The organism is Histidinibacterium lentulum (assembly GCF_003789055.1).
Classification (GTDB): Bacteria; Pseudomonadota; Alphaproteobacteria; order Rhodobacterales; family Rhodobacteraceae; genus Oceanicola; species Oceanicola lentulus.
This window is the reverse complement of sequence record NZ_ML119087.1, coordinates 53,755-228,733: the sequence shown is the minus strand read 5'-3', so window position 1 is coordinate 228,733 and position 174,979 is coordinate 53,755. Positions and strand designations below refer to the sequence as shown.

The window sequence follows — 174,979 nt, the reverse complement described above, 5'->3', positions numbered from 1 at the left end:
ATGCCCCTGATGTCACCGCCTCGTCTGCACCGGCTCCCGCCGCCGCCCCGTCTGGCGCCCCAGCCGCGCCTCAGCGCCGCCGGTGAAGCGCTATCTACGGATACCAAACCAAACCCGCAAGAGGTTTTTCGGGGGTCCCGCCGGTTTACCAAGCTGCCCCTGCCCAAGAGCATTCCGCGTCCCGTCACATGGATCTCAACCGCCTGACTTCAAAGCGAAATCCCCTGCGCGGCACTGAGGCACGACATCTCTCGGCCGGGTCGACCCACGCGGCACAGGGCGACTTTCCCATGTCAGGACGCAAATCGCCGGCGAGTCGCGCCCCGTGACTCGATTCGAGCCGCGAGTCGCCAGGACCGGGCGGATCGCGTGTCCAGCCTGCACGCGCCCGCACCGTTTCGGCCGTGCCGAGACGAAAGCCGTCGAGCAAGCGGTGCCGCCCATGCGCAACCGGCTCGACGGGCGGCAGGGCGTGAACGAGCGGATCATGCTGCGCGAACTTCTGCGTCGGGTGGACATGATGGTGCTCTACGATAACCGGCTCGACGGCTTCGTGCGGCTGCATTCGCCCTGGGTGCCGGGCAAGTTCGGCCACGCGAACCAGCCGCGGGGGGGATGCACAACATCACGCTCGAGTTCTTCGACAGGCCAAACGCGGCGCTGACGGAGATCCTGATCCCGGCGGGCTATGTGCCCGTCACCCCGCGTCTCTCCAGGCGCAGCCGGCAAGGGCTGTGCCCCGGCCCGGATCCGTCTGCTTTCGCCGACAGGACGCGCAAACCTTGCCGACGCCAGAGATCGGGAGCGCCAAGACCCAAATCATTTCAGCTTGTTAAGTGGTGCCCGGGGGCGGAATCGAACCACCGACACGAGGATTTTCAATCCACTGCTCTACCCCTGAGCTACCCGGGCACGGGGACGGCGGCGCCGTCGGGTGCCGGGGAGATAGCCGAGGGTCCGGCGGGTGTCCAGAGGCAATCCCCCCCGTTCAGTGGGGTCTCGGCGTCGCCTCTCCGGCCGCGCGGAGGGCCTCCTCGGCATCCTCGGGATCCTCGGAGGGCACCCGGTAGGCGCCGCCCAGCCACTTCGCCAGATCCACGTCGGCGCAGCGCTTCGAGCAGAACGGACGCCAGTCGGATACGGTAGGGCGGGCGCAGATCGGGCAGGTCATGGCAGCTCCTTCAGCACGGCCGCAAGGCTCGCGCGTTCGCGTTTCCTCTGCAACTCGTAGTGCCCGAGCGGGGTCCAGCCCACGGCGGAGGTTTCCACCGGGTCGGCGCGGAAGGCTGCCTTGAGCGCCGTCTCCACCTCGCGGCGGTGCGCCTTGGGCATGGGCGCGAAATCCACCACGATCTGCCCCCCGAGGCCCCGCAGCCGCAGGGCCCGGGGCAAGGCCTTCGCCGCGGCGAGGTTCGCCTTGAGACCGGCCGCGGGAGAGGTGTCGCCGCGTGTGTTCACATCGACCGCGACAAGAGCCCGGGTCTCCTCCACGCTCATGTCCGCGGGACCGAGCGCCACCTCCGCCCGCCGCAGGGCCTCCACCTGGTCGAGCACGCCCTCTGTCTCGAACCCCCCGGGCTCCGTCACGACGCGGGCGGGCTCCGGCCAGTCGCGCCAGGCGAGGACGTGGGGCCCGTCGCCCTCGGTCAGCGCCTCGGGGGGGCCCGCCGCATCGCCCAGCACGGCCCGGGCGAGATCGGCCATGGCGGCGATGTCCTCGGCGATGGCATCCTCCTCCGCGCCCTGGGCGGCGGAGCGCAGGATCAGGCCGAGGCCCTCCTCCACCATGCCCTCGGCCAGCGCCCGCAGACGCACGCGCTCCTCCTCGTCCCGGATCGCGCGGGAGACGTTGAGCCCCGGCGCGCCGGGGGTGACGATGGCGTAGCGGCTCTTGAAGAGCAGCCGCTCGGTCACGGGAACGGCCTTGCCCGCCTCGGCATGGCCGGTCACCTGGACGAGCAGCGTCTGGCCCGGCGCGAGGCCCTTCGCCCCGCGAAGGAAGGCGGTTCCGCCCTCGGGCAGGCGCAGGAACATGCCGCCCTGCCCCTTCACCGGCCGGTCGCAGGCGGCGCGGAAGATGGCGCCGACCCGGGGCCGCGACGGATCGTCGACCAGCAGATCGTCGAGCTGCCCGCCCACGAGACGCGCCGCGGCCTCGAGCCCGCCCAGATGATCGAGAACCACCACGCTCATCGCCACACCACATATCCCATCGTCGTCAGAAGCGCCGCGGTCTCGGCCAGCGGCAGGCCCATGACCGCGGGGTGAGATCCCGATATCCACGGGATGAAGGCCCCCGCCGGCCCCTGGATGCCATAGCCGCCCGCCTTGCCCTGCCAGTCGCCGGTGGCGAGATAGCCCGCGATCTCGGGCGGGCTCAGGCGCTTCATCCGCACCTGGGTGAGCACGTCGCGCACCCGGATCTCGTCCCCGCGCCGGGCGGCGATGGCGGTGATGACCCGGTGACGCCGCCCGGAGAGGGCCTCGAGAAACCGCCGCGCCTCCTCGGCGTCCCGCGGCTTGCCCAGGATGCGCCGTCCCATGGTGACGGTCGTGTCGGCGGCGAGCACCACCTCCCCCGGTCGGGCGTCCGAGGCCTCGGCCTTCTCCAGCGCCATGCGCCGCACGTAGTCCCGCGGCAGCTCGCGCGGACGCGGTGTCTCGTCGATCTCGGGGGGGCGCACGGCATCGGGCTCGAGGCCGAGCTGCGACAGCAGGTCGAGCCGCCGCGGCGAGGCGGAGGCCAGCACCAGCCGGAGCGCCGGGTCCGGCGCTCTCGGGCTCACTTGAAGCGGTAGTTGATCCGACCCTTGGTCAGATCGTAGGGCGTCATCTCGACCTGCACCTTGTCGCCGGCCAGAACCCGGATGCGGTTCTTGCGCATCTTGCCCGCCGTATGCGCGATGATCTCATGGCCGTTTTCCAGCTCGACCCTGAACGTCGCGTTCGGCAGGAGTTCCTTCACGACGCCTGGGAATTCGAGCAGTTCTTCCTTGGCCATGTGGTCTCCTTCTCGTGTCACCCCTTTCCGAGGCGCCAGACAGATGCGTCGGACGCCGGGTTTTTTCAAGTGGAATCGCGCAGCGCGACGCAGGAGCCGCATCTTCCGCTACATCATGACACCTCAGAGCCTGCGCATCCAGACCTGGAGCGGCTTGGCGCTTTCCTCCGCCTCGCCGACATCGCGCCAGGAAAAGGTCACCGTGGCGCCGGCAAGCGGCGCGTACCCGCGGCCGCGCCAGAAGGGCTCGAGGCTCCGGGCCTCCGCAGGGCGCCGCGGATGGCCCTCCGGCCGCAGGACCGCGCAGAAGGCCGAATGGCTCCGCCCGAGGGCCCGGGCATGGTCCTCCCGCGCGTCGAAGAAGGCATGGCCCGCGCCCCGGCCGCGGTACCCCGGCAAGAGGACCGATTCCGCGCAATAGAAGATGTGGCCGAGCGGGAGTCCCCGTGCCTCGAAGGCCGCGCCGAAATCCGCCGCATGGTCTTCCATGGGCGATCCCGTCGCGGCCCCCACCAGCCGGACGCCGTCGAAGGCGCCGACGAGGATCGCCCCCGGCGCATCGCGGTAGCGCGAGAGGTAACGGCGTTCGTAGGCATGATCCCCGTCATAGAGATAGGGCCACTCCCGGAACACGCCGATGCGCAGATCCGCCAGATCGTCGAGCGCCGCCTCCACCTCCGCGCCCCTCAGGATCCGGTAGTCGAGACCGCTCACGACTCCTCCGTGGGCGGGCCGAACCGGTCGAGCAGGCGCTGGCGGATCTGGTCGCGCGTCTGCCGGTAGGAGGCGAGCCGCGCCTCCCGGCTCTCGCCGAGGCCCGTGGGGTCGAGGATCGGCCAGTATTCGACGTCCAGATGGTAGAACCGCGTCAGCTCCAGCGCCCGCCTCTGCGAGGCGGGCGACAGCGCGAGCACGAGATCGAAGGACGACAGGTCGTCGCCCCACTGCTCCATCTCGTCGAAGGAGCGCGACCGATGCCGGTCCAGCTCCACCCCGATCTCGTGGCAGACCGCGATCGCGAAGCCGTCGATCTCCAGATCGGTCTTCACCCCCACGGACTGGATGTAGCAGGAGGTGCCGTAAAGCTGCTTCATGATCCCCTCGGCCATGGGCGAGCGGACGGCATTGTGATCGCAGCAGAAGAGGACGGAACCGGGGAGTGCGCTGGCCTCCGTCACCCGTCAGCCCCAGTGCAGGACGCAGATCAGGGTGAAGAGCCGCCGCGCCGTGTCCTCGTCCACCTCCGCTTTGCCTTCGAGCCGCTCCTGCAGGACCCGGGCGCCCTCGTTGTGGATGCCGCGCCGGGCCATATCGATGGTCTCGATCTGGCTCGGCTGGGCGGTCTTCACCGCGTCGTAGTAGCTCTCGCAGATCGCGAAATAGTCCTTCACCACCTGCCGGAACGGACCGAGGCTCAGGTGGAACTCCCCCGCCGGATCGCCGCCCTCGGTCGATAGGGCGAAGACGAGCCGCTTCTCGCGGATCGCCAGGGCCAGCCGGTAGGGCCCCCCGGCGACCCTGCGTCCCTCCCGCTCGGGCAGGGCGAAGCGGTTCTGCTCCAGCAGGTCGAAGATCGCCACCCGGCGCTCCTGCTCGATCTCCGGCGTCGGAGGCGGCAGGTTCGCGTCATCGAGGTCGATATGGCAAAGCCGGGTCATCGGCCAATGGCTACGCCGGTCGCGGGGCCAAGGCAATCGCCCCCGGTGCCGCGAAGGGCGCCACCTCCCCTCCTCATCTGGCCGGAAATACTCCGGGGAGCGCGAGGGGCTGGCCCCTCGCTCCCGTCCTCTGCGCCCGCGCCGTCCCCTGAACAGCGTCGGGCGAAGGCCGCCGGGCGGGCGGGTGCCGCCGCAGGCGCAGTCGCGCGCCCGGCCGCTCCGGCCGTCACGTCTGCCGGTTCAGCGCGTCGAGCCGCGCCGAGACCGACAGGCCGTGGGCGCCCAGCCCCTCGGCCTCCGCCAGCCGGACCGCGGCCGGACCGATGGCCGCCAGCGCTTCGGGCGTCATCCGGGCGGTCGTGGTGCGCTTGAGGAAATCCAGCACCGACAGCCCGCTCGAGAACCGCGCCGAGCGGGCCGTGGGCAGCACATGGTTCGGCCCGCCCACGTAATCGCCGATGGCCTCCACCGTCCACTGGCCGATGAAGATGGCCCCCGCATGCCGGATGCGCCTCGCCAGCGCCTCGGCCCCGTCGGTGAAGATCTCCAGGTGCTCGGGCGCGATCCGGTCCGTCAGCGCCACCGCCTCGTCCATGTCCCGCACCACGATCACCGCGCCGAAATCGCGCCAGGACGCGCCCGCGATGGCGCTTCGGGGCAAGGTTTCCAGATGCCGCTCCACGGCCGCCGCCACGGCGCGGCCGTGGGCCTCGTCGGTGGTGATCAGGATCGACTGGGCGCTCTCGTCATGTTCCGCCTGGCTCAGCAGATCGAGCGCCACCCAGTCGGGATCGCAGCCCCCGTCCGAGATCACCAGGATCTCCGACGGACCCGCGATCATGTCGATCCCCACCCGCCCGAAGACCCGCCGCTTGGCCGCCGCCACATAGGCGTTGCCGGGGCCGGTGATCTTGTCCACCGGCGCGATGGTCTCGGTGCCCCAGGCCAGGGCCGCGATCGCTTGGGCCCCGCCCACGCGATAGACCTCGTCCACCCCCGCGATCCGGGAGGCCAGCAGCACCAGCGGGTTCGCCATGCCGTCCGGCATCGGCACCGTCACCGCCAGCCGCTCCACCCCTGCCACCTTGGCCGGGATCGCGTTCATCAGCACCGAGGACGGATAGGAGGCGAGCCCCCCGGGCACATAGAGCCCCGCCGCCGCCACCGGCGTCCAGCGCCAGCCCAGGGTGGCGCCGGTCTCGTCCGTCCAGCGCGCATCCTCGGGCATCTGTCGGGCATGATAGGCGCGGATGCGCCCGGCGGCGAGATCGAGGGCGGCGCGGTCCTCCGCCCCGACCTTCGCGATCTCGGCGTCGATCTCGTCCTCGGTGACCCGCAGGTCCGAGGCGGCGATCCCGACCCTGTCGAACCGGTTCGTCAGTTCCACCAGCGCGGCGTCGCCCCGGTCCCGCACGTCCGCGATGATCTCGGCGACAGCGGCATCCACATCGGGCGCATCCTCGCGCTTGGCGCCGAGGAGGGTCCGGAAGGACGACTCGAACCCCGGGTCCGAGCTTACCAGGAATGCCGCCATGCTCGCCTCCGCCTTGCCTCGCCACGCGCCGGACCACATAGCCCCGGGAGGGCCGGGCCTCAATGCACCATGGGGCGCCCGCGGCACTCAGTCGTCGGGGTGGCGCGGCGCCTGTCCGGAGGGCGCGCGATAGGGCCGCGTCACGTCGCGCAGCAGGACTTCCAGGGCCTCCACCGCGACCCGCAGTTCCCCGTCGCCCGCGAAGGTGAGCACCAGCTCCCCCGCTCCGTCCTCGCCAGGCTCGAAGGCGATGGCGAGAAGCGACAGCACCGTCTCCGCGTCGCCGCGCGGGATGCCGGTGGAACGGACCGCCGCGACATCCTCGATGGCCAGAACCGACTGCACCCGCTCGTACTCCCGCCGCCGCGCCTCCGCGGCGGGGGCGTCCTCCCAGCGGAAGCGGTTCAGCAGCAGCCCGAGCCGCCGCGCCCGCCGGTCCCAGGTCAGTTCGGAGGCCGGCAGGACCGCGTCCTGGCAGAGGCCCGAGATCACCGCGAGATCGTCCGGATCGAGCGCCCGGAGGCGCAGCGGCGCCGCGTCCGCATCCTCGAAGCGCGCATCCCCGGTCACGCCGCGCGGACCCGTTCGATGTCGGCGCCGACGCCGCTCAGCTTGTCCTCGACCTGCTCGTAGCCGCGGTCGAGGTGATAGACGCGGTTCACCCGCGTCTCCCCTTCCGCCGCGAGACCGGCGAGGATCAGCGACACGCTCGCGCGCAGGTCGGTGGCCATGACCGGCGCGCCCTTGAGCCGGTCCACACCGCGGACCGTTGCCGTCCCGCCCTGGACGTCGACGCGCGCGCCCATGCGCACCAGTTCCGGCGCATGCATGAAACGGTTCTCGAAAATCCGCTCCTCCAGAACGGAGGTTCCCTCCGCGGTGCAGAGCATCGCCATCATCTGCGCCTGAAGGTCGGTCGGGAAGCCGGGGAAGGGCTCCGTCACCACGTCCACGGCATGGGGCCGGCCGTTGCGCCGCGCGACCTTGAGGCCGGAGGCGGTCTCCTCCACCGTGATCCCGGCGGCGTCGAGCTTCTCGGCAAAGGCCTGCACCAGCCGCATCTCGCCGCCGAGGCATTCCACCTCGCCGCCCGCGATCACGGGGGCCAGCATGTAGGTGCCGAGCTCGATCCGGTCGCTGACGACCCTGTGCGTGGCGGCACGGAGCCGGTCGACGCCCTCAATCTCGATGGTCGGGGTACCGTCGCCCTCGATCCGGGCGCCCATGGCGCGCAGGCAGGTGGCCAGATCGATGATCTCGGGCTCCCGGGCGGCGTTCTCGATCACCGTGGTGCCCTTCGCCAGGGTCGCGGCCATCAGCGTGTTCTCCGTCGCCCCCACGGAGGCGAAGCGCAGCGGCACCCGCGCGCCCTTCAGCCCGCCCTTCGCCACCGCGTGCAGGTAGCCGTCGCGCAGCTCGATCTCGGCGCCCATCGCCTCGAGGGCCGAGACATGGATATCCATGGGCCGCGCCCCGATGGCACAGCCGCCGGGCAGCGACACGACCGCCTCGTGGCACCGCGCGAGAAGCGGGCCGAGGACGAGGTTCGAGGCCCGCATCTTGCGCACGATCTCGTAGTCTGCCCGGGTGGAGGTCAGCCCGTGGGAGCTGAGCGCGATGACCTTGCCCTCCTGAAGCTGCGTCACCTCGACCCCGAGCGACCGCAGAAGCTCGGTCATCGTGCGGATGTCCGACAGCCGCGGCGCGTTGGTGAGCGTCAGCGGTTCCTCGCTGAGCAGCGTCGCCGGCATAAGGGCCAGCGCCGCGTTCTTCGCCCCCGCGATCCGGATCCGGCCCGACAGCGGCCGGCCCCCGCGAACGATTATGGAATCCATGCCTGCACTAGCCCCTTTCCTCGGCGCCGTCGCGCCCTCGGGTCTCATTGCCCGGTTCGTCGTCCGCGTCCCCGTCGCCCCCGGCCCGCGCACGGGCCTGGCTCTTGCGCCGGGCAAGATTGGCCTTCAGCGCGGATTTCAGCCGCGCCTGCCGCTGATCGCCCTCCGGGCCCCTGGGTCGCTTCCGCTCCATGACCGGGGCTTAGCGCATGGGCCAAAAACCGTCCAGTCGGGGCTTGCGGCGGATGACGTTCGCCGCTAATCCCCGCGCACCAATTGCTGCCGTAGCTCAGGGGTAGAGCACTCCCTTGGTAAGGGAGAGGTCGAGAGTTCAAATCTCTCCGGCAGCACCAGGTCTCCCCTGCCGCGTCCCTTCACATCCCCCGCTCGGCCTCGGCGTGTCACGCCCAGTCCCAGGGCCGCGTGAAATCACCGAGGACCCGGCTCACCGCGCTGCCGTCCGCGGCACCGGTCTTCTCGATCTTCGCCACGAGCCCGCGCGAGCTGTCCTCCACCACCTCCGCCACCCGCGCCGGCACCCCCGCCTCGGCAAGGGCCGCGCCGTAGACCCGGGCGATGGCGAGCTTCCTGAGGTCGTTCTTCAGGGTCTTGCCCACCGCCGTCTTGGGCAGTTCGGGCAGGATGTCGAGATGCTTGATATGGGCGGCGCGCTCGTTGATGCGGTCGTTGGCGAAGGCGATCAGCTCCTCCGGACCGACCTTCGCACCGGACACCAGCTCGACGTAGGCGCAGGGCAGCTCGCCCGCATGGGCATCGGGCTGGCCGATGGCGGCGGCGAAGGCCACGGCCTCGTGCCCGGCCAGCGCCTCCTCGATCTCGGCGGGGTCGATGTTGTGCCCGCCGCGGATGATCAGGTCCTTCGCCCGGCCCGTGATCCAGAGATACCCGTCCGCGTCGAGCCGCCCGAGGTCCCCCGTCCTCAGGTAGACGTCGTGGTGGAACAGGCCGTTGTTCTTGGCCATGTCGGTATAGGTGTTGCCCTCGTAGACGCCGGGGCTGTCGACGCAGATCTCGCCGATCTCGTCCACCTTGCACTCGTAGGGTCCCTCGGCGGTGTGCCCCAGGATGCGGACATCCGTGTAGGGAAACGGGATGCCGATGGAGCCGATCTTCTTCACTCCCTCGGGCGGATTGATCGAGACGAGGCAGGTCGCCTCGGTCAGGCCGTAGCCCTCGCAGATGGTGACGCCCGCGGCCTTCTCGAACCGCTTGTACAGCTCCACCGGCAGGGGCGACGATCCGCAGAACGCCAGCTTCAGGGTGGAGATGTCGGCGTCGACCTTGCGCTGCATCAGCGCCGACATGGCGGTGGGTACGGCGATCATGAATGTCACGCGGTGGCGCTCCACCAGCTTCCAGAAATTGTCGAACACACCCTCGCCGCGATAGCCCTGCGGGGTGGGCAGCACGATATGGGTGCCCGCCGACAGCGACGCGCCGAGGCAGACGATCGTGGCGAAGACATGAAACAGCGGCAGCGGACAGAGCTGGACGTCTTCGGCGCTGAACAGCAGCCGCTGCGCGATCCAGCCGTTGTAGATCATCCCCGAATAGCGGTGCTGCGCCACCTTCGGCAGGCCCGTGGTGCCCCCGGTGTGGAAATAGGCGGCCACGCGGTCGCCGGCGCTGTCGGCGAAGGTGAGCGTCTTCGGCTGCTTCGCCACCTCGGTGGTGAAGTCGATCACCCGGGCCTTGCGGCCCACGGGCGCCTTGGGGCGCAGGAGCGGCACGATCAGGCGCTTGAGCCCGGTCAGGTAGCGCAGAAGGTCCACCTCGACGATGGTCTCGACGTTGGGTGCCTCGCGGCAGGCCTTCGCGGCCTTCTGGGCGATGTCGGTCTTTGGGAAGGCGCGGAGGGTGACAAGGACCTTGGCATTCGTCTCGCGCAGGATGCCGGCGATCTGGCCGGGCTCCAGCAGCGGGTTGATCGGGTTGACCACGCCGGCGATGGCGCCGCCGAGGTAGGTCAGCACCGTCTCGGTGGAGTTCGGCAGCAGGAAGGCGACGGTATCTGTCTCTCCCACGCCGAGAGACCGGAAGAGGTTCGCGGTCTGGCAGGTGCGGTCGTGGAGGTCTGACCATGTGAAGGTCTCGGCGGATGCCTTCGGGTCGGAGAACATCTGGAAGGTCACCGCCTTGCGGCCGGCGTGGGCCTCGGCGGTGCGGGCAAGGAGGCCGTAAAGGGTCTTCGGCAGGTCCCGGTCCTGCCAGGCGGCCTCGGCCTCGATGGCGTTCCGGTCGTCGTAATCGGCATAGGCCATGACTGTCTTCTCCTCCCGCTCCGGACCCGAACTTGGGGCGGGTGGGACCGGGGCACAAGCCCGCCAGTAGCCCGTCATGGAGGAGCCGCGGAACCGCGGCCGTGGGCCGGGCTCGCGGCCCCAAGCCGGGACCGGGCGCAAGTCACTGACGGAAATTCAAAAATCGTTAACCGGGGGCCGCACCCGCAGGCTGCGGCGCGGATGCGGTGCACCGTCCCCCGTTGCACATCCTCCTCCGCCCCGGCCAAGGTGCCTGTGACAAGACCCCGGGGAGGAGAGCGGAATGGACAGGCAGTGCGTTGGTTTCGTGGGGCTGGGGCTGATGGGCTCCGGCATGGCGCGGAACATCCTTGCGGCGGGGTATCCGCTGACGGTGCTCGCACACCGCAACCGCGCGCCGGTGGAGGCGCTGGTGACGGAGGGCGCCACGGAGGCCGAGAGCCTCGGGGCGCTCGCGGCGGCCAGCGATATCGTCCACATCTGCGCGCCCGGCTCGCCGCAGGTGGAGGAGATCGTCGCGGGCCTCCTGCCCGGCCTCAGGCCCGGCGCGGTGGTGATCGACTGCTCCACCGCCGATCCGACCTCGACCGTCGTGCTGGCGGAGAAGCTGGAAGCGGCGGGCTGCCACATGGCCGACGCGCCGCTGGGCGGCACGCCGGTGCAGGCCGAGGCGGGGGAGCTGTCGACCATGGTGGGCGCCTCGGAAGAGGTCTTCGCCCGCATCCGCCCTGTGCTGGAGACCTGGGCCGCCACGATCGTGCATCTCGGACCGTCCGGCACGGGCCACAAGATGAAGCTTCTGAACAACTTCCTGTCGCTGGGCTATGCCGCGCTCTATGCCGAGGCGCTGGCCCTGTCGCGCAAGGTCGGCATATCCACGCAGGAGTTCGACAGCGTGATCCGGGGCGGCCGGATGGATTGCGGCTTCTACCGGACCTTCATGGGCTATGCGGTGGAGGGCAACCGTGAGGCGCACAAATTCACGCTGACCAATGCCTTCAAGGACCTGCGCTATCTCGAGGCGATGGCCGACGCGGCACAGCTGCCCAACCCGATGGGCAACGCGGTCAAGAACAGCTTTGCCATGGCCCATGCAGACGGCGGCGACGGGCCGGAGGATTACGTCCCGCATCTGGTGGATTTCGTGGCGCGGCGCAGCGGGCTGGGGTGATCAGGGGCGTCCCGAGACCAGGGGGGCGGGCACCCTGTCGCGTGCGCCCCTACTCCGCCGCCATCCCTTCGGTGAACTGGAGCCGCGCGAGGCGCGCGTAGAGCCCGCCCTCGGCCACGAGCTGGTCGTGGGGGCCCTGGGCCACGATGCGGCCCTGGTCGAAGACGAGGATGCGGTCGGCCTTCTTCACCGTGGCGAGGCGGTGGGCGACCACGATCGTCGTCCGTCCTTGGGCGAGTTCGTCCACCGCCTGCTGCACAAGACGCTCGCTTTCCGCGTCGAGGGCCGAGGTCGCCTCGTCGAGCAGCAGAACCGGCGCGTCGCGCAGGATCGCGCGGGCGATGGCGATGCGCTGTTTCTGCCCGCCCGAGAGCATGACGCCGCGCTCGCCGACGTAAGAGTCGTACCCCTCGGGCAGCGCTGCGAGGAAATCATGCGCGGCGGCGGCGCGGGCGGCGGCCTCGACCTCGGCATCCGTAGCCTCGGGCCGGCCGAAGCGGATGTTCTCGCGCGCGGTGTCGGCGAAGATCACCGGATCCTGCGGCACCAGCGCGATGTCGCGGCGGAAATCGCCGCGCGCCATCTCGCGCAGGTCCACTCCGTCGAAGAGGATGCGGCCCGAGGTGGGATCGTAGAAGCGCAGCAGGAGCTGGACGATCGTCGATTTCCCGGCTCCCGAGGGACCGACGAGGGCCACCGTCTCCCCCGGTCTCACCTCGAGGCTGACGCCGTCGAGGGCGGCGACCGACGGCCGCCCGGGATAGTGGAAGCGGACGTCCTCGAAGACGACATGCCCGGTGCGGCGGGCCGTGGCGGGCGCGGCCCCCACCGGGTCCGGCACCGTGTCGTCGGCCTGCAGGAGCTCCACCAGACGCTCGGTCGCCCCCGCGGCGCGCTGGAGCTCTCCCCAGATCTCGGTCAGCGCGCCCACGGCGGCGGCGACCATGACGGTGTAGATCATGAACTGAACGAGCTCGCCCGCCGTGATGATGCCGGCGCGCACGTCCGCCGCGCCCATCCACAGGAACCCCACGACGGCGGAGAAGGCCACGAAGATCACGATGGCGGTCATCACCGCGCGGGTGCCGATGCGGCGGCGGGCGGCGACGAAGCTCTTCTCGGTCGTGTCCGCGAACCGGCCCGCGCTGCGCCGCTCGTTGGTGAAGGCCTGGATCGTCTGCGCCGACAGCAGGAGCTCCGACGCGTCGCCCGAGGAGGTGGCGATCCAGTCCTGGCTTTCCTTCGACAGCCGGCGCACGCGGCGGCCAAGGATGACGATGGGCAGGAGGATCACCGGGATCGGCCAGAGCACCAGCATCGTCATCTTGACGCTGGTCCAGAGCATCAGGGCGATCCCCCCGATCAGCACCAGAGAATTGCGGAGCGCGATGGAGATGGACGAGCCGATCACCGACAGGATCAGCGTGGTGTCGGTGGTGATGCGGCTGATGATCTCGCCGGTCATCACCTTCTCGTAGAAGGCGGGCGACATGCCGATCATCCGGTCGAACAGCGTCTTGCGGATGTCCGCCACGACCCGCTCGCCCAGCCGGGTGACGAGGTAGTAGCGCAGCGCTGAGCCCACCGCGAGCAGCGCCGCCACGCCGATGGCCGCGCCGAAGTAGAGATCGACGAGCGCGGTCTCGGCGGTGTTGAAATTGTCCACCACCCGGCGCGCGGCGAGCGGCAGCACGAGGCTGACGCCCGCGGTCAGCACCAGCGCCGCGAGCGCGGCGGCGAGAAGCGCCTTGTAGGGCGCGAGGAACGGCCAGAGACCGCCCAGCGCGCCGATGCGCCGCGAGCGGGCGCGCTCCTCGGTGGCGGCGCGGGGGGCGTCTGGGGCCTCGGCCATGGGGTCTCCGTCGCGGCTTCGGAAACCCGCATAGGACGGCGGAGCGGCGGGAGCAAGAAAGCGCGCGGGCTCCGGCGCGGCGGGTCAGGCCGAAAGGGCGGTGTCGCGGGTCTCGCCCAGAAGCGACAGCAAGCGTCCCGGGTCGAGGCCGAGCGGGCCGTCCTGCTGCAGCGCGCGCGGGCCTTCGTGGACGGTGCGGTCCCCGGGCAGGTAGAACCGCGCCACATGGGCCGCCCCGAGACGCGAACCGTCCGGAACGACGGTGTAGCGACCGGCGCGGTGGGTCAGGACCGGCTCGAGATCGGCGCCGAGCCGCTCGAGATCGCGGGCGTGGGCCCTGGTGACCGGAGCGCGGGCGGCGTCGAGCGTGGCCACGGGGCGCACCGCGAGGACATGGTCCGCCTCGATGCGCTCCGCCATGGAGAGCGCCCCGTAGGCGCCCATCCCGCTCCCGGCGAAGGTGAGATGGTCGAAGCCCCTGAGCGCCCGGCGCAGGGCGGCGGTCAGGGGGCCGGCGAGGGGAGGCTGATACCAGCGGGCCTTCGCGGGCTGCACGAGAATGGCGTTGAGTCCGTGCTCCCTCGCGAAGGCGCCGCCGTAGGTGTCGGCCACGTCGGTGCCCGCGGCGGAGCGTCCGGCGAAGAAGACGGTGACCCGCCCCGACCGGTTGCCGCGAAGGAGCGCGATGCGGGCGCCTTGGGCGCGAAAGAGAATGCTCTGATCCATGGCCCGGAGGCTTGCCCGCGAGCATGGCGCGATTTGGGCACGATCCGGGTCATTTGGAGAAGACTGTCGCGTTTCCGGCAACGGAAGAGTCGGCATCCGGTCACGCGGCGGTCCCCTGCGCCCGCGCCACCGGGGACGGCGCGGGCAAGGGCAGCGGGCGCGGGCCGCCTCAGACGGCCTCGACCACGCTCTCCTGCTGGCCCAGACCCTCGACCGAGAGGGTGACGGTATCGCCCGCCTCGAGATAGCGCGGCGGCTTCAGGCCCATGCCGACGCCGGGGGGCGTGCCGGTCAGGATCAGGTCGCCCGGTTCCAGCTGCGCGAACTGGCTGAGGTAATGGACGACATGGGCCACGCCGAAGATCATCGTCGCGGTCGTGCCGTCCTGCATGACCTCGCCGTTGACCGACAGGGACAGGGCCAGGTTCTGCGGGTCGGGCACCTCGTCGGCGGTGACGAGCCAGGGGCCGGTCGGGCAGAAGTTCGGATAGGTCTTGCCCTTGATCCAGGTGCCGCCGCGCTCGATCTGCCAGGCGCGTTCGGACACGTCGTTGGCGGTGACATAGCCGAAGACGTGGTCCATCGCCGCCTCGGGCGCGATCTCCAGAGCGGGCGTGCCGATGACGATGCCCAGCTCGACCTCCCAGTCGAGTTTCGTCATGGCCTTCGATTTCAGGATCGGGTCGTTCGGGCCGCAGACGGTCAGGCTCGACTTCGAGAAGATGATGGGCTCCTCCGGAATGGGCATCCCGGCTTCCTCGGCGTGATCGGCGTAGTTGAGACCGATGCACCAGACGTTGTTCGGCCGGGCGACGGGCGATCCGATCCGGGCGCCGGTCGTGGCGACCTCGGGGAGGGTCGAGAGATCGACGCCCGAGACGGCGGCGATCAGGCCGGGCATGGTGGCGGGTCCGATATCGACCACGAGGCTGGAGATGTTGCGCGCGACGCCGCTTGCGTCGAGCACGCAGGGCACTTCGTGGCCCGCCGGGCCGATCCTCAGGAATTTCATGCTGGTCTCTCCACTGTCACTTGCCCGACTGCTTAGCGGATGGGGAGGGGGGTGCAACCGCCGGACGGCGGGGCGGGTCAGTTTCCGGCGAAGGCCCGATCGAGAGCGGCGATGTCGATCCTGGTCATCGTCAGCATGGCCCCCAGCGCCCGCCCCGCGGCCTCGCGGTCCGGCGCGCCCAGATACCGGCCCCGAGGCAGGTGCTGGTTTCCGGAGCATCGCTCATCGTCTCTCCGCCCTCGCGCCGGGTGAAGGATATCATCCTTCCGGCGATGGGCGAAGGACGCCGAGGGTCGGCCGGCGCCGCGCGGTTCGCGCCTATCCGCCTTCCGTTGGCTCGGGCAGCTGGTCGCGTTCCTCCATCGGTCCGGTTCTGATGGCCAGCCCGGACGGCCTCAGGAGAGCCCAGTAGCCTCCGTAGCTGAAGATGCCCTGCCCCTCCGGCGACGTCCCGGGCGCGTCGCGGTGGAAGTAGAACAGCTCGTAGTCGTTGTAGGTGACGACTTCGCCGGCCTCGCCGTCCGGGCGCGTGCCGACAAGGTAGGGGTCCACGCCTTCGCCGGCCCGCACGGTGCCGGTGGCCGTCACCAAGGGCCAGTCGTCGCGGCAATGCTCGTGGCAGGACTCGAGCGGATCGAGCCCGTCGCCGCCGATGGCCTCGCTGTTCAGGAAGGCGTAGACCGGCCGTCCCTCGCCGTCGGCGAGGAAGAGGCCGTGCTCCTCGTGCTCGGCGACGACGAGCGCGAGGTCCGGTTGCTCCTGCGCCGAGGCGATCGGTGCGGCCAAGGCCAGCACTCCGGTGACGAAGGGGATCAGGGGCCGCATCGCATCTCTCCGCTGGCGCGTCACTCTGGCCGGGGAACGGCGCCGTCCGGCGCTTGTTCCGGCCTTGACTGCCGGGACGGCGCGGCGGGCCCAACGTCAGACCGACCGGGACCGGCGCGGGTCTCCGCGCCGGGCAGACACGGCGCCGCCGCGTCACACCCGGGTTGCAAAGGTTAACGCCGCAGGGCCACTTTCCAGATTCGTTTGAAAAATCCGTAGCTTGCGAGACCGTCCACATGTGGACGCCCGCTGACTCATGACAAAGGGCGGCGCGGATCGCTCCGCGCCGCCCCCTGTCCTGTCGCCCCGGATCAGACCTCGAAGCGGTCGGCGTCCATCACCTTGACCCACGCCTTGACGAAATCGGCGACGAACTTCTCGCCGTTGTCGTCCTGGGCGTAGACCTCGGCATAGGCACGCAGCTGGCTGTTCGAGCCGAAGACGAGATCGGCGCGGGTGCCGGTCCACTTCTTCGCGCCCGTCTTGCGGTCGACCCCGTCGAAGAGCTCGGCATCGTCCGAGGCCTTCTTCCACTCCGTCCCCATGTCGAGCAGGTTGACGAAGAAGTCCGTGGTCAGCGACCCCGGCCGGTCCGTGAACACGCCATGCGCCGTGCCGCCGTGGTTCGCACCGAGCACCCGCATCCCGCCCACGAGCACCGTCATCTCGGGCGCCGTCAGGGTCAGGAGTTGCGCGCGGTCCACCAGCAGCTCCTCGGTGGAGACGGTGTAGGCGCCGCGGCGGTAGTTGCGGAAGCCGTCGGCCTCGGGCTCGATCACGTCCCAGATGTCGACGTCGGTCTGCTCCTGCGTGGCGTCGGTGCGACCGGGGGTGAAGGGGACCTCGACCGTGTAGCCCGCATCCGCGGCCGCCTTCTCGATAGCCGCGCAGCCGCCCAGGACGATGATGTCCGCGAGGCTGACCCTCTTGTCGCCGGTCTGGGCGTCGTTGAAGGCGGTCTGCACGCCCTCGAGCGCGGTCAGGGCCTTCTGGAGCTTCGCCGGCTCGTTGACCTCCCAGTCCTTCTGGGGGGCAAGGCGCAGCCGCGCGCCGTTGGCGCCGCCCCGGCGGTCGGAGCCGCGGAAGGTCGCCGCCGAGGACCATGCGGTGTAGACGAGTTCCGAGACCGAGAGGCCGCAGTCGAGCAGCTTCGCCTTGAGTTCGGTCACGTCCGCCGCGTTGATGAGCTCGTGATCGACGGCGGGAACCGGGTCCTGCCAGCTCAGCTCCTCGGCGGGCACCTCGGGGCCGAGGTAGCAGGCCTTGGGCCCCATGTCGCGGTGGCACAGCTTGAACCAGGCGCGGGCGAAGGCGTCGGCGAACTCGTCGGGGTTCTTGTGGAACCGCTCGGAGATCTTGCGGTACTCGGGGTCCATCTTCATCGCCATGTCGGCGGTGGACATCATGATCGGGACCTTCTTGCCCGAGCCGTCCACCTCGGGGGCCATGTCGGCCTCCTCGAGGCCGATGGGACGCCAGATCCACGCGCCTGCGGGGCTCTTGGTCTTTTCCCACTCGTACTTGAAGAGCATCTCGAAATAGCCACCGTCCCACCGGATCGGGTTCGGGGTCCAGGCGCCTTCGAGGCCGGAGGTGATGGTGTCGACGCCCTTGCCGGACTTCCATTCCGACATCCAGCCGAAGCCCTGCGCCTCGATCGGGGCGGCCTCGGGCTCGGGTCCGACATTGTCGACCGGGCCCGCGCCGTGGGTCTTGCCGAAGGTGTGGCCGCCGGCGGTCAGCGCGACGGTCTCCTCGTCGTTCATCGCCATGCGGGCGAAGGTCTCGCGGATGTCCTTCGCCGAGGCGAGCGGGTCGGGGTTGCCGTCGGGGCCCTCGGGATTGACGTAGATGAGACCCATCTGCACCGCGGCAAGCGGATTCTCCAGTTCCCGGTCGCCCTGGTAGCGGGCGAGGGCGTGGTCCGAGCGGGCGAGCCACTCGTCCTCGGACCCCCAGTAGATGTCCTCCTCGGGCTCCCACACGTCCTCGCGGCCGCCGCCGAAGCCGAAGGTCTTGAAGCCCATGGACTCGAGCGCGACGTTGCCGGCGAGGATCATGAGGTCGGCCCACGAGATCGCGTTGCCGTATTTCTGCTTGATCGGCCACAGGAGGCGGCGGGCCTTGTCGAGGTTGCCGTTGTCAGGCCAGGAGTTCAGCGGCGCGAAGCGCTGCGTGCCCGAGCGGGCGCCGCCGCGGCCGTCGGCGGTGCGGTAGGTCCCGGCGGAATGCCAGGCCATGCGGATCATGAGGCCGCCATAATGGCCGTAATCCGCGGGCCACCAGTCCTGGCTGTCGGTCATCAGGGCGGTGAGATCTTTCTTCAGGGCCTCGTAATCCAGCCCCTTGAACGCCTCGGCATAGGAGAAATCGGGCCCCATCGGGTTCGACAGGGCGGTGTTCTGGTGCAGGATCTTGAGGTTGAGCTGGTTCGGCCACCAGTCGCGGTTCGAACGCACGCCGAGGTTGGTGTGCATGACCGGGCATTTGCCGGCCGCGGGGGCGTCGTTTCCGTCCATCATGGGTCTCTCCGATCTGAATGCGGGCACGCTGCCGTGGCCCCCGGACCGGGCGCCGCAAGGCAGTCTGGAATGATTCTAGCAAACCGGCAGGATTAAGCGAACTTGAATTTCCTGATGTTACCGATAAGAATTTCTGATGACCAATCTCACGCTCAAGCAGCTCCGCTATGTCGATGCCGTGCTCCGGCACGGCCATTTCGGGCGCGCCGCGGAAGCCTGCGCGATCTCGCAGCCGGCGCTGTCGATGCAGGTGAAGGCGCTCGAGGACGAGTTGGGGGCGGCCCTGTTCGAGCGCGCGCCCAAGGGCGTGCGGGCCACGGCGCTGGGCGAGCTTTTCGCCGCCCGGGCGCGGGAGGTGCTGCGGTCGGTGGACGAGCTTGCGGACCTCGCGCGGGCCGCGCAGGAGGGCCTCTCGGGGTCGCTCAGGATCGGGGTCATCCCGACGGTGGCGCCCTATGTGCTGCCGCGGGTGGTGGGGGCGCTGGCGCAGAGCCATCCGGGGCTGCAGCTGACCTTGCGCGAGACGATCACACCGCGGCTTATCCGGGATCTTGACGAGGGGCGGATCGACACGGCGCTATTGGCGCTGCCGGTGTCGGAGCCGGGGTTGACGGAGGTGCCGCTCTTCGACGAGGAGTTTCTGCTGGTGCGGCCCGAGGCACAGGCGGATGCGCCGGTCCCCGATCGGGAGGCGCTGCGGGAGATGCGGCTGCTCTTGCTGGAGGAGGGGCACTGCTTTCGCGATCAGGCTCTGTCCTTCTGCAACCTGCGCCCCACCATGCCCCGCGAGTCGCTCGACGGCTCGTCCCTGTCGACGCTGGTTCAAATGGTCGGCGCGGGGCTGGGCGTGACGCTGATACCGGAGATGGCGGTGGCGGTGGAGACGCGCTCGGCGCCCGTCGCCGTCACCCGGTTTCCGGCGCCCGCGCCCTCGCGGACCATTGGGATGGTCTGGCGGCGGTCGAGCCCTCTTGCAGCGCATCTGGGCGAGATCGGCGGTGTCGTGGCAGGGGCGCTGGGCCGAGCGGACTCTGGCCGGTCCCGGGCCTGATTCGGCCGGCCAAGATTGGCCGAAGCGATTTCTTCTCAAGAAAATCCTGTCTGATTCCGCTGGGTAAGCCTACCCTTTGTGCACGAATTACCGATTCGCGACGTCTGTTCGCGGACATCTCAGGGAGACGTGATTATGGCAGTCCTGACAGAAATCGTGCCTGAATTGCAGGCAAACACCGGAGCCGCTGCGACGGGCACCCAGTCCAGCCCAAAGATCATCGGCCTGTCGAACGGTAATACGCTCGTGGCCTGGGTGGAGGGTTCGACCCAAGGCATCGCCAATCCGCCTCCCGGCACCGACATCATCGGGGTGATCTACGATGCCGACGGCGCGGTCTTGCGCGACGCCTTCCGTCTCAACACCGCTCGCTTCGCGGACAACGAACGCGATTTCGACATCGCCGCCACGAACGACGGCGGTTTCGTCATGGCCTATATGGACGATGACACGAACAATATTCGCACTGACGTGATGTGGGAGCGCTACAACAGCAACGGCGATCTGATCAACAACGCGGTGATCCGCACCGAAGTCAGCAACACTGACGACCTGCGCAACCCGTCGGTGACGGTCAACCTCGACACCAACGATACCTTCGTCACCTACACCTTCGACACCGGCGTCGAGAGGATCTTCGGCAAGCTGGTCAGCGCCACGGGCACCGTCGGCCCGGAGCGGTCGGTCGCACAGAACGTGGGCGGCAGCAATAACCGGGACGCTGATGTCGCGACGCTGGCCAATGGCAACATGGTGGTAGCCTACGAGGAGCAGGACGGCGCCATCTATGAGATCGAATACCAGATCATCTCCGCCACCGGCGTCAAGATCGGCAGCTTCCGCGAGGTCGACGGCCCGCCCGGCACCCAGACCGATCCCAATGTCGCAGGGCTTGCCAACGGCGACTTTGTGATCACCTGGCAGCAGAACTTCGATATCTGGTTCCAGGTATTCCAGCCCAATGGTCTCCCCCGCGGCCCCGCGGCTCAGGCCAACACCAGTACGACCAGCGAAATCGGTCCGGACGTGAAGGCCCTGCCCGATGGCGGCTTCGTCATCGCCTGGGACAGCGGCACCGGCACCACCCGCGCCCGCAACTTTGACGCGGACGGCACCCCTCGCGGCCCCGAGACCGCGGTGTCGGGCACCGGCAACATCAGCGATGTCGATGTCGACGTGACCTCCGAAGGCGTGTCCCTCTTCGTCTACCGGCTGAACGGCGAGATCTTCGCCACCGCCTGGGACGGTCGCGCGGACACTCTCGATATGGCCGACGTTCAGGGAGGCTTGCCGAACTTCCTGACCGACGAGGGCAGCTTCACCGGTCATCCCACCGGCAGCACGATCATCGGCACCGACGGCAACGACGAGATATACGGACGCGGCGGCAGCGACTCGATTATCGGCGGATTGGGCTTCGACACGATCTATGGCGGGCGCGGCTTCGACGAGATCAGCGGACTCGGCGGCTTTGACGAGATCTACGGCGAGGGCGGCAACGACACGCTCTTCGGCAACGCCGGCAACGACACGATCTTCGGCGGCGGCGGAAACGACACGATCGACGGCGGTATCGGCGCGGACCTCATCAACGGGGGCATCGGCTTCGACGTGGTCTTCGGCAAGGGAGGCAACGACACGATCGCCGGGCTAGAGGGCTTCGACACGCTGTCGGGCAACAACGGCAACGACTCGATCCAGGGCAATGCCGGCAACGACGTGATCTTCGGCGGTCTGGGCAACGACACGATCGACGGCGGCATCGGCGCGGACACGCTCTACGGCGATGCGGGCGCGGACCTGATCGCCGGCAAGGCCGGGTTCGACGTGATCTACGGCGGCAACGGCACGGACACGCTCTACGGCAACGCAGGCAACGACACGCTCTTCGGCGGGCTCGGCGACGACGTCCTCTTCGGCGGGATCGGGTCCGATACCTTCGTCTTCGTGGTGACGCCGGGCGAGCGCGACACGATCGCCGACTTCGAGGTCGGAAGAGACCGTCTGCTGATCGACGCGCCGCCCGGCACAACGCTCGACGATCTGGAGATCAGGGCCGTGGCCGGTGGCGCAGAGGCGACGGCGCTCGGCCACACGATCTTCTTCGCGGGCCTGACCGTGGCACAGGTACAGGAAATCGACGCGATCCTGATCTGACCGGGTGCTGCCATCCCACAGACGGGTCCCGCCATAGCCGCGCGGGGCCCGGACAGGGATCTCGTCCGACATGTGGGTCAGAGGCTTCGCGGTGGCCTCGCCCGCCGCCTGCGCTCCGGGCGGGACGACGTCATCCGGGCCGCCGGCAACGGAACGACCGGTCGTGCGCGACCTGCTGACCCGATGCCCGACCTTGACGCGCCAGAATGCGTGTCATACCTCGGTCCGTGCCCGGGCGGGCGTTGTGTAATGGTAAGACCCTTGCCTTCCAAGCAAGAGATACGGGTTCGATTCCCGTCGCCCGCTCCATCAGGCCCTCTTCCGGGACCGGCTCAGCCCTTCGGCGGTGTCAGTGCCATGTCGGGCAGGCTGTCGAAGGCCTGCTTCAGCGCGTCGCCCCAGCCCTCGGATATGGTCCTGAAATAGGGATCGCGGGCATGGATGCGGCGGATCGGGTCGAGCCGGAGGCTGCCTTCCTCGTAGAGCACCACGTCGAGGGGCGCGCCGACCGAGAGATTGGCCTTGATCGTCGAGTCGAAGCTGACGAGCAGGAGCTTCATCGCCGCCTCGAAGCTCATGGCGGGATCGAATGCGCGCACGAGGATCGGGCGGCCGTATTTCATCTCTCCGACCTGGAACCAGGGCGTGTCGGCGCTGGCTTCGATGAAGTTGCCCTCGGGATAGATCAGGAACAGCCGCATCGGACCGCCGGCGATCTGACCGCCGAGGATCAGCGTGGCGTTGAACGTGGCATCCCCGCGCTGTCCGGCGTTCGCATATTGCGAGATGACGTCGCGCAGGATGTCGGCCACCATCCGCGCGACCTGGAACATGGACGGCGCGGCGAAGATCGAGGGAGTGCGGTCCTCGGGGGCCTTGGTGCGTTCCTCGATCAGGCTAACGACCGCCTGGGTGGTGGCGAGGTTGCCCGCAGTCATCAGCATGAGGACCCGCTCGCCGGGCTGCTGCCAGCAGTGGAGCTTGCGGAAGGTGGAGATGTTGTCGAGCCCCGCGTTGGTGCGGGTGTCGGACATCATCACCAGGCCGCGGTCGAGCATCAGCCCCACGCAATAGGTCATGGACGGTGTCTCCTGCCGTTACTGGCCCTGGACAGCGACTTCGACGCTGAGCCGCTCGTCCCCGCCCCCCTGGCGCGTGCCAGTTACCGGCGCGGCCTCGGCATAGTCCAGCCCCGTCGCCACGCGGACATAGCGGATATCGGGGGATTGGGCGTTGGCGGGATCGAATCCGACCCAGCCGAGTCCGTCCACATGGGCCTCGGCCCAGGCGTGGCTCGCCTCCTGGTCCGTGCGGTCCTCCATCAGCAGGTAGCCGGAGACATAGCGGGCGGGAAACCCCATCTCGCGGGCGCAGGCGATGAAGACATGGGCCTGGTCCTGGCAGACGCCGCGGCCCTCTGCGGCGGCCTGTTCGGCGGTCCAGCCGGTATGCGTCACACCCGTTTCCCAGCGCACCGCCGCATGGATCGCCTCGTTCAGGCCATGGAGCCGCGCCAGATCGGTGGTCTCGGTCTCCAGACTGCGGAGAAGCGACCGCAGCTTCGGCCCCATCCGCGTTCGGGGCGTGGATGTCTCGTAGAGCCAGAGCGGCGCCGGGCCCTTGTGCGGGCCCACGACGCCATGGGTCTCTTCGACCTCGACCGAGCCCTGGCAGCGGATTTCCAGTTCCGTCGTCTCGCGGTCGATGGAGACGAGGTCGACGTGGTTGTTGTGGTAATCGTCGTAGGCCAGCTCCTGCCGCCCCCCGGTCACCAGCGTCTGCCATTGCAGCACGGTCTGGGCGCGCAGCGATTTGGGGGTGAGGCGGAGTTGCTGGAGACCGTGGGTCACAGGCCTGTCGAAACGGTAGCGGGTCGTGTGGCTGATCTGCAGGCGCATGGGCTACTCGTAGAAGCGGTAATCGATCTCGATCTGCCGCCCCAGCTGGGAAATGGACCCGAGGAAGCCCTGGATGTACTCGTGCAGGCCCTCGTCGAAGATCGTGTCCACATCCTGCGCGACGATGGAGCCGGCGAGCCTGTCGGCCATCTCGAACGAGGGGGTCTGCATCCCGTAGTCCTGCACGAGATAGCGCAGGTTTTCATGCATCTTGCCGCAGCAGAAGATCAGCGAGCGGGGCATCCGGCGGTCGAGGATGAGGAAGCGGACGATGTCGCGGGGGCGGATGCGGTTGCCGTGGACGAGGCGGTAGCCGCCCCGGGCCGAGACCGACAGCAGGATCGATTCCCACTGCATGTTGTCGAGATCGGAGCCCACCGCCGCCGCCGCGGGCAGCAGGACGTAGTATTTCACGTCGAGGATACGGGCGGTATTGTCGGCCCGTTCGAGAAAGGTGCCGATGCGGAGGAAGTCGTAGATGTCGTTCCGGAGCATCGTGCCGTGGGTCGCGCCGCGCACCAGTGCGGTGCGCTGGCGGATCAGGCCGAGGATCTGCGGCAGGTCGCGCTCGCTCACCTTGCGGGAGAGGGCGTCGCGGATCGCCATGTATCCGCCGTTCATCGCCTCCCACAATTCCTCGGTGAGCGCGGTGCGGACCATGCGGGCGTTCTGGCGCGCGCTCTGGATGGACGACAGGACCGACGAGGGGTTGTCGGAAGCGCGCAACATCCAGTCCACCGCGTCGTCGCGGCGCACCTCGCCGTGCTTGTCGGTATAGCCCTGCCATGTTCCGGCCGATTGCAGGATCGAGCCCCATTCGTCGTCCGAGGGCCCCAGCCGGGTGAGGGCGATGCGCTGGCCCACGTCGAGAAGCCGCGCGGTGTTCTCCGCACGTTCGAGGGAACGGGCGAGCCAATAGAGGCCGTTCGCGGTCTTGCCCAGCATCGTCACTCGCCCAGCACCCAGGTGTCTTTCGTGCCGCCGCCCTGGCTCGAGTTCACGACGAGAGAGCCCTTCTTGAGCGCGACGCGGGTGAGGCCGCCCGGCGTGATGTGCACGCGGTCGGGACTGACGAGCACGAAGGGGCGCAGGTCGACATGGCGCGGGGCAAGGCCGCTGCGGGTGAAGATCGGCACGGTCGAGAGCGACAGGGTGGGCTGGGCGATGTAGTTCGCGGGCCGCGACTCGAGCTTGCGGCGGAACTCGGCCAGCTCCTTCTTCGAGGCGGCGGGGCCGATCAGCATGCCGTAGCCGCCGGAGCCGTGAACCTCCTTGACCACCAGCTCGGCGAGATTGTCGAGAACGTAGGCCAGCGCCTCGGGCTCGTTGCAGCGCCAGGTGGGCACGTTCTGGAGGATCGCCTTCTCGCCCGTGTAGAATTCCACGATGTCGGGCATGTAGCTGTAGATCGCCTTGTCGTCGGCGATGCCGGTGCCCGGAGCGTTGGCGATGGTGATGCCGCCCGCGCGGTAGACATCCATGATCCCGGGAATGCCCAGCGCGCTGTCGGGGTTGAAGTTGAGCGGGTCGAGGAAATCGTCGTCCACCCGCCGGTAGAGCACGTCGATGGGCTGATAGCCCTGGGTCGTGCGCATCGCCACACGGCCGTCGACGACGCGCAGGTCGTGCCCCTCCACCAGCTCGACGCCCATCTGGTCGGCGAGGAAGGCGTGCTCGAAATAGGCGGAGTTGTAGATACCGGGCGTCAGCACCGCCAGGGTCGGGTCCTCCCCGGCGCCGAAGGGCGCGCAGGCGGCCAGCGAGGTGCAGAGGTCACGCGGGTAGGTGGAGACGGGCTGCACCCGGTTCCGGCTGAAGAGCTCGGGGAACATCTGCAGCATCGTCTCGCGGTTCTCGAGCATGTAGCTGACGCCCGAGGGGGTGCGGGCGTTGTCCTCGAGGACGTAGAATTCCTCGTCTCCGGTGCGCACGAGGTCGATTCCGACGATATGGGTATAGACACCGCCGGGGGGCGTGACGCCGCACATCTGCGGCAGGAAGGCGTCGTTGCGGCGGATCATCTCCAGAGGGAGGCGCCCCGCGCGGACGATCTCCTGCCGGTGGTAGATGTCATGCAGGAAGGCGTTGAGGGCGCGGACGCGCTGCTCGATGCCGCGGCTGAGTTTCTGCCATTCCCGGGCGGAGATGATGCGGGGGATGATGTCGAAGGGGATCAGCCGCTCCTCGGCATCGGCGCGGCCGTAGACGTTGAAGGTGATGCCGGTGAGGCGGAACAGCTCTTCGGCTTCGCGCTGCTTGGCGCGCAGGCGGGCGGGGTCCTCGTTCTCGAACCAGCCGCTGAATTCCCGGTAGGGCTCTCTCAGGCCGGCTCCCTGCCCCCACATTTCATCGAACGGTGAATTTTCGCTCATGGGTCAAGTCTGTCAGATGAGGCCGTGATGACAATGCGATACCGCCGAACTGCGCGTTTCCGGCGCGTGACTGCACAAACTTTGGGCAGGCCGGCGACGGGGCAGGTTTCAGACCTCCACCGGCGCGATCAGGCCGGCCCCCCGGGCGCGGTTGGAGTTCACCTCGCGCCCGACGCGGTGGAAGACCAGCGCCTCCTCGGGTGCGGCGCGCATGAGCACCGCGGCGCCATGGCCCGCCTCGCCGAGCCAGAGCGGCCAGTCGGCCTCTTCGAGCACCACGGGCATCCGGTGGTGGATGCGGCTCATGCTGTCATTGGCCGCGGTGGTGACGATCGCAACGGTGGTGAGCTGCGAGTCGCCCCGGTCCCAGACCTGCCAGATCGCGGCGAAGGCGAGGGGGCGGCCGTCGCTGCGGGTGATGTACCAGGGGTAGCGTGTGCCCGCCGCGTCCTTGGTCCATTCGTAGAAGCCGCTGGCGGGCACGATGCAGCGCCGTTCCTTCGCCGCCGTCCGGAAGGCGGGTTTCTCGACGATGGTCTCGGCGCGCGCGTTGATCAGGAGAGGGCCGTCGGTCGGGGTCTTGTACCAGGGCGGCAGGAGTCCCCAGCGCATGGGCCGCAGGAGGCGGCCGCCCTCGGCGGAGACGACGGTGTGCACGTTCACGGTGGGACAGACGTTGTAGTCGGGCACCTCTGGCAGGTCGTTGGCGGGCACTGCGCCGAAGACCTGCGCCATCGCCTCATGCGGCAGGGTGATCGCCATGCGTCCGCACATGTCGGCTCTCCGTTCTTTCGGGCCAAGTCTAGCGCGGGAGGGCCGGCGGTTTCCAGCCGGGCCGCGGTCTGGCCCTGCGCGCGGCCCTGTGCCAGTCTCGGCGCGACCAACCATGCCGGAAGCCCCGATGATCCGCCCCTCGCTGCCCTTTGCCCTGGTGTTGTCGCTGGCCTCCTGCGTCGCAGCGCCGACGCTGGTGCCGCTGGGCACCAACGCCTCCACGAGCCCCACACAGACGATCTACCGGCAGAGCTTCGTCGGGCGCTATTCTCCCTCGCCCATCTGCGCGGGGCAGGAGTTGCAGGTCGAGCTGGCGCCGGAGAGCGTCTATGTGGGGGAGACAGGCTGCAACATCGCCCGGGTCGAGCGGACGAGCAACGGCGTGGCGCTGTCGCTGACGGCCTGCCGGGCCGAGGGCGCGGCGCAACCCGACCGGACGCTCAGCGTCACCGAGGCGGGCGATGGCGCGCTGAGGATCGAGGGCGGCGGCGTGGCGAGCACCGTCCAGCCCTGCTTCGACTGAACCTTTGCCGCCCGCCCCGCGTTCGTCCGCAAACGGATGAACCGGGAGGACCCATGCGACTGCTGACTCATCTTGGCGCCGGGGCGCTTGCGACGATCATCGCCGCGCCCCTGACGGCGCAGGACGACAGACCGATCCCCGAAGCCGCCTGGGAGGCCGAGTTCATGGGCCGCTATGCCGTGGACGGGGCCTGCAACGAGGACGAGGCGACCTGGCTTCTGAACGATTTCCAGGTGCGGTTCGGCTCGACCTGGTGCACCTCCATGGGCAAGCGGACGTGGGAGGACGGCGCGATGGTCGTGCCTCTGTCGGACTGCCGGGAAGGAGCTGTGTCGGTACCGAGCCGGATCATGACCTTCCTGCAGGATGGCGACGACCTGATCGTGCAGATGGCGGAGTACCAGCAGAACGACATCGAGGGCACGGAAGCGCAGGTCGGGAACATCGACAGCGAGGAAATCCGGCTGCAGGATTGCGGCGAGCGCTACTGATCCGCGAGGTCGAGTTCCAGATAGACCAGGAAGGGTGCAAGCGCCGGATCGTTGGCGTTGCCCTCGTAGCGGGGAATCTCCCGGAACCCGAGCGAGGCATAGAGCGACAGCATCGGCATGTTGCCGCGCACGGTGTCGGTGAAGAGCCGGGTCAGGCCCATCGCGCGCCCCGCGTCGATCCGCTCCTGCACCAGCCTGCGGCCGAGGCCGCGGCCCTGGGCCTCGGGCATGACGTAAAGGCGCTTGAGTTCCCCCCTGCCCTCTCCGATCCGGCGCAGGAAGCCGCAGCCGACGAGCCGCTGCCGGTCGTCATGGGCAAGAACCGTGACGCCCTCGGGGGGGAGATATGCGGCGAGGCCCTCGTCGAATCCTTCGAGCAGGCTGTCGGCCGAGAGGGACGGACCGCCCACGGCGGCGAGTCGCGGAAGGATGGTTTCGTAGTATTCCCGCAGGAGCGCCTTCAGCGCGGCAGGGTTCCCGATGCGGTCGGGCCGGGTCACGGTCAGTGTCATGGCGCCAGATAGAGCGCCCGCGCCGCCGCCCGCAAGCGCCTTGAACGGCGCGGGGGGCGCACGGTCCGACCGCGCGCCCCCCGCAAGAGGTCAATCCTGCGTCACTCGACGATGGTGATGCGCCCGTCCGTATAGGGCTGGTAGGGCGAGTTCTCGGCAAGATAGGCAGCGGTGACATCGGCGAGGTCCGGGCCGAAGTCATAGGCGTTCGCCGCATCGACAAACATCGAATAGCCGTCGCCGCCGTTGCGCACGAAGTTGTTCGAGACGACCGAATAGGTCGCCTCGGGGTCGATGGGCTCGCCACCCACCATCACGTCGGAGATCCGGTTGCCCACCTCGTTCGAGAGCGTTGCGGTAAACGACATGCCGGCCACCTGCGGGAAACGCCCGCCCCCGTCCGAGACCTCGCTCACGCCGTTCTCCAGCGCCTCGATGATGGTGGCGCCGGTGACCTCGAAGGTCGAGAGCGTGTTCTGGAACGGCAGCACGGTCAGCACTTCGCCCATGGTGATCTCGCCTGCGTCGATGGAGGCCCTGAGGCCGCCGCCGTTGGTGATCGCGATCTGCACGCCCTGATCCGCCACGCGGTCGAGCATGGCGTCGGAGACGAGGTTCCCCATTTCGCATTCCACGGCGCGGCAGAAGCTGCGGTCGCCCTCGATCGGGGCCGCGGCCTCGGCGACCACGGTGGCGCGCATCTCCTCGAGGGGCTGCGCGAGTTCCGCCACCCGGTCGACGTAGGACTGGTCCTCGGCCACCGAGGCATCGAGAAGGATCGGCTGGCCCGAGGTCTCGATCACGTTGCCATCGTCGTCGAAGGTGACGACGAACTCGCCGAGGTACTTGCCGTAGGCATAGGCGGTCACGATCTGCACGCCGTTGACCACGGTCGGATAGGGCCCCTCGGCCCCCTCCATGTCGCCGAGCAGCGTGTTGGAGTGACCGCCCACGATCACGTCGACGCCGGTGACGGCCTCGGCAAGGCGCAGGTCGACGGGGTGGCCCGAATGGCTGAGCACGACGATCTTGTTGACGCCCTCGGAGGTCAGCCGGTCCACCTCGGCCTGCACCGCCTCGGCGGGATCGGTGAAGACGATGTTCGGGCCGGGGCTGGAGAGTTCGTCGTTGTTCACGGGCGTGAGGCCGATCAGGCCGATCGTCTCGCCGCCCACCTCGACGGTGACGGATTTCTGCACGACGTCGGACAGGAGCGGCTCGGACGACAGGTCGGCATTGGCCATGAGCACGGGGAAATCCACCTGCTCGATGAAGGCGCGCACCGTCTCGGGGCCGTGGTTGAACTCGTGGTTGCCGATGGCCATGGCGTCGAAGCCGATCCGGTTCATGAATTCGGCCGACACGTCGCCCCTGTAGAAACTGTAGAACAGCGTGCCCTGGAACTGGTCGCCCGCATCGACCACGAGCGGGTTCACGGCCCGCGCGCGGGCCTCCTCGATGGCGGTGGCGACGCGGGCGATGCCGCCGAAGCACTCGCCGGCCGCGTTGTCCTCGGCCGAGCAGGTCGAATCGAACGCGCTGATCGGCTCGAACCGGTCGTGGAAGTCGTTGATGTGCAGGATCGTCATGGTGAAGTCGGCCGAGGCGGCGCCGGCCGTGAGTGCCAGCGCGCTCGCGGTGGTCAGGATACGGGCGATCATGGATTTCTCCCCTGTTGGTCCCGGTGGGATGCCCCAATGTGCGGGGCGCCTGCCGGGCTGTCAAAGCCCTTGGCGCGGGCAAGGTGGCGACGTGGGGTGACGCCCGTATGACGGCCCGGTTTTCGGGCGGCTTGACCCCGTGCCCCTGCGGCGTCATCTGGCGGACATGCTGATCTACAAGATTTTCCGCACGCCCGAATGGCAGGCCCTGCAGGCCGACGGGACCACCGCGGGGGCCCCCGTCGACCTCGCCGACGGCTATATCCACTTCTCCACGGCCGAACAGGCGCCCGAGACGGCGGCAAGGCATTTCGCCGGGATCGAGGGGCTCTGGCTGATCGCGGTGGAGGCCGACGGTCTCGACGGGCTGAGGTGGGAGCCGTCGCGGGGCGGCGCCCTCTTTCCGCATCTCTACCGCCCGCTGCTGCTGTCGGACGTGCTCTGGGCGTGGCCGCTGCCGCTGGAAGCCTCGGGGCACATCTTTCCCGAGGACATGCGGTGAGCGCCATGGAGCGCGCCGGTCTCGCGGTGCTGCGCCGGCTGGAGGCGGAACGCGCGCACGGGCTGGCCTTGAAGGCACTGAACGCAGGGTTGGTGCCGCGGCGTCGGCCCTTCACCTCTGCGCGGCTGGCATCGCGCCTCTTCGGGATGGACCTGCCCAATCCGGTGGGCATGGCGGCGGGGTTCGACAAGAACGCCGCGGCCCTGGAAGCGATCCATGGGCGCGCGGGCTTCGGCTTCATCGAGGTGGGCGGCATCACGCCGCGCCCGCAGGCGGGCAATCCGCGGCCCCGGCTGTTCCGGCTGACCGAGGACCGGGCCGTCATCAACCGCTTCGGCTTCAACAACGAGGGCATGGAGGCGATCGGCCGGAGACTTGCCGGGCATCCGCGGGGGCGAACGGGGATCAACCTGGGCTCGAACAAGGACAGCACGGACCGCGCGGGCGACTTCGTCGCGGTGCTGCGCCATTGCGGGCCCCACGCGGATTTCGCTACGGTCAACGTCTCCTCGCCCAACACCGAGAAGCTGCGCGATCTGCAGGGGCGGGCGGCGCTTTCGGCCATTCTGGAACGGGTGATGGCCGCCAATGCGGAGCTGGCCCGGCCCCTGCCGATCCTCTTGAAGATCGCGCCGGAACTAGGCCGGGACGAACTTGCCGAGGTCGCCGAGGTCGCCGAGCGGCACGGTCTCGCCGGGATCATCGCCACCAACACGACGCTGTCCCGGGAAGGGCTGAGAAGTCCGAACCGGGGCGAGAGCGGCGGCCTGTCGGGCCAGCCGCTGTTCGAGATGGCGACGCGGTCGCTGGCCCATCTGTCCACGGTGACGGACCTTCCCCTCGTGGGCGTGGGCGGCATTTCCTCGGCCGAGCAGGCCTACGCGAAGATCCGCGCGGGCGCCTCGGCGCTGCAGCTCTACACAGCCCTCGTCTACGGCGGGATCGGCCTCGTTACCGAGATCGCGCGGGGCCTCGACCGGCTGCTGGCGCGGGACGGATTCGCGACGCTGGCGGATGCGATCGGCACCGACCGGGGGCCCTGGCTCTGACACGACGCGCCTGACGCAGGGAAATTCGGCCGGGGCCGCGCCGCCATGGTCCGGCCAAGGTCCGCAGCGTCGGGCACAACAAAAGAGGGTAACTCTCCTCTTTTGTTGAAGACCCTGCCCGTCCTCCGACATAATGCTGGCTAATTCGCCATCTAACCGCAACGCTCGGGAGGCGTGCAATCCTGCGCGCCGTGCGAGTGGTCCGAGACGGGCGGGAGAGCAGCCGGAGCCGATGCTAGCCTTCGACAACGTCAGCAAGTCCTTCTGGACCGGAAAGCAGCGCAAGGTGATCCTCGACCGCGCGAGCTTTCGCGTCGATATCGGCAACTCGCTGGGCATTCTCGCACCGAACGGGACCGGCAAGACCACGCTGATCAACATGATGGCGGGGCTGGAGAAGCCCGACGAGGGCACGATCACCCGCGCCTGCCGCGTCTCCTTTCCGCTCGGGTTCATGGGCGGGGTCGTCTCCAAACATACGGCGATCGAGAATTCCCGCTTCATCGCAAGGCTTTACGGACTGGACCCCGACTACGTCGAGGCGTTCTGCCGCTGGATGGCCGGCCTTGGCGAATACTTCGAGATGCCCGTCGGGACCTACAGCGCGGGGATGCGCGCGCGCTTTTCCTTCGCGCTGATGCTGGCGCTGGATTTCGACATCTACCTGATCGACGAAGGCATGCCGCAGACGACGGATGCCGAGTTCAACCGCAAGGCCGGCGCGATCCTCCGCGAGCGGCTGGAGAATGCCACGATCATCATCGTCAGCCACCAGGCCGAGGTGCTGGAACGGTTCGCCCGGCAGGCAGCGGTTCTGCGCAACGGTCAGCTGCAGATGTTCGATTCGCTGGAAGAGGCCAAAGAGCTCTATGACTACGAAGCCTAAAGCCCGGAAATATCGCATCCGCCGCAGCCTGGCCTCGTCCGAATACGGCGGCGGGGACGTGCCGCGGTCCGAAGCCGCGGTCCCCCTCATGACGCAGTCCGGAAATGCGGTCGCGCGGACCGATGACGACGTGCCGAGCTACGAGGGCCGCGTCGATTCTCCGGGCCAGGTCGCGGCGGAAACCGAGATCGATGCGATCCGGCGCGAGGGCCTGACCGGCCGGCAATTGCGCATGGCCCGACGTGTGGCGCAGAAGCAGGGGCTTGCCGTCACCTCGGATTTCGACGCGGTGCGCCAGTTGCGGGCCATGGGCGTCGACCCGTTCCAGCGCTCGACCGTGCTGGAACTGGTCGTGCCCGACGGGGCGCCGGACGGACCCGGCCCCATGACCGAGGCCGGTGGCGGGCGGTCCGGGGGCGGCGGCGGCGGGATCGCCCATCTGCCGCAGGTAACGCCCCAGGGACGAGGCGGGCGGTCGTTGCCGGTCGCCGCCCGGACGGCGCAGGTGCCGTCGACCGAGGTCGGCTCGCGGCTCGAAGCGGGCATGGCCGAGGTATCGCGCATTCAGCGAGATCTCGTGCGGCGGCGGCGCTGGGCGCTGTTCCTGATGCTGACGCGGCTCGCGATCTTCGTGGGCCTGCCGACGCTGATCGCGGGGTACTATTTCTATGTCGTGGCGACGCCGATGTATGCCACGAAGAGCGAGTTCGTGATCCAGCAGGCCGAGGGCCAGGGCGGCGGCGGATTCGGGAACCTGTTCCAGGGCACCTCGATGGCGACCCAGCAGGATTCCATCGCCGTTCAGTCCTATCTCACCTCGCGCGAGGCGATGCTGCGGCTCGACGAGGAGGAGGGCTTCAAGGCGCATTTCTCGCAGCCCGAGATCGACCCGCTGCAGGCCCTGCCGCCCGACGGATCGAACGAAGAGGCCTATGCGATCTACCAGGACCGGGTGAAGGTCGGTTACGACCCGACCGAGGGCCTGTTGCGGATGGAGGTCGCAGCGGCCGATCCGGAGACCTCGCAGCGATTCTCCGAGGCGCTCGTCAGCTATGCCGAGGAACAGGTGGACCAGCTGACCCAGCGCCTGCGCGAGGACCAGATGGCAGGCGCGCGCGAGAGCTACCGGAACGCCGAGGAGCGCCGGCAGGCCGCCCTCGCAGAACTCCTGCGCCTGCAGGAGGATCTCGAGACCATCGACCCCGCGGGCGAGACGGCCGCGCGAACCGCCCGGATCGCCGCGTTGCAGACGCAGCAGCAGGAACTGGAGGTCGAGCTTCAGACGCGGCTTGCCGTGCGACGACCGAACGAGGCGCAGGTCGATGCGCTGCAGACCCAGATCCGCATCATCGGGGACCAGATCGCGGCGATCCAGAACGAGGCCGTGAACAACTCCTCGGGTGTCAGTCAGGCCCAGAAGAACACGCAGCTCAGGCTGGCCGAGGAAAACTACGTCTTCCAGAACGTGCTGGTACAGCAGGCGCTTCAGGCGATGGAGACGGCGCAGATCGAGGCGAACCGGCAGGTCCGGTACCTGTCGCTGTCGGTGGCGCCCGTCGCCCCTGACGAGCCGACCTATCCGCGGGCCTTCGAGAATACGGTGCTCGCGTTCCTCATCTTCGCCGGCATCTATCTGATGGTCTCGCTCACCGCCTCGATCCTGCGCGAGCAGGTCTCCACCTGAGCTGGCACTGGTGCCCCGCCGGTCGGGGCGCCGCGGCACGGCCGACAGCTTGCCAAGCCAGCCGCGATGGGCGATGCCCGCCGGGAAACCGGACCGGAGCCCTGCCCGATGAAGGACGTCACCCTCGGATCGCTGACCCTGTCGAACGACCGGCCCCTCGCGGTCATCGCCGGACCCTGCCAGCTCGAGACCCTCGACCATGCGCTGACGATCGCGCGGAGCATGGCGCGGGCCTGCGAGGCGGCGGGCCTCGGCTATGTCTTCAAGGCCAGTTACGACAAGGCAAACCGCACCTCCCTCGGCGGCCGCCGTGGGCCGGGACTCGACGAGGGGCTCGCAATCCTCGGCAAGGTCCGGCAGGAGATCGGCTGCCCGGTGCTTACCGATGTGCACGCGCCCGAACACTGCGCCGCCGCGGCCGAGGCGGGCGTCGACATCCTGCAGATCCCCGCGTTCCTCTGCCGCCAGACCGACCTGCTGCTGGCCGCGGGCAGGACGGGGGCCGCGGTCAACATCAAGAAGGGTCAGTTCCTCGCGCCCTGGGACATGGGTCCGGTTGCGGAGAAGGTTGCCTCCACCGGCAACGAGCGCATCCTTCTGACGGAGCGGGGCGTGTCCTTCGGGTACAACACGCTCGTCACCGACATGCGGTCGATCCCGCAGTTGGCGCGCACGGGCTATCCGGTCGTGATGGACGCGACGCACGCGGTGCAGCAGCCCGGCGGGCTGGGCGGCGCCTCGGGCGGGCAGCGGGAATTCGCGCCGGTGCTGGCGCGCGCCGCCGTGTCGCTTGGCATCGCCGCGGTGTTCATCGAGACCCACGAGGACCCGGACAACGCCCCCTCGGACGGGCCCAACATGATCCCGCTCGACGCGATGCCGGCGCTGCTGTCGGATCTTGCGGCCTTCGACCGGCTGGCCAAGGAACGTCCCCTCAGGCCGTGAGGTATTTTGGCGCTTTCCGGAGGGGCGGCCCGGTCCTAGGGTCAGGTGGCCGGTTTTCATCTCCGCGTTGCGCACCATGTCCTTGATCCGCCTCCTGCTTCTCTGCCTTGCGGTCCTTGCCGCGACGCTGACCGTCTCGGCGCAGGAGTTGGGCCCGAACGGGCCCATCGCGGCACGGAGCGATGCCGCCACGGATGCCGACATCGCCGTGCGCATCCGCGAGATCCTGGGCGAACTGGGCGGCTACGAGGATGTCACGGTCACCGTGGCGGACGGTATCGTCACCTTCCGCGGCACCACGACCTCGCTGGCCGAGATCACGGCGCTTGACGCCCTTGCCGCCCGAGTCGAGGGCGTGGTCGCGATCCGGAACGACGTCACGGAGACCTCGGATCTGAGACGGCGGCTCGACCCGGTGCTCGAGAGGTTCCGGAACCGGGGGATGCAGGCCCTCATCTCGCTGCCGCTGGTGCTGATCGCGGCGGGGGCGATGGGGATGACCATATGGATCGGCTATCTTTTCGCGCGCAGGCGCAACCCGTGGGACCGGATCGCCCCGAACGCCTTCATCGCCGATGTCTACCGGATGCTCGTCCGGGTCGCGTTCATCCTGGCGGGCATCGTGCTGGCGCTCGACATCATGAACGCCACGGCCTTGCTGTCGACCATCCTCGGTGCGGCGGGGATCGTGGGCCTGGCAGTGGGCTTCGCCGTGCGGGACACGGTGGAGAACTTCATCGCCTCGGTGCTGCTGTCCATCCGCCAGCCTTTCGCGCCCAATGACGTGGTGGAGATCAACGGCGACCAGGGCAAGGTGATCCGCCTGACCAGCCGTGCCACCATCCTGCTGAGCTTCGACGGCAACCACATCCGCATTCCCAACGCCACGGTCTTCAAGAGCCGGATCGTCAACTTCACAACGAATCCCGAGACCCGGTTCAGCTTCACCATCCCGGTCGCTGCCGAGTCGGACCTCGCCGAGGTCAAGAGGCTGGCGCAGGCGACCGTGGCCGCCCTTCCGTTCACGCTCGAGACCCCGGCTCCCTCGGTCTGGCTGGGCGACATCACCGACAGCGGGGTCGAGGTGGTGGTGACGGGCTGGGTGGACCAGCGCCAGACGTCGCTCCTCCTGGCGCGGGGAGAGGCGCTGCGGCAGGTCAAGCACGCCTGGAGTGCCGCGGGCATCGAGATGCCGAACACGACCTACACGATCGACCTCGCCGGCGGTGCGGTTTCCCCTGTCACGGAGGGGACACGGCGCAGAGACGAAGCCGCGCCGGCACCGCTTCCGCCACCGGACGCGGCCGTGCTGTCCGAGGTGGCGGAGCGCACCTCTGAAGATCTCGACGCGCTGGTCGACGCAGAACGCGAGGATCGGGCCAACGAGGACCTGCTACGAAGGGATGCCCCCAAGGAGTAGGCAACGGGGCTTGCACCCCGACCGACTGGACGCTATCTGAGCGCCCATTGCTGGGGTGTAGCCAAGCGGTAAGGCAGCGGTTTTTGGTACCGTGTACCGTAGGTTCGAATCCTACCACCCCAGCCAGCCCCCCCGAGACTGTTTCCTGTCAGCGGCTCCTGACGCGTTCGAACGGTGTGCCGCGGTAAGCGCTCCCGCAGCCGCGCTGCATCCGGAGAGGCATGGGACCGGCCAGACCCGTATGCGGATCGTCGATTCCGGTTAGGATGATCCCGCGCGTCGCGCGGGAAGGGCCTGTCCGGGAGGGGAGAAGGGAATGCTCAAGGTCATCATTGGCGCCGTTAGCGGCACCGTCTTTCTCGGCTGGCTGACGGTCGTGCTGGCCACGACCACTGTGGCAGCCGGAGTGTGGGTGGCGACGCTGACCTACCAACTCGGCGCCGCCACCGCCCAACTGGCCGCGGCCGCCGTTGCCCAGCGGCAGGCCGTCTCCCAGGCGGTGATGCGGGCCAAGGCCAAGGCCCGTCTGCGGAGGTTCGTCGTGGCGATTCCCGTGGCCGGCGTGGCGGCGGTCGCCGTCTACGAGGAGCAGGATTTCCGCGAGTGGCGGGAGGAGAACCCCGGGGGGACCCGCGCGGACTACGGATGCGTGGTCTACGACGCGAGTGTCGAGGTGTTCGACGAGTTCATGGCGGATCTCGAACCGGTCCTCGAGAACGCACCCCCTTGGGCCCGTCCGTCCAGGGAGACGTTGGTGGGGTGGCTGGGAGAGTGCGACAGCGGGGAACCGACCCCGGAGTGATCCCTGGTGCAACGCGCCGGGGCGGTCCGGGGCTTGGAGCGGACGCGCCTCCGCCCTCGCGCGGGCCTCGCCATCGCCGGGCGGACGCCGCAGGAGCCTGTCCTCCCGCGGGGCCGTCAGGACGGAAAGGACGTCTCGCAGCAGGGTCACGCAAGGTCATCCGGAACAATGTGGCGGCTTTGCTCGTTATAATCTTTCGGCCTCAGAAAGGTGCATGCATGCCCGAAAAGGCCATTGAAATCATATCTATAGTGGGCTTCCATCGCTGGACCAGCGAACCATGGAAGGAAGCCAAAATGTCACCGATCAAGACGACGATGCTCGCTCTCGCCGCAGCCGCGGTGGGGACCATGGCCTCTGCTCAGGAGCCCCAATTCTTCAGGATCGGCACCGGCGGGACCGCCGGGACCTATTACCCGATTGGCGGGCTGATCGCGAATGCGATCTCCAATCCGCCGGGCTCGCGCCCCTGCGAGGAAGGCGGTTCCTGCGGTGTGCCGGGGCTGATCGCCACGGCCCTTTCCGCCAACGGGTCGGTCGCCAATGTCAACGCCATCGCCGGCGGCACGCTCGAGTCGGGCTTCGCCCAGTCCGACGTGGCGACATGGGCCCAGACCGGCACCGGCATCTGGGAAGACCGTGATCCGGTCGAGCAGCTCCGCGCCATCGCGAGCCTCTACCCCGAGACGATCCACCTCGTGGCCTCCGCCGATGCGGGCATCTCGAGCCCGGCCGATCTGGCGGGCAAGACCGTCTCGCTCGACGAGCCGGGCTCCGGTACGCTGGTGGATGCACGCATCATCCTCGGGGCCTACGGGCTCAGCGAGGACGATATCAACGCCGAGTACCTCAAGCCCGATCAGGCCGGGGAGCGGATGCGCGACGGGGCGATGGACGCGTTCTTCTTCGTCGGGGGCTTCCCGGCGGGCGCGATCGCGGAACTGGCGAGCCAGGACGACATCACCATCGTTCCGATCATGGGCGACGAGGCGCAGGGGATTCTCGATGAGTACACCTTCTTCGCCGAGAACGTCGTGCCCGCCGGGACCTACGAGGGCGTGGACGAGGATGTCACGACACTGTCGGTCGGCGCCCAGTGGGTGACGAGCGCGGACCAGCCGGAACAACTGATCTACGACATCACGGCCGCTCTCTGGAACGACAACACCCGCAGCCTGCTCGACGCGGGTCACCAGAAAGGTGCGGAGATCACCGCCGAGACGGCGCTCGACGGGATCGGCATTCCGCTGCACCCGGGCGCGGAGCGCTTCTACCGCGAAGCCGGGCTCCTCGAGGAGTGAGGCGCGAGGCCCGGCGTCATGCGCCGGGCCTTTCCCCTGATCCGCGCTCGGTCGTGACCGGCCGACCCGACGTCCCCAAGAGGAAACTTCGATGAACCAGCGCAGCGAGAGCCTGACCGAAGCGGAAATGAAGGCCCTCGAGGAGGAATTCGACGCAGAAGTCAGGTTCCGTCCGCTGCCGCCGTTTCTGGGATGGATCGTCGCGGCCACGCTGTTCGCGCTGGCCTGCTATCACTATTACACGGCGGGCTATGGCATCCCGCGCGCCACGACGCATCGCGGCGTGCACATGGGCGTCACCCTGGCGCTCGTCTTCTTCTCATTCATGGCCTTCGGGCGCCCGCGACCCACGCGGCCGGGGGTCCTGGCGCCGTTCGGCCTGCCGCTCTTCGACTGGGTTCTCGCGATCGCGGCGCTGGTCTCGGCCCTCTATGTGCCGTGGATCTTCAACGATCTGGCGTTCCGGGTCGGCGATCCGCTGCCCATCGACGTGCTGATGGGCACGATCCTGATCGTGACCCTGCTCGAGGCGACGCGACGCGCGATGGGCTGGCCGCTGCCCGTGATCGCGCTTCTCTTCATCGCCTATGCCTATTTCGGACAGAGCATGCCCGGGGTCCTGGCCCATCCGGGGTCGGACTGGGCAGGCATCGTCAACCATCTCTACCTGACGAGCCAGGGCATCTACGGCACCGCGCTGGGCGTCATCTCCACCTACGTCTTCCATTTCGTCCTTTTCGGCGTGATGGCCACGCGGATCGGGCTCGGACAGCTTTTCATCGACCTCGCCTCGTCGCTCGCGGGGCGGTTCGCGGGCGGACCCGCGAAGGTCTCGGTCCTGTCCTCGGCGATGCTGGGCTCGATCTCGGGTTCGTCCATCGCCAACACGGTCACGACCGGGTCGCTCACGATCCCGGCCATGATCCGCATCGGATACCCCCGACACTTCGCCGCGGCGGTGGAGGCAGCAAGCTCCACCGGCGGGCAGATCACGCCGCCCGTCATGGGGGCGGTCGCCTTCCTGATGATCGAGTACCTGGGCGTTCCGCTGACCACGATCCTGACCGCCGCCCTCGTGCCTGCCTTCATGCATTTCTTCGGCGTTCTGGTGCAGGTGCATCTCGAGGCCCGCCGCCGCGGATTGCGCGGCCTGACGAAGGACGAACTGCCGGTGGCCTGGGCGGTGTTCAAGGCAGGCTGGCTGACGACGCTTCCGCTCTTCGTGCTGATCGCGATCCTGTTGTCCGGCAGGACGCCCTATCTCGCCGCCTTCTGGGGCATTTCCGCCTGCATCGCGGTGCTGGCAATCCAGACCATCGTCAAGCACGGGACGGACCTGCGCGCCGCCGCGACCGATTTCGTGAGCGGGCTCTGGGACGCCTTCGTGCTGGGTGCGAAATACTCGCTCTCTGTCACCGCGGCAGCGGCGCTGGTGGGTGTCGTCATCGGGGTGGTCACGCTCACCGGCGTCGGGTTCAAGATCGCCTACATGGTCACTTCCGTCGCCGCCGGCTGGGCCGAGTCGGTTTCGGCCGGGCTCTCGTTCCTGCCATTCGACATGATGTCGGTGCCGTCGCTGACGCTTCTCTTCACGCTGATCATGACCGCGATCGTCTGCGTCCTCATGGGCTGCGGCATCCCGACAACGGCGAACTACCTCATCATGATCGCGGTGGCGGCGCCGATCCTGGGCCTTCTGGGCGTGGAACCGATCGTCGCGCATTTCTTCGTCTTCTACTTCGGCGTGCTGGCCGACATCACGCCGCCTGTTGCGCTGGCGGCCTATGCGGCGGCGGGGATCGCCGATGCGAACGCCTTCAAGTCCGGCAACACCGCGTTCCGGCTCGGCATGGGCAAGGCGCTGGTGCCCTTCGTCTTCGTCTTCTCCCCGTCGATGCTGCTGGTGGTGGACGGTTTCACCTGGTCGGAGTTCTTCCTGTCGACGCTCGGCGCGATGGCCGGGATCTGGATGCTGTCCTCGGTCTTCGCGGGCTGGCTCTTTGCGCCGCTCAGGGGTTACGAACGGGTGCTGCTGACGATCTCGGCGCTGCTTCTCGTGGTGCCCAGCCTCTGGCCGACGGTGATCGGGATCCTTCTGGTGCTGCCTCCGCTGATCCGCCAGCTGCCGATGATCCGCGAGCCGGTCTCGACCCGCGAGGCGAACTGGGACGAGCGGGACGCACCCGGCGGGTGACGTTACCGCCCCCGTTCCATCGAGACTTGCACCCGGGGCCATCCTGCCCATTGATCCTGTGGTCGTTCCACCGGGACGCCGCGGGAGGGAGGGTGTCATGGGGAGTCTTCTGGAGTACGCATCCTTTGCGCCACACGGTTACTGCCTGCTGTGGAACCCATGGCTGATCGCCACGCATGTCGTGGCGGATCTGCTGATCGCCCTGTCCTACTTCGCCATTCCCATAGCGCTCGTCCTGTTCCTCCGGCGCCGGCCAGAGCTGCGCTACCGCGGGCTTCTGGCGCTCTTCGCGGCTTTCATCCTGCTGTGCGGCCTTACGCATCTGCTGTCGCTCGCCACCCTCTGGATCCCCGTCTATGCCGCCGAGGGGGCGCTGAAGCTGGTCACCGGCCTCGTGTCGGCGACGACAGCGGTGGTTCTCTTCCGCCTCGTGCCCACGCTCGTGCAGATCCCCAGCCCGCATCAGCTCGAGGCCGCGAACTCACGGCTGCGCGAGGAGATCAGCGCCCATGAGGAGACGCTCGCACAGCTGAGGGAGGTGCAGCAAACCCTCGAAAGCAAGGTCGAGGAGCGCACGCAGTCCCTGACGGCCGCGACCGCGCGCCTCTCGGTCCTGTCGCGCGAGGCGGTGCATCGCAGCCGCAACCTGCTGACCGTGGTGGCGTCCATCGCGCGGCAGACCGCGCGGGCCGCGCCCGACACGGAGACGTTTCTCCGGAGCCTGCTGGGCCGGATCGACGCCCTCGGCAACGCGACCGCGGCACTTCTGGAAACCAGTACCTCGTCCGGCCTGACGATCAGGCAGCTCGCGGAGCGGCAGCTCCGGCCCGCGATCCTGACCTTCGGGGAGCGGCTCTCGATGGATGGTCCCGAGACTGAGGTGAACCCGCAGGCGGCACAGCAGCTTTCGCTCGTTCTGCACGAGCTGGCCACGAATTCGCAGAAGCACGGCGTTCTCGCCATGCCGGACGGCGAAGTGCGGACCACATGGGCCGTGGAGACCGGGGCACGGGAGCCGATGTTCGTGCTCGAGTGGGTCGAACAGGGGGCATGGTCGCGGAGCATGTCGGCGCCGGAAGCGGCCATCGGCGGCGGCTTCGGCAGCACGCTCCTCTTGCGGATCGCGCCCGCCACGCTTGGCGGGACAGCCGAGGCGGACCTGACCGAAGGGTTCCGCTATCGCCTTTCGGTTCCGCTGGCGCACCTCCGGCCAAGGGTGGGGGCCGATCATGCGGAGGAGCTCGCCCAGACGATCGTGGACAAGGCATGGGGCGCTTCTCCTGCCTGAAGACGCTCCGCCTTAGGCTTTCCCCAATCACAGCTTAAGCAGAGCATGGTTTGGGGCGACCCCCGTCCCCGCTAGGCTTTCCCTGACAGTCGGGGAGACGGCGGATGGGCAGCGAAACGATCGACACCGTCGTGATCGGTGGCGGGCAGGCCGGGCTCGCGATGAGCGGCCATCTGAGCGACCGGGGGATCGGGCACGTCGTGCTGGAGCGTCACCGGATCGCCGAGCGCTGGCGGTCGGAACGGTGGGATTCCCTCGTCGCAAACGGCCCCGCCTGGCATGACCGTTTTCCGGACCTCGAGTTCGACGGGCTGGACCCTGACGGCTTTGCCTCCAAGGATCAGGTTGTCGCCTATTTCGAGGCCTATGCCCGGAAGATCGCCGCGCCGATCCGTTGCGGCGTCGAGGTGACCGGCGTGAGGCCGCTGGATGGACAGGGCTTCCGGGTCGAGACTTCCGAGGGCGTGATGGAGGCGCGCTGCGTCGTGTCCGCCACCGGACCCTTCCAGAAGCCGCTGATCCCGCGGGTGGTGCCTGAGACCGAGGGTCTTCTGCAGATCCATTCCACGGCCTATCGCAACCCCGGCGCCCTCCCGGAGGGCGGCGTCCTCGTGGTCGGCGCGGGCTCGTCCGGATCGCAGATCGCGGACGAGCTGAGCCGGGCGGGGCGCGAGGTCTACCTCTCGGTGGGCCCCCACGACCGGCCGCCGCGGCGGTATCGCGGCAAGGATTTCGTCTGGTGGCTGGGCGTTCTGGGAAAGTGGGAGGCGCGGGCCGCCCCCTCCTCGGAGCATGTGACGATCGCTGTCAGCGGCGCCCATGGCGGGCGGACCGTGGATTTCCGCGACTTCGCCGCCCGGGGCGTGCGGCTCGTGGGGCGGACGCTGGGCTGTGAGGGCGGTGTCCTCGCATTCTCGGACGATCTTGTCGCCACAATCCGGCGGGGGGATGCGAACTACCTGTCGGTTCTGGACGAGGCGGATGCCTGGGTCGCGCGAACGGGCGAGGACCTGCCAGAAGAGCCCGAGGCCCGTCAGATCAGCCCCGACCCGGCAAGTTTTGACGATCCTCTGCTGACGCTCGATCTTGCGGTGGCGGGGGTGCGGACGATCATCTGGGCCACGGGTTTCGCGCTCGATTTCGGCTGGCTCAAGGCGGACGTCTTCGACGCCGAGGGCCGCCCGCGGCACGAGAGGGGCGTGAGCGTGGTGCCCGGGCTCTATTTCCTCGGCCTGCCCTTCCTGTCCTGCCGGGGCTCGTCGTTCATCTGGGGTGTCTGGCCGGACGCCCAGTATCTCGCGGACCACATCGCGGGCACGGGGCGGACGGCGGTGGCCTAGGTCAGCGGGCGGTAGTGTTCGGGCCTTCGGTCCCGGAAGAGGCCCCAGGCGGCGCGGCGCCGGCGGATCGCGTCAAGATCGACCGTGGCGATGGCGATGCCCGGCGCGGCTCCCATCTCGGCCAGCTTCGCGCCGGTCTCGTCGGCGATGAAGCTGCCGCCGTAGAAGGACATCTCGGCGCCGACATTCTCCGTGCCGATCCGGTTGCTGGCGGCGAGGATGCACATGTTGGCGGCGGCGTGGCCCTGCATGGTGCGCTGCCAGTGGGGTTTGCTGTCGACGGACGGGTCCTGCGGTTCGCTCCCGATGGCGGTGGGATAGAGGAGCACGTCGGCGCCCATCAGGGCCATGCTGCGCGCGGTCTCGGGGAACCACTGGTCCCAGCAGATGCCGACGCCGATGCAGCCGGCGGCGGTGTTCCAGACGCGGAAGCCGGTGTCGCCGGGGGTGAAGTAGAACTTCTCCTGGTAGCCGCGACCGTCGGGGATGTGGGTCTTGCGGTAGAGGCCGAGGATCTCGCCGGTCGCGTCGATCATGGCCATGGAGTTGAAGAACTGCCGCTCGGTGCGCTCGAAGAAGCTGAGGGGAAGGACGACCTGCAGTTCGGCGGCGAGGGCGGCGAAACGGGCGATGAGGGGGTTTGTCTGGAAGGGGCGGGCGAGGGTGAGGTGGTCCGGGTTCTGCTCGGAGCAGAAATAGGGAGTCTCGAAGAGCTCCTGGAGGAGGATCAGGGTCGCGCCCGCAGCGGCGGCCTCGCGGACGAGGGTTTCGGCGCGGGCGAGGTTCGCCTCGATGTCCCAGGAGCAGGGCATCTGGGTGACGGCGAGGGTCAGCGTATCTCGTTTCACGATGTAACGCCTTTCAAGATATTGATATCATTTGGCTATTCAGAAGAGGGCGCTTGCGGCGTCAGGACACGCCCACCTTGCGCAGGTCCGCGGCTTGGGTCGAATGGGGGATGTCGTGTTCACGCCAGCCGGGTTCCGGCAGTTCGGCGATGAGCAGGCCCGCATCGCGGCCCTTGGAGGCCAGCGGATAGCCCTCGGGGCCGCAGATCAGGCTGAGGCCCACGTAGTCGAGCGCGCCCTCGGTCCCGCAGCAGTTGGCATAGACGATGGTCACGGCATTCTCGGCAGCCCGGGAGGGCACCATGATCTGGTTGACGTTCACGAAGGGCATCATGTTCGCCGTGGGCACCAGGATCACCTCGGCCCCCGCCGTGGCGAGCGCGCGGACATGCTCGGGAAATTCCACGTCGTAGCAGATCAGGAGGCCGAAGCGGCGGCCCCTCCAGTCGAAGGTGACAAGGCGGTCGCCGGGGGTGAAGAGCGCGTGCTCCCGGTCTCCGAAAAGCTGCACCTTGCGGTAGCGGGCGATCTCGGCGCCGGTCTCGTCGAAGACGAAAGCCGCGTTCCAGACCGCGGTCTCGCCATACTCCGGCAGGCCGATGGCGAGCGCCACGGCATGGGTGCGGGCGAGGTCCGCCACGGTCTTCATGGTCTCGGCCCAGCCCGGAGGCGGGGTGGCGGTGGTGGCGCCGTAGCCGGGCAGGAACAGCTCCGGCATGACGAGAAGATCGACCCCGGCCCCCGCGGCCTTGCCAAGGGCGGCGTCGAGGGCGGCAAGGCCCGCCGGGATATCCCCGGCGGGCGATGGGGCCTGATAGAGCCCGATCCGCATCAGCTGCGCAGCCGCGTCCAGATCTGGTCGTAGACCTCCTGAGTCGCCTGATCGCAGACCTCGATGAAGACGCCAGGGCCCGCGCCCTCGCGCGGGTTGTTCTCCGGCGAGGTGGCGAGCGCCTCTTCGGTGAATTCGGCCGCGCCGGTGATGCCCGCGGCATACTGGGCGTAGTTCGTCACCTGCGCGATGTTCTCGGGCTGAAGCAGGAAATCCATGAACCGGATCGCGTTCTCGCGGTTCGGCGCCTGTTCCAGAAGCACGACGTTGTCCATCCAGACGACATAGCCCTCGTCGGGGTAGATGTATTCGACATTGGCGCCTTCCTCGCGCGCCTTGGCGGAGAAACCGTTGTAGATCATGCCCGCCGCGGCATCGCCCGACACCAGCACGTCCTTGGCGATGTCGGAGCCGAAGGAGGCCCAGTGTGCCGAGGCGGTCTGCAGGAGCTCGTCCAGCGCGCGAAGCTGGTCGCGGTCCTGGCTGCACTGGGGGATGCCGAGGTAGATCGAGGCCAGCGCCATCACCTCGCCCTGGCTGTCGAGCACGTTGATCCGGCCTTTGAGTTCCTCGGGCGGATCGAAGATCAGCGAGAGGGAGTTGGTGTCGCCGGTATAGATGTCGCGGTTCACCGACACGCTGGTGGAGCCCCACTGGTAGGGGATCGAGTGAACGCGGCCCGCATCGAAGGGCGCGTTGAGCCACTGGTCCTCGATGTTGGCCTTGTTGGTCAGCTCGCCCTCCTCGAACGTGTCGAGAAGGCCCTCGCCCGCCATGATCGCGACCATGTAGTCGCCCGGGACGGCCACGTCATAGGAGCCGAGCGTGCCGGCCTTGAGCGAGGCCAGAAGCGCCTCGTTGCTGTCGTAGGTGTCGATGATGACGTCGATGCCGGTTTCGGCCTCGAACTTGTCCACCAGTTCCTGCGGCATGTATTCGAACCAGTGGTAGACGCGGAGCTCGCCCTCGGCGGCGGCCGCCCCCGCTGCGAGCGCCAGGATGGCGGTCGTCGTGGTCAGTCTCTTCATGGTCAGTCTCCCCTGTCCGGTTGGAGTGCTTCGCCCCGTTTTCCGATGAAGTAGGATAGAGTCACGAGGGCGATCGAGAAAAGCAGCAGCAGCGTCGAGAGCGCCATGATGTTGGGCTGGATGCCCTGCTTGACCGATCCGAAGATGGCGGTCGGCAGGGTCTCGACCCCGGCGCCCTTGACGAAGTTCGTGATGATGAAGTCGTCGAGCGAGATGATGAAGGCGAGCAGGAAGCCCGACATGATGCCCGGCCCCATGATCGGGAAGAGCACGTGGCGGAAGGTGGCCCAGCGGCCCGCATAGAGGTCTTGCGCGGCTTCCTCGTAGCTCGCCTCGATCCCCTGCAGGCGTGCCGAAATGGGCAGGTAGGCGAAGGGGATGCAGAAGACGATGTGCGCGACGAGGATCGAGAGGGTCCCGAGCGGGAAGGCGATGGTGGAGAAGAAGATGAGCGTGGCGACCGCGGTGACGATCTCCGGCACCATGATCGGCAGGGAGATGAGCGCGAAGGTCGCGGATTTCCCCCGGAAGGCGCCGCCCCGGACCATGCCGATGGCGGCGGCGGTGGCGATGGTGGTGGAGACGATGGCCGCCGAGAGGGCGATGGTCAGGGAGTTCCAGGCGGCCTGCTTGAACTTCTCCGACTCGGGGCCGGTGAAGACGTCGACGTACCAGCGGAGGGAGACGCCCTCCCAGTTGGTGATCGAGCGGCTGTCGTTGAAGCTGTAGACCATCACGACGAGGAGCGGGACGTAGAGGATGAAGAGGCAGAGCATCGTCAGCCCGAAGAAGCCCCGATAGCGGCGGACGTCGAAGGTCATCCGGGCCTCCGGAGGGGGTCTGGTGCGGAGGCGCGCGGTCGGCGGGCCGTGGCGCGGCGAACCGACAGAATGGCTACGCACTTTATGCCAGCCAAGTCCGGAAGACCTCGGAGCTGGGTCCGAGCGTCGACGTGTCGCCGGGCCGTGGGGGCGGCCCGTCGACCGCGCGGCGGCCTGCGGCCTTGAGTCCGCGCGGGGGGCTCGCTCGACCATTTCGCGGCCCGTCGATGGCGCGCCTCCGGTCCCGGCCACCCCATCACGCCCCCTCCCGCGACTGGCCGCGCGCGTAGAACAGCAGCACCACCAGCACCATCGACAGCAGGATCATCGAGGCCGCCGCCCCGAAGGGCCAGTTCCCGGCATTGCCCTTGAACTGCTCCTCGATCAGCGAGCCGATCATGTAGGTCTTGGCCCCGCCCAGAAGGTCCGGCGCGAGAAAGGCGCCCAGAGAGGGCACGAACACGAGGATGCAGCCCGCGATGATGCCCGGTTTCACCACCGGGATCACGATGCGTCGCAGGATCGTCCATTTCGGCGCGTAGAGGTCCGAAGCGGCCTCGGAGAAGGCGAAGTTGTAGCGCTCCACCGCCGCGTAGATCGGCAGCACCATGAACGGCAGGTAGGAATAGAAGAGCCCGAGCTGCACCGCGAAGTTGGTGTTGATGAGCCCGAGCGGCTGATCGACCAGGCCGAGGGCCAGGAGAAAGTCGTTCAGGGGACCGTTGTCGCGGATCAGGAAGCGGACGGAGACCGTGCGGATCAGCAGGTTCACCCAGTAGGGAATGGTGATGAGGAAAAGCCAGATCGCCCGCGTGTGCGCCGGGCGCGTCGCGATGAAGAAGGCGGTGGGAAAGCCGATCAGGAGGCACAGGAGCGTGGCGCCGGTTGCCTGCAGGATCGAGCGGATGAAGATGGTGATATAGGCCCATTCGATGGTCGGCGGCTCGTCCCCGAAGAGGCCCCGGTCGAAGAGGAACTGGTCGTAGGCGGCGAGCGTGGGCTCCCAGATGACGCCGCCGCGGAATTCCTTCGTCAGGAAGGAGTAGACCAGCATCAGCAGCACCGGGATCACCATGAAGAAGCCGATGATCGCCCAGGACGGCAGAAGCAGCCAGCCGCGGATCGGCCGGAAGGTGGCCGAGACGGTGCGTCCGCTGCCCGTGCCCGCCGCCATCAGGTCACCAGGAACCGCGCAGCACCCGCGACGATGCTGACGTGGACGGGGTCGCCCTCGTCGAGGCGGAGGGCGGCGTCCTCGGCGTTCTGCATCCGGGCGGTGAGGGAGAGGTTGGGGCCGAGGCGGACCTCGTAATGGGTGTCCGTGCCGAGGTAGGTCGAGGCGCCGAGCACGCCTTTCAGGCTCTCGCCCGGCGGCGGATCGCGGGTGATGGTCAGGCGCTCGGGCCGGATGGAAAGCGTGCCGGACTGGCCTTTGGAGGCGGCGCGGTTCGCCAGCGCGTGGACCGTCTCGCCGTCGGGCAGGCGGCAGGTGACGATCTGGCCCTCCACCGCCTCGACGGTGGCGTCGATCAGGTTCGTCTCGCCGATGAAATCGGCGACGAAGCGGTTCGCCGGATGTTCGTAGATCTCGGAGGGGCGGCCGATCTGCTGCACCTCGCCCGCCGACATGACCGCGATGCGGTCGGACATCGACAGCGCCTCTTCCTGGTCGTGGGTGACGAAGATGAAGGTGATGCCGGTCTCGCGCTGAAGGCGCTTCAGCTCCGACCGCATTTCCTGACGGAGCTTGAGGTCGAGGGCGGAGAGCGGCTCGTCCAGCAGCAACACCTTGGGCCGGGGCGCCATGGCGCGGGCCAGCGCCACGCGCTGCTGCTGTCCGCCGGACATCTGGGCGGGCTTGCGGTGCACGAAGTCGCCGAGCCGGACCATGGCGACCATCTCGGCCACCCGCGCGGCGATGTCGGCCCTGGGCCATTTCAGCATCTGGAGGCCGAAGGCGATGTTTTCCTGCACGGTCATGTGCGGAAAGAGCGCGTAGTTCTGGAAGACCGTGTTCACCGGGCGCCTGTCGGGGGGCAGGCCCTCGATCTCCTGGCCGTAGAGGTGGATCGTCCCTCCGGTCGTCCCCTCGAAGCCCGCGATGAGCCGCAGGAGCGTGGTCTTGCCGCAGCCCGAGGGACCGAGCAGCGTGAAGAACTCGTTGTCGGCGATGTCGAAGCTGACCGCCTTGAGCGCGGTGAAATCGCCGAAGGTCTTGCGCACGTCGCGGAGGGAGATGGCGGCGGTCACGTGAGGGTCTCCAGCACCCTCAGGACATGGGTGGGATCGGTTTCGGGGTTCACAACGCAGATGCGCAGGACGGTCTCGCCCCGCCAGGTGGTCGGAAGGCAGAGAAGCGCGCCGCTGCGGCGGTGACCCTCGGCCCAGGCCTGAAGCGCCGCGCGGTCCATGCCGGGCACGCGGAAGAGGAGCACGGTCAGTTGCGGGCCGAGGACGAGGTCGAGGCCGGGCATGGCCTCGATCCCGTCGGCGATCTCCTGCGCGATGCGGAAGGTCCGGCGGATCGCGGCGGCATAGGCCTCGGTCCCGTAGACCGAGAGCGAGAACCAGAGCGGCAGGCCGCGCGGCCTGCGCGACAGGTGCAGGGCGAGGTCGGAGGGGTTGAGGTGGTGCGTGTCGAGCGCGTCTAGATAGGCGCCGCGCTGGCCATGGGCCGCGGCGCCCCGCGTCACGTCGCGGTAGACCAGCGCGCAGCTGTCATAGGGCGCGAAAAGCCACTTGTGCGGATCGACGATGAAGCTGTCGGCGAGCTCGAGCCCCGCGAAGAGCGGCGCGGTCCCGGGGTCCGCCAGAGCGGCGAGGCCATAGGCGCCGTCGACATGGAGCCAGAGGCCGCGGGCCTCGGCGAGGTCGGCGAGGGCGGCCAGATCGTCCACCGCGCCGCTGTTGGTAGCGCCCGCATTGGCGACGATGGCGAAGGTGCCGGGGCGGAGGGCGTCTTTCGCGGCCTCGACGTCGATCCGGCCGGTGGCATCGGCGGGCACGAGGTCCAGCGCCACGTCCATCACCCGGGCGATGGCGGCGATGGAGCTGTGCGCCTCGGTGCTGGCGAGAAGGCGGAACCGCTCGGGGCGGCCATGGGCCTGCTCGAAGGCCACCCGCGCGGCATGGAGGGCGGAGAGATTGCCCATGGTCCCGCCGGAGACGAAGACGCCCCCTGCCCCGTCGCCCCAGCCCGCGAGGCCGGCGAGCCAGTCCAGGGCCTGATTTTCGGCATGGATCGCGCCCGAGCCGCCGTCCCAGTTGCCCGCGAAGATCTCCGCCGCGCCCAGCACCGCGTCGAAGCCCTGCGCGGCGGGCGTGGGGGCGGCGGCGACGAAGGCGAGGCTGGTCGGGTGGTCGAAGGGCCGGCAGGAGGGCGCGATCACGTCCGAGAAAAGCGCAAAGGCGCGGTCCCAGCCGAGGCCGCCCGCGGTGACCGAGCCGCCCAGCGCCGCGTCGAGCCGGTCGCGCGGCAGGGCGCCGCTGCGGGGATCGGGACCCGTGCGGATGCGCGTCTCCGCCCAGCCGAGCATGGCCGAGAGCGCGGCGGGATCGCTGGCAAAGGCGGGGGCGTGGGTCATCGGGCCTCAGTCCGCCGCCAGCGCGGCGACTTCGCGGCGGAACGGCAGGGCGTCGCCGATGTCGTTGCCGTCGAGCTCGCGCGCGTAGCGGTGCCCGGCATAGGTGGCCCAGGCGATGGGACCGGGCGCCTCGGCATCGCCGATGAGCTTCACCGACCGAATGCCCGCATCGGCCCAGTCGGCCTGCCGCGCCGTCAGGTCCCGGAAGACGGCATCCTCGCCGCTGCGGGAGGCGACCATGACCACGGCATCGCAGGCGATATCGCGGGGGCGGGCGGTGTAGGTGCAGGCGGTGGTCACGGCACCCGGGCCGATGGCGGTCACGCCCCGGTTCAGCTCCACCGTCACGCCCATTTCCAGTAGTCGCCGCTGGATCGTGTGCTGCTCCAGCGTGTTGACCGTCCAGTCGGAGACATAGGCGGAAGTGGTGACGAAGGTGACGGTGCAGCCCGCCGAGACCAGAAGCTCCGCCAGCACGCCGCCCATGTAGTAGTGATCGTCGTCCCAGAGCACCACATGGCCCGAGGGCCGCGCGCCCGCCATGATGTCGTCCGGCGTCAGCACCGTCATGGCGGGGTCGATGGGCAGCGGCACGACATGCTGGCGGGACACGCCGTCGCGCCGCCAGGTCGAGCCCGTCGCGATGCAGATGTTCTCGAACCCGAAGCCGAGGATCATCTCCGCGTCGAGGGCGCTGTCGAAATAGGTCTCGACGTTGGGTTTCTGCGAGAGCTGCCAGGCGCGGTAGTCGGCCACGCGGCCCCAGGCCGAAAGGCCCGGCAGCAGCCGCTCGCGCGCGACGCGGCCGCCCAGGGTCGTGCCCGCCTCGGCGAGGGCCACGTCATAGCCGCGCTCGGCGCAGGCGCGGGCCGCTTCCAGCCCCGCGGGACCGGCGCCGACGACGAGCACGCTGGACGAGGGCCCCTTCGCGTTCATCCGCTCGGGGTGCCAGCCCTTGCGCCATTCCTCCATGAAGGTCGGGTTCTGGGTGCAGCGGCTGATGGACATGGTCATGTCGCCGGTGATGCAGATGTTGCAGCCGATGCATTCGCGGATGTCCTCGATCCGGCCTTCCTCCACCTTCTTCGGCAGGAAGGGATCGGCGATGGAGGGCCGCGCGCAGCCGATCAGGTCGAGCGTGCCGGAGGTCAGTTGCCTGACCATCACGTCGGGCGAGGTGAAGCGGCCAACGCCCACCACGGGCCGCGTGGTCAGGGCCTTGATGCCGGTGACGAGGTCGAACTGCGCCGCCTCCTCCTTGAAGCGGGAGGGGCCGGAGCAATCCTCCCAGGCGCCATGGGCGAGGTCCCAGAGATCGGGCAGGTCGGCATGCATCTCGATGAAGTCGCGGACCTCGGAATTGGCGAAGCCGAGCTCCCCCACCATCTCGTCGAGGGACAGGCGGAGGGTCAGGCCCATGGTGTCGCCCACCTCGTCGCGCAGGTCGGCCACCACCTCGCGCACGAAGCGGGCGCGGTTCTCGAGGCTGCCGCCGTATTCGTCCGTGCGGTGGTTGGTGGCGGTGCTGAGGAAGTGCTGGAAGATGCCGAAGCCGTGGGCGCCGTAGAGGCAGATGAGGTCGAAACCGGCGGTGCGGCAGCGGCGCGCGGCGTTCACGAACCAGCGGCGGAGGTTGCGGATGTCCTCGCGGTCCATGGCGCGGGCGTTGACCGGATCGTTGGTGAAGGTGCGGATCGGCATGGCGGAGGGCGCGAGCGGCACCTCCTTGGTGTAGAGGTTCGGGCCGTTGATGCCGGAATAGGCGAGCTGGATGCCGGCAAGGGCGCCGTGTTCCTTCATCTTGCCGGCCATTTTCGCGATCATGGGGATGTCGGCGTCGTCCCAGAGTCGGAGCTCGATGAAGGGGGTGATCTCGGACGTGTGGTGCATCTCGCACTGTTCGGTGAAGATCACGCCCCAGCCGCCCTCGGACTTCACGCCGCGCATGGCGGCGGCGGCGGAGGGGTCGCGGTAGCCGCCTCCGTTGCAGTGGGGGACCTGGTAGAACCGGTTCTTCGCCGTGACGGGGCCGATGTCGATCGGCCGGAACAGGATGTCGTAGCGGCTGTCGCGGCCCATGCCGGTGCGTCCCCCCATGCGTGGCGGCCCGCCGGCGCGGGCCCTGGTGCGGTATCCTCACCGAGAGCGGAGGCCGGCGGAAAGAACCCATCGCGTAAGTGCTGATTAGGCACGCGCTAAGCATGGATTCTTTGGTCGCTTCTAATGGGGCGATGCGTGCATGTTAAGCACGGCGCGAAGAGGGAGGTCCATGCAGAGCGTCGAGATCCTCGAAAGGCTCATCGCCTTTCCGACGGTGAGCAGCGAACCGAACCGGGAGCTGATCCATTTCTGTGCCGGGCTCCTGCAGGAGGCGGGGGCGGAGGTCGTGCTGATCGAGGCGGAGGGCGGGCGGAAGGCCAATCTCTACGCCACGCTGGGGCCGCGGGACCGGGGCGGCGTGATGCTCTCGGGCCATACGGATGTGGTGCCGGTGGAGGGGCAGGACTGGACCCTGCCGCCCTTCGCGCTGACCGAGAGGGAGGGGCGGCTCTACGGGCGGGGAACGGCGGACATGAAGGGCTTCGTCGCCTGCGCCCTTGCCGCCGCGCTCAAGGCCGGGGAGCTGCGGACGCCGCTGCATCTCGCGCTCAGCCATGACGAGGAGATCGGCTGCGTCGGCGTGCGCTCGCTGATCGACATGCTGGCGGGGGCGCCGGTGAGGCCGCGGTTCTGCATCGTGGGCGAGCCCACGTCGATGCAGGTGGTCACGGGTCACAAGGGCAAGAGCGCCTTGAGAGTGCGCTGCACGGGCCGGGAGGGGCATTCGGCGCTGGCGCCCGAGGCGCTGAACGCGATCCATCTGGCCTGCGACATGATCGGGGAGATCCGCGCGCTGCAGGCGGAGGTGGCGGAGGCGGGACTGAAGGATGACGGGTATGATGTGCCCTATACGACGCTCCATGTGGGGCGGATCGACGGGGGCGTGGCGCTGAACATCGTGCCGAACGCCTGCGTGGTCGATTTCGAGATCCGCAATCTGGCGGGGGACGATCCGGAGGCGCTGCTGGGAAGGCTGCGCGACAGGGCGGAGGGGATCGTGGCGCCCCTGCGGGACCGCTTCCCCGAGGCGGCGATCGGGATCGAGGTGACCAACCGCTATCCGGGGCTGGAGACGCCCGAGGATGCCGAGGTCGTGGCCTTCGTGAAGGCGCTCACGGGGGGCAACGGGACGGGCAAGGTCGCCTTCGGCACCGAGGGCGGGCTGTTTTCGGAGGCTCTGGGCGTGCCTGTGGTGGTTTGCGGGCCGGGGTCCATGGCGCAGGGGCACAAGCCGGACGAATATGTGAGCGTGGAGCAGATGGCGCGGTGCGACGGGATGATGGAGGCGTTGCTGGCGCGGTTGCGGGAGGGGGTTTGAGAGGCGTGCGGCGGGCGGTGGGGGACGGTGAGTTGGAAACACATCCCAGGGGGACGGGGACGGTGGGTTGGAAACCCACCCTACGGGAACGGTGGGTTGGAAACCCCCCCTACGGGGCGGATGCGCCGGGCGTCCCGGGGAGGCCCTCGGTCTGCACCAGGGTCCGCACATGATCGAAGAAGGCACCCACGATGCGGGAGCGGAACGCGCTGCGCTTCGTGGCGATGCCGAGCACCATGGGGCGCACGTCGTCGGACAGCGGCAGGAAGGCGAGCCGCTTGCCGTCCGGCGCCAGATCGCTGCCGGACCGCAGGTTCACGAGGCCGAAGCCGAAGCCGTTCGCCACGAGGCTGCGCGCCACGGACATGTCCGAGGTCCTCTCGGCGATGTCGGGGCGCACCTGGCGGGTCTGGAAGATCGACAGGAAATATTCGCGGCTCAGCGGCAGGTCGAGCAGCACCATGGGCTCATGCACCAGATCCTCGAGCGAGAGGCTGTCGTTCCGGGCCAGCGGATGCTCCGCCGGCAGCATGACCCAGGGCGGCAGGGCCTGAAGCCGCTCGAAGGCGATGTCCTTCGGGATCTCCAGATCGTAGGTGATCGCGGCGTCGATCTCGGCCCGGCCGAGCATCCGCAGAAGCTCCGGCTGGTTGCCTTCCCGGAGCGACACGCCGGCGTCGGGATAGGCGCCTTCGAAGGACCGCCGGATGGACGCGCTCAGGAGCGGCGCCACCGTGGTCAGAAAGCCGATGGAGATGGGGCCGCGCGGCCTGTCGCTGATGTCGGAAGCGAGATCGTTCAGCGCCGCCGCGTCGTCGAGGATGCGTTTGGCCTCGTTGAAGACGCGCCGCCCCCCGGGGGTCAGCGACAGGCCCTGCGCATGGTGGCGCACGAAGAGCTGGATGGCGAATTCCGCCTCGAGCTGGCTGATCGCCGCCGAGATCGACGGGGAGGAGACGTTGAGCCGCTGGGAGGCCAGCGCGATGGTGCCGCATTCGCCCACCGCGACGAGGTATTCGAGTTGACGGAAGGTGAAACGCAGGGGCATCGCCCTGCATCGCCTGCGCGGGCGGCTCGCGCAAGCGTCTCAGTCGTCGCCCGGCACCCCGTAGGAGGGCGCGGCGCGCGGATCGAGCGCGCGCTGGACATAGGCGTCGAGCTGGGGGGCGTAGACGCGCCAGGCCTCGGCCACGGCCTCGATCGGGTCGTCCTCGGTCCAGTCGCAGCGCAGGTCGGCCACGGGCCAGGGCACCTTGTCGCAAAGCTGCAGGCCCGCCGAATGGACGGGCCCGGCCTCGCCGCCCGCGTCGCGGCCCGCGCGCAGGGCGGCGACGAGGCGGTCGCCGAGATGGCCGGGCGCGGCCTCGAAGGCCGCGACGATGGCGGCGGGCACGCCGTCGTTGGCGAGGAGGTTCCCGGCGGAGAGGACGTCGCGGCCTGTCGCATGGGTCCAGATGCCCAGCGAGTTGGGCCCCGAATGGATCGCCGTGCGCCCCTCGCGGTCGATGGCGAGGACCTGGCGGTACTCGATGAAGCGGCCTTCGGCCTGCACCTTCGCCACGGCCTCCACGGCAGTGAGGCCCGCCTGCATGGCGTCGAGCGCCAACGGCCCGAGGGTGGGATCGGTGACGTTCTGGCTCGCGACCGCGCCCACGCCGGCGCGGGTATAGGCGCAGCGGGCGGCGACGGCGGGAGAGGAGGAGGAGACGGCGATGCCGAACATCCCCGTTTCGGCGCAGCGGGCGACGAGGGAGAAGGTCATTCCGGGATCACCGCCGTGGCGTCGATCTCCACCAGCCATTCGGGCCGGGCGAGCGCGCTGACCACAAGGCCGGTGGAGACGGGATGCACGCCGCGGATATACTCGCCCATGGTGCGGTAGACCGCCTCGCGGTGGCGCACGTCGGTGATGTAGACCACCACCTTCACGAGATGCTCCATGGTGCCCCCGGCCTCCTCGATCAGCTGGCGGATGTTCTGCATGACCTTGTGGGTCTGCTCCGCGGGGTCGTGGCTGGCGATGTTGGTGAAATCGTCGAGGTCCTGCGGGCACTGGCCGCGCAGCCAGACGGTGCGCCCGCCATGGGTCACGACGGCCTGGCAGAGGTCGTTGTCGAGCTTCTGCTCGGGATAGGTGTCGCGCGTGTTGAACTTGCGCAGCCGCGTGTGGGTCACGTCCTGTCGTCCTCCCAAGGGTCCGGGTGCAGACTGCCATAGCGGGCGCGGAAAGAAAGGACGGGCTGGCGTCGCGTTGCTTCGGGGAAACCTAAGCACGCTCCCGCGCGTCGAGCCAGGCGCGGATGATGGCGCGGTGGCGGGCGCCGTCGTAGCTGGGGAAATGCCCGCCATGGACGGTGCGGACGGGCAGATCGTGCAGGCGGACCATCGAGCGGTGATAGTCGGCGGCATCCGAATGGTAGGTGTCCTCGATCAGGGGGCCGTCGTAGACGATGTCTCCGGAGAAGAGCGTCTGCGTCGCGGCCTCCCAGAGGGCGATGCCGCCGGGGGAATGACCGGGGGTGTGGATCACCTCGAAGTGGCGGTCGCCGAGGTCGATGACGTCGCCGTCCTCCACCAGCCGCGTCGCGGGGGCAGAGCGGACGGAATAGGTGGCGGAGCTGTAGGGCAAGGGCGGCAGGCGGTCGAAGATCTCGTCGGTCACATAGGGATCGGCGAGGGTGGCGGCATTGGCGGGCGCGGCGAGGATATGGGCCTCGGCGCTGTGGACGCAGCGGTCCGGAAATTCGTGGTGGCAGCCGATGTGGTCGAAATGGGTATGGCTCGCGACCGCCGTCAGGGCGCGTTCGGTCACCAGCGGCACCCATTGGCGCAGGGACACCACGCCCATGCCGCTGTCGACCAGCATGTCGCGGTCGCGGCCGCGCACGTGCCACATGTTGCAGCGGTAGAAGGGCTGGATGAAGGGCTCGTGGATCAGCGTGACGCCGTCGGGCTTCGTCTCGGTGGCATACCAGTCTTCGGGGCGGGCTCTGTCCATGGGTTACTCCGCGGGGAAGGCGGCAAGATCGTCGGTGACGGCGGCGAGGTCCAGCATCTGGCCGGGCTCGGGCAGGTCGGTGGGCGGCAGGTGGGCCACCAGCGTCAGGTCCGGCGCGGCGTCGGGCCGGACATGGGCGCGGCAATGGGTGCCGAAGAAGGCGGCGTCGAGCACGCGGGACGGGCCGATCCGGAGGCTGCCCGCGCCGGGGCGCAGGGCCTCGGGGCGCAGGCAGAGGGTGAGGGGGCCATGGGCGGGGGGCTGGCGGTCGATGACGCCGAAGGGGGTGGCGATGCCGTCGCCCCTGCCCTCTCCGGCGAAGCGGTTGGTCTCGCCCATGAACTCGGCGGCGAAAAGGCTTGCCGGGTGCCGGTAGATGCGGGCGGGGGGGCCCGCGTCCTCGATCCGGCCCGCGTTCATCACGACGATGCGGTCGGCGATGGCCATGGCCTCCTCCTGGTCGTGGGTGACATGGACGAAGGTGGTGCCGACGCGGCGCTGGATGCTCTTCAGCTCGTCCTGCATGGCGCGGCGGAGCTTGAGGTCGAGCGCGCCGAGGGGTTCGTCGAGCAACAGCACGTCAGGCTCCACCGCGAGAGCGCGGGCGAGGGCGACGCGCTGGCGCTGGCCTCCGGAGAGTTCGTGCGGGCGGGCGGCGGCGGCGTGTTTCAGGCCCACCATGTCGAGCTTTTCCTCGGCGCGGGCGTGACGCTCGCGCCTCGGCACGCCCGCCATGCGCAGGCCGAAGCCGACGTTGTCGCGCAGGCTCATGTGGGGAAAGAGCGCGTAGTCCTGGAAGGTCGTGGCGGTGGGGCGCCTGGCGGCGGGCAGCGCGGTGACGTCGCGCCCGCCGATCAGGACGCGGCCCTGGTCGGGGGTCAGAAAGCCGCCCAGGATCGACAGGAGCGTCGTCTTTCCGCAGCCCGAAGGGCCGAGCAGGGTGACGTATTCCCCGGCGGCGATCTCCAGCTCGATGGACTGGAGCGCGCGGAACGAGCCGAAGCTGTGGCCGATGCGGTCGAGCGTGACGGAGGCGGTCATCTGCGGCGTTTCCTGAAGACGGTGAGTTCGAGAAGAAGGACGGCGCTGACCGACACGAGGAAGACAAGGCTGCCGATGGCGTTGAGCCGTGGCGAGAGGCCCGAGCGGAGCATGGACCAGATCTCCACCGGCAAGGTGACGTCGAAGCGGGTCAGAAGGAAGGCGATGATGAATTCGTCCCAGCTGAGCGTCACGGACAGGAAGAAGGCGGCGAGGATCGCGGGCGCCAGCATCGGCACGGTCACGAGCAGCACCACGCGCGCCTCGTCCGCGCCCAGATCGCGCGCGGCGCGTTCGGCGTTCTGCTGCTGCGCGCCCATGGAGGCGTAGATGATGGCGAAGGCGATCGGCAGGTTGATGACGACATGGCCGATCCCGGCGGTCCAGAGCGAGAGGCCGAGGCCGAGGCGCTGCACCACGATCAGAAGGCCGAGGCCCACGATCAGGTAGCTGACCGTCAGCGGCGCGATCAGCAGCGCGCGCCAGAGCGCGGAGGCCGGCAGGACGTGCCGCGCGAGGGCATAGGCGGCGGAGAAGCCCAGCGCCACGGCAATGGCGGAAGACCCGAGCGCCACCATCAGCGAGTTGAGCAGCGCCTCCACAAGGCGGTCGTCGCCGAGGACGTCGCCGTACCAGCGCAGGCTCGGCCCGTTGAAGGGCGGCACGGGGAGGCTGCCGTTCTGGAAGGAGAACAGCACCAGCGTGGCCACCGGCAGGTAGATGAAGCCGAAGAGGGCGAGGGCGTAGGCCCAGGGCACGAGGCGTCTCACAGCCGGTCGAGCCTCAGCCAGCGCGCCATGGCGAGATAGGCCAGCGTCACGATGCCCATGAGCACGATGGCCAGCGCCGCGGCAAGCGGGAAATCGGCGCGCCGGCCGAGCTGGACCATGATCACCTGCGGCACGGTCAGTTCGGTGTTCCCGCCGAGGATCTGCGGCGTGATGTAGTCGCCGATGCACAGGACGAAGGTCAGGAAGGCGCCGGTCATGATGCCCGGGAGGGTCAGCGGCAGGATCACGTGCCGGAAGGTCTGAAAGGCATTGGCGCCGAGGTCCATCGCCGCCTTGCGGTAGTTCGGCGAGAGCTGGACGAGATTGGCGTAGATCGTCAGCGTCAGCAGCATCACGAAGAAATGGACGAAGCCCGTCACTGTGGCGAAGCGGGTGTTCGCCAGCGTCAGCGGCTCGGCGATCAGGCCAAGGCCCATCAGCGTCTGGTTCACCACCCCGTCGCGCGCCAGCACCAGAAGCCAGGCGTAGGAGCGCACGACGTAGGAGGTCCAGAACGGCAGGATCGCGAGGAGGAGCACCAGCCTCTGCCAGCGCGGCGGGACGCGGTAGGCGATGATCCATGCCAGCGGATAGGCCAGAAGGACCGACACCAGGGTGACGGTCAGGGTGATTTCCAGCGACACGGCGATGGCGCGGGCGAGATAGGCCTGCCCCGCGAGTTCGCGGTAGTTGTCGAGGCTGAGGCCCCAGACGAGCGTGCGCCCGTCCAGCGTGGCAAGGCTCATCGCGCCCATCACGACGAAGGGCACGATGAAGAACGCCAGCGTCCAGAGAACGGCCGGGGCGAGAAAGCCCCAGCCCCGGATCGTGGCGGTCTGCGCGCTCACTGCTGAAGGGTGTTCAGCCAGAGGTCCTGCATCTCGATGTCGAGGTCGGTATCGGGTGCGGGGTAGAGCTGCGTGCGGGCGAGGTAGTCCTCCTGGTCGTCCCAGCGCAGCACGGCCTTCTGCTCGTCGGTCAGCACGTCGCCCGCCGCGGCATTGGCGGGCATCCCCCAGAAACAGGAGGAGGTGGCGAGGCGGGCCTGGCCCTCGGGGCTGACGATATACTTGACGAATTCGAGGGCGAGATCGGGATTCTCGCTGCCTTCGAGCACGCCGATGGACTGGGTCCAGCGCACGGCGCCCTGCGAGGGGATCGTCCAGGTCAGTTCCGGGCGTTCCTCGGCCAGCACCGCGGTCAGCCACTCGCCGCCGCCGACGACGATATCGACCTCGCCCGTGGCGAGCGCGGTCTGGGCGGCCACGACGCCGGCGACGGAGGCGGCACGGCTGCGCATCTCGGCGAGCGTCTCGCCGATGGGGCCCAGCGCCTCGGCGTCGATGGCGGCCGTGTCGATGCCCTGCGCCATGGCGGCGAGGCCCATCACCGGCAGGTAGTAGTCGTAGATCGAGATGCGGCCGTCATAGGCCTCTGACCAGACGCGGGTCAGGTCCTCCATGTCGGCGGGGTCCACCGCGTTCGCGTTGTAGGAGATGGTGTTGTAGCCGAATTTCTCGGTCACCGCGTAGGTGACGCCGTCGCGGCTGTTGTTCTCGGCCATCACGACCTCGGGGAAGAAGTCGGCGGTGGGCAGCTCCTCCTCGGGCAGGGCGGCGAGGATGCCCGCGTCGATGGCGCGGAAGACGTCGATGCCGTCGATCACCAGAACGTCCCAGTCGCCGGGGCGGGACTGCTCCAGGAGGGCGAGCGCGGCGCCCGTGCCCTCGTACTCGCGCAGGTTCACGGTGACGCCGTGCGCCTCCTCGAAGGGCTCGATCAGCGCGGGGTCGGTGTGGTCGCACCAGACCAGCGCGTTGAGTTCCTCTTGCGCGGCGGCGGCCCCGCCGAGGCCGGCGAGGGCCGTGGTCGCGGCGAGGCGGGTGAAGGTCCTGTAGGTCATTCGCGTCTCCCTGATCCATGTGCGGGCCGCATCGGGGGCGGCTTCTGAAGAAAAAAGTTGAGTGCGTTCATTTTTGCAGTCAACATAAATTTTGGATTTGGCTCAATTTACGCCGGGAGAACGGATGACGGGCTTGCGCGACAGGCAGAAGGCGGACCGCGAGCGACGCATTCTTGATGCCGCGGTCAGGATGTTCCGCGCGCGGGGCTACCGCGCGGTCCGGCTCGACGAGTTGGCGGACCGGGCGGATGTGTCGGTCGGCACCGTCTACAACTACTACCAGACCAAGGGCGACATCCTGATCGCCACCGTGGCGCTGGAGGTGGAGGAGGTCATCGGGATCGGCAGCGCCATCGTCGCCGATCCGCCGCGCGGCGTGGAGACCGCGCTTCTCGCGCTGATCTTCGAGTATTACGACCACTCGCTGAACTATCTCAGCAAGGAGATGTGGCGCACCGCCATGGCCCTGTCGATCGAGGCGCCCGACACCCGCAACGGGCAGCATTACTCCGCCCTCGACCGCAAGCTCTGCGGGCAGGTGATCGAGCTGGTGGCACGGCTGAAGGAGCGGGGAGAGGTGCGGGACGACATCGACCCCGAGCCCTTCGGCGAGTTGATCTTCAACAACCTGAACATGATGTTCATCGAGTTCGTGAAGGACGACTCGATGACGCTGGAGGCCCTGCGCTGCGCGGTGGCGGCGCAGATGCGGCCGCTGGCTGCGATGATCGCCACGGAGGACGCATGAGCGAGTTGAACCAGCCCCTTGGCGGCAACGAGATGCCGCGCTTCGGCGGGCCTGCCACGATGATGCGCCTGCCCGCGCAGGAGACCGCCGAGGGGCTCGATGCCTGTTTCGTGGGCATTCCCATGGACATCGGGACGTCGAATCGTCCGGGCACGCGGCTGGGCCCGCGGCAGATCCGCGACGAGAGCCGGATGATCCGGCCCTACAACATGGCCACGGGCGCCGCGCCCTTCGACGCCTTGCAGGTGGCCGATATCGGGGACGTGCCGATCAACACCTTCGATCTGAAGAAGTCGGTGGAGATCATTGCGGAGCATTATCGCGGCATCCTCGCCCATGGCGCCGTGCCGCTGACGCTGGGCGGGGACCATACGCTGACCTGGCCGATCCTGCGCGCCATGAAGGAACGGCACGGGCCTGTGGCGCTGGTGCATGTGGATGCCCATGCCGACATCAACGAGCACATGTTTGGCGAGACCGTCGCCCACGGCTGTCCCTTCCGGCGGGCGTGGGAAGAGGGGTGTCTGCAGAACGACCGGGTGTTCCAGATCGGGCTGCGCGGTACGGGCTATGCGGCGGACGATTTCGACTGGGGCCGCCGGCAGGGCTGGACCGTCGTGCAGGCGGAGGAGTGCTGGCACCGGTCCCTGACGCCACTGATGGAGCGGGTGCGGGCGACGGTGGGGGATTCGCCGGTCTACCTGAGCTTCGACATCGACAGCCTCGATCCGGCCTTCGCGCCGGGAACGGGGACGGTGGAGCTTGGCGGGCTGTCGACCTGGCAGGCGCTGGAGATCGTGCGCGGCATGGCGGGGCTCAACATCGTGGGCGCGGACCTGGTGGAGGTCTCGCCGCCCTACGATCCCACGGGCAACACCGCGCTGATCGCGGCCAACCTGCTTTACGAGATGCTGTGCCTCCTGCCCGCGCGGCCACGCTGAGGCGGGTCACACCGTCTCGTTCAAGGACCGGGCGATGTGTTCGACGAACCGGGAGGAGGCCACGGGCAGGATGCGTCCGTGGCGCTGACCGAGGAAGAGGAACCCGCCGTCGATGTCGCGGGCGTCGATCTCGCGGCTGACCAGCCCCTGCCCCGTCCCATCGCGCGGCGCGCCGATGCGGATCTGGAAGCAGATGGCGTCGGTCCGCGCGACATGGGCCTTGAGATACTCGAAGGAATTGCTTTGCAGGCGGGGGCCTTCGGCGAAGGACTTGCCCTGAAGCGCCCGTTCCAGCAGCGCGCGCCCACCGAAATTCTGCGTCGGCAGGACCAGCGGGAACTGGAGGCACTGACGCAGGCGCAGGCTCTTCTCCCGCGCCAGCGGATGCCCGTCGGCCATGATCGCCACCAGCCTCTGCGGCAGGGCAAGCCGCACCTCGTAGTCGGGCATGCTGCGTTCGTCGAAGACCAGCGCCACGTCGACGCTGAAATTCTCGATCGCCACGGCGGCGGCGGAATGCTCCATCACTTCGACATCGAAGGTCACCTTGGGAAACTCGCTCTGGTAGCGGGCGATCTCGGCCGGCAGGAAATAGGGCGTCAGCGCCTGGCTGCAGGCGATGGCCACATGACCGCGGCGCACGCCCGACAGGTCCGCCAGCCGTGAGCGCAGGCGGTCGGTCTCGGCCAGAACCTCGCGGATATGCACGATGGCCAGCTCTCCGGCGGCATTGAGCCGGACGCCGCCCGAGGTGCGTTCGAAGATCTGTTCGCCCAGATCGTCCTCGTAGGCCTGAAGGCGGCGCTGCACGGCGGACGGCGTCTGGGAGACCCGTTCCGCCGCCGCGCGGATCGAGCCGCTGCGGGCGATGGCGTCGATCAGGCGGAAGGTCGTCAGGTGCTTCATGGCGGGTCTCCGGCGGGCGTGTGGCGTTTCGGGCAACGCTATACCGAAAAACCAGCACAAGACAGGGTCGCCGCGACGCAGCACCATGCCCCGGACACTGGGGATTCGCCGATGCCGCCCGATACCGTCCATCCAAGAGGCCAGACCCGCGACCGCTGGCAGAGCGACGGCGCCCGCGTGAGCCTCGTGCGGGCAGAGCGGCCCGTGCGCGCGGTGGAGATCGGCGCCGCGCCCGCGCCGCTGCGGCTCGATCTGGCCCGCACGGCGGTGATCGTCGTCGACATGCAGAACGATTTCCTGCACCCGGACGGCTGGTTCGCCGCCGACCGGGGCGCGGACGTGGCCCCGCTGGCGGCGCTGGTCCCCGGCATCAACGCGCTCTGCGCCGCGGCCCGGGCGGCGGAGGTGCCGGTCATCCATCTGAACTGGGGCGTGCGCGCCGATCTGGCCAACCTGCCCGCGAACGTGATCGACAAGGGCTCGAACTGCGGCAGGACGCGCGGCTACGGCGAAGCGGGCGCCCGCGGCCCGGTTCTGGTGGCCGGCGGCTGGGGCGCCGCCAGCCTCGAGACCATCGCGGCGGAGCCCGGCGACATCCATGTCTCGAAGCACCGGCTGTCGGGGTTCCGGGACTACGAGCTCGACCAGATCCTGCGCCGGCTGGGGGTCACGACGCTGCTGTTCACCGGCGTCAACCTCGACCGCTGCGTCTTTGCCACCATGACGGACGGCTGTTTCCAGGGGTTCGACGGCGTGATCGTCGAGGATCTGTGCGGCACCCCCTCCCCCGCCTTCGTGAGCGACGCGATCCTCTACCTGACGCGGCTGCTCTACGGCTTCACCACCACCTCCGCCGAGCTGATCCCGGCGTTTTCCTCCCCCTCATCGAAGGAGACCTGACAATGCCCATGACCCGACGCGACTTCCTGCGGACCTCCGGCGCATCGGCCGCCGCCCTCGGCCTTGCCGCCCCTGCCCTCGCACAGGACCTGCGGCCGCTGAGGATGGTGCTGAACTGGACCTACCAGGGTCCGCAGTCCTGGTTCTTCCTCGCCGAGGACAACGGCTATTTCGCCGATGCCGGCATCGAAATGGTCATCGACCAGGGCAGCGGGTCGGGTGCCGCTGTCGGATCTGTCGCGGGCGGCGCCTATGACGTGGGCTTCGGCGACGTGAACGCGCTGATCCGGCTCGCCTCCACCGAACCGGAGGACGCGCCGCTCTGCGTCTACCAGATGTACAACGCCCCGCCCTTCACCGTGGCGGTGCTGTCGTCCTCGGACATCATGACCGCCGCCGATCTCGAGGGGCGCCTGCTGGGCGGGGCCGCGAACGACGGCGCGCTGAAGCTCTTCCCGGCCTTCGCCAATCTCGCCGGCATCGACACGAGCGGGATCGAGATCCTGAACTTCCAGTCGAACCTGCGCGAGCAGATGCTCAAGAGCGAGCAGGTCGAGGGGGTCTTCGGCTACGTCAACACGATCCGGTTCTCGGCCAAGCTGTCGGGGATGAACCCGGACGAGGAGATCCGCTTCATCAAGTTCGGCGACTACGGGATGGACCTCTATTCCAACGGGCTGATCATCCCCAAGGCCCTGGCCGAGGAGAGCCCGGACCTCGTCTCGGGCATGGTCGCGGCCATCAACCGGGGGGTGGCGGATACGCTGGCCGATCCCGAGGCCGCCATCGAGGCGGTCGCCCGCCGCGAGCCGCTGATCAACAGGGAGGTGGAGCTCGAGCGGCTCATGGCCACGCTGACCGACGAGATGAACCACCCGGAACTGGCGGTCACCGGGCTTGGCAACGTGGACCCCGAGCGCTTCGCCACCTCGATCGACATCGTGGTCGAGGCGGACGGGCTGCCCCGGACCCCGGCGCCAGAGGAGATCTTCTCGGACGCCTTCCTGCCGCCCGAGTCCGAGCGAATCTACAAGCTGATCTGAGGCGCAAGGATGGACCTGAACCTCAGGAACAAGGTCGCGGTGATCACCGGCCCCGCCAAGGGCATGGGCGCCGCGATCAGTCTCGGGTTCGCGGCCGAGGGGGCGCATCTCGCGCTTCTGGGGCGCGACACGCTGGCCATCGGTCCGGTGGCGGAAGAGGCGCGCTGTCGGGGCGTGCGCGTGGAGGTCCTGAAATGCGACGTTACGGATGGCGCGGAGGTGGAGGCGACCGTCGCCGCCATCGCCGCGTCCTTCGGTCGGATCGACGTGCTGGTGAACGTCGCAGGGGGGACCGGTCCCATCGGCAAGACCGGCGTGGAGACGACGCAGGAGGAATTCGACGAGATCGTGCACCTGAACCTGCGCGGCCCGTTCAACATGATCCGCGCCGTGGCGCCCGTGATGGCGAAGGGCGGCGGGGGGCGGATCGTCAACGTGGGCGGCACCTTCGGGATGCGCGGGCGGGCCATGCGGCTGAGCTATTCCAGCTCGAAATGGGGCCTGCGCGGGCTGACCAAGAGCTTTGCGCTGGAGCTTGGTCGGGACAACATCGCCGTCAACATCGTGGCCCCGGGCATGGTGGACGGGCCGCGGTTCCGCGAGAAGGTCGTTCCGCAGGTCGCGGCGCAGCACGGCATCTCGCTCGAGGAGGCCGCGGCGCTTCATGCGTCCGATTACGCGCTGGGGCGGATCAGCACCGACGAGGATATCGCGGATGCGACGCTCTTTCTCGCCTCCGACCGTGCGCGGCAGATCACCGGCGTCGATCTGCCCGTCGACGGCGGCTGGGCCGCGCTGTGATGCGGCCCGTTTCCCGTAACGATTGCCCCGGATCGGAGGCCCGATGAAAGAGAACGGCACGGAGAAGTTCATGGTCTTCGAGGGGGTCGGCGTCACCTACGGCGGCGGCGCGGACGGAACCGAGGCGTTGAAGCCCACCGACCTGACGCTGTCGAAGGGCGATTTCCTCGCCCTCGTCGGCCCGTCGGGCTGCGGAAAGTCCACGATCCTGAAGCTGGTGAGCGAGGTGCTGGCGCCCACCACCGGCAACATCTTCTTCGCCGGGCGGGAGCTGGGCGCGACGCCGTTCCGGGTCGGGATGGCGTTCCAGAGCGCATCGCTGCTGCCGTGGATGACCGTGCGCGACAACGTCATGCTGCCGCTGAAGATCGTGAAGCCGTTCAAGACCGAGTTCCGCGCCAAGCGCAAAGGCGAATACCGGGACCGCGTGGACGCACTTCTGGAAAAGGTCGGCCTCATCGACTTTGCCGACAGCAACCCCTGGGAGCTGTCCGGCGGGATGATGCAGCGCACCAACCTCTGCCGCGCGCTCATCCACGAGCCGGACCTGCTGCTGCTCGACGAGCCCTTCGGCGCGCTTGACCAGTTCACCCGAGAGGAGCTGTGGCAGACGCTGCAGGATCTCTGGATCGAGCGGCGGCCCACGGTCATCCTCGTGACCCACGACCTGCGCGAGGCGGCGTATCTCGCCAGCCGCATCTGCGTGATGAGCCCGCGGCCGGGGCGGATCGTGGACGACAGCGCGGTGGAGTTTCCGCGCCCGCGCCATATCGACCTCGTCTTCGAGCCGGACTTCGTCACGCTGGTGCAGCGTCTGCGCGGCAAGATCGTCCACACCCCCAACACGAGAAAGCTGGACGCCGCATGACCCAGTCGCCCTTGCGCAAGATCGCGCCCGCCCTGCTGATCATCAGTTTCTTCGTGCTCTGGGAAATGGCCTGCCTCGTCTTCGGCATCTCGCACCTCGTGCTGCCGCGGCCGACGCAGATCGTCTCCACCTTCTTCGAATACGCGCCCGCGATCTGGCCCCATGCGCAGCAGACGCTCTACACGACGATGGTCGGCTTTTCGGCCGGGGTGGTCATCGGGCTGACGCTGGGCGTGCTGATCGGTTCGTCCAAGCTCGCCTACGAGACCGCCTATCCGCTGCTGGTCGGCATCTCCTCGATCCCCAAGGTGGCGGTGGTGCCGATCTTCGTCCTGTGGTTCGGCGCGGGCACGGTGCCCGCGATCCTGACGGCGGCGATCATCTGCATCTTTCCCATCGTGGTGAACGTGGCCACCGGCATCGCCACGGTGGAGCCCGAGCTGGAAGACGTGATGCGGTCGCTCAAGGCGACGAAGCTGGAAATCCTGTGGAATATCGGCCTGCCGCGGTCGATGCCCTACTTCTTCGCCTCGCTGAAGGTGGCCGTCACGCTGTCCTTCGTCGGCTCGGTCATCGCCGAGACCGTGGCCTCGAACCGGGGCGTGGGCAACATGATGCTGATTGCATCGTCCTCGTTCAACGTGCCGCTGGTCTTTGCCGGGCTGATGGTGCTCGCGACCATGGGGATCGGCTTCTACACCGTCTTTTCGCTGATCGAACGGCGGGTGGCGGGCTGGGCGATGCGCAAGGCGGTCTGACGTCCAACCGGTCCGGTCCGCGGTCGGGCCAGCCCGGACCTCCCTCCCCGACGGCCGCGACAGGGACAGGAGACCTCCCATGAAAACCATTCTTTCCGCTATCGCCGCGCTCGCCGCCGTGGCCCTGCCGGCCTCGGCCCAGGACGTGCCGATCCGCTTCACCCTCGACTGGAAACTGCAGGGCGTGCACGCGCCGTTCTACCTCGCGGACCAGCGCGGCTATTTCGCCGAGGAAGGCCTCGACGTCACCATCGACCAGGGCGAAGGCTCGGCGGCGACGATCACGCGGATCATGTCCGGCGCCTATGACGCGGGCTTCGGCGACATGAACGCGATCATCCAGAACGCCGCGACCATGCCCGAGGACGCGCCGGTGATGGTCTACCAGATCTACAACCAGCCGCCGTTCTCGGTGGTGACCAAGGCGGACGGCCCCGTCGAGACCCTGGCCGATCTCGAGGGCCGCACCATCGGCTCGCCCGCCGGATCGGCGGTGACCGTGCTCTTCGGCGCGCTCGCCAAGGCGGCGGACATCGACACGGACACGATCGAGATGGTCAGCGTCGCGCCGAACCTGCAGGAGCAGGTGCTGGTGCAGGGGCAGGTGGACGCGAGCCTCGTCTTCAACGTCACGAGCTATCTGAACCTGATCGGCCTCGGGCTGAACCCCGACGAGGATTTCCCTGGTTTCCCTACGGCGCCTCGGGTCTCGACATCTATTCCAACGGCGTGATGGTCTCGCAGGCGCTGCACGAGGAGAACCCGGAGGCCGTCGCGGGCCTCGTGCGGGCGATCAACCGCGCGACCATGGAGATCATCGCCGATCCGGCCATCGGCGCCGCCGCGGTCAAGGAGGTCGAGCCGCTGATCGACGAGGAGCTGGAGACGCTGCGCCTGACCTTCGCCATGGACAACCTGATCTTCTCGGACGAGACACGGGCGCTGGGGGTCGGCGCGGTCGACATGGAGCGGCTGGCGCGGTCGATCTCGGTGATCGCCGATCTCTATGACCTGCCCTCCGAGCCCGCGCCGGAAGCGGTGTTCGACGGCTCCTTCCTGCCCGATGCGGGCGCGCGGAGCTTCTGACCACAGGAGGACCCGCGTCGAGGGCGGCGCGGGTCCGACAAGACCGACAACGCACGAGACTCTCCCATGACCGACCTCACGATCCCCGTCGCAAGCGCCCTTCTGGGGCCTGACTACAGCGCAAGCGGGCCGGTGGAGATTGTCCTGGAGGGCGGCAGGATCGCGGCGATCCGTCCGGCGGAGGGCGAGGTGCCGCGGCGGCTGGCCATGCCCGCGCTGTGCGATGCGCACAACCACGCGCGGTCGCTGTCCACGACCTCCTTCGGCGGCGGGTTGAAGCCGCTGGAGACCTGGCTGCCGAGCCTCGCTCTCATTCCCTCCGCCGATCCCTATACCGCCGCCGCGGCGTCCTTTGCCCGGTCGCTGGCGGGCGGCTGCACGGCGGTGATGGTGCACCTGACGCGTCCCACGGGCGGCAGGCCCCTGCCCGAGGAGGCGCGCGAGATCGCCCGCGCGGCCCATGACGTGGGCATCTCCATCGGCTTTGCCGTGGCGATGCGGGACCGCAATCCGCTGGTCTATGGCGATCACGCGGCGGTGCTCGGGCGGATGCCGGCCGAGCCGCGCGCGGTGGCGGAGGCGACGTGGCTGGGACCGATGATGCCGGTGGAGGGCCAGCTTGCCCTCGTCGACGCGGTGGCCGAGGCGGTGGCGGACCTGCCGGGCCATGTGGATGTGCAATACGGCCCGAACGGCGTGCAATGGTGCTCGCCCGCGCTGCTGAAGGGCATTGCAGAGGCCTCCGCCAGCACCGGCCGGCGCGTGCACATGCATTTGCTGGAAACAAAGCCCCAGCGCGACTGGGCGGACGAGGCCCATCCCGAGGGCATCGTGACGATGCTGGAGGGCATCGGCCTTCTGTCCGAGAGGCTGACGCTCGCGCATTGCGTCTGGGCGCGGCCCGAGGAGCTGGCGCGGATCGCCGCCTCGGGCGCGCGGGTCGCTGTGAACGGGTCCTCGAACCTGCATCTCGCCTCGGGGATCGCGCCGGTTCCGGACATGCTGTCAGCGGGGATTTCCGTCGCCATGGGCCTCGACGGCTGCGCGCTCGACGAGGATGACGACGCGCTGCGGGAAATGCGGCTGCTGCACCTTCTGCACCAGGCGCGGGGCTTTGCGGAGGGCGACATGAGCCCGGCGGTGGCCCTGCGGGCCGCCTGCGCTGCGGGTCGGGCCGGGCTGGGGCTCGGGCCGGGCGGCGTGCTGGAGGAAGGAATGCCCGCGGATCTGCTGCTGCTCGATCTCGACCGTCTGGACCGGGACGCGCTGATGGCGGTGAACCCGCGCGACTACCTGATGACCCGCGCCGTCTCGGGGCATATCGTGGAGGTCTATGCCGCCGGGCGACGCGTGGTCGGCGAGGGCCGGGTGCTGGGCGTGGATGCCCCCGCGCTGCACGCGGCGCTGCGGGAGGAGATGCGGGAGGGCCTCAGGGGCAAGGAGCCGCTGATCGCGGCCTGGCCCGCGATCGAGGCGGCCATCGCCGACCATTACCGGGGCTGCTGCTGATGGCGCGCCGGGCGGAGGTGACGGTGCTGCCGATGGCGGCGCCGGAGGACGTGTCCGCGCTTGCCGCGGCCATCGCCGAGGGACGGATCGTGCCGGAGCGCATCGTCGCGGTGCTGGCAAAGACCGAGGGCAACGGCTGCGTCAACGATTTCTCGCGGGGGCTGTCGGTGATGGCGCTGCGGGGGCTTCTGGCCGCGCATCTGCCGCCGGAGCGGCTCGAGGCGCTGCCCATGGTCATGTCGGGCGGCACGGAGGGCGGGCTGTCGCCGCACTGGATCATTTTCCAGTGCCTCGAGGACGCGGCGCCGGGGGACGGCCCCGCTCTCGCGCTGGCGAGCGTGGTCACGCGCCCCCTCCGGCCGCAGGAGATCGGGCGACCGGCGCAGGCCGCGCTGGTGCGCGAGGCGGTGACCGAGGCCATCGCCCGGGCCGGCATCGCGGGGCCCGCGGATGTGCATTACGTTCAGGTCAAATGCCCGCTCCTGACCGCCGCCCGGGTGGCGGAGGCGGGGGGCGATGTCGCCACCGACAACATGCTGAAATCCATGGGGCTGTCCCGCGGCGCCTCGGCGCTGGGCGTGGCGCTGGCGCTGGGCGAGATCGCGGACCTGCCCGAGGGGGCGATCGGGCGGGACTACGGGCTCTGGTCCGGGCGGGCGTCCTGTTCGGCGGGGATCGAGCTGATGACCTGCGAAGTGGTTGTCATGGGCCAGTCGGCGGACTGGGGCGGGCCGCTCCGCATCGCCCATGGCGTGATGCAGGACGCCATCGACGCGCCGGCGGTGGCGGCGCTGCTGGAGCGCGCCGCGCCGGGCGCGGGGCTTCAGGGCGCGGCGGGCAAGGTGCGGGCGGTACTGGCCAAGGCGGAGGCATCGAGCCACGGGGCGATCCGCGGCCTGCGGCATACCATGCTCGACGACAGCGACATCTCCTCCACCCGCCACGCGCGGGGGTTCGTCGGGGGGATGCTGGCCGGGCTGACCGGGCGCACGGACCTTTTCGTCTCCGGCGGGGCGGAGCACCAGGGGCCGGACGGCGGCGGGCCGGTCGCGCTTATCCACGAGGCCTGAGCGCGGGGAGGTCCGCAGGCCCCCTGCCCTCGTGGCGCGGCAGCTTGTCCGGGGCGACGGTGCCCGGCAGGCGTTCGGCCCAGTGGATATGCGCCTCGGGGCGGAACTGGCCGGGGTCCGCGAGGGTCAGCGTCCATTCCAAGAGCCCAGAACCTCAGAGAATCAGAATCTAGCTTGACCCCACGTCTGAGGTTCCGGCACGATCTTTATTGCGTTGGGAGAATTTAAAAGATGCACAATTTCAGTCGTCTTGGTCGAGCCGCCGCGGCAATGTTTGGCGCCCTCGTCCTTTCTGGATGCCTCGACGCTGCGGGGGCTTTTGCAGACGGGATGGCGAGCGGGATGACCGGACAGCCGATGGTCCAGCCGCCCCAGAGCCAGGTGACGCGCTGCAGCCCGGACTACATGGGCGGGATGCGCTGCACGACCTATTGAGGCGCTAGCTTTCGCCCGATCTTCGGTTAGTCGCTCTACGCACAACTAACTTCTGCAAGAACTGCGAGGCGGCAAGATATGTCTCTGTCCCAGGACTTCATACTTCGCCAATGCGCAATAAGTAACTGCCAATAAAGCAGAAATAGCGGAAATAGCTTGCTCGCTCACCATGGGACGGGCCGCCCAGTCCGTTCAGGCGGCCCGACAACTGGCCATTAACAGATTTATACAATTTGTAGCGCCTGCTTCGTCGACGGTAAGTTGAGACAGTTGATTTTTTTGTCGAGCGCCGTCGTGACTGAACAACCTCTATTGCGCCTTATCGCAGATGCTGAACTGAACGTGTTTGTGGCAAGCGGGTCCGGGCTTGGTGCCGTGCTTCTTTCCGTGGTCTTGATCTATGGTATCGGAAGCCTTCCTTACACTGGCCGCGGAATTGCCGAAATCATCAGGGCATGGAGGCCGCCGACGAAGTAGCAAACCGCATCAGCCGTGCCGCGACTCCAACTGTGGCCCGGTTGAATCAAGGTGATCGGGCATCAGGTGAAGTCCGTCTCGAGCACCTGCTCCACCTGCGCGGCGAATTTCGCCGCCGCCACGGGCAGGGTCCGCCCCCGGAGCTGGCACAGATAGAGCAGGCCGTCGGGCACGTCCCGCCGGTCCACGGGGCGGGAGACGATGCCCTCGTCGGGCACGCGCGGCAGACCCACGGGGATCTGGAACGAGACCATCTTCTCGTGGCGGGGATACCGGCGCAGGAATTCGAAGCTGTCGGCCTCGATGGCGGTGCGCAAGGTCACCGAGGAGCGTTGCAGCGCAAGGTCGATCAGGTGGCGCACGCCGAACTGCGGCGCGGGCAGTGCCACGGGAAAGCCCGCCAGATCGCGGAGGCGGATCGTCTCCTGCCCGCTCAGCGGATGGTCGGCGGCCATCACGGCATGAACGGGCATCCGGACGGTGTAGAGGACCTGCACCTCGCGCACCCGCACCGGCTCGAACACCAGCGCGATGTCGGCGAGCATCTCCACCAGCGCCTTCTCGGCCGCGGCGCGGTCGCGCAGGTTGACGGCGAAGGTCACCGCAGGGTGGCGCGCCCGGTAGCGGGAGATCTGCTCGGGCAGGAAATAGGGCAGAAGCGCCTGGCTGCAGGCGATGGAGACATGGCCGCGCCTCTCTCCGGACAGGTCCGCGATCTGGCCCTGAAGCTTCTCGGCCTCGGACATCTGGCTGCGGATATGGGCGACGAGAAGTTCTCCCGCGGTCGAGAGGCGCACGCCCCGCGGCAGCCGCTCGAAGATCGGCACGCCCAGTTCCTCCTCGAGGGCAAGGACCCGGCGGTTGAGCGCGGTGGAGTTGATGGCCAGCGTCTCCGCAGCCTTCCGGATCGAGCCCGCGCGGGCGATCACGTCGATATAGACGAGGGGCGTCAGCTGCCGCGCCATGGCCGGTCTCACGTGTGGTGCAGGATATGCACTGCTTCGCTGCAAACATAGCAGACGACAACAGCATTCGCCTGCTCTCATTCTGCGCCATGCGAGTCACCCGGCACGGAGCCTCACCGGTTCCGAGGCCCCGTCCATCTCCAAGGAGACCCCTGCCATGACCTCCCTTCCGTTCTCCCGCCGCAGCTTCCTGAAGGGCAGCGCCGCCCTTGCCGGGGCAAGCGCCTTCGCCGGTCCCGCCTTCGCGGACAGCCATTCGCCCCTGACCGTGGGCTTCATCTACGTCGGGCCGAAGGACGATTTCGGCTACAACCAGGCCCATGCCGAGGGTGCGGCCGCCGTGAAGGCGATGGAGGGCGTGATCGTCGTGGAAGAGGAGAACGTCGCCGAGACGGTGGACGTGCAGAACTCCATGGAATCGATGATCAACTTCGACGGTGCATCGCTGATCTTCCCGACCTCCTTCGGCTATTTCGACCCCCATATCCTCGAGCTGGCGCCGCGCTATCCCGACGTGCGCTTCCAGCATGCCGCGGGCCTGTGGCAGGAGGGCGTGCACCCGGCCAACGTGGGCAGCTATTTCGGCTATATCGGCCTTGGCCAGTACCTGAACGGCATCGTCGCCGGGCACATGAGCGCCACGAAGAAGCTGGGCTTCGTCGCCGCGAAACCGATTCCGCAGGTGCTGCAGAACATCAATTCCTACCTTCTGGGCGCGCGGTCGGTGGACCCCTCGATCACCTGCCAGGTCATCTTCACCGGGGAATGGTCGCTGGCGGTGAAGGAGGCCGAGGCCACCAACGCGCTCGCCGATGCGGGCTGCGACGTCATCACCTGCCACGTCGACGGCCCCAAGGTGGTGATGGAGACCGCCGCCGGGCGGGACTGCTTCGTCTGCGGCTACCATGCCGACCAGTCGCCGCTGGCGCCCGAGAAGTACCTGACCGGCGCGGAATGGAACTGGCCGGGGGTGTATACGCGCATGGTGCAGACGGTGCTCGACGGCGGCACCATCGACAACTTCGACCGGGGCGGGCTGGCCGAGGGCTATATCAAGATGTCGCCGCTCGGTCCGGCGGTGACGGATGCCGCGCGCAACCAGTTCGAGGCCGTGAAGGCCGAGATGATGGCGGGCGGCTTCGCGGCCTACCAGGGCCCCCTGATGGACAATGCGGGCAACCAGATCCTTGGCGAGGGCGAGGCCTTCGTCGAGACCGACATCGCCCTCGAAAGCATGGATTACCTCGTCGACGGGGTGATCGGGTCCACCTCGTAAGGGACAGGCGCCATGGCGATGACCACCCCTCCGATCACCGGAGCGCGGGATATCCTCTCGCCCGACGGCTGGCTTGCCGCGCTGGCGCGGCGGTCGGAGGCGGTGGTCATTCCCTTCTGTGCGCTACTCGCGGGGCTGGCGGCGTTCAGCCTCTTCCTGCTGATGCAGGGCAAGTCCCCGGCGGATTTCTACAGCATCGTCTACATGGGCGGGTTCGGCTCGTCCTTTTCCTGGCAGAACACCCTGTCCCGCACGGCGCCGCTCCTTCTGGCCGCGCTGTGCGTCGCCCTTCCCGCGCGGCTGGGCCTCGTGGTGATCGGCGGCGAGGGGGCGATCGTGCTGGGCGGAGTCGCCTGCGGCGCCGTGGCGGGCCTGCTGATCGGCGTGCCGGGCGTGCTGGGCATCCCGCTGATGGCGGCCGCGGGCGCGCTGGCGGGTGCTGTCTGGATCGGCGCCGTTGGCGCGCTGCGGCACTACCGGGGCGTGAACGAGACCATCGCCAGCCTGCTTCTGGCCTATATCGCCATCGCGCTGATGAACCATCTCGTCGAAGGCCCGCTGCGCGATCCGGCGAGCCTCAACAAGCCGTCGACCGCGCCGCTGGCGGAGCAGCTGCGGGTCGGCGATCTGCCGGGCTGGAACGTGCACTGGGGGCTGATCGCGGGCATCGTCGCCTGCATCGCCGCCTGGGTGCTGATCGAGCGCACGACCTGGGGCTTCGCGGCGCGGATCGCGGGCGGAAACGTGCGGGCGGCGCAGGTGCAGGGGCTGCCGGTGGGGCGGCTCATCATCGGCTTCACCGCGCTGGGCGGCGCCTTCGCGGGGCTCGCGGGCGTCTTCGAGGTCGCCGCCGTGCACGGCTCGGCCAATGCCTCGCTGGCGGGGGGCTACGGCTATACCGGCATCCTCATCGCCTTTCTTGCGCGCCACAATCCGCTGGCGATCATTCCCGTCGCGATCCTGCTTGCGGGGTTCGAGGCCTCCTCGGGCCTCATCCAGCGCCGGATGGACCTGCCGGACGCCACGGTGCTGGTGCTGCAGGGCTTCGTCTTCGTGGCGATCCTTTGCTCGGAGACGCTTTACGGGCGGTTCCGCCTCTTTGCCCCCGAACGCTGGAGGACTGCCTGATGGAGAGCGATCTCGGCCTCTGGGCCATTCCCATCGCCATGCTCGGCGGCGCGATCCGGGTCTCGACGCCCTTTCTCTTCGTCTCGCTGGGAGAGGTGCTTACCGAGAGGTCGGGGCGGATCAACCTCGGGCTCGAGGGCACCCTCGTCTTCGGGGCAATGTCGGGCTACGCGGTGGCTTTCCTCACGGGCAATGCCTGGGCGGGCGTCGGGGCCGCGGCGATCTGCGGCGCGCTCTTCGGGCTGCTGCATGGGCTGATCTGCTCGCTGCCGCGCGTCAACGACATCGCCGTCGGGATCGCGCTGATGCTGCTGGGGATGGGCCTCGCCTTCTTCTTCGGCAAGCCCTTCATCCAGCCCGTGGCGCCGGACCTGCCCAGCATTTCCTTCGGCTGGTGGTCGGACCTGCCGCAGGTGCGCGCGGCGCTTCAGGTCAACGTGCTGTTCCTGATCGGGATCGTCGCGGCGGTGGCCCTGTGGTGGATGTTCCGCGCCACGAAGGTGGGGCTGGTGATCCGCGTCGTGGGCGACAGCACCGACGCCGCCCGCGCGATGGGCCTCAGCCCGCCGCTGATCCGCACGCTGGCGACCGCCGCGGGCGGGGCCTTTGCCGGCGTGGGCGGCGCCTATCTGTCGCTCTTCTATCCCGGGAGCTGGAACGAGGGCATCTCCTCGGGCCAGGGCCTGATGGCGGTGGCGCTGGTGATCTTCGCGCGCTGGAACCCGATCTACTGCTTCTGGGCGGCGATCCTCTTCGGCGCCGCGGGCGCGCTTGGCCCGGCGTTGCAGTCGGTGGGCGTCAGCACCGGATACTATCTCTTTTACGCGGCTCCCTACGTCCTGACGCTGGGCGTGCTGATCGCGACCTCCTCGCCGACCCGCGCCATGACCGGCGCGCCGGGCGAGCTTTCCATCACGAAGTAGGAGACACGGCATGAGCGGACTGGGTGGTCTGAACAAATCCCCGAACGGCGTGGTGATCGGGATGGTGCAATTGCAATTGCCGGTGGTGGTGACGCCTGCGGACCTTGCGGCGCAGACCGACCGGATCGTGGAGATGGTCGGCAAGGCGCGGCGCAACATGGCCACGATGGATCTCGTGGTCTTTCCGGAATACGCGCTGCACGGCCTGTCGATGGACATCAATCCCGAGATCATGTGCAGCCTCGACGGGCCGGAGGTGGCGGCCTTCAAGGCCGCCTGCGCCGAACATCGCATCTGGGGCTGTTTCTCGATCATGGAGAAGAACCCCGGGGGGATGCCCTGGAATTCCGGCCTCATCATCGACGACACGGGCGAACTGAAGCTCTATTACCGAAAGATGCACCCCTGGGTTCCCGTGGAGCCGTGGGAGCCGGGCGACATGGGCATCCCGGTGATTGACGGGCCGAAGGGCTGCAAGCTCGCGCTCATCATCTGCCATGACGGCATGTTCCCCGAGATGGCCCGCGAATGCGCCTACAAGGGCGCGGAGATCATGCTGCGCACCGCCGGCTATACCGCGCCGATCCGCGACAGCTGGCGGTTCACCAACCAGAGCAATGCCTTCTGCAACCTGATGGTGACGGCCAATGTCTGCATGTGCGGCAGCGACGGGACCTTCGACAGCATGGGCGAGGGGATGATCGTCAATTTCGACGGGCAGGTGCTGTCCCATGGCACCTCGGGCCGGGCGGACGAGATCGTCACCGCAGAGGTGCGCCCGGACCTCGTGCGCGAGGCGAGAAGGCACTGGGGGGTGGAGAACAACATCTACCAGTTCGGCCATCGCGGCTACGTGGCGGTGAAGGGCGGGGCGCAGGATTGTCCCTATACCTACATGACCGATCTGGCGGCGGGGCGGTATCGCCTGCCCTGGGAGGACGAGGTGGAGGTGACCGACGGCACCTCCTGCGGGTTTCCGGCGCCCGTGCGGGTGTATGGGGAGAAGGCGGCGGAGGCGGCAGAATGAGAGCTTCTGTTGTGCCAGGCGCCCGGTGCGGAATCGAGGCCGCAGGCCGCCGCACCATCGCGTCGCCATTGTCGCTCGGACCAATGGCGCTCCAATGGCGACCGCCCGGACGGCCCGGCGATTGGCTGACGTCAGCGCGTCGATCCGAGCGACTGCGGGACCTCGGGGATAAAGTGCTCAGAACGACGGTCGGGATCGCCGGTCCGCGGCCCGTCGATGATGCGCCTTCTCACTTCATGACGACCGTTGAAGAGGCCCGCACGTGAAAGACCACCCCATGACCACCATCGCCTCCGTCCCCTATGTCTGGCCCTGGAACGGCGACCTCCGGCCCGGGAACACCGCCCTCATCGTCATCGACATGCAGACCGATTTCTGCGGCGTCGGCGGTTACGTGGACAAGATGGGCTATGACCTGTCGCTCACCCGCGCGCCCATCGAGCCGATCAAGCGCGTGCTGACGGCCATGCGCGCCAAGGGCTATCACATCATCCACACCCGCGAGGGGCACCGGCCCGACCTGTCGGACCTGCCCGCCAACAAGCGCTGGCGCAGCCGGCAGATCGGCGCGGGGATCGGCGATCCGGGGCCCTGCGGGAAGATCCTCGTGCGCGGAGAGCCGGGCTGGGACATCATCGAGGAGCTGTATCCCGAGCCCGGGGAAATCATCATCGACAAGCCGGGCAAGGGCAGCTTCTGCGCCACGGATCTGGAGATGATCCTGCGCACGCGCGGGATCGCGAACCTGGTGATCTGCGGGATCACCACGGATGTCTGCGTGTCCACCACCATGCGCGAGGCCAACGACCGGGGCTTCGAATGCGTCGTCCTGTCGGACTGCTGCGGCGCCACGGACCGGGGCAACCACGACGCCGCGCTGAAGATGGTGACCATGCAGGGCGGCGTCTTCGGCGCGGTGGCCGATGCGGACGCGCTGATCGCGGGCCTGCCATGACCGTGATGGGCCATCTCGCGGCGGGGGCGCTGGGGATCGAGACACTCGGCATGACCATGCGCTTCGGCGGGTTCACCGCGCTCGACCGGGTGTCGATCCGCGTGGCGCCGGGCTCGTTCCACGCGCTTCTGGGGGAGAACGGCGCGGGCAAGTCCACGCTGGTAAAGTGCATGATGGGCTTCTACCACGCCACCGAGGGCCAGATGCTGGTCGATGGGCGCGAGGCCCGGGTGCCCGACCCGAGGGCCGCCCATGCCTTGGGCCTCGGCATGGTCTACCAGCATTTCACGCTGGTCCCGTCGCTGACCGCCGCCGAGAACCTGGTGATCAGCCGCAAGGACGCGCCCCGGATCATCGACTGGCGCAGCGAGAACGCGGCGCTGGAGGCGTTCATGGCGCAGATGCCCTTCGCCGTGCCGCTGGACCAGCCGGTGCGGGCTCTGTCGGCGGGCGAGAAGCAGAAGCTGGAAATCCTCAAGCAGCTCTATCTCGGGCGGCGGTTCCTGATCCTCGACGAGCCCACCTCGGTGCTGACGCCAGACGAGGCGGACGAGGTGCTGGGCCATGTCAAGGCGCTCTGCCGCGAGGGGCGGATCACGGTTCTGATGATCACCCACAAGTTCCGCGAGGTGACGGCCTATGCCGACGAGGTGACCGTCCTGCGCCGGGGCAGGCTGGCGGGCACGGGCCGGGTGGCGGAGCTGAGCCATGCCGACATGGCGCGGATGATGATGGGCGACGCGGAGCTCGCGCAGCCCGCCCCCCGCGCCGGAGAGGCGGGACCGGCGGTCCTGTCGGTCGAGGGAGTCCGGGCGCGGGACCGGTCGGGACTCAAGGAGATCGTGATCGACGCGCTGGAGGTGCGCGCGGGCGAGATCGTGGGCATCGCAGGCATCTCCGGCAACGGCCAGATGGAGCTGATGGAGATCCTCACTGGCCAGCGCCCGGCGGAGGCAGGCACGATCCGCGTCAAGCAGACGCCCTATCATGCCCGCCGGGAGGAGGCGCGCGTCAAATGCGTGCGCTACCTGCCGGAGGAGCCGCTGCACAACGCCTGCGCCGCGAAGATGTCGGTGACCGAGAACATCGCCTTCCGCACCTTCGACATGAACGGCAGCGGCACCCGCTTCTGGCTCTCGGGCCGGGAGATGAAGGCCCGGGCAGCGGACCTGGTGGCCGCGTTCCGGGTCAAGACGGCCTCGCTCGACGCGCCCATGGCGTCCCTGTCGGGCGGCAACGTGCAACGGGCGGTGCTGGCGCGGGAGCTGACGGGGGACGTGGACCTGCTGGTCATTTCGAACCCCTGTTTCGGGCTCGACTTCACCGCCGTCGCCGAGATCCGCGCGCGGATCATGGCAGCGCGGAACGGCGGCGCCGCGGTGCTGCTGATGTCCGAGGATCTCGACGAGATCATGGAGCTGTCGGACAGGGTTCTGGTCATGTCCGAGGGCCGCATCGCCTATGCGCGTGCCGTGGCGGAGGCCGATCTGGCGGAGATCGGCCATCACATGGGGGGACATGCCTGATGGCCCGCATCGACGCCGCGCCCTTTGCCTATGAGTTCGATCCGGCCAGCACGGCGCTGCTCGTCATCGACATGCAGCGCGATTTCATCGAGCCGGGGGGCTTTGGCGCCGCGCTCGGCAACGACACCGCGCCGCTGCGGGGCATCATTCCGGCGACCGCCCGGCTGATCGGCGCGGCGCGCCGGGCGGGCCTGCCGGTGATCCATACCCGCGAATGCCACCGGCCCGACCTGTCGGACTGCCCGCCCGCGAAACGGAGCCGCGGCGCGCCGACGCTCAGGATCGGCGATCCGGGTCCCATGGGACGCATCCTGATCGCCGGCGAGCCGGGCGCGGAGATCGTGCCTGAGCTCGCACCCGCGGCGGGCGAGACGGTGATCGACAAGCCGGGCAAGGGCGCCTTCTACGCGACGGACCTCTCCGAGGCGCTTGAGGCGCGCGGCATCCGCAGCCTGATCCTCGCGGGCGTGACGACGGAGGTCTGCGTGCAGACGACGATGCGCGAGGCCAACGACCGCGGCTATGAGTGCCTCCTCGCCGAGGACGCGACCGAAAGCTATTTCCCCGAGTTCAAGGCCGCGACCCTCGCCATGATCCGGGCCCAGGGCGCCATCGTCGGCTGGACCGCGACCGTGGCGCAGATCGAGGAGGCGCTGCATGGATAGCCCCGTGTCCCCCCCGCAGCATTTCGCGGCCTTCGCGCAGGGCGGCTGGCACGATCTCGACTTCGCGCCTTTCCGAGAAGGCGTGGAGATCTGCACCCTGCTGGCGGGCGAACCGGCGGTGGCGCTTCTGCGCTATGCCCCGGGCGCCTCGGTGCCGCGCCATCTGCATCGCGGGCTGGAGACGATCCTCGTTCTGGAGGGTATGCAAAGCGACGAGCGGGGCGACTATCCGGCGGGGTCCCTTGTGCTGAACCCCGAGGGCAGCGTGCATTCGGTCCGGTCGGAGGAGGGCTGTGTCGTGCTGATCCAGTGGGACAGGCCGGTGGAGATACTGGAGGACGAAACGTGACGGACCCGGCGCGCCTGAGCTTCGACATCGCGACCCTGCATGGCGCCTATGCCGCGGGCCTGTCCCCGGAGGAAGTGATCGCCGAGGCCTATGCCCGCATCGAGGCGGCGGGCGATCGCGGCATCTTCCTCCATCTGCGCCCCCTGGCGGAGGTGCTGGCCGAGGCCGGGGCGCTGCCCCCCTTCGACGCGGAGGCGATGCCGCTCTGGGGCCTGCCCTTTGCCGTCAAGGACAACATCGACCTTGCGGGCTGCCCCACCACCGCCGCCTGCCCGGCCTATGCCTATGAGCCGGAGCGGGACGCCTTCGCCGTCGCGGCGCTGAAGGCGGCGGGGGCGATCCCGCTCGGCAAGACCAACCTCGACCAGTTCGCCACCGGGCTCGTGGGCGTGCGCTCGCCTCATCCGCCGCCGAAGAACGCCGTCGATCCGGCCATCGTGCCGGGCGGCTCGTCCTCGGGGTCGGCGGTGGCGGTGGCGCGGGGGCTCGTGTCCTTCTCGCTCGGAACGGATACCGCCGGGTCGGGCCGGGTGCCTGCCGCGCTCAACAACATCGTGGGGCTCAAGCCGACGCTGGGCGCGATCTCCGCCATGGGGGTGGTGCCCGCCTGCCGGACGCTCGACACGATCTCCGTCTTCGCGCTGACGGTGCCCGATGCCTGGGCCGTGTTCCGCGCCGCCGCGCGGTTCGATCCCGATGACGCCCATGCGCGCCCCATCGCGGTGCCCGCCCCGTCCGCCCCGCCCCCGGTGCTGCGCCTCGGCGTGCCCGATGCCGCCACGCGCGAGTTCTTCGACGACGGCGCCCAGGCCGCCAGTTTCGACGCGGCGCTGGCGCGTTTGGCCGCGGGAGGGGCGCAGATCGTGGAGCTCGACTTCACGCCCTTCTACGAGGTGGCGCGGATGCTCTACGAGGGCGCCTGGGTCGCGGAGCGGCTGAGCGTGATCGAGGACCTGCTGGAGAGCGACCCTGGGGCGATCCACCCGGTCACGCGGCAGATCATCGGCGCGGGCGCGCGGCTGTCGGCGGTGGACGCCTTTCGCGGCATCTACCGGCTGGCCGAACTGAAGCGCCGGGCGGAGCCTCTGCTGGCGGGGGTGGACCTTCTCTGCGTTCCGACGATGCCGACGTTCTATTCGGTGGCGGACCTCGAGGCCGATCCGGTGGGGCCGAACGCGCGGCTCGGCACCTACACCAATTTCGTCAACCTCATGGACATGTGCGGCATCGCCGTGCCGGTGGCGCCGCGCAGCGACGGGCGGCCCGGCAGCGTGACGCTGCTCGGGCGCCGGGGAGAGGATGCGCTGGCCGCCGCGCTGGCCGAACGGCTCCACCGGGAGACGGCGCCGGTCCTTGGCGCGACGGGGCATCCCTTGCCCGCCACGCCCGTCGCGGCGCCGGGGCCGGGGCCGGGGGAAATCGCGATCGCCGTGGTGGGGGCGCACATGTCGGGCCTGCCGCTCAATCACCAGCTCACCTCGCGCGGGGGACGGTTCCTGCACACCGCGCGGACCGCGCCGGCCTACAGCCTCCATGCACTGCCCGGCGGCCCGCCGTTCCGGCCGGGGCTACTGCGCACCCGGGGCGGTGCCTCCATCGCGCTGGAGGTCTGGGCGATGCCGGTGGCGCGGTTCGGGGAACTGGTCTCCGTCGTGCCCGCGCCGCTGGCCATCGGGACGGTGGAGCTGGAGGACGGCACATCCGTCAAGGGCTTCCTCGTGGAGGCGAGCGGGATCGAGGGCGCCGAGGACATCACCGCCCACGGCGGCTGGCGCGCCTATCTCGAGGCGGCGGAAGCAGTGGCGGGCTGACGGCGGCTATTCGCGCTGCCCGGTGAAGGCGAGGGACTTCTCCAGCTCCTTGTCCATGCGGACCTGCTCGCGCCTCGTGATGGCATGTTCCCGCTCCGCCCGTGCCTGGGCGAGCCGGCGCATCAGCCCGTCGAGGAGGGGGCTGCGCAAGGCCCTCGCCACGCGCTGCAGGCGCGGGGTGAAGCGGGCGAACAGCTCGTCCTCGCGGCTGACCATGGCCTCCGTCGTGCCCGGATCGCCCTGCCGGCCCGCGCGTCCGTAGAGCTGGCGGTCGATGCGGGCGCTTTCGTGGAACTCCGTAAGGATGACATGGAGTCCCCCCTTCTCGCGCACGCCCGGCCCCAGACGGATATCGGTGCCCCGGCCCGCGATGTTCGTCGCCACGGTGATCGCCCCCTCCTGCCCAGCGGCGGCGACGATCTCCGCCTCCTCGCGGTCCTGCCGCGCGTTGAGGACGCGGTGCGGCAGACCGGCCTCCGTGAGGACCTGCGAGAGGGTCTCGCTGGCCTCCACCGACCGGGTGCCGATCAGCACGGGCCGGCCCCGGTCATGGACGAAGGACACGCGGGCGGCGACGGAGCGCCAGCGGTCGCGGGCGGTGGGATAGAACACCGTCCGCACATGGCGCCGGGCGAGGGGCCGGTGACGCGGGATGCGCGTGGTCACGAGACCGTAGCTTTCCCGCAGTTCGCCCGAGAGCTCGAACCCCGTGCCGGTCATGCCGGAAAGGCGGAGGTAGCGGCGGAAGAAGCGCTGGTAGGTGATCGAGGCGAGCGTGACCTTGCGGCCCGTGACAGCCACGCTCTCCTTGGCCTCGATCATCTGATGCAGGCCGCCCTGCCAGGTCCGGTCGGGCATCACCCGGCCGGTGAATTCGTCCACGATGCGGATTTCGCCCTCGTCGATGATGTAGTCCCGCTCCCGCTCGAAGAGATGCAGGGCCACGAGCGCCTGAACCGCCAGTTCCTCCCGCGCGAGGCGAATGCGCCATTGCCCGGTCAGCCCCTCCGCCTGCCGCGCCAGCCGCGCCTTTCCGGCGTCGGTCAGGGTGATCTGCCGGTTCATGCGGTCGACCTCGTACTCCGCCCCCTCGCCGAGGCCGCGCGCCAGCCGCAGGCCCGTGTCATAGAGCGTGTCGGCGTCGCCGCCCCCGGCGGTGGAGGACAGGATCAGCGGCGTGCGTGCCTCGTCGATGAACACGCTGTCCGCCTCGTCGACGATGGCGAAGCCGAGGCCGCGCAGGGTCAGCCCCGCGCCCGCAACACCCCCCACAAGGCGGCGCAGGCGGCTGCGCGCGGGACCGCGCGCCCGGCCCAGGGCCACGCGGTCGCGCAGGTAGTCGAAGGTGACGTTGGCGTTGCTGACATAGGTCAGGTCCGCGGCATAGGCGCCGCTGCGCGCTGCGGGGTCCATCTCGGTCTCCACCACGGCCACCGAGAGGCCCAGGGCGCGGGCGAAGGGGGCAATCTCCTCAGCGTCGCGGGCGGCGAGGTAATCGTTGACGGTGACGACATGAACCGGCTCGCCGCGCAGGGCGGCGGCGGCGGCCGCGGGCATCGCGGTCAGGGTCTTGCCCTCGCCGGTGGCCATCTCGACCAGCCGCCCCTCGAGCAGGCCCAGCGCGCCCATCAGCTGCACCCGGTAGGGCCGCTTGCCCAGGGTGCGGTGGATCAGCTCGGCCAGCACCGCCATGAGCGGCGCGCGGGCCGCCGCGCCACCGGGGCGCAGGGTCTGGCGGGCGAGGCTGTGGGCCAGCGCCGTCAGTTCCGACATCCGGCAGCCGGCATAGCGCGGCTCCAGCGCGGCGATGCGCCGGGCCTCGCGCGCCAGCCGCCAGCGATGCAGCGGCAGGCGCGCAAGGGTCCAGCCGGTCCAGCGGTCGAGGAGGCGGTCCACGGCGTTGTCGATCGGGTCGGCCCGTTCGGCATAGGGCGACACCGCGCGCCGCACCGGGCCGAAGCCGAAGAGCCCCTCGCCGTCAGGCATTGAACCGCTCGATGAAGAGCTGCCGCACGCGCCGCCAGACCTGGGCGCCCGCCGGCTCCGTACCATGGTCGAAACGGACATGGACGCGCAGGCCGTAGGGCGGGGCCTCCGTCAGCGTTTCAGGCACCGCGAGATCGTAGATGAAGACCGCCTCGGTCGTCTCCGTGCCGGCCTCGTCACCGGGCAGGCTGAGGAACCGCCCGCCCCCGAGACTGCCGAGGACGGGACTCGGCAAGGTCGTCGTCGCCTGCGGCACGGCGCGCAGTACGCGCGTCTCGTGCCGGTCCGAGAGGTGCCCGGCCAGCCGCACCTCCACCCGCTCGAGCCGCTCCCGCACCAGCGCGATATCGGCCTGGGGCACCACGACGCGCAGCACCTCGGGCCGGGGCGGAAGGACGTAGCCGATCAGGTCGCCCTCGGCGAACCAGCGCCCGGCAAGGTCCCCGGGCGGGGCCACGGGCTGGAACGTGCCGGCAAGGGGCGAACGGACGGTCAGGTCCTGCCGCCGCGCCATCTCGCGGGCAAGCTCGGCGCGGGCGTCCTCGAGTTCGAGGCGGATCACCTCGGCCCGGCCCCGGTCGGCGATCTCGGCCACGCCGAGGCGGCGGCGCTGCTCCTCTTCGCGCCAGCGCAGCTCTTCAAGCCGCGCGTCGAGGGTGGGCAGGCTCATCTCCGCCAGCGTCTCTCCCGGGGTCACGGCGGCGCCGCGCGCGGGCGGGACGAGATCGAGAAAACCGGGCGCGCGGGCGCGGACATGGGCGGTCTTGGGCAGCCAGACCACACCTTCGGTATCCGTCCGGAGGGGCAGCGGCAGGAACAGCAGCAGCGCCAGAACCGCGGCGATGCTGCCGAAGGTCCAGGCCTTTGCGCGGCCCCGGACCTTGCGCAGCCCCGGCGCGGTCAGCACATGCCGCAGGTGCTTGAAGCCGGGCTTGATCAGGGCGTTGAAGATGCTCCACGCGGCGATGAGGATGCCGACGAAGTAGTATTTCCCGGCCACGAAGAGCGCGATGCCCAGCATCACCACCATGCGGTAGACGAAGGCGGCGGGCGCATAGACCAGGAACCAGCGCCGCTCGCCGGGCGTGGCCACGGGCTCCTTCAGCTGGCGCGCCCGGAAGAGGCGGTGCTGGATCAGCCAGCCCCAGTACTTGTTGGCGCGCGTGCCGAAATTGGGGCTCTCGATCAGGTCCGACAGGACGTAGTAGCCGTCGAACTTCAGGAGCGGGTTGCCGTTGACCACCAGCGTCGACAGCCCGCCGATCATCACGATGTTGAAGGCGATCGCCCTGATGGCGCCGGGCTCGGCCGAGGCCCAGATCACCATGGCGACGGCTGCGGCGAAGGTCTCGATGAAGATGCCGCCCGCGCTGACCGCGGCGCGGTCCCACCTGTTGCGGAAGGCCGCGGCGGCGGAGGCGTCGACATAGGGCACGGGAAAGAACACGAGGAACATGATCCCCATGTCGCGCACCTCGCCGCCGCGGACCTTGGTCAGGTAGCCGTGGGCGAGTTCGTGGAGCGCCTTCAGCAGCGGATAGCTCACGAGCGAGATCAGGAGGTTCTGGGCGCTCAGGAGCTGGTCGGTGATGTCCCGCGTCAGCGCCTGCCAGTTCTGCGCCGCCGTCAGCCCGCCCCAGGTCACGACGGCGAGCCAGAGCAGGAGGCCGACCCAGCCGAGGAAGGGCCGCACCGCGGGCAGGGTCCTTGTCAGGAAGGCGTCGGGGTCCCAGAGCGGAATGCGGATCGAGACGGGGTTCGTCAGGTTCTGCTTGAAGAGCTCGGTCGATTTCTTCCGGTAGCGGTCGAGAAGGTCCGCCACGTCGGGCGTACCCGCGTAGTGGATGAGGTCGTTCTGGTGCAGCGTCGCCAGGAGCTGGATCACCTCGTCCTGACTCGGGGCATCCGCGTCATGGGTCTCGGCGAGTTCCGACCAGATCGCCCCCACCGTCGTCTGCCCGTCGAACCGTCCGATCACCATGTAGGCCGCCGGCGTGAAGCGGTGGACGCGGGCGGAGGCATGGTCGTGGAGGACATACCAGGGCTGGCCGCGATACCGGTGGCGGTGGACGGTGACATGCACCCGCAGGCGCGGGGTCAGCCCCTCGACGCGGTACCACAGCTGCGAGAGGAACCGTTCGGCCATGTCACGGCTGCCAGGTCCAGAGGGTGGTGCGCAGCCAGTCCCGGAGGCGCCGGGTCCAGGACCAGGCATAGAGGGCGCGGCCGGCCTCGACCTTGGCGCTGCCCGCCATGCCGGGGCGCAGATCGCCGGGCGCGGGCGCGGTCAGCCGGGCCTCTGCGAGAAAGACGTTGCCGGCCTCGCGCGCCTCGGAAACCGGGGTGATGCGCTCGATCTCGAAGGGAAGCGGCTCGGTCGGTCGCCCTGTCAGCACCAGATCGCCGCCCATGCCGGCCGAGATGTAGGGCAGGTCGCGCTCGTCGACGAAGACCTCCAGCCGGTAGCTGTCGAGGGGCGCGATCTCGAACAGCACCTCGCCCTGCTGGACAGGGGAGCCGAGGCGCTGACTCAGGTCGCCCGCGATCACCAGCCCTCCGATGGGCGCGCGGATTTCCGTTCTGTCGAGTTCCGCCTGGGCGAGCGCGAGGCGCGCGCGGGCCTGCCGGATCTGTGCCTCGAGATAGGCGACCTCGTCGCGGGCACCCTCGGCCAGCGCGGTGCGCGACTGGGCGGAGAGGCGGTCGATCTCCGACTGCCAGCGCAGCTGTTCGAGCCGAAGGTCGCGATCGTCGAGCCGCGCGAGAAGCGCGTCCTCCTCCACCCGGTCGCCCGCGCGCACCGCGGCCTCGGCGACGAAGCCCTGCAAGGGGGCGACTGCCGCGCGGCGCACCTCCCCCTGCAGGACGGCATCGGCGGAAACGCGGAACGGCCCGTCGACCGTCGCGGCGGCCAGGATCAACGCGCCGATGGCGAGCGCCAGCAGCTTCCAGCTGAGCCGGCGGGGGCCGAGGAGGATGCCGAGCACATGGCCGGTCTTGTCGACCAGCCGCCCGCCGATCCAGCGGCGGTTTCGGCGCTTCAGCTCGAGGATCGGCCCCATCAGCGCGGCGACGCTTTCCGCGATCCTCACCTCGCGCGGGGTGAAGGACGTATCGGCGCGACGCTCGGCGCAGATCACGCCCACGACCCGGGCGTCGTCCTGCATCGGCACCGACAGGACGTGGCTGGTCTTCGTGGTCCGCAGGTGGTCGGCATGGGCGATGTGCACCGCGCGCGGCAGGCCCTCCACCGGGGGCGCCGCCACGGTCACGCCCTGGTCGAAGGCCTCGTCCATCATCGTCTCCAGGCTCTCGGCCAGAGTAGAGCGGCGCTTGAACCAGGCGGCATAGGACATGGCCAGAAGCCGCACGCGCGGCGAGCGGCGCCCGCGGACCATGCCGACCGAGACCTGATCGGCATGAAGGATGCCCTTCAGCTCGTTCACCAGCGCCATGGCGGCAGCCTCCGGCCGGGGGTGCTCGTGCACCAGCGCCAGCAGATCGAGCGCGATGCCCGCGCGCTCCACCTTCTCCGCCTCGAGGTCGTGGGCGCCCTGCCAGTGGCGCGAGGTCAGCCAGCCGATGGCCCAATGCACCTCCCGCACGGCCGCCTGCAAGGCGGCGGGGTCGTCGCTGCGCAGTTCCAGCACCACGAGACCCGCCATGGGACCGCCGCCGGTCCGGGCGGGCACGGCGGCGTAGCCCCGGCCATCGTCGCCGGTCCCGGTGGCGGCGCGGCCCGTTGCGGCGCTCCGTTCCGCGACGGGGCGCAGGGGGGCGAGGTCGCGCGCCGGGTCCGGACCCGCCGCCACCGGCTTCAGCGCGCCGCTCGTCCGGTCGAGGTCCAGAACCACGCCGAAGGACGCATCGGGCACCCGCCCGAGCAGCACCGTCAGCCAGCCCTGAAGGAACGCCCGGTCGTCGCGCGCGCCCAGGAACGCCGCCCAGGCCGCGGCGGGCACGCCCGGCCGGGTGGCCGGGTCGGCGGCGGCGGCCTGGAACGGGCGCTCGAGCGTCTTGCCACCGCCCTAGCCCTCGAGCTTGCCGTAGCGGCTTTCGTGCTCGTCGATCAGCCGGTTGATCATGTCGCGCAGGCGCTTGGCGGCGAAGGGCGACATCACGATACGGTGGTGCAGTTCCACCTCCAGCTTGTCGCCGCCCATGTCCCAGTTCTGGTTCACGCCGAAGTTGATCACCACCTCCTCGCGGGTGGAGGAGCCGTTGCAGACGTTGCAGTAGCTGCTCTTGAGCTGGGAGGTGTCGAACCTCACCCGGCCCGGCGGCACGGTGCCCTGGGGCGTGCGCGCCGCGCCGGGCGATTTGTCCGCGGCGCCGTTTTCGGGGGTGTCGCTCTTGGCCATGTGTCCGTCCCGTTCCTGGTCATTCGGCCGCGGGCAGCGCGATCGTCAGCGCCTCGCTCCCGCGGATGTCCCCGAGGTTCGCGAGCCTCTCCTCGCCTGTCGAGAGATATTCGTCCGCCTCGGGGGCGAGCGCGATGTCGATGCCGTCCACCTCGAGCCCCAGAAGCCGCAGGGTCCCGGTCCGCCGCGGGCCGGACTGGCCGAGCAGGCCGATCGCGGCAAGCGCCACCAGCCCCTCGAGCGCCGGGGGCACGGGCCCGATCTCCATCCGCATCTCGCCCCTGCCGAGATCGGTGATCCGCGCCTCCGTGCCGGGGATCAGCGCCTCCGCCTGACCGGGAAGCAGTCCGGCGAGATGCAGCACGACGCGCTGCGCCCCGGCGAGCCCCTCCGCTCGCAGGACCAGCCGGCCCTCCGGCAGCGACCAGGGGTCGATATGGGCGGGCAGGAGCGCCTCGGCAAAGAGCCCGTCCACCCAAAGGTCGACAGTGCCCCGGGCCAGGGTGCCGTTCTCCTCTAGGCAGAGCTCTCCCAGCGTCGCGGGGTCCGCACCGGGGGTCAGGGCCTCCTCCGCCGCCTCTCCCGGCGCCTCGCCGTTGACGCGGAGGGTCCGCAGGACGAGGCCGGCGAAGGCGCCGGGATCGGCCTCGCCGAGGCTCCGTCCGAGCACGCGCACGAGTTCCAGATCGCCTTCGGGCAGGGGCGCCTCCGAGCGGATGGTGATCCGCAGCACCCGCGCCCCGTCGCGGAAGCTCAGCCGCGACTCGAGCGTCGCGCCGTCGGGCAGATCGTCGCCCCGTTCGACCGAGGTGAGGCTGACGCCCTCCGGCGGCAGCGACACCTCGAAGACCAGCTCAGTCACCCCGCCCGAGGACTGGAACGCGACCGGGATGCGGTAGCGGCAGAGGGCGGCGCCGTCGTCGTCGGACGGGAAGGGCGTGATCACCACCGGCGCGCTGTCCCCGCCTCCGAAGAGAACCGCGCCGCCCTGCCGCGTCAGCCCGAGCGGGCCGAAGGAGATGTCCTGAACGCCGCTTCCGCCGCCGCCCGAGAAGCCGCCGCCACCGCCACGGGTACGCGAGACCACCGGCTCTCCATCACCCGGGTCCGAACCCGCGCCGGGCGGCGGCGGCGGGTCGGGCTCTGCCGGCGATGGCCGGTCGGGCTCGGGCCGGTCCGGGGTCAGGGAGAGCAGGAACGTGCTTTCGTCGCTCAGCCCGTCGGGGTCGGTGACCATGAAGGTGATGAGGTGATTGCCGCTGCGGCCCGCGGTCTCCCCCAGAAGCCGCGGTGCGCCATCGGGTCCGGTCCCCAGCCGGACCCAGTCCGGCCCGTCGACCAGGGAATAGGTCAGCTCGTCCGCAGGCGTATCGGCATCCGTGGCCAGGACGGGAACGGCCAGCCGCGCGCCGCTGGTCAGCTGCATCGGCGCCATGTCCTGCAGCACCGGCGCCGCGAGGACGGTGACGGAGAACCTCTCGATATCCTGCCGTCCTCCCTCGTCCGTGACGCTGACAACCACGGGGAAGGTGCCCACCTCGCCGCTGCTGTCGCCGGTGATCGCCCCCGTCCGGCGGTCGATCCGGATCCAGTCCGGCGCGCTTTCGAGACCATAGCTGAGGCGGGAGGGAGGGCTGTCGTCGTCCGTAGCCCGGGCCTGCGTACCGAGCGCTGCGCCCGAGACGATCCGCTGATCGGGGATCGGCGCCAGCACCGGCGCGGCCTCGACGCGGATCTGCACGGTCAGGGTGGCGCTGTTGCCATCGGGGTCGGTCGCGCTCAGCACCACGGCGAAGCGGCCCGCATTGCCGCGGCTGTCGCCAGCAAGCCGCCCGGTGGCCGCGTCGTAGGAGACCCAGGACGGTCCCGAGACGAGGGTCACGGCCAGGTCGCGGACGGGCGTGTCGGCATCCGAGACCGGGATCGGCAGGGACAGCCCCGCGCCCTCCTGCAGGACCTGCGGCGGAACCGGGCCCAGAACCGGCGCCGCGAGAACCGTGACCGCAAAGGCGCCGCTGTCGACGTTCCCCTCGGGATCGGTCACCGAGACGGAGACCGTGGCGCTGCCGCTGCGCCCCGTGCTGTCCCCCGTGATCCGGCCGTCGGGCGCCACGGTGATCCAGCCCGGCCCGGCCTCCTTGCGGAAGGTCAGCTGGCCGGGCGGCGTATCGAGATCGGTCGCGCGCGCCGCGACGTCGAGGGGTGTGCCCGACATGAGCCTGACATCGGGCGGCAGCGTGAGCACAGGCGCATCCTCGATGTCGAAAAGGACCGTCAGCGTGCCGGAATTGCCCTCCGGATCCTCGATGCGCAGCCGTGCCTCTGCGGAGCCCACTCGCCCGGTGCTGTCCCCGGTCAGCCGCCCGGTCACCGGGTCATAGGAAAGCCAGCCCGGCCCCTCGGTCAGGGTGACCACGAGATCCGCATCGGGCGTGTCGGCGTCGGAGAAGGTGATCGGCAGATCCACCGGTTCACCTTCCAGAAGCCTCTGCGACGGCACCAGGTCGAACTCTGGCACGGCGCGCACGGTGACGGCAAAGCTCGCCTCGTCGCTGTTGCCCTCCGGGTCCGTCACGCGCACCGAGATGTCGGTCGCGGGTCCCGCCCGTCCCGTCGTGTCCCCGGTGACGAGGCCCCCGGGCGTGACGGTGACCCAGTTCGGCCCCCCCGTCTTGGTGAAGGTGAGGCCTGAGAGCGGCGTGTCCGCGTCCGCGGCCAGGAGCTGAACCGACAGGGGCGTTCCTTCGACCAGCACCTCGTCGGACGGGACGACGAGCACGGGTGCTGCCTCGACCGTCACCTCGAAGGTCAGGCTGTCGCTGTTGCCCTCCGGGTCCACGGCGCTCAGGGTCACTTCGGCGGTGCCGAGCCGGCCCGTCGTGTCGCCGGTCACCTCGCCGGTCGCGGGATTGTAGACGATCCACGCGGGCGCGCTGTCGAGTGTCACGACGAGCTGCGCGGCCGCAGTATCCGCGTCCGTGACCGTGATCGGCACGCTGAGCGGCTCTCCGGCCAGAAGCCGCAGCGGCGCCACGGGCGCGAAGGCCGGTTCTGCCAGCACCCGGACCTCGATGGTCGCGCTGTCGGTCTGCCCGCCCGGATCGGCGACCTCCACCTCGAGGCTGTAGCTGCCCGCACGGCCCTGGGTCGCGCCCGACACGGCGCCCGCTGACGACACGGTGATCCAGTCCGGGCCGGAGAGCTTTCTGAACACCAGCGTGGCGGGGTCGTCGTCGGCATCCGTCGCGGTCAGCGCGAGATCGACCGGCACGCCCTCGAGCACCACCACGGGCCCGGCGGGGCTCAGCTCCGGCGCCGCGGCGACGGTGATCCGGATCGTCGTGCTGCCCGTGTTGCCGTCGGCATCGGTGGCCGTGACCGTCACGTCCTGGGGGCCGGACAGACCCGCCGTCTGGCCGATCAGGCTGCCGCTCAGGGGATCATAGCCGATCCAGTCCTGTCCGGAGGTGACGGCAACGGAAATGTCACCGGGCGGCGTATCAGCATCCGTAACCACGATCGGGATCGTGATCTCGTCGCCCTCGTCCACGAGGAACGGACCGGCTGGGGCGACGACGGGCGCGGCCAGAACGGTGAGCGTGATCGTGACCGCGTCGGACAACCCGTCGGGGTCCGTCACCGACACGGTCAGGTCCACCCGCCCGGTCTGCCCGGTGCTGTCACCGGTCACGCGGCCCGTCACCGGGTCGACGGTGATCCAGTCGGGCCCTGCGTCCCTGGCGAAGACGAGATCCGCGGCAGGCGTGTCGGCATCGGTTGCCGTGGCCTGCGCCAGAAGCGGCTGACCTCCGAGAAGCGTCAGATCCGACAGGCCGGCGATGACGGGTGCGGCGGCGATCCTCAGGCTGAAGCTGCCGCTGTCGAGGCCCTGTTGCTGGCCGGCGACGGCGGTGAACCGGATGTCGTAGGTCCCCGCGCGCCCCGTCGTGTCGCCGCTGATCGTGCCGGTGACGGGGTCGATGCCGATCCACGGCGGCGTGCCCGCCGCGAGGGCGAAGGTCACGCCCGTCGCCGGCGCGCCGTCGAGGGTGGCGGTCAGGGTGACGCCGATCTCCTCGCCCTCGGCCACCACCCTGTCGGACACGTCGCCGATCACCAGCGCGCCCTCGACATCGACGCGGAAGCTCGTCTGGTCGGCCGCGCCCTGCGGGTCCTCGACGCGCACGGTGAACCGCTGCTCCCCGGGGAAGCCCGCCGACGCCCAGATGATGCGGCCGGTGATCGCGTCGATGGTCGCGCCGGGCGGCGCCTCGGTCAGGACATACCGAAGCGTCGTGTCATCGTCGTCGACGTCGCTGGCGGTCGCGGTGACGGAGAGGGCCTCGCCTTCGGCCAGCGTGGCGTCGGGGATCGGATCGAGAACCGGCGCGTCGTTCACCGGCGCGATGCGGAGTGTCACAACCGCCTCGTTCGACTGGTCGAGACCGTCCGTCGCCACATAGGTGAAGGTCACGTCGCCCGTCGCATCGGGCTCGGGCGTGTATTCCCAGCGTCCGTCCGGGAGGCGCACCAGCGTGCCCGTCAGCGGCTGGGTCAGGCTCGCCACGAAGAGGTTGTCGCCATCGGCATCGGTATCGTTGCCGAGGAAATCGACGATAGCGGGGGTGTCCTCCGTCACCGCCACCAGATCGTCGACGGCCACCGGCGCCGCGTTGGTCTGCGCGCCGAGCAGCCGCACCGTGTCCAGGGTGACGCGGCTGCCGAGTTCGCCCATCCCGATGAGATCGAAGCCGAGGTAGACCGCATCGGGACGGCTCGCGAGACCGGTCAGGTCCACGGTCACGATCAGCGTTCCGTCCGCCTGTTCGGCGATGGTCACCCCGTCGGAGGTGAAGCGGCTGCCGTCGCCCTGAATGTTGAGGAAGGCATCCGTCCCCGAAAGACCGCCCGGCGCGCCGAGCAGCGACACGCCGGTGCGGGCATCGAGAAGGGCGGCCTCGAAGGCGTCGGGCGGGCTGTCCTCGGGTGCGTCGAGGGCGATGCCCGACAGGGTGAACTGAAGGGCCACCGCCTCGGGCGGCAGGGCGAAGGTCTGGCTGACGCCCGACATCTCGGCGCTGCCCTCGGAGATCCGCGCCTCCGCGCCCGCGGTGGAAACGTCGCCCATGGCGTCCCACCGTCCGTCCGGATCGGTCAGCGGAATGTCGAAGCCGCCGTTGCCGAAGGCCTCCGGGTCGCCGGTCAGCAGCGGGATCGCCGGGCCGTTGCTGAACGGCGCGGGGCCGGTGGAGAAGCTCTTCGTCGCTGGCGCGGAGAGGCCGGTTCCCCCCGGCATGACGCCGTTTCCGTCGGGCGACTCCGGCCAGAGCTGGACGTCGGGCCCGGAGGGCAGCCGCCGCACGCCGGTCTCGAGAATCTCCGTCATCAGGTAGTCGCCCGAGGGCGAGGACACGAAGTCCTCCAGCCCCAGTGCATTGCCCATCTCGTGCAGAAGCACCGTCAGCAGGTCGTAGCGCCCCGCCGCCGGGCCGCTTTCGGCGCGGAAGATGTGCGCGGCGCCCGTGGCCTCGTATTCCGCCTGATCGCGCGGCGTGGCATCGACGAACCAGCCCATTCCGGCGCCGTCGTCGTCGACGGTGATCGTGCCGTTCTCCCAGGTGGCGAGAACCCCCTCCTCGAGGTCGTCCACAAGGATCTCCACGCCCGCGAGCCGCGTTCCCGCGAGCGGCAGCAGGTCGCTCTCGGCCCAGATCGCCGTCGCCGCCTCGCCCAGTGCGCGCGCCTGTTCGACGGTGATCGCCTCCGCCCCGGGACCGGTTTCCGCCGCGGTCTGGTTGCTGGCGCCGACGAGGCGGATGTCGTCGATGATCGCAAGCGCCGACAGACCGCCGAAGATGTCATCCAGCGTGTCGACGGTGAACAGCGCCATGTTCAGCAGATAGTCGCTCAGTTCCTGGGGCGGCTGGGCATCGGGCGGCTCGATATCCACCTGGGTGAGGGTCATGCTGCCGACGTTGCCCTTGAGGTCGTCGGGGATCTTCAGCCTCAGCTTCTCGGTGACGAGGATCTTCGGCCGGCCGTCCTCGAAACCGGCGCTGCCACTGAAGGTGAGCTGCGCGCTGGAGGTCTCGTAGATCCGACCGTCGAGCCCGCGGAACGAGGCCTGCATCTCGTAGCCGAGACCGAGGGCGAGGGGCACGAAGACGTCGACCTCGACGAAATCCTTGTCGGGCGGGAAGTACATCCTGTTGTGCGTGAGCGAGTCGAGCTTCGCCACGTCGTCGAGCGCGTCCTTCACGATGTCCTCGATGGACTGGTCGTAGCCCTCCATGCGGTAGTCGGGGAGGAAGATGCTCACCAGGTTCTTGATGAAGTTCCCGCCGCCCATGATCATCGCGTAATCGGTGGCGAAGAGATCGCCCGCGGGCGTCCCGGTCCGCGTGCCGTCGATCAGGGCGACCGCGCTTTTCACGAAGGCGTCGATGAACCAGTCCGCGAGGCCGCGGATCGCCGCGTCGCGCGGTGCACCCACAGGCAGCTTGGCGATGGCGGCGGGATCGCTGGGCGGCGGCCCGACAGGCAGCTTGTAGGTGGTCTTCAGATCAGTGAAGAGCTTGGTGAACTGGCTCCAGAGCAGGGCCCGCGTATCCAGGTTCGCGATATCCTTGGTAAGCCATGTCATCTGGATGTCGAAGGCATCTGCATTGATCGCGACCTCGCCCGTCCCCTTGTGGACGGCATAGGTCCGGCTCGTTCCGTCCGGCAGGAAATCCACCCGTTTCTCGAGACCCGGGTTCCCCTCGAAGAAGTTGTCGGTCGTCGTCGCCTTCGCGGCCTCCGCGTCGGTCTTGGCCTGCGCGATGGCGTCGGGGTCCGTCTCCTTTGCGATCTGGGCATCGAGCGCACGGATCAGCGTCGGCCGCAGCAGGAGACGCAGGACATCCGTCACCTCCTTGCCGATGGCCGTGTTCATGACGAAGAGGCCGGTGATGTCGACCGGCCCGGCCAGGAGAGGGATCACCTCGTCGAAGAGTCTGAGGGCGTAGGAGGTTCCTTCGTCCACCTGTACGTCATACGATCGGGGCGTCGTGGGCTTGCCGTCCTCGTCGACAATGTAGTTGACGGTTCCGCCGTGCATCGACCAGCCCGGCAGATCGTAGTGCAGCGGGAAACGTCCCATGTCCGCCGGAAGCTTCGGCACGTCGAAATCGGCGCCGAGCGATCGCAGGCGCGCCTTGAAGTCGTTCTTGACGTTCCCGACCTGGTAGTCGGACCGCCTTACGTCATCGCCGTCGCCGGTCTGGACGTTCGCAAGGTTGTCGACGAGCGCCTGCAGGAGCCATTTGAGGTAGTTCACGAAGGACATCTTCGTGCCCTGCTCGAAATCGCCGTTGAAGACGGTCGGATAGGCAGGTCCCGCGCCCGGACGCGGCTGCGGATCCCTGGAGCCGTCGACCGGCGGATTCGACTCCGCGGTGTTGTTGAAATTGACAGGGGTCCTGGGTCCTTGCGCCTGCGGACGATAAGGCATGCCGCCGCCGGTGGCGGAGAAATAGAAGCCCGAGCCCACCGCCTCGGTGATCGTGTACCCGTTGAGCCGGCCGCCGCCCCAGATCGTCCGCTCCCTCTGGGCGAAATCGAAATACTGGTTGTAGAAGCCCGGGTTGATCCCCTCGGTGCGGGCGAAGTCGGAGCTGACGCCGTACCAGGGCTGTTCGGTGTAATCCTCGTTGAAATACCGCGAGATATAGCCCCAGCCATTCACTCCGGTGAGGGAGCCCACCGTAACGCCCGCATCGCCCTTGTTGCGCCAGACCACCTCGTTGTTGAGGTCGAGCGCATCGAGATCGGCCGTCCCGAGATACCAGGTCGTCGTCCGTGAATGGGGACCGGCGAACATGTCCGAGTTGACGAAGCCCGGAACCCCCGCCGCGGTGAAGTTCAGCTCGAGGTCGGGCCGCCCGACCGTGGAGGGCCAGACCTCGCCGCTGTCCTTGCGCGTGATCAGGGAACGCCCGTTGGGGGTCGTGACGAAGGAATACTGCCGCGCCCAGCGTTCCCACGGCTGGTCCGTCGTCTCGTCCGCGCTGGTCTGGTAGTAGTTGTCGGCGAAATCGACATTCTCCCAGACGAAGACGTTGGGGTCCTTGAAATCGCCGTGCTGGATCGGCTCGAGCTGCAGGCCGACCAGACGGCCGAGCTTGGTCGCTGTCGCCAGAGCGCCTTCGGCCGCCTCGAGGCCCTTCGCGACGGAGGCAAGCCATGGAAAGGCGAAGGTGCCGAGCTGCGCCGCCGTCTTAGCGGCGGAGAGATAGTTCTTCAGCACGTCGACCAAGGGGACATCCAGTGTCGACTGCCCGAAATCGTGCGGATCGAGCGTCGTCATGTGGATGTCCGACTCGATGTCGGGGAAGTTGAGTCCGAGCCTCTGGATGATCTCGGAATTGACGACCGTGCCGCGGCTGTGGCCGATGAAATGCAGCGGGCTCTTGAAGACCTCGCCGCCCGCGAGCTTGTCGAGATGCACGAGCGAGGCGAAGATCGCGTCCGCCGCCGCCTCGGAGAAGCCCGAGTCGGAGATGTCGCTTTCGCGGTACCAGTCGCTGACCAGCGTGAGCGGGGTGCCTTGCGGGATGCTCGCGACATCCACCGAGCTGTCCCGCACGACGCGCTGGCCGATGGGCCTTTCGGTCTTGTACTCGTGCCAGAGGCCGGTCTGGCGGTTGTAGACGAGGATCAGCCCGCCGCCGCGGGCCATGTCGATGACCTCGGCGTAGCCCAGCCAGGCGCCGAGCCGCTCCTCGTCCATCGCCGTGTTGGCGTAGTCGGGCCGGGGGTCGAGCTGGAAGCCGTGGGTCAGCAGCGACACGGTGGAGAAGCGCGACGTCGTCGGCGCGGGCTTCGTGGTGAAGGCGGTGGAGCCCTTCGCCTTGATCCGGCCGGCCTCTCCCGTCACTCCCCAGTAGAAATTCTGCCCGCCGGTCAGCAGCCGCGCCAGCGCCGGGTCGAGCTTCAGACGCAGGATGCTTCTGGCGCTGTATTCCTCGTCCTCGGCCAGCGAGACGGCGCCGATCCGTGTGATCTTGCCGTCGAGCGCGACCCGGTATTCGTAGCCCGCCTCCAGCGGCGCGGTTCCGGACCGCCGGCTGTCGAGGATGCGCTGCGGGTTCGTATCGGGCGGTTCCTGTCCGATGCCCAGAAAGGACGTGATCGAATCCGCCGCGGAGGCCACGAGATCGGCGCGGGGCCGCTTCGGATCCGTGGGGAACAGCCCCTGTCCGGGCCGCTGGCTCGACAGGTAGAAATGTCCGGCCCAGGACGGCAGTTGCAGCGCGTCGAGATCCATGATCGCCTCGAGCACCACCTCGTCGGGCATGTCGCCATGGACCTGCAGTTCGCCCACGGGCGAGCGCAGGATCAGCCCCGTCGTCTGCTGCACCGAAAGCCCGGAGGCGAACCGACCCACGTCGATGGGATCGTTGTAGAGGTTGACGGAGGTGTCTTCGGTCCGGTCCTTGTTCCGGTCGATCGGGAATTCGCCGTTCTTGGGATTGTTGTAGGACGCGATCGCCCAGTTGCCGATGTTGATGCTGACCACGCTGCCGGACTGGCGGTAATTGGCGTACAGGACCTGGCCGTCCGGTGAGACCACCATCTCCCGGACCGCCTGCATCGGAATCGGGCTCGTGGTGCTCTCGAACTCGGGTCTGGCGGTATGGACTCCGAGGATGTTCTTTTCCTGCCAGGTTTCCGCATCGTATCCGAACGGGTTGCGGACAAGACCGATCTTGGTGCCCGTCGAATGGCGGATGTCGATCTGGTAGGCGAGTTCGCTGTTGTAATAGAAATAGGGCGAGACATTGTAATCGGCCACGAAGGCATAGCCGCCGTCCGGGGTCACCGCGACGGAGGAGGCGTTGCGGATATCGAGGTCGAAATACTGGCTCGACAGCTTGTCCCAGTAGGACAGGTCGAGAACGCCGAACGGGGTCGCCATGAAATCGGCGATATAGGTCGCCCCCACCGGCCCCGCGTTCCGTTCGAGCGGTCTCGCGCCCGTCGGACCGGTCTCGGGAATACGCTTCGTCGTGGCACGGTAGTTCGCGGGATCGGTGGAGGTCACGTCGATCCGGTAGAGCCCCTGCCGCAGGTCGCCGCGCGAGACGAAGACCAGTTTCGTCGGATCGTCGCTCGCCGCGATGTCGAAGGGCTCTATGCCGCCGTCGAGCCGCGCGATCTGCTGGAGATAATTGTTCGGCCCGCCCGGCAGACCCGTTTCCGTGCGGTCGTCGTCATCCACGTTGAAGACGTGGATCTTGCCCTCCTCGCCCCGGTTCCGGAGCCAGCCGCCCTCTCCGTACATGCCGGCATAGGGCACGGTGGCGTAAAGCAGCTTGCCCTCCCCGTCGAGCGCAAGGCCGGTGATCAGGCCACCCATCGACTCGACGTAGCCCTTGCCCATCGACAGAGTGATCGACGGCAGGTACCGCAGGTAGGTGGCGGAGCCCGGGCGCAGGTCGAGGATGTTGATCTCGCCCTTGCCCGACATGTAGAGGAAGCGCCCGTCCGGATCGAGAACCACCTCCATCTCGCGCGGGGTGTTCAGGTTCGGAAGCGGCACGATGTCGACCACGCCCGGCGTTTCCGGGTTCGCATCGAACTGCCGGAGAAGCAGCATGTCGACGATGGCGACCCCTTCGGTCGTCACCACATAGGCAGCCGACAGATCGGGCGCCATGACGGTGTCGAGGATGCGTCCCCTCAGCGGATTCTGACCGTTCACCAGCTTGATGAGCTCGGTGACGTCCTGGTCTCCGGTGAACCCGGCGGGCTGGAGGTTGAAGAGCTGAAGCTCCGCCTGGCCGGTGTCGTCCTCGCCGCCGACGATGCCGTAGCCCTTGGTGTTGCGTAGTTGGAACCCGAGGGACCGCTCGCCGGGCGCATCGGTGTTCCAGCCTCCGATGTCCCCCGGGAGCACCGTGGGTCCGGGACGCTCGAGGTAGATCGTCGCGCGGCTGATCAGGATGTCGTCGGGCAGCGGAACGTGGAGTTCGTCGACGTCGTCCTCGAACGAGGTGCCCGAGTAGCTGAAATTCGCCCCGGACACGAACCGCCGGTAATTGCCGTCCTCGAAGACCACACGCAGGTCGGAATAGTTCGAGCCGAAACCCGCGGGACCAAGGAAATTGCGGCCCGAGATGATGACATGGGGGCCGCCCTGGACCCCGGGCGAGCCGGTGAAATCGTCGTACTCCGTGCGGGTGATGACCGGCGCTCCCGGGTCGTCCGGCTGATCGGCGGTGTCGAAGATGTTGTCCCGGATCAGGATCCGGTCGGCGACCGGATTGACGGGGATCGTCTCGGTCACCCGCGTATAGCGACCGGCGTATTCCTTGTAGGCGGCGATCTCCTGCTCGGTGTCGTCGGGCAGGATGGTATAGAGCGTGTAGCCCACGACGCCCGCCGCGATCACGCCGCCGAGGATGGGGTTGTAGGCCGCCGCCACCGCCGCGACCCCCATCCCGACCCCGACGACTAGCGCGTTCCTTGCGAACTGGTCCGCGTTGAAGGCGACGGGGCGCATCTTCTTGGAGGCCTTGGCCACCAAGACGCTGCCCCGGTCCTCGGAGATGCCCGGGAAGGGCGGCGATGCCGTGCGGACCATGCCGTCCGCCCCGACGACGCCGCTGTCCACGACCGTCCACATCCGCCCGTATTCGCCCTGGGTGATGTCGGAATGGTCCATCTCGACGAAGAAGTAGACCTCGTCGCCGGGTTGGAGGCCGGTGCCGTCCACGGGCGCCGCCAGTTGCATGGGGCCGTCGAGCGTGCCGCCCGTGATCTCGTAGGAGAGTGCCGCCGCGAAGGTGAAATCGGGGGGCACGTCGAGCGGGATATCCGCCTCCGAGAGCTTGCTGACCGACACTTGGGACCCGTCGCTGAGCTGCCCCGCGCCGAAGGCCGCGACGATGCCGTCGCTGGTCCGGATCGCGCCGCCTGCCGAGCCGATTTCCGCGCTGTCGGCCTCTATGGGGGTCTGCACCGTGACCTCGATCGTGTCGGTGACATAGCCGTAGATCGCCGTCACCGTGGTCCGGCCCTCGGACACCGCCTCGATCAGGCCGTCGTCCGTGACAGTGATGATGCTCTCGTCGCCGACGATGTAGGTCGGCCCGTTCTCGAGGTCCGAGATCCGCTCTTCCCGGTCCCGGCCGAGCGTCACCACGATCTGCCGGGTGCCGCCCTCGGGCAGGATCGTGACCGCGTCGGGATAGGCGTCGATCCCCTCCAGATAGGCCGCGATCTTGAAGCCGGTGAAATCGTAGCCCACCCCCACTGCGGCCCCGGCGGCGATCCCCCCGCGCGACACCTTGAGGACGGAGGTTCCCACCTCCTTGGCCGTCAGGATGCCGTTGCGGGAGAGCGTCGCGACGTCGCCGTCCGACAGTTCCACATCGAGGTAGTCGAGCGGCAGGATCACGTCGGCCTGGTCGGCGAATTGGCCCACGACGATGACCTGACGCGCCCCGCCGGGCAGGTCGAAGACGTAGCTGGGCTCCAGGAAGCCGAGCGCCGTCAGCGGCGCGTCAGACACCTCCACCGTCAGCTCGAACGGCCCGGTCGAGGAAAAGCCGTCGTCCGCCGCGAGCGTGATCCGCGCCTCGCCGCTGAAGCCGTCGACCGGCGTCAGCTCCAGCCGGTCGCCGGCGGCCGTGAAACGGGCCGTCAGGTTCTCCGCCGACAGGATGCGGAAGAAGACCGGGTCGCCCTCGGGGTCCGTCACCACCGTTTCGAGGTCGAGGTAGACCGGCAGCTCCACATGGGTGAAGACCTCGGGAAGGGTCTCGGCCACCACCGGCGCCGCGTTCGGGGTGACGCCGAAATTGACGTTGAGAACGCCGCGGTCGTCGGTGTCCACCGCGCCGTCGCCGTCGATATCCCCGGATACGGGACCGAAGGCCAGGCTGTCCACTCCGTCCACGTCGCCGTCGGCGTCGAGATCGCCGCCCAGCGACACTTCCAGCGTTCCGCCCGTGGCGCTGGTGACGTCGAGCCGCTTCAGCCCCGCCTCCGCCACCGAGAAGAGCGCCACGGTCCGCCCGCCCGTCCGCTCCACCGACAGGAGCGCCCCGCCGCCGAGCGCGATTTCCGCGCCCGGATCGTTGATCTCGGCACGCAGGATGATCCGCCGGCCCGCGGCCCCGGCGAGCTCGCTTTCGCGAAGGACGAGGGTGTAGGTCGCGGCCGTCGCGGGCGAGGCGGGCACCGTGACGGGTGTTCCCGTGAAGCTCCGCAGCCCGCCGAGGTCCTGCAATACCGGCCGGGTGGTGACCGTCCCGCCATGGTCGATGGCCGTACCCGCGCCGCCGATCTCCGCCGCGAGTGTCAGCAGACGGCCGTCATAGCCGTAGCGCGCGCCGCTGCCATCCTCGAGCGCGCGCACCGAGGTCAGACGGCCCTCTGCGTCGTAGGTGTAGACCACGGCGCGCCCGTCCGGCGTCGTGACCCGGGCGATGCGTCCGCCCGGATCGCGCAGGAAGGACAGCGTTTCTCCGGTCTGCGCGGTGATCCCGCTCGACCCGACGAAGAGCCGCTGGCCGTCTTCGCGGATCTCGCGGATCTCGCCCCGGCTTCCCAGCACATAGGACCGGCCGTCGGGCGCGGTCAGAACGAAGGGCTGGCTGCCGCCGAGCGAAGGATCGCGCGGATTGTAGGCGCGCCCCTCGTCGGCGGTGTAGAACTTGCCCCCCGACCGTCGCAGGAAGGTCTCGGACGAGGTCAGCGACCATCCCTCAGCGCCCGGGTCCGCGCGCCAGTGCGGAACGTGGAAGGCGAGCGGTCCCACCTCCTCGAGCACGGGCGCGAAAGTGAAGCCGAGCCGCGTGCCGTCGGGCGCTGTGAGGTAGAGCCGCGCGCCCTGCCGGAGCGGCGCATAGACGCCCTGCGCCTCGCGGCCGGTCAGCGCCGCCTCCAGCACGAGGTCCGTGGTCAGCCCCGCCGACCAGAGGCCGAATGCCGCCTCCTGCTGCGCGAGGCTGTCGTAGCTGCGCACGAGATCGAACGTGAGCCCGCCGAGGTCGGCGGAGAGATCGGTCCGCGTCTCCACATGGCGTCCGGTCTTCACCGGCTCCAGGACCTCGATGTCCACCATCTCGCGCACCTGCCGCCCGCCGATGTCGGTGGCTGTCAGGCGCAGGCGATAGAGCCCGTTCAGCAGGCGCCCCGCGTCGAGCGTCGCCAGGACGCCGCTTGCCGGTCCCTCGCCGGAGGCGAGCCGCAGGATCACCCGCTGCCCGGTCTGGTCCAGAAGGTCGAGCTCCCAGGTGTCGAGATTGGCGTCCTCGATCACCCCCTCGATCGCCGCCTGCCCTCCCAGCCGGCCGAGGCCCAGCGTCGGGTCGAGCAGGATCACCGGCGCCGCCCGGTCCGCTGGATCGCGCACCTTGAGCGGCAGCTCCGCCTCCCCGGTGGCGCCGTCGGCATCGGTCGCCACGGCGCGCAGGGCGATCCTGCCCGGCGCATCGGGCGTCAGCCGCGCGCGGCCCCGGTCGTCGAGCGCGATCTCCTCCCCGTCCGCGAAGAGGCGGATCGCGGTGATGTCGGCAAGACTGTCGGCCACCACCTGCACCAGCACCTCCTGCCCGGGCAGGGCCGGGAAGCTGGGCGTCAGCTCGATCCGGACGTCGGGCGCCTGCGGCTCCAGCGTCGCGCGCATGACGATGGTCTGCCGCGCGGTCGCGTCGCCGTCCGAGGCGACGAAGCGGACGTAGTAGTCGCCCTCCTGTCCGGGCCCCGGCCGCCAGGTCACGACGCCCGTCGCCGCATCGAGCACCGCGCCATCGGGCAGGCCCTCGGCGGAGAAGGTGAGCGGCGTGCCGTCCGGATCGCTCGCCTCGAGGGTGAAGCTGCGCTCCTCCCCGATCAGGAACGCCCGGTCGGAGGCCTCGAGGACCGGCGGGCGGTTCACGTCGGCGATATCGACGATCACCTCGATCTCGTCGCTGAGGCCGCCCGGATCCTGCACTGCGAACCGCAGCGCATAGCGGCCGGTCTGGTCGTAGCCGGGCGTCCAGACGAACTCGCCCCGCGTCTCGGAGAAGGCCGCGCCCTCGGGCAGCACGGTCAGCGCCTGCAGCACCAGCGGATCGCCGTCCGGGTCGCCATAGGCGAGGGTGAATCGCAGCTCGGCCCGGTCGCGGCCGAGCTGGGTGATCATGGGCACGAAGACCGGCGCGCGGTTCGCGTCGGCGATCTCGATTTCCACCGTCTCGGTGCTGACCGCGGCGCCGTCCGTCGCGCCGATGACGATGCTGTAGGTCCCGGACTGGACGGCGGTCGGCGTCCAGCGCAGCGTCCCGTCGCGCGGATCGAACCGCGCACCCTGCGGCAGATCGCGGGCGAAATAGGTCAGCGCGTCGCCGTCCGCATCGGTCGCGGAGAAGGTGCGGACCAGCTCCTCGTTCTCCGTGCCGCGAACCACGCCCACCGGGTCCAGAACCGGCGCGGCGTTCACGGCACGGATCGAGACCTCGAATTCCAGCGTGGTCGAGGCGGGGGTCGTGGCGCCGCCGCCGCCCGTATCGGTGACGGTGATCGCAGCCGTATATCCACCGATATCCGCGGCGACAGGCGTCCAGGTCAGGTCCGCCCTTCCGTAAATCAGCGGATCGGCGGTCAGCACCGCGCCCTCCGGCAGACCCGCCAGGGCAAAGTCCAGTTCGTCCTGGTCGAGATCGCCGACCATCACGGGCACCGACAGCGCCTGCCCGACCACGCCCACCACCGGGCCGAGGTAGCCGAAGACCGGCGGCTCGTTCTCACTCTCGACCGTGACCACGAAGGTCCGGGAGGCGCCGCGGACATTGCCGTCCGCGCCGCCGTCGTCGAAGGCCACGAGACGCAGCACATGGTTGCCGCGGTCGCCCGCCCCCGGCGCGATGCGCAGCATGCCCGTCCCGTCGCCGTTGTCGGTGAGCGTGGCGAAGCCCGGCGCCGGCAAGCCGGGCTGTTCGGACATCAGCTGAAGCGTGACGGGATCGCCCTCGGGATCGACGGTGGCGACGGGGATTTCCAGCACCTCGCCACGCGCGAGGCTGACGTTGCCCAGCTCCGGCAGCGTCGGGCCGAGGTTCAGCGGCAGCACCTCCACCACCATCTCGGTCTCGGTGACGAGGGGCGTCCCGGTCTCGGCCCCGTCATCCGTGGCGCGGAAGCGGATCGTGTAGGTGCCCGCCTGGTCCGCTCCCGGCGTCCATTCCAGCGCCCAGGTCTCCGCGTCCCATGTCGCACCCTCGGGCAGGTCGCCCAGCACCTCGATCTCCACCGTCCGCTCGAGCTCCGGGTTCACGTCGATCGTGCCGTCGAGCCGCCGGACGCCCGGTTCGTAATGGGGGTTGTCTGGATCGCGGGCATAGGGCCGGACCACGAGGAACTGGCCCTCGTAGACCCGGAACCCGTCGAGATTGTCGAAGACCGGCGCGCCGTTGCCGGGCAGGACCTCCAGCACCATGGGCTGGAAGGCCGTGCCGTCGCGGTCGGACACCGAGAACAGGATCTCGTAGCGTCCCGACTGGGTGTAGTCCGGCGTCCAGTCGAATTCGCCCGTCAGCGCGTCGAGGCGCGCGCCGAAGGGCAACGATCCGTCGAGCGTGCCGAAGGTGATCGGGGTGCCCGGTTCGAAATCCGCACCGAGATTGAACCGGATGCGGTCCCCCTCCGCCGCCGTCAGGTTGCGGCTCGGGATGGTGAGGGAGATCGGCCGGTTCGCCTCGGCCACCCGGATGGTCACGCGGGCGGAGGACTGTGCCGCGCCGTCGGTGGCGCGGATCACGAGGTCATAGGTCCCCGCCTGCTCGTAGCCCGGCGCCCAGCCGAAGCGGCGCAGACCGGGATCGAACACCGCCCCCGGGGGCAGGCCGTCCACCCAGAGCGACACATCGTCGAGATCGGGATCGGCGACGAGCACGTCGAACTCGACCGCGCCGCCCTCGCGGGTCTCGATCACCTGGGGCAGGCCCAGGAACTCCGGCGCACGGTTGCCGCCCTCCACCTCCAGGACGAACCGCTGCAGCGCGACCGCGCCGCGGCTGTCGAAGGCCTGCACCGTGACCGGCACCTCCTCGGGTGTCTCCGCCCCCGGTGTCCAGCTCAGCGCGCCGGTGGCTGCGTCCACCACCATGCCCCGGGGCCCGCTGAGGAGCGTGTAGACCACCTGCTGGCCCTCGGGATCCTCGGCCTTCAGAGTGGTCAGGAGCGGCGTGCCCACACGCGCCGCGGCGGGCGGGAGCGAGGTGAAGACTGGCGCGGCATTGGGCTCGGTCGCCGCGACGACGCTGAGGGCGAACTGAACGCGCTGACGGTCCGGCGTCGCGATCCCCACGGTCACGCCCAGCGTCGTCTCGCCCGGTTCGAGCCGCCCGCCGGGCGGCAGCGCGCCGGTAAGGTCGATCAGCCAGAGCCCGTCGTCCGTCTGCCCGTCCGAGGCGACGGGCACCCCGTCATAGCCCCGCTGCGGATCGAGCGTCAGCAGCGCCGGCAGGACCACCGCCGATTCCGAACGGTTGGTGATCTCCACCTCGTAGCTGACAATGCCTGTCGTGCGGTCGTAGCGCGTGCGGGCGAAGTCGATTCCGAGGATCGCCGAAAGGTCCTCCAGCCCCTCGAACCGGGTGGTGAAATCCGCGCCCATCCTCAGGCCGAAGAGCGAGGTGACATCGCCCGACACGGTCAGGCTGTAGTCGTCCGTCACGAGCCGCGGCAGGGTCAGCAGCACGGTTCGCGTCGTCGGGTCGTAGAGCACGGACTGCACCGTGACCTCGCCGGTCAAGGCGCCGGTCAGCGTGTAATTCTCGGGGTTGAGGACCGAGGCGGCGCTCCCGGGGTCGCCTGCGAACATGTCCTGGTCGAACTGCACCGTCAGCACCGGCAGGGGCAGCGGTACGCGCGACTCCGGCGGCGGGTTCGTGGCGACGACGGCGGGCGCATAGGCGGGGGCGATCACGTCGACCTGGCCCGACTGGCTGACGAGGATGCGCCCGTCCGATAGCCCCAGCACCTCGTCGCCGCGCGTGCCGCCGCGGGCGATGTCGATACGCCGCAGCGTGGCCTGGTCGACCATGGTCAGCACCGAGCCCGCCGCCACCTCGCCGGTCCCGGAGATCGCGCCGCTGGTGTGGCTGACGAATAGAAGATCGGCGGTATCCGTTCCGGGCCGCCCGAAATCGAGGCTGTCGATCGGCGCCGTGAACTCCAGCATCAGCTCGCCGCGCTGGCGGTCGGTGAACCGGATGACCTGGGACCGGTCGGGCCAGGTGACGGCCCAGAGATCGCCGTAGGCGTCGAAAGCCAGCGAACTCACGCGCAGGTTCTCGTCGCGGCTCCACTGGCGGAACTCCCCGGTTTCAGGATCGAATTCCAGCACGCCCGACCGCGCGCCGACATAGATCAGCCCCGTGCCCTCGTCGATGGCCAGACCCATGGCGATGCCGGTGCCGAAGCTCTCGCGGATCTCCCCCGACAGCGGATCGAGCTGCACCAGCGCGCCGCCGCCCGTGGTGGCCCAGATCCGGCCCAGCGCATCCTCCTCCAGGTTGAAGACCGGCACGTCCAGCGTGGTCAGAAGCGTGTCCGCCCCCGCGGATCCGCCATTGGCGTCGAAGACCCAGATCGAACCCCGGTTGGCCCCGCCCGAGACCCAGATCTCCCCGTCCGCCCGCTCCATCAGCGCCATCGGCGCGATGCCCGCGCCGGAGGCGGGCACGTCCGTCACGAAGGACTGTCCGATGAAGGGGCTGAGGACGGAGGTGAACTCCGGCAGCTTCGTCAGCGGATCGGCAGAGGGCACGCCCGCCTCGGCGGCGGCGAAGATGACACTCGGGCTCGGGGTTTCCACCACGGGCGGCGGCGCGCCGAAATTGGGCGGCGTCGTCCCCTGGACGGTGGCCGGCCCGCCGAGGTTGACCGCCTCGCCGTCGCCCGAGACCGCGCTGCCGTCGCTCGGCACCTCGCGGTTGCCCGCGATGTCGGTGGCGAGCGCAAGGAACTCGTAGCTGCGCCCCGCCTCACCCTCGAAGACCAGGGTTCCGGCCGCCTGTTCGAGGCGCCGTTCCCAGACGCGGAAGTCGCCGCCGTCCACCGCCACCCAGATCGTCACATGGCGCACGCCCGACCCGCCGCGGTCGTCTGCAGCGCCCCAGGAGACCTCGTAATTGTCCGTGCCCGCGACGCGGGTCACGACGAGTTCGGTCTCCGGCGCCGCGCCGTCGATCTCCTGGATGATCTCCTGGGTCTGCTCGGGCGCAGCCGTGTCGAAGAGCACCCGCGCCTGCGCCGCGATCCGGGTGCCGGTCGCGACGTCCTCGCCGGGCCGCACGGTGTAGCTCACGAAACCCGCCCCGCGTCCGAGGCTCGTGTTCGGCGGCAGGAGACCCCGCGTGGTGCTCTGGATCAGTTCGCCAGTCAGCGGGTCGACCGCCTCGATGACCCAGCGCGCGCTCGCCGGGTCCTGGAACAGGTCCACGCCCGCGCTCACCCGCAGGACGAAGCCGTTCGTGGCGGTGAAGTCGATCTCGTCCTGATAGAACCAGCGGCCGTCCGGCACGTCGATGGTGATGTCGCCGATCCGGATGTCGCCCAGTTCGAAGGTCCGGGGATCGAGGTCCCGGTCGAGTTGCGTGACGATCTCGATCCGGTTCGCCCAGGTATCGCTCTCGCCGTCGTTCTCGAACCTGATCGTGTAGGGCAGCGCCTCTGTCGCGGGGAGCCAGCCGCCGGTGTCGAATGTCTGCGGCCCGACGATGGAGGCAAGCCTCTGCACCGTGGCGGGAGAGGAGAAATACTCCGAGAAATCGAGCGTCTCGAACCCGGTCCCGTCCACGCCGCCGACGGAACTCTGGAAATCGACGGGCAGCGCGGCACCCCGCGCCTCGAAGGGCACCCAGGGGTGATAGAGTCGCACCGCCTGGAAATGGGTCCGGTTGGTCAGACCGAGATCGTAGTCCTCGAAGGCGGGGAGCGCGGGGATCGGGATTTCGCCGGACCTGGTTCTGCTCGAGCGCGGGTCCATGAAGTCGATCTTCGCCATCTTCGACGGATCGTGTCCGTAGAGCGCCCGCACCTCCTCGAAGAACCCCAGGATATCGCCGTCCGACCGGATGTCGGCGCCCGCGGGACCGAACAGGATGCCCGAGGCCAGAACCGCCATCAGCGACACGATTTCCTGGCGTTCCCGGATCGGCGGAACGTCCGCCTCGTCGCGCAGGAGGCCCGCCTGCTCCAGCCCCGCGAGATAGAGGTCCACCCAGCGCTGCGCGCTGCCGGTGAGCGCGATCAGCGCGGGCGGCGGGTCGTCGGAGGCGAGGATCGCGTCGCGCAGTTGCAGCGCCTCCTCGGTCTGGAAGGCCACGAATTCCGCGCGCGTCATCGAGGTGGCCGAGGCCACGATATGGCTGCGGAACGGGATGAAGGGGATCTCGTCCTCACCCGGTTTCGCAGCGTTCCGGTTGTACAGATCCTCGAAAGGCAGCGTCGACAACGCGGCGGCCAGCGCCGGCTGGGTCTCCGCCGTCTGCTCCACCACCGCCTCGAACCAGTCGCCGATCGCGCCCTCGCCGCCCTCGGCGAGGATCTGGTCGAGATCGGGATAGACATTCGCCATCCTGGTGCGGAAGGCGTCGAAGGCCTGGGCGTTCATCTCCGCAAGGCCCGGATAGACCTCGAGATTGAAGGTGAAGCCGGCAAAGCCGTCCGCGGGCACGTCATAGGCGAAGCCCCGGGTCGTCAGCTGGCCATCGGTGTTGGTGATCCCGTCGAGCCCGGCCCAGAGGGTATCCGCGTTCGGCGTGCCCGCCGCGCCGTCCGGCGTGCCGCGGATATTGGTGTAGAAATTGAGGAACGGCAGGCCGTAGACATATTCGTTGAGGAACAGCTCCGGAACGCCCAGCTCGAAATAGGTATAGGGCGCGTCGAGGTTCTGCTGGTTCTCGAGCGCGACGGAGAAGGTCTCCATCTCCCCCGGCAGGATCACGCGGTTGCCGCCCACGCCGATGGTCACGTCGCCCTCGACCGCCCGTTCCACGAGGTAGCGGTAGGGCAGCACCGCCCGCTCGCCGCTCGGGTTGGTGACCTGAAGGTCGTAAAGGCCGAGCGGCGCGCCGCTCAGATCGAACGTGGCAATGATCTCGGTCGAATCGACAACCCGCCAATCCACCGGCGCGAATTCCGCGATGCCGGGCCGCACGAGTTTCACTGTGGCGTTGTCGGCGAACTGCGCTCCGGTGATCCGGGTGGTGACATAGCGCGAGTTTCCGCCCCGGTCGGATCTGACGTCGATCACCGCCAGCGGCAGAAGCTCCGCCAGGATCGTGACGTCGGTGCCCTCCGCCGGGCCCGAGAAGTTCCGCACCGAGACGTAATAGACCCCCGGTTCTGTCGACGGCACGAAGGCCACCATATCGCTCGAAAGCGGCCCCTCGTAGGTTGCGTCGAAGGCAGAGGGCGTGGGCAGGGCGTCATGCCGGACGAAGATCTCGTTGGAGGCCGTCTTCTCCGACGACACCGCGGTGATCCGCAGCGTCTCGTCCGGCGGCACCACGATCCGGAACAGCCTCTGGCCGCCCTGCCCCAACGGCACGGTCGTGGGCGTGTTGAGCTGAAGCTCCGGCACGAACACGTCGAGCGCATCGGCGGAGGCCGTGGTGTTGTTGGCCTCGCCCGTGTCCTCGTGGAGCTGGTTGAAGATGTCGGTGCGCACGATCACGCGGTAGCCGCCCGGCGTCGCGGCGGGCATCGTGGTGACCAGCTCCAGCGTGTAGCTCTCGCCGGGCGCCAGATCGCCGCCGGCGTATTGTACCCGCCCGATCGGCCGGTTGCCGATGTCCCAGGTGGCGTCGGACGACAGGAACACGCTGTCGGACCAGCGCCCGCTCGCCACGACTTCGCTGGTGTTCTCCACGGTCCAGCGGATCGTGATCTCCTCGCCGGCATCGGCCCGCGCCGGCAGGTCGATGGAGGTCACCTGGATGTCCGAGGGCGGCGGCAGGTCGATCAGCAGCGGGATGTCGGTGCCGCGCGCGTTGTTGGTCTCGTTGTCGCCCTCGAAAACGTCGCCCTTGAGGTCGTAGCGCGCCGGATCGGTGACGACGAAGACGTAGTAGGCCTCCGTCGGCATGTCGTTGGGCACCGAGAAGAGCCGGGTGACGTCGTAGCTCTCGCCCGCGCCAAGGCCTCCGTCGCGGCGGATCTCGCCGAGGAACCTGTCGGAGCGGGTGTCGAGATAGGCGTCGCGGCTGAGGTAGACGAGATCGCTCCAGCGGCTCTGCTGCACGGGCACCGCACCGCCGTCGTTGACCACGGTGTAGGACACTTCGAACTGCTGGCCCCGCACCACCCGCTCGGGCGCGGTGAGCGCGCTCACGCGCAGGTCGGGCGGCAGGTAGGGACCGACGCTGATCGGCGCCGCGGCCTCGTTGTTGCCCTCGCCCTGGAACTCCCGCACCGCGCCGCCGGCCAGCCCGCCGAGCCCGCGCAACCGGTCGGAGATGCTCGACGGCTCCAGTCCGCTTTCGCGCAGCGAACTGTCGGCCGCGGCGATGACGTGGAACGCGCCCTCGATCTCGAAGGGCAGCGTGACCGTGACCGTGGCGACATAGCTCTCGCCGGGCGCAAGCCGCCCCTCGCGCCGGAACTCCGCCTCGATCTCCCGGTCGCCCTCGAGCCGGCGCAGCTGGTAGTCGCCCTCGTCCAGAGAGGGATCGAGCGACAGGTAGACCCGGTCCGTCCAGGCCTCCTCCCGCGTCGCCCGCGTGCCCACGTTCGTCACCTCGAACGTTATGTCGAAGGTCTCGCCCGCCGTGGCGTCCGGCGTCACCTCGAGCAGGCTGACCTGCAGATCGGGTTCGGAGTAGGTGATGTCGAACTGGGCGGTGCGCTGCGAGCCCGTCGGCGCCTCGAACGCGGTTCCGGACCTGTAGGGGGAGCTCCCGGCGTCGGCGAGACCGGTGCGGATGGGCCAGGTCCGGTTGTCGCCGACCGGGTTTCGGGTGTTGGTGAAGACGTGGACATAGTATGTGCCCTCGAGGCCCGGGGGCAGCGTTCCGGTTACCGTGCGGGTGTAGCTGTCCCCGGGTTCGAACGGTTCGGTATTGGCGATGGTCATCAGCCGCAGCTGCGTGGCGCGAGCGCGGATGAACTCGGGATCGGGCGAGATCCAGACCGTATCGTGCCAGTAGTCCGTCCCGGACCACACCGCCGCCTCGCCACGGTTCTCGACCGTGTAGGTGAACGACACGTCCTCGCCCGAGAAGCTTTCCGCCGGGGTGGTCACCTCGGTCACCTGAAGGTCCGGGACGAGCGAGCGGACCTGAGCCGCGGCCACGTCCGTGTTGTCGAGCGTATCCGCATCGCCGGACATCTGGACCGTGCCTATGACGTAGTTCGTGTCGATCCCCGGCGCGAGCACCAGGCTCCGTGTGAGGGTCACCGAGGCCCCGGGCGCAAGGGTGGGGCCGGTTGTCGCGTTGATCGTCCAGATCTCCCCGCCGCCCGCGAGGGACGGAAACTCGGTCAGCCGGAAATTCGTGCTGTAGCCGCTCGCCGGCCCGGTACCTGAATTGGCGATGGTATAGACGATCTCGAACGTGTCCGCGGACCCGTCGCCGATCACGACGGAAGGCGTCACGGAGTCGATGGTCAGCGAGAGGTCCGGCGAGACGACAGGGGCGGGAAGACCGATGATGTCGATGCCTGCGTCCGCGGCGCCCGTACCGCCGCCCGCCCTGTAGTTGTTGGAATTGAACTCCGACGGATCGTCCGGGTTCTCGTTCACCGCGAGCGGGTCTTCCAGCAGCGTTGCGAAGGGATCGACCCAGGGCGTGAGGTAGTATTTGCCCGATGTCAGGCCCTCGGGCAGCCGCACCGTCACCGTCCGGTCGTAGCCCGCGTCCACGTCCAGAACGCCGCCGGCATAGGCCACCGTCTGCAGCAGGATGTCGCCCTGACCCGCGTTGGGGCGGTTCCTGTCCCGCGTGAGCCAGATCTGTTCGGCCCAGACGCCGCGGTCGGTCTCTCCCGCACCGCGGTTGGTGACCGTGTAGCTGACTGTCACCTCGTTCCCGCCGAAGGCCTGCCCTGGGCTGCGCACATTGTCGACGACGAGATCGGCAAAGGGGATCGGCTCGACATAGAGCTCGTGGATGCGGGTGTTGTTCTGGTCGTTGGGATGCTCGTCCACCGCGTTGCCGCTGTCCGTCCGCACCAGCAGGAACATGTCTCCCCGGAACCGCTTGGGCACCTGGAAGGGCACCTCGACGCTGGCGTACTGCTCGCCCGGGCCCAGCGCGGCGATATTGGAGAAGGACCCGAGGAAGATGTCGTCCGAGGTGATCTTGTCGTCCAGCGACAGGTAGACGGAATCGGTCCAGGTCGGCGTGTCGGTCGCCACGGGGCCCTGGTTGATGACCGTCCATTGCAGCGCCCCGGTGCCGCCGGCGGTCACCATGTCCGGAGCCGTGATTCCGAAGACCTGGAGATCGGGGCGGGGCAGCAGGCTGACCGACAGCTGCGTCGCGGTGGCGTCCTCGTTGTCGTCCTCGGCCAGGTGCTCGTAGACGTCGTCCGCGAAATCCGTGATCACCACCAGCCTGAACACGTCGGAGATCTTCTCGGGCAGGACGATCTGCTCCTGACGCGTGTAGCTCTGCCCGGCCTGGAGCGGCCCGGTGTAGGTATAGCTGCCGACGGTGATGTCGCGGCGCACGCCGTCCGTGGCGCGCAGCACCAGCCGGTCGGTCCAGCGTCCCTCCGCCGGCCCCGCCCCGGTGTTGGCGACGGTCCAGGTCACGTCGATGGCCGTGCCCTCGGCCGCCTCGGTCGGCGCGGTGACCTGGCTCACCACAAGGTTCGGCGAGGGGGTCAGCGTGACGGCGACCGCGTCCGACACCGCCGAGTTGCCCTCGTCGCCGTAGATGAACTCGAACGGCCCGCCGGTCTCCACGGTGAAATAGGCCGGACCCTCCCAGCCGTCGGGGACCCGCACGCTCGCCTCGCGCACATAGTTTCCGCCCGGCGCGAGGAAGCCCAGCCGGTCGATGCCCGCGAGCAGCACCCGTCCCGCGCCCGAGGGATCCGCGGAGATGAAGACCCGGTCCGTCCAGCGTGCGGTGCTGGTCTGGCCGTTGCCTTGGTTCTCCACCTCCCAGGACAGCGCCATCTGCCGGCCCGACTGCGCGCCCGCTGGCACCGTCACCTCGGTGATGACGAGATCGGCATAGGGGATCGGCATGACGTCGAAGACGCCGTCCGCCAGCTTGCGGTTGTTCGTCTCGAACCCGTTCTCGAACACCTGCGCCCCCGCATCGCTGCGGACATAGAGCGTGAAGCGTCCGGTGAAGGCGGGCGGCAGAAGGATGGTCTCCTCGACCGAATAGCTTGCTCCCGGATTGAGCCCGCCGGTGCGGATCACCCGGGCGATCTCCCGGTCCTCGGCATCGCCGAGGATGCCGTTGCCGTCGAGATAGACAGCGTCCGCCCAGCTCTCGGTAATGCCCCGCCCCGGCCCGTCGTTGACCACGGTCCAGCCCACGGTCACCTCGGCCGGATCGTCCACCGTCAGCGTCGGCGCGGTCACCGACGTCACCACGAGGTCGGCATAGGGCGCCAGCGCCACGGTCAGCGCGGCTGCGGCCACGTTGTTCGTCTCGCCGCCGGGTTCCAGCACGTCGAAGGCGCCGTCGGTCTGGACGAGGAGGTACCATTCACCCTCGGCCTCGATCGGCAGGTCCACATCGAGGCTGCGCGCGCTGCGCCCGCCCGCCGCGAAGGGCAGGCCGGGGTCGTGGACGAGCCGCCCGAGCTCCCGGTCCGACGGGTCCAGCACCGGGTCGCGGCTCAGCCAGACGATATCGGTCCAGCCGGTCGCCGCCGCGCCCTCGCCGGTGTTCGCCACCTCCCAGCCCACGGTGATCCGGTCGCCCGATTGCGGCGCGGCGTCGGAAAGGGTCAGGTTCTCCGGTTCGAGATCGGGATGCTTCAGCGCCGCGGGCACGGTCTCCGCCGTATTGTCCTCGCGTCCGCCTTCGTAGACGTCGCCGCCGCTGTCCGTGGTCACCTCGAAGGCATAGTCGCCCACGCCCAGCTCGGGGATCGTGACCGTCACCGTCCGGCTGTAGCTGTCCCCCGCGGCCAGATCGACGGTCCGGTCCAGCGTGGCCAGAACCCGCGTCGTGGGGCCGATCAGCCGGATGCGGTCCTGCCAGGTGGCAAAGGCCGTGGCCTCCCCGTCGTTGCGGACGACATAGGTTACCTCGACCTGCTGGCCGGGCACGAGATCGTCGGGCGCGTCGATGGACACCACCGTGAGATCCGAGGAGGGAGCCTCTGTGAGGGTGATGACCGCCGCGGAGGCGCGCAGGTTGTTGGCCAGTTCGCCCTTCTCGAAGACCGCCCCGTCGGCATCCGCCACGACGAAGACGCGCCAGCTGCCCGCGGCTCCGGGCGGCAAGGCGAAGCCGCGCGACCGGCTGTAGCTTTCGCCCACGGCAAGTCCGCCGGCCCGGACCACGCTGCCGATCTCGATGGCATCGGGCCCCGGCGCGCCGTCCGGCGACAGGAACACCCGGTCCACCCAGCCCCCTGCGGGCGGCACAAGGGGATCGGGGCCAATATTGGCCACCCGCCACGACACCTCGATCTCGTCGCCGCCGAAATAGGACCCGGCGGGCGCCACCACCGCCTGCATCTCGAGGTCCGAATAGGGAGAGGAGAAGGTCGCGCGCCGGACGGCCGTGTTGTCGGCCCGCGTGTCGGGCTCCCGCACCTCGGCATCCGCGTCGGTCGTGACGATGAAGAATGCATCCCCCTCGACCCCGAGAGGGATGGTCACGTCGATCCCCACGGCATACTCGGCCTGCCCCGGCAGCGCCTCGCTGCGCAGCAGCTCGCCCAGAAGCGTGTCGCCCTCGTCGAGCACGGCATCGGTGCTCAGCCAGACCCGGTCGACCCAGGACCCGTCGTCGGCCGCCGCGGGCACGTCGGAGGCGTTCCGCACGGTCCATTCGATCCGCCCCGTCTCGCCGCCCCTCGGCGCCGCGGGCACGCCCGTGATCGTCGCCACGAGGTCGGCATAGGGCCGCGTCACCGCGGTGACCTCGGTGACGGCTCCGTTGTTCTGCTCCGCCTGCACGATGCTCAGCCCCGCCCGCGCCTCGTTCACGAGGCCACGGTTCGCAAGGTCCCGGTCCAATGAGACGGTCACCCGGATCAGGCCCGTTCCCGCGGCGCCGTCGGGCAGGTCCAGCACCAATTCCCTGTCTGCCGTTCCGCCGGCCTCGATAGGCGCGTCCTGGACCGCGTAGACGAGGTCGTGCAGCACCTGGCCCGTCGTCTGGTTGCGGACCGTGACCCGCTCGTTCCAGAACCCGGGCGTGGCCGAGGTTCCCGCGTTCCGGCTCGTCCAGCGCACCGTCAGCGGCCCGCCCGCGACGGGCTCCGCCTCCGCCACCGACAGGGCGTCCACCACGAGATCCGGGCCTGCGTCCACGGTTCTCAGGATGGCGTTGTTGTCTTCCGCGTCGCTCGCGTCGTTGCTCTCGGCGATGTCGCCGAGATGATCCACCGTCACCCGGAATTCGAACTGGCCGCGCCCGTCCTCGCCCTCGGGCCAGCCGAAGCTCAGGCTCCGCCCACGGCTCTCCCCCCCGCCGAGCGGGCTGTCGCCCGGGTTCGTCAGCGTCCGGGACAGCACCACGCGGCGCTCGTTGACGTTGTAGACCTCGAGCCTTTCGCCCCAGGACCCTCCCGTCCCGAGGGTGCCTGCATTCGTCGTGGTCCAGCCGACGGTGACGATCTGCCCCGGCGCGAACCCCGGCGCGGGATCGACCGTGATGTCAGAGGCGACGAGGTCGGTCGAGGGTGCGAGGCCGGAGGTCACGGCAAGATCGGCGGCGTTGTTCGCTTCCGCCGTGCCGGTCGGGTTGATCTCGTCCACCGTATTCGCGACGTCGGCACGCACCGATACCGCGAGATCGCCAACGGAGGCATTCCCGGCAGGAAGGACCAGCGTCAGCCGCCTCGTCACGCTCTCGCCCGCGCCAAGCGGCCCGAGGGTGGCGGGATCGTAGGGCAGCACGGCATCGGCGAGGATCGCGCCGGTGTCGGCCCGGCGGATCGTCACGCGGGTGTCGAAGGCCACCGTCACCGGCTCGTCGCCGGCGTTCGCCAGCGTCCAGACCAGCGGCACCGACCCGCCGGAAAAGACCTCCGTCACCCCGTCGAGCGCGAGGCCCGAGACCACGAGGTCCGGGCCTGGCTCGTCCTCGAGGCCAAGCCGCACCGGGGCTGTGATCGGCGTGGAATAGACGTTGAACGTATAGGCCCGGTCGCCGGCGGAGTTGATCGAGCCTGCTATGATCAGCAGGTAGGTGCCCTCCGCAAGGAGCTCGATCGTATCGACATCCGTGTTCAGCCCCTCGTTGAAGACTTCCGCGCCGAACGGATCGATCAGCCGCCAGCGCGCCTCGCTCGTCCCGACGAGCCGGTCGAAGAACAGCCGGTCCCCGACCTTTCCCGCGATGCTGTAGACCTGCGTTTCGGTCGCGGGGGCAAGCTGTCCCTCGACCTGCGTGCCGAGCGTGATCGGCGTGGCGTCGGCCATGTCGAGAACGGCGAGGGAATAGGCGCCGGTCTGGCCGCTCGTCGTGGAGACCTCCAGCACATGCTCTCCGGGGGGCAGCGCGAAGAGCGGCGCCGTCGAGGCATTCGGTCCGTCGCTGGCGCTGAAGGTGCGCGTCGCGACCTGCCCGGTCGGCCCGCGCAGGGTCCAGCGCCAGTTCCCCTTGTTCCCTTCCGCCGACTGCACGTCGACATAGACCGTCCGCGGCGCGCTGCCGCCGAAGCTGTAGCGCGTCACCTGTCCCGGAAACCCCAGCGAGCCCGACACCGTCTCGCCCGGGATCAGCGTCTGCTCCTCCGCCTCGAGCGGCACCAGCCGGAATGTCTGGGACCCCGCGCCGGTCTGCCAGACGTCGTTCTCGAGCGTGATGTAGTGCACGCCGTCCGACACCAGCCGGAGCTCCGCCACGTCGCTCTGGATGTAGCTGGAACTGACCACCTTGCCGAAGCGGTTGAAGACCTTCAGCTGGCCCTGCAGGTCGGTCGACAGCACGTCGAGATAGAGCCTGTCGCCCGCCTGCCCGTCGAAGCGGAAGATCTGGGTCGCGTTGCGCGACGTGAAATCGGCCCGCACCTCCTCCAGCAGCGCGATGGGCACGGCCTCCGCGAGGTCCCGGAGGGCAAAGCCGATGGGGCCCGTGGTGATGTCGCGAGACGAGACCTCGATCCGGTAGCTTCCCGCCGCGAGCGCCATGACGCTGTCGTCCCTGCGCCGGGCGTCGGAATTGCCGACGATATCGGAGCGGACGATGCCGTTCGGCCCGTAGAGGACCCATGTCGCATCGGAATTGTCCTCCAGACTGTCGAAATGGATCAGCGCATCCGCCGCGAGGTCGAAGGTCAGCACAAGCCTGTCCAGCGGCGCCGCGATCTCGTCCGAAACGGTCTCGCCCACCGTGATGGCCCGGGTCCTCGTCTGACCGGTCAGGAGACCGATCCGGTAGGAGGCGGGCTCGGCCATGTCGTGTCGGCCTTCGACGAGGAGCGTGTAGCGGCCCGGCTGCGCAAAGGTGACCGCCGTGTCGCTGGCCGTGGATCTCGGGGCCATGACCTGGGTCCCGTCGGGAGCGACGATCCGGATGTAGGCCGCGGGCCCGTCCAGGATGTCCGCCCGGAGCCAGCCGTCGCCCCCCGGCCAGTCGAAGGTGTAAATCTTCGTCGCCGCCCCCTCGGGCAGGGTCCCGTCGACCTCCACGCCGAGCGGCAGCGGCGTCGCGTCCGACCCGTCCGCCAGCCGCATCCGGTAGCTTCCGGTGCTGCCGTCGCTGGTCCTGATCGAGAGCTCGTAGAGCCCCGGTGTCAGCACGACGCCGGGATCGGATCCGCGGAACAGCGAATCGGTCCGGTCGAAGGGCAGTCCGACCGACAGGCCCGGCCCGGTGATCTGCCAGACCAGCGCCGGGTTGTTCGTCAGCACGTCCGGGAAGATGCGCACGGGCTCCGTGATCTCGAGCCGGTAGCGGTCCACGGCGGTCGCCTCGGCCAGCGTCCCGCCAATCAGGCTCGACAAGGTCGCCACGGGCACTGCCGCCGCGGGGGTCGCCACGATCGACACATTGTCGATCAGCACGCCCATGACCGCGGTCGCGGCGCTTTCCGCCTCGATGGCGAGCCGCGCCGAGTCGATGTCGTGACCTCCGAGGAAGGCCCCGTCGACCAGCGTCGTCCCTGTCCCGTCGATGTCGACCGCGACCGTGAGCCGGGACCCGCCGGGAACGCGGGTCAGTTCGAGCCGCAGCGTGACGTCCGCGCCGAAAAGGTCCGACGCATCGAGGCCCGCATCGCTGAGCAGGACCGATCCCGTAAGCGCGCCCGCCCCGTAGAGCAGCCGCGGCTCCGCACCGGCCGCCGCGCCGAGGTCGAGCGTCACCTGAACCGCGCCCGCAGGCACCGCGGCGAGCCCGCCCAGCTCCACCGGGCCGCTGGCGCCGTGCTGGGCGGCGGGAAGCACGACGAAGGACAGCGCCCGGCCGGCGTGCCCCGCGGCCGGCGGCGCCAGGGTGACGCTGGCGCTGGCCACGAAGCTCTCGTAGGGGCCGTCTTCGGTGACCGAAAAGACCACCCCCCGCCGGAGTTGCGCCTCGAGCGGGTCGAGCAGCTTCAGCGCATGTTCACCCGGGGCCACCTCGGTCACCACGGGCGGCGTTCCGGTCGATTGCAGCACATGGCCGATCCCGTCCTCGAGCGGCTCGAACCTCTCGAGCGAGGCGCCCGCGGCGTCAGGCCCGGTCCGGGTGACCAGCTCGAACCGGAGCTGGTTCGTCACCTCGGGTCCGTCGAGCGGCCCCTCGATCAGCAGGAAGGCCGTTCCGTCCGCCGGAAGGACATGGGGACCGCTGTCCGCAAAGAGCCGGGGCGACACGATCTCCGCGCCATGGGCATCGACGAGCCGCCAGTAGGTGAACCCGGTGCCGCCCTGGGTCACGTCGAGGGAGAACCGGTCGAACTGCGCCCCGTCGAGCGCATAGACGAGCGTCCCCCGGCCGTTCTCCGGCAGGCTCGCCAGCCGCTCGTCGTCAAAGGCGAGGGGCTGCGCCTCGGCGGCGAGGTCCATCAGCCGGAACCGGACGTCGCCCGACGCATCGCCCACGCCGTCGAGGGTCAGCGTGTAGGTCCCCGGACCGGCCAGGAGGCCGACCTTCGCGCTGCGCCGGTCGTAGCCGTCCGTCTCATTGAAGGCCCGGCGGTCGACCAGCGCTCCCGTCGGGCCTGTGAGGGTCCAAGTGACGTCGCCCCTGTTGACGAGGCTGTCCATGGCCAGAAGCCGCTCCTCCGTCAGCTCGAAGGTGTAGGACTGCCTGGCACCCGGCTCGGGCAGGGCCGCGTGCACGATCTCTCCGAGCGTCAGCGGCTCCGGACCGAAGGTGCGCACCTCGGTCAGGGCGAGCGTGGCCGTCGACAGCCCCGCCCAGTCGTTGCGCCCTTCGACGAGGTAGAGATACTCGCCGTCGAACGGCAGCACGAGATCGTCCAGATCGCGGATGCTCTGCCGCGAGACCACGAGGCGGCCGTCGGGCCCCACCAGACGGTGTTCGATGCTGCCGACGCTGGACCGGAGGTCGAGAAACACCCTCTGCCCCTCGGTCCCGGTGAACCGGAAGGCGGCGGAGGCGTTGCCGGGTTCGAGATGCGCGGTGAACGGCGTGCCCGCCACGATCTCGGGCGCCGCCGCGATATCGTGGACATTCAGCGCATAGGCGCCCGTCACCCCGCTGTCGCCCTCGACCCGAAGCGTGTAGACGCCCGCGGGAAGATCGAACACCGGCGAGGTGTTGAAGGGCGAGAAGACGGAGTCCGTCGCCCGCAGATCCATGAGGAACACCTCGCCCTGCGGCCCCGTGAGGCGCAAGCTGATGTCGCTCCTGTCGCTGAGCGCGTCGAGAAACAGCTTCGTCGGCGCATCGAGCGTGAAGGTATAGCTGTCCTGCCGTCCCGGCCGTTCGATCAGGCCGGTGATGCCCGTGGCGTTCATCGATTCGCGCGTGGCGCCGAGGGACAGCGCGCCGCCGCCGGTCAGGGCGGCCTCCGTGGCGCTTTCCCCGTCCATCGGCAGATAGAGGACCAGCCCCGCCTCGTCTCCGGCCAGGGCGGCGCGATAGGATCCGGCGATCTCCTCCGCGCTCCGGACGGTGGACCAGAGCCGCACCTCGTCCACGGCGCCCTCGAAGAGACCATAACTCCCGTTCGCTTCCGTCTGGTGCCCGATGTAGAGATCCGCCGCCACCGACGGGCGCGGGGCGCTTGCCATCGTCTCCGTCAGGACGTGTTCGCCGTTGACGTAGATCGACTGCCGCGCGCCGGCGGCGTTGCCGGCGTCGAAGACCGCGGCGATGTGCACCCAGTCGCCGGGACTGACCAGATTGGCCGCCGTCTGGGCGAAGTAGGCCCCGCCCCCGGACGCGCCCGCCCAGATCGACCCGTTGCTGTGGACCCAGAGGCTGTACTGCCGCGCGCCCTCCGCGCCCTTGAAGACGACCGGTGTCCAGGTGGCGCCGAATCGGTCGAGCCTGATCCAGGCCTCCAGCGTCATGTCGCCGGTCAGGTCGATCCCGCTGCCATGGGGGACGGTGATCCGGTCGGCGCCGCGCAACCGGATCGCCTCGCTGCCAGGAAAGGCACCCTCGGTCACGGGCGCCGGCCCGCCCGGATTGGCCCCGCCGATCACATAGGGCACCGGGTCCGCATCCACGGTGTAGACGGCGAAGGCGAAGTCCCGCGTGTCCAGTCGCGATACGCCCCGGTCGGCCTCGAGGATCAGCGTCACCGTCCCGTCGACGCCGAGCGAGACGGGCCCGAGATCGCCCGCCCCCACCGGTCCGTGCAGCAGCGTGCCCAGCGGCCCCTGGATGCGGATGGAGCCGTCGGCGGCAGCGAGAAATTCCTGGATGTCCACATAGATCGTGTCGTCCGCCGCCACCTCGAAGGTGAAGGCCGCCGCACCGCTGCCAGGACCGAAGGAGCCTTCCACGAGGCTGCCGTCCGCCGGGATCGCCCGCGCCGCGCCCAGATCGAGAAGCTGGAGCCCGTAGGCGCCGTATCCCGGCGCGCCGCTGAAGGTCAGCTCGTAGGCGCCCGGCGGCGCGGTGAAGGCGAAGTCGCCTGAATTGGCCACGTCGCCCGTTTCGTCGAGGTTGCGCGAAATCGACACCCCGGTGCCGCGCAGCGTCGCGCGGATGTCCACGCTCTCGCCGTCGCCGCGATCGGCGAGCGAGTGCCAGTAGAGGCGCTTCTCCTCGCTCAGCGTGAACCGGTGGACATGCACCTCGCCGGGAAGGTCGAGCCGTCCGTGAAAGATGCCCGGAACCCCTTCGGCGGAATCCGCGACCCGGACGATGCTGCCCAGCGTCCCGTCGTTGCGCAGCGTCCCCGTGGCGGGCGGATCGGTGAACGGCAGGGCGAGGAGCGCTTCGGCTGCCGGAGCGGCGCCGCTCTCCTTCAGCGCCGCCACCTCCGCGGCCGTGAGCGCGCCATCGAAGAGCGCGATCTCCGCCAACCCGCCCTCGAAAGCCCCCCCGTTGGCGTCGCTCGCGATGTAGAGGGCGCTGTCGAGGTCCGCGGTATGGCCTGCCAGCGACGATTCTCCCGCCAGCACGCCGTCGACATAGATCCGCATGGTCTCGGCGCCCGGGGTCTTGTCGTAGACCGCTGCGAAATGGGTCCAGTCGCCGAAGGTCACGCCGCTGCCGTTCACGAACCACTGGCTGGTGCCGTTCGCGTTCCTCGCATGGGTCATGTGCAGATAGCCCGCCCGGTTGACCCAGAGCGAGAACTGCCGGTCGTACTGGGCTCCGGGCCGCGCCTTCCAGACCACCGGCGCCCATTCCTCGCGCATGGCGTCCGGGCGGATCCAGCCCGCGATCGTGAACGACCCCGGTCGCGTCAGCCCGTCGTCTTCGACCGTGATCCGCTCGAATCCCGACGCCGCCAGCGCATCCCCGCCGCGCGGCCCCGCGGTGCGCGTCAGGCCGAGGTTCGCGTCGTCCGTCTCGTAGGTGCGGTCGAAGACGACCTCCGTCGCGCGGCGCAGGGCGAAGGAAATGTCGGTCCGGGGCCGTGAATCGAAGATCCGGCCCTCGATCAGCAGGATGTATTGCCCGGTCCGCTTGAGCGTATGGACGCCGCTGTCCTGGAACGCGGCGCGGGCGACCTCCTCCCGCCCGCCGGGATCGATCAGGCGCCAGTGGAGGCCGAAGCTCTGGCCCACCTGCCGCAGCACGTCCAGCAGGAAGCCCTCGCCCGCGACGCCGTCGAACCGGTAGGCCTGCGACGCGTTCGAGGGCAGCAGAACGTCCGAGACGACCGTGTCGTAGCTCAGCACCGGCGCAGAGAGCAGGTCGCTGACGACGATGTCGTAGTCTCCGGTTGCGGCGCCGTTGCCGCTCACGGTGATCGTGTAGCTTCCGGGCCCCGCCTTCAGCGCCGCGCCGCTGGCCAGCTCGAACCCGTCCGCGGACTGGAGCGAGAGGCTGCGGTCGATGCCCCCCGGCCCCTCGATGCGCACCCGCCTGTCGCCGGCGTTGGTGCGGCTGTCGACATGAAGCCACGCCGCCGCGGTCAGCTCCATCGTGAAGACATGGACCTGTCCGGGCCGGTCGATGGTGCCCGTCAGCCGCTCGCCCGGCACCACCGCCCTCGGCGCGGGGTTGCCGGGCCCCCTCAGGGTGAAGGTGATGACGTTGTCGCCGGTGGTCGGATCGAAGGGCGCGCCCTCCACCAGCAGCGTATAGATCCCGTCGTGGGCCAGCTCCCGCGGCGCCACGGCGCCCACGAGTTCGCTGAACACCTGCCGGCCGAAGGGGTCGATCAGCCGGAAGATCGCGCTGGCGCTGCCCGTCCGCGCCACATCGGCGATGCCGATCACATCGCCCGCCGCTGCCTCGAAGCGCAGGACCTCCGTTGCGACCTGCGGCGACAGCGTCACCGTCTCAGGTGTCTCCGCCGCCACCTCCCGCCCCTCGGCGAGATCGAGGAAGCGGAAGGCATAGTCGAAGACGTTGAAATTGTCGCCGTAGGCTCGGACGGTGTAGGTGCCCGGCGCCAGGGTCACGACGGGGTTCGGCGCGAACCGCCCGTCGCTTCCGTCGAAGCTGAACTGCCGCGAGAACCGGTTCGGACCCGTCACCTCGATGCGGCCGTCCGCGGTCCGGAGGGAATCGAAGGCCACCTGCGTCTCGGCCGCCACCTCGAGCGTGTAGCTGACCAGCCCGCCGGGTGTCTCGATCCGCCCGTCCACCCGGTCGCCCAGGGCAAAGGTCCCGGTGTCGCGCTGCACCCGGGTCAGGCGGAAGGTCTCCTCCCGGGTCACGCCGCCGAGACCGCTGGTGCCCGCAAGGATCAGCACATGGGGGCCGTCATGGGCCAGCGTCTCGATCTGGCGGCCGTTGGTGGCGCCGTTCGCCCGCAGCTCGCGCCCGAACGGGTCGATCAGCCGGTAGACCGGGGGACCGGAGACCGGCGCGCCGAGCCGCTCAACGACGATCATGTCGCCCGCGGAGGCGTCGAAGGAATAGACCTTCGCGGCCGACCCGGGCGTCATGGTCGTGGTCACCTCGTCGCCGGGCGCGATGAGCTCGCCCTGACCGAGGTCGAGCAGCCGGACCATGTATTCCTCGGTCGTCGGTCCGCTGCTCAGGAACCGCAGCCGGTACTCCCCCGGCGTTACGGGGATCGGCGCCGAATCGTCCCTCAGAAGGATGTCCCCGGTCAGTGCCCCGCCCGGACCGTCGAGTCGCCACCGGACGCTGCTGCCGCCACCGCGGAGGTAGTCGAGGTAGAGCTGCGTCTCCTCGGTGACCGTGAACAGGTAGTCGAAGCTCTCGTTCGCGGTGTTGCCGAAGATCCCGCTCACCGTCTCGCCCAGGGCCTTCGGCGTGCCCGCATAGGGCGCGCGCGGGTCGCTGCCGGTCCTGTCGATCGTCAGCGCATAGGAGACCGGATCGGTGGCGCTCGCGTTGGTGCGCCCTTCGACCAGCACGAGATGACGTCCGGCCGCCTCGGCGCGCATCGCCCTCGGCTGTCCGGAACTGGTGCTGAACACCTGCCGGCCCAGCGGGTCGATCACCCGGACGTTGACGTTGGCCCCGGACCAGCCGACGGAGAACAGGTCCCCCTCCGCCGCGTCGAAGGCATGGACATTCGTCGCTGTGCCCGGCGCGAGCACGCCGTCGATCTCCATGCCGGGGGCCACGACCCCGGCCTCCGCCGCGACGTCGATCAGCCGGGCGGCGTAGGAGCCGAGAAAGCCGACGGCGGGGTCGATCAGCAGCGTGTAGTCGCCCGGGATCAGGTCGAGCAGCGGCTGCGGGCCAAAGGAGGTGCTGTCGGTCTGGTCGAGGCGGCGCGCGGCCACCTCCGTCCCGCGCGGACCGATCAGGGACCAGTTCAGTGCAGACGTCGGCGTCAGCGCGTCGAGATAGAGCGTCCGCGGCTCGGCCAGGCTGAACTCGAAGGCATCGACCTGGCCGATCGCCGTGATCTCGCCGTCGATCCGTGCGCCCGGCGTCAGGCTCAATGTCCGCACCGCCTCCGGCGCCAGCGTGAAGGAAAAGGGCCGGGGCAGGCTGTCCGTGGCGTTGCCCTCGATCAGGAGCGTGTGCGGTCCCGCGTCCGTGATCGCAATGGACCGGACGTCGCGCAGCGTCTCCGGCCCGTAGACCGTCTCTCCCGCCGGGCCGATCAGGCGCGCGACGATGTTGCCGCTGCCGGTCGTGTCGAACACCAGCCTGTCGCCCGGAACGCCGTCGAAGCGGTAGAGCTTCGTCTCGGTGCCCGGCCCCGGCGAGAACAGGGCCGCGCGGCCGTTCCCGGACCGATCGTCCAGGGCGCCGGTCTCCGCGCTCCCGTCGAAGCCCCAGACGCCTTCGAGCCCCGCGAGCGGTCCGTCGAGCCGGACCCCGAAGGCGGCGGCGATCTCCGTCGCGCTGCGCGCGACGCTCCAGATCCGCACCTCGTCGATCCGCCCGCCGAACCGGTAATCGCCATTGGCCGAGCCCAGTTGGAGCGGCGTGTCGGTCCGGTCGTATCCGCCGTCGTAGGCCCGCTGCGCCACCTCCACCCCGTCGAGATAGAGGCGCAGCGTCTCGCCGTCATGGCTCGCCGCGACATGGGTCCAGCCGGGCTCCGCCGGGTCGAACGGGGCGGAAACCGTGGCCGCGCCGTTCCAGGCATCGAGGAAGAAATGGATCGACCCGTCCGCGTAATAGAGTCCGTAGCCGTCCAGCCAGCTGTCACTCGACGTCGTCGCCAGGATGGTGTCGTACTGATCGAGGCTCTCGGGGTCGATCCAGGCCTCTACGGTCAGCCTGTCGGGCTGAAGGGCCGGATCATGGGCCACGGACAGGGTCGGCAGACCGTCTTCCTGCCGGAACGCCCCGTCGTCCGCACCCGCCGGCAGAGGCGAATCAGAGGGCACCAGCTGGCGCCCGCCCGTGTACCCGCCGTCCTGCAGCGTGTCCGTCACCCGCTCGCCCAGGGCAAGGGGCGTGGCCCCGTTCAGCGGCAGGAACCGGAAGGAATAGCCCCCGGGATCGCTTCCGGTGACGCGGAGGGTGTAGTCGCCCGCGATCAGGTCATGGATCGGGCTGGTGCCCAGCCGGTCCGCGGACGACATGGCCGTGGCGGGCAGTTCCACCCCCCGCGGCCCGCGCAGCTCGATGGTCTTGCCTCCAGACGCGCCGAGAATGTCGAGCGCCAGGATCTCGTCCGCGGCAAGCGAGAAGGTGTAGTCGTGCCGCTCGCCGGGCCGCTCCATGCGCTCCGTCACCGTGGCGCCGAGCGTCAGCGCCTGCGTCCGGTCCTGCGGCGCATGGATCTCGAATGCGTACGGCAAAGGCGTGCTGTTCCGGGCCTCGCCCTCGAGCACCAGCGTGTAGCTTCCGTCCTTCGGCATGGCGAGCCGGGCGACATCGCTTCCGCCGCTGAACGCCTGCGGCCCGAATACGATGGCGCCTTCGTCGTCATAGAGCGTCCAGGCCATGAACCCGGCGGAGCTGATCGCCTCGAAATAGAGTTCCTGCCCTTCCAGGGCGTCGAACCGGAAGAGGTCCGTCTCCCGGCCCGCCGCGTCGATTGTCCCGTCGATCCTCGTCTGGACCGCGACCGGCTCGGCGGTGTCGAGGTTGAGCATCCGGAAGGCATACTCGCCCACCGCGTCGCCCTTGCCGTCGATCCGCAACGTGTAGGTCCCGGCCTCCAGCGTCAGCAGGTCACCGCCCGCGGCGCCGTCCGCCCGGTTCAGGTCCGTAGGGCCGACGATCTCGCCGCCCGGTCCATCGAGCGACCAGGTGATCCGGTCGGTGTTGGTCAGCGAGTCGAACAGAACCAGCCGTTCCTCGGCCAGCTCGAAGGTGAAGAGGTCGGTCTCGCCCGGAAACTCCAGCAGCCCGGCCACCGGCAGCACATCGGCCGCAAGCAGGATGCGCGGCTCGAACGTATCGACGTGGAGCCCCCGGGACAGGGCCGTCGTGCCGAGCATCCTTTGCGGCGCGATGGCCCCACTCGGGGAGAGACCGCGCCCGGTCCCCTTTGGCCGGCGCAGTCCTCCCGTCAGGTGCCGCGGTCCCCGCGGAAGGCCGAAATGCCCACCCATGTCCCCCCCCCGGGGTCTTCTGGTTCTTGCGGCGTTCCGGCTTTCGACCGAAGTGTCGCAGGCGTCGTCATCGGCAGGGCACGGGGCGGTCCGGCGAGGCCGAGGCGTCCTTAAGCCACTGTCAATGTTCATCAAGAGCCGGCGGACCCCGCATGACAAGCACCGATCCGGGGCTTTTTCGAATCGAAAGCACAGCTTTCGGGAGACCGGCGCGCCTGACTGCCTTCCGTTGCGGAAAATGACGGAACGTCAAATGGTTCGGCGTCCTGCGAGGCGGGCTTCGCGCGCGGCCTTTGCAATCCGAAAAACCGCGTTATCGGGCCCAGGGCAGCGGATCGCTCGTCCGTTCGGACGCAGCGGCACGGTAGCTCTCGATCAGCCGAATCATGGCCTCCCGCGCCAACGCTCCGTGTTCCTCGGCATGTCCCAGAGAGGCGACCATCTTCCAATGGCCGTACATCAGGCAGACGAAGAGATAGGACAGCTCCTGCGCGTCGCGGTCCGGGATCTCCGGAAACGAGACCTGGATCTCGTGGGAGACGACCTGCCCGAGCAGCCCGTATTGCGACGCCAGACGTTCTCGAACGGGCTTGTGCCCGGCGGCGTAGGCGAAGAGGGCATCGTAGGCCTGATCGTCCTTGGGCTTCGGCCGGTCGTCCCGGAGTCCGAAATAGAAGTCGAGGAAGAAATCCAGCCTCTCGCCGATCCCGGCCTCCGCGGCGCCGCTGACGAGCTGGCTGCGATAGAGCCCCGCCAGATGATCGCAGAGCGCGATCAGCAGGGATTCGAGATCCTGGAAGTAATAACGCACGAGCTGACGCGACATGCCGGCCTCCGCGCCGAGCCGCTCGAATGTCAGCGCGGCGGGGCCGTCCCGCATGAGAAGACCGAATGCCGAACGCACGATCGCTTCGCGCTTGTCGTCCTCTGCTGCCACGCGCCCGTCCTCTCGGTATCCGCCCGGAGTGGAAGTCAAGCTTCTTCAGGAATAGCGGGGCTGGTCGCCGGACGGCAAGGCCCAAGCTGCGCCCCGCCAGATTACAACCGCCGGACAGGCTGCTAGGGTACGCCGGGGACCGCCCCCTGACTCGCCGCTGGAGGATGCAGATGACCGCTAGGACCTTCGCCCCGCTGGCCGTTGCCTGCCTCCCCGGCGCCCTTGCGCTCGCAGGCGTCGCGCAGGCGCAGGTGCCGGACCCCGTGACCTGCCTGATCACCCCGGCCGAAACCGCCGATCTCGCTTTCGCCGTGGAGGGACTCGTGAGCGCGGTACATGTGTCGCGCGGCGATGTCGTGGCGGCGGGTGACGTGCTGGCGGAACTCGACGCCTCCGTCGAAACGGTCCGCCTCGAACTGGCGCAGGCCCGCGCCGCCGACCGGCATCGCATCGCCGCGGCAGAGGCGCGCCGGGACCACCTCGAGGCCCGGGCCGACCGCGCGACGCGCCTCGCCGCCAACCGCACGATGCCGGAGGCCGAGGCTGCCGAGGCGCGGATGGAAGCGACCGTCGCCGCCGAGGAGGTCGCGGCGGCGGAGGCCGAGCGGGCGCTCGCCGTCATCGAGGCCCGCGAGGCGGAGGCGCGGTTGCGGCAGAAGCAACTCGTCGCGCCGATGGCGGGCATCGTGACCGACCGGGCGCTCAGCGTGGGGGAGCGCCAGCAGGCGCAGGGCCCGGTGCTGACGCTCGCCCGCATCGACGCCCTGCGCGTGGAGGCCTTTCCCCCGATCTCCTATGTCGGCTCGGTCACCGTCGGCGACACGCTGACCGTCCTGCCGGAAGCTCCGGTGGACGGCGCCTATCCTGCCGTTGTCACCGTGGTCGATCAGGTCTTCGACGCGGCGACGGGCACCTTCGGGATCGTTCTCGAGATCGACAACTCCGACCTCTCGCTCCCCGCGGGCCTGCGCTGCGAGCTGGTCTTCGACCCGCCGTCCTGACCGGTGCGCCCTCCGGCCGGGACGCCGTTCGGCCGCGGGATGTCCACCGCCCCGCCCCCCGCCGGCAGCGCGCGCTCCGCCAGGTCCCGTTTGCAGTTTTAGGCGTCCCGCCCGCCGACCGCCTCAAGCCCTAGCGCCCCCCGAGGATCGCGTCGGGCCAGTCCGGCCAGGCGTCCTCGTCGGCGATCAGCTCCACCGCCACGTCTCCCGTGCGCAGGTCCATCCGCACGTCAGACGCATGGCCCAGATCGCCGCCGGAGTGGCCGGCGATGCCGTCCTCGATCTCGATCCCCATGCCGTAGCCCGATCCGAGAGGATCGGTCAGCATCAGCGCCACCATCTCCGCCGACAGAAGCCGCCCTTCGGAGAAGAGCGCCCGGTAGAAGCGCGCCACGTCCCGCGCCGGGGCGATGACACCGCCATCCCCGAACCCGGCGCCGGAGTAATAGTGCCGCAACACGGCCCGCTCGGGATGTCCGCGTGCGAAATCCTCCGGCAGCGCCCGCGTGCCGAAAACGAAGCTGCCCTGCATGTCGGCTGGCCGGAAGACCTCCGCCTCGAGGACCGCGCCATAGGACTCGCCGGTGACCCGCTCGAGGATCATCCCGAGCAACAGGTAGTTCGTGTTGGAATAGTCGAACCGCCGCCCCGGAGCGAACAAGCGATCCTCGTCCATGGCATAGGTCGCGGCCACGTCGGCGCGCTGGACCGACGCCTGATCTTCCAGCGCGTCTTCGATGTAATCGTCCGTGTAGAAGTCGGGCAGCCCGCTCGTCATCGTCAGCAGGTGGCCCAGAGTGATGCCGCCGAGCCCGCCGAAGCCCCGCACGATCGCATCGGGGAGCAGGTCGGCCGCGGGCGTCTCGACGCTGAACGCCCCCCGCTCCACCAGCCGGAGCACGGCGACGGCTGTGAAGGTCTTGCCCACGGAGGCCACGGCCATGGGCGTGTCGGGCGTGGTGCGGTCATCCGACGCCTCCACCAACTCGGCACTCCCGAGGATCGCGTAGCGGATAGCCCGGGGGTCCGCCTCCGCCCGATGCGACGCGACCGCCATGAGCATGGCAAGGGCAAGGACAGCGGCAAGGCGCGGAACGACGGCGGGCATGGACTCTCTCCGGAAGCGGGCGGCGTCATTGGCGGCGACGGACCGCGCCCTGTCAACGCGTGGTCAAGCGACCGGAAGCTCCAGCGTCGCCACGAGACCGGGGCCGGCGTCGGCGAGCGTGAGCCGCCCGCCTGCAGCTTCCGCGATGCCCGCGGCGATCGCGAGGCCGAGCCCGTGGCGCGCACGGCTCTCGTCGGCGCGGGCGAACCGGTCGGTCAGCGCTGTTCTGCGACTCTCGGGGATGCCCGGCCCGTCATCGACGACCGAGATCCGCGCCACCCTCTCCGCGACTTCGGCCACGAGCCCGACACGGTCGGTTCCGTAGCGGGCGGCGTTCTCGGCCAGCGCGCCCAGCGCCTCCGAGAGGTCGGCCTCGTCCAGCCGCACCGCGAGGTCCACGGGCACCTCGATCCGCCAGTCGAGTCCGGCACCTTCCGGCGTGCGCCGCAGGACCGAGACGATGCCTTCGGCCACGGATGCCACCGGAGTGCGCAGGTCCCGGGCCTGCGCAGCCGCGGCGCGGGCGCGCGCCAGTTCCCAGTCCACGATCCGGCGCATTGCGGCCGCGACCTCCTCGATCCCCTCCGCGGCGGCATCGTCGCCCGCGTCGCGCAACCGGTCCGCCTCGCCCATCAGCGCCTGGAGCGGCGTCTTCAGCCCGTGGGCGAGATCGGCGGCACGGGCTCGTGCGCGCCGCACCTCCTGCTCGCGTTCGTCGAGCAGGGCGTCGATCTCCGATGCCAGCGGCCGCACCTCCGACGGCCAGGCCCCGCCCATCCGCGCCACGGCCCCCGCCCGCAACGCCGCCACCTGCGAGCCCAGCGCCGAAAGCGGCCGCAGACCGACGGCCACCTGCGCCCCGGCCGCGAGGATGAGAAAGGCCGCCAGAACCGCCAGATACGGCATCATTCCCGCCGCGAAGGCATCCCGCGCCGCGGCGAGCTCGGCCGTGTCCATGGCCACGGCTTCCCTCAGGGACCCGCCGCCGAGTCGCTGCGGCACGGTCACGGCGCGTTCCATGACCAGGAGTTCGGTATCCTGCGGACCCGCGAGTCGGGACTTGCGGACCCCGCCATCCACCTGCGGGTCTTCGGACAGGGAGAGCGTCCAGTCCCAGAGCGACCGCGACCGGATCAGCCCGTCTGCGCTCTCGATCTGCCAGTAGAGGCCGCTGTAGGGCTGCCCGAACCGTGGATCGGCGGGGGGAGCCGAAATCACCAGCATCCCGTCGCTGCCCCTGTCCAGCCCGGCGAGCAGCTGGTCGAGATGGACCGTCAGTTCCGCTCCGGCCCGGCGCTCGACATGGGTGGCGAAGAGCGCCACCAGCGCGGTGCCGGCCAGGGCCAGCGCCAGAACCACCGCGACCGCTCCCGCCACCACGAGGCGCAGGCGCAGGGACAGCCCGCGCGGGGATCTCATCCGGCGCCGTCGAGCTGGTAGCCAAAGCCGCGCCGGGTCGCGATCACGCCCTGTCCCAGCTTGCGTCTGAGCCGCGCCACCAGCGCCTCGAGCGCGTTCGCCTCCCGCGCGTCGTCGCCGCCGTAAAGATGCTCGATCAGTTCGGTCGGCGGCACGGCGCGGTCCCGGTGCAGGACCAGGTAGGCCAGGAGCCGGTATTCGAGGGCTGTCACCGGGGTGGGAACCCCACGCACGGAGACGGTCATCCGGTTGGTGTCCAGCGTCAGAAGTCCCGCCTCCTGCAGCGCACCGCCGCGTCCCGCCGCGCGCCGCACGAGCGCCCGCGCCCGCGCCACGAGCTCCTCCATGCGAAAGGGCTTGGGCAGGTAATCGTCGGCCCCCGCCTCGATCCCGGCGACACGCTCCTGCCACGCACCCCGGGCGGTCAGGATCAGCACCGGCATGTCGCGCCCGTTGCCGCGCCAGCGCCGGAGCACGGTCAGACCGTCGAGATTGGGGAGCCCGATGTCGAGCACGACCAGCGCGTAATCCTCCGTATCGCCGAGGAACCACGCCTCCTCCCCGTCGCCGCAATGCTCGGCATGAAACCCCGCCGCGGTCAGGGCGGCGCAGAGGTCGGCGGCGATGCGCGGGTCGTCCTCGACGGCGAGCACCCTCATGTCAGTCGTCCCACTCGTCGTCGGCCTCGATCTCGAGGATCCGCCCGGTGGCGCCGTCGATCTCGATTTCCACGAGCCGCCCGCCCCGGGTCAGCAGTTCGACTTCGTAAATCCAGCGTCCGTCGTCGCGCTCCAGCTCCACCTCGATGATCCGACCCGGGACATGCGCCACCGCCACCGCGAGGATCTGGGCGAGCGGCAGGATCTCGCCGCGCTCGAGGGCTCCGCGGGCCCGGTCATGATCGCCGTCCGCGGCCGAGGCGACGGGCGCGAGCGCGAGGCCGAGCGCGGCGAGGAGGCCGGAAGCGAGGGGGGTGAGGCGGCGACACATGGTCCGCAGTGTCTATTCCCGATGGGCTGACAGCAAGCTGACAGGAGGCGTCAGTCCGACGTCAGGGCGACTCTGCGAAACAGCGGCCATCGGCGGCCATGGGGGCCGTCGTCCAGCCAGAGGATACCGACCATGATCCGGACCATTCTTGTCAGCACCGTCGCCGCAGCCGCGACCCTTGCCCTGTCCCTCGGCGCCGTCGCGGAGGCCGGCGCCGGAACCACCGCGGAGGCTCCCGTCGTCTCGAAAGGTGCCCTGTCCACCGGGGAGATCGCGACCCGGTTCGAGGCCCAGGGCTATGTCGTCCGCGAGATCGACAGGGAGCGCAGCCATTACGAGGTCTATCTGATCACCCCCGCGGGCCAGTGGATCGAGGCCTATGTCGACCCGGTGACCGGCGAGACCCGGCACTGGGAGTATGATGACGACCGCTACGACGACGATTAACTCCATCGTCACGGCGGCGACCGGTTCTGATCCGCGTCGCATCCGGAGGACCGGAGACGCTGTGGGGGCGGCTCCGGCGCTCTCGGGAGCCCCGCACCCCTGCGCTCCGCCCCGGCGGAGCGTACTGCTGTCGGGAACCAACTCGTCACGCAGACGTTAGATTGCGAACAACTCGCATTCTCGTTGACTTTTGCGATTGCCTCGCATTTATAGGACGAGCGCCGCCCGGGCCAGAAGACCCGGCGGCCCGTCATCAGGGAGACACCAGAAAGATGCCCGCACTGCCTTTCCGAAGACCGCTTCTCGCCGCCATGCTGAGCGTCCTGGCCCTTCTGCCCGCACAACGCGCCCTGGCCGAGGCCCCCGTGACCGTGGTCGCCACCACCGGCATGATCGCCGACGCCGCCCGCGAGGTCGGCGGAGACCTCGTCGAGGTCGAGGCGCTCATGGGCGCCGGCGTCGACCCCCATTCCTATCGCCAGACCCGCACCGACATCGTCGCCCTGTCGAACGCCGACCTCGTCCTCTGGCACGGTCTCTATCTCGAGGCGCAGCTCGAGGGTTTCCTCCTCGAACTCGGCGAGACAGTGCCTGTGGTCGCCGTTGCCGAAAGCCTGCCCGAGAACCTCCTGATCGGCAGCGAGGATTACGAGGGCCGGTTCGACCCCCATGTCTGGATGAATCCGAACCTGTGGTCGCGCGTGGTGCTGACCGTCCGCGACGCGCTGGTGGAAAGTCACCCCGAAGGCGAAGCCGTGTTCGACGCCAATGCCGAGGCCTATCTCGAGGAACTGGCCGCGCTGGCCCAGTACACCACCGCCGTTCTCTCCTCGGTCCCGGCAGAGAGCCGCGTGCTCGTGAGCGCCCATGACGCCTTCAACTACTTCGGCTCGGCCTACGGCTTCGAGGTCGTTGGCATCCAGGGCATCTCCACCGAGAGCGAGGCCGGTCTGAACCGCATCGCGGAGCTGGTCGACCTGCTGGTCGAGCGGAACATCGGCGCGGTCTTCGTGGAGACCTCGGTCTCCGACCGCAACATCCGCGCGCTCATCGAGGGCGCCGCGGCCCGGGGGCACGAGGTCGTCATCGGCGGGGAACTCTATTCCGACGCCATGGGCGAGCCCGGCACCTACGAGGGCACCTACATCGGCATGATCGACCACAATGCCACCATCATCGCCTCCGCCCTTGGCGGCGAGGCGCCGGAACGCGGCATGTCGGAGATGCTCAACTGATGGACGCAGCGACCCTCAGCCTTGCGACCGAGGCAGGTCGCCCCCCCCTCGCGGCCCCTGCAGCCCCGCCCGCGCTCGCGGTGCGGGGCCTCACCGTGTCCTACGGTCAGTCGCCAGCGGTGTTCTCCGTGGACGCGACCTTTCCCGCGGCCGCCATGAGCGCCATCGTCGGGCCGAACGGCGCGGGGAAGTCGACCTTCCTGAAGGCAGCGCTGGGAATCATCCCGCGCCTTTCCGGAGAGGCCACGGTCTTCGGTCGCCCCCTCGACGAGGCCCGCGACCGGATCGCCTATGTCCCCCAGCGCGCCAGCGTGGACTGGGACTTTCCCACCAGCGTGCTCGATGTGGTGCTGATGGGCCTCTACCGCCGCGTGGGCCTTCTGGGGCGCATCACCGGATCGCACCGCACCACCGCGCGCGACTGCCTCGTCCGGGTGGGCATGGCCGATTTCGCGGACCGCCAGATCGGGCAGCTGTCGGGCGGGCAGCAGCAGCGCGTCTTCCTCGCGCGGGCGCTGGCCCAGGACGCTGACCTCTACCTCCTCGACGAGCCCTTCGCCGGGGTGGACGCCGCAACCGAACGGGCGATCATCGACGTGCTGAAGGGGCTGCGCGGCGAGGGCCGTGCCGTGGTCGCGGTGCACCACGACCTCTCTACCGTGCGCAGCTATTTCGACCACGTCTTCCTGATCAACGTCCGCCGCATCGCCGAAGGCCCGGTGGCGACGACCTTTACCGCCGAGACGCTGCAACAGACCTACGGTGGACGTCTGGCCACTGGCCATGTCGCAGAACTGGCCGGGGGGATCGCGTGACATCCCTCTTCGACGCGCTTCTGCTGCAGTCGGGCTACAACGCGGCCCTCGTCGCCATCGGCGCGGCCCTCCTGGGCTTCGCCGGAGGCGCCGCGGGCACCTTCCTCTTTCTCAGAAAGCGCGCACTCGTGTCGGACGCCATGGCCCACGCCACCCTGCCGGGGGTCGGCCTCGCCTTCATCCTGATGGTCGCGCTGGGCGGCGACGGGCGCAGCCTGCCGATCCTGCTTGCGGGCTCCGCCGTCACCGCGATCCTCGGTCTTCTCGCCGTGGACTGGATCGTCCGCCACACCCGCCTGCCCGAGGATGCCGCCATCGGCGCCGTCCTCAGCGTCTTCTTCGGGATCGGCGTCGTCCTGCTGACCGTGGTGCAGACCATGAGCGCCGGACGCCAGGCCGGGCTTGAGGATTTCCTCCTCGGCGCGACCGCCGGGATGCTCTTTGCCGACGCGATGACCATCGCGACGGGCGGCGGCCTTGCGGTGCTGGCCGTCTGGCTCCTGCGCAGGCCGATGACGCTCGTGGCCTTCGACGCCGAATACGCCGCCTCCCTCGGCCTCGACACCCGCCGCATCGACCTTGCCATCATGGCGCTCGTCATGGCGGTCACCGTGGTGGGTCTGAAGATCGTGGGTCTCGTGATGATCGTGGCGCTCCTGATCATCCCACCGGTGATCGCGCGATTCTGGACCGACCGCAGCGGGCGGATGATCTGGGGCGCGGGTCTCGCGGGAGGCCTCTCGGGTTATCTGGGTGCCGCGATCTCCGCCTCGGCGCAGGACCTGCCTACCGGACCGATCATCGTGCTCGTGGCCTCCGCCCTCTTCTTCCTGTCGCTCCTTCTCGCCCCCGTGCGCGGGGTCCTGGCCGCCCTGATCCGCCACCTGCGGTTCCAGGCGCGGGTCCACCGCCGGCAGGGTCTCCTCGCCATCGCGCGCGGCGAGCCGATCCACGATCCGCTCACCCTTCGGGTCCTGCGCCGCGAGGGGCTGATCCGTCCCGACGGCGTGGCCACCGACGCGGGCCGCGGCGTCGCTGCCAAGATCGCCCGAGACGAGCGCCGCTGGGATATCGCCCGCGAGGTCCATCAGGACGCCGGCCTGACCGGGCGCTACGACGGGCTGACGCCCATCGAGGAGGTGTTCACCTCGGACGAGATCGCGCTTTTCGACAGGCATCTCGGCGCGCCCCGGCCGGTGAGAGGCTGAGATGGGCGCGGATTTCGTCCAGTTCAGCCTGACGCCGATCCTGATCGGGTCACTCGCCGCCATCGCCTGCGCTTTGCCGGGCAACTTCCTCCTGCTGCGCCGTCAGGCCCTGATCGGCGACGCCATCAGCCACGTCGTCCTGCCGGGCATCGTGGTCGCCTTCCTCGTCACCGGCACCCTCGCCGCCGTGCCGATGCTGCTGGGGGCCGCCGCCGCCGCCATCGTGGCGGTGGTCCTGATCGAGGCGATCAAGCGCCTCGGCCGGATCGAGCCCGGCGCCGCGATGGGCGTGTCCTTCACCTTCCTCTTCGCACTCGGGGTGCTGATCCTCGAACAGACCGACACCTCCTCGGTCCATATCGACGTGGAGCACGCGCTGATGGGCAATCTCGAATCGCTGATCTGGTTCCGGGCCGAGGGCTGGGGCTCGCTGTTCGACCCCGCCGCCCTCGCCGCCCTGCCCGAGGAGCTGATCCGCCTCGCCGTGGTGGCGCTGATCCTCTCGCTGCTCACCTGGCTCTTCTGGCGCCCGCTCAAGATCTCCACCTTCGATGAGGGCTTCGCCCGCGGGCTCGGCCTGCCGGTCGGCCTGATCGGCTTCGGCCTCGTGGTGACCGCCGCCGTGGCGGCCGTGGCGGCCTTCGACGCGGTGGGCTCGATCATCGTGATTGCCATGTTCATCTGCCCGCCCGCCGCGGCCCGGCTGATGACCAACGATCTCGCCACCCAGGTGGGCTGGAGCATTGTCTTCGCCGTTCTGTCGGCCGTGCTGGGCTATGTCCTTGCAGGCTACGGACCGCTGTGGCTCGGCGCCTCCAACGCCGTGAGTGCGGCGGGCATGATCGCTGCCGTCTCGGGCGTCATCCTGGCGCTGGCCTGCCTCTTCGGCCCCTGCCGCGCGCGGGTCGGGGTCGGGGCGGGCTGACCCGTCAGCCCTCCTCCACGAAGGCATCGACACGGCGCCGCCGCCCGAGGCTGAGCGCGTCCACCACATGGCAGAAGGGCGCAAGGTCCACGTCGCTCTCGCCCGCGTCCACAAGCCGGGCAAGATGCGCGTAGAGCCGCGCGTACTCCCCCGGGTCTTCGCCCTCGTCAGAAACCCTCGCACCGTCGATCGACAGGATCGTCGCCCCCTCGGACAGAAGGAGGGTTCCGTCGTCGGTCTCCGCCTCGATGTCCCAGACCTCTCCCCCGTCGTGCCGCCATGTCATGTAGGCCGTGACCTCCGCGCCGTCCGGATGGTGAAAGGCGAGCCGCGCCGTGATCGGGGTCTGACGGTTCTCGGGGATGTCGAGGTCGGAGGAGGTCACATGAATATCCTCCTGCAGGATCTCGGTCACCACGGAGAGTGCGTTGATGCCCGTGTCGAAGACGCCGAGCCCGCCCGGCTCCCAGACCCACTCCTGCCCGGGATGCCACTTGCGCACGTCCTCGCACCAGGTGACCGCCAGCCGCTTCAGCCTCTTTCCGGCCAGCCAGTCCCGGGCATCGGCCACCCGCGCGGCATGGCGCGTGTGCCAGGAGGCAAAGAGCGTCACGCCCCGTTCCCGCGCCTCGCGCTCCAGCGTGCCGCATTCGGCGAAGCTGGCCCCCGGCGGCTTCTCCAGCATGACGTGGCGGCCCGCCTCGAGGGCCGCTTTCGCGGCGGCAAAGCGGGGCCCCGGCGGCATGGTCAGCGAGATCACCTCGATATCGGGACGCGCGGCGAGCAGGGCATCGAGCGTCTTGTGGTTCTCGACCCCGTCGATCCCTCCCGAGCGCGAGACCGTCGCCGCAAGTTCCCAGTCATCCGACGCTGCGATGGACGGAATATGCTGGTCCCGGGCGATCTTGCCGATGCCGGCGAGGGCGATCCTGCGAGCCATCAGCGCGCCTCCTGAAGCATGACCGTCATTCAACTCTCTCCTTTGTCCGAGCGGCACCCGACATCGAACGATCGGGACCATCGGGACCCGGCCGGTCCCGACCATTCGCTCTCTGGACGTCCAACGCAGTGTGGGGTCTTCTGGGTCCGGACGACAAGGAGCGCCCCATGCCCGACAGCCAGGACCGTATTGCCCGCCGTATTGCCCAGGGCCGCGGCGACACGCCCGCCGACCTCGTCCTGCGTGGCGGCACCGTCTGGGACCTCGTCACCGGCGAGCACGTTCCGGGCGACGTTGCCATCTGCGGCGACACGATCGTCGGCATCGGCGCCGACTACGAGGGCAGCCAGGTGATCGACGTCTCGGGGCTCACGCTCGTGCCCGGCTTCATCGACACGCACCTGCATATCGAAAGCTCCATGGTCACGCCGCTCGAGTTCGACCGCTGCGTGACCCCGCGGGGGATCACCACGGCGATCTGCGATCCCCACGAGATCGCCAATGTGCTCGGCACGGACGGCATCCGCTACTTCCAGGAGGCGTCGCGCCTGACGCTCATGGACATCCGCGTGCAACTGCCCTCCTGCGTGCCGTCCTCGCCGATGGAGACCGCGGGGGCCGAGATCGCCGCCGGGGACCTTGCGCCGCTCATGGATCATCCCTCCGGGATCGGACTGGCGGAGTTCATGAACTTTCCCGGCGTGATCCACCGCGACCCGGGCTGCCTCGACAAGCTCGCGCTCTACGAGGGGCGGCATGTCGACGGCCATTGCCCGCTCCTGTCGGGGCGCGACCTCAACGCCTATGTGGCGGCGGGCATCCGCACCGAGCACGAGGCCACGTCCGCCGCCGAGGCGCGCAAGAAACTGCAGCGCGGGATGCGCGTGCTGATCCGCGAGGGATCGGTTTCGAAGGACCTCCACGCCCTCGCGCCGCTGCTGACGGAGCGGACCTCGGCCTACATCTGCCTCTGCACCGACGACCGGAACCCGCTCGACATCCACGAGCACGGGCACCTCGACTACATGATCCGCACCCTGATCGGTCTCGGCGTGCCGCCGCTCGCCGCCTATCGCGCGGCCTCGCTGTCCGGGGCGGAGGCCTTCGGGCTGAAGGACCGCGGTCTGGTCGCACCGGGCCGCCGCGCGGATATCGTGGCGCTCTCGTCGGTGGAGGATTGCCGCGTGGCCCGCGTCTTCTGCGCCGGCCGCGCGGTCGGCGCGGAGGCGTTCGCCGCCCGCGGCTCCATCGCGCCCATCGGCCGCCAATCCGTGAAGGCGCCGAAGGTCAGCGCCGAGAGCTTCCGCACGGCCGCCAACCGCGAGGAGACCGATGTCATCGGCATCCGCGAGGGCCAGATCCTGACCGACCACCTGACCGAAACCATCCCCATCGAGGACGGCGACAAACGCCCCGATCCCGCACGCGACCTCGTGCGGATCGCCGTGGTCGAACGGCACGGCAGGAACGGCAACATCGCCACAGGCTTCGTGAAAGGCTTCGGGCTCAAGGCGGGGGCGGTGGCGGGCACGGTCTGCCACGATCACCACAACATCGCCTGCGTCGGCGTCGATTATGCCGACATGGCACTGGCCGCCAACCGGCTGTCCGAGATCGAGGGCGGCTTCGTCGTGGCCCGGGACGGCCGGATCCTCGCGGAACTGGCCCTGCCCGTGGCAGGGCTGATGTCGCTCAGGCCCTTCGAAGAGGTGCGGGACGGCCTCGTGACCCTGCGGGCAGCTGCGCAATCGCTCGGCGTGACGCTGGAGGAGCCGTTCCTTCAGCTCGCCTTCCTCGCCCTGCCTGTGATCCCCGCTCTGAAGATCACCGACCGCGGGCTGGTCGACGTCACGCGGTTCGAGATCATCGGCTAGGGGCCTCTTGCCCGGCGGGTCCCCCCGGGGGCGTCCCGCCGGAGGGGCGCTGCCCCTCCGGACCTCCCCGGAGTATTTCCGGCCAGATGAGGAGGGGGCCGGGGCTCACCGGCGGCGGTGGCCCTCGTCCTCGTCCTCGTCGTCCTCGTCGTCGTCCCCGCCCTCGGGCAGGTTGAAGAGCGATGCCGCATCGGGAATGGCGCGGCTGCGCGCATCCTCCTCCTCGTCCTCGCCCCGGGGATCGTCGCTGCCGCCAAGGCTGAAGGTCTCGAGACCGGAGATCGCGGTCGGCAGCCGCGAACCGGGCTCCATGGAGAGCGACTGTTCGGTGGAGACGAGCTTGCGGCGCTCGTCATCCGTCATGAGCCCGCCCTCGCGCGCCTTCTTCTCGGCCGCCTTGGCGACCACCGCGTCGAGTTCCGTCTGCTTGCACAGACCCAGCGCGACCGGGTCGATCGGCTCCATCTGGTTGATGTTCCAGTGCGTGCGCTCGCGGATCGACTGGATCGTCGGCTTCGTCGTCCCCACCAGCTTCGAGATCTGCGCATCGGTCAGCTCGGGGTGGAACTTCACCAGCCACAGGATCGCGTTGGGCCGGTCCTGCCGCTTCGACAGGGGCGTGTAGCGCGGGCCGCGGCGCTTTTCCTCGCCCACGGCGGCGGGATTGAACTTCAGCTTGAGGCGGTGCGTCGGGTCCTTCTCCGCCTTGTCGATCTCGTCCTGGGTCAGCTGGTTGTTCGCCACGGGATCGAAGCCCTTGACGCCCGCGGCCACGTCGCCGTCGGCGATGCCCTGCACCTCGAGCTCGTGAAGCCCGACGAAATCGGCGATCTGCGCGAAGCTGATCGTCGTGTTGTCCACCAGCCAGACGGCGGTCGCCTTGGCCATGATCGGTCTGTCGGCCATCCGAAAAGCCTCCATCAAATGCATCCCCCGGCCCCGGGGAGGGGCGCGCCGCGGTCGCGGCGCCGGTTCTCGTTGTCGGGAAACCTGCCCGCTATATAGTCGCGCGGCCTGCAGGAGAAAACCCCGAATGCTCAGCCGTCTCGCGCTCCTCCTCACCTGCCTCGCAGGACCTGCCCGGGCCGACACGGCGGGCGTGTTCGACTATTATGTCCTGTCGCTGTCCTGGTCCGCGAACTGGTGCGCCCTCGAGGGCGACGCGCGGGGCTCTCCGCAATGCGATCCCGCGCGCGATCACGGCTGGATCCTGCACGGCCTCTGGCCGCAATACGAGACCGGATGGCCCGACTTCTGCCGGACTGCCGAACGCCCTCCCTCCCGCCGCGAGACGGAGGCAATGGCCGACATCATGGGCACCTCCGGCCTTGCCTGGCACCAGTGGGACAAGCACGGAACCTGCACGGGCCTCTCCGCGCAGCAGTACTTCATGCTGTCGCGCGAGGCCTATGGCCGCGTGGTCCGGCCGGACGTCTTCCATCGGCTGGAGGATCCGGTGCGCCTGCCCGCCGAGGTGGTCGAGGAGGCCTTCCTGCGCGACAACCCCGGCCTGACCCGCGACACGATCACCATCACCTGCCGCTCGGGCCATATCCAGGAGGCGCGCATCTGCTTCACGCGCGAGCTGGAGCCCCGCCGCTGCGGCGACGACGTGATCCGCGACTGCACGCTCGAGGACGCGCTCTTGCTTCCGATGCGCTGACCCGGATTCTATTCGGCCGGCGTGGCCGGGGCCGGAGGCGCCTCCAGCGCCGTGATCGCCCGCCAGACCAGGGCGCCGAGGGCCCCGCCCGCCAGCGGCGCCACCCAGAACAGCCAGAGTTGCGCCAGCGCCGGTCCGTCCGCGAAAAGGGCCACACCCGTCGAGCGGGCCGGGTTCACCGAGGTGTTGGTCACCGGAATCGAGATGAGGTGGATCAGGGTCAGCGCCAGCCCGATGGCGATGGGTGCGAATCCCGCCGGAGCCCCGGCAGAGGTCGCGCCCAGGATCACCACGAGGAACACCGCCGTCAGCACGATCTCGATCAGCAGCGCCGACATCATGCCGTAGCCTCCCGGCGAGGCCACGCCGTAGCCGTTGGAGGCGAAGCCGCCCGCACCCTCGAACCCCGCCTGACCCGCGACCACCGCCAGCAACACCGCACCGGCGGTCACGGCGCCCGCGACCTGCGCCGCCCAGTAGGCCGGCAGCGACCCCTCGAAGCGCCCGGCGAGCTTCAGCCCCAGCGTCACCGCGGGGTTGAAGTGCCCGCCCGAGACGTGACCCACGGCATAGGCCATGCAGAGCACGGTAAGCCCGAAGGCGAGGCTGACGCCGAGCCAGCCGATCCCCACATCCGGCACTCCCGCGGCCAGAACCGCCGCGCCGCATCCGCCGAACACGAGAACGAAAGTGCCCAGAAACTCCGCGATCAACGCTTTCTGCGCGGTCTGCATCCCCGAAACCTCCCTGCCAAGGCGCGACTCATCCGCGCCTTCCCTGTTGGCGAGAGCTTAAGCTGACCAAGGGTCATCCTGGCAACGGGATTCGCTCAGCCGGAGCCGACCTCGAGGACGATCTTGCCGATATGGGCCGAGCTCTCCATCCGGGCGTGCGCCGCCGCGGCCTCCTCCAGCGGAAAGGCCCGGTCCATGACCGGCGCCACGCGCCCGGCGGCGAGAAGCGGCCAGACCTCGGCGCGCAGGGCCGCCGCGATCCGCGCCTTGGCGAGGTCGGACTGCGGGCGCAGGGTGGAGCCGGTCAGCGTCAGCCGCCGCGTCATCACCTGCACGAGATTGAGCTCCACCTTCGGCCCCTGCAGGAAGGCGATCTGCACCAGCCGCCCGTCATCGGCCAGCGCCTTGATGTTGCGCGGAATATACTCCCCGCCCACCATGTCGAGGATCAGGTCCGCCCCGCCTTCGCCGCGCAACACCTCCACGAAATCCGCCTCGCGGTAGTTGATCGCCCGCTCCGCGCCCAGCCTCTCGCAGGCCGCGCATTTCTCCGCCGAGCCGGCCGTGGCAAAGACCCGCGCGCCCGCGACCCGGGCAAGCTGGATCGCCGTCGTGCCGATGCCCGACGACCCGCCATGGACGAGAAACCTCTCCCCCGCCCGCAAACCACCCCTCTGAAAGACGTTCGACCAGACCGTGAAATACGTCTCCGGCAGGCAGGCCGCCTCCTTCAGGCCCATCGTCCCGGGCACCGGCAGACAATGGGCCGCAGGCGTCAGCGCGTAGTCCGCATAGCCGCCGCCAGGCAGCAGCGCGCAGACCCTGTCCCCCTCGGAAAGCCCCCTGACCCCGGGCCCCACCGCCGCGATCTCGCCCGCCGCCTCCAGCCCCGGCAGATCCGAAGCGCCCCTGGGCGGCGCATAGAGCCCGGCACGCTGCAGCGCGTCGGGCCGGTTCACCCCGGCCCATGCCACGCGGATCAGCACCTCGCCATGGCCTGGCACGGGCACCGCGCGGCGGGCGAGCCGCAGCACCTCCGGCCCGCCGGGGGCGGATATCTCGACGACGCGCATCTCGCTCATTGGGGTCTCCTCGGCCTGTTCCGGCGCAATGAAACACCGAGGCGCGGCGAGGGAAAGCCGTCAGCCCCGCGGCAGGGTCCAGCTGCCGGGCAGGTCGGCGGGGGGAGTCCGGCGCGGCGGCCGGACCATGGCGCCCAGCCTGTCCAGCGGCGCCAGGAACGGCTTGAGCATCCGGTTCCCGTTCACCTGCGCCTTCACCTTCTCCACCTGCATCACGTTGTCGATCCGCCGATCGATGAAGGCGTCGGTCGCCTGATGCTCGAGACTGTCGTCGCCCAGCCAGTAGAGCACGGTCGCGGCATAGACCCCCGAGAGCGTGGCCCGCTTCGTATACCAGTTGATGTCCTCGGACCCGTCGCCCAGAGCAGACCAGATCGCGTCCGCCGTGCCCCAGATCAGCCGGGCTCCCTCCGCGGCGTGGATCGGCAGCGCGAAAAGCGCGGAGCCGCGCCGCACCGCCTCCCGGTCCCCTGCCACGTCGAGCCTGAGCCGGATCGCCCGCGCGATCCGGTCCCGCATCCGCATGTCGGCCACCGGCTCGGCATGGAGCGCCTCGACCATGCGCCGGTCGCCCCGCCGGTGGAACGCGACCGCAAGGTCCAGCGCCCCGCGCGGCGCCAGGGCACGGGCCTCCGCCATATCCATGTCGAGATCCGCCGCCGCCGCACGGAACGCGGTCTCCGACCAGCCGTCAAAGGCGACGTGGGGCAGGATCGCATCGATCAGGGCGTCGGTGCGGGGGGCTTGGGTGGTCATGGGAACCTCCGGAGGTGGCGCAGGGTTGGACCTCTGGACAAGCCAGGGGGCCTTTGCTATGTGGCCACCTCCTGCAAGATCTTGCAACCCAACCCAGAAAGGTGGTGACACCCGCATGCAGGTCAGTGTTCGCGACAACAATGTCGACCAGGCGCTTCGGGCTTTGAAGAAAAAGCTTCAGCGCGAGGGCGTGTTCCGTGAAATGAAGCTCAAGCAGCATTTCGAGAAGCCCTCCGAGAAGAAGGCCCGCGAAAAGGCCGAGGCCATCCGCCGCCAGCGCAAGCTCGCCCGGAAGAAGGCCCAGCGCGAAGGTCTTCTCTAGAAGACCCTGGCAGAACACTTTGGTGTTTGGCGACCCCCGCGGCCCTGCCCGGGGGTTTGTCGTTTCCGGGGCCCGCAAAGGCGCCTGGATCTCGGGCCCGCATCCTGCCGGCCCCGTTTCCCTAGTCCGCCATGTCGAGGAACCGACCGAAGGCCTCGCCATACCGGACAGGGTCCTCGGCATGGGTCTGCAGGTGCTCGGCCGCGCCGATCACCGACACCGTGGGCCCCTCCCGCGCAGCCAGCAGCCGCTCCGTCGACCCGAGCGGGACGATGCTGTCCCCCGCTCCGTGCGCGATGAAGAGCGGTCCGTCGAAACCGGCGAAGACCTCCGTGACCCGCGCCCTGTGCAGAGGCCGCGGCCCGGCCACGGCCATCACCACCAGACCCGCCCGCGCCGCCACCGCCGGCAGGGGCACACCGATCCTCCCTGAGAGATGGGCAAGGACAGCCCGCGAATCCACCGCCGGGCTGTCGAGCGCCACCGCCTCCACAGCGGCCGCCCGCGGGCTCTGACGCAGGAACTGGCCGAGGATCGCGCCGCCCATGCTTTCCGCGACGACGAGCAGATCGGGATGGCCCCTCTCGCCCATCCAGCCCACCGCGGCCTCCAGGTCGGGCCATTCCGACAGACCGAACCCGTAGGTGCCCGCCGGGTCGGCGGGCGCGCCGGGATCGTTGCGATAGGACATGAGGAGCACGTCATAGCCGGCTGCGTGCAGCAGGCTCAGGTGCCTGTACCCGTCCTCCCGCGCCCCGGCGATGCCATGAACATAGATCGCCCCGAGCCGGGATCCCTCGCCTGACGCAGGCACGAACCAGCCCTCCGCGGCACCGAGCTCCGTCTCGATCCGCACCGCGTCGAATTCGAGACCCAGCGCCGTTCCGGGATCGCCCCGGTATCCGAGCGCGAGGGGATCGTCCGGCGGCGGCTCTTCCGCCAGCGCCGCGGCCAGGGGTCCCACGGTCAGCAGGCCCGCGGCCATCCGCTGAACGATGATCCCCGACCCGACGAGGTAGAGCAGGACGACGGCGAGACCGAGGGCCGCGAGGATTCGGGCTCCCCGTGCCATCCCGCGATCAGCTCTTCGGCACGGGCCGCGCGTCCACCAGTTTGACCGCCTGATAGGTGAACGGATCGTCGACGATCTCCAACGTCCCGGTCAGCGTCATCTCCGTCCCCTCCGGCAGGTCCGGCATCGGGTCCGAGGCGAAGACCTCGAGGAGGATGCCGATGCCCGACGATCCGCAGAACGGGCAGTTCTCCGGATCGGGAACCAGCAGGAAGTTGGTGACGTAGGCCTGCGCTTCGATCGGAACGTAATAGCCGCTCACGGTGAAGGGCGCCTTCGCCGCCTCCACAAGCGGGGGCGGGAGGGTCTTCTCCACCCGCCAGTCGTTGCCTTCGATGACTTCCCGGTATTCGACGCCCGCGATCAGCGTCCACGGGTCATCGCCTGCCCGCGCCTCAGTGAGAGTGACCAGCGTGAGAATGCTGCCGAGCATCGGCAGCTTCCACCTCGACCGCGATCTCCACATGCCCGATCTCCGCGAATTCGACCTCGATCTCAACCGTGTCCCCCTCCTGAAGCGGCGCGGCGAGATCCTCGACCAGAACATAGACCGTATCGGGCGTGAGGTCGAACGTCGTCCCGGCCGCGATTTCCATTTCCTCGAGCGGTACGGTCCCGCCATCGACGGAAATCGGCGCACCCACGAGCCGCGCGGCGCCGGCCCAGTCCGCCTCGGCGCCCGTCAGCACCACGGTGTCATCGCGCGTGTTCTCGATCTCCATGAAGACCTGCGCCTCGGGCCCGTCGCTCGCGCGGGCCCAGCCATGGATGATCCGCAGCCCCTCCGCTTCCGTCAGGTGGTCGTCCGTGTCGTGGTCGTGATCATGGTCGTGGCTGTCGTCCGCAAAGGCGGCCAGCGGCAGGAGCGTGAGGGCAAGGATCGGCAGAAGGCGCATGAGAAATCTCCGGATGTGAACGAACCGGGCCGGCCCGGCTCCGACAGCCGTGTAACATTATAACATTGCCACTCCATGACAAGCGCTCTCATTCCACGATCGATGTCAGGATGGTCACCGGCACCAGCGCGGCGAGCCCCATCATCCCCGCCCCCAGAACGACGAAAAGCCCGTCCCGCGACAGAAAGCTGACCGCGAAGAACAGCGTCGCCATCCCGAGGATCGACGATGAGAACGGCACCAGTTCCAGAAACGGCATCGCGAGGCCGGACAGCATCGCGAGGGTCCTGGGCAGCAGCACCCCCGGACCACGGGTCAGCACGGTCAGCCTGTCCCGGCTGTTGCGGTCGAGCCACCGTGCGAGCCGCCGGATCCGGCTCATCGCCGCGGCGAGATGCGCGCCGCGGATCCGCCGCTCCATCAGCATCCCTGGCAACCACAGATGCGTCCGCGCCATCAGCATCTGCAACGCCACCAGAGCGATGGTCAGCCCGCAGATCGACGAGAACACCGGGATGCCCGACAGGGGCGAGACCACGAGGATCGCCGGCACCATCAGCGCGGGTACGAAGGAGGCGGTGCCGAAGGCCTCGATCAGCTCCCGCAGCGTGAGCACGTCCTTGACGGCGATTGAGGCCAGCCGGTCCACCACGTCCTGGACCGGATGCGGCGCCTCGTTCTCGTCGGACATGTTGCTCTGGCTCCCCGGTCCCTGCCGGCTAGATGCGCCGCGCTGCCGGGAATATCAACGTTGCGTCACCGGCACCGGCGCGGTCCCGCTGTTGCCACCGGCCGGTCGGCCGCTAGGGTCCGGGGCGCACGCAAGGAGACCCTCCGATGACAGAAACCTACACGCCCCCCGCCGTCTGGACCTGGGACCGCGAGAACGGCGGCAAGTTCGCCAGCACCAACCGCCCCGTCGCCGGGGCCACCCACGACCATGACCTGCCCGTGGGCGCGCATCCCTTCCAGCTCTATTCGCTGGCCACGCCCAACGGGGTCAAGGTGACGGTGCTCTTCGAGGAACTGCTCGCCGAAGGGCACGAGGGCGCCGAGTACGACGCCTGGCTCGTCGACATCGGCAAGGGGGAGCAATTCGGCTCGGGCTTCGTCGCCGCCAATCCCAACTCCAAGATCCCTGCCCTGATCGACAGATCCGGACCCGAGCCTGTCCGGGTCTTCGAATCGGGCGCCATCCTGATCCATCTCGCGGAGAAGTTCGGCGCCTTCCTCGCTCCCTCGGGCCCTGCCCGCGCCGAACAGCTCAGCTGGCTCATGTGGCAGATGGGCTCCGCCCCCTTCCTCGGCGGCGGCTTCGGCCACTTCTATGCCTATGCGCCCGAGAAATACCGCTATCCGATCGACCGCTACGCGATGGAATCGAAGCGTCAGATGGACGTGCTCGACCGGGAGCTGGCCGAGAAACCCTTCATCGCCGGCGCGGACTATTCCATCGCCGACATGGCGATCTGGCCCTGGTACGGGCAACTCGCCCTTGGCCGGCTCTATGACGCGGGCGATTTCCTCGATGTGAGGAGCTACGCCAACGTCCTTGCCTGGGCCGAGAAGATCGACGCCCGTCCGGCGGTGCAGCGCGGACGAATGGTCAACCGCAAATCCGGAGAGCCGCACACCCAGCTGTGGGAACGCCACTCTGCGCAGGATTTCGAGACCCGCACGCAGGACAAGATCGGCGACGCCGCCCAGTGACGGCACCGCCCCGCCGGTCGACCCGGCGGGGCCGGACGCTCAGCCCTTCTTCAGCGCGTCGCGGATCTCGATGAGGATATCGAGCTCCGACGGCCCCGTCTCCACGGTCGGCTCCACGTCGTCGGGCTTCTCCGCGATGGCCTTGATCCGGTTCACCGCCTTCACCAGCATGAAGACAACGAGGGCGATGATCAGGAAATTGATCGCGGCGGTGATGAAATTGCCGTACATGAACTGCGCCTCGCCCACGCCGAAGCTGAGGCCCGAGAAATCTAGCCCCCCGATGAAGAGCCCGATCAGCGGGTTCACCAGATCCTCCACGAGCGAGGTCACGATCGCCGTGAAGGCCGCCCCTATGATGATCCCGACGGCAAGGTCCATCACGTTGCCCTTGGCTATGAAGTCCCTGAATTCCTTGATCATTGCGTCCTCTCATCCTCGCTTTTCCGGCCGCAGGTGCGGTCGCGCACAGTGTCGACGCAGCCTGCCGCAAGGGAAAGACCCTTTCGCCTGTCCCCCTGGGCCATAGCTTTCCCGCATCACCCAGGACGAAGGAAGACCCATGACCGCTCTTGCCGATTTTCCCGTGACCGAACGCTGGCCCGCCGCCCATCCCGACCGGATCCAGCTCTATTCCTATCCCACCCCCAACGGCGTGAAAGTCTCCATCGCGCTCGAGGAACTGGGCCTGCCCTACGAGCCGCACCTCGTCACCCTCTCGGACACGGACGTGAAGAGCCCCGCCTTCCTGTCGCTCAATCCCAACAACAAGATCCCCGCGATCATCGACCCCGACGGCCCCGGCGGCGCCCCCCTCGCACTTTTCGAATCGGGCGCGATCCTGGTCTATCTGGCGGATAAGTCCGGTCGCCTCATGGGCGGCACGCCCGCAGAGAAATACGAGATCCTGCAATGGGTCATGTTCCAGATGGGCGGGGTCGGCCCGATGTTCGGGCAGCTCGGCTTCTTCTGGAAGTTCGCAGGCGCGAAGATGGAGGACCCCACCGCGCGGGACCGTTACATCGGCGAGGCGAAGCGGCTTCTGGCCGTGGTGGAGAAGCGGCTGGAGGACCGCGACTGGATCGCGGGAGACTTCTCCATCGCGGATATCGCGCTGGCGCCCTGGCTCAATGCGCTGGACTTCTACGGCGCGAAGGAGGTCACGGGCTACACCGACCTCGTTCGCGTCCCGGCCTATGTGGATCGCTTCTTCGACCGCCCCGCGGCCCGGCGCGGCCGCCGCATCCCGGATCCCGACCAGGCCGCTGCCTGAAACGGGCACTCACCGGAGACCGGCGGCCATGTCCCGGCCTGCTCGTCCCGCCCGAAAGGCGGGGCGAGCGCATCCTGCGCGCCGAAGGCGCTCCGTCGGATCACCGGCCGCAGGATCAGCCCGGCAGCCGGCCCGTCAGGACGTAACGCAGGATCTGCGCCACCTGTTCGGGCGTCTCGGCCACGGCATTCGCGGCCTCGTCCACCTCCTTCAGGGCATGCCCGTGCTCCTCCGGATGCAGGATCACGAGGGGCTTGCCCAGCGCCGACGCATAGCCCGCGTCGAAGGCGGCGTTCCACTGCTTGTACTTCTCCCCGAACCGCACGACGACCACGTCGGCCTGCTCCAGCAGATGCCGGGTGCGGATCGCGTTCACGCCCGCGCCCTTGCGGTCGTGCCAGAATTTCTTCTCTTCGGGACCGAGGATCGCGACCCCGCAATCGTCGCTCGCCGGATGGTCCGTCACCGGCGCAGAGAATTGAATGTCGAGCCCCTCGCAGCCCGCCATCACCGTCTCGCGCCAGTCGGTGTGGATCTCTCCCGACAGGTAGACCTGCAATGTCATGTCTCTCTCCCTTTCCTGCGGGGACCACCCCCGGGGATCACCCCCGAAGGCTGCCGCCCGTGGCCTTGGTGACCTTTTCCACGATCTTTGCCGAGACCGCCTCGATCTCCTTGTCGGTCAGCGTCGCCCCGCGCGGCTGCAGCCGCACCGTGATCGCCAGCGACTTCTTCCCGTCGCCAAGGCTGCCGCCCGCGAAGAGGTCGAAGACGCGCACCTCCTCGATCAGCGTCTTGTCGGCGCCCTGGGCGGCATTCATCACCGCCGCGGCCTCGACATCCTGATCGAGGACGAAGGCGAAATCCCGCTCGACGGCCTGAAGGTCCACCGCATCGAGCGCCCCGCGGGCCGACCCCGCCTTGCGCGGCTCGGGCACCCGGTCGGGCCAGAGCACCAGCGCCATCGCCGGCCCCTTCACGTCGAGCGCGTCGAGAACCTTCGGATGCAGCTCGCCGAAAACGCCCAGCACCACCTTGGGCCCGAGGCACAGAAGCCCGTGCCGCCCCGGATGCCACCAGCCTTCGCCGCCGCGCCGGATCTGCAACCGCGCCGGTGCGCCGATGGCGGCAAGGATCGCCTCCGCATCCGCCTTCGCGTCGAAAAGGTCCACAGGCCGCGAGGCGCCGTGCAGGTCCTTCGGCCCGGTCCGCCCCACGCGCAGCCCCGCGACCTCGGTCTCCTGTTCCCCCGGCTCGCCGCCCGAAAAGGCCGCACCGATCTCGAAAAGGCCGAGGGCCGCGAAGCCCCGCGCCTGGTTCCGCGCCGCCGCCTGCAGAAGGCCCGGCAGCAGCGAAGGACGCATGTGGCTCATCTCCGAGGAGATCGGATTCTCGAGCCGCGCCGCCTCGGTCCCGCCCAAGAGCTCCGCCGCCCGCCCGTCGATGAACGAGTAGCTCACGCATTCGTTGAGCCCCAGCGCCGCCGCCGTCCGCCGCGCCGCCTGCTGGCGCTTCTGCGACAGGGTCAGGATCGGCCGTGCCACGCCCGCGCCCATCCGCGGCATGGGCTTCGGCTCCAGCTTCGTCAGCGACGCGATCCGCGCCACCTCCTCCACCAGATCGGCCGCACCCAGGATATCGGGCCGCCAGGACGGCGCATAGGCCATGTCCCCCTCCAGCGTGAATCCCAGAGCCTCCAGCGAAGCGCGCTGCGTCTCCGCCGGAATGGACATCCCCACAAGGCTCTCCACCCGCGCGGTATCGAGCCGGTACCCCCGCCGCCAGTCCGGGATCTCCCCCGCCCTGACGACCTCCGAGGCCTCCCCGCCCGCGTGATCCACGATCATCCTGACCGCATGCTCCAGCCCCTCGGGCGTGAAGGCCGGGTCGATCCCGCGCTCGAAGCGGTAGCGGGCATCGGAATTGATCTTCAGCGCGCGGCCCGTGTAGGCCGTCCTGACCGGATCGAAATACGCCGCCTCAACGAAGACATTCACCGTCTCCGCCGTGCAGCCCGTCCGGAGCCCGCCCATGACACCCGCGATGCTCTCGGGCCCCTGGGCATCGGCGATGACCGTCATCCCCGGCTCGAAGGTGTAGGTCTTCTCGTCCAGCCCCACCAGCGTCTCGCCGCCCTTCGCGCGGTAGAGCCGCAGCGCCGATCCGGTGATCGTGTCCGCGTCGAAGACGTGCAGCGGCCGGTTCAGGTCGTAGGTCATGTAGTTCGTCACATCGACGAGGAACGAGATCGGCCGCAGCCCGATCGCCCGCAGCCTGTCCTGCATCCATTGCGGCGACGGCCCGTTCCTGACCCCCCGGATCAGCCGCCCGAAGAAGACTGGCGCCTGCCCCCGCGTATCCTCGTCGATGGTCACGCTCACCGGGCAGGGGAAGCTCGCCGGAACGGGCTCCAGCGGCAGGGGCTTCATCCGTCCGAGCCCCCGCGCGGCCAGATCCCGCGCGATGCCCCGCACGCCCAGCGCGTCGGGCCGGTTCGGCGTGATCGCGATCTCGATCACCGGGTCCACCTTGGCTGGGTCGTTCTTCGCCAGCCAGTCGACGAACCGCTCCCCCACCTCGCCCGAGGGCAACTCGATGATGCCGTCATGCTCCTCCGAGAGCTCCATCTCCCGCTCGGAGCACATCATCCCGTGGCTTTCGATCCCCCGGATCTTGCCCACGCCGATGGTCGTGTCGATGCCGGGCACGTAGACGCCCGGATGGGCGATCACCGCCGTGATCCCCTCGCGCGCATTGGGCGCGCCGCAGATGATCTGCACCTCGCCCCGGTCGGTCAGCACCTGGCAGACCCGCAACTTGTCCGCATCGGGATGCTTCTCCGCCTTCAGAACCTTGCCCAGGGTGAACTCCGCCAGGGCCGCGGCGGGGTTCTCCACGCCCTCCACCTCGAGCCCGAGATCGGTCAGCGTCTCGGCGATCTCCTCGACGGACGCCTCGGTGTCGAGATGCGTCCTGAGCCAGGAAAGGGTGAATTTCATGGGGCCGTGCCTCTGGCTGTCCGGGGTCGCCCGCTCTCTAGCCCAGCTCGCCGGGGGGTGAAAGGCCGGCCCGCGCCACCTTGGCTGTCGGGTGAGTTTCCAACCCGCCTCGCGCCCCGCAAGACGAGACCAGCCCGCGCCGTGGCCGCCCCTGGGCGGGCGCTTCGGTCGGCCCGAGCGGCGTGCTTTGTCCCCGCCACCCCGCCGCACATTCGTTCGGCGCGAGACCTCACCCCTGCGCCCGCCCCCGGGGAGGGGCGGCCGCGGCGCGGGCAGGCCGTGCGCGCAACCTCAGACCAACCCGTAGGGTGGGTTTCCAACCCACCACGCCCCGCCACCTCCTTACTCCCGGTTCCGCCGCTTATGCGCCTTGAGCCAGAACGACACGCCCACCGCCGGCAGGATGATGACCCCCCACCCGAGCGCATTGAGCACCGTCAGCCGCTGCTTGGCCTCGAGCGGCACATCCTCCGCTCGCCACAGCGCAACGTGCCCGAGCACGATGGCGGCCAGGACGAACACGAAGGCGAGATAACGGAACCAGCGCGGCATGGTCCCGACATGGCGCCCGCCCGGCCCCGGTCGAGCGGGCGCGCGCATCCGCCGCAAGGCCGGTCAGCCGCGCGCGAGCAGCGTTTCCACCCCCACCTGCAGCGCCATGACGAAGAACAGCGCCGCCGTGACGGCTGTCTGCACGACGGTGCGATTGAAATAGCGGACCTGCTTGATCGCCTCGATCTGCAGATGAAACTCCTCCGCCACCCCCTCCATCTCGAAGAGGTGCCTCAGGCGCGGCGACGGCTCGTAGATCAGGCAGCGCAACAGGTAGAGGATGGAGACGGAAATCACCGCCACCTGCGAGAACATCAGGATCAGCGCGAGCCAGGTCTCCGACAGCGAGAAGAGGAAGGCCGAGGCCGCTAGCAGGATCGCAAGGACCGCCAGCAGCGCCGCCGCCTTGGCGTCGATCTCCGCCATGATCGTCCGCGCCTCGTCGAGCGTGATCTCGGCACCGCTGAGCCGCGCCTCGACCTCCACGCAGACCGGCCCCAGCGACAGAGCGTCCGCGCCCGGCATCAGCCGCCGGTCCATCAGCGCGACAAGGCGCGGCAGAAGGCCCGGCGCCATGATGCCCTAGGCCGACAGTCCGCGATGCAGGGTCGGCACGTCGAGCGCGGCAAAGCCGTAGTGCCGCAGCCACCGCAGGTCGCTGTCGAAGAACGCGCGCAGGTCGGGGATGCCGTATTTCAGCATCGCAAGCCGGTCGATGCCGAGGCCGAAGGCGAACCCCTGCCACTGGTCCGGGTCGATCCCGCCCGCCGCCAGCACCTTGGGATGCACCATGCCCGAGCCGCCGGCCTCCAGCCAGTCGTCCCCCTCGCCGAGCTTCAGCTGCCCGCCCACCCAGGAACAGCGGAAATCTATCTCCGCCGAAGGCTCGGTGAACGGGAAATGCGAAGCCCGGAAGCGGACCTCCACCTTCTCCACCTCGAAGAAGGCCGCCGCGAATTCCTCGAGGCACCACTTGAGGTTCGCCATGGAGATGTCGCGGTCGATGGCCAGCCCCTCGACCTGGTGGAACATCGGCGTATGCGTCTGATCGTAGTCCGAGCGGTAGACCCGTCCCGGCGCGATGATGCGGCAGGGCGCACCATGGGCCTCCATGTGCCGGATCTGCACCGGGCTCGTGTGGGTGCGCAGCACATGGGGCGGGCGATTGTCGCCCTCGGCGCGCGCCATGTAGAACGTGTCCATCTCCGCCCGCGCGGGATGGTGGCCGGGGATGTTCAGCGCGTCGAAATTGTACCAGTCGCTCTCGACCTGCGGCCCTTCGGCGACGGAAAAGCCCATGTCCGCGAAGATCGCCGTGATTTCCTCGGTCACCTGGCTCACCGGGTGGACGGTGCCCTGCGCGCGCGGCCGCGACGGCAGGGTGACGTCGAGCCATTCAGAGGCCAGCCGCGCCTCCAGCGCCGCGTCGCCCAGCGCGGCCTTCTTGGCGGCGAGCGCCGAGGTGATCTCGTCCTTCAGGGCGTTCAGCCGCGGCCCGGCCTCCTTGCGCTCCTCGGGGGTCATCCGCCCGAGTTCGCGCATGGCGAGGCTGACCTCCCCCTTCTTGCCGATGGCCTGGACCCGCAAGTCCTCGAGCCGGCTCTCGTCGGCCGCGTCGCGGATGAGCCCCAGATATTTCTCGCGCAGATCGTCCATGCGTGTCCCCTTGCCCGGCGCGCGTGAGGTAGCCGCCGCGCGCGCCCTTGGCAACCGGCGGGGACGCGGGGGACGCGTCACGCGGGACCCGAAACCCGCCCTGCCGCCGGGCGTAGGGTGGGTTTCCAACCCACCACCGAGGCATGCGGTCCCTCCGCGCGACGGTCGGTGGGTTGAAAACCCACCCTACCCTGCCAGCTCTGCCCGCACCGCCGCGGCGATCACCGCCTCCTCGTCGGTCTCGATCCTGAGGATGCGGACCGTCCCCGCCCCGATCTCGCGGGCGCAGGCCGCATTGGCCGCCGCCCCAGCCGGGCGTAGGGTGGGTTTCCAACCCACCACCCCCCGACCCCGCTCCGTAGGGTGGGTTTCCAACCCACCCCCCGAGGCCCGCCGCCCCCCGTCAAACTTCCGCGCGCACCGCCGCCGCGATCACCGATTCCTCGTCCGTCTCGACCCTGAGGATCCGCACCGGCCCAGCGCCGATCTCCCGCGCGCGCGCGGCATTGGCCGCCTCGTCCACCGCAAGCCCGAGGAACCCCAACCTCTCCACCGCCCGCGCGCGGATCAATGCGGAGTTCTCCCCGATCCCCCCCGTGAAGACGAGCCCGTCGAGCCCGCCCAGAACCGCCGCCATAGCGCCGATCTCCCGCGACAGGCGGAACACGAAATAGTCGATTGCCTCCCCCGCTCTCGGATCGTCCGAGGCTTCCAGCGTCCGCATGTCCGAGGTGATCCCCGACAGCCCCTTCAGCCCGCTCTCGCGGTAGAGAAGCGCGGTGATCTCCCCGGCACTCATCCCGCGCCGGTCCATCAGGTAGAGCAGGACGCCCGGGTCGATCTGCCCGCAGCGCGTGCCCATGGGCAGCCCGTCAAGCGCGGAGAAACCCATGGTGGACCCGACGCTCCGGCCGCCCTTCAGCGCGCACATCGAGGCGCCGTTGCCCAGGTGACAGACGATCACCCGCCCGGCGTGCAGTTCCGGCGCCTCGGCCGCCAGCACGCCCGCAATGTACTCGTAGCTCAGCCCGTGGAACCCGTAGCGCCGCACACCCGCCTCGTAATACTCCCTCGGCAGGGCGAAGGTGTCGTTGACCCAGGGATGCCCGCGGTGGAATGCCGTGTCGAAGGCCCCCACCTGCACCGCGTCGGGAAACACCGCCCTTGCCGCCCTCAGCCCGGCGAGGTTGTGCGGCTGGTGCAGCGGCGCGAAGGGCGCCAGCGCCTCGAGCTCCGCCACCACCTCCGCCGTCAGCCGCGCCGGCCCCCGCCGGTCCGCCCCGCCATGGACGATCCGGTGACCCACCCCCGACACGCGCCGCCCGGCCAGCGCAGGCGCCAGCGCATCGAGGATCACCTCCAGCGCCCCGGCATGGTCCACCGGCCCGATCTCCCTCGCCTCCTCTCCGTCGCCCCCGTCGAACACCAGACGCGCCGCGCCACCGAGCTGCTCCACCTGCCCCCCGGCGCCGCGCGTCACCCCGTCGGGCCAGAGCGAGAACTTCAGCGAGGAACTCCCGGCGTTCAGCGTCAGGAGCGCGGCCATCAGCGCCCCGCCCCGTAAGCGGCATGGAGCGCGGCAATGGCGCAGGACGCCAGCCGCGCCTTCTCGTCATCGGCGCGGCTCGTCAGGATCACCGGCACCATCGCCCCGATCACCAGCCCGCCCGCCTCGGCATGGGCCATGAAGGTCAGCTGCTTGGCGATCATGTTCGCCGATTCGAGATTGGGCGCCACGAGGATGTCCGCCCGTCCCGCGACAAGGCTCCGGATCCCCTTCGTCGCCGCGGCCTGCAGGTCGATCGCATTGTCCATCGCCAGGGGCCCGTCCACCAGCCCCCCGGTGATCTGCCCCCGGTCGGCCATCTTCGACAGGGCGGCGGCATCCACCGTCGAGGGGATGTTCGGGTTCACCACCTCCACCGCCGACAGGATCCCCGCCTTCGGTTCCTCCACCCCCAGCGCACGGGCGAGGTCTATGGCGTTCTGCACGATGTCCACCTTGGTGGCGAGGTCAGGCGAAATGTTGATCGCGGCATCGGTGACGAAGACCATGTGATCGACGCCCGGCACGTCCATGGCGAAGACATGGGACAGCCGCCTCCCGGTGCGCAGCCCGCCGTCGCGCTTCATCACCGCCGAGAGCAGCAGGTCGGTGTGCAGATGCCCCTTCATCACGGCCTTCGCCCGGCCCTCGTGAACCAGCGCCACGGCCCTCGCCGCCGCCCGGGCTGGGTCGGGCTCGTCGATGATCTCGAGCCCGGCGATGTCGAGCCCGGCCTCCGTCGCCGCCTGCGCGATCAGTGCGGCGCTGCCGACGAGGATCGGCGAGATCAGCGTGTGATCCCGCCCCAGCAGCGCGCCCTCCAGCGCATCCGCCTTTTCGGGGGCCACCACGGCGGTGGGGATCGGGTCCAGATGCTCGGCCCTCTCCAGCATCCGGTCGAAATGCACATGCCTCTGCACCGTGAGGCCGGGCACGGCCCCCGCCTCCACCGACACCGCGCGGTCCGGGGCGATCACCACCGCCTCTCCCTCGACGAGGCGCCTGCCCTCGGGGCCGTCGACGCAGACATCGAACGTCACCTCCCGGTTCTCGCCCTTGGCGGTGACCCTGACCCGCGCCACCAGTTCCTCTCCGGGATGGGCGCGTCCGACAAAGCGCAGGCTCTGCGACCGGTAGAGCGTGCCCGGCCCGGGAAGGCAGTTGCCGAAGACGCCCGAGATCAGCGCCGCGAGCCAGGCCGAGGGGGCCACCGCCTCGGGCGCCCCGTCGCCATCGCCGTCGAGGTCCGGCAGATGCATCGGGTTCATGTTGCCACTGGCATGGGCGAAGACATAGAGATCGTCGGCCACGCAGAGCCGCCGCATGCTGGCCTCCATGCCGATTTCGAGCGCGTCATAGGTCGTGTTCGCGTAGCGCGTCATGGCTGTCCTCGCTCCGGTCTCCTGCCTCGTTCCCCGTGATCCCGTCTCCCGGCGCCGGGTGCAAGCCGCGCGATCATGGACGCGGAATGTAACGCGCGGTCCCGACCGTTAACGCCAAAACGTCCGGCGACCGCCCATCCATTGCCGCATTCTCGGAACAAAAATCGCGCTGACAGATCCCACGATGTTACCTTCGCATGGAGTTTTTCACCATGGCTCCCGTCGCCCGCTCGACCCTCGCGCGCCTCGCCCCGCTTGTCCTCGGCCTGATGGCCGTGGCGGCCTTCGCCTCGGGGATCCTGCTCCAGATGCAGATCAACGCGCGACAGGCGGCTCTCGGGGAAATCTACCTCGCCGGACCGCCGGCGCCGGTCAGCATCGGCCGCTTCGATCCCGGCCGGGACGTCAGCCCCATCGGCGAGGCGCGGCTGACCGCGGCGCTCGACCTCGACGCGGCCCGCGACATCGGCCCCCTGTCGGAGGGCGGTCCGACCGCGCTCGCCGTGCCGCTCCGTGCCGGCGCGGACACGTCCGACAGCGCCGGCCTTGCGATCTTCGTGATGACCGGTCCGAACCGCGTGACGCCCGAGATGCTCCGCTCCGTCCCCGGAGCCGAGGCCTCGTCGCTTCCGCTCCTGACGCTGAACGGCGTGATCCGTCCGGCGGGTCAATGGCAGGGCGCCCTCGCCGCGGAGAACCTCGCCGGCTTCGCCGCGACCGGGCCGGTGATCTTCCCCTTCGTGGAGGGCCGTCGTGCCGCGATCCTGCCGCCCGATTACGGCCGGTCCACGGTATCACGGCAGTTCTCGTGGCTCGCCGGCGGTCTTGTCGTTCTGGCGCTCTTCACCTTCGCGGCCACGGGTCGCGCCGGCCGCCGCGCGGCCGGGGCCCGCTCCGCCAAACGCAAGGCAGCCGGAACCGCCCCGAAGACGCCGGAAAGCCCGGCCGGCAGGACCGCGCGCCCCGCCGCGGCCGTCCGCCCTGCCCGGGTCTCCCCCACGGCAGCCGCAACCGCATCGCAATCCACGGCCGAGCCGATCCTCGTGGTGACCTCGGGCACCGGCGACGATCTTCCCGAGGTCGACTCCCGCCGCTCCCCCACCCGCGCGATCCTGCTCGGCCTCGCACTCACATTCATCGCAATGGCGGCCGTTCTCGCCGTCCCGGGCCTGTTGGATCGCTTCGGTTTCGAGACCCCCGCCCTTCCTGACATGAGCTTCGGCTCCTGGGCCGCGGACCGCTGGCAGACGGCGCTGGCGGGCGACGTCAGGGCGATCCTCGTGCTGGTGCTCGGCGGGATCGCCGTGACCTCCCTCGTGGTCAAGGTCGTGGTGGAGACACGCCGCCGTCCGGCGATCCGCTCCCTCCACTGATCCGGGACACGGCGCGCTTGGCCCTCAGATCGAGACGGTGACACCCGGAAGCGCCAGCGCCTTCATCAGTTCCCGCAATTCCTGCCGGGCCGCGATGTTGGAGATGTTGAGCGACTTCACCCCGATGTCGCGCAGGTCGAGCAGGGTCAGACCGCGCGGGAACAGCTCGCGGAAGATCACCCTCTCATGAAAGCCCGGCGCCGTGCGGAACCCGATCCGCCGGCTGAGCGTCTCGAGGGCCTTTTCCATCTTCGCCTTGTTGACCATGGCCTGCGCGCCCAGCCGATTGCGCACCACGACCCAGTCGATCGGGACGAGGCCCGCCCGCGCCCGCAGCTGGCGGGCGCTCCAGACCATCTCGGAATAGACGCTGGGGCCGAGGATTTTCTCCCCATCGCCATCGATCCGCGCCAGAAGATCGAAATCCACGAAACTGTCGTTCAGCGGGGTGATCAGCGTGTCCGCGAGAGAATGCGCCACCTGCGCGAGGCGGGTGTGGCTGCCGGGACAGTCGATCAGGACGAACTCCACCTCCGGCTCGAGGGCGGCGACGGCCGCCGAGAGCCGGTGATCGCTCGCGTTCTCCCCGGGTTCGAGCCCGGCGGCATCGACGTCCGGCAGATCGACATGGCGCGGGGTGGGCAGGCCCAGCCCCTCCGCCTCGAGGAAGGCGCGGCGGTTGGCCATGTAGCGCGCAAGGCTCTGCTGCCGCAGGTCGAGGTCCAGCGTGCCGACCCGGTGCCCCAGCCGCGCCAGCGCGGTGGCGACATGCATCGACACGGTCGACTTGCCCGCGCCGCCCTTCTCGTTGCCGACGACGATGATATGCGCCATTCCGCCCGCCTGCCCCTGCCCCTGCTCCTGCCCGCGGCACTCTATGGCGCGGCGCGGGCTCCCGGAAGCCCGGCGCGACGCTCTGGCCCCGAAGAATGCCCCGAAGGCCACGCCCTCGTGCGGCAGCCAAGACGGCTTTTCCAGGATTTCCGTTTTATATCAAAATCTTGACAGGGCGTTTCATCGTGAAACGCCGCAAAAAACGCCGCCCCGATCCCCCGGAGCGGCGTCCCGTCGTCCGTCCTCGGGACGGTAATCTCAGAAGCCGAAACCCTCGAACTTCTTCTTGAACTTGGAAACCCGGCCGCCCGTGTCCATCAGCCGCGTGCCGCCGCCGGTCCAGGCGGGGTGAACCGAGGGGTCGATATCGAGCGAGAGCTGGTCGCCCTCCTTGCCCCAGGTGGATTTCATCTGGATGACGTCGCCGTTGGTCAGCTTGACGTCGATCAGGTGATAGTCGGGGTGAATGTCCTTTTTCATCGCCTCCGCTCCTCTCAGGCCTCGGCCCCGGCCGCATCGGCCTTGGGCTTGTAGTTGCCGACCTCGGCGATCCGCGCCGACTTCCCGCGCCGCGCGCGCAGGTAGTAGAGCTTCGCCCGCCGCACCTTGCCGCGGCGCACGACGGTGATCTCGGCGATGTTCGTCGAATGCAGGGGAAACACCCGCTCCACGCCTTCGCCGAAGGAAATCTTGCGGACGGTGAACGATCCCGCGATGCCCGAGCCGTTCTTGCGGCTGATGCAGACGCCCTCGTAGTTCTGGACCCGGCTGCGGGTCCCTTCCGTCACCTTGTAGCCAACGCGGATCGTGTCGCCCGCCTTGAAGTCGGGGATGCTCTTCCCCAGGGAGGCGATCTGTTCCGCCTCGAGTTCAGCGATCAGGTTCATCTGACCAACTCCTCATGCTGCTCACGGTTGTCCCGTGAAGATGTCCGGCGGTCGAGAGCTCCGGTCTTCGTCCGGGTTCCGGCAGCAGCGCCGGCCCGCAGGAGATCGCCCGGCCTTTCCTTGGCCGTCAGTCGCGCCCGGACGGAACCTTGCCGGATCGAAGTCTCCGGTTTCAGCGGCCCCTCATGTCGGACGGCCCGAAACGGCACCGCGGTGCGGCGCCGTCCCGTCTGGCGCGGCTGCTACCTCAAAGCTCTCCGCGGATCAAGCGGCATCGCCGGGTTCGCCGCGGCCTGCGCCCGCGGCGAACCCCCGGAGGGGCGCGGCCCCTCCGGACCTCCCCGGAGTATTTCCGGCCAGACGAGGAGGGGGCTGGGGTCTATTCCCGAAGGGCGCGCGCCCGGTAGGCGGCCCAGAGGTCGGGTCGGCGCGCCCGGGTGACGGCCTCGGCCTCCTCCCGGCGCCAGTCCGCGATCCGCGCATGATGGCCGGACATCAGCACATCGGGAATCGGCCGTCCCTGCCACTCGGCGGGCCGGGTGTACTGGGGATGCTCCAGCAGGCCCGCCGAGAAGCTTTCTTCCTCCGTGGAGGCGGCGTTGCCGAGGACGCCGGGCCGCAGCCGGACGCAGGCGTCGATCACCGCCTGGGCGGCAAGTTCGCCGCCCGTCAGGACGAAATCGCCTAGGCTCAGCTCCTCGATCCCGTAGTGGTCGAGCACGCGCTGATCGACGCCTTCGAACCGACCGCAGAGCAGCGTAACACCCGGCGCCGCGGCGAGACGCCGGGCGATGCCCTGGTCGAACCGCGCGCCTCGCGGCGAAAGATAGACCAGCGGCAGTTCCCCGCGCCGCCTGCGGGCCTCGTCAATCGCCGCGCCCACCACGTCCGGCCGCAGCACCATGCCCGCTCCGCCGCCCGCGGGCGTATCGTCGACATTGCGGTGCCGGCCGATGCCGAAGCGACGCAGGTCGATGGCGTCGATCTGCCAGAGCCCGTCCTTCAGCGCCTTGCCGGTCAGGCTCTCGCCCAGGAGGCCGGGAAAGGCCTCGGGCAGGAGCGTGATCACCTGCGCGGTCCAGGCCCGCGCCAGCAGAGGGCGATCCGTCATCAGCTCGCGAGGGGCGAGGGTGGCGGAGATGGACTTGCGCCCGTGGGATCTCGCGGCGTCGGACATGGCGCCTGATAGCCGAGCGCGGGGCCGAGATAAATGCCCGCGCTCGGTCAGGCGATCGCGATGAGCCCGAAGAGGACGAGGAGGAACAGGACCAGTACGATGACGATCAGCACCTTGGCCCCAGTCAGCGCGACCCCGGCGAGACGTCCGAAGCCGAGCACGGCGGCGATGGCGGCGACGGCGAGCAGGATGAGAATGAGTTCGAGCATCGGCGGGACCTTTCCGTGGGGATATGAACGAACAACGCCCGCGCGGCTTCAGCCGTTCCCCCGCACCCACCCGCCCACGCCTCGTGAGGCGCACAGCGCCTGCTTCCGGGCCTTCAGGTCCTCCGTGGTCAGCCCGGACCGGTTCAGTGCCAGAAGCTCGCGGGCGAGATCGGCATCCGGTCCGCGATTGCCGTGACCGACGGGGAGGAGACCCTCGGAGGAGAGGCCCGCCAGTTCGAGGAGCGCGCCGCCGGGACCCAGCGGATGCTCCCGAGCCCGCTCGAGCGGCAGGCAGGTCACCGGCAGCGGGGCAAGAGCAGAGGCGATCCGCCGGGCCGCGCCGTCGAGGTCCGCGGCGCGGTGGTAGCGGCGGGCGAAGACCGGCCAGTCCTCCCGCAGGCGGGTGCCGATCAGGAGGTGACGCCAGGCGCTGGAGAGCCAGGCCTCGGGCGCGCGCGTCGTCAGCACCACATGACACTCGTGACCCGACAGACTTTCCCGCAGCACCTGGACAAGGACCGGCAGGATCTCGGCCGCGGCGCCGTAATCCGCCACGTCGGGCCATCCGGGAATGTGGCCCGACAGACCTTCGCAGCTGAGGACGAGGTGCCGGTCGCCTGGCGCATCGGCCAGCACCTCGGTCAGGGATCCGGCTGCCGCCACGAGGTCCGCGACCTGTCGTTTCCGCGCGTAGCGCATGGCGGCATCGGCCACCAAACGCAAATGGCGCAACAGGTAGAGCCGCGCCACCGGCGCGAGGCGCTCGCGGTTGTGCCAGAGGAAATGCTGGGCGCTCGACGTGCCGGTCTTGTGGAACCCGGGATGAAGCAGAATGCGCCGCCCCACGGGTCTCAGCCCTCGGTCTCCGGCAGGAGACCGGGCGGCGGGTCCGCGACGATGCGGCCCGCGGCGAGGTCCACCGTAGGCACGACCTGACGGGTGAAGGGCAGAAGCAGTCCGGTGCCGAGACCCGGCCCCTCGATCTCCAGCAGATCGCCCGCCCCGTGGTCATGGACCGCGCGGACCCGGCCAATCAGCGCGCCGCCGGTGTCGTGCACCGGGAGGCCGATGAGATCGGCATGGTAATACTCGTCTTCCGCGACCTCGGGCAGCCGGTCGCGATCGGCGTAAAGCTCCGTGCCGCGCAGCACATCGGCTTGTTCCCGGGTGACGATGCCGTCCACCCGCGCGGTGAAGGCGCCCTTCGCCTGTCCGGTCAGCACGATCTCGGCAAAGCGCCGACCGTCCGCCGAAAAGAGCGGGGCATAGGCGACGATGGACTCCGGCTCGGCGCAGAAGCTCTTCAGCCGCACCTCGCCGCGCACGCCGAAAGCACCCGCCAGCGCGCCGACGACGACGCGCTGCGGGGGCTTGCTGTCCGGTCCGCCGGTCACGGCGAAGGACCCCTGTCCGCCTTACTCGGCTGCGGCGTCTTCACCGGCGCTCTGGGCGGCGGCGGCCTTCTCGGCACGGGCGGCGGCGCGTTCCTGCGCGGCCTTGCCGGGCTGGGCCTTCTTGGGGTTGTTGCGCGTCTTCTTCTCGACGACGCCCGCGGCCTCGAGGAAGCGGCTGACGCGGTCGGTCGGCTGCGCGCCCTGGCCCAGCCAGTACTTGACCCGCTCGACGTCCATGCGGATGCGGTCCTCGCTGTCCTTGGCGAGGAGCGGGTTGTAGGTGCCCAGCTTCTCGATGAAGCGGCCGTCGCGCGGCATCCGGCTGTCTGCCGCGACGATGGAGTAATAGGGGCGCTTTTTCGAGCCGCCGCGGGCGAGGCGAAGTTTCATGGCCATGTCGGTTTCTCCTTGGATATGGCTAGGGACGGATGCGGGGCAGCCGTCATTCCTTGAACTGTTCGTGGTGCTTGATGACTTCCTGGATGATGAAGGCCAGGAATTTCTTGGCGAAATCCGGGTCGAGATCGGCCCGGCGCGCAAGGTCGGTGAGCCGCGCGATCTGGGCCTCTTCGCGGACCGGATCGGCGGGGGGCAGGTCGTGGAGGGCCTTCAGCCGGCCCACGGCCTGGGTATGCTTGAACCGCTCGCCCAGCGTGTAGACGAGGATCGCGTCGAGCCTGTCGATCGACTCGCGGTGCTCGCGCAGCAGGTCGGCGGCCTTGGTGATGGCGTCGGTCACGGGGGTCTCTCCTGCCTGGCGGTCCAGCATGCTCATTCCTCGGACTCCTCCGGAAAGCGGTAGACGACCACCCGGGGATCGAGGGGGTGCGGGTCGCTGTCCGCCACGCCGCCCAGCGCCTCCGCGACGCGTATGGAGCGGGCATGGGCGCGGTCCATGTAGGCGACAAAGCTGCCATCTCCGATCAGCTCGCGCGCATGGCGGATGAGGGCCCGACCGGCCTCGCGGGCGAGACCGCGCCCCTCGGCCTCTTCGACGAGCAGCCAGCCCAATTCCGGTTCGGGGTCGCCCCATTCGTGATCCAGCGTCGCGATACCGAGCGCCCGGCCGGTGTCCCTCTCTTCGAGGACGAAGGCGCCGAAGCCGCGCAGGAGCCACGAGGCCACAAGCTGATTGAAATCGAGCCAGGCCTCCTCGGGGGACATCGGCCCGCCGATGTGGCGGGCGCGGTCGGAGGTCCAGATCGGCTCCAGCCCGGGCCAGTCGTCAAGCCGCGGCGCACGCAGGATCAGGCGCTCGGTCTCCAGGACCGGGATTGCCTCCACGATACCGGCGGCGCGCTCGGCCGCGGGGCCGCGCGGCGGGGTCAGCCAGGGGCGGGTCATGGCCGCGATCCGGGCACAGGATGACGGTAGACACGGCAGCGCGACCCGGCCTTGGGCTGGGGCGCGTCGGGGTCGAGGACGGCGCCCAGCTTCTCCGCGAGCCGCGCGGACCTTTCGTTGCCTTCGCCCACATAGCTGACCACCGTGGCCCACCCGAGCACGTTCCAGGCATGAGAGATGGCGGCGCGGGCGGCCTCGGTGGCGACACCGGTGCCCTCCATCCCGGGATCCCAGACCATCCAGCCGATCTCCGTCTCGGGCCAGTCGGCGGGATGCCACGGCCCGATCAGCGCGACGCAGGTGTCGTCGCCGCCGCGCAGGGTGACGGCCCACATGCCGTAGCCGCGGATCTCCCAGTGACCGAGTTCGGAGGCGAAGACTCGCCAGGCCCGTCCCTCGTCATGGGGCCCGCCCACACCGGCGGACCGGTCCGACGTGAAGAAGGCGCGCGCCGCCTCCCAGTCCTTCGGCGCGGGACGGCGAAGGATCAGCCGCTCGGTCTCGAGACGCTCGGCGGAAGGGGCGGCCACGTCGGAGGTCATGCGGCCTCCGGGTCGGGATGGCGCCAGACCTGCAGGATCGTGCCCGCGGGCGTCCGCCAGGTGCCGTCGCGGAGCGCGCCCAGTCGCATGGCGAGACCGGTCGCGCGGTGGTTGCCGTCGGAGACATACGACACCGCCGTCCGCCAGCCGAGAACCCAGTGTGCGAAACTCCGCGTCGAAACGCTGGCCTCGAAGGCCAGTCCCCGGCCTTCGTGGGACGCGTTCCACAAAAGGAAAACCAGTTCCGGATCGGGCTGGCTGTCGAGGTTCCAAGGACCGAAGACGCCGATCGCCTCGTTGCCCTCGCGGGTAACGGCGACGAAGGGCCCGTATCCCAGGAGGTCATGATGGTTCAGCAGGGCGTCGAAATGATCGGTCGCCTGCTCCGCCATGGCGACGTTGGAGCGCGGGCTTGCGCAAAAGGCCTCGTGCGCCGCCCGGTGTTCGGGGGCAGGCAGCACGAGGCGCAGGCGCGGCGTTTCGGGAGGCAGCCGCCCGCCCGCGCCGTCATCCATGAAGCGCTGTCCGGGGAACCCGGAGGGAAGTCGCATCGCGGCGGTCACTTCTTCTTGCCGAAACCCGAGAGGCCGGGCGGCAGGCCGCCGCCGCCGAGGCCCGGAAAGCCGCCGGGCGGCGCCATCCCGCCCCGGCCCATCTGCGCCTGCGCTGCCGCCGCCACATCCGCATCCGATGGGCCGCCCTTGCCGAACATGCCCTTCATCATCTGCCGGAGCTGACCGCCGCGGCCCATCTTGCCCAGCTTCTTCATCATGTCGGACATCTGCCTGTGCTGTTTCAGCAGCTTGTTGAGCTCCGCAACCTCGAGGCCGGCACCCGCGGAAATGCGCTTCTTGCGGCTGGCCTGAAGGATCTGCGGGTTCGCCCGCTCCTTCTTCGTCATCGAGTTGATCAGGGCGACCTGTCGGGCCAGCACCTTGTCGTCCATTCCCGCGTCGGTCATCTGCTTCTGCATCTTGCCCGCGCCCGGCATCATGGCGAGCATGCCCTCCATGCCGCCCATCTTCTGCATCTGTTCGAGCTGCATCTTCAGGTCGTTCATGTTGAACTGACCCTTCTGGAAGCGCTTCATCATCCGCTCGGCCTGTTCGGCCTCCAGCGTCTGCTGCGCCTTCTCGACGAGGCTGACGATGTCGCCCATGCCAAGGATGCGCCCGGCGATCCGCTCGGCGTGGAACTCCTCGATGGCGTCCATCTTCTCGCCGAGGCCGACGAACCGGATCGGCTTGCCGGTCACCGCGCGCATCGACAGCGCCGCGCCTCCGCGCCCGTCGCCGTCCATCCGCGTGAGCACCACGCCTGAAACGCCGATCTTGTCGTCGAATTCCTCGGCAACATTCACCGCGTCCTGGCCCGTCAGGCCGTCCACGACCAGCAGCGTCTCGCGCGGGTTCGCGACGTCGCGCACGGCCGCGGCCTGCGCGATCAGTTCGGCATCGATATGCAGCCGACCGGCGGTATCGAGCATGTAGACGTCGTAGCCGCCGAAGCTCGCCTGGGTCTTCGCCCGCTTCGCGATGGCGATGGCGTCCTCGCCCTTGACAATGGGCAGGGTGTCGACGCCGATCTGGGCGCCGAGAATGGCCAGTTGCTCCATCGCCGCGGGGCGGTTGGTGTCGAGCGAGGCCATCAGCACCTTCTTGCCCTCGCGCTCCTTCAAGCGCTTGGCGAGCTTGGCCGTCGTCGTGGTCTTTCCCGACCCCTGCAGGCCCACCATCAGGATCGGCGCGGGCGGATTGTCGATCTTGAGGCGGCCCGGGTCCTCGTCCCCGGTCAGGACGCCGACAAGCTCGTCATGGACGATCTTGACGACCTGCTGGCCCGGTGTGACCGACTTGGTCACGGACGCTCCCGTCGCCTTCTTCTCCACCGCCTTGATGAAATCCCGCGCCACCTCGAGAGAGACATCCGCCTCGAGCAGCGCCACGCGCACCTCGCGCAGGGCGGATTTCACGTCCTCGGGGCTCAACGCGCCCTGCTTCGTCAGGCGGTCGAAGACGCCGGAGAGGCGTTCGGAGAGATTTTCGAACATCGGCGGTCCCTCTGGACGGTGGCGGGTCTGGCCCCGATGTGGGGACCGGCGGATCAAACGACAAACGCCCCCGTGGGCGAAACTCGCTGACGGGGGGCGATCCCGGCGGCGCCGGGACCGGAAGCTCATGCGACTTCCGGATCGGTTTCGCTTAGCCGCTCGGCCCGACCGAGTCAACGCGAGCGGCAGACGGGGCGACACCGCCTCGCAGCCAGTCGTTGATCAGGTCGGCGGCCCGGCGCACGGGTGGTCCCGAGGAGAAGGCCCAGGTGAAGAGCCATGGCCCCTGTTCAGCGCCCGGACGGAGAACGTAGGCGAGCCGGCAGCTGCGGCCTTCCGTATCCGGCAGGTCCTGGACGATCGCCCGCTCCAGCCGGTCGAGAGGCAGGACCCTCTCGCCATAGCCCAGAAGGGTGCGGCGGCGGTGGCGCAGTTCGTTTGCGCGCCGGTCGAGGACAAGCTGGTTGCGGCGCGCGAGGGTGAGAAGGAACAGAAAGAGCACCGGGCAGCCGAGCCCCAGGAGCAGCGTGCCCGGCAGGATCACGCCGCCGCCGATCAGCATCAGTCCGGTTCCGGCGACACAGAGGATCGCAGCGACCATGATAATCGACACAGACCACGGCTGGCTGTCGAGCACGAGGGTATCGCGGGTCATCTGCACCTTCATGCCATGGAAACCGGCATCAGCCGAAACCGCTCCGGACCCGACCTGCGGCACCTCGCCGCAGCACGGCCTCAGCCAGCGCGGTCCGTCTCGCCCCGCGCCTCAGCCAGCCATGCGTTCACGGCATCCGCCGCACGCTGCGCGTTGTTTCCGCTGCTGTAGGCCGTGGTGAAGGGATGTGTCCCGGCGTCCGGTCCTTCCGAAAGTACATAGGCCATGCGTCGCGTCTGCTTGCCGTCCGACCGGCTGTACTGCACCTCGGCCCCGGCGAGCGCGGCAAGCTCGAACCGGGTCTCGGTATGCCCGAAGATGGTGCGCCTCCGGTGCAGCAATTCGCCGGTCTGCCGGTTCAGCACCAGCTGGTTCCGCCGGACGAAGAGGGCGAAGAACACCCCGAAGAACAGCGGCATCCCCAGAACGAACAACAGACCCTGCCCCCACAGGCCTTCCATGAGCATCCGGATCCCTCCGGCCATGAAGGCGAGAAGCATTATGGACAGCAGGGCCGCGATGAAGATCGGTCGGTTGTCGATGACGAGGAGGTCGGGGGTGCGCTCGATCTTCATGGTCCGGAAGCTAGAAGGGCCCTGACCCTGCATCAACCGACAAATCGCGCCCGAAAGGCGGATGCGAGCTCTTGCGCTGACGCACAGAAGTGCGATATTCATCGGTATACTGTATTCTGGCGCACAGAAGCGGGACGAGGTGATGAACTGGGACGAAATCCGCACCGCCTATCAGGTGGCGAGGCTCGGCACCGTGTCCGGCGCGGCGGAGGCCCTCGGCGTACATCATGCGACGGTGATCCGTCATGTCGACGCCCTCGAACAGCGGCTGGGCGTCAAGCTTTTTCAGCGCCACGCCCGCGGATACACGGCGACGGAGGCGGGGCACGACCTGTTGCAGGTCGCTCAGGCCACGGATGACCAACTCACCCAGCTCGTCGGACGGATCAAGGGCCTCGGCGAAGGGGTGACCGGCGACTTGACGGTGACCTCCCTCGCGTCCCTCGCCTCGCTGATCACCCCCGTGCTCGCCGATTTCCAGCGCGAGAACGAAGGGCTGACAGTGCATTATCTCACGGGCGACCGACTCTTCCGCCTCGAATACGGAGAGGCCCATGTCGCCCTCCGCGCGGGCGCCGCACCCGAACAGCCGGACAATGTCGTGCAGCCATTCCGGTCGCAGAAGATGCGCATGGTCGCCACCGAAGACTACGTCCGCCGCCACGGCAAGCCGGAGAGCCCAGACGATCTGCCCAGCCACCTTTTCGTGGGGCATTCCGACACCGAAAGCCGTGCACCCTTCATGCGCTGGCTGCGCGCCCATGTCCCGGCGGAACGGATCGTCTTCCGGACCGCCGATAATCGCAGCCAGCTCGACGCCATCATGTCCGGGGCGGGTATCGGCTTCATGCCCGACTGGGAATGCGCCGTACGTCCCGGCCTCGTGGAGGTCATGCCCCCGCTCGCGGAATGGGAGGCGCCGATCTGGATCGTGACCCATGTCGATCTGCACCGGACGCCCAAGGTACAGGCCTTTCTGACCTTCCTGAAGGCGCGAGCCAGGACCTGGGATTTCGGCTGAGCCTTCAGCCCCGGCCGGTCTCCGCCCCCAGTTCCCGCTCCAGGAACCGTTCGAAGGCCTCGAGGTCGACGGGCTCCACCTGTCCGAAGGACTGCATCCAGACCGCCGCGGCGCGCAGGCTTCCGGGCTGGAGCTTGCACCAGGTGACCCGGCCCCGGCGTTCCTGCTCGATCAGCCCCGCGGCCGTGAGGACCCGAAGATGCTTGGAGATCGCGGCGAGCGACATTTCGAACGGGGCGGCGACATCGGTCACCGCCATGTCGTCCTCCAGCAGCATGGCGAGGATCGCCCGCCGCGTGGGGTCGGCCAGCGCCGCGAAAGTCGTATCGAGAGAGCCGCTCATTCCCTGCGCCAGAACGCCCCCCTCACCGAAAGTCAACCGTGCGGTTGAATATGCTCCGGCCGGGAAGGCGGCCTCATTCTCTTCGGCAGGGAGTGGAAAATCCATATTTGTCAGATCCTTGCATCCCGAAGCCCGGTGCTTGACTCGAACCCCGCCCCCGCCTAGCACCGTGCCAAGTCCCGAGGGGATCACAAGGTGCCGGAACCCGACGATGCAGCGCGGCTGCGGGAGCTGGAGAAGCGTCTCGCCGAAAGACGGGCCGCCGCGGAGCCCGAAACCTCCCACTCGGAAAGCGGCCACGGCCAGGCACAGCTCGCCTGGCGCATGGTCATCGAGCTGGTGTCGGGTCTCGGGATCGGCTTCGGCATAGGGTACGGGCTGGACGCGCTCTTCGGAACGGAACCGTTCCTGATGATCGTGTTCATCTTCCTGGGCCTCGCGGCGGGCATCAAGACGATGATGCGGTCCGCCGAGGAGGTCCGGCAAAGACAGGCGGCCGAGGCCGCACAGGACGACGGGGGCGCGGATGGCGACTGAGACCGAATATGCGGAAGGCGGCAGCGGGCTGGTATTCCACCCGCTCGACCAGTTCATCGTCAAGCCGCTCTTCGGAGACGGTCAAGTCTATTGGTACACGGTCACCAACGCGACCCTGTGGATGGCGCTGTCGGTGCTCGGCATCATGGGCCTCCTGGTGCTCGGCACGCGGGGCGCGGGCACCGTGCCCTCCCGCCTTCAGTCCATGGCGGAGATGACCTACGGCTTCATCTACAAGATGGTCGAGGACGTGTCCGGCAAGGACGCGGTGCGGTTCTTTCCCTACATCTTCACGCTGTTCCTCTTCATCCTCTTCGCCAACGTGCTGGGCCTCATTCCCACGGCCTTCACGCCCACGACTCATATCGCGGTGACCGCGGTCATGGCCCTGGGCGTGTTCCTGACCGTGACGATCCTGGGCTTCGTCCTGCACGGCGGCACCTTCCTGAAGCTTTTCTGGGTATCCAGTGCACCGCTCGCCTTGCGCCCCATTCTCGCGGTGATCGAGCTGATCTCCTACATGGTGCGCCCGGTCAGCCACTCCGTTCGTCTCGCCGGCGCCATCACGGCGGGCCACGCGGTGATGAAGGTCTTCGCGGCCTTCGCCGCCTCGGCGCTCATCGCGCCGCTGGCGATCGGTGGCATGGTCGCGATCTACGCGCTCGAGCTTCTGGTGGCCTTCATCCAGGCCTACGTCTTCACGATCCTCACCTGCGTCTATCTCAAGGACGCGCTTCACCCCCATCACTGAACGTCGCCGGGCAGGCGCCCGGCATCGGCAAACTTCCATCGCAAGGAGACACGATCATGGAAGGCGATATCGCAAACATGGGTCAGTTCATCGGCGCCGGCATCGCGGGCCTCGGCACGGGCCTCGCGGCTCTCGGGGTCGGCAACGTCGCCGGGAACTTCCTCGCCGGCGCGCTGCGCAACCCGTCGGCCGCCGCGGGCCAGACCGCGACCCTCTTCATCGGCATCGCGTTCGCCGAAGCGCTCGGGATCTTCTCGTTCCTCGTCGCGCTCCTGCTGATGTTCGCCGTCTGATCGGCCACTCCTGATCCTTCCGGCCGGCGGCGGCGCAGTCCTGCGGCGGCCGCCGGTCTCAACAAGGTTCCGAGGGGGACGACATGGCGGACACAACGACCGAGGCCGGCGCACCCGTTGCCGAAGCCTGCGTCGACGCCGGCGGCAGCGCCATCGGCATGCCGCAGCTCTGCACCGAGTGGTATGCAAACCAGATCTTCTGGCTGCTCGTCACGCTGGCTGCGATCTACTTCATCCTGAGCCGCGTCGCGCTGCCGCGCATCGCTGCCGTGCTTGCCGAACGGCAGGGCACGATCACCAACGACGTCGCCTCCGCCGAGGAAATGATGCTGCGGGTCCGCGAGGCGGAAGCGGCCTACGAGAAGTCCCTGGCCGACGCGCGCGCCGAAGCCAAGACGATCTCCGACGAGACCCGCGCGAAGATCCAGGCGGAGCTCGACAAGGAGCTTTCAGCGGCGGACGCCCGCATCGCGGAGAAGACCGCGGAGAGCGAGAAGGCCATCAGCGAGATCCGCGAGACGGCAGTCGAGAACGTGCGCCTCGTGGCGGCGGACGTGGCGGCTGAGATCGTCGCCCTGATGGGCGACAAGGCAGATGCCAAGGCCATCGAGGCCGCGGTGGCGGAACGGGTGAAGGGATGACCGGCATGAGGACTTTCCTGGCAGCCGTCACGGCGGCGACCCTGGTCGCCGGACCGGCCTTCGCGGCGACCGGCGACTACGGCTTCTTCTCGCTGCGGAACTCCGATTTCGTGGTGCTGATCGCCTTTCTCGTCTTCGTGGGCATCCTGCTCTACTTCGGGGTTCCCAAGCAGCTGACGAAGATGCTGGACAGTCGCGCCGAGGGGATCCGCAAGGAGCTCGACGAGGCGCGGTCCATGCGCGAGGAAGCGCAGACGCTGCTCGCGTCCTACGAGCGCAAGCAGCTCGAGGTCCGGGAGCAGGCGGACCGGATCGTCGAGGGCGCCCGCGCCGAGGCGAACCGGGCGGCGGAGCAGGCGAAGAAGGACATCGCCGCCTCGGTGGAGCGCCGACTGACCGCGGCGGAGGAGCAGATCTGGACCGCGCAGGATGCGGCGGTCAAGGAAGTGCGCGACCGGGCCGTGGCCGTGGCGATCGAGGTCAGCCGCGAGATCATCGCCAGGCAGATGACGGCAGAGCGGGGCGACAAGCTGATCGACCAGTCGATCGCGGAGGCGCAGCAGAAGCTGCACTGACAGGTCTCGGGGCCATTGCGATAGAGGGGGCACGGGTCAATCCGGCCCCCCTTTTTTCGTGAGCCCTTGGAAGCGTCCACATGTGGACACGGCCTCAACCCATTGATTGATTTTCGGAAATCGGAAATAGCGCTCAGCGGCGCGCTTCGTGTTCGAGCCGTTTCGCGGCCACTGTCTCGTTCCGGTCCGCGCGGACCTGGGCGCGGAGCGCGGCTTCGACGAAGTCGAGATGCCGCTCCACCGCCGTCCGCGCCCCGGCCCCGTCCCGAGCCTGAAGCGCGGCGTTGATCTCGCTGTGCTGGCCGAGAAGCTGGTCTCGGGTCGTGCGCTGGCGGAACATGATCGCGCGGTTGTAGAACACGCCCTCGCGCAGGAGGTCGTACATTGAGCGCATCATGTGCAGCATCACCACGTTGTGGCTGGCCTCGATGATGGCGAGGTGGAAATCGGCGTCGAGACCCGCCTCCTCGGCCGGGTTTCGTTTCGCATGGGCGGCCTCCATCCGGCGAAAGACGCTGTCGATCACCGCAAGGTCGGTGTCGGACCCCGTTTCCGCCGCGCGCTGCGCCGCCAGTCCCTCCATGTCTCTGCGGAAGGCAACGTAGTCGAAGACCGCTTCCTCGTGGGTGGAGAAGAGCCGCACCAGAGCAGGCGAGAAGGCCGATCCGAGCACGTCCGCCACGAAGACCCCTGCCCCCGCGCGGCTGGTGAGGAGGCCCTGCTCCTGCAGCTCGGCCACCGCCTCGCGCAGGGAGGGACGTGAGACGCCGAGCCGCTCTGCGAGATCGCGCTCCGAGGGCAGGCGGTCGCCGGGGCGCAGGATGCCGCGAAGGATCAGCTCCTCGACCTGGCGGACGACGCCTTGGGCGAGCTTCTCGGGGACGACTTTCTCGAAAGGCATGGATGCGGTCCGCCTCGGGGATTGGTCAGAACATATGACCAGCGGGGCGGCGGGGCAACGGGCGCGGGAAAAAGCCGGTGCGGCGGAGCAAGGGGCGGCCGGGCTGAAGCCCGGCCTATGAAGGCATGCGAACCGACCGAGCAGGCCGGGCCTCGGCCCGGCCTACCCCGAAGGACATCAGCGCGGCGGGTTGATGATGATCTCCACCCGGCGGTTCTGGCGGCGGCCCTCGGGCGTCAGGTTGTCCGCGATCGGCGCGCTTTCGCCCTGGCCGAGGGTGCGGATGCGCTCCGGCGCCACGCCGCTCGAGATCAGCACGGAGGTCACGGCCTGGGCGCGGCGGCGCGAGAGGTTCTGGTTGTAGTCTGCGGCGCCCACGTTGTCGGTATGGCCGATGACGGTGATCGTGGTGCCCGGATAGGCGTTGAGGTTCTGCGCCAGCGCCCGGAGATCCGACTGCAGCGCACCGGTCAGGGTCGCGCTGTCGGTGTCGAAGAGGATGTCCTGCGGCAGGGTCACCACGAGGTTCGAACCGGTGTTGCGGATCAGCACGCGGTCGCCCAGCGCCGCGCGCAGCTCGGCCTCCTGACGGTCGAG

At 69.3% G+C, this 174,979-nt stretch carries 144 protein-coding genes and 4 tRNA genes (1 of these 148 cut by a window edge); 59 read left to right on the top strand and 89 right to left on the bottom strand.

Annotated elements, in window-relative coordinates; all coding sequences use genetic code 11:
* Positions 1–442 precede the first annotated feature (442 nt).
* The gene (locus tag EAT49_RS14975) at positions 443–664 is read left to right on the top strand and encodes a hypothetical protein (RefSeq protein ID WP_123643095.1); all 222 of its coding nucleotides are present in this window, start codon (positions 443–445) and stop codon (positions 662–664) included.
* 173 nt (positions 665–837) lie between these two features.
* Here the strand turns inward: EAT49_RS14975 and EAT49_RS14970 are convergent.
* From EAT49_RS14970 to EAT49_RS21605, 12 genes are all read right to left on the bottom strand, one after another.
* Positions 838–912 (bottom strand) — tRNA-Phe (locus tag EAT49_RS14970).
* Positions 913–988: 76 nt separating this feature from the next.
* A complete protein-coding gene (locus EAT49_RS14965) occupies positions 989–1,171 on the bottom strand; it encodes a DNA gyrase inhibitor YacG (protein WP_123643094.1) in 183 nt (60 codons plus the stop codon).
* Positions 1,168–2,193 carry a ribonuclease E/G gene (locus EAT49_RS14960; protein ID WP_123643093.1) on the bottom strand — a complete coding sequence of 342 codons (1,026 nt, stop codon included), beginning with the start codon at positions 2,191–2,193 and terminating at the stop codon, positions 1,168–1,170. The genes EAT49_RS14965 and EAT49_RS14960 overlap by 4 nt, the downstream gene beginning before the upstream one ends.
* Positions 2,190–2,786: a Maf family protein gene (locus tag EAT49_RS14955; protein ID WP_123643092.1), complete on the bottom strand. Its 597-nt coding sequence runs from the start codon at positions 2,784–2,786 to the stop codon at positions 2,190–2,192. Before EAT49_RS14955 ends, EAT49_RS14960 begins: the two co-directional genes overlap by 4 nt.
* Positions 2,783–3,001, bottom strand: coding sequence for a translation initiation factor IF-1 (gene infA, locus EAT49_RS14950; protein WP_007205486.1), 219 nt, complete (start codon positions 2,999–3,001; stop codon positions 2,783–2,785). The genes EAT49_RS14955 and infA overlap by 4 nt, the downstream gene beginning before the upstream one ends.
* Before the next feature lie 123 nt (positions 3,002–3,124).
* Positions 3,125–3,715 (bottom strand): GNAT family N-acetyltransferase, encoded by a 591-nt coding sequence (locus EAT49_RS14945; protein ID WP_123643091.1) that lies wholly within the window; start codon positions 3,713–3,715, stop codon positions 3,125–3,127.
* Positions 3,712–4,179, bottom strand: coding sequence for an arsenate-mycothiol transferase ArsC (locus EAT49_RS14940; protein WP_281274735.1), 468 nt, complete (start codon positions 4,177–4,179; stop codon positions 3,712–3,714). Before EAT49_RS14940 ends, EAT49_RS14945 begins: the two co-directional genes overlap by 4 nt.
* Positions 4,180–4,182: 3 nt before the next feature.
* The gene (locus EAT49_RS14935; protein ID WP_123643090.1) at positions 4,183–4,659 is read right to left on the bottom strand and encodes a UPF0262 family protein; all 477 of its coding nucleotides are present in this window, start codon (positions 4,657–4,659) and stop codon (positions 4,183–4,185) included.
* Between the two features lie 226 nt (positions 4,660–4,885).
* Entirely contained in the window at positions 4,886–6,193 is a 1,308-nt protein-coding gene (gene hisD / locus EAT49_RS14930; protein WP_123643089.1) for a histidinol dehydrogenase, read from the bottom strand.
* Between the two features lie 87 nt (positions 6,194–6,280).
* Positions 6,281–6,763 carry a DUF2948 family protein gene (locus EAT49_RS14925; protein WP_123643088.1) on the bottom strand — a complete coding sequence of 161 codons (483 nt, stop codon included), beginning with the start codon at positions 6,761–6,763 and terminating at the stop codon, positions 6,281–6,283.
* Positions 6,760–8,028, bottom strand: coding sequence for a UDP-N-acetylglucosamine 1-carboxyvinyltransferase (gene murA, locus EAT49_RS14920; RefSeq protein ID WP_123643087.1), 1,269 nt, complete (start codon positions 8,026–8,028; stop codon positions 6,760–6,762). Before murA ends, EAT49_RS14925 begins: the two co-directional genes overlap by 4 nt.
* 7 nt (positions 8,029–8,035) lie before the next feature.
* Positions 8,036–8,221, bottom strand: coding sequence for a hypothetical protein (locus EAT49_RS21605; protein ID WP_123643086.1), 186 nt, complete (start codon positions 8,219–8,221; stop codon positions 8,036–8,038).
* An 85-nt stretch (positions 8,222–8,306) separates the two neighbouring features.
* Here EAT49_RS21605 and EAT49_RS14910 point away from each other — a divergent pair.
* Positions 8,307–8,381, top strand: a tRNA-Thr gene (locus EAT49_RS14910).
* Between the two features lie 48 nt (positions 8,382–8,429).
* On the opposite strand, the gene EAT49_RS14905 is transcribed toward EAT49_RS14910, so the two are convergent.
* On the bottom strand, positions 8,430–10,310 hold the full coding sequence (locus EAT49_RS14905; protein ID WP_123643085.1) for an acyl-CoA synthetase: 1,881 nt from the start codon (positions 10,308–10,310) through the stop codon (positions 8,430–8,432).
* A 283-nt stretch (positions 10,311–10,593) separates the two neighbouring features.
* Between EAT49_RS14905 and EAT49_RS14900 the strand changes: the two genes are divergently transcribed.
* Entirely contained in the window at positions 10,594–11,481 is an 888-nt protein-coding gene (locus EAT49_RS14900) for an NAD(P)-dependent oxidoreductase (RefSeq protein ID WP_123643084.1), read from the top strand.
* Positions 11,482–11,530: 49 nt separating this feature from the next.
* Here the strand turns inward: EAT49_RS14900 and EAT49_RS14895 are convergent, their stop codons facing one another.
* The 5 genes from EAT49_RS14895 to katG all read right to left on the bottom strand — a co-directional run bounded on the left by EAT49_RS14895 (position 11,531) and on the right by katG (position 18,415).
* The gene (locus EAT49_RS14895; RefSeq protein ID WP_123643083.1) at positions 11,531–13,333 is read right to left on the bottom strand and encodes an ABC transporter transmembrane domain-containing protein; all 1,803 of its coding nucleotides are present in this window, start codon (positions 13,331–13,333) and stop codon (positions 11,531–11,533) included.
* 84 nt (positions 13,334–13,417) lie between these two features.
* Positions 13,418–14,059, bottom strand: a complete 642-nt coding sequence (locus tag EAT49_RS14890) for a hypothetical protein (protein ID WP_123643082.1) — start codon at positions 14,057–14,059, stop codon at positions 13,418–13,420.
* 169 nt (positions 14,060–14,228) lie between these two features.
* Entirely contained in the window at positions 14,229–15,071 is an 843-nt protein-coding gene (locus tag EAT49_RS14885; protein WP_123643081.1) for a fumarylacetoacetate hydrolase family protein, read from the bottom strand.
* A 318-nt stretch (positions 15,072–15,389) separates the two neighbouring features.
* Positions 15,390–15,896: a hypothetical protein gene (locus tag EAT49_RS14875; protein ID WP_123643080.1), complete on the bottom strand. Its 507-nt coding sequence runs from the start codon at positions 15,894–15,896 to the stop codon at positions 15,390–15,392.
* A gap of 311 nt (positions 15,897–16,207) precedes the next feature.
* Positions 16,208–18,415, bottom strand: a complete 2,208-nt coding sequence (katG, locus tag EAT49_RS14870) for a catalase/peroxidase HPI (RefSeq protein ID WP_123643111.1) — start codon at positions 18,413–18,415, stop codon at positions 16,208–16,210.
* A 139-nt stretch (positions 18,416–18,554) separates the two neighbouring features.
* Here katG and EAT49_RS14865 point away from each other — a divergent pair, with 139 nt between their 5' ends.
* From EAT49_RS14865 to EAT49_RS14855, 3 genes are all read left to right on the top strand, one after another.
* On the top strand, positions 18,555–19,469 hold the full coding sequence (locus tag EAT49_RS14865) for a hydrogen peroxide-inducible genes activator (RefSeq protein ID WP_123643079.1): 915 nt from the start codon (positions 18,555–18,557) through the stop codon (positions 19,467–19,469).
* A 135-nt stretch (positions 19,470–19,604) separates the two neighbouring features.
* Positions 19,605–21,626, top strand: coding sequence for a calcium-binding protein (locus tag EAT49_RS14860; RefSeq protein WP_123643078.1), 2,022 nt, complete (start codon positions 19,605–19,607; stop codon positions 21,624–21,626).
* 235 nt (positions 21,627–21,861) lie between these two features.
* Positions 21,862–21,935 (top strand) — tRNA-Gly (locus EAT49_RS14855).
* Positions 21,936–21,958: 23 nt separating this feature from the next.
* Here EAT49_RS14855 and EAT49_RS14850 read toward each other — a convergent pair.
* From EAT49_RS14850 to EAT49_RS14830, 5 genes are all read right to left on the bottom strand, one after another.
* Complete coding sequence (locus tag EAT49_RS14850; RefSeq protein WP_123643077.1) at positions 21,959–22,705, bottom strand: proteasome-type protease; 747 nt, start codon at positions 22,703–22,705, stop codon at positions 21,959–21,961.
* An 18-nt stretch (positions 22,706–22,723) separates the two neighbouring features.
* A complete protein-coding gene (locus tag EAT49_RS14845; protein WP_123643076.1) occupies positions 22,724–23,524 on the bottom strand; it encodes a transglutaminase family protein in 801 nt (266 codons plus the stop codon).
* A 3-nt stretch (positions 23,525–23,527) separates the two neighbouring features.
* Positions 23,528–24,469, bottom strand: a complete 942-nt coding sequence (locus EAT49_RS14840) for an alpha-E domain-containing protein (protein ID WP_123643075.1) — start codon at positions 24,467–24,469, stop codon at positions 23,528–23,530.
* 2 nt (positions 24,470–24,471) lie between these two features.
* A complete protein-coding gene (locus EAT49_RS14835; RefSeq protein ID WP_123643074.1) occupies positions 24,472–25,896 on the bottom strand; it encodes a circularly permuted type 2 ATP-grasp protein in 1,425 nt (474 codons plus the stop codon).
* Between the two features lie 108 nt (positions 25,897–26,004).
* Positions 26,005–26,670 carry an SOS response-associated peptidase gene (locus EAT49_RS14830; RefSeq protein WP_123643073.1) on the bottom strand — a complete coding sequence of 222 codons (666 nt, stop codon included), beginning with the start codon at positions 26,668–26,670 and terminating at the stop codon, positions 26,005–26,007.
* A 127-nt stretch (positions 26,671–26,797) separates the two neighbouring features.
* On the opposite strand from EAT49_RS14830, the gene EAT49_RS14825 reads away from it, so the two are divergent.
* Both EAT49_RS14825 and EAT49_RS14820 read left to right on the top strand, forming a co-directional pair.
* A complete protein-coding gene (locus EAT49_RS14825) occupies positions 26,798–27,193 on the top strand; it encodes a hypothetical protein (RefSeq protein ID WP_123643072.1) in 396 nt (131 codons plus the stop codon).
* A gap of 53 nt (positions 27,194–27,246) precedes the next feature.
* The gene (locus EAT49_RS14820) at positions 27,247–27,684 is read left to right on the top strand and encodes a hypothetical protein (protein ID WP_123643071.1); all 438 of its coding nucleotides are present in this window, start codon (positions 27,247–27,249) and stop codon (positions 27,682–27,684) included.
* On the opposite strand, the gene EAT49_RS14815 is transcribed toward EAT49_RS14820, so the two are convergent.
* A complete protein-coding gene (locus EAT49_RS14815; RefSeq protein WP_123643070.1) occupies positions 27,678–28,196 on the bottom strand; it encodes a GNAT family N-acetyltransferase in 519 nt (172 codons plus the stop codon). The two genes, EAT49_RS14820 and EAT49_RS14815, sit on opposite strands and share 7 nt — an antisense overlap.
* Before the next feature lie 101 nt (positions 28,197–28,297).
* On the bottom strand, positions 28,298–29,857 hold the full coding sequence (locus tag EAT49_RS14810; RefSeq protein WP_123643069.1) for a bifunctional metallophosphatase/5'-nucleotidase: 1,560 nt from the start codon (positions 29,855–29,857) through the stop codon (positions 28,298–28,300).
* 166 nt (positions 29,858–30,023) lie between these two features.
* Here EAT49_RS14810 and EAT49_RS14805 point away from each other — a divergent pair, with 166 nt between their 5' ends.
* The 12 genes from EAT49_RS14805 to EAT49_RS14750 all read left to right on the top strand — a co-directional run bounded on the left by EAT49_RS14805 (position 30,024) and on the right by EAT49_RS14750 (position 43,268).
* Positions 30,024–30,359 carry a DUF952 domain-containing protein gene (locus tag EAT49_RS14805; protein ID WP_123643110.1) on the top strand — a complete coding sequence of 112 codons (336 nt, stop codon included), beginning with the start codon at positions 30,024–30,026 and terminating at the stop codon, positions 30,357–30,359.
* The gene (locus EAT49_RS14800) at positions 30,356–31,408 is read left to right on the top strand and encodes a quinone-dependent dihydroorotate dehydrogenase (protein WP_123643068.1); all 1,053 of its coding nucleotides are present in this window, start codon (positions 30,356–30,358) and stop codon (positions 31,406–31,408) included. Before EAT49_RS14805 ends, EAT49_RS14800 begins: the two co-directional genes overlap by 4 nt.
* Positions 31,409–31,640: 232 nt before the next feature.
* Positions 31,641–32,294, top strand: coding sequence for an ABC transporter ATP-binding protein (locus EAT49_RS14795; protein ID WP_123643067.1), 654 nt, complete (start codon positions 31,641–31,643; stop codon positions 32,292–32,294).
* Complete coding sequence (locus tag EAT49_RS14790) at positions 32,278–33,978, top strand: KpsE/RkpR family capsule polysaccharide export protein (protein WP_123643066.1); 1,701 nt, start codon at positions 32,278–32,280, stop codon at positions 33,976–33,978. The genes EAT49_RS14795 and EAT49_RS14790 overlap by 17 nt, the downstream gene beginning before the upstream one ends.
* Before the next feature lie 108 nt (positions 33,979–34,086).
* Positions 34,087–34,923, top strand: a complete 837-nt coding sequence (gene kdsA, locus EAT49_RS14785; RefSeq protein ID WP_123643065.1) for a 3-deoxy-8-phosphooctulonate synthase — start codon at positions 34,087–34,089, stop codon at positions 34,921–34,923.
* Positions 34,924–34,999: 76 nt separating this feature from the next.
* Positions 35,000–36,343 (top strand): mechanosensitive ion channel domain-containing protein, encoded by a 1,344-nt coding sequence (locus EAT49_RS14780; protein WP_123643064.1) that lies wholly within the window; start codon positions 35,000–35,002, stop codon positions 36,341–36,343.
* 51 nt (positions 36,344–36,394) lie between these two features.
* Positions 36,395–36,469, top strand: a tRNA-Gln gene (locus tag EAT49_RS14775).
* Positions 36,470–36,659: 190 nt separating this feature from the next.
* Positions 36,660–37,145 carry a hypothetical protein gene (locus tag EAT49_RS14770; RefSeq protein WP_123643063.1) on the top strand — a complete coding sequence of 162 codons (486 nt, stop codon included), beginning with the start codon at positions 36,660–36,662 and terminating at the stop codon, positions 37,143–37,145.
* A 296-nt stretch (positions 37,146–37,441) separates the two neighbouring features.
* A complete protein-coding gene (locus EAT49_RS14765) occupies positions 37,442–38,446 on the top strand; it encodes a TAXI family TRAP transporter solute-binding subunit (protein WP_123643062.1) in 1,005 nt (334 codons plus the stop codon).
* A gap of 91 nt (positions 38,447–38,537) precedes the next feature.
* On the top strand, positions 38,538–40,640 hold the full coding sequence (locus tag EAT49_RS14760; RefSeq protein WP_123643061.1) for a TRAP transporter permease: 2,103 nt from the start codon (positions 38,538–38,540) through the stop codon (positions 40,638–40,640).
* A gap of 97 nt (positions 40,641–40,737) precedes the next feature.
* Positions 40,738–41,928: a sensor histidine kinase gene (locus EAT49_RS14755; protein ID WP_123643060.1), complete on the top strand. Its 1,191-nt coding sequence runs from the start codon at positions 40,738–40,740 to the stop codon at positions 41,926–41,928.
* A 104-nt stretch (positions 41,929–42,032) separates the two neighbouring features.
* Positions 42,033–43,268, top strand: a complete 1,236-nt coding sequence (locus EAT49_RS14750) for a flavin-containing monooxygenase (RefSeq protein ID WP_123643059.1) — start codon at positions 42,033–42,035, stop codon at positions 43,266–43,268.
* Here EAT49_RS14750 and aguB read toward each other — a convergent pair.
* The 8 genes from aguB to EAT49_RS14710 all read right to left on the bottom strand — a co-directional run bounded on the left by aguB (position 43,265) and on the right by EAT49_RS14710 (position 52,460).
* Positions 43,265–44,116, bottom strand: coding sequence for an N-carbamoylputrescine amidase (gene aguB, locus EAT49_RS14745; protein ID WP_246003867.1), 852 nt, complete (start codon positions 44,114–44,116; stop codon positions 43,265–43,267). The genes EAT49_RS14750 and aguB overlap by 4 nt on opposite strands.
* A 61-nt stretch (positions 44,117–44,177) precedes the next feature.
* Positions 44,178–44,948 carry a carbon-nitrogen hydrolase family protein gene (locus EAT49_RS14740; protein WP_123643058.1) on the bottom strand — a complete coding sequence of 257 codons (771 nt, stop codon included), beginning with the start codon at positions 44,946–44,948 and terminating at the stop codon, positions 44,178–44,180.
* Entirely contained in the window at positions 44,948–45,976 is a 1,029-nt protein-coding gene (locus EAT49_RS14735) for an extracellular solute-binding protein (RefSeq protein ID WP_123643057.1), read from the bottom strand. Before EAT49_RS14735 ends, EAT49_RS14740 begins: the two co-directional genes overlap by 1 nt.
* A 2-nt stretch (positions 45,977–45,978) precedes the next feature.
* Positions 45,979–46,797 carry an ABC transporter permease gene (locus tag EAT49_RS14730; protein ID WP_123643056.1) on the bottom strand — a complete coding sequence of 273 codons (819 nt, stop codon included), beginning with the start codon at positions 46,795–46,797 and terminating at the stop codon, positions 45,979–45,981.
* Between the two features lie 256 nt (positions 46,798–47,053).
* Positions 47,054–47,971, bottom strand: coding sequence for an ABC transporter permease (locus EAT49_RS14725; RefSeq protein WP_123643055.1), 918 nt, complete (start codon positions 47,969–47,971; stop codon positions 47,054–47,056).
* The gene (locus EAT49_RS14720; protein ID WP_123643054.1) at positions 47,971–49,047 is read right to left on the bottom strand and encodes an ABC transporter ATP-binding protein; all 1,077 of its coding nucleotides are present in this window, start codon (positions 49,045–49,047) and stop codon (positions 47,971–47,973) included. The genes EAT49_RS14725 and EAT49_RS14720 overlap by 1 nt, the downstream gene beginning before the upstream one ends.
* On the bottom strand, positions 49,044–50,381 hold the full coding sequence (locus EAT49_RS14715; RefSeq protein WP_123643053.1) for a pyridoxal phosphate-dependent decarboxylase family protein: 1,338 nt from the start codon (positions 50,379–50,381) through the stop codon (positions 49,044–49,046). Before EAT49_RS14715 ends, EAT49_RS14720 begins: the two co-directional genes overlap by 4 nt.
* A 6-nt stretch (positions 50,382–50,387) precedes the next feature.
* Positions 50,388–52,460, bottom strand: coding sequence for an oxidoreductase (locus EAT49_RS14710; protein WP_123643108.1), 2,073 nt, complete (start codon positions 52,458–52,460; stop codon positions 50,388–50,390).
* 190 nt (positions 52,461–52,650) lie between these two features.
* Between EAT49_RS14710 and argE the strand changes: the two genes are divergently transcribed.
* Entirely contained in the window at positions 52,651–53,799 is a 1,149-nt protein-coding gene (argE, locus tag EAT49_RS14705) for an acetylornithine deacetylase (protein ID WP_123643052.1), read from the top strand.
* A gap of 109 nt (positions 53,800–53,908) precedes the next feature.
* Here the strand turns inward: argE and EAT49_RS14700 are convergent, their stop codons facing one another.
* The 8 genes from EAT49_RS14700 to EAT49_RS14665 all read right to left on the bottom strand — a co-directional run bounded on the left by EAT49_RS14700 (position 53,909) and on the right by EAT49_RS14665 (position 60,511).
* A complete protein-coding gene (locus tag EAT49_RS14700) occupies positions 53,909–54,847 on the bottom strand; it encodes a LysR family transcriptional regulator (protein WP_123643051.1) in 939 nt (312 codons plus the stop codon).
* 39 nt (positions 54,848–54,886) lie between these two features.
* The gene (locus EAT49_RS14695; protein ID WP_123643050.1) at positions 54,887–55,561 is read right to left on the bottom strand and encodes a DUF1028 domain-containing protein; all 675 of its coding nucleotides are present in this window, start codon (positions 55,559–55,561) and stop codon (positions 54,887–54,889) included.
* Positions 55,558–55,974, bottom strand: coding sequence for a RidA family protein (locus tag EAT49_RS14690; protein ID WP_123643049.1), 417 nt, complete (start codon positions 55,972–55,974; stop codon positions 55,558–55,560). Before EAT49_RS14690 ends, EAT49_RS14695 begins: the two co-directional genes overlap by 4 nt.
* A gap of 91 nt (positions 55,975–56,065) precedes the next feature.
* A complete protein-coding gene (locus EAT49_RS14685; protein WP_123643048.1) occupies positions 56,066–56,797 on the bottom strand; it encodes an MBL fold metallo-hydrolase in 732 nt (243 codons plus the stop codon).
* Positions 56,798–56,800: 3 nt separating this feature from the next.
* On the bottom strand, positions 56,801–57,838 hold the full coding sequence (locus EAT49_RS21820; RefSeq protein WP_123643047.1) for an ABC transporter ATP-binding protein: 1,038 nt from the start codon (positions 57,836–57,838) through the stop codon (positions 56,801–56,803).
* Positions 57,835–58,596, bottom strand: coding sequence for an ABC transporter permease (locus EAT49_RS14675; RefSeq protein WP_246003866.1), 762 nt, complete (start codon positions 58,594–58,596; stop codon positions 57,835–57,837). Before EAT49_RS14675 ends, EAT49_RS21820 begins: the two co-directional genes overlap by 4 nt.
* An 8-nt stretch (positions 58,597–58,604) precedes the next feature.
* Positions 58,605–59,456, bottom strand: a complete 852-nt coding sequence (locus tag EAT49_RS14670) for an ABC transporter permease (protein WP_123643045.1) — start codon at positions 59,454–59,456, stop codon at positions 58,605–58,607.
* Positions 59,453–60,511: an extracellular solute-binding protein gene (locus tag EAT49_RS14665; RefSeq protein WP_123643044.1), complete on the bottom strand. Its 1,059-nt coding sequence runs from the start codon at positions 60,509–60,511 to the stop codon at positions 59,453–59,455. The genes EAT49_RS14670 and EAT49_RS14665 overlap by 4 nt, the downstream gene beginning before the upstream one ends.
* A 124-nt stretch (positions 60,512–60,635) precedes the next feature.
* Here EAT49_RS14665 and EAT49_RS14660 point away from each other — a divergent pair, with 124 nt between their 5' ends.
* Together EAT49_RS14660 and speB are read left to right on the top strand one after the other, a co-directional pair.
* Positions 60,636–61,259 carry a TetR/AcrR family transcriptional regulator gene (locus tag EAT49_RS14660; protein ID WP_123643043.1) on the top strand — a complete coding sequence of 208 codons (624 nt, stop codon included), beginning with the start codon at positions 60,636–60,638 and terminating at the stop codon, positions 61,257–61,259.
* Complete coding sequence (speB, locus tag EAT49_RS14655; RefSeq protein WP_123643042.1) at positions 61,256–62,200, top strand: agmatinase; 945 nt, start codon at positions 61,256–61,258, stop codon at positions 62,198–62,200. Before EAT49_RS14660 ends, speB begins: the two co-directional genes overlap by 4 nt.
* 6 nt (positions 62,201–62,206) lie before the next feature.
* On the opposite strand, the gene EAT49_RS14650 is transcribed toward speB, so the two are convergent.
* Positions 62,207–63,106 (bottom strand): LysR family transcriptional regulator, encoded by a 900-nt coding sequence (locus tag EAT49_RS14650; protein WP_185020771.1) that lies wholly within the window; start codon positions 63,104–63,106, stop codon positions 62,207–62,209.
* Between the two features lie 111 nt (positions 63,107–63,217).
* Here EAT49_RS14650 and EAT49_RS14645 point away from each other — a divergent pair, with 111 nt between their 5' ends.
* The 9 genes from EAT49_RS14645 to atzD all read left to right on the top strand — a co-directional run bounded on the left by EAT49_RS14645 (position 63,218) and on the right by atzD (position 71,141).
* Positions 63,218–64,006, top strand: coding sequence for a cysteine hydrolase family protein (locus tag EAT49_RS14645; RefSeq protein ID WP_221181468.1), 789 nt, complete (start codon positions 63,218–63,220; stop codon positions 64,004–64,006).
* A 2-nt stretch (positions 64,007–64,008) separates the two neighbouring features.
* A complete protein-coding gene (locus EAT49_RS14640) occupies positions 64,009–65,049 on the top strand; it encodes an ABC transporter substrate-binding protein (RefSeq protein ID WP_123643040.1) in 1,041 nt (346 codons plus the stop codon).
* Between the two features lie 9 nt (positions 65,050–65,058).
* Positions 65,059–65,850 (top strand): SDR family NAD(P)-dependent oxidoreductase, encoded by a 792-nt coding sequence (locus EAT49_RS14635; RefSeq protein ID WP_123643039.1) that lies wholly within the window; start codon positions 65,059–65,061, stop codon positions 65,848–65,850.
* 43 nt (positions 65,851–65,893) lie between these two features.
* Positions 65,894–66,718: an ABC transporter ATP-binding protein gene (locus EAT49_RS14630; protein ID WP_123643038.1), complete on the top strand. Its 825-nt coding sequence runs from the start codon at positions 65,894–65,896 to the stop codon at positions 66,716–66,718.
* Complete coding sequence (locus EAT49_RS14625; protein ID WP_123643037.1) at positions 66,715–67,476, top strand: ABC transporter permease; 762 nt, start codon at positions 66,715–66,717, stop codon at positions 67,474–67,476. The genes EAT49_RS14630 and EAT49_RS14625 overlap by 4 nt, the downstream gene beginning before the upstream one ends.
* Positions 67,477–67,555: 79 nt before the next feature.
* Positions 67,556–68,209 (top strand): ABC transporter substrate-binding protein, encoded by a 654-nt coding sequence (locus EAT49_RS21590; protein ID WP_246003865.1) that lies wholly within the window; start codon positions 67,556–67,558, stop codon positions 68,207–68,209.
* Positions 68,209–68,562 carry a substrate-binding domain-containing protein gene (locus EAT49_RS21585; protein WP_246003864.1) on the top strand — a complete coding sequence of 118 codons (354 nt, stop codon included), beginning with the start codon at positions 68,209–68,211 and terminating at the stop codon, positions 68,560–68,562. The genes EAT49_RS21590 and EAT49_RS21585 overlap by 1 nt, the downstream gene beginning before the upstream one ends.
* A 66-nt stretch (positions 68,563–68,628) precedes the next feature.
* Entirely contained in the window at positions 68,629–70,071 is a 1,443-nt protein-coding gene (locus tag EAT49_RS14615) for an amidohydrolase family protein (protein WP_221181467.1), read from the top strand.
* The gene (atzD, locus tag EAT49_RS14610; RefSeq protein WP_123643036.1) at positions 70,071–71,141 is read left to right on the top strand and encodes a cyanuric acid amidohydrolase; all 1,071 of its coding nucleotides are present in this window, start codon (positions 70,071–70,073) and stop codon (positions 71,139–71,141) included. The genes EAT49_RS14615 and atzD overlap by 1 nt, the downstream gene beginning before the upstream one ends.
* A gap of 974 nt (positions 71,142–72,115) precedes the next feature.
* Here atzD and EAT49_RS14605 read toward each other — a convergent pair.
* Positions 72,116–73,018 carry a LysR family transcriptional regulator gene (locus EAT49_RS14605; protein WP_123643105.1) on the bottom strand — a complete coding sequence of 301 codons (903 nt, stop codon included), beginning with the start codon at positions 73,016–73,018 and terminating at the stop codon, positions 72,116–72,118.
* 157 nt (positions 73,019–73,175) lie between these two features.
* On the opposite strand from EAT49_RS14605, the gene EAT49_RS14600 reads away from it, so the two are divergent.
* The 9 genes from EAT49_RS14600 (at position 73,176) to atzF (ending at position 82,678) form a co-directional block, all read left to right on the top strand.
* Complete coding sequence (locus EAT49_RS14600) at positions 73,176–74,294, top strand: BMP family ABC transporter substrate-binding protein (RefSeq protein ID WP_123643035.1); 1,119 nt, start codon at positions 73,176–73,178, stop codon at positions 74,292–74,294.
* A gap of 18 nt (positions 74,295–74,312) precedes the next feature.
* Positions 74,313–75,422: an ABC transporter permease gene (locus EAT49_RS14595; protein ID WP_123643104.1), complete on the top strand. Its 1,110-nt coding sequence runs from the start codon at positions 74,313–74,315 to the stop codon at positions 75,420–75,422.
* Positions 75,422–76,345: an ABC transporter permease gene (locus EAT49_RS14590; protein ID WP_185020770.1), complete on the top strand. Its 924-nt coding sequence runs from the start codon at positions 75,422–75,424 to the stop codon at positions 76,343–76,345. Before EAT49_RS14595 ends, EAT49_RS14590 begins: the two co-directional genes overlap by 1 nt.
* 10 nt (positions 76,346–76,355) lie before the next feature.
* Positions 76,356–77,372, top strand: coding sequence for a formamidase (locus tag EAT49_RS14585; protein WP_123643034.1), 1,017 nt, complete (start codon positions 76,356–76,358; stop codon positions 77,370–77,372).
* Between the two features lie 262 nt (positions 77,373–77,634).
* Positions 77,635–78,327: a biuret amidohydrolase gene (biuH, locus tag EAT49_RS14580; protein ID WP_246003862.1), complete on the top strand. Its 693-nt coding sequence runs from the start codon at positions 77,635–77,637 to the stop codon at positions 78,325–78,327.
* The gene (locus tag EAT49_RS14575; protein WP_246003861.1) at positions 78,324–79,853 is read left to right on the top strand and encodes an ABC transporter ATP-binding protein; all 1,530 of its coding nucleotides are present in this window, start codon (positions 78,324–78,326) and stop codon (positions 79,851–79,853) included. Before biuH ends, EAT49_RS14575 begins: the two co-directional genes overlap by 4 nt.
* Positions 79,853–80,518, top strand: a complete 666-nt coding sequence (locus EAT49_RS14570; RefSeq protein WP_123643032.1) for a cysteine hydrolase family protein — start codon at positions 79,853–79,855, stop codon at positions 80,516–80,518. The genes EAT49_RS14575 and EAT49_RS14570 overlap by 1 nt, the downstream gene beginning before the upstream one ends.
* Positions 80,511–80,867, top strand: coding sequence for a cupin domain-containing protein (locus EAT49_RS14565; protein WP_123643031.1), 357 nt, complete (start codon positions 80,511–80,513; stop codon positions 80,865–80,867). Before EAT49_RS14570 ends, EAT49_RS14565 begins: the two co-directional genes overlap by 8 nt.
* Positions 80,864–82,678: an allophanate hydrolase gene (gene atzF, locus EAT49_RS14560; protein WP_123643030.1), complete on the top strand. Its 1,815-nt coding sequence runs from the start codon at positions 80,864–80,866 to the stop codon at positions 82,676–82,678. The genes EAT49_RS14565 and atzF overlap by 4 nt, the downstream gene beginning before the upstream one ends.
* Positions 82,679–82,684: 6 nt before the next feature.
* Here atzF and EAT49_RS14555 read toward each other — a convergent pair whose 3' ends face one another.
* From EAT49_RS14555 to EAT49_RS14530, 6 genes are all read right to left on the bottom strand, one after another.
* Positions 82,685–84,664 carry a preprotein translocase subunit SecA gene (locus EAT49_RS14555; RefSeq protein WP_123643029.1) on the bottom strand — a complete coding sequence of 660 codons (1,980 nt, stop codon included), beginning with the start codon at positions 84,662–84,664 and terminating at the stop codon, positions 82,685–82,687.
* A complete protein-coding gene (locus tag EAT49_RS14550; RefSeq protein WP_123643028.1) occupies positions 84,657–86,810 on the bottom strand; it encodes a PqqD family peptide modification chaperone in 2,154 nt (717 codons plus the stop codon). Before EAT49_RS14550 ends, EAT49_RS14555 begins: the two co-directional genes overlap by 8 nt.
* Position 86,811: 1 nt before the next feature.
* Positions 86,812–88,626 carry a GAF domain-containing protein gene (locus tag EAT49_RS14545; protein WP_123643027.1) on the bottom strand — a complete coding sequence of 605 codons (1,815 nt, stop codon included), beginning with the start codon at positions 88,624–88,626 and terminating at the stop codon, positions 86,812–86,814.
* A 66-nt stretch (positions 88,627–88,692) separates the two neighbouring features.
* A complete protein-coding gene (locus tag EAT49_RS14540) occupies positions 88,693–89,025 on the bottom strand; it encodes a DUF3467 domain-containing protein (protein WP_123643026.1) in 333 nt (110 codons plus the stop codon).
* Positions 89,026–89,044: 19 nt separating this feature from the next.
* On the bottom strand, positions 89,045–127,624 hold the full coding sequence (locus tag EAT49_RS14535) for a putative Ig domain-containing protein (RefSeq protein WP_185020769.1): 38,580 nt from the start codon (positions 127,622–127,624) through the stop codon (positions 89,045–89,047).
* Between the two features lie 427 nt (positions 127,625–128,051).
* A complete protein-coding gene (locus EAT49_RS14530; RefSeq protein ID WP_148078741.1) occupies positions 128,052–128,675 on the bottom strand; it encodes a TetR/AcrR family transcriptional regulator in 624 nt (207 codons plus the stop codon).
* 170 nt (positions 128,676–128,845) lie between these two features.
* On the opposite strand from EAT49_RS14530, the gene EAT49_RS14525 reads away from it, so the two are divergent.
* Positions 128,846–129,676 (top strand): efflux RND transporter periplasmic adaptor subunit, encoded by an 831-nt coding sequence (locus EAT49_RS14525; protein WP_185020768.1) that lies wholly within the window; start codon positions 128,846–128,848, stop codon positions 129,674–129,676.
* 130 nt (positions 129,677–129,806) lie between these two features.
* On the opposite strand, the gene EAT49_RS14520 is transcribed toward EAT49_RS14525, so the two are convergent.
* From EAT49_RS14520 to EAT49_RS14505, 4 genes are all read right to left on the bottom strand, one after another.
* Entirely contained in the window at positions 129,807–130,784 is a 978-nt protein-coding gene (locus EAT49_RS14520) for a serine hydrolase domain-containing protein (RefSeq protein ID WP_123643022.1), read from the bottom strand.
* Between the two features lie 63 nt (positions 130,785–130,847).
* Complete coding sequence (locus tag EAT49_RS14515; RefSeq protein WP_123643021.1) at positions 130,848–132,203, bottom strand: sensor histidine kinase; 1,356 nt, start codon at positions 132,201–132,203, stop codon at positions 130,848–130,850.
* A complete protein-coding gene (locus EAT49_RS14510) occupies positions 132,200–132,862 on the bottom strand; it encodes a response regulator transcription factor (protein ID WP_123643020.1) in 663 nt (220 codons plus the stop codon). Before EAT49_RS14510 ends, EAT49_RS14515 begins: the two co-directional genes overlap by 4 nt.
* A 1-nt stretch (position 132,863) precedes the next feature.
* Positions 132,864–133,193, bottom strand: coding sequence for a PepSY domain-containing protein (locus EAT49_RS14505; RefSeq protein ID WP_123643019.1), 330 nt, complete (start codon positions 133,191–133,193; stop codon positions 132,864–132,866).
* A gap of 132 nt (positions 133,194–133,325) precedes the next feature.
* Here EAT49_RS14505 and EAT49_RS14500 point away from each other — a divergent pair, with 132 nt between their 5' ends.
* The 5 genes from EAT49_RS14500 to EAT49_RS14480 all read left to right on the top strand — a co-directional run bounded on the left by EAT49_RS14500 (position 133,326) and on the right by EAT49_RS14480 (position 137,823).
* Positions 133,326–133,640: a PepSY domain-containing protein gene (locus EAT49_RS14500; protein WP_123643018.1), complete on the top strand. Its 315-nt coding sequence runs from the start codon at positions 133,326–133,328 to the stop codon at positions 133,638–133,640.
* Positions 133,641–133,912: 272 nt separating this feature from the next.
* Positions 133,913–134,875, top strand: coding sequence for a metal ABC transporter solute-binding protein, Zn/Mn family (locus tag EAT49_RS14495; protein WP_123643017.1), 963 nt, complete (start codon positions 133,913–133,915; stop codon positions 134,873–134,875).
* Positions 134,875–135,690: a metal ABC transporter ATP-binding protein gene (locus EAT49_RS14490; protein ID WP_123643016.1), complete on the top strand. Its 816-nt coding sequence runs from the start codon at positions 134,875–134,877 to the stop codon at positions 135,688–135,690. Before EAT49_RS14495 ends, EAT49_RS14490 begins: the two co-directional genes overlap by 1 nt.
* Positions 135,687–136,898 (top strand): metal ABC transporter permease, encoded by a 1,212-nt coding sequence (locus EAT49_RS14485; RefSeq protein WP_123643015.1) that lies wholly within the window; start codon positions 135,687–135,689, stop codon positions 136,896–136,898. The genes EAT49_RS14490 and EAT49_RS14485 overlap by 4 nt, the downstream gene beginning before the upstream one ends.
* Before the next feature lies 1 nt (position 136,899).
* Complete coding sequence (locus tag EAT49_RS14480; protein ID WP_123643014.1) at positions 136,900–137,823, top strand: metal ABC transporter permease; 924 nt, start codon at positions 136,900–136,902, stop codon at positions 137,821–137,823.
* 4 nt (positions 137,824–137,827) lie between these two features.
* Here the strand turns inward: EAT49_RS14480 and EAT49_RS14475 are convergent, their stop codons facing one another.
* Positions 137,828–138,763, bottom strand: coding sequence for a Gfo/Idh/MocA family protein (locus EAT49_RS14475; RefSeq protein ID WP_123643013.1), 936 nt, complete (start codon positions 138,761–138,763; stop codon positions 137,828–137,830).
* A gap of 167 nt (positions 138,764–138,930) precedes the next feature.
* Between EAT49_RS14475 and ade the strand changes: the two genes are divergently transcribed.
* Complete coding sequence (gene ade / locus EAT49_RS14470; protein ID WP_123643012.1) at positions 138,931–140,637, top strand: adenine deaminase; 1,707 nt, start codon at positions 138,931–138,933, stop codon at positions 140,635–140,637.
* A 105-nt stretch (positions 140,638–140,742) separates the two neighbouring features.
* On the opposite strand, the gene EAT49_RS14465 is transcribed toward ade, so the two are convergent.
* Positions 140,743–141,543: a DUF1013 domain-containing protein gene (locus tag EAT49_RS14465; protein ID WP_123643011.1), complete on the bottom strand. Its 801-nt coding sequence runs from the start codon at positions 141,541–141,543 to the stop codon at positions 140,743–140,745.
* 127 nt (positions 141,544–141,670) lie between these two features.
* Between EAT49_RS14465 and EAT49_RS14460 the strand changes: the two genes are divergently transcribed.
* Positions 141,671–142,300 carry a ribonuclease T2 family protein gene (locus EAT49_RS14460; RefSeq protein WP_123643010.1) on the top strand — a complete coding sequence of 210 codons (630 nt, stop codon included), beginning with the start codon at positions 141,671–141,673 and terminating at the stop codon, positions 142,298–142,300.
* A gap of 8 nt (positions 142,301–142,308) precedes the next feature.
* On the opposite strand, the gene aqpZ is transcribed toward EAT49_RS14460, so the two are convergent.
* The 3 genes from aqpZ to EAT49_RS14445 all read right to left on the bottom strand — a co-directional run bounded on the left by aqpZ (position 142,309) and on the right by EAT49_RS14445 (position 144,872).
* The gene (aqpZ, locus tag EAT49_RS14455) at positions 142,309–143,034 is read right to left on the bottom strand and encodes an aquaporin Z (RefSeq protein WP_123643009.1); all 726 of its coding nucleotides are present in this window, start codon (positions 143,032–143,034) and stop codon (positions 142,309–142,311) included.
* Between the two features lie 95 nt (positions 143,035–143,129).
* Positions 143,130–144,116, bottom strand: a complete 987-nt coding sequence (locus EAT49_RS14450) for an NAD(P)H-quinone oxidoreductase (protein WP_123643008.1) — start codon at positions 144,114–144,116, stop codon at positions 143,130–143,132.
* Between the two features lie 60 nt (positions 144,117–144,176).
* Entirely contained in the window at positions 144,177–144,872 is a 696-nt protein-coding gene (locus tag EAT49_RS14445; RefSeq protein ID WP_123643007.1) for a COQ9 family protein, read from the bottom strand.
* A 115-nt stretch (positions 144,873–144,987) separates the two neighbouring features.
* Between EAT49_RS14445 and rpsU the strand changes: the two genes are divergently transcribed.
* Positions 144,988–145,194 (top strand): 30S ribosomal protein S21, encoded by a 207-nt coding sequence (rpsU, locus tag EAT49_RS14440; protein ID WP_007255353.1) that lies wholly within the window; start codon positions 144,988–144,990, stop codon positions 145,192–145,194.
* A gap of 121 nt (positions 145,195–145,315) precedes the next feature.
* Here the strand turns inward: rpsU and EAT49_RS14435 are convergent, their stop codons facing one another.
* The 4 genes from EAT49_RS14435 to EAT49_RS14420 form a co-directional block, all read right to left on the bottom strand.
* Positions 145,316–146,266: an alpha/beta hydrolase gene (locus EAT49_RS14435; protein ID WP_123643006.1), complete on the bottom strand. Its 951-nt coding sequence runs from the start codon at positions 146,264–146,266 to the stop codon at positions 145,316–145,318.
* A gap of 7 nt (positions 146,267–146,273) precedes the next feature.
* Complete coding sequence (locus tag EAT49_RS14430; protein WP_123643005.1) at positions 146,274–146,699, bottom strand: hypothetical protein; 426 nt, start codon at positions 146,697–146,699, stop codon at positions 146,274–146,276.
* The gene (locus EAT49_RS14425) at positions 146,662–147,162 is read right to left on the bottom strand and encodes a copper chaperone PCu(A)C (protein WP_123643004.1); all 501 of its coding nucleotides are present in this window, start codon (positions 147,160–147,162) and stop codon (positions 146,662–146,664) included. The genes EAT49_RS14430 and EAT49_RS14425 overlap by 38 nt, the downstream gene beginning before the upstream one ends.
* 88 nt (positions 147,163–147,250) lie before the next feature.
* Positions 147,251–147,853, bottom strand: coding sequence for an exopolysaccharide biosynthesis protein (locus EAT49_RS14420; RefSeq protein ID WP_123643003.1), 603 nt, complete (start codon positions 147,851–147,853; stop codon positions 147,251–147,253).
* Between the two features lie 146 nt (positions 147,854–147,999).
* Between EAT49_RS14420 and yghU the strand changes: the two genes are divergently transcribed.
* Positions 148,000–148,872 carry a glutathione-dependent disulfide-bond oxidoreductase gene (gene yghU, locus EAT49_RS14415; RefSeq protein WP_123643002.1) on the top strand — a complete coding sequence of 291 codons (873 nt, stop codon included), beginning with the start codon at positions 148,000–148,002 and terminating at the stop codon, positions 148,870–148,872.
* Between the two features lie 39 nt (positions 148,873–148,911).
* Here the strand turns inward: yghU and mscL are convergent, their stop codons facing one another.
* Positions 148,912–149,295, bottom strand: coding sequence for a large conductance mechanosensitive channel protein MscL (mscL, locus tag EAT49_RS14410; protein ID WP_123643001.1), 384 nt, complete (start codon positions 149,293–149,295; stop codon positions 148,912–148,914).
* Between the two features lie 139 nt (positions 149,296–149,434).
* Here mscL and EAT49_RS14405 point away from each other — a divergent pair, with 139 nt between their 5' ends.
* Positions 149,435–150,145 (top strand): glutathione S-transferase family protein, encoded by a 711-nt coding sequence (locus tag EAT49_RS14405; RefSeq protein ID WP_123643000.1) that lies wholly within the window; start codon positions 149,435–149,437, stop codon positions 150,143–150,145.
* A gap of 115 nt (positions 150,146–150,260) precedes the next feature.
* Here EAT49_RS14405 and EAT49_RS14400 read toward each other — a convergent pair whose 3' ends face one another.
* The 8 genes from EAT49_RS14400 to EAT49_RS14370 form a co-directional block, all read right to left on the bottom strand.
* Positions 150,261–150,710 (bottom strand): YtoQ family protein, encoded by a 450-nt coding sequence (locus EAT49_RS14400; protein WP_123642999.1) that lies wholly within the window; start codon positions 150,708–150,710, stop codon positions 150,261–150,263.
* A 37-nt stretch (positions 150,711–150,747) separates the two neighbouring features.
* The gene (pheT, locus tag EAT49_RS14395; protein WP_123642998.1) at positions 150,748–153,144 is read right to left on the bottom strand and encodes a phenylalanine--tRNA ligase subunit beta; all 2,397 of its coding nucleotides are present in this window, start codon (positions 153,142–153,144) and stop codon (positions 150,748–150,750) included.
* A 342-nt stretch (positions 153,145–153,486) separates the two neighbouring features.
* Positions 153,487–153,696, bottom strand: coding sequence for a phenylalanyl-tRNA synthetase subunit beta (locus tag EAT49_RS14390; protein ID WP_123642997.1), 210 nt, complete (start codon positions 153,694–153,696; stop codon positions 153,487–153,489).
* A 63-nt stretch (positions 153,697–153,759) separates the two neighbouring features.
* Complete coding sequence (locus EAT49_RS14385) at positions 153,760–154,272, bottom strand: hypothetical protein (RefSeq protein ID WP_123642996.1); 513 nt, start codon at positions 154,270–154,272, stop codon at positions 153,760–153,762.
* Between the two features lie 6 nt (positions 154,273–154,278).
* On the bottom strand, positions 154,279–155,352 hold the full coding sequence (gene pheS, locus EAT49_RS14380) for a phenylalanine--tRNA ligase subunit alpha (RefSeq protein ID WP_123642995.1): 1,074 nt from the start codon (positions 155,350–155,352) through the stop codon (positions 154,279–154,281).
* A gap of 186 nt (positions 155,353–155,538) precedes the next feature.
* Positions 155,539–155,691: a hypothetical protein gene (locus EAT49_RS21255; RefSeq protein ID WP_185020767.1), complete on the bottom strand. Its 153-nt coding sequence runs from the start codon at positions 155,689–155,691 to the stop codon at positions 155,539–155,541.
* A 64-nt stretch (positions 155,692–155,755) separates the two neighbouring features.
* Positions 155,756–156,898, bottom strand: coding sequence for an acetate/propionate family kinase (locus EAT49_RS14375; protein WP_123642994.1), 1,143 nt, complete (start codon positions 156,896–156,898; stop codon positions 155,756–155,758).
* Positions 156,898–158,280 carry a bifunctional enoyl-CoA hydratase/phosphate acetyltransferase gene (locus EAT49_RS14370; RefSeq protein WP_123642993.1) on the bottom strand — a complete coding sequence of 461 codons (1,383 nt, stop codon included), beginning with the start codon at positions 158,278–158,280 and terminating at the stop codon, positions 156,898–156,900. The genes EAT49_RS14375 and EAT49_RS14370 overlap by 1 nt, the downstream gene beginning before the upstream one ends.
* A 197-nt stretch (positions 158,281–158,477) precedes the next feature.
* Here EAT49_RS14370 and EAT49_RS14365 point away from each other — a divergent pair, with 197 nt between their 5' ends.
* The gene (locus EAT49_RS14365; protein WP_123642992.1) at positions 158,478–159,653 is read left to right on the top strand and encodes a hypothetical protein; all 1,176 of its coding nucleotides are present in this window, start codon (positions 158,478–158,480) and stop codon (positions 159,651–159,653) included.
* Between the two features lie 24 nt (positions 159,654–159,677).
* On the opposite strand, the gene EAT49_RS14360 is transcribed toward EAT49_RS14365, so the two are convergent.
* The 15 genes from EAT49_RS14360 to EAT49_RS14290 form a co-directional block, all read right to left on the bottom strand.
* Positions 159,678–160,487: a division plane positioning ATPase MipZ gene (locus EAT49_RS14360; protein ID WP_123642991.1), complete on the bottom strand. Its 810-nt coding sequence runs from the start codon at positions 160,485–160,487 to the stop codon at positions 159,678–159,680.
* A gap of 258 nt (positions 160,488–160,745) precedes the next feature.
* Positions 160,746–160,967, bottom strand: a complete 222-nt coding sequence (rpmE, locus tag EAT49_RS14355) for a 50S ribosomal protein L31 (protein ID WP_123642990.1) — start codon at positions 160,965–160,967, stop codon at positions 160,746–160,748.
* Between the two features lie 14 nt (positions 160,968–160,981).
* A complete protein-coding gene (rplS, locus tag EAT49_RS14350; protein ID WP_123642989.1) occupies positions 160,982–161,374 on the bottom strand; it encodes a 50S ribosomal protein L19 in 393 nt (130 codons plus the stop codon).
* A gap of 379 nt (positions 161,375–161,753) precedes the next feature.
* Positions 161,754–162,551: a tRNA (guanosine(37)-N1)-methyltransferase TrmD gene (gene trmD / locus EAT49_RS14345; protein ID WP_123642988.1), complete on the bottom strand. Its 798-nt coding sequence runs from the start codon at positions 162,549–162,551 to the stop codon at positions 161,754–161,756.
* 47 nt (positions 162,552–162,598) lie between these two features.
* Positions 162,599–162,760, bottom strand: coding sequence for a DUF1328 family protein (locus EAT49_RS14340; protein WP_123642987.1), 162 nt, complete (start codon positions 162,758–162,760; stop codon positions 162,599–162,601).
* A gap of 48 nt (positions 162,761–162,808) precedes the next feature.
* Positions 162,809–163,606, bottom strand: a complete 798-nt coding sequence (locus tag EAT49_RS14335; RefSeq protein WP_123642986.1) for a hypothetical protein — start codon at positions 163,604–163,606, stop codon at positions 162,809–162,811.
* 5 nt (positions 163,607–163,611) lie between these two features.
* Positions 163,612–164,154, bottom strand: coding sequence for a ribosome maturation factor RimM (rimM, locus tag EAT49_RS14330; protein ID WP_123642985.1), 543 nt, complete (start codon positions 164,152–164,154; stop codon positions 163,612–163,614).
* 21 nt (positions 164,155–164,175) lie between these two features.
* Complete coding sequence (rpsP, locus tag EAT49_RS14325) at positions 164,176–164,550, bottom strand: 30S ribosomal protein S16 (protein ID WP_123642984.1); 375 nt, start codon at positions 164,548–164,550, stop codon at positions 164,176–164,178.
* Positions 164,551–164,596: 46 nt separating this feature from the next.
* Positions 164,597–164,929: a chorismate mutase gene (locus tag EAT49_RS14320; protein ID WP_425459531.1), complete on the bottom strand. Its 333-nt coding sequence runs from the start codon at positions 164,927–164,929 to the stop codon at positions 164,597–164,599.
* Positions 164,926–165,498 carry a GNAT family N-acetyltransferase gene (locus tag EAT49_RS14315; protein WP_123642983.1) on the bottom strand — a complete coding sequence of 191 codons (573 nt, stop codon included), beginning with the start codon at positions 165,496–165,498 and terminating at the stop codon, positions 164,926–164,928. Before EAT49_RS14315 ends, EAT49_RS14320 begins: the two co-directional genes overlap by 4 nt.
* Entirely contained in the window at positions 165,495–166,040 is a 546-nt protein-coding gene (locus EAT49_RS14310; RefSeq protein ID WP_123642982.1) for a GNAT family N-acetyltransferase, read from the bottom strand. Before EAT49_RS14310 ends, EAT49_RS14315 begins: the two co-directional genes overlap by 4 nt.
* On the bottom strand, positions 166,037–166,555 hold the full coding sequence (locus EAT49_RS14305) for a GNAT family N-acetyltransferase (protein ID WP_185020766.1): 519 nt from the start codon (positions 166,553–166,555) through the stop codon (positions 166,037–166,039). Before EAT49_RS14305 ends, EAT49_RS14310 begins: the two co-directional genes overlap by 4 nt.
* A gap of 44 nt (positions 166,556–166,599) precedes the next feature.
* Positions 166,600–168,090: a signal recognition particle protein gene (gene ffh / locus EAT49_RS14300; protein ID WP_123642980.1), complete on the bottom strand. Its 1,491-nt coding sequence runs from the start codon at positions 168,088–168,090 to the stop codon at positions 166,600–166,602.
* 151 nt (positions 168,091–168,241) lie between these two features.
* Complete coding sequence (locus EAT49_RS14295; protein WP_123642979.1) at positions 168,242–168,745, bottom strand: hypothetical protein; 504 nt, start codon at positions 168,743–168,745, stop codon at positions 168,242–168,244.
* Between the two features lie 80 nt (positions 168,746–168,825).
* Positions 168,826–169,320 carry a hypothetical protein gene (locus EAT49_RS14290; RefSeq protein WP_123642978.1) on the bottom strand — a complete coding sequence of 165 codons (495 nt, stop codon included), beginning with the start codon at positions 169,318–169,320 and terminating at the stop codon, positions 168,826–168,828.
* Between the two features lie 139 nt (positions 169,321–169,459).
* Between EAT49_RS14290 and EAT49_RS14285 the strand changes: the two genes are divergently transcribed.
* Complete coding sequence (locus tag EAT49_RS14285; RefSeq protein WP_123642977.1) at positions 169,460–170,341, top strand: LysR family transcriptional regulator; 882 nt, start codon at positions 169,460–169,462, stop codon at positions 170,339–170,341.
* Positions 170,342–170,345: 4 nt separating this feature from the next.
* Here the strand turns inward: EAT49_RS14285 and EAT49_RS14280 are convergent, their stop codons facing one another.
* Positions 170,346–170,684 carry an ArsR/SmtB family transcription factor gene (locus EAT49_RS14280; protein WP_123642976.1) on the bottom strand — a complete coding sequence of 113 codons (339 nt, stop codon included), beginning with the start codon at positions 170,682–170,684 and terminating at the stop codon, positions 170,346–170,348.
* 195 nt (positions 170,685–170,879) lie between these two features.
* On the opposite strand from EAT49_RS14280, the gene EAT49_RS14275 reads away from it, so the two are divergent.
* The 5 genes from EAT49_RS14275 (at position 170,880) to EAT49_RS14255 (ending at position 173,481) form a co-directional block, all read left to right on the top strand.
* The gene (locus EAT49_RS14275) at positions 170,880–171,221 is read left to right on the top strand and encodes an AtpZ/AtpI family protein (RefSeq protein ID WP_123642975.1); all 342 of its coding nucleotides are present in this window, start codon (positions 170,880–170,882) and stop codon (positions 171,219–171,221) included.
* Positions 171,211–171,972 (top strand): F0F1 ATP synthase subunit A, encoded by a 762-nt coding sequence (locus EAT49_RS14270; protein ID WP_123642974.1) that lies wholly within the window; start codon positions 171,211–171,213, stop codon positions 171,970–171,972. Before EAT49_RS14275 ends, EAT49_RS14270 begins: the two co-directional genes overlap by 11 nt.
* A 56-nt stretch (positions 171,973–172,028) precedes the next feature.
* The gene (locus EAT49_RS14265) at positions 172,029–172,265 is read left to right on the top strand and encodes a F0F1 ATP synthase subunit C (RefSeq protein ID WP_123642973.1); all 237 of its coding nucleotides are present in this window, start codon (positions 172,029–172,031) and stop codon (positions 172,263–172,265) included.
* A gap of 83 nt (positions 172,266–172,348) precedes the next feature.
* A complete protein-coding gene (locus EAT49_RS14260) occupies positions 172,349–172,906 on the top strand; it encodes a F0F1 ATP synthase subunit B' (RefSeq protein ID WP_123642972.1) in 558 nt (185 codons plus the stop codon).
* Between the two features lie 5 nt (positions 172,907–172,911).
* The gene (locus EAT49_RS14255; protein ID WP_123642971.1) at positions 172,912–173,481 is read left to right on the top strand and encodes a F0F1 ATP synthase subunit B; all 570 of its coding nucleotides are present in this window, start codon (positions 172,912–172,914) and stop codon (positions 173,479–173,481) included.
* A 133-nt stretch (positions 173,482–173,614) separates the two neighbouring features.
* Here EAT49_RS14255 and EAT49_RS14250 read toward each other — a convergent pair whose 3' ends face one another.
* Positions 173,615–174,382 carry a FadR/GntR family transcriptional regulator gene (locus EAT49_RS14250; RefSeq protein ID WP_123642970.1) on the bottom strand — a complete coding sequence of 256 codons (768 nt, stop codon included), beginning with the start codon at positions 174,380–174,382 and terminating at the stop codon, positions 173,615–173,617.
* Between the two features lie 177 nt (positions 174,383–174,559).
* A protein-coding gene (locus EAT49_RS14245) for a YiaD family glycine zipper/OmpA-like lipoprotein (protein WP_123642969.1) crosses the window boundary here: on the bottom strand, positions 174,560–174,979 show its 3' portion. 240 nt of this gene lie beyond the right edge of the window; the window shows 420 of its 660 coding nt (coding positions 241–660); its start codon lies off the right edge, out of view; the stop codon is at positions 174,560–174,562.

What these genes read in the sequence shown, in the direction of transcription:
- EAT49_RS14450 (WP_123643008.1), bottom strand. Translation starts at nt 144,116, where the DNA reads ATGAGCGAGATGCGCGTCGTCGAGATATCCGCCCCCGGCGGGCCGGAG.
- EAT49_RS14660 (WP_123643043.1), top strand. Translation starts at nt 60,636, where the DNA reads ATGACGGGCTTGCGCGACAGGCAGAAGGCGGACCGCGAGCGACGCATT.
- EAT49_RS14685 (WP_123643048.1), bottom strand. Translation starts at nt 56,797, where the DNA reads ATGGACAGAGCCCGCCCCGAAGACTGGTATGCCACCGAGACGAAGCCC.
- EAT49_RS14505 (WP_123643019.1), bottom strand. Translation starts at nt 133,193, where the DNA reads ATGTGTCGCCGCCTCACCCCCCTCGCTTCCGGCCTCCTCGCCGCGCTC.
- EAT49_RS14375 (WP_123642994.1), bottom strand. Translation starts at nt 156,898, where the DNA reads ATGGCCGCGCTCCTGACGCTGAACGCCGGGAGTTCCTCGCTGAAGTTC.
- EAT49_RS14525 (WP_185020768.1), top strand. Translation starts at nt 128,846, where the DNA reads ATGACCGCTAGGACCTTCGCCCCGCTGGCCGTTGCCTGCCTCCCCGGC.
- EAT49_RS14835 (WP_123643074.1), bottom strand. Translation starts at nt 25,896, where the DNA reads ATGAGCGAAAATTCACCGTTCGATGAAATGTGGGGGCAGGGAGCCGGC.
- EAT49_RS14840 (WP_123643075.1), bottom strand. Translation starts at nt 24,469, where the DNA reads ATGCTGGGCAAGACCGCGAACGGCCTCTATTGGCTCGCCCGTTCCCTC.
- EAT49_RS14960 (WP_123643093.1), bottom strand. Translation starts at nt 2,193, where the DNA reads ATGAGCGTGGTGGTTCTCGATCATCTGGGCGGGCTCGAGGCCGCGGCG.
- EAT49_RS14740 (WP_123643058.1), bottom strand. Translation starts at nt 44,948, where the DNA reads ATGCGGATCGGGCTCTATCAGGCCCCATCGCCCGCCGGGGATATCCCG.
- speB (WP_123643042.1), top strand. Translation starts at nt 61,256, where the DNA reads ATGAGCGAGTTGAACCAGCCCCTTGGCGGCAACGAGATGCCGCGCTTC.
- EAT49_RS14465 (WP_123643011.1), bottom strand. Translation starts at nt 141,543, where the DNA reads ATGGCCGACAGACCGATCATGGCCAAGGCGACCGCCGTCTGGCTGGTG.
- EAT49_RS14810 (WP_123643069.1), bottom strand. Translation starts at nt 29,857, where the DNA reads ATGATCGCCCGTATCCTGACCACCGCGAGCGCGCTGGCACTCACGGCC.
- EAT49_RS14780 (WP_123643064.1), top strand. Translation starts at nt 35,000, where the DNA reads ATGTCCTTGATCCGCCTCCTGCTTCTCTGCCTTGCGGTCCTTGCCGCG.
- EAT49_RS14480 (WP_123643014.1), top strand. Translation starts at nt 136,900, where the DNA reads ATGGGCGCGGATTTCGTCCAGTTCAGCCTGACGCCGATCCTGATCGGG.
- EAT49_RS14630 (WP_123643038.1), top strand. Translation starts at nt 65,894, where the DNA reads ATGAAAGAGAACGGCACGGAGAAGTTCATGGTCTTCGAGGGGGTCGGC.
- EAT49_RS14320 (WP_425459531.1), bottom strand. Translation starts at nt 164,929, where the DNA reads ATGAGCATGCTGGACCGCCAGGCAGGAGAGACCCCCGTGACCGACGCC.
- rpsU (WP_007255353.1), top strand. Translation starts at nt 144,988, where the DNA reads ATGCAGGTCAGTGTTCGCGACAACAATGTCGACCAGGCGCTTCGGGCT.
- EAT49_RS14575 (WP_246003861.1), top strand. Translation starts at nt 78,324, where the DNA reads ATGACCGTGATGGGCCATCTCGCGGCGGGGGCGCTGGGGATCGAGACA.
- EAT49_RS14390 (WP_123642997.1), bottom strand. Translation starts at nt 153,696, where the DNA reads ATGCCGCGCTGGTTCCGTTATCTCGCCTTCGTGTTCGTCCTGGCCGCC.
- EAT49_RS14295 (WP_123642979.1), bottom strand. Translation starts at nt 168,745, where the DNA reads ATGACCCGCGATACCCTCGTGCTCGACAGCCAGCCGTGGTCTGTGTCG.
- EAT49_RS14570 (WP_123643032.1), top strand. Translation starts at nt 79,853, where the DNA reads ATGGCCCGCATCGACGCCGCGCCCTTTGCCTATGAGTTCGATCCGGCC.
- EAT49_RS14770 (WP_123643063.1), top strand. Translation starts at nt 36,660, where the DNA reads ATGCTCAAGGTCATCATTGGCGCCGTTAGCGGCACCGTCTTTCTCGGC.
- argE (WP_123643052.1), top strand. Translation starts at nt 52,651, where the DNA reads ATGCAGAGCGTCGAGATCCTCGAAAGGCTCATCGCCTTTCCGACGGTG.
- EAT49_RS14765 (WP_123643062.1), top strand. Translation starts at nt 37,442, where the DNA reads ATGTCACCGATCAAGACGACGATGCTCGCTCTCGCCGCAGCCGCGGTG.
- EAT49_RS14805 (WP_123643110.1), top strand. Translation starts at nt 30,024, where the DNA reads ATGCTGATCTACAAGATTTTCCGCACGCCCGAATGGCAGGCCCTGCAG.
- EAT49_RS14715 (WP_123643053.1), bottom strand. Translation starts at nt 50,381, where the DNA reads ATGACCCACGCCCCCGCCTTTGCCAGCGATCCCGCCGCGCTCTCGGCC.
- EAT49_RS14250 (WP_123642970.1), bottom strand. Translation starts at nt 174,382, where the DNA reads ATGCCTTTCGAGAAAGTCGTCCCCGAGAAGCTCGCCCAAGGCGTCGTC.
- EAT49_RS14975 (WP_123643095.1), top strand. Translation starts at nt 443, where the DNA reads ATGCGCAACCGGCTCGACGGGCGGCAGGGCGTGAACGAGCGGATCATG.
- EAT49_RS14845 (WP_123643076.1), bottom strand. Translation starts at nt 23,524, where the DNA reads ATGCGCCTGCAGATCAGCCACACGACCCGCTACCGTTTCGACAGGCCT.
- hisD (WP_123643089.1), bottom strand. Translation starts at nt 6,193, where the DNA reads ATGGCGGCATTCCTGGTAAGCTCGGACCCGGGGTTCGAGTCGTCCTTC.
- EAT49_RS14735 (WP_123643057.1), bottom strand. Translation starts at nt 45,976, where the DNA reads ATGAAGAGACTGACCACGACGACCGCCATCCTGGCGCTCGCAGCGGGG.
- EAT49_RS14965 (WP_123643094.1), bottom strand. Translation starts at nt 1,171, where the DNA reads ATGACCTGCCCGATCTGCGCCCGCCCTACCGTATCCGACTGGCGTCCG.
- EAT49_RS14535 (WP_185020769.1), bottom strand. Translation starts at nt 127,624, where the DNA reads ATGCTCGGCACGACGGCCCTGTCCCGGGGGCTCCACGTCGATACGTTC.
- aqpZ (WP_123643009.1), bottom strand. Translation starts at nt 143,034, where the DNA reads ATGCAGACCGCGCAGAAAGCGTTGATCGCGGAGTTTCTGGGCACTTTC.
- EAT49_RS14605 (WP_123643105.1), bottom strand. Translation starts at nt 73,018, where the DNA reads ATGGCGCGGCAGCTGACGCCCCTCGTCTATATCGACGTGATCGCCCGC.
- EAT49_RS14850 (WP_123643077.1), bottom strand. Translation starts at nt 22,705, where the DNA reads ATGACCTATTGCGTGGGGCTGATGCTCGACCGCGGCCTGGTGATGATG.
- EAT49_RS14635 (WP_123643039.1), top strand. Translation starts at nt 65,059, where the DNA reads ATGGACCTGAACCTCAGGAACAAGGTCGCGGTGATCACCGGCCCCGCC.
- katG (WP_123643111.1), bottom strand. Translation starts at nt 18,415, where the DNA reads ATGGACGGAAACGACGCCCCCGCGGCCGGCAAATGCCCGGTCATGCAC.
- EAT49_RS14890 (WP_123643082.1), bottom strand. Translation starts at nt 14,059, where the DNA reads ATGGATCAGAGCATTCTCTTTCGCGCCCAAGGCGCCCGCATCGCGCTC.
- EAT49_RS14750 (WP_123643059.1), top strand. Translation starts at nt 42,033, where the DNA reads ATGGGCAGCGAAACGATCGACACCGTCGTGATCGGTGGCGGGCAGGCC.
- EAT49_RS14905 (WP_123643085.1), bottom strand. Translation starts at nt 10,310, where the DNA reads ATGGCCTATGCCGATTACGACGACCGGAACGCCATCGAGGCCGAGGCC.
- EAT49_RS14405 (WP_123643000.1), top strand. Translation starts at nt 149,435, where the DNA reads ATGACCGCTCTTGCCGATTTTCCCGTGACCGAACGCTGGCCCGCCGCC.
- mscL (WP_123643001.1), bottom strand. Translation starts at nt 149,295, where the DNA reads ATGATCAAGGAATTCAGGGACTTCATAGCCAAGGGCAACGTGATGGAC.
- EAT49_RS14365 (WP_123642992.1), top strand. Translation starts at nt 158,478, where the DNA reads ATGGAGTTTTTCACCATGGCTCCCGTCGCCCGCTCGACCCTCGCGCGC.
- EAT49_RS14550 (WP_123643028.1), bottom strand. Translation starts at nt 86,810, where the DNA reads ATGGCCGAACGGTTCCTCTCGCAGCTGTGGTACCGCGTCGAGGGGCTG.
- EAT49_RS14795 (WP_123643067.1), top strand. Translation starts at nt 31,641, where the DNA reads ATGCTAGCCTTCGACAACGTCAGCAAGTCCTTCTGGACCGGAAAGCAG.
- EAT49_RS21590 (WP_246003865.1), top strand. Translation starts at nt 67,556, where the DNA reads ATGAAAACCATTCTTTCCGCTATCGCCGCGCTCGCCGCCGTGGCCCTG.
- ade (WP_123643012.1), top strand. Translation starts at nt 138,931, where the DNA reads ATGCCCGACAGCCAGGACCGTATTGCCCGCCGTATTGCCCAGGGCCGC.
- EAT49_RS14650 (WP_185020771.1), bottom strand. Translation starts at nt 63,106, where the DNA reads ATGAAGCACCTGACGACCTTCCGCCTGATCGACGCCATCGCCCGCAGC.
- EAT49_RS14520 (WP_123643022.1), bottom strand. Translation starts at nt 130,784, where the DNA reads ATGCCCGCCGTCGTTCCGCGCCTTGCCGCTGTCCTTGCCCTTGCCATG.
- EAT49_RS14420 (WP_123643003.1), bottom strand. Translation starts at nt 147,853, where the DNA reads ATGTCCGACGAGAACGAGGCGCCGCATCCGGTCCAGGACGTGGTGGAC.
- EAT49_RS14305 (WP_185020766.1), bottom strand. Translation starts at nt 166,555, where the DNA reads ATGGATGACGGCGCGGGCGGGCGGCTGCCTCCCGAAACGCCGCGCCTG.
- ffh (WP_123642980.1), bottom strand. Translation starts at nt 168,090, where the DNA reads ATGTTCGAAAATCTCTCCGAACGCCTCTCCGGCGTCTTCGACCGCCTG.
- EAT49_RS14590 (WP_185020770.1), top strand. Translation starts at nt 75,422, where the DNA reads ATGGAGAGCGATCTCGGCCTCTGGGCCATTCCCATCGCCATGCTCGGC.
- EAT49_RS14515 (WP_123643021.1), bottom strand. Translation starts at nt 132,203, where the DNA reads ATGAGATCCCCGCGCGGGCTGTCCCTGCGCCTGCGCCTCGTGGTGGCG.
- EAT49_RS14315 (WP_123642983.1), bottom strand. Translation starts at nt 165,498, where the DNA reads ATGACCCGCCCCTGGCTGACCCCGCCGCGCGGCCCCGCGGCCGAGCGC.
- EAT49_RS14565 (WP_123643031.1), top strand. Translation starts at nt 80,511, where the DNA reads ATGGATAGCCCCGTGTCCCCCCCGCAGCATTTCGCGGCCTTCGCGCAG.
- EAT49_RS21820 (WP_123643047.1), bottom strand. Translation starts at nt 57,838, where the DNA reads ATGACCGCCTCCGTCACGCTCGACCGCATCGGCCACAGCTTCGGCTCG.
- EAT49_RS14490 (WP_123643016.1), top strand. Translation starts at nt 134,875, where the DNA reads ATGGACGCAGCGACCCTCAGCCTTGCGACCGAGGCAGGTCGCCCCCCC.
- EAT49_RS14425 (WP_123643004.1), bottom strand. Translation starts at nt 147,162, where the DNA reads ATGCGCCTTCTGCCGATCCTTGCCCTCACGCTCCTGCCGCTGGCCGCC.
- EAT49_RS14500 (WP_123643018.1), top strand. Translation starts at nt 133,326, where the DNA reads ATGATCCGGACCATTCTTGTCAGCACCGTCGCCGCAGCCGCGACCCTT.
- EAT49_RS14290 (WP_123642978.1), bottom strand. Translation starts at nt 169,320, where the DNA reads ATGAAGATCGAGCGCACCCCCGACCTCCTCGTCATCGACAACCGACCG.
- EAT49_RS14445 (WP_123643007.1), bottom strand. Translation starts at nt 144,872, where the DNA reads ATGACCACCCAAGCCCCCCGCACCGACGCCCTGATCGATGCGATCCTG.
- EAT49_RS14510 (WP_123643020.1), bottom strand. Translation starts at nt 132,862, where the DNA reads ATGAGGGTGCTCGCCGTCGAGGACGACCCGCGCATCGCCGCCGACCTC.
- rpsP (WP_123642984.1), bottom strand. Translation starts at nt 164,550, where the DNA reads ATGGCCATGAAACTTCGCCTCGCCCGCGGCGGCTCGAAAAAGCGCCCC.
- atzD (WP_123643036.1), top strand. Translation starts at nt 70,071, where the DNA reads ATGGCGCGCCGGGCGGAGGTGACGGTGCTGCCGATGGCGGCGCCGGAG.
- EAT49_RS14820 (WP_123643071.1), top strand. Translation starts at nt 27,247, where the DNA reads ATGCGACTGCTGACTCATCTTGGCGCCGGGGCGCTTGCGACGATCATC.
- EAT49_RS21605 (WP_123643086.1), bottom strand. Translation starts at nt 8,221, where the DNA reads ATGGAGCGGAAGCGACCCAGGGGCCCGGAGGGCGATCAGCGGCAGGCG.
- EAT49_RS14360 (WP_123642991.1), bottom strand. Translation starts at nt 160,487, where the DNA reads ATGGCGCATATCATCGTCGTCGGCAACGAGAAGGGCGGCGCGGGCAAG.
- EAT49_RS14615 (WP_221181467.1), top strand. Translation starts at nt 68,629, where the DNA reads ATGACCGACCTCACGATCCCCGTCGCAAGCGCCCTTCTGGGGCCTGAC.
- EAT49_RS14260 (WP_123642972.1), top strand. Translation starts at nt 172,349, where the DNA reads ATGGCGGACACAACGACCGAGGCCGGCGCACCCGTTGCCGAAGCCTGC.
- EAT49_RS14860 (WP_123643078.1), top strand. Translation starts at nt 19,605, where the DNA reads ATGGCAGTCCTGACAGAAATCGTGCCTGAATTGCAGGCAAACACCGGA.
- EAT49_RS14430 (WP_123643005.1), bottom strand. Translation starts at nt 146,699, where the DNA reads ATGCTCGGCAGCATTCTCACGCTGGTCACTCTCACTGAGGCGCGGGCA.
- EAT49_RS14760 (WP_123643061.1), top strand. Translation starts at nt 38,538, where the DNA reads ATGAACCAGCGCAGCGAGAGCCTGACCGAAGCGGAAATGAAGGCCCTC.
- EAT49_RS14755 (WP_123643060.1), top strand. Translation starts at nt 40,738, where the DNA reads ATGGGGAGTCTTCTGGAGTACGCATCCTTTGCGCCACACGGTTACTGC.
- EAT49_RS14265 (WP_123642973.1), top strand. Translation starts at nt 172,029, where the DNA reads ATGGAAGGCGATATCGCAAACATGGGTCAGTTCATCGGCGCCGGCATC.
- EAT49_RS14595 (WP_123643104.1), top strand. Translation starts at nt 74,313, where the DNA reads ATGACCACCCCTCCGATCACCGGAGCGCGGGATATCCTCTCGCCCGAC.
- infA (WP_007205486.1), bottom strand. Translation starts at nt 3,001, where the DNA reads ATGGCCAAGGAAGAACTGCTCGAATTCCCAGGCGTCGTGAAGGAACTC.
- EAT49_RS14865 (WP_123643079.1), top strand. Translation starts at nt 18,555, where the DNA reads ATGACCAATCTCACGCTCAAGCAGCTCCGCTATGTCGATGCCGTGCTC.
- EAT49_RS14370 (WP_123642993.1), bottom strand. Translation starts at nt 158,280, where the DNA reads ATGACGCGCTACGCGAACACGACCTATGACGCGCTCGAAATCGGCATG.
- EAT49_RS14555 (WP_123643029.1), bottom strand. Translation starts at nt 84,664, where the DNA reads ATGCCTGACGGCGAGGGGCTCTTCGGCTTCGGCCCGGTGCGGCGCGCG.
- EAT49_RS14885 (WP_123643081.1), bottom strand. Translation starts at nt 15,071, where the DNA reads ATGAAATTCCTGAGGATCGGCCCGGCGGGCCACGAAGTGCCCTGCGTG.
- EAT49_RS14895 (WP_123643083.1), bottom strand. Translation starts at nt 13,333, where the DNA reads ATGGCCGAGGCCCCAGACGCCCCCCGCGCCGCCACCGAGGAGCGCGCC.
- rplS (WP_123642989.1), bottom strand. Translation starts at nt 161,374, where the DNA reads ATGAACCTGATCGCTGAACTCGAGGCGGAACAGATCGCCTCCCTGGGG.
- EAT49_RS14460 (WP_123643010.1), top strand. Translation starts at nt 141,671, where the DNA reads ATGCTCAGCCGTCTCGCGCTCCTCCTCACCTGCCTCGCAGGACCTGCC.
- EAT49_RS14475 (WP_123643013.1), bottom strand. Translation starts at nt 138,763, where the DNA reads ATGGCTCGCAGGATCGCCCTCGCCGGCATCGGCAAGATCGCCCGGGAC.
- EAT49_RS14830 (WP_123643073.1), bottom strand. Translation starts at nt 26,670, where the DNA reads ATGTGCGGACGCATGGCGATCACCCTGCCGCATGAGGCGATGGCGCAG.
- EAT49_RS14900 (WP_123643084.1), top strand. Translation starts at nt 10,594, where the DNA reads ATGGACAGGCAGTGCGTTGGTTTCGTGGGGCTGGGGCTGATGGGCTCC.
- EAT49_RS14725 (WP_123643055.1), bottom strand. Translation starts at nt 47,971, where the DNA reads ATGGCGGCGGGCACGGGCAGCGGACGCACCGTCTCGGCCACCTTCCGG.
- EAT49_RS14340 (WP_123642987.1), bottom strand. Translation starts at nt 162,760, where the DNA reads ATGCTCGAACTCATTCTCATCCTGCTCGCCGTCGCCGCCATCGCCGCC.
- EAT49_RS14935 (WP_123643090.1), bottom strand. Translation starts at nt 4,659, where the DNA reads ATGACCCGGCTTTGCCATATCGACCTCGATGACGCGAACCTGCCGCCT.
- EAT49_RS14400 (WP_123642999.1), bottom strand. Translation starts at nt 150,710, where the DNA reads ATGACATTGCAGGTCTACCTGTCGGGAGAGATCCACACCGACTGGCGC.
- EAT49_RS14645 (WP_221181468.1), top strand. Translation starts at nt 63,218, where the DNA reads ATGCCGCCCGATACCGTCCATCCAAGAGGCCAGACCCGCGACCGCTGG.
- pheT (WP_123642998.1), bottom strand. Translation starts at nt 153,144, where the DNA reads ATGAAATTCACCCTTTCCTGGCTCAGGACGCATCTCGACACCGAGGCG.
- EAT49_RS14825 (WP_123643072.1), top strand. Translation starts at nt 26,798, where the DNA reads ATGATCCGCCCCTCGCTGCCCTTTGCCCTGGTGTTGTCGCTGGCCTCC.
- EAT49_RS14495 (WP_123643017.1), top strand. Translation starts at nt 133,913, where the DNA reads ATGCCCGCACTGCCTTTCCGAAGACCGCTTCTCGCCGCCATGCTGAGC.
- EAT49_RS14665 (WP_123643044.1), bottom strand. Translation starts at nt 60,511, where the DNA reads ATGACCTACAGGACCTTCACCCGCCTCGCCGCGACCACGGCCCTCGCC.
- yghU (WP_123643002.1), top strand. Translation starts at nt 148,000, where the DNA reads ATGACAGAAACCTACACGCCCCCCGCCGTCTGGACCTGGGACCGCGAG.
- EAT49_RS14310 (WP_123642982.1), bottom strand. Translation starts at nt 166,040, where the DNA reads ATGACCTCCGACGTGGCCGCCCCTTCCGCCGAGCGTCTCGAGACCGAG.
- trmD (WP_123642988.1), bottom strand. Translation starts at nt 162,551, where the DNA reads ATGTCCGACGCCGCGAGATCCCACGGGCGCAAGTCCATCTCCGCCACC.
- EAT49_RS21585 (WP_246003864.1), top strand. Translation starts at nt 68,209, where the DNA reads ATGGTCTCGCAGGCGCTGCACGAGGAGAACCCGGAGGCCGTCGCGGGC.
- EAT49_RS14625 (WP_123643037.1), top strand. Translation starts at nt 66,715, where the DNA reads ATGACCCAGTCGCCCTTGCGCAAGATCGCGCCCGCCCTGCTGATCATC.
- EAT49_RS14600 (WP_123643035.1), top strand. Translation starts at nt 73,176, where the DNA reads ATGACCTCCCTTCCGTTCTCCCGCCGCAGCTTCCTGAAGGGCAGCGCC.
- EAT49_RS14875 (WP_123643080.1), bottom strand. Translation starts at nt 15,896, where the DNA reads ATGCGGCCCCTGATCCCCTTCGTCACCGGAGTGCTGGCCTTGGCCGCA.
- EAT49_RS14255 (WP_123642971.1), top strand. Translation starts at nt 172,912, where the DNA reads ATGAGGACTTTCCTGGCAGCCGTCACGGCGGCGACCCTGGTCGCCGGA.
- EAT49_RS14790 (WP_123643066.1), top strand. Translation starts at nt 32,278, where the DNA reads ATGACTACGAAGCCTAAAGCCCGGAAATATCGCATCCGCCGCAGCCTG.
- EAT49_RS14640 (WP_123643040.1), top strand. Translation starts at nt 64,009, where the DNA reads ATGCCCATGACCCGACGCGACTTCCTGCGGACCTCCGGCGCATCGGCC.
- EAT49_RS14435 (WP_123643006.1), bottom strand. Translation starts at nt 146,266, where the DNA reads ATGGCACGGGGAGCCCGAATCCTCGCGGCCCTCGGTCTCGCCGTCGTC.
- EAT49_RS14695 (WP_123643050.1), bottom strand. Translation starts at nt 55,561, where the DNA reads ATGACCTTCTCCCTCGTCGCCCGCTGCGCCGAAACGGGGATGTTCGGC.
- EAT49_RS14585 (WP_123643034.1), top strand. Translation starts at nt 76,356, where the DNA reads ATGAGCGGACTGGGTGGTCTGAACAAATCCCCGAACGGCGTGGTGATC.
- EAT49_RS14385 (WP_123642996.1), bottom strand. Translation starts at nt 154,272, where the DNA reads ATGGCGCCGGGCCTTCTGCCGCGCCTTGTCGCGCTGATGGACCGGCGG.
- EAT49_RS14815 (WP_123643070.1), bottom strand. Translation starts at nt 28,196, where the DNA reads ATGACACTGACCGTGACCCGGCCCGACCGCATCGGGAACCCTGCCGCG.
- EAT49_RS14540 (WP_123643026.1), bottom strand. Translation starts at nt 89,025, where the DNA reads ATGGCCAAGAGCGACACCCCCGAAAACGGCGCCGCGGACAAATCGCCC.
- kdsA (WP_123643065.1), top strand. Translation starts at nt 34,087, where the DNA reads ATGAAGGACGTCACCCTCGGATCGCTGACCCTGTCGAACGACCGGCCC.
- EAT49_RS14700 (WP_123643051.1), bottom strand. Translation starts at nt 54,847, where the DNA reads ATGCCCCTGCGTTTCACCTTCCGTCAACTCGAATACCTCGTCGCGGTG.
- rpmE (WP_123642990.1), bottom strand. Translation starts at nt 160,967, where the DNA reads ATGAAAAAGGACATTCACCCCGACTATCACCTGATCGACGTCAAGCTG.
- pheS (WP_123642995.1), bottom strand. Translation starts at nt 155,352, where the DNA reads ATGGACGATCTGCGCGAGAAATATCTGGGGCTCATCCGCGACGCGGCC.
- EAT49_RS14280 (WP_123642976.1), bottom strand. Translation starts at nt 170,684, where the DNA reads ATGAGCGGCTCTCTCGATACGACTTTCGCGGCGCTGGCCGACCCCACG.
- murA (WP_123643087.1), bottom strand. Translation starts at nt 8,028, where the DNA reads ATGGATTCCATAATCGTTCGCGGGGGCCGGCCGCTGTCGGGCCGGATC.
- EAT49_RS14710 (WP_123643108.1), bottom strand. Translation starts at nt 52,460, where the DNA reads ATGGGCCGCGACAGCCGCTACGACATCCTGTTCCGGCCGATCGACATC.
- EAT49_RS14270 (WP_123642974.1), top strand. Translation starts at nt 171,211, where the DNA reads ATGGCGACTGAGACCGAATATGCGGAAGGCGGCAGCGGGCTGGTATTC.
- EAT49_RS14730 (WP_123643056.1), bottom strand. Translation starts at nt 46,797, where the DNA reads ATGACCTTCGACGTCCGCCGCTATCGGGGCTTCTTCGGGCTGACGATG.